This is a genomic window from Tenacibaculum haliotis (assembly GCF_025215075.1).
In the GTDB taxonomy this organism is placed as follows: domain Bacteria; phylum Bacteroidota; class Bacteroidia; order Flavobacteriales; family Flavobacteriaceae; genus Polaribacter; species Polaribacter haliotis_B.
The window spans coordinates 230,687-461,372 of sequence record NZ_JAOBTH010000028.1 but is presented as its reverse complement, the minus strand read 5'-3'; the positions used below and the strand labels follow the sequence as shown (position 1 = coordinate 461,372).

Here is a 230,686-nt window from a genome sequence, read left to right as displayed (position 1 = left end):
CAACAACCATGTTATGGATTGGTAAAAAAGTAAGCACGCAAATGTTAGTAGCGTATTTATTTATACCATCAGTATTATGTATGATTGTACCAACTTTTATCGCTTCTTTTTTACCTGCATTTAAAGGAGATATTGAATCGGATGAAAATGATGAAGAAGGTAGTAAAAGTCCGCATAGCGCTAGAATGTTATATTTAGGTTTAGGAGCTATTGTATTTGTACCATTCTTTAAAACCGTAACACATTTACCACCTTATGTAGGTATGATGTTATCATTAGCAGTGGTTGCTACCTTTGCTGAAATTTATAGTAGATCTAAATTCTCGATAACAGATATTAATAGCGAAGAGTCTGATTCACATGCACATCACAGTCCTGTTCACGCATCTTTATCAAAAATAGAAATGCCAAGTATTTTGTTTTTCTTAGGGATTTTAATGGCAGTAGCGGCTTTGGAATCATTAGGTATTCTATTTAATTTTGCAGATAGTTTAAAGCAGAGTATTCCGTTAATAGGGAGTGAATTAGAAGGAACTCATGTATCTGATTTAGTGGTTATTTTATTAGGTGTAGGATCAGCAGTAATTGATAATGTACCTTTAGTAGCAGCCTCATTAGGAATGTTTTCTGAACCAATTGATAATCCGTTATGGCATTTTATTGCTTTCTCGGCAGGAACAGGAGGTTCTATGTTAATTATAGGTTCTGCTGCAGGAGTTGTAGCAATGGGTATGGAAAAAATTGATTTCTTCTGGTATTTAAAAAAAATATCTTGGTTAGCTTTTGTAGGTTTTTTAGTAGGCTCAATTGCTTTCGTGATAATGAGAAGTATCATTTTATAATAGTATAGTAAAATAAAAAAAATCATTTTGAATACATAACGTACTCTTTTAAAGATGCTTTATGATATTCAGGATGATTTTTTTAAACAATTAAAGCATAAAAGAGTCGTTAGTATTAAAAGCACTTAAAAAATAAGTTGATGTTATTATTTATTCAAGAAAATATAGAAGGAACAGTATCCGAAGAAAAAACACTATCTATACTTCAGTTAATTAAAGATGGTGGTTTAGGAGGTCAAATTATTATAGGCCTACTTTTTGTGCTATTAGCGGTGGCATTATATATTTATTTTGAACGTTTTTTTGCAATTAAAGCAGCTTCAGAAGTAGATAAAAACTTCATGAATCAAATACGAGATCATATTATAAGCGGAAAGATAGAAAGTGCAAAAGCATTGTGTACAAATACTAATTCTCCTACAGCTCGTTTAATTGGAAAAGGAATTTCTAGAATAGGAAAACCATTAGATGATATTAATAAGGCAATAGAAAATGCCGGAAAATTAGAAGTCTATCAATTAGAAAGAAACGTTTCCGTAATAGCAACAATTGCAGGTGCTGCACCAATGATTGGATTTTTAGGTACCGTAATAGGTATGATTGTTGCTATACATGAAATAGCAAATTCTGGCGGACAAATAGATATAAAATTACTTTCTGATGGATTATACACTGCAATGACAACAACTGTAGCAGGTTTAATAGTTGGTATTATAGCTTATATATCGTATAATCATTTAGTTGTTCGTACTGATAAAGTGGTGTACCAAATGGAAGCAAAATCTGTCGAGTTTTTAGATTTATTAAACGAACCAGCCTAATGAATTTAAAGGGAAGAAATAAAGTTGATCCAAGTTTTAATATGTCGTCTATGACGGATATTGTTTTCTTGTTATTAATATTTTTCATGCTAACATCAACATTAGTTACAGTAAGTGCCATTGATGTTTTGTTACCAAAAGCAGGCGGTAAAACAGAAAGTAGTAAAGTGGTAGCTGTTACCATTACCGATAAAGCTGCTTTTTATATTGATAAGACTAAGGTGAATTCAGCAGATTTAGAACGAACAATTCTAACAAAAGTTGGGGCAGACAAAAAGAAAACCATTGTTATTAGAGGCGATCAAAATGCGCCTTATAAAAACGTAATGAAAGTTATCGATATTGCGAACAAGAATAAATTAAAAATGATTTTAGCTGTAAAAGGCAAGTAATTTAATGTTACTTCGAGTTGTTTTTCGAGGGATATTAAAATCAGCATGGATAAATTAGTAAAATGAAAATATTTGAAACCGAACATAAACGTAAATCAGCAATTATTACTGCTGTTATTCTGATGCTTTTAATCGTTGGAGTATTTAATTTCGGAATGAAATATTTAGATCCACCAATAGAGTACGGATTGGCTATTAATTTCGGAAATTCGGAAGTTGGTAGTGGTGAACCTGTTGAAAAAACAAAATCACAATCGGCACCAGAGAAACCACAAGAAGAAGTAGCGGAAGAACCCGTAAAAGAAATACCACAAGAAACTGTAACAGAAGAAGTGCTTACAAGTGAAACAACAAAAGAGGTTCCGGTTATAGAAAAATCAAAAGAAAAAAAAGAAGTTGTAAAAGAAGTCCCTAAAAAAATAACACCTAAAAAGAAACCAAAACCTACACCATCAAAAGAAACAACGGATGCGTTAAATAGTTTATTAAACGGAACATCGAAAGATGGTGCAACAAAAGGAGAGGGAGATGATGATAAATCGGGTGTAAAAGGAAATGAAAAAGGTGATCCGAATGCTAGTAAATATTATGGAAATTCAGGAAGTGGTTCTGGAGGGAATTATAATTTAAAAGGAAGAACTGCACTTTCTAAACCGATACAAAAACCAGATTGCCAAGAAGAAGGTACAGTGGTCGTAAGTATTGAGGTTGATCAAAATGGAAAAGTAATCAAAGCTATTCCGGGAGTAAAAGGATCAACAAATACAGCAGCATGTTTATTAAAACCAGCAAAAGAAGCTGCTTTAAGAACAAAATGGAACGCAGCAGTAAATGCGCCTTCAAAACAAAGAGGAACCATTATCTACAAGTTTTCTTTGTCTAAATAACTAGCTTTTAATAAAATGTCATCTCAATGAACGTTGAGAGATTATAAAATAGATATATGACATATCAAGAAACGGTAGATTGGATGTTTGCACAACTGCCAATGTACCAAAATCAAGGTAAAACAGCTTTTAAAAAAGATTTAACCAATAGTATTGCTTTAAGTGATGAATTGGGTAATCCTGAAAAAAAATTCAAAACAATTCATGTAGGTGGCACCAACGGAAAAGGATCTACAAGTCATATGATAGCTGCAGTTTTACAAGAAGCAGGTTATAAAGTAGGGTTGTATACGTCACCACATCTTAAAAATTTTACCGAACGAATCCGGATAAACGGAGAAGAAATCGGTAAACAGAGTGTCGTTGAATTTATTTCAGAAAACAAACAGTTTTTAGAAGCACAACACTTGTCTTTTTTTGAAATGACGGTAGGAATGGCATTTGATTACTTCGGAAAACAACAAGTTGATATTGCTATTATAGAAGTTGGTTTGGGAGGACGATTAGATTCTACAAACATTATAACGCCCGAAGTTTCGGTGATTACCAATATCGGATTAGATCATACACAGTTTTTAGGAGAAACTTTACCCGAAATAGCTTTTGAAAAAGCAGGAATTATAAAAAACGGAGTTCCAGTTGTTATTGGTGAGCGTCAAAAAGAAGTGGAAAGTGTTTTTATCACTAAAGCGGATGCTTGTAATGCTGAAATTCTATTTGCTTCGAAAGAAGATTTTAATTACAAAACCGATTTATTAGGTGATTATCAAGCCAACAATATAAAAACAGCCGTAAAAACTATTCAGCAGTTAAAAGAGTTTAAAATATCAGCAAAAAACATAAAGAAAGGTTTGTTAAACGTTGTTAAAAACACCAATTTAAAAGGACGTTGGCAAATTTTACAGACAGCCCCAAAAATAATATGCGATACCGCTCATAACAAAGAAGGTTTGAGTTATACTTTAAATCAACTTAAAAAAGAAAAATTTAAAATAGCGCATATTGTTTTAGGAATGGTTTCTGATAAAAGTTTAAAGGATGTTTTACCACTATTTCCAACAGAAGCTGTTTATTATTTCTGTAAACCAGCGATTCCTAGAGGCATGTCAGAAAAAACACTAAAAGAAGCCGCAAAGGAGTATAACCTGATTGGAGAATCGTTTGATTCTGTAAATCAAGCTTTTGAAGCAGCGAAGCTAAGAGCGAGTAAAGAAGATGTTGTTTACGTAGGAGGAAGTACGTTTGTCGTTGCAGAAATTTTATAAAATTAAAGTAGAATAGTGTTGTTTTTTTCTAAAACAATACTATATTTGCACCCGCAATTGAGGGCAATTAGCTCAGTTGGTTCAGAGCACCTCGTTTACACCGAGGGGGTCGGGGGTTCGAATCCCTCATTGCCCACAGAATTCCATACCGAAAAGGAATTAAAAAAAATATCGGGGCAATTAGCTCAGTTGGTTCAGAGCACCTCGTTTACACCGAGGGGGTCGGGGGTTCGAATCCCTCATTGCCCACAACATTCCTACCGAACGGAATTAAAATAAAATCGGGCAATTAGCTCAGTTGGTTCAGAGCACCTCGTTTACACCGAGGGGGTCGGGGGTTCGAATCCCTCATTGCCCACAGAAAGTCTCATCAAATTTTGATGAGACTTTTTTTGTTTATAATATTTTGTTGTCTATGTTTTTTGTAATTTCGTAAGCTATTTTAGTTGTAATAATGATGAATGTACCAAAAATTGGAATTATAGGATTGGGTTATGTCGGTTTGCCTTTAGCGAGGTTATTTGCGACTAAATATTCAGTGGTTGGTTTCGATATAAAACTCAAAAGAGTTGAAGAGTTAAAATCAGGTTTAGATGTAACGTTAGAAGTTAATAATGATTTATTAAAAGAAGTTTTAGTAGTTAATGACTCTGATGAAAAAGGATTGTTTATAACAAGTAATGCTGATGATATAAGAAGTTGTGATTATTATATTGTAACAGTACCAACATCCGTAGATAAAAACAACCAACCTATTTTAACGCCGTTATTAAGTGCAAGTAAAACAATAGGAAACGTCTTGAAGAAAGGCAATATTGTAGTTTATGAGTCTACAGTATATCCAGGAGCAACAGAAGAAGACTGTGTGCCTGTTTTGGAAAAAGAATCAGGATTAAAATTGAATCAAGATTTTTATGTAGGCTATTCACCTGAAAGAATAAGTCCGGGAGATAAAATTCGTACCGTAGAAAATATTTTAAAAGTTACTTCAGGCTCTACAGAGGCAACAGCTAAAAAAGTTGATGATTTATATAAGTCGGTCATTGCTGCAGGAACTCATATGGCACCTTCTATTAAAGTTGCTGAAGCATCAAAAATTATAGAAAACTGCCAAAGAGATATCAATATTGCTTTTGTAAATGAGTTGGCTAAGATCTTTAGTTTAATGAATATTAATACTAATGATGTTTTAGAGGCTGCAGGAACTAAATGGAATTTTTTACCATTTAAACCGGGTTTAGTAGGTGGGCATTGTATTGGAGTAGATCCATTTTATTTGGCGCAAAAAGCACAACAGTTTGGGTATTATCCAGAAATAATTTTATCAGGAAGACGTTTGAATGACAGCATGGGAAATCATGTTGCTTCAGAAGTGGTAAAATTGATGATAGCAAAAGATGTAAAAGTTAAAAATGCTGAAATTTTAATTTTAGGAGTCACTTTTAAAGAAAACTGTCCGGATATAAGAAATACAAAAGTAATTGATGTGTATCATGCTTTAAAAAGTTACGGAGTTACTATTGATATTTATGATCCGTGGGCAAAAGAAAAAGAAGTTTTAGATATATACGGCATAACTTTAAATGATACGCTATACAAGAAAAAATATGATGCAGTTGTTTTAGCGGTATCACACAATGAATTTAAACAAGTAGATTTATTGAGGTTGAAAAAGGAAAACGGAGTCGTTTATGATGTGAAAAATTTCCTACCTCAAAAATTAATAGATAAAACATTATAATGAAAAATTTTGCTTTAATTGGTGCTGCAGGATATATAGCTCCACGTCATTTAAGAGCTATAAAAGACACGAACAATAATTTAATAGCTGCGCTAGATAAGTTTGATAGTGTAGGTGTAATGGATAGTTATTTTCCGAAAGCAGATTTTTTTGTGGAGTTCGAGCGATTTGACCGACACATAGAAAAAATAAAGCGCCAACAAAACATACAGTTAGATTATGTAAGTATTTGTACACCAAATTATTTACACGATTCACATATAAGAATGGCCTTGCGAAGAGGAGCAGATGCAATTTGTGAAAAACCATTAGTTTTAAATCCATGGAATGTAGATGCTTTACAAGCAATCGAAAAAGAGTCAGGAAATAGTATTAATACCATACTTCAATTAAGGTTACACCCAAGTATTATTGCTTTAAAAAAGAAAGTTGAAGCTGAAAATAAAAAAGGTAAATACGATATTGATTTAACGTATATCACTTCTCGTGGTAATTGGTATGATGTTTCATGGAAAGGAGATGAAAGTAAATCGGGAGGAATTGCAACAAATATAGGGGTTCATTTTTACGATATGCTTTCTTGGATTTTTGGTGAAGTGCAAGAAAATTTGGTACACTTAAGAGAAAAAGATAAGTCGGCAGGTTATTTAGAGTTTGAAAATGCAAGAGTACGTTGGTTTTTATCAATTGATGAAAATTCATTACCAAAGCAAGTCCTAGAAAATGGACAAAGAACGTATCGATCTATAACCGTAGACGGAGAAGAAATTGAGTTTAGTGGCGGATTTACAGAATTACATACCGAAAGTTATAAAGGTATTTTAAAAGGAAATGGTTTTGGATTAATAGATGCTAAATCATCTATAGAAATTGTGCATGATATCAGGAATACAGCATTGGTTAATTCAGGAGAGAAACATTTATTTTTAAGGGGATAAAAGTATATTTGCAAAAAAGAAAAAGAAATGAGAATAGGAATAACCTTTAGCGCATTCGATTTGTTGCATGCGGGTCATGTAAAAATGTTAGAAGACGCAAAAGAACAATGCGATTATTTGATTTGTGGTTTGCAAACAGACCCTACGGTTGATAGACCTGAAAAAAACAAACCCATACAATCTGTAGTAGAAAGATACATTCAGCTAAAAGGATGTAAATATGTTGATGAGATAGTGCCGTATACTACAGAGCAAGACTTAGAGGATGTATTGCAATCTTTTAAAATAGATGTGCGCATTTTAGGAGATGAATATACTGATAAAAATTTTACAGGGCGTACCTACTGTGAAGAAAAAGGCATCACCTTATTTTATAACAAACGAGAACATCGTTTTTCTAGCAGCGAATTGCGTAAGGAGGTAGCTGAAAAAGAAAATAATAAGCTTAAATAATAAGAAGAATGAATATAGCAGTTGTCGGATCAGGATATGTAGGTTTGGTTTCAGGGGCTTGTTTTTCTGAGATGGGAAACAGGGTTACTTGTGTAGATATTGATTCACATAAAATAGATAAGCTACATGAAGGGATTATTCCTATTTATGAGCCAGGTTTAGAAAATATGGTGTTGAAAAATATCGCAAATAAAAACCTGTTTTTCACCACCAAGTTAGAAGAAGCGATAAGAGATGCTGAGGTTGTTTTTATCGCTGTCGGAACTCCTATGGGCGATGATGGCTCTGCAGATTTACAATATGTATTGTCTGTAGCCAAAGAAATAGGTCGTAAAATGACTAAAAGACTTGTGGTAGTTGATAAATCTACCGTACCTGTTGGTACAGCAGATAAAGTAAAAGTTGCCATTCAACAAGAATTAGCTAGCAGAGGAGAAGAGATAGCTTTTGATATAGTTTCAAATCCTGAATTTTTAAAGGAAGGAGCTGCCATCGATGATTTTATGAAGCCCGATAGAGTTGTTATTGGCGCAGCATCGGAGTATGCTTTTGATACCATGAAAGAACTGTATAGCCCTTTTTTAAGGTCACACGACCGTCTTATTAGCATGGATATTCGCTCAGCAGAAATGACAAAATACGCTGCGAACGCAATGTTAGCAACTAAGATTTCTTTTATGAACGAGATTGCTAATATCTGTGAAAAAGTAGGCGCAGATGCGAACCAAGTTCGTATTGGTATCGGTTCAGATAGTAGAATAGGGTACAGTTTTATTTATCCAGGAGCAGGGTACGGAGGTTCTTGTTTTCCTAAAGATGTAAAGGCCTTAAATAAAATTGCCCAAGAACACGGGTACAATGCTGAGTTAATAAAGTCTGTTGAAGATGTTAATAATCGACAGAAGTTTGTGATTGCAGAGAAAATCGTAAAAAGATTTGGTGAAGATTTATCAGGAAAGGTTTTTGCTCTTTGGGGACTGGCTTTTAAACCAGGTACCGATGATATGCGAGAAGCACCCGCTATTTATGTAGTAAAAGAATTGGTAAAACGTGGAGCAACCATAAAAGCATACGATCCGAAAGCGATGGAGGAAGCACAACACTTTTATTTAAAAGGGGTTGATGGTATTTCATACTTCGAATCAAAATATGAGGTTTTAAAAGAAGCAGATGCTTTAATTATGTTAACAGAATGGAAAGAGTTCCGCTCTCCTGATTTTTCAGAAATAAAACAACAACTTAATACTCCTATTATTTTTGATGGTAGAAATCAGTATAATGTTTTCAATTTACAAGATAAAGGTTTTGAATATTATCAAATAGGAAAACAAAACTAGCATACATGAAAATACTTGTTACAGGAGCTGCGGGTTTTATTGGTTTTCATTTGTCAAAAAAACTATTAGATAAAGGTTATACTGTTATAGGAATCGATAATATTAATGACTATTATAATGTTGATTTAAAGTACGATCGTTTAAAAGAATTGGGCGTACAAAAAGAAACAGCTGCTGCTTTTCATAAAGAAAATATAAGTAGCACGTATAGTGACTTTAAATTTAGGAGAATAAATTTAGAGGACAAAGAAGCTTTAGTTGCATTATTTGAACAAGAAAAGTTCGACGTAGTCTGTAATTTAGCAGCACAAGCAGGGGTTCGTTATAGTATTGAAAATCCGGATGCCTATATACAAAGTAACATCGTAGGTTTTTTAAATATTTTAGAATGCGCTCGCTATAACAACATAAAACACCTAGTATATGCGAGTAGTTCTAGTGTATATGGGGCAAATGCAAAAATACCTTTTTCAGAAGAAGATAAGGTAGATACACCTGTGAGTTTATATGCAGCGACCAAAAAAAGCAACGAATTAATGGCATATACCTATAGCCATTTATATAAAATACCTACAACAGGATTGCGTTTTTTTACGGTGTATGGACCTTGGGGAAGACCCGATATGGCTCCTATGTTATTTGCTGATGCCATATCAAACGATCGCCCTATAAAAGTTTTTAATTATGGTAAAATGCAGCGTGATTTTACCTATATAGATGATATTGTAGCAGGAATAGAACGCGTTTTAGTATCTGATATAAAGGACAGGACGCTATATAAAGTATACAATATAGGAAATAATAATTCGGTGAAATTATTAGATTTTATATCAGAAATAGAAAAAAATATAGGTAAAGAAGCTCAGAAAGAGCTACTACCAATTCAGCCAGGAGACGTTGAAAAAACATGGGCAAACGTTAATGATCTAATGAAAGATTATAACTATAAACCCAATACCTTACTAAGTAAGGGAATTAAAGAATTCATTAATTGGTTTAAAAATTATGCAGTTGACAAATAAAATAGGAAGAAAAGAAGTCTTAAAAAGTGTTTTCATAGTTCTTTTCGTATTCGTTAGTTTTACAAATTATGCTCAGAGTATTCAGCAACAAATGAATACTATTGAGGTAGATAACTTGTCAGATGAACAAGTAGCGAATTATCGTGATAAAATTAAAAAAGAAGGGTATACTTTAGAACAGGCATTGTCAATAGCCAAAACAAGAGGGATGTCTGAGCTACAAGCCCAGAAATTACAAGCTAGAATTCGAAATTTAGGTACTTCAACCAATAATCAAAATACGAATATAGATGAATCGCAAGGAAATAACAGTACTTCGAGTAATCAATTGCTTTTTGGATTGACAGGCAAAGAAGAGGTGGAACCTAAAGAATCTTTACTTTTCGGGTATGACTTTTTTAACAATCCAAATATTACATTCACACCAAACTTAAATATAGCAACGCCTGAAAATTATGTAATCGGTAGCGGAGATATACTCTCAATTGATTTATGGGGTGCTGCTGAAGCTAATTACGAGAAGAAAGTAAATAGGCAAGGTGCAATTAATATTCAAGGTGTTGGTTATATTCAATTAGTAGGTTTACCTATAAAAGCAGCAAAATCTAAAATAAAGAATTATTTAAAAAGAATTTATGCTGGTATTGGCGCTTCGTCTAATAGTTATAACAAAGTACACATGGCTGTTTCTATTAAAGAAGTTCGCAATGTGCAAGTAAGTATTGTAGGCGAAGTTAAAGTACCAGGGTCTTACTCGTTAAGTGGTTTTTCTACCGTATTAAATGCTTTATACGCAGCAGGTGGACCCACTGAAAACGGAACGTTTAGAAATATTCGATTGTTCAGAGGGGGAGAAAAAGTAGCCGACTTTGATTTTTATGATTTTTTAATCAATGGTTCTGAGACAGGTAATATCACAGTGCAAGATCAAGATGTTATCATTGTTAAACCTTACGATAAAATAATAACTATTGAAGGAGCTGTAAAAAGACCTGGTTTATATGAAATGAAAGCAGCAGAAACAGTAGTTGATTTAATAAAATATTGTAGTGGTTTTGTTTTTGATGCATACAAACAAAATATCATTATTGAAAGAATTAATGGAAAGCAAAAAGAATTAGTAGAGATTCCGTTAGTAGCTTTCGCTAAAGAAAAATTGAAAGATGGAGACTTTATAAAAATAAATAAAGTGTCTAATCAATTTTTAAATAAAGTTAGTGTTGCGGGAGCAGTTTTTCAACCTGGTAAATATGAGTATAAAGAAAATTTGTCATTAGCATCTTTATTAACAAAAGCTGAAGGTGTAACCAAAGAAGCCTTTTTAGATAGAGGTATTATTGTAAGAACTTACGATAAGGTAAATAAAGAGACCATTTCATTTTCGTTAAGAAGTAAAAATGAAAGCTTATTATTAAAAGAAAATGATAGTGTGTATGTTTTTTCTAAAGAAGAGTTAAAAGAAAAAGAATTTATTACGATTAATGGTGCTGTTAATAAGGCAGCTGAATTCGATTTTATGCAAGGCATGCAAGTAGAAGATTTAATTGCCCTTGCTGGAGGCTTAAAAGATGGAGCTGATGCTAATACGATTGATGTTTCAAGAAGGTTAAAAGATGGTAGTTTCGAAACAATAAGTAAAAATTTTGATTTAAAAGCCAGTGGTAGTTTAGCAGGTACAGTTAGTGATAATTTTGTGCTAGCACCTTTCGATATTGTTTCTGTTCGCTACTTGAAAGGGTATACAAAACAAAAAACGGTATTTATAAAGGGAGAAGCTAATTTTGAAGGCGAATATTCTTTAGGCGGTAAAAATGAAAGAATTTCAGATTTAATAGTACAAGCAGGTGGGTTAACAAAATACGCATATATAGAAGGCGCTTTTTTAACAAGAAAAAACAATAAGGTAGAAGATGTTAAACAATTAGAAATGATAGCAGACTTTGCTAAAAAAGACAGTTTAACAGCCGACACATCAAATGAAATAAAACAAAAAAATACTTTTAAGATTGGTATTAAATTAAATGAAATTTTAGCCCAAGATGGTAAAGATTCAAAGTTCGATTTGATTTTAGAAGAAGGAGATGAGTTGTTTATTCCTTCAGAAAGACAAACCGTAAAAGTAGAAGGAGAGGTACTATCACCATCGTTAGTTCGCTACGAAAAAGGGAAGAGTTTTAAACATTATATAGAAAATTCTGGAGGATTTTCAGCTAATGCAAAAAAGAGCAGGGCCTATGTTATTCATGCAAATGGAGATATAAAAACAACCAAACGCTTTTTGTTTTTTAAATCGTACCCTACTGTAAAACCAGGTTCAGTAATTTTAATACCTAATAAACCTGAAAATACTAGAAAAATTTCTACTCAAGAAGTTATTGCAATTACTACAGGTTTGGCAACGTTGGGTGTTTTGGTAAAGAGTTTAACAGATAAATAAAATGCTAGAAATGGAAAATGATAAATTAGACTTGTCTTTTTTAATACAAAAAATATATAAAAAAAAGAAGACTCTTAAAATAATTTTCTTGGTTGTTTTCTTGGTGTCTTTAGTTTATACTTTCTTTTTGTATGAAAAGAAATATGAATCTAAGATCGTTTTTATTCCACAAAGTTCGCAACAAAATTCATTGTTGTCTGGATTAGGCGGGGTTGCTTCCTTGGCAGGAATTAATTTAAAAAGCAAAAGCACAGAGGTTATTTCTCCTTTAATTTACTCAAAAATTATTGAGAGTAAACCGTTTTTAGATAAGATGGCAAATAGTTTAATAACTATTACTAGAGATGATACTACTTCAAAAATTACGTATAAACAGTATTATAAGGAGTTACCAAAATCTATTTTTTCAAGGATAAAATCTATTTTTGACTTCAAAAATAAAAAAGAGCCTGTTCTTAGTTTATCCGAAGTTAATGTTTATGGGGATTTTGAAATGAATGTCTTTAAAAATATTGAAAATGTGTTGAGGTTTAAATATGATGCAAAAGAAAATATTGTAACCATCGAATCATCTTTTCCTCAGGCATTAGCTTCTTCTGAATTAGTTTTAAATGCAGTGAATATATTAAAAGAGGAGCTAAGGCTTTTAAGAAATGAAAAAAATGAGAATGATTTAAAATTTATTGAAGAAAGATATAAAGAAAAGTATAAAGAGTTTAAAGATATTCAAATTTCGTTAGCCTCTTTCGAGGATAAAAATCAATATTTATCTAGCGCTCGATCTAAAATTAAACAACTCGATTTAAGATCTAGATATGATTTACTTTTTAATGTTTGTTCAGAGCTTGAAAAGCAAATAGCAACAAAACAGTTGGAAATTAATGAGAATACTCCATTTATATCTATAATAGAGCCTGTTTTTATCCCAATTGAAAAATCAGGTTTAAGTAAAAAATTATTAATTATAATAAGTTTGTTATTGAGTTTATTTTTTTCGATATTTTATGTTTTTCTACATGATTTTTATTTAAAGTTAAAGAAATCTTTATTCATAAATAGTAATTAAATCCATTTTAATTTAATGAATAAACTAAGAAATCTAATAAAATCTAATTCTCTAGTTTTAAAGAATTTTTCTTTTTTAGCAATACTTCAAATATTTAACTTGGCGCTACCTTTAGTGACAATTCCTTATGTGATAAGTATTGTTGGAGCTGAGAATTACGGATTGTTAGCCTTTTCATTAGCTACAATAATGTATTTTAATATTATTGTAGATTATGGCTTTAATTTAACGGCAACAAGAGAAGTAGCTGTTCATAGAGAAGATTTAAATAAGTTAAAAGAAATATTTGGTAGTGTAATTACTATAAAAACAATATTAATGTTATTGTGTTTTATTGTGTTATTAATGTTAGTTTTTTTTGTAGACGTATTTAGCCTACATAGTAAACTTTATCTGTTCACATTTGGTATTGTGGTTGGTCAAGCATTTTTCCCTATTTGGTTTTTTCAAGGTATGGAGGATATGAAATATATAACTTACTTAAATGTTATATCTAAAAGTTTTTTTACTGCAGCAATATTCATTTTTTTAAAAGAAGAGAATGATGTTTTTTTGGTACCTCTTTTTAATTCATTGGGGGGCTGTTTTTCAGGAATAGTATCTTTATTTATACTTAAAAAACAGTTTAAAGTTGTTTTTGAATTTCAAAAAATTGAAATAATTAAAAAGTATTTAAAAGATAGTTGGGATGTTTTTGTAATTGACTTCTTGCCAAACATGTATAATAATTTTTCAACTTTTTTATTAGGGTTCTTTGCACCTTTAGAGTTTGTTGGTTTTTATGCTTTAGCATCTAAATTAATAGGAGTTTTAAATAGCTTTTTATATGTTATAAGAAATGCAACTTTTCCTTATTTAAATAAAGATTCCTCTAAAATGCAGATGATTACGAAAATAACAATTGGAGTAGGGCTATTGTTTTCAGTATGTGTTTTTGCTTTTTCAGGATTCCTAGTACCTCTTGTTTTTGGTACTACCGGTGAAAATAGTTTACTATATATATATATACTAGCTTTAAGCCCCTTATTCTTGTCCATTGGTATTGCTTATGGAAATAATAAACTTTTAATATTAAAAAAAGACAGGTTGATGAGAAATATTACAATAGTTTACTCTGTAATTGGTTTTTTTATAGCATTAATACTTATTCCTATTTTTGGAGCTATGGGGGCAGCAATAACGGTCGTTTTTACAAGATTAGTTATGGCTTTTCTCACCTATAGTAAAAGTGTAAAATTATAAAATATACCGTAATAAAAAAGATTTAAAAAGAAAATATATGAAAGTCTTAACAGTTAAAATTAAAAAGTGGATATCTGGTTGTTTATCAGATAAAATGTTTTTAAAAATACAATATTATAGAAAGTTTAATAAATTTCTTAATTTAAAATCACCTCAAACTCTAAATGAAAAATTGCAATGGCTAAAGTTGTACGACCGTACCCCTTTACATACAGTTTGTGCAGATAAGTTAAAAGTAAGAAACCATATTAAAGAAGTTTTAGGAGAAGAGTATTTAATACCACTAGTACTATCAACGAAAAACGTTAATGATATTACTCCTGATAATTTACCAAATTACCCGGTAATTATAAAAACAAACCATGATAGTGGAACGTATTTTATAATAAAGAATAAAGAAAGTCAAAATTGGAAAGAAATTAGAGCTAAGTTATCAAAATCCTTAAAAGTCAATTATTATAAGGCAGGAAGAGAGTGGCAATATAAAAATATAGAGCCTTTTATAATTGTAGAAAAGTTATTAATAAATAACAATGGAACTAGAATTGAAGATTATAAATTTGAATGTTTCAATGGTAATGCTGAGATGATTAATGTTGACTTTAATAAAGAAGATGTCCATAAGAGAAATAACTATGATATAAATTGGAATTTATTACCAATTCTATGGCCTAAAGAAATTCTAAATGGACATGATATTCCTAAGCCAAAAGAATTGGAATCAATGATAAAATTAGCGGAGAAATTGGCGTCTGATTTTTGTTTTTGTCGAGTAGATTTTTATTTTTTCGAAGATAAAATTTTTTTTGGTGAAATTACGTTTCACCCCACTTCTGGTTATGGGCAATTTTATCCTGAAGAAAAAGATTTATATTATGGAAACCTAATTAAACTACCTAAAAAACAATGATAGCTTATTTCGTATATAAATTAGATAGTTATAGTGGTGCGGCTCAGCAAGCGTTACTTTTGGCAAAAACTGTAAAAAAAAAAATATTAATATTTAACACGAACCACAGCAACTACAAAAGCTATAGTGTAAACGATTTAATAGAAGTAGTTGATTTACCTTCTAGTAGTTTTAAAAGATTTTTTATCATTTTATATAAAACGATAACTAAAAACATAACAACGTATCACTATCACGGTTTTTTTACCATTGCATTTGTTTTAGGGTTTGTTTTAAAACGAAAAATGATTTTAAAAACAACTCTTTTAGGAAATGATGATTTCGATAGTCTAAATAAAAAAAGCTTTTGGAGTATAAAGCATTATATTTTAAAAAAAATAAATGTTAATGTTGTTTTATCAAAAAAAAATAAGGAAATAAATTCTAAATATATTGACGCCTCAAAAATAAAATTAATACCAAATGGAGTTGAACTTCAAGATAATTTAAAATCTTTAAAACAAAAAAAACAAAACTTTAGTTATGTAGGTTTGGTTTGTGAACGAAAAAGAACTTACGAAAGTATTTTGTATTTTATAGATAATTATTCGCATATTAATGATGCTATTTTAAATATAGTAGGACCCTATAAGGATGTAAAAGACAACTCGGAATTTGATGACAATTATGTTAAAAAATGTTTTAATCTAGTTAAAGAATCAGGTATGGGAAAAAGAATTCACTTTATTGGCCTTGTGTCTAAAAAAGAAACTCAAAATATTTTAAATAACTCAAAAGCCCTTCTGTTTTTTTCCTCTAAAGAAGGTTTACCAAATGTTGTTTTAGAGGCTATGTCTAATAATTGTGTTCCCATTACCAGTGAATTAGATGGTGTAATTTCGGAGATATTTAATAATAGAGAAGGTGGGTTTATTTTATCTGATTCATTTGAAAAAATAAATATTGATCTTATTGACTCAATTGTTGAAAAAAAACTCCCTTATTTAATCATGAAAAATAAATATGATATTAATATAATAGCTGATAAATATAGATTATTATATGAGAATAGCTAAAATTAATTCTTATATATTGATTCTAATATTCGTGTTGTTTCCTTTTTGGTCAATAATTGTTGCGCAAATCAATTATTTCTTAAAAGTACCGTTGAATATATTAACATCCATAAAATACCTTTTTGTAGTCTTCTCTATTTTTTTGTTTTTGATTAATATTTTTGTAAAAAAAAATATTCAAATTAGAGAGGAATCAATTTTATTAGGAGTTTATGTAATTTATGTTTTCTTTCATTTGGTAGGTTCCAGTTCTTTATTTTTAAAATTAGATGGATTTAAGTTTGAATTTATATTTCCGTTTTTGGCTTTGCTTATTTTTAACGCTAATAATTACAACATTAACTATTTGGATATTTTTATAAAAATTATTTTTTATCAAGGTATTGTTACACTTTTAGTTGCGTTCTTAGAATTTATGGATCAAGAACTATTAGAGTTATTATATAGAAAAAGCTTAAAGGATATTCCTCATATTAGATGGTTTTCCGTTCAACGTTTAATGTCAACAACTGGTAATCCTATTAATCTAGGAGCTACTTTATCAATATGGATGGCTTCTTTTTTATATATGATTTATCGAAACAAAGTAATTTTATTAAAACTTTTGTATCCAGTAGCACTGCTGTTTACCTTTTTTATCGTTTCACTTACACTTAGTAGAACCTCTTTAATAGTTTTTATTTTTACAGTTTTCTTATCGATATTTTTGGCTATTGATGGCTATGTGAATAAAGTATTCTTTATCTCGTTAGTAGTTTTTATATTAGGATCCCTGGTAAGTGTTTTTTTAAAGGATATTAATATTGATTTAGTTTTAGCAAGGTTTGAAAATCTTTTTGACACAAATGAGTATACATCTAATGCAAGAGTTGTTAATTGGAATTACGCAATTTCTAATATGAATATTATAGAGTATTTTTGGGGTAAAGGTATTGGTACTTCAAATCCCAAAGCTGAATATGTTCAAAATTACAATGCTTTTATGATAGAGAATGGTTTTGTGTCTACCTTTATTAATTATGGTATTTTAGGAATATTATTATACATATTTTTAATTATAAAGTTTTATGTTTTATCATTTAAAATAAAAGAGAAAAATAAAGCATTAGGTTTGTTTTTAATTATATTTTTAACAGTTTTCTGTTTGTTTAATACTTCAAACGATTATAATAGAAACTTGCCATATATGTTGTATTTCTGGATTTTTTATGTGTTATCCGAGCTAGAGTTTTTAAAGATCAAAAAAGAATTATTCTAATATGACCGTAGACATACTTATTTCAACTATAAATACTAATATAACTAATGTGCCTTCTGTATTATTAAAAGCAAGAGGAGATGTTTCTTATATTATTTCTATTCAGGAAATAAATAACGTAGCGTATGAAATACCAGATGTTTTAAAACAAAGAAAAGATGTAAGTATCTTTTTATGTAAAGAGAAAGGTTTGTCAATGAATCGTAATAATTGTATCAAACATGCAACTTCAGATATTTGTATAATAGCAGATGATGATGTTAGGTATAAAGATTCCTATATAGATAAAATAAAAAATGAATTTATCAAAGATCCTAGCCTCGACGTATTTGCGGGTAAAATTAAAACTAATATAGGTGAACCTGAATTTAGAAATTATAAAAATTATAAAAATAGAATCAATTTTTTTAACTTTAAAAATGTTTGTAGTATTGAAATAGCTTTTAGAAAAAAACAAATCATAGAAAATAAATTATATTTTGACTCTAATTTTGGTTTAGGATCTACTCGATTTAATATTGGGGGTGAAGAATCTATTTTTATTAAAGATTGTTTAAGTAAAAAGTTAAATATTTTTTTTTTCCCAGTATACATGGTAAATCATAAATTTGAAAGTTCGGGCAGCTTTAATTTGTTTGATGCTAGGTTTCAAAATTTTCTTGGAGCATATTCTAAAAGGGTTTTTGGGAAAAAAGGTTTTTTTTTATTTTTTTATTTTTGTTTTAGATATAGAAATGATTTGAAGTCTACAGTTAACTTTTATAAATCCTTTTTAAAAGGGTTTACATATTAAAAGTAGTATAAAATTTATATAAATTAGAAATATAATGAGTTTAAAAGTTAACTTTTCAGTGTTAATTACAATATATTATAAAGAAAATCCGGTTTTTTTTAAAAGGGCTATAGATAGTATATTAATTCACCAAACATTAAAACCATCACAAATAGTAATTGTAAAAGATGGACCTTTAACTATAGAATTAGATAATATAATTGACGAATATGTTGTAAATAACAAAGGTGTATTTGATATAGTTTCGTTGAAGAAAAATATGAGGCAAGGATTTGCTGCTAATGAAGGTGGTAAATACTGTAAGTGTGATTTTATAGCAAGAATGGATGCAGATGATATCGCATTACCGGACAGGTTTGAGAAGCAGTTTAAGTATTTGTTAGATAAAAATTTAGATATTGTTGGTGGTCAATTGTTAGAGTTTGTTGGAGATAAGAATAATATTGTTTCAGATAGGAAAGTACCAATAAAACATGAGAATATTATATCGATGATGAAGTATAGAAACCCAATATCTAACCCAACAGTAGTTTATAGGAAAGTAGTTTTTGATGAAATTAATGGTTATGATGGAGAATCTTTCCCTGAAGACTATGATTTTTTTGTTAGAGCATGTTTAAAAGGTTTTAAATTTGGAAATGTAAAAGATACTGTATTGTTATTTCGTTTAGGAGATAACATGGATGAAGTGTTAAGAAGGCGTCACGGTTATGAATACGCAAAAAATGAATTCAAATTGTTAAAAAAATTCTATAAAATAGGGTTCTATAATTTTTATGATTTTTTTAAAATGATATCGTTAAGAATGCCAGTTAGGTTAATGCCGTTTAAAATGTTTAAATTTTTATATTATAGGTTACTAAGAAGGTTGTAATTTTAAGATATATTATTCTTTAGTTAAAAACATTAAATTTTCCTTAATTTATCAAAAAAGCTAGAAAAGAAATAAAATGAATATGATTACCTTGAAGCAAAATGAAATTGTAAGAAGCGTGGTGATGATTAAAAAAGAAAAATGTTTATTTGTAAACTTAAATAAATCATTAGATAAGCTATTGACGAGTGGTAAAATATCTGATAAGTATGAAGTTGTTTTTCATAAAGATTTAAATTTACAAGACAAAGCAATTACTTGTTATATAAAAGAAAGTAACATAAAAGTTGTTGTTTTTGAGAAAACACAATTAAACCAATTATCTAATAAAGAAGTTAATGAATTAGTTAATTTGCGTTTGTTGGGTATTGAAATATATGATTCAGAAAATTTTTATGAATGTGTGAATAAAAGAATTCCAATTATAAAAATTCAAGATAATCAATATTTTTCAGATGAAATATTTAGTCTTAACAGGAAAAGAAGATTTACATTTTTTAAAAGAGGTTTTGATACTTTGTTTTCCTTAACAGTGTTACCACTTGTTTTACCATTAACTATTTTAGGGTGTTTTTTAACAAAAATAAGCTCAAAAGGAAATATGTTTTACTCACAAATACGCATCGGTAGAGAAGGTAAAGAGTTTAAAATATACAAAATACGTACTATGGAAAATAATGAAGGTGGATTTACTGTTAAAAATGATAACCGAATTACCCCGGTTGGTAAATTCTTAAGATTGTCTAAAATAGATGAATTACCTCAGTTTTATAATATTCTTATGGGGCATATGAGTTTAATAGGCCCAAGGCCAGAACAGCCTAAATATGTAGAAGAGTATAGTAAAGAGAATCCTTTTTTCAATTTAAGACATATGATAAGACCAGGGGTGTCTGGCTGGGCGCAAATACATATGCCGAAAGCTACACCCGAAGAAAATTTAAAGAAGTTAGAGTATGACTTATATTATATAAAAAAGTACTCATGGAAATTGGATGTTAAAATACTATTTAAGACTGTTCAGATTGTTTTCACGATGAATAGTAATTAAAATAGTACTTTTGTTTTTAAAAAAGAGCAGAAGACTATGAAAAACATTTTAGTAACTGGTGGTTTGGGTTTTATAGGTTCGCATGTTGTAGTAGACTTGCAAAAATCAGGATACGAAGTTTTAATTATAGATAATTTATCTAATAGTAAAATAGAAGTAGTGGACCAAATCACTGAAATTACAGGTGTTAAACCAGTATTTTTTCAAATAGATTTACGAAATAAAAAAGACGTAGCAAACTTCTTTTTACAAAATACAGTTGATGGTGTAATACATTTTGCCGCATCTAAAGCTGTTGGCGAGAGTGTAACTGATCCTTTAAAGTATTATGAAAATAATATAAATAGCTTAGTGTATTTATTGCAAGAAATGAAGGCATCAAAAGTAAATAACTTTATATTCAGTTCGTCATGCACGGTATATGGTCAGGCAGATGAGTTGCCAATTACAGAAAATGCACCGGTAAAAAAAGCAGAATCGCCATATGGTAACACCAAAAAAGTTGGTGAAGAAATAATAGAAGAATGCTCTAAGGCATATGATATTAGAGCTATTGCATTACGTTATTTTAATCCAATAGGCGCACACGAATCTATAAAAATAGGAGAATTACCAATCGGTATCCCTCAAAACCTTATTCCTTTTGTAACACAAACAGCAGCCGGTATTCGAAAAGAATTGGCAGTTTTCGGTGATGACTATCCTACAAAGGACGGAACAGCTGTTAGAGATTATATACATGTGGTAGATTTGGCTAAAGCCCATGTTACTGCATTACAACGTTTGCTTAAAAACAAAAGTAACTTAAAGTACGAAGTATTTAATATTGGTATGGGTAAAGGAACTTCTGTGATGGAGGTTATTAATTCTTTTGAACAAGTAACTAATAAACAAGTAAACTACAAAATTGTTTCACGAAGAGAAGGGGATATCACTACAGCCTATGCAGATACTACAAAAGCAAACGAAATTTTAGGGTGGACAGCCGAAAAAACGCTTGAAGAAGGATTGCTTTCTGCGTGGAAATGGCAAGAAAAAAAATAATTAGGAAATGTTATAATAGCCCTATGAAAGGAATTATACTAGCAGGCGGTTCAGGAACTCGCTTATATCCGATAACAAAAGGAGTCTCAAAACAACTACTCCCTGTTTATGATAAACCGATGATTTATTATCCGTTGTCGGTATTGATGTTGGCAGGTATTAAAGAAATTCTAATTATTTCTACCCCTGAAGATTTACCGAATTTCGAGAAGTTGTTAGGGGATGGGAAAGACTTAGGTATACAATTAAATTATGCTGAACAACCTTCGCCAGATGGATTAGCGCAAGCGTTTATTATAGGTGAAGAATTTATAGGGAATGATGCTGTTTGTTTAATTTTAGGCGATAATATTTTTTATGGTCACGGATTGCCAGAAATGTTACAGTCAGCAAAAGAGGCTGTTGCCAATGCGAAAAAAGCAACTGTTTTTGGTTATTATGTAAAAGATGCACAACGTTACGGCGTGGTAGATTTTGATGAAAACGGAAATGCGTTGTCGATCATAGAAAAACCGAAGCATCCGAAGTCGAACTATGCGGTGGTAGGCTTGTATTTTTACCCGAACAATGTTATTGATATCGCTAAAAAAGTACAGCCATCAGAAAGAGGAGAGTTGGAAATTACTTCGGTGAATCAACATTATTTAGAAAATGACGCGCTAAAAGTTCAGCTTATGGGACGTGGTTTTGCTTGGCTAGATACCGGTACACACGATTCCTTATTAGAAGCCAGTCAGTTTATTGAAACTATAGAAAAACGCCAAGGATTAAAGGTCGCTTGTTTAGAAGAAATTGCTTTATATATGGGCTATATTGCTAAGGCACAGGTAAGGAAGCTAGCTGAGCCATTGCGTAAGAATGGTTACGGACAATATTTATTGAACCTAGTAAAAGAGTAATAACATATTCGTTTAAATTCATAACTCAATAGTGTAGTAGCGTCATGCTGAATTTATTTCAGCATTGCATCCAAGATCTAATTGTAGTAATGCGAACCTGAAATAAGCTCAGGTTGACGTGAAGTACGGTATTGTTAAAACAATGACAGGTTGCATTTATTTGAGCAATGCATCATCAAAAAATCTCATTCTTACAAAGGCAGGAATCTGATCAATTTCAATACTAAGTTTACTTTAGCGTTGAGCTCTTTTTCATTTTTAAAAGAAACCTGTACTCCATTTATTATTAGTAAATTTGATTCGTTATTAAAATAATTCTAATGATTTTTACCAAAACTGAAATTCAAGACATTGTAACTATTGAGCCTCGAGTTTTTAAAGATGAAAGAGGTTATTTTCTAGAATCATTCAATCAGCAACAATTTAATGAGAATATTAAAATCACCACTTTTGTACAAGACAATGAATCCATGTCTACAAGAGGTGTTTTAAGAGGCCTGCATTTTCAAAAACCACCATTTGCTCAGGCAAAATTAGTGCGTTGTATTAAGGGTAGGATTATGGATGTTGCTGTTGATATAAGAATTGGCTCACCGAATTATGGAAAGCACGTAGCTATTGAGTTATCAGAAGAAAATAAGAAACAGTTATTTATACCTAGAGGTTTTGCGCACGGTTTCGTAGTGTTGTCAGCAACTGCAATTTTTGCTTATAAAGTAGATAATAAGTATGCTCCAGAACATGATTGTGGAATAAAATGGGACGATCAAGAATTAAATATTGATTGGAAAATTGAATCAGCAGAAATACATTTATCAGATAAAGATACCAAGTTGGAGTATTTAAAAGATTTTAAAAGTCCATTTAAATATTAATCATGAACATATTAGTTACAGGAGCAAATGGTCAATTAGGTTCAGAAATTAGAGAATTGTCCTCTAATTATCCTCAACTTTACTTTTTTTTCGAAGGCTCAAAAAGTTTAGATGTAAGTAATTTTGATGATGTAAATGAATATATTCAATCAAATAAAATAACAGCGATTATTAATTGTGCTGCATACACAGCTGTAGATACTGCCGAAAAAGAAATAAAAAAAGCAACACAAATTAATGTTACTGGAGTTTTTAATTTAGGTAAAGCAATTGAACAAAACGGAGGAAAACTGATTCATATTTCTACTGATTACGTTTTTAGTGGAGAAAGTTTTATTCCTTACACCGAAAATAATGAGGTTAATCCAGAAGGGGTTTATGGAAAAACGAAATTGGCAGGAGAAGAAGCCTTATTAAATTTATCTATTGAAGCGATAATAATAAGAACATCTTGGTTGTATTCTAGTTATGGTAATAATTTTGTTAAAACAATGCTTCGTTTAGGAAAGGAAAAAGAGAATTTAAATGTTGTTTTTGATCAAATAGGAACACCTACATATGCAAAAAATTTGGCTAAGACCTGTATAGATGTACTTGTAAAAGAAGAAAAAATTGATAAAAAAAATAAGATTTATCATTATTCTAATGAAGGAGTAGCATCGTGGTATGATTTTGCAAAAGCAATTATGACAATGTCTAAAACAGATTGTAATGTTCACCCAATAACAACAAACGAGTATCCAACAACGGTAAAAAGACCCCAATATTCAGTGATGAATAAATCAAGAATTAAGAAGGACTTTAATGTTGAAATTCCATATTGGAGAGATTCTTTAAAAGAATGTATTAACGAATTACAAAAAGGATAAAATGAAAAGCATACTAATAACAGGAGGTGCTGGTTTTATAGGTTCTCATGTAGTGCGGTTATTTGTTAATAATTATCCGAATTATAATATTATTAATTTAGATAAATTAACATATGCTGGTAACTTAGAGAATTTAAAAGATCTTGATGGGAAACCTAATTATACGTTTGTAAGGGCTGATATTTGTGACCATAACTTAATGGAAGAAATATTTATAAAATACAACATAGATAGTGTTATTCATTTAGCAGCAGAATCTCATGTAGATAGATCTATAAAAGATCCTTTTTCTTTTGCGCAAACAAATGTAATGGGAACTTTAAGTTTGTTACAAGCAGCCAAAAATACCTGGAAGGGAAATTATAAGGATAAAATGTTTTATCACGTTTCTACAGATGAGGTATATGGAAGTTTAGGTGATGAAGGTTTTTTTACAGAAACCACAGCTTACGACCCTCATTCTCCATACGCAGCTTCAAAAGCGTCTTCAGATCATTTTGTAAGAACTTTTTATGATACTTATGGTTTGCCAATTGTAATTTCTAATTGTTCTAATAACTATGGATCGTTTCAATTTCCAGAAAAATTAATTCCGTTATTTATAAATAATATCTGTAATAATAAGCCTTTACCTGTATACGGAAAAGGGGAAAACGTGAGAGATTGGTTGTTTGTAAATGATCATGCGCGCGCTATAGATGTAATTTTTCACAAAGGAAAACTAGGGGATACATATAATATAGGAGGATTTAATGAATGGAAAAATATAGATTTAATAAAAGTATTAATTAAAACTGTTGACGCTTATTTAGGTAGAGATGCTGGAGCTTCTGAAAAGCTGTTAACTTTCGTAGCTGATAGAGCAGGTCATGATTTTAGGTACGCAATTGATTCTTCTAAATTAAAGAATGAATTAGGTTGGCAACCATCATTGCAGTTTGAAGAAGGGATAGAAAAAACAGTAAAATGGTATTTAGAAAACCAAGAATGGGTAGATAATGTTACAAGTGGAGACTATCAAAAGTATTATGAAGAAATGTATAAATAATTAAAAAAGGTACGTCACTAAAATTAGGTTAATGACATACCATTTTTGTTTTTATTTAAGTCTAGTTAAACTTAAATCTTTATTATATTTAATGATAAAGAGTCCTTTGTTACTTGTTGTACCAAAAGCTCTTTTACGATAATCAAATTTATTTTCTAATCGAAGTGATACTCCTTCTTTAAAAGTATTCATTAAATTTTTACCAGAAGCCAATCGCATTAAAACATCATAAGTAATATCAAAACCTTTAATAGCATAGCTAGAAGGAGTGGTATTGTTTTTTGCGTAATACTTTTGGTTAAATACTTTTGCTTCATTAGAAGTGTTGTCTTCAAAAGAACTAGAAACGTAAGTAAAATTTACGCTTGCTAACTTATTGTTGTCTATTTTATCGTAAGAATCTCTCTTTTCAATAGCAAAAACCTGAACAGTTACTTCATCAGGAACACCAATCATACTATTTAAAACATCTGCAATTGTTACATTGTCGTTAGAAGTAATGATAACCCAATTATGTCTTTTAGCGGTCATTTTATCTGTAAATAACTTTCGTTTTATGTATCCTTTTTCAGGTTTTAAAACATGAATATTTTTAATAGAATCGTGTCTTTTTAATTGATTAACAATTTTAACGATTTTATTATTAGATGGTATTTTACCATCACCTACAACAAATATTTGTTCACCTTTATAATTGTCTTTTAAATGAGAAATTAAATAATCGGTATAATTATTTTTATCAGGAGCTGATTTAATAAGTTTTTTTGCTGAAAATTCATGTTGGTTATTCGAGAAATGAGGAAACACAACAGGTGCATTAATTTTTTTAGCAACTATTTCAGCTTTATCAGAATAAAATGGGCCAATAACAACATCTGTATTATTCAGTTTATCTTCTGCTAAAATTGTAGTAATGTTATTGCCTCTGTTTCCGGTATCAAAAATAGTTGGATTCACGTGTATGCCTTGTTTTCTTATTGAATCGATAGCTATTTCAGCACCAGTGTAAAAATCGAGAACCATGTTTGCTAATGGAGCAGAACTGTTTTTGTCTTTACTAAAAATATGTTTAGAAGAAATTGTTTTATATTCTTCAGCTTTAAAGGGAAGTAGAATAGCTAAATTAATAGCTACATCTTCTTGAATACTGTCTTTGTAAAAAAGAAAGTTTTCATTCGGATTCACCTCTTCAATTGGTTTTATTTTTAACAACTGGTTAATTGATAATTCGTTATTTATAATTCCAGGATATTCTGGATTCAAACGAACTAAATTTTCTTTTGAAATGTTATAAAAACGAGTTAAACTATACACTGTTTCTTTACTTTTAACGATGTGTGTTAAAAAGCTTTTTAAAACCTCTTTTCTATCAATTGTTATTGTTTTTTCAATTGACTTAACTTTTAATACTTGACCGATACTTAAAATATTGCGTTCGATTCCTGGGAATTCAGGATTCCATTTAATTAAATCATCTTTAGTAATCTCATATTTCTTAGTAATTCGATAAACAGTTTCTCCTGCTTTTACAGTATGATTTTCGTATTCATATATTGTTTGTTGAAAAACATCTGAAGCATTTTCTTCTCCAGATGTTTCGTTGCTATCTTCTAAATTTTCATTTTCAGTATCATCAATAACAGTATCTATTACTTTTGTTGATTTTTCTTTGTTTAATTCAGGGTTTGGAATAACAATTACGGTATTAGCATCTGGCCGTCTATCAACATCAGGATTTAAACGTAATAAATCCTTTGTTTTCATATTAAGACGACTAGCAATATCACGCATTGTTTCACCTTCTTGAGTTTTGTAGGACACATACCTTTTCTGTTGACCACAAGAAACGGCAAATGTTAAAATACAAACTAAGAGTAAAAACTGTAACTTTTTCATTTATTTTTTTCTTTAGAATTTTATTCCCACTCAATTGTAGCAGGTGGTTTAGAGCTAATGTCGTACACAACTCTGTTAACACCTTTTACATTGTTTATAATTTTATTCGATGTTTTTTGTAAAAATTCGTACGGTAAATTTACCCAATCGGCAGTCATACCATCGGTACTTTCTACAGCACGTAAGGCAACTACTTTTTCGTACGTTCTTTCATCTCCCATTACTCCAACTGAGTTTACTGGTAATAAAATTGCGCCTGCTTGCCATACTTTATTATACAAACCATCTTCTTTTAATCCGTTGATAAAAACAGCATCTACTTCTTGTAAAATACGTACTTTTTCTTCGGTAATATCACCTAAAATACGAATAGCTAATCCAGGGCCAGGAAAAGGATGACGACCTAATAAGTCTTTATCAATTCCCATAGAAGCTCCTACACGACGAACTTCATCTTTAAAAATCATTCGTAAAGGCTCTACAATTTTAAGTTTCATAAAATCAGGTAAACCACCTACGTTATGATGACTTTTAATGGTTGCTGATGGGCCACCGTTTACAGAAACAGACTCAATCACATCAGGATAAATTGTTCCTTGTGCCAACCATTTTGCATCATCAATCTGATTTGCTTCATCATCAAAAACATCAATAAAAACTTTACCAATAGCTTTACGTTTTTCTTCTGGGTCACTTAAGCCAGCAAGCTCATTCAAGAAACGTGCCGAAGCATCTACTCCTTTTACGTTTAAGCCCATACCTTCGTATTGTTTTAAAACATCAGTATATTCATTTTTACGTAATAATCCGTTGTTAACAAATATACAGTGTAAATTACTTCCGATAGCTTTGTGTAATAATACGGCTGCTACGGTAGAATCTACACCTCCAGATAAACCTAAAACAACTTTGTCTGTTCCAACTTTTGCTTGTATATCAGCAACTGTTTCATCTACAAATGAATCTGGTGTCCAAGTTTGTGCTACTTCAGCTATATTAACTAAAAAATTTTGTAATAATTGTTTACCATCAGTAGAATGATATACTTCTGGGTGAAATTGAATTGCATAGGTGGTTTCTCCTTCAATTTTATAAGCAGCATTTTCTACATCGTGAGTGCTTGCTAATAATATTCCGTTTGTTGGTAAGTTTTTGATAGTATCTGAATGACTCATCCAAACCTGACTTCCTTCAGAGATATTTGAAAAGAATTCTTCTCCTTCTTTTACAAACGATAAGTTTGCTCTACCATATTCTCTTGTGTTTGATGGTGCTACTAATCCGCCAGAAAAGTGGGCTAAATATTGCGCTCCATAACAAACAGCTAATACTGGTTTTTTCCCTCTAATTTCTGATAAATCAGGATGTAAAGCCGTTTCTGAACGAACAGAGTTTGGACTACCAGAAAGGATTACAGCTTTAAAGTCGTTTAAGTTTTGTGGAATTTTGTTATACGGGTGAATTTCACAGTAAATGTTTAATTCTCTAACACGGCGAGCAATAAGTTGTGTGTATTGCGATCCGAAATCTAAAATAAGTACGTTGTGTTGTTGCATATGCAAAAATAGTACTTAGATTTTAGACTTTTAGTATTTGAATTTAGATTTTTTGAAGTTTTTTAATAACGATAAACGACAGCGTTTATATTCATTCCCGCACCCACAGACGCAAGTATTATTACATCGCCTTTTTGTACTTCTTGATTTTCGACATTCCCTTTTAGCACTAAATCTAATAAAGTAGGTACGGTTGCCACCGAGCTGTTACCTAGTTTATGAATACTCATCGGCATAATGCCTACAGGAATTGGCTTTTTATACAATCTATAAAAACGTTTGATAATTGCATCATCCATTTTTTCATTTGCTTGATGAATGAATATTTTTTTAACTGCGTCAATTTCAATTCCACTTTTATCTAGCGCAGTTTTCATTGCTTTAGGCACGTTATTTAATGCAAATTCGTAAATTTTACGTCCGTGCATTTTTATATAACGAACATCTTTATCTAAATTTTTATTAAAAGAGTTTCCGTAGAATAAAAAATACGCTTCTTCTTTGGTAAAAGTTTGTGAGGCATGACTTAAGATTCCGCTTTCACTACCTTCTTTTAATTCAACAACACAAGCGCCTGCGCCATCACTATAAATCATAGAATCACGATCGTACTTATCAACAACTCGCGATAAAGTTTCTCCACCAATAACTAAACACTTCTTAGCAACCCCTGCTTTTATAAAAGCTTGTGCTTGAATGACACCTTCAACCCAACCCGGACATCCGAATAAAATATCATATGCAACACAATTTGGATTTTTTATTTGGAGTAAATGTTTTACACGACTAGCTAAACTAGGAAGTATATCACTTTGGATAGCGTCTTTTTTTACATCCCCAAAATTATGAGCGAATATTATGTAATCTAATTCTTCAGCATTTAAATTGGCATCTTCTATTGCTTTTTCCGCAGCAAAATATCCTAGGTCAGAAGCCGTATAATTATCCGTAGTATATCGACGTTCTTCAATACCAGTAATCGATTTAAATTTTTCAATAATTACACTGTTCGTGTTTTTAAAAGAAGTTCCATCAGCATTTAAAAATGAACTTTCTAAAAACTGATTATTTTCTTTTTTTATTGAGGGGATGTATGAACCTGTACCTGTAATTACTGCTGATGTCATTCTAAATTATTAGGGATTGTAGATACAAATAAAGCATTTTAAATTACACTAAAGCATTAATTTAAAGCCATTTTAAAAGAATTGTAGAATCCTTAAAAAATGGCTTTATAATTAAATATTTTAAAAAAAAGAGTTATCTTTTTTGAGCTTGTGATTTCTAGAGTGTGTTTATAAATATGAGCTATCGAAAGAAAAAGGAAGTAATGAAAGTAACGATGTTGTTTTTACAACCTTGCCAATTTCTCCCATAAAAAGTATTTCTATTGGTTCTTTTTGATTGATTTCGTATTCAGATAAAGTTTGTCTGCATGCACCACAAGGCCCAACAGGTTTGTCTACTGTTAAATTTTCTGAAGCAGCAGTAATGGCTAATTTTTTAATTTTTACTCCAGGAAATTCAGAGCCAACTTTCCATATTCCAACCCTCTCAGCGCACATTCCTGATGGATATGCCGCATTTTCTTGGTTGTTACCTAAAATAATTACACCGTTTTCTAATAAGAAAGCAGCACCTACGCTAAATTTAGAGTAAGGAGCGTAAGCTTTAGCTCTCGCTTCAATAGCTTTATCCATAAGCAATTTATCTTCTTGAGCTAATTCCGATACATTGTTAAAAAGAGTCGCAGAAGTCTTTAATTCTATTTTTTCCATAAAGAAATAGTGTTGGTCAAAAAAAGCAGCCTGTTAGACTGCTTTTGTATTATGATACGAATTTATTAAAAAAAATCTACAATTTAATAAACCTAGTAAATTTCTCCTAAATCAAATGATAAAGAAAATCGTAAAGTGTTTTCTAGCGGGTTATTAACTGATGATGTGTTTATTAAATAAGATAAATCTAAATTAAATGCTTTGGCTGTAAAACCAGTACCCAAAGTTAAAAATTGTCTCAGGCCTTTTTGTTCACTTTCATGAAAGTATCCAGCTCTAAGAGCAAATGCGTTATTATATGAATATTCGGCACCTAACGCCCAAGTTGTTTCTTTAAGCTCTTCACTAAAATCTCTATCACCTAAAGAAGTAAACATTCCTTCGAACCAACCCCTAGAGGAATCAGCTCCGCTAGAAGGAACTAATAATTTTGTGAATTCGAGACTAAGACCCAACGTGTTTTTGCTATCTAAAATAAAATCGAAACCACCCCCTAATTTTGCATTAGTTGGAATAAAGCTTTCAGAACCTCCGTTCGTATACTGTACTTTTGGACCAATATTTGCGATATTAAATCCTAAGCGATAACGACCATTAAAATTTCCGTAGTTCTTCTCGTCTGATTGATAATATCCAGAAAGATCAAAAGCTATTGAGTTTACCGCATTAATACTACTACTGTTAATGTCTAGGTTAGAGTTGATGTATTTAAATCCAACACCCATTGAGAATTTTTCACTCAATTTCATAGAATAGATACCTGTAATAGCAAATTCATTCGGGTTTATTGTTCCTTGACTATTACCATCTAAATCTGTTAATTGAACTTGACCAAGAGAGAAATATTTAATGTCCACTCCCCAAGCAGCATTTTCTTTAAATCTATTTACATAAGATGCGTTTCCAACAAAAATATCATCAGTTAAATTACGTAACCAAGGTGTGTAATTTAAACCAATACTTATTTTGTTTTCATTGAAAACTGTTTTAGCAGGATTATGAAAAATAGAAAATGCATCAGCAGATGTTGCGACACCAACGTCTCCCATACCACCAGCACGTGCGTCAGACGATATTAATAAAAAAGGTGTTGCTGTTGTAATTTGTTGTGCTTTGGTTTGAAGGGCAAAACAGACAAAAAATAATAAAAAAGATAATTTTTTCATGTAATAATTTGATTGTTAGTTGGGCAAATATAAAGTTTTCTTAAAAAAAAGCTAAAGTTTTATGTTTTTTTAAAGTATAAGTTCTAAACGATATAAAAATTTGAATATTGTGTTGTATAAAATAATGATTTTTAATGGTGCATATTTAATCTTTTTCTTAAATTCGTAATACTAAACTTAAATAATGGTCGTTAGTAATCTTGCAATAGCAACACTATATACTTCAATTTATAAATAAATTAGTTGTAAGGAGTTATAAATATTGTAAATTGCGCCACCCCTAAAATAGTTGAAAATACATGAAAAGCACATTAAAAATATTTAGTTTATTGATTGCCACTGTGTTATTGGTTTCTTCTTGTAAGAGCAATAGAAGTGGTAGTTCAAGTAGATCTTCATTGACTGGTTGGAATTTTAATGACCCTAATTATGGAGGTTATTTAAAAGGTGAAGATAAAAATGGTAAAGAAGTACCTCCAGGAATGGTGCATATTGAAGGAGGTAGTTTTACGATGGGATTAGTACAAGATGACGTTATGTTTGATTGGAATACAACACCAAAGAAAATGCACGTTCGTTCTTTTTATATGGATGAAACTGAGGTTACAAATGCAGAATATGGTTTGTTTATGCAATATACAAAAGACATATTTCCTCCAGAAGAGCCACAGTTTAAGAATATTTATCACTCTGTCTTACCAGATACTTTGGTGTGGAGAAAAGGATTAGGAAATACAAATTTACTGTCAGAAAGTTATTTGAGACATCCGTCTTACGCAGAGTACCCTGTTGTAGGTGTTAGTTGGTTACAGGCTAATAAATACTGTAAATGGCGTACAAACGCAGTAAATTTAAAAATATTAATGGATAAAGGTGTTATTAAAAATATCTTTAAAGAAGATTCATTAAGTTTTAGAGGTAAAAATAACTTTGATACGGATACTTATTTAACAAATCCATACGCGTTGTTTGAAGGAGACTCAACAATTTATAAAAAAGGAATTCCATTACCAAGAAAAAAAGGAGAGCCAAAACCCGAGAAAGATAAGTTTTCAGGTAGACAAGTTACATCTTCGGATGGAATTTTAGCTCAGAAATTTAGACTTCCAACAGAGGTAGAATGGGAATATGCTGCAAAAGCAGTTTTCGAAAATCGTGAGTATAATAATATTCGTGGAAGAAAAAAATATTCTTGGGACGGTAAATATACACGTGATAGAGATAAGAGAAGGCGAGGAGATCAGTTAGCTAACTTTAAACAAGGTAAAGGGGATTATAGTGGTATTGCAGGTTGGAGTAGTGATGGGTCAGATATCCCTAACGCAGCTAGGAGTTATCCACCAAATGCTTATGGTTTGTATGACATGTCAGGTAACGTTGCTGAATGGGTAGAGGATGTGTATCGCCCTATAATTGATTCTGAAGCAAATGATTTTAATTATTTCAGAGGAAATGTTTTTACAAAAAAGTTAATAGATCAAAACGGTAAGGTTGTTATTGTTGGCGATGAAATGGGGGAGATAGAATATGATACTTTAGAAAACGGAAGAATTGTACCTAAAGATTTACCAGGAAGTGTTAAGTATATTCCAATTACAAAGGAAGATACTTATATGAGAAGAAATTATAACTTAGCAAATAACTCAAGCTTAGGAGATGGAGATCAATCTTCTTCGAAAGATTATGGTTTAGATAAAGATCAGTTAGATAGTGCTTCAAGAATGTATAATTCACCTCAAAAACCAGAATCTGAAAGAGATTCTTTAGGGAATGCAATCGATAATTATAAGTACGACTCTAAAAGAAGAACTACGTTGGTTAGTGATAAATCTAGAGTTTATAAAGGAGGTTCATGGGCAGATAGAGAATATTGGTTAGATCCTGCTCAAAGAAGGTACTTTCCAGAATATATGGCAACTAACTTCATAGGGTTTAGATGTGCTACCGACAAAATGGGGCCAATGATGTTAAATAAAAGAAAAAGAGCTGTTCCGGATAAAGCTAAATAAACAAAATAATACAATAAAAAACCTCATTGAAATTCAATGAGGTTTTTTTATTTTTACAACATGGAGATAGCAGATTTATATAAGTTATATATTCAACATGGTTTAGTTGATACGGATACTAGAAATATTAGAGAGAATACCATTTTTTTTGCATTAAAAGGAGAAAATTTTAATGGAAACAAATTTGCTGAAGAAGCCGTAGCGAAAGGCGCTGATTTTTCAGTTATTGATGAGGTAGCATATAAAACTTCAGAAAATATAATTTTAGTTGAAGATGTGTTAAAAACACTCCAAGAATTAGCAAGATATCACAGAGATATGTTAGGGATTCCAATTATTTCTTTAACAGGAAGTAATGGTAAAACGACAACGAAAGAGTTAATTAATGCTGTATTATCATCAAAATATAAGACAACAGCAACAATAGGTAATTTGAATAATCATATTGGTGTGCCGCTAACATTATTATCTATGACGGCAGCAACCGAAATTGGTATTGTTGAAATGGGGGCAAATCATCCTAATGAAATTGCTTGTTTATCAGAGATATCAAATCCGGATTTTGGATATATAACCAATTTTGGAAGTGCACATTTAGAAGGTTTTGGTTCTCTAGAAGGGGTTGTTAAGGCAAAATCGGAGTTGTATGATTTCTTAATTAGTAATGAAAAAAAAGTTTTTGTTAATCCAGAAGATTCTATTCAATTAGTTAAAACTACAAAAGCAACTGTTGTTTTATTTAATGAGTCTATTGTTTATATAAATGCAAATCCGTTTGTTAAATTATCATTTGATTCACTAGAAATACAAAGTAATTTAATTGGTGCTTATAATTTTTCAAATATTGCTGCAGCGATCACTATCGGTCATTATTTTAAGGTATCAAAAGAGAAAATAAAAGAAGCAATTGAAAACTTTATTCCATCAGATAATCGATCTCAGGTAATTGATACGGATAATAACAAGATTATTCTTGATGCGTATAATGCAAATCCAACGAGTATGAAAGCCGCTTTAGAAAGTTTTAACGATCTTGAAAGTAGACATAAAACTATTATCATTGGTGATATGTTTGAATTGGGTGATTACAGCGTTAAAGAGCATCAAAATATAGTAGATTTAGCTACAGAATTTAAATTTGATTCAGTCTTTTTTATTGGAGAGCACTTCCATAAAACAGAAACAAACTATCTTAAGTTTTTAGATTTTGAGGAGTTGAAAGAACATCTATTAAATAATCCAGTAAAAAAAAGCATTATTTTGATAAAAGGATCAAGGGGAATGGCTTTAGAGAGAATTGTTTCACTTTGTTAAAAAGTGTTCTTTTGGTGAAATTTGACTAAATCATCAATAGGACGTTGTATTATATCGGTAATGATTAGATTATTTTTTAATGCTACCTCTTCTAAAAAATGGCTAAAATAATAAGCAATAGAGCCTATGAAGTAAAGAGGTGTTGAGGATTCTTTGTTATAAGGCAATATTTGATATTTGAAATATTTACGAAATCCTTTCTTTATTAGTTTTTTTATGTATTTATCATTTTTGTATTCAAACATAAATTCAGCAAACGAAGCTAAATACATATTTGGATTTGGTGTTTTATATAAGTTGATTTTAACGAAATCAATCTCAAGATTAAATTGATTAGCAAATATTTTAGCTAAGTTTTTAGGCATTTTTTGATAGTAGAAATCTCTTAATAATCGTTTACCAAAATAATTACCACTAGCTTCATCCATAATTGTATATCCCAGTGATGGATGAATTTTGTTTATAGAGGTTCCGTTATAATAACAACTGTTGGACCCTGTTCCTAAAATACAAACAATGGCAGGCTTATTAGCAGTAGCTGCGTAAACAGCACCTAAAAGATCTTCTGAAATAGTGATTTTTGCATTAGGGAAAACTATTTGTAATACGGCTTCTAAAATCTGAATAGATTGTGGCGATCCACAACCTGCTCCGTAAAAATAAATCTCTTGTACTTTCGATTTTATAGCAATTAATTCAGGCGTTTTCTCGATTCGATGTAATAATTGATTCTTTAAAAGAACTGCAGGATTTAAGCCTAATGATTTAGCTCTAAAAAGCTCTTTTTTATCATTTTTATTAAGAGCAATCCAATCTGTTTTTGTTGAACCTCCATCTGCAATTAAAATCATTAAATGGTTATTTTTTTTGTTGTATTATCTAACTTTTCATAAATAGAATTGTTGGACTTGTATTCAGGAACAATGTCTTTTACAAGTTGTACTGTCTTTTGATTATTAAGCTCTTGATTAGATATACATAAATTAGTGATTTTATCGATAATAAAGTGAGCGTCTATTTTTTGGTTTTTAGCAATCATTATTTTTTCATGATACGTCGGAGTAGTATTTTCTCCATCAGCTAAAAGTTCTTCATATAGTTTTTCCCCAGCTCTTAAACCTGTTATTTTTATACCGATATCTTCAGGGAAATTTAATCCAGATAAATGAATCATTCTTTTTGCGATTTCATATATTTTAACAGATTTTCCCATTTCAAAGATATATATATCACCACCATTTCCCATAGTACCAGCTTCAAGGACTAAACAGCATGCTTCAGGGATAGTCATGAAATAACGTGTTATATCTTTGTGAGTAACCGTTAAAGGACCTCCGTTTTCAATTTGCTTTTTAAAAAGAGGAATAACGGATCCGTTTGAACCTAAAACATTTCCAAAGCGAGTTATTGTAAATTTAGTTTCATGATCGGTAGCATTGCTTAAGCAACTAATGTACATCTCAGCAACTCTTTTTGTTGCTCCCATAACATTTGTCGGATTTACAGCATTGTCTGTAGATACCATAACAAAACGCTCTACATTATGCTTTATAGCCAAGTCTGCTATGTTTTTGGTGCCTCCAATGTTTATCTTAACAGCTTCGTAAGGACTCATTTCCATTAGAGGAACATGCTTGTAGGCGGCGGCATGAAATACTTTTTCAGGTTTGTATTGCTCAAAGATTAGACTCATCCTTTTTTTATCTCTTACATCAGCAACTATAGAAGTGATATTTTGTCTGTTTTTTTGAACCAGTTCTTGCTGAAGGTCATATAAAGCAGATTCAGCTTGGTCAATTAATACAAGGTGTTTATGATTATATGAACTTAGTTGCCTTGAGATTTCAGATCCAATAGATCCAGCAGCACCAGTAATTAAAATTACCTTATTATTAACATCTCTTTTAATTATTGGATTGTCTATAGAAATTGGTTTTCTGTCTAGTAGATCTTCTATTTTTATAGTTTTAATTTGATTGGCTTCTAAATCGCCATCAATCCATTTAGCAAGCGGTGGTACAATCTTAACTTTAACACCTAAATCTAATAAATTATCAGTAAGGTAAAGTAGTTTTTCAGATTTTATATTTTGTATAGAAATAATAATTTCATCAATGTTTTTACTCTTAATAAACTCTTTATTTAACGTTTTACTGTTGTATATTTTAATACGGTTAATTTTTTTACCTGCTTTCTTTTCATCATCATCGATAAAGCCTAATATTTCATATTTATTCTTGCTATCCCTGTTTAAAGCACCATAAGTTATTAATCCAGAGTCTCCAGAACCATAAATTAAGACATTTGTAATCGTATTTAGTTCTGTTGAGATAATCTCAAAAAAAGCTTTAAAAATATATCGACTAATAACTAAAACCAGAATAGAAATTAGATAATGAATAATCACAATCGATTTAGGAATGGTAAAGTTAGGGAATACAGAAAATCTATTGTTAATCAAAACAATACTTATCGTAATCGTAGAGAGTAAAGTTACTCCAGTAAAGACATTAAAAGCATCTCGAGTTCCTGTATGTCTTACAATACCTTTATAAGATCCAACCGTAAGAAAACTAATTAAAGCAATGATACCTATAAAAGGAATTTGATAATATAAACTTTTTTTGTCAAAATCTAATGAAGCATTAAACCGAACAGCATATGCTAAAATAAAAGAGATACATATTAAAATGAGATCTACAATTAAAACAATCCATCGAGAAGCATATTTTTCAAAAGCTTTTAAAAAAAAAATCTTTAGCATTAATTGTTTATTTATAGTACGAAATAAAAATTATATTTTTTTCATTTGTTGTTTCATCATTTGCATTTGTTCTTTTAACATGCCGTGCTTATCTAATTTTTTAGCCTCTGTCATTAAATTAGTAGCTTCACGCTTTCTGCGTTTCGTCATTGCTATTCCTGCTAATTGTAATTTTGCCATTGCTAAATCATGATCCATACCTAAACCTAACTTAACAGCCTTTTTTAAAAATTTTTCTGCTTGTGTTATGTTGGTTTGACTTAACATAATCCCATGTAAATAATTATAGTAACCTTCTTGTTTTTGAATTAACGCGGTAGATGGGTTTTTAATGTAATCTAACCATTTTTTAGCGCCGTCAAAATTCTGTTTACGTAGTTGCATGAAGGCAAGTAGTATAAATTCGTTTTTAAAATAAAAGAAAACGAAAATACCTGCTAGTAAAAGTATCGAAATTCCATTCATTATATGAACTTGAGCAAACTCGTAAATAGCCCATAAAGTTATCAATCCTGCAAATCCTAATTTTATATTTTTATTGAACATGTTTTTCTTTTTATAAACGTGTAAAAGTACATTTTTTATGTTAAAATAATAAGGTGTTTATTTTTTATAAAACTTTTTATATTTAAGCCAAGCGAATAAACCAAGGATAAAAACAAAAGTAATAGAGTAATAAACTGAGGTAGGTGTAATTACCTTGTCACCACTGGCATATGAATGTAAACCTGATAAATAGAAATTCACACCAAAGTAAGTCATCATTATTGATGCAAAAGCGATAACCGTCCATAAATTAAAAGTATATCTACCTCTTAATCCAGGAATTAAACGCATGTGTAAAACAAACGCATATACCATGATTGAGATCAACGCCCAAGTTTCTTTTGGATCCCATCCCCAATAACGTCCCCAGCTTTCGTTCGCCCACATTCCACCTAAAAAAGTACCAATGGTTAACATCACCAATCCAACAGTTATAGACATTTCGTTGATGATTGTTAATTCTTTTATATGAAGATCTATTTTCTTCTTATTTTTTGCATTGGTAAAAATCATTAAGAATAAACTAAATATTCCTAAAATCATACCTAAAGAAAAAGGTCCGTAACTAGCTACAATAATTGATACATGTACTTTTAACCACCAAGAGTTTAATACAGGTTGAAGATTTGCAATCTCTGGATCTAACCAATTCTGACTTGCAAAAAACAAAGTAATAGCAGTTATAAAAGTAGCCGCAGCAATTGTTAAGGTTGATTTTCTTCCAAGTATCAATCCAAATAACATGGTTGCCCAAGCAACAAATACGATAGACTCGTATGCATTACTCCAAGGAGCATTTCCGCTAATGTACCATCTAGAAAGCAATCCTAAAGTATGTAAAATAAAGAAAGCAATAATAACAGCGATTAATACTTTAACTACAGAATTTATCCATTTTTTAGTTGAAAAAATTTGAGTAATCAAAAAGATAATTAAAAGCACACTAGATAATCCGAAGTACTTAATCAAACGATTAAAAACATCGAATTGATTATAGGCAATCTCTAATTCAATTTTATCTTCTGATGGATATACTTCTTTTCCGAATTTTTGCTGAAATTTTTTAATTCCACCTAAAACTTTATTTGTTTCGGTATAGTCTCCCGATTTTCTTGAAACTTGTAAAAGTTGCATGTAAACAGGTAGTGATTGACGAACAAAAACCGAGTCGGTTCCTTTAAAACCAGCATTTAAAGTTTCTGGTTGCGACACCCATTTATTATTGTCATCATTCGGTATTGGGTAAATACGTAACATACCGCCACCTAAAGTTTGTGATAATAACCAAACTCTTTGTTCTACTTTAACAAGGTCAGTTTCAAACTTGTTTTTTACATTTTTCTTTTGCGCCTCAGTAACTAATTTTCCTATTTTAGAAGTTCCTTTAGTGTCGTAAAAGTCAATAAATCTAGCATATTTAGCATCTTTAGCTACACCCAAAAGTTCTCTTATTTGTGTATTTCCTTTTTCTAAATAAACAAAAGGAACATTCAGCCAAAGCATCGGCATTTCAGTAATAGAAAGCAACACTTGTGTCGGGTTCATTCCTTTAAAGTTATTGGTATGTGCTACTTTTCTAACCAGTTCAGAAGCTAAAGTGTGGGCTGGCTTCATTCTACCACCAACATCTTGTATTACTAATGAGCTGAATTTGGTGGTATGTTCAAGGCTCGCTTTGTTACTCGTTAAAATAGAGTCTATTTGTACTTCTGAAAGTTGTTTTGGTTTGTGTGGCGCATTATGTTGACTAAAAGCACCAAGTGAAAACAATAATAGAATTACAGATAAGCCTGCTTTTTTAACTTTTACTTTTTCTAATGATTTTTTTAAGTCGTCAAAGCGTGTGTTTTTAATAAATAGTATACAGATTAACCCGAAAAATAATAAGAAATATCCAATGTAGGTAATCCAAGTACCAACGAAATCATGATTTACAGATAAATGTGTTTGTTCATGTTCACCATCAATTTTATAACTAGATTGAAATAATTTATACCCTTTGTAATCTAAAATATTATTCATAAAAATTCTAAAATCAAAAGTTTCTTCTTCAGCTATAACCGTAATTTCACTTGCGTAGGCAGCAGCACTTTCTGAACCAGGATATTTTTCTAATTGAAAGTCATTTAACTTCACTTTAAAAGGCGTGTATCGTTTTTTAGCACCATACCAAGCCCTAAAGTTTAAATCGCCAAGGCTAAATTCTTCAACATTGTCAACATTAAATTGACCTCCATAAAATTCTACTCTTTCGGTTTCATCGTTTGCAGTGATGTCAAAAATAACAGTATCATATTTTTTATTGTCTTTTTCTCCAGCAAGCGTTTTCATAATCCCTTTTTCAGGAGATTTCGGAATTACAAACTGCAATCCTTTTATGGTATGTAGTGTTAAGAACTGAAAGTGTTGTGCGCTATCTTTAACAATCTGACCTTTTTTTTGATCAGCCATTCTAAGCCAATCACCATTATTTTTAGAGACCATTTTTAAATTATCTCCTTCGTAATAAAAATTAACAGAAGCATTGTTTTCAGGCACATCGAAACTAACAAGTATGTTATGAATATTTTGAGTGGTTCCTCTTTTTATATAATGTTCGTGTCTGCTTCCGCTAGAACTTTCTACTAAAAATAAATGTTCAACACCGTTTTCATCTAAAACAAGTTTCTTTTCAGACCACGGAATATAATCAACCAAGTTAAATGTTATTTCGTGTTGCTTTCCATCTTTTTTAGGTTGAAAAATTTCTGTAAATTTAGCAGAATTACTTCCCCAAGCAGAAAGAAGTAGTTTGTTGTTGGTTTCTTTTTGAAACTCGTTATTATCAACAACAACATTTAAGTAATTGATGTCAGAAAAAAAAGTGTTTGTCGTTTCTCCTTCATCAATAATCATAATTCCTTCATGGCTTATGTAACGAGTAACCCCCGCACCAATTAAAATCAATAAAAAAGAAGCGTGGAAAAGTAAAACCCCCCACTTTTCTTTTCTGTATAAACGGTATCTGAAAATGTTTCCAAAAAAATTGATTACAAAAAATCCCATAATCAATTCAAACCACCAAGTGTTATAAACTAGCGCTTTAGAGGTTTGTGTTCCAAAATCATTTTCTATAAAAGTGGCTACTCCCATAGCGATGGCAAATACGAAAAATAGTACTGCAGTTAAACGGGTAGAGTAAAGAATATCTAATATTTTTTTCATCTGTAAATCAGCTAAGTGTAAAACTTCGCAAATTTACGGATTAATGCGCTAATAATTCTGTGATTTAAGCGATTTTTAAAGAAAGTAAACGTTAAAATTGAATGATTTATAATCCTATTTTTTCACCCATTTTAACAAAGGTTTCAATACGGTTTTTAGTGTTTTTTATAATGTCAGCATCAATTGTTAATTTATCTTTATCAACAAGTAGTACAATTGTAGATCCTCCAAAAGAAAAATAACCCATTTCATCTCCTTTTTTTACGGATTGATTAGCGTTGTAGGTTTCAATAATGGTACCTACCATTGTTGCACCAACAGGAGCTACGATGATTTCTCCTTTTTCTTCGGATGATAAAATGCAGTACTCACGTTTGTTTTCGCAAAAAACTTTGGTAAAATTTGATGCTAAGGCGTACGGTGAAACTGAAAAATAATCTCCTTTTATTTTTATCATTTCTGAAGGAGTTCCGCTATATGGAAAATGATAACGATGATAATCGTTTGGTGCTAACCGTAAAATAATTAGTGATGAGTTTTTGTGCTTTTCCGCTAATTTATCATTTCCTAAAAATTCTTTTAAGGTGAATTTTCGTCCTTTTATAAAAAAATCATGAATGTCTGCAATGTTTTCGAAGGCTAACATTTTTCCGTCACCAGGTGAAACAAATCCGTTTTCAATAGGGCGAGCGCTTGGTTTTAGTGTTCTATAAAAGAAATCGTTAAACGAAGTGAATTCTGAAACTGTTTTTTCAGCTTCATCAATATTGATGTCTAGTTGTTTAACAAAACCTTTAATTTTTTTTACAGAAGAAGGTTTGTTCATCTTTTTACCGTACCAAGCAGATAAAAACTTGCGCTTGGCAACGGGTAAAACAGCCATTTTCCCGAACGGATTATTGTAAAGTAGTTTTAAGAAAACTTCACCAGGCGGAGTTTCGGTGATTAAATTGCCAGATTTTCTATCGATGAATTTTATTTTCATAGTTTTATTCTTCTATACTATCAATTAAAATAGTTAACATGTCAATAGCAGCTTGTGCAATTTTGGTTCCAGGACCAAAAACACCTACAGCGCCTGCGTCAAATAAGTATTGATAATCTTGTGCAGGGATTACTCCGCCAACAATTACCATAATATCTTCACGTCCATATTTTTTTAACTCAGCAATTACTTGAGGAACTAATGTTTTATGACCTGCCGCTAATGATGAAATTCCTAAAATATGAACATCGTTTTCAATAGCTTGCTTGGTTGCTTCTTGCGGAGTTTGAAATAAAGGGCCAATATCTACATCAAAACCTAAATCGGCATAACCGGTGGCAACTACTTTTGCGCCACGATCATGACCATCTTGGCCTAGTTTGGCAATCATTATTCTTGGTCTTCGTCCTTCTAGTTCCGAAAATTTATCAGCAAATTCAATTGCTTTTTTAAATAACTGATCGTCTTTTATTTCTTTACTATACACGCCCGAAATTGTTTTATGAACTGCTTTATGACGCCCAAAAACACTTTCTAAAGCGTCAGAAATCTCACCTAAAGTAGCTCTGTTTTTAGCAGCTTTTACCGCTAAGTCTAATAAGTTTCCTTTATTGGATTTGGCACATTCAGTTAAATGGTTTAAAGATTGCTGAACGGCAACGTTATTTCTTTTTGATTTGATGTCATTAAGTCTTTCAATTTGCGACAAACGTACTGCTTCATTATCAACTTCTAAAATATGTAAAGGATCTTCTTGTTTCAGTTGGTATTTATTTACACCTACAATTACATCCTGTCCGCTATCTATCTTTGCTTGTTTTTTAGCAGCAGCTTCTTCAATTCGCATTTTCGGAATTCCTTTTTCAATGGCTTTTGTCATTCCGCCTAATTCCTCAACTTCTATAATTAATTCCCAAGCTTTGTTGGTAATATCTTCAGTTAGTTGTTCTACGTGATAGCTTCCTGCCCAAGGGTCAACAGTTTTTGTAATATGGGTTTCTTCTTGTAAATATATTTGTGTGTTACGTGCAATTCGTGCAGAAAAATCTGTAGGTAAAGCAATTGCTTCATCTAAGGCGTTTGTGTGTAAGCTTTGTGTGCCTCCAAAAGCAGCAGCCATGGCTTCAATAGTTGTTCGAGCTACATTGTTAAAAGGATCTTGCTCTGTTAAAGACCATCCGCTTGTTTGACAGTGTGTTCGTAAAGCTAAAGATTTTGGATTTTTAGGATTGAATTGTTTTACGATTTTAGCCCACAACATTCTGGCTGCTCGCATTTTGGCAATTTCTACAAAATGATTCATTCCTATTGCCCAGAAAAAAGATAATCTCGGCGCAAATGTATCAATGTCCATTCCTGATTCTAATCCTTTTTTAATGTAATCTAATCCATCAGCCAAAGTGTATGCTAGTTCAATTTCGGCAGTTGCACCTGCTTCTTGCATGTGGTAACCAGAAATAGAAATTGAGTTATATTTCGGCATAAAATCCGAAGTATATTTAAAAATATCAGCAATGATTTTCATTGATGGAGTAGGTGGGTAAATGTACGTATTACGCACCATAAATTCTTTTAAAATATCGTTTTGAATGGTTCCTGATAACAACTCCGGCGCAACACCTTGTTCTTCGGCAGCAACAATATAAAAGGCAAGAATTGGTAAAACGGCTCCGTTCATAGTCATTGAAACCGACATTTTATCTAACGGTATTTGGTCGAATAAGATTTTCATGTCTTCAACCGAATCGATTGCTACACCTGCTTTACCTACATCACCCTGTACGCGTTCATGATCTGAATCGTAACCACGGTGTGTTGCTAAATCAAAAGCAACAGAAAGTCCTTTTTGCCCGGCTGCTAAGTTTCTTCTGTAAAAAGCATTACTTTCTTCAGCAGTTGAAAATCCGGCGTATTGACGAATAGTCCAAGGTCTTCGAACATACATTGTGGAGTAAGGGCCGCGTAAATTCGGAGCAATACCAGCAACGAAATCTTCATGTTGTTTGCTTTCAACTTGTGATTTTTGACTTTGGTCTAATTGTATGTTTGATACGTTTTTTCTACTCATCTTGTAAACGTTCTTGTTCTAGCTTTTCAGCTAATCGTTTTTGAATAATCGGCTGGATGAGTGTCTTTTCGTTTCTGATTTTCATAAACGGAAAAAGCTCCAAATCATTCTTCATTTTATCGTTGTCGTTCTGAATTTTATTAGTTCCCAATAAAACTAATTTACCAGTATCGAACTTTGTTTGTTCTTTCTCAGCAGCATCTTTAATTTTTCGCTGTATGATTCCTTCTTTAAGTTGCTTTAGAAAACCACCACCTTTTTCGATAGTTTTAAATACTTCTAAAGAATTATGCGCCAATTGTTGTGTGATAGCTTCAATATAATAAGCACCGTCTGCAAAATTCTGAGCATCTGAAAGTTCGCTTTCTTGTTGTAAAATCAATAACTGATTTCTAGAAATGCGCTCACCAAATTCATTCGAATGATGAAAAATATCATCGTAAGAAATATTACAAACCGTGTCAGCTCCACCTAAAATAGCACTCATACATTCTGATGTAGTACGAAGCATGTTTACATTATAATCATACAATGTTTTGTTGCGTAAGCTAGGTTGTGTAAATAAATGCGTTGTATTGTTTTTAATAGCGTACTCTTTTAAAAGTGATGCCCATAAAATTCTAAAAGCTCTTAGTTTTGCTATTTCAAAGAAATAGTTACTGCCTACAGAAAAATTAAAATGTATGTTATTTGCTATTTTACTTCCGAAGTGATTTAAATATTCATTTGCGTGCGCAAGTGCGTAGGCAAGTTGTTGTGTATTATTTGCTCCAGCATTTTGATAGGTAGTAGCATTAATACAAATAGCATTCGGAACATTATTTATGATTTTTTCGAATTCTTTGTGATCATTATTTAAGTTCGTAAACCAGTTACCGGTACTTGCTAAATTGCCAATAATATCAATATTAAAATAACAATTATCTGAAGCTATATAATTTGATAATTCAATAATGAATTTAGCGTCTAAAAACTTTACTTTAAAATAAAGAACGGTGTTTTTAAGATCTAAATCTTGAAGTAATGTTTTGTAATCAAATTTAGTTTTTGCTTTAAACTCTATAGATTTTGCGCCTCTTTTTAAAGAATCGATTGCAAAATAATTTGCTTTTTTCTCGTCTTCAACATAAATAGACTGACAAATATTGAATCCCTTTTTAGGAGTTGCTATTGTTGTTTTTGTTTGATCTTCTTTTGTGTAAAAAGGTTTCACTGTAATGCCTTCGTCAGTTTTCCAAAGAAGCGTGTCGTTATAATCAGCACCTTTAAGGTCTACCTGTATTTTTTGTTTCCATTCGGCAGCACTGATTTCCTTGAAGTCATTAAATAAATAAGTACTCATTATTTTTGTATGGTGTCAAATTCGATAATATAAATATCTTCATTTTCTTTCTTCATCAAGTATTTTTCACGTGCATAGCGTTCTAGTTGAAGAGAATCTTGAAGTTTTTTTATAGTTTCTTTGTCTTTATTAATTTTATTCTTGTGATAATTTATCCAAATTTCTAGTTCTTCAATTTCTTTGTTGAACTCTCTATGGGTAAGATAAGAATTTTCATCAAAAAAAAGCATCCAAACAACGAATATGGTTAAAATAATAACATAAATGTTTGTTATTATTTTAAAAGAAGGCTTGTTTTTTATTGATTTTAAATTCATGTTACAGGCGGTCGCTAATTACGGTTCTAACAATATCTATGGCAACAGTATTGTGCCTGTCGTTAGGAATTATAATATCAGCATAGTTTTTTGTTGGTTCGATAAATTGTTGATGCATTGGTTTTAAGGTGCTTTGATATCTGCTTAAAACTTCATCGATATCTCTACCTCTTTCTTTTATATCTCTACGAACACGCCTTATTAAGCGTTCATCAGCATCAGCATGTACAAAAACTTTTATGTCACAAAGATTTCTTAGTTCTTTACTATTAAAGATTAAAATTCCTTCAACAATAATAACTTTTCTGGGGTGTGTTTTTATAGTGTCTTTCGTTCTATTATGTGCTACAAAAGAGTAAATAGGTTGTTCGATAATCTTACCGTTCTTTAAGTCGCTTAAATGATGAACGAGTAATTCGAAGTCGATGGCTCTGGGATGATCAAAATTTATTTTTGTGCGTTCTTCGTAGCTAAGGTTATCGGTTTGACTGTAATACGAGTCTTGCGATATAATACATACTTCATCTTGTGGTAGCTCATTGATTATTTGATTTACTACGGTTGTCTTTCCACTTCCTGTTCCGCCAGCAATACCGATTACAAATATATTTTTCATTGAGTTTTATTAAAGTGAATTGTTAAAGCAAATTTAGTGAAATATGTGCATAAAAAAAGCGCTAACTTAAGTTAGCGCTTTTTGTTTTTAATTGAGCCGATGAGAGGACTCGAACCTCCGACCTGCTGATTACAAATCAGCTGCTCTAGCCAGCTGAGCTACATCGGCCTGTTGCCTTTAAAAGCGATGCAAATATATCATGTTTTTTGAATCTGCCAAAAGTTTTTTTAATTTTTTTTAAGAGGATATTTGTTGGGGTTTTAAAGGAGTTTGTTAAAGGTTTGATTTATAAAAAAGTAAGTGATTTTTTATGTCGAAAAAATATTTTTTTTATTGTGGAAATAAATTAGAAATGACACGTAAAGAGGGGTAGGATCTTTTTTTTTGGAATAGAATGACCATTTTTAGAAGAAAGAAATGGTCGTTTTTGAAAAAAGTAAACAAATAATAAAAAAAAAGTTCTAGCATTATACTAGAACTTTTATCAAGAATAAATAATATCAAGAATAATAAATTATGAAAATACCATTCTATATTGTTATAGTAAACGAATGAAAACATCGTTTATTGTTGTAATAAATTTAAGCAGTTAAAGGTTTCCCTTTTAATCGTTTTTCAATTCGTTGTTTTACAACTGTTAATCGCTTCATAGCATCCATTAGAGCACTATCTTTTGTCTCTTTATATACTTCGTTTATTTCAAGTATTAAAGACTTTACCTCTCTTGAAGCTAATATTCTATCACTAGTAGTAATAAATTTGAATTTTCTGTGTTCAAATTCGTCTGCTTTACTAATTAATTCTGAATTCATAAAATACTTACTTATATTAATTAAATTATCTTTTAGATTTTAGTCTGGTAATTGATCTTGTTTTACACAAAATAGTAAAATCATAAAGTAAAATCGGCGACAAATATATATTAATCTTTTTGTTAACCTATAATAAAACAATCAAATTGTTTTATTAATTTATAAATTTTCTTTATATAGTTGATTAAGGCATAATTCCCTCTTTTTTATCAATTATAGATATAATCTATTGAGTTAAATGTAATATTTTTTTATTAATATGTCAAGTTTATTAGTAGAATTTTAACAAAAAATATTTATTTAGAGCATAATATTCTGTTTGATTATCAAAAAAAGCGAATAATAAAGTGTTTTTAAAGGAAGAAAGTTACTTTTGTTTTAAAGTGATTTTATGATCACTATTGGTTTAAATGTATAAATTAAATGAAAAAATTTTTAGTCGTAGTTTTTATTATTGCGCTTCAGTCTTGTGTTACTGAAGGAAAAAGAAAAAACTTTGGAAATTCAGATTTTCAAAAAGAAATGAATGCTAAATTCAAAGATGCTTCTAAATCGCCTTTAACAAAAAAAGGATTGAAAAAATTTAAAGGATTAGATTTTTTTGCTTTGGATACTAAATATAAAGTAACTGCAAAATTAGTTAAAACACCTGATGCCCCTAAGTTTAATTTCCCTACAACAACTGATAGGGTTGTGACGTATGAAAAATACGGAATAGTTTCTTTTTCTATTGCTGATGAAGATTTTGAATTAGCTATTTATAAAGATGAGTATCCGAAGGCAGAATATAAAGATCACTTGTTTTTACCTTTTTTTGATAAAACGAACGGAAAATCCTCTTACGAAGGAGGGCGATTTATAGATGTTTTAATTACTGATGAAAATAGCAACGGAACAATTGTTATTGATTTTAACGAAGCATATAATCCTTATTGTGCATATAGTGATCGATATTCTTGCCCTATTACTCCAAGAGATAATTATTTAGATACAGAGATAAAAGCCGGAGTTATGGCATATAAAAAGCAATAAAAAAGCCTGCTAATAGCAGGCTTTTTTATTATTTAGTAGGTGGATGTAATCCATCTACAAGATCTTGTTTAATAGCTTCTTCTAACGAAGCTAAATAATTTTGTCTGACTTTTAATTTAGTAGCCGCATGTGCTTTTGGGTTTAGTGAAGCAAACATTTCGGCAATTTTAATAGCCGTTGGTAGTAAATGGCTTTCAGGAACAATTTTATCTAAAAATCCAGCTGTAACGGCATCTTTAGGATTGTAAATTTCTGAATTGTTTACACTGCGTTCAAAATAAACAGGTGTTAAACGACCTTTTGCTATTTCAATACCGGCATTATGCATGGTCATTCCTATCATTACTTCGTTTAATCCTATTTTAAAAGCACCTTCGGTACCTAATCTATAGTCAGTAGAAAGTAGTAAAAAGGCTCCTTTCGCAATAGCATGACCTGTACAGGCTGCAATAATTGGAAAAGGAAAAGATAACATTCTGTGTGACAGTTTAGATCCTTTGGTAACTAACTCTAATGCAGCTTCAGGTGAAGTTGTCATGCTTTTTAAATCATATCCGGCTGAAAACATACCTGGTTGACCAGTTAAAATAACAATCTTCTTTTCTTGTTCGGCTTTATCTAATAAAGAGTTTAAAGAGTCTATTACTTCGTGTGATATTGCATTTACTTTTCCGTTTGAAAGGGTAATAATTGCATATTTATCTGCTGATGTATATTGTACTGATTCGTTCATGGGTTAAATAAATTTAATGAGATATATTCCTGCGAAAACAGCTAAAAATCCTAGAACAAAACTAGCGATTGTGTATAAGGCAAAAGAAGTGAAGTCTCCAGATTTTAAAAATAGATGGTTCTCGTAAGCAAAGGTAGAAAAGGTTGTGAATCCGCCACAAAAACCTGTAGCTAGTAATAATGTATTACTTTGAGACATGGCTTCGTTTTTAGCTGCGAATCCTAAAATAAATCCGATAAGCAAGCTACCGATAATATTTGTGGTAAAGGTTCCGTAAGGAATTCCCGTTTGCGAGTTGTTTAAGAGTTTGCCAATAAGATATCTTAAAACACTACCCGTTCCTCCGCCTATAAAAACTAATAAAAGTTGTTTCATAACACTGCTAAAATAATAAAACCTCGCAAATTTTACGAGGTTTTAAAATGCTAAAGTTTTATTTTTATTTTAAGATTATGTCTTCGGCATCTGTCCAATTCCATTTTCCTACAATAATTCCTTTTTCAACCGTAACAATTCCTGGATTTGCTCTAATTACTGTTTTTAAGGCTGTTTCATCACAAAATCCGAAGGTGTATGGTAGGTTAAACTCTTTTTGAGAGGTAGCTAAATCTTCAATGTAAGAAGCTGTTAATACATAAATTTCATATCCTTTTGCTTTCGCTTTTGCTGCTGCTTTAGAGATTGCAGTTATTCCTTCTTTTTCTGTTTTATCAAAATTATACATTATAACAAGCATCGCTTTGTCTTTTGCTAACATTGTTTCTAATAGGTCACCTTCTTCATCAGTTTCAATCATAAAATCATGAATTGGTGGTACTTCATCACTGTCTTCTTGGTACTTCATTCCTTCAGCAATATCAGTTCCTATTGAATATGCTCTAAAATCGATAATTGGCAAATGATTTAATACATAATAGGTAATGAATAATGAGACAATTATTGTTCCGTATGTTTTTATAGCGCCTAATTTATCTGAAAGTAAAGGTTTGATATGTTTTAATCCGAAGATTAAAATAACAATAAAAACCATGAATATTACATTCTTGTAAAAAGTTTCTTTAGGAGTAAGTTTTAAGGCATCACCAAAACATCCGCAGTCTGTAACCTTGTTATAGGTGTAAGAGTACCATGTTAAGAATAGAAAAATTAAGTTAAGACCAAATATGCTCCATACCGTAAGTTTAGGTTTGTAGCCAACGATTAGCATTACCCCTAAAACTAATTCAGAGATAATTAATAGAATAGCAAAAGGTAAAGTATAAGGAATTAAGAATTCCATATTTAAAACATCTTCGCTAAAATATTCTTGAAATTTATATTGAGAACCAATTGGGTCTACTAATTTTACAAATCCTGAATAGATAAATAAAAGACCTACTAATATTCTTGAAATATGGGTTGAAATTTTTAAAATCATTTTTTGGGGTTTAAGTTTAACTATCTAACTCTGAGTGATGAATCAATGCAAAAATAGCATAATTAATCATATCTTGGTAATTTGCATCAATTCCTTCCGAAACTAAGGTTTTTCCTTGGTTGTCTTCAATTTGTTTTACGCGTAGTAATTTTTGAAGAATTAAATCTGTTAAAGATGAAATTCTCATATCTCGCCAGGCTTCTCCATAATCATGGTTTTTGTTTTCCATTAATTCTTTGGTGATTTTAAGATGTTTATCATACAAAGAAGTCGCTTTATCAGTATTTAAATCTGGCTGTTCTACAACACCTAGTTCTAATTGAATTAAAGCCATTATTGAGTAATTAATAATACCAATAAACTCTGGTTTTTCACCTTCGTCAACTTTACGTTCAGTATTTTCTTGTAACTGACGAATGCGTTGTGCTTTGATAAAAATTTGATCTGTTAATGAGGGAAGCCTTAAAATTCTCCAAGCACTACCATAGTCACTCATTTTTTTTATAAACAAGTTTCTGCATTCTTCAACTACGGCATCGTATTGTTTGGATGTATTCTGCATCTTTTTTATTTAAAAGTATTCGTTCAAAAATAGTAAATATTACAAGCTTTTCGTTTATTTTTACTTGGAAATTTATGAAGATGACGATTAATTGTAATGAAAAATTAATAGACCTCACTGCACCTAAAGTTATGGGGATTTTAAATGTTACTCCAGATTCTTTTTTTGATGGAGGAAGATACAAGGATGAAAGTGATATTTTGAAGCAAACAGAAAAGATGCTAAAGGAAGGTGCTACTTTTATTGATGTTGGTGCGTACTCATCAAGACCAGGGGCAAAACATATTTCAGAAACTGAAGAATTGCAAAGAATTGTACCTGTTGTTATGTTGTTGGTAAAGAATTTTCCGGATATTATTATTTCTGTAGATTCTTTTAGAAGTCGAGTAGTGGAAGATTCAATCAATGCTGGAGCAGCTTTGATTAATGATATTTCTGGAGGGAAAATGGATGAACAAATGTTTCGTACAATTGCAAAATTACAAGTGCCTTATATTATGATGCATATGCAAGGAACTCCGCAAAACATGCAATCAAGCCCAATTTATAAAGATATAATAACTGAAGTGATTTCGTTTTTTACAGCTCAATTGTTTAAGCTTCGTGAACTAAAAGTTAACGATGTTATTATTGATGTAGGTTTTGGGTTTGGAAAAACAACAGCACATAACTACGAATTATTAAACAAGTTGTCGTTATTTAAAAATCTAGAACTTCCTATTTTAACAGGAGTTTCAAGAAAATCAATGCTTTATAAATTGCTAGATATTTCACCTCAAAATGCATTAAATGCAACGACGGTAGCGAATACAGTTGCTTTATTGAACGGAACAAATATTTTAAGAGTTCACGATGTAAAAGAAGCTGTTGAAGCTGTTAAGATTGTATCGCAATTACGATAAAATGATTACTTTTACTAAAACTTCAAAATAATTAATGAATTTAGATTTTATCGATTTTTCGTTTCTTGATGTGCTAGACATTATTTTGGTAGCAGTATTATTGTATTATATATATAAATTGTTAAAGGGTACCGTTGCTATTAATATTGTGATAGGTATCGCTTTAATCTTTTTAATTTGGAAGATAACGCAGGCGCTCCATATGGAGATGGTGAGTGGTATTTTAGGATACTTATTATCTGGTGGAGTTATCGCTTTGATTATTGTTTTTCAACAAGAAATCAGAAAGTTTTTATTGATGATAGGAACTACTAACTTATCCACAAAAAAAGGTTTATTAAGTCAGTTGAAGTTTATGAAGACAGAAGTTAATTCAGAAATAGATATTGAAAAAATTTTAAAAGCATGCTCAAGTATGTCTAAAACCAGAACAGGAGCATTATTGGTTATAGAAAAGACCAATAACCTCGATTTTTTGATCAATACTGGTGATAAAATGAATGCGTTGTTAAATGAAGCTATTTTAGAAAGTATTTTTTATAAAAATAGTCCATTACATGATGGGGCTACTGTTATTCGAGATAATTATATTGTAGCAACTCGCGTTGTTTTACCAATTTCGGATAGTACTAAAATACCAGCTCGTTTTGGATTAAGGCACAGAGCAGCAATAGGAGTTACCGAAAGAACAGATGCTATTTGCTTATTGGTTTCAGAAGAAACAGGAGAAATATCTTATATAAATAATGGTGAATTCGTATTTTATAAAACACCAGAAGATTTATTTGTGAAATTACAAAAAGATTTAACTGCATAAAAAAAGCTCGCAATTGCGAGCTTTTTAATATTTATAAAAATCTAAAATTATTTAGCAGGAGCCATTTTAGATTGGATAGCAGTCATTACTTTACTAAATTTTACAGCGCTTTCAGCGTCTAAAGAAGCAGTAATTTTACTAGCTTTAGTTGCTAATTCAGCAGCTTTAGTTGCTAATTCAGTATTTTTTAAAACATCTCCTTTTGCATCGATATAAGATTTAGCATACTCAGAATAAGATTTTAAGTATTCTCCAACTTTAGGATCTTTAAATTCAGGAATTGTCACACCTTCTAGTGCAGATTTTACAGCTTCGGTAGCTTCTTCAACAGCAGCTTCAGTAGTTTCTACAGCTTTAGTTGTAGCTTCGGTAGCTTCTTCAGTTGCAGTTTCTACAGCCTCAACAGTTGCTTCTTTTGCTTCTTCTTTAGTGTTTTTACAAGAAGTTGCTAATAATGCACCAGCAACACACATAGTTAAAATTACTTTTTTCATTTTTTTATGATTTTAATTTTTGATTGATAAAGGCAAATGTATTATTTTGAGTGCTCTAAACAAACTATTTATGATAATATTTACGAAACTATTTTAGCGTTAAATTATTTTTCGTATAAATTGTTATAATAACCTTTCTCCTTTTAAAGAGAGATGCTAAGACTCTCTTGTTTGATAATTTTTATTTTGTAATTATATTGTGACAATTAGTATGGTTTTATAGCTGCTAGATAAAAAAAATAGCCACCTTGTTTCAGGCGGCTATTGACTTTATGAAAATAAAGAAGTTTTTTTAATAAGAAAACTAAAATTATGTAGTTGGGAATGATGCCAATTTAGCATATATAACCTTCATTATAGCATGAAATTTTTTAGAATCAGGAGTACCTAACTTACCTAATATTTCATTTCTATCAGAGCTTAATTTGCGAAGTCCTTGCATGAATTCATTATTTCTTAAAACTTTACCTTTGTTTTTAATATAAAATTCGGCGTAAGCATTGTATTTTGTTAGGTATTCGGTAGCTAATGGGTTACTGAAATCTGAAATACCTTTTATAGCGCCTGAAGATTTTACATTAGTCTTAGCTGTGGTTATTGTTTTATTGGTGTTTTGAGAAGAAGCTGCTAATGAAGCTACTACAAAGCACAAGGTTAAAATTAATTTCTTCATGTTTTTTTAAGTTTATATTTATACTACAAGTATATAAGGATGCGTATAAAATTCACTAATTTAGTTTCCAGATGAAGTATTAATCTTTCCGAAATTGCTTATCGTAGAGGTTTTTATAGTGCCCATTTTCCTTTTGAAGCAACTGGTTATGATTTCCTTGTTCAACGATTATTCCTTTATCCATAACAATGATAGTATCCGCTTTTTTTATAGTCGCTAATCGATGCGCAATTATTATAGAGGTTCTTTTTTTTGTAATTTCATCCGTAGCGTGTTGAATCATTTGTTCTGAATGAGAATCAACAGAAGAGGTAGCTTCATCTAAAATTAAAATACTAGGTTTACTTACATATGCACGTAAAAAAGCGATTAATTGTCGTTGGCCAGAAGAAAGCATTGCTCCACGTTCTTTAACGTTATAAGCATAATTATTAGGCAGGGTCATTATAAAATCATGAATTCCAATTTGTTTAGCGGCTTGTTTAACTTCTTCTAATGAAATATTTTGATGTTTTAATGAAATGTTATTAAAAATAGTATCAGAAAATAAAAATACATCTTGTAATACGACAGCAACTTTTTCACGCAAAGAGTTGATTTCATAATCTTCAACAAGAACATCATCAAGATAAATAGCACCGCTATCTATTTCATAAAAACGATTTATTAAATTTATAATAGTCGATTTTCCAGCACCTGTAGCTCCAACAATAGCAATTGTTTCACCTTTTTTAACATTAAAACTAATGCCTTTTAAAACCTCTTCTCCTTTAATATAACTAAAACGAACCTCTTTAAAATTGATGTTTCCTTGCAAAGAATCTGTAGTTATTGTACCGCTTTTAGTAATAGAGCTTTCTGTGTCAATTACGTTAAATACACGTTCACCAGCTACAATTCCCATTTGTAATTGGTTAAATTTATCTGCTATTTGACGAAGTGGTCTAAATAACATTTGAGACATTTTTATAAAACCAATAATAGCACCAACAGTTACTGCATTGTCCTCAACAACTTGAAGACCTCCAAACCATACAATTAATCCGATGGCAATAGATGATAATATTTCAGCAATTGGAAAAAATATCGAATAATACCAAACTGTTTTTACATGTGCTTTTTTATGTTTTTCGTTGATACCAACAAAATTTTGATATTCAATTTTTTCACGATTAAAAAGTTGCACAATTTTCATTCCCGTAACTCTTTCTTGAACAAATCCGTTAAGGTTTGCTACTTGGTTACGAACATCTTGAAAAGTAGATTTTATAGCTATTTGAAAAATTTTTGTAGCATAAATTAAAACTGGTAAGGTTGCCAATGCGATAATGGCTAACTTCCAATTGGTGTAAAGCATTACAATTATAACGATGATCATTTTTAAAACATCACTTATAATCATAAAAACACCTTGCGTAAAAAAGTTAGCAATTGTTTCGATGTCTGAAACAACTCTGGTAACTAATTTACCTACAGATGAATTATTAAAATAACTCATTTTAAAAGCTAAAATCTTTCGAAATGTTTTAGTTCTGATGTCTCTAATAATATGCTGCCCAACCCAATTAGCGTTGTATATAAAACTAAATTGAAAGATTACTTGCACTAGTAAAACAGCTAACATTGCTATCGTATAATATAATAGTCTTGTTAAGTCTTTATGCGCTACAAAATCATCGATAGCTGTCATTAAAATAACAGGACTAATTACGGCAAAGACAGCCAATAGTATTGTTGATGTTGCTGCTATAATAAATCGTACACGGTACAGTTTTGCAAAACTCATAAGTCTTACAAAAATTTTAATATCGAATGCTTTTCCTGTCGTTTTGCTCACTATATATAGTCGTATGCTACTTTTGTTAAAAATAATCCTTTTGCGGGTACCGATGTTCCTGCGTTACTTCTGTTTTTACTTTCTATAATTTTTTTAAAATCATCAATAGTAGTTTTTCCAGTTCCAATATCAATTAGAGTACCAACAATTGCTCGCACCATGTTTCTTAAAAAACGATTTGCACTAATATGAAAAGTTAATTCATTATCATTTAAAATCCATAAAGCATTCGTTACTTTACAGTTAAAAGTATGAACACCTGTTTTTACTTTCGAAAAACATTCAAAATCTTCATATTCATATAAAATAACGGCTGCTTGGTTCATTAAATCGATATTTAATTGTTGATTGTATAGTTGCCAAGAAGTGTCTAGCGAAAATGGATTTCTACCAAGCCAAATCTTATATTCATAACTTCTACTGCTTGCATCGAAACGAACATGTGCATCGTCATGAACCAGTTTAGTATTATATATTACAATATCGTCGGGCAAGATAGCATTTAATCTAAACGCAAAGTTTTCAGCTAAAACAATATCCGTATCAAAATGTGCAAACATTTGTGATGCATGTACACCAGCATCTGTTCTGCCAGCACCTGTAATAACTATTTTTTGTCTTAAAACAGTACTAATAGCGTCGTTTATTTTTTCTTGTATAGAAATTGCATCAGGTTGTATTTGCCAACCATGATAATTTTTTCCTTTGTACGCTAGTTCAATAAAATACCTCAAAAATGATGAAATTTAAATGGCTAAATTATGAAATAATAGATTGAGTTGCTGTGGCTATTCAAAGAAATATGTTTTTGTTAGATAATAAAATACAAAAGTTACTTTTAAAATCTAGAATATAAATATTAGCGCCTATTTTGTATAGACTATTTATTAGCTTTGTGTTGATGAAAAAAATACTGCTCCTTTCCGATACACACAGTTATATTGACGATCAAATATTAAAGTTTGTAAAACAAGCTGATGAGGTTTGGCATGCTGGTGATATTGGTGATTTAAAGGTTACGGATACTTTAAAAAAACACAAACCTTTGCGTGCAGTTTATGGTAATATTGATGATAATGATGCTAGGGCAGAATTTCCGTTAGATAATAAATTTATAGTTGAAGGGGTTTCTGTTTGGATTACGCATATAGGCGGATATCCGAATGCATATAAACCAAGAGTAAGGGAAGGGTTGAAAGCCTGTTCTCCAAAAATATTTATTAGTGGGCATTCACATATTTTAAAAGTACAATATGATGAGAAATTTAAACTACTACACTTAAATCCTGGCGCAGCAGGAAAACATGGTTTTCACAAAGTAAGAACAATGCTTCGTTTTGAATTAAATAAAGGCGAAATTACCAATATGGAAGTTATAGAATTAGCTCACCGATGATAGTTTAAAAGGTTTTTGTTGTTGAATAGGAATTGTTATCGAGATTTTCGTTCCTTTATTTGTTGCTGAATTGATAGATAGCTTCCCGTTCATCATTTCTAATCGAGCTTCTATTTGATTTAAGCCAATACCTGTATTTTTAATAGCGGTAGCTGAGGTATTAAAGCCGATGCCGTTGTCATTAACAAGAATAGTTAATTTATTTTTTTCTTGTTTTATAATTATTTGAGCAAGGCTAGCTTTACTATGTTTTAAGATGTTATTAGCAAGCTCTTGAATAATATTAAATATTTTTATTTCAAATTCCTGATTGTACCTATTTATATTCTGAGCAGAAATTTCAAATTTCAATTGACTGTTTGAATATTTTTTCACGACATCTTTTAATGCGTATTCTAAACCAAATTTTAATAAAATAGATGAAATAAGGTTGTGAGATAAATCACGAACTTTTTGTGAAGCTTCTAATATTATAGCTTGTGTCTTTTCTATTTCTTGAGGAGCATTGTTGCTAAACTGTTTTTTTGTGGCACTTAAATGCATGTTTGCAGATGATAGTAGTGCGCTAACATTGTCATGCAAAATTTCTGCGATCTGTTTTCGTTCAGATTCTTTAGCATCTATAGTGGCATTCAGTATTTTTGTATGCGTATCTGATTTTAGCTTTTCAAGACTTTGTTGTTGTTTTAAATTGTTTTCAGATAGTTTTAACTGTAGGTTTTTTTGACGTAATTTATAATTATAAACCACAACCCCAGAGATTATAATTACTAATAAACTTAAAGCACCAAACAATAAACTAGTTTTACTGTCTTGCGTTTCTGCTAGTTTTCTCTGTTCTGTTACTAAGTTTATTTTTTGTTGTTCTAAATTTTCTTTGTGTTTTACGGTTACTTCTTCAATTATTCTTCGAACTTCTTTTTCTCTTTGGTTGTCTTCTATCTCATATGATAACTCTTGATAATCATAGGCTTTATAATCTTTTAAGTTCCTCATCGCCCAAGCCAAATTATAATAGAGGTTAGCTTTAAATCTAACTGAATTTGGGCTATTGTCATTTTTTATTAAATCAATACCTTGTAAATAAATGTTTTTAGCTTGTTTAAATTTTTTTTGAGATAGATATATGTTTCCCAGATTATTTAATGAGTTAGCTTGGTTTACTTTATCTTTTCTTAAAGAATGAATATTCATAGCTTGTAAGGCGTACTCTTTAGCTTTTTCGAAAAGAGAATCACGCTCAAAAATTCCAGATAGGTTTGTGTAAGTTGAAGCTTTATGTTTTAAAATAACTGGATTAAAGGAGTTTAATTTTTCTACTTTGGTATAATAAAAAACAGCACTATCATTTAGTGTTAACTTCTGATAAGCACTACCGATTCTTAAGTTAATTTTACTAACTTCAATAATGTTTTTAATATTATTTTTTTGTTTTTTTTCGAGTCCTTTTAATTTTAATATTTGCAAAGAGTTTTTGTAATAAAACAAGGCGTTTTGATAATTTTTTGTTTTATTGTAAATATCAGCAATCAATAAAGAAAACAAATACTTATTTTCTTTTGATATTGAAAGTTCATATTCTTTAAGAGCTTCTTTTAATGTTTCGAAATATTCCTTTTTTTTATATTTTTTATATAAAATAGAATATTTTCTTTGTGACAAAGAATCTTTATTTGTAGCTCTTGAAGTTTTATTTTGGGTAAATACAATCTGTTCCTCTTTTTTGTTGAATTGAGAAGATTGTATACTGTGTACGGTAAAAAAACTATATATACATAACAAAAAACAATAACTCTTAACTTTTCTTAAATCCATTAAAGAAGTTCTTCTCCATTTACAATAATAATTCTTGGTTTTCTTGGCAGTACAATTTCATCTAATCTCCCTGAGTATTTATAATTTATGAAATCTAATTTAAGTAATCCTATAGTAGAAGCATTTATAGTTCTCGAAAAGTCTTTCTGTTTAGCTGTACCATTAGATAAATGTACTTCATAAGTTTCGATGTCTTCATTATAAATAAAATCAGTAGCTACATTGTCGTTTACTTTAAAGTTAAGTAAGAACGTACCGTCTTCATTTTTTGTAATGCTATATGAGTTTAAAAACTCGGTAATACCACCTTTAGCAAAGGTAATGTTTTCATCTTCAACAGATATTTGTGTGCGTTTCCCTTTGTTGGCTTCTAAAAAACCAATTTTTAACTCTTCATTTTCAATGCTAAAATCATTACTGTGCTTCGTTGTTGTTTTGTGCTTAGCTTCAGATAAAATGATTTCGTTTGATTTGTCAATATTTTTAACGGCCGTTACAGCTGTGTTATCTGTTGTATTAAAATCGATAGAATAGGCTCCGCTAGCATCTCTTTTAAGAGTATACGATTGTAATAAATTTTCTTTAGGGATGTTGTCTAATTCTTCATTTTCATTAGAAGAACATGATGCAAAAACTAAACTGATAGCTAATAAAATAGGAGTAAATTTATTCATGGTTTATTATTTAAGTTATTTTAAGATTTAAAATAGCGATATACATAAAATAGAAATGTCGGGGGACATTTTAAAGTTATGGGAAATGAAAATAAGGGGTTTCTATTTTGCACATCGCTATAATTTCATTGTTTTTTTATATGGTAGTTATTAGCGATGTACTTTTTTATAATGTATAGATTGTGGGGGAACATTTTCTTTGTTAGGGGGGGTAGCTAAAGAAAACAATTTGAAGGGTTCTATACTATATTATTTTTCACAGCGTACATCGCTAAACCTACTACGTTTTTTACTTTTAATTTTTTATATAAACTTTTACGATATGTTTCAACCGTTTTAATACTTACCAATAATAGCTCTGCTATTTCTATAGAACTTTTTTCTAAAGCAATTAACTTTAATACTTCAATTTCTCTTTCATTTAAATCAGAATTGCTCAAATCAGGTTCTTCAACTGTAGCTTCTGTTACGTATAATTCTAATAATCTACTTTTAACATCATCACTAAAATATTGTACTCCGTTGTGAACGCTTCTAATGGCATCAATAATGTGGTCACTTGCACAACTTTTGTCGACAAAACCATTTGCTCCTAACTGTACCATTTCTTGTACTAGTTTTGGTTCACTTAAACTAGAAAGGATTATCGTTTTTATTTTTCTATTACGTTTTTTAAACGTTTTTAAAACATCAATCCCATCTATTTCAGGCATATTAATATCTAAAACTAAAACGTCAGCTTTGTTTTTAGCAGACCAATCTATTACTTGTTTACCAGTTAAAGAGAAGCCTTCTATTTCAAAGTCATCTTCAGTATTTAATAGGGCGATAACTCCATCTATTAAGATTTTGTGATCATCGGCTATGTGAACTTTTATCTTGTGTTCCATCGTTGTTACGTTTACAAATCTATAGTATAAAAATAATGTGTACAATACCCAATAACCCTAATCGTGACTTAGGGTTAACCCTATTTGACTTAGGGTTAACCCTATTTTTGTTAACATTTCTTTAACATTTTGGTTCTGGAGGGCGCATAAATAGGTACTTTACAAAAATAGAAAACCGAGATAAGAATCTCGGTTTTTTCGCACTAAATATACTAAGATGTTAGGTTTATCGTAATCTATCTACAGATTTTACAAGATCTTCATCCTTTTTAATTGCTTTATTCGCTAAAACTAACAGCAAAATAACAATAATAGGAAAAAGCATCCCAATACCTTTCTCAGAAACCGAAGCTTCTCCAGATAATGTTTGTGACAGATATATCAACACGCCTAATAAAAAAAGGTTTATCAATATGTTTAAACGCCCTAAGACAAATTGTAACTGACGATTTTTAAATAAAAATAAGGTTACAATAGATAATAAAGCTGAAGTGAAAAATGATACTGGAATTATTTTTTCTAAAAGAGAACCCCCCGAAAATAAATCTACTATATATATAGGTAAGTTGTTTTGTGAATTTGTCCAAAGACTAAAAACAGTAGTTAACCCTGCAGAAATAATTCCTGCAATTAATAAATATATAGATTGTTTTCTTTGTATCATGTTTTTTATTGGATAGCAAATGTAATATTTCTTTTTTAAAGAAGAAATATTACAAGTTAAAATATTTGTATATATTTGTCGTATAAGTAACTGCACAAGTAATAATTATATAGCCCCTATATAATTGCAATCAAATAAAACTTAATACAATCAAATTCTTTTTTCATAAAGAATTATATATAACTTAATTATTTTACGAATGTTCGAGATTTCGGAATTAAAAACTAAAAAATTAATAGACTTACAGGTAATTGCCAAAACGATTGGTTTAAAAAAAATAAGTCAGTTAAAAAAATTAGATTTAGTTTATAAAATTTTAGATGCACAAGCAGAAACTAGTGCGAATGTAGCTAAGCCTGTGGAGGAAAAACCTAAAAGAAGAAGAATAGAAAAATCAGAAGAAACCCCGAAACAATCAAAAGAAAAGATTGTTGAAAAAGTTGAGGTTAACGCTAAAGATAAAAAAAAGGAAACTGTTAAAAAGCCTTTAGAAAAAAAGGCTATTATTAGTAAAGAAGTTGTAGAGAAGACTGAGGTTAAAGACCAAGGTGTATCAGAAAAACAACAACCTGTTGAAGTGGTAAAGCCAGTTCCGAGACCGAGACCAAGGCCAAGAGCAGAGGTAGAGGCTAGTAAAAAGGCATCTAGATCAGGGCAACAAACGGAAGTGAAAAAACAAGCGACACCGACACCAAGACCAAGAGCACAGGTAGAAGCAAGCAAGAAACCACAACATAAAAATCAGAATGCTAAAAAATCACATAATAAAAGTGGAAATAAGTATAGAGATCCTGATTTTGAGTTTGATGGAATTATAGAAAGTGAGGGGGTGTTAGAAATGATGCCAGATGGTTATGGGTTCTTACGTTCATCTGATTATAATTATTTATCATCACCTGATGATATTTATGTTTCGCAATCACAAATAAAATTATTCGGATTAAAAACCGGAGATACTGTTTTAGGTAATGTACGTCCGCCAAAAGAAGGTGAAAAGTATTTTCCTTTAATTAGAGTATCAAAAATAAATGGATTAAATCCTAATATTGTTCGTGATCGTGTGTCTTTTGAGCACTTAACGCCCTTATTTTCTGAAGAGAAATTTAACTTAGCAGAAAGAGGAAGTTCATTATCTACAAGAATTATCGATATATTTTCTCCAATAGGTAAAGGGCAACGTGGTATGATTGTATCACAGCCAAAAACTGGTAAAACAATGTTATTAAAGGATGTTGCCAATGCAATTGCAGCAAATCACCCTGAAGTATATCAAATTGTTTTATTGATTGATGAAAGACCAGAAGAGGTTACCGATATGAAGCGTAATGTACGTGGAGAGGTAGTTGCTTCTACTTTTGATGAGCCTGCGGATAAGCATGTTCGTGTTGCAAATATCGTTTTAGAAAAAGCAAAACGTTTGGTAGAATGTGGGCACGATGTGGTAATTTTATTAGATTCAATTACACGTTTAGCAAGAGCTTATAACACTGTTGCACCTGCTTCAGGTAAAATATTATCTGGTGGTATCGATGCAAATGCATTACATAAACCAAAACGTTTCTTTGGTGCGGCTCGTAATATTGAAAACGGTGGTTCCTTAACAATTATAGCTACAGCACTTACGGAAACTGGTTCGAAAATGGATGAGGTTATCTTTGAAGAATTTAAAGGAACTGGTAATATGGAATTACAGTTAGATCGTAATATTTCTAATCGTAGAATTTATCCAGCAATTGATTTAATTAAATCAAGTACGCGTCGTGATGATTTATTATTAGACGAGAAAACAGTACAACGCATGTGGGTATTACGTAAATATTTAGCAGATATGAATCCTGTTGAAGCAATGACGTTTATTAATGATAGAATTAGAGTTTCTAAAAATAATGAAGAGTTTTTAATTTCTATGAACGGATAGTTCACTGAAATATAATTTATAAAAAATCCCGCTGCAAAGCGGGATTTTTCTATTTAGGAACAATAATTTGATGTAAAGGAACGTCAAATGTATGCGTATCTTCTATTTTTTGTATTGGAGGAAAAAAATTAAGACCAATCGTTTTGGTGTCTTTTCTGCAGTCGGCTAAAAACCGATCATAAAATCCTTTTCCGTAGCCAACTCGGTAGTTTTTTTTATCAGAAATTAGCATAGGCACAAATACTAAGTCGATTTTTGTTACCGCAACTTCTTCTGCATTTATTGGTTCGGGAACCCCAAATTTATTTAGAGCAATTTTAGAGTCTTCTTTTAAATAAAAATGAGAAAGTGAATCGTCTTTAAAATTACATTGACTAACAATAATTTTTTTATCCTTTTTTCTGAAGAAATCAATAATTGGTCGTGTATCTATTTCATTGAATTTTTGCATTGATAAAAACAAATGAACATTATTGATGTCGTTAAAATCTAAATCGAAAATTTGCTGATATATGCTTTCTTGAAACTTTGTTTTTTCAAGCTCAGTTAATTCTTTTCTCTTTTGTTTATATATTTTTCTAAGATCAGCTTTTAGCATTTTACATTGATTTTAATTCTTTGCGTAATTTTTTTGTTAATCCACTTACAATTAAATCATAAGAATGATCGATCAATTGAAAGGCAAGTTCATCAGAAACATCATTATTTAAAGTAATTGTATTCCAGTGTTTTTTATTCATATGCCACCCAGGATTGATGCTCTCATATTCAGCTCTTAATTCTAAAGCACGCTCAGGATTACATTTTAAGTTGATTTTTGCTTCGCCTTTTTCCCAAGCATCTAATCGGCTTAAAGCAAACATTTTATTCATTACTTTAAAAACTAAAGTAACATCATCAAAAGGAAAATGTTCTGTGACTCCTTTTTTAGTAATACAATAATCTCTAAGCTGTTCTATATGCATTTATTTTGATAGGTTTTGAGATGGTTGAGGTAACTCTAATGTAGAATAATCTAATTTCCACCCGATTGTTTCTACTAAGTTTTCCATTAAAGAAATAGCTTCTAATGCTTCTTTGTTGGCGGTTTGCATTAGGTTACTTTCGGGTATTTTTTGAAGAATATGTTCTTTAGCTTCTTTATTTACTTCAGTTAAATCATCTGAGTTAAACTTATTTAATAATCCGTTTTGAATATCATAAAAACGTAAGTTTGGTTCTACAGAAAAAATTTCGGGTTGCGGAAATTCAGATAAAACTAATGCTTTGTTTTTGTTATCGGTATGCATTTTTATCTTTCTAAAATCGAAGCCAATATGTACTTTAGCGTTAATTAAAATAATTGCCTTTTTTTTACTAGAAAATAATCCTAAAAACTTCTCTTTAGTATTTTCATGGTGATAAATCTCGGCGAATTCACCTTCAATAGTAATTAATTTAGATACTTTTTTAATTTTATCTAGCAAAATAACAGACTGTTTCTCTGTTAAGCTTCTTTTGCTTGCAAACGAGAATTTAAGAAAAATAAAATAAGAGATAATCGCACCACCTACTAAGCCTAAAAAAAGTAATTCCATAAACACGAATTTACATAAAATATAGTAGAGAGAGAAGTGGTTTTTGTGGATAAAGTAAAAAGGCTTAAGAATTATCTTAAGCCTTTTTATAGGGGGAAGGAGTTTAATTATTAATTAATACACACCTAAATAAAACGAGTCTGCACCATTATCAAGCTCAGCACCTTTTGTAAAGCCATTGGCAGATGTATTACTTGGGTCGAAACTATAAATATTTCCTTTTTCACCAAGTGGTGCAATAGCCATATGAAATTTACCATCTTTTCCTAAAACGCCAGATTGGTAATACCACATCCATAGGTTGGTAGGAACATTTAATTTAACAGCAGTTTTGTTGTATAAATCAATTCTGGTTACTCCCCATGGAGTTGTTTTAGCATTTCCTTTACCAACAGAAGCGTCATAATAAGGAGCGTAAGCAATTCCATTACCAACATAATACCATCCGTTTGCACCAACTTGAGTCATTCCTAAAGCGGTAGATAAATCTATTTGATATGAATTATCATAAGCGCCATTTTTAATGCGCACTAACTTTGCAGGATTAGAAGTTAAATGATAAATATCGCCATTTTCATCTACGTGATACACAGGTGCTCTATATCCATAAGTAGAGCCTTTAGCTACTTCAGATTCTAATAAAACAGGATTTTTTAAAGAAGGGTAGTCTACAACTAATGTTGTAGCTTTGTAATCATCAGTTCTAACATTTTCATCTGTATTTGGGTCGTAACCTCTTTTAGCAACACCATAGTAAGCTTTACCTCCTTGAATTGTTGGGTTGTCTATTCTCCATATATGTAAATTGTCATCCGTTCTTGGTATTGCAACTTCTGCGTTTTCTGCTAAAGATAAATCAGTTAAGTCAATTCTTTGTAATACCGCTTTAGCTTCAGTATAGGTATATACATCATCTGCGTAAATTTTTTCTGTATTTATGGTATGTACTAAAGCATCATTTTCATTAAGAACTTTCCATCTAGGATATGCAGTTCCCATAGCAATTTGAACATTTGTTTCATCTAATAACGTATAGTTTGATGCTCCGTTTATTTTATATTTATAAAGCATACCACCACCGTAACTTAAGTTGTAGAGGAATTTTCCAGAAGGAGAACCGTAAATTCGGGCAGTTCGTACAGAGGGAACTTCAAAACCTTCTCCTTTAAAAGAAATAGCACCGTCTTTTAAATTTGGAAAAGCTTGTACGAAAGTAGCTGAATTTCCTGTAGATCCTACTCCAAAGGCAACGTTATAAAATTCTTGATTTCCTGTAGGTAATTTATCTTCTACATGGTCATTAGAGTCGCAACTTATAAATATTGTGCTTGCTATTGTAGCTGTTAATAACAGCGATTTACTTATTGATAATAAATTTGTTTTCATGATAGTATTTATAATTAGATTTAAAATTTTTAAAAAATAGGAGTGTATGTTAGTTTTAAATAAAATGCTCTTCCAGGTTTTTGCATCGCCCAGTTATCAAAAACTTGTTGATTTGTAATGTTTTTTGCGTTAAAGCTTACGGTAGCTTTATTGTTAGGAGTTGTATACGAAATCCCTATGTCGTGGAGGCTTTGTGTAGGTATATAAGCTTTTCCTTTGCTAGCTAAACTTTCCCAGTTTCTATAAAATTGATGTGTATAACCGAAATTGTAATTAATAGATAGTTTTGAGTTTTCTTTTATAAAATCGTTAAATTTATATTCGATATAAGTGTTAGCGGTTAAATAGGGTGCATTTCTTAACCTGTCTTTATAATAAATGTATTCTGAGCCAAATTGATCGTATCTTAAATTGTAGCGAGCATTAAAATTAGAAAAGTTAGAGGTGATAAATAAACGCTTATTGTAATTGTATTTTAGTTCAACATCATAACCTGTACTTTTAATTCTTCCTAAATTTTCAAAGCCATAAGTATCAGATATACTACCACTAATACTTCTAGCAATCATATCTTTTATATCTCTTATAAAAAAGTTAGTTTCAAGGTTAAAACTGTGTTTTTTTACGGTATAAGTTCCTAGTAAAAAACCAAGATTAAAATTAGTACTAGTTTCAGGTAAAAGAGTATAAGTTGGTTGAATATTTTCGCTTGTATTACCTAATAATTCAGAAATACCTGGCATTCGTAAAGCTTTTTCTGCAGATGATAATAATATTATTTTTGGTGTTATAGCGTAAGATATAGCGGCACCGTAACCACTATGATTCACTTTTTTTTCATAATCGAAAGCTATAATATTTCCGCCTACTTTTTTAGGGTCAGATAACTTTACATGCTGTTTGTATTGTTTATAAAATAGGTTTGTTTTTAGTTTTTTAGCAAAAAAATTACTTTCATAAGAGTAACTAATAATTTGTTTAGTAAGGTGTCTTGTATCTGTTAAATCTCTTTCTGCTTGCGGACGCATTGGGTCGTCAATATCTCTTGTAAATTGATTATAAAAATAATGTAAACCTACTTTGTGTTGCGGGTGTAATTGATAATAAAGACCAGTTCTATTAGCAATACTTATTTCTTTATTTTTAGCTAAAGTGGCATCTCCAGCTTCACCTCCGTTAGTTCTCCAATTAATAGGATCTCCATTATTATCTCTTATAATTTTACCTAGCCAATTATACATATAAGGCACTGTATCAATCACTGTACGATCTGTATGAGAAAAAGAACTAAAGGTGTTAAGTGATAATCCGTCTACTAGAATATTCTTTTTTCGATATTTAAAAGAAAGCATTTTACTATTTCGCTCACTTCTTCTGTTACCATATACAATATCCATAACAGGACCTGTTTGTATATCGTTTTTCATATCCGATAACATTACACCAAGTGTAATTTCATCTGCCCATTTTTTAGAAGTATACCCAATATTTGCTTTTATACCTTTAGATTTATATTTGTCATGAAAACGTTCAGCTTTTACATATTTTACTTTTCCTGTGCTTGGGTTAACTATATAAACATTGTCTCCCCAAACCTTATAATTATTGTTGGTACTATTAAGAAAAGTTGAAACATCAACATTAAAATTTGTAATAGGGTTTCTATAACCACCATCTATATTAACTTGATGTGTGTTAAAAGAACCATAAGAATACGAGGCACTAAGGTGTGTGCCTATACTTTTTTTAAGAACAATATTTATACCCCCGCCTAAAGCATCTTCAGTTAATTCGGCAGGTAAAACACCTTTGTAAGTTTCAATACGTTCTATCATTGCAGGTGGAATGCTTGATAATGAAAAAGATTCTCCATAATTTCTAAGCGGAATGCCATCAATAAATATCCGGATAGAGTTACCACTAAGTCCGTTGAGGTTAAAATGAGTATGTGAGCCGAGTCCACCACTTTGTCTTATTTTTACACCAGCTGTTCTGCCTAAAATTTCTGTAGCTTGTAAACTCTGAACGGCCTTTTTTTGAGTGTTTGTTATGCCAACAGTAAAGCCTTTTTCTTTTATTAAATGACCTCTAGATTTACTAACTATAGTAACATCATCTAATGTAATTGCCTCGTTACTATTTAAAACAACAGTTAAGTGATCTGGTTTATGGCTTAAATCTACATTTATGTTAATTCCATCGGTTTCAAAAGCTTTTATAAAAACCGAATACTTTCCTGCGGGTATATCAGAAAACATAAAATTTCCATTTTTATCAGTATATGTACTTCTGTTTATTTTTTTGATATAGATTAAAGCAAGTTCTACGGGATTTCCATTTTTGTAACTTACTTTACCAGATAAGGACACTAAATTGTCATTATCGGATGTTTTTCCAAGACAGTTAAAGCTGATGAAAAAGGAGATTGAAATTATATATAAAGTCTTCAATTTTATTTAGATTAAATTTAAATAGAGCTGCAAATATAATTATTATTACTATTTAGATTAGTTAAAAATAAAAAAATTTTAATTTATTTTGAAACAGCTAGTTCGTAGGTCTCAAAAAAAAATAATATGTTTTAAAACAGAAGGATAACAACGTAAAGCAGGTTGAGGTATTTGGTTTTTAACCATAAAAAGAAGGAGAGTTTTAAAAAAAACAGCAAAAAAACAATATTGTTACTTTTTTTGAGGCAGAAAACAATCTTAATTTAATCTAGGAACCTATTAATATAGGTTACGCTTATCAGAAATATTTAAAAGAATATTAAGTATCGTAAGTTATTTGTTAGCAAGAGTAAATTTAAAGCAAGTAAAACAGGAGGGGTTTAAAGGAAATGCAAGTATTCCGTCTTATTAATTATGATAATAAATATTCTCAGGTTGTTGGATATAGGGGGTATCCTGATGTTTATCCTTAAAACAGCTTATTAAGTTTAGAGGAAACTTTTAAAATAGGTGTAAAATATTGAGAGATCGATGTTAATGTAATATAAGAGGATGTATATGTTTTGTTTAATGATCAATCAATAATGTATAGAGAAAGTAGAGGGCAAGGATATGTAGTTGCTTCTACATATAAAGAATTGCTAGATTTAGATGTCGGAAGTTGAAAAGGCTCGCAATTTAAAACACTAAAATTGCAACTTTAGAAGAAGCTTTGTTATTTGCCGAAAAATACGATGCGTATTTGTATTTAGGTACCAAAAAAATTAGACCAGATTTAATGACAAAGGCTCTTAAAAAGAGCAAAAGAATATAGCAAGTATCATCCTAATTCTCCTTTTATCTTTTGTTTAGAATTCCTTACGGAGCATCCAGTTCTGTATATTCAGGAGAAGAAGTAGATTTAAATAATCCTTTAGGTATGATTATTATGGTAGTAGCTCAAGATGGTATAACTAAAACAGATTGGAAAATAATACCAAGCATTGATTAATAAATTGCGCGAACTATTTCTGTATACTGTTTCATGTTGTTTTTGTGTGTTTATTACCTACAGGTAAATCCCCTTTTATTTATAAGTGCATTGACTTTGTTTGTAGAAATATAACTTTTAATTATTAAATAATCAAAGCGTAAATCTTAATTTTATTGATGTTTAGAGGTCTTAATCAAAGAGTATACAGATAAATAATCTAATTGCTTGAACGTTAGAAATATAATAGTTTGATGTTGTGTAGAAAAAATATATCTTGCAATAAGAATAAAATTTTTTACCCTCAAAAAGATATATTTCCCATAGGTTTCTGATGGTCCTCTGGAACATGTGCACGAAGAAATTTTTCGAAATCTACAACAAAACGAAATGTGAGTTTCGATAAATAGATGTCATCTTTTTTTCTTTTTTTTTGAAGAAAAAGTCTAATATACTTTTGAGTAGTGAAGTAGTTTTTTAATGTACCATAACTCAACGTTTCAGACATTTGAGTGTTATGGTAATCGACTAAAGTTAATAATGAATACTCTTGGTCATCTTCTCCTAAAAAATCTTGCCTTAATTGTTTGTGCTGAGATTAATTTCTTTTCTGCACGCAGTTGCTCATAGGACTCATATATCCTACTTTGAACCTGGTCTAAATACCGATTAAGTAATCTAGATTCTTGTTTTGTTCCTCGAGCCCTTCCTTTTGAAGAGTTCCACTCAGAAAGTGCAACTTTTCTTTTTAGACTTATGTTTACTTGTAATACGAGCATAAACAGAAACTTGTCCATTTTTGACTCTTGTGCTAGACACCCAAAAGAGTGTAGCAGATGTGTTTTGTGACTTCATAGTTGTTGTCTTTAAATGAAACTTTGTTAAAGACGAAAGTCAAATCAACTATCTCAAAAACAGTTATTTAGGTATGTATTCGGTTCACACTTTTTTTCAATTTCAAAGTGTGAACCGAATTGTGAACCGAATTAGTTCATATAACATCAATTTATATGGTTGTCTAAAAACCACAAAACCTTGTTAATCATAAGATTAACAAGGTTTTAGTTGTAATTGATATTACATTTAGTCGGGGTGGCAGGATTATAACTGCTTCCCGTTTATGTTTAATAATCAATAAGTTATGTAATTTTCAAATTACGTGGTAACCGAATGGGTAACTTTATTGATAAGAACTTTCGCTTTGTATTAGTTTACACTTGAGCGATGCAAATATAGCAACCTCAACTTAACAATACAACATAAATTTACACAAATTTTATGAAAAATAAAAGTAGATTGTAACTAATTAATATACTGGTTGATAACTTCTATTTCTATACCTGAATACTCCGAAAATTCACGTATAGTAACAAATTGATGAGGTTCTTTATCTTGTAATTCTCGGATAGTTTGAAGTAATTTACGCCCATATCGCTCACTCCTACCTGTTATAAGTTGGATATCTTTTGCATATATACATATTCGTTTGCGATTCATAAGGCTTTATCTAGGGCTTATCTATGCTTTTTCATACAAATATAAAGCCATCTGTGGTTTATTTGGTAAAATCGGTTTATATAGCATTTAACGGAACTTGATTTTTTAATACCTGAATACAAGTTAGTTGTTTTGTTTTATTAATCAAAAAATGAAATATTATGGCAAGACAAACAGGAATTATTAAATTAAAAGGAACTATCGGTGGTATTTCTTTTTACAAAACAAGTGATGGACATCTAGCACGCGAAAAGGGTGGTGTTGATGCCAGTCGTATTGCAAATGATCCTGCGTTTCAGAGAACGCGTGAAAATGGGTCGGAATTTGGACGTGCAGGAAAAGGTGGAAAAGTATTGCGAAATGCTATTCGTATTCTTTTGCAAAATGCAAAAGATAAACGTGTAGTTTCTCGATTAACAAAAGACCTTTTAGCTATCATTAAGACAGACACGACCAATGATAGAGGTTTAAGAACCTTAACAGAAGGGGATTTAAACCTATTATTAGGTTTTGAATTCAATCTGAATGGTAAACTGGGTACTACTTTGTTTACACCTTTTGTAAATGCGTTTGACCGTGTTTCTGGGGACGCTACTTTAGATATTGCTCCTTTTTCTCCAACTTTAAGAATTGCAGCTCCAACTGGAACAACACATTTTAAAGTGGTTATGGGTGCTGCTGAATTGGATTTTGAAAATGAAGCTTCAGTTTTTGAAAATGACGAAACAGCAATTCTGCCTTACACGCCTGCTGATACAGCTGCAATTGCTTTAACAGCGTCATTAACTGCAAACTCTACTGTAGATGTTGTTCAGGTGCTTGGTATTGAATTTTATCAAGAAGTAAATGGGCAAATGTATGAGTTAAAAAACGGTGCTTACAATGCCTTATCTGTTGTTACTATAGATACTCCATAATTATGGATTTAATACTCTATAGAGCGTATTACAAAGAGGGTACTAATGGTACTCTCTTTTGTTCTGATACCTTTTTATGTCACACAATAGAGCTTCCCTGGAAAAACAACAAGCGTAATTTATCGTGTATTCCGGAAGGCTCTTATGAAATCGTTACAAGGTATTCTAAACGTTTTCAAAATCATCTTTTAGTTAAAGGTGTAAAAAACAGACGATTGATTTTATTTCATCCAGCTAATAATGCTTTAAAAGAATTAGAAGGATGTATTGCACCAGTAACCTATTTAAGTAATATAGGTATGGGAACTCAATCAAGACCAATGATGCAAAAACTATTGTCTTTGGTACATCAAGCAAAAGACCGTAAAGAATCTATTTTATTAACTATTAAATCACAAAATTATGAACATTGTAGAACGTTATAAAAAACCAACTCCGAAGTTTTTCAAAATTTTAAGAAATATTGGTATTGCTTTGGCAACAGCTGGTGGTGCCATTATTGCAGCTCCAATCACAATGCCAGCTATTGTTGTAACAATTGCAACTTATATGACAGTTGCCGGAACAGTTGCCACAGCTGTAAGTCAAGCAGTTGTTAAAGATGAAGGTAAATCTGAAATTAAAGCTAATGCAACTAACGATGGACCATAATACAAAAGCTAGTTTTTTGGGTGGTATTTTCTTTTCTTCAGTTGTAAATATTGGTGTTGAAGATTTTATCACTACCAGTATTTTAGCTATTGTTGGCGCAACAGTTAGTTTTTTTGTTTCAATTTTTTTGAAATTTTTATACGAAAAGCTTAAAATTAAACTCAAAAAATAGTTTTGGAACTACAAACCCAATAACATTAATTTTAAAAGAGAAACGAAAAAAGCCTAAAAAAAAGGAAAGAGAAAGCAGAGAACACCAAGCACGCTAGTGCTTATCTTTGTTTTCTCTTTCCTTTTTTCAATAATAAATGTTATCTCTTTTCGGGGTAAAGTGACGTAGGTGGAAGTAATTATTGATGTTAGGGTTGGAAAAAATAAATAAAGTGCATTATGATAATAATGTGCTTTTTTTATGCGCTGTGTTGAGGTGGGTAAATGTAAAGAGTGATTCCCTGATAAGGGATTGAACGAATGAAATGCATCCTACCACAGACACTTGGCAAACATTAATAATTGCTGTAACCTACACCGTTGAATGGGTGGTGGGGAAAAGAGGCATCTAATGTTTGTTAACGAAATGAAACAAGCAAATACTTGAGATAAGGAAAACTTGGACTTAACGATGGTTTTGTGCAGTTGAATGAGGTAAGGAATTATAATAAAGTTAAAATACCTAGTGCGCCGGCAGCAGCGAGAATAAGTGTATTGCTTTTTATTTGATTGTACTGTTTTTTTGATTGGTTTTGTTAAAAGTGAATGTTTTGAAAATATTACTTATGAGTTAGATTATTGAAATATATAAGTTTATTTGATTGTTAATAGCATTTACTTTTAGTGAAACCAACTATCCTGATTTTTTCAAATAAAAAGTTATACTCTTATTGGCTTTTTTTTGATTTTATAGGTGCTTTACAATTTCTTTTATAAACTGAAATTTTAATGATTTTAAAAATATTCACTTAAATTTACCAGTAGGCACTTATAAAAACAATGTAAAAAAGACGGAATGTTATTAAATTATCTACTTGTTATTATTAATTACTGGATGCGCGTCGGATGTGTGGCTATTTTACATAATGGCGTTATAGTGCCTGGAGTTTTTCACGGAAGAGCAGTATAACTGCACGTTATGTAAATATAGCTTGGGATAGCGTTTAAATTATTAGCTTTTGGCATTGTGCAGCTCTTTGCAGTTGTGTAATGAGGCACGAATGAAACAAGCTGTAATGTGCTGCATAAGTGAGGCAATTTAAACGCTATAAAGGAATGGCGAGGGGAACAAACTAAAAGACAGAGGATTTTGAGGAACGAAAAAACTAGGTTTTAGTTTGTGGGGAAATTATATAGCTGCTTTATGATGCAAATCAATACCTTCAATTTCATAAACTTGTGTTGTTTTACAATTTAATTTTTCAGGATTAAAAATTGCCAAATTATATCCTTCAGAATATAAGGAACTTTGATATTCTACACCATCAAAACCTAATGATTTAATGAACTCTGAAATATATTGAGTAGGAATATAATCTAATTGTTTATCTAACTTACGAATTGGTAATGAAATTTCTTTTTGTAATGTTTGAATAAAAGGAACATAAATTAAAAAATCTTCAATTGCTTCATTTTCTGACCAAGGAATTGGATCATCTTTTGGATTCCTTAAATTTAAAATTTTTAAATCTTCTTTTAACTGAAATTCGCCAACAGTTACATAATCAAAGAGTGAAGCTCTTGTTTCATATAAAGATGTTTTAAGTGTATCTGCAACATATAAATAAGAAATACCTTTAGGGTTTGCTCTACCTCCAGTAGTAACTTCTTTTGGTGGATTACCCATTTTATCTGGCGCAAAACCTTTCTTGTCTGAAATACGACAACGGTAAAATATTCTTCCTTTTTTAATTTCTTTATAAAAACTTTCGTGCTCAAAAAAATTGGCTAGTTTTTTTAAATCTATTGTATTTTGAATGTGGTAACGATTTGTATATTTTATTTCTTCTTTAAAATCTTCCCAAATACCGTGAATTTGATTTGTTTCAGAGAGTAATTCTATCTTAATTTCAGAAGATACGTTACTATTAAATAATTCGGTAATATCTTCCATTTCATCTATAAAAATTGCTTTAAATAGTTCTTTGGAATCTTCAACTATATCTGTTGTAAGGTTAAAATCTTTTTTTAAAGATTGAGCTATATCTTGGTTAGAGCTAGCATCAACAGCGTATAAGGACAAGAAATTTCTAAAAAAAGGAATTAACTCTCTAGGTGTATAAATAGATACATTTGTTGATTTACAAAAATTACAGTTACCAACTCTATCATCAGCATTTATTATACTAATGATATAATCACTAGTAAAACAGTTTACACAACAATTCATAACTAAATGTTTTTAATTACTAATTCGATGTGATTCATAATTGACAACTTTTTTAAAGTGCCAAGACCAGGGAAATGACCTCTTTGGTGCAAATCTCGAAAAGTATTTACTGCATTTGTTTGTATGTCTTGTTGGTTGCACCAAGTAACTAACTTATGTATGGCTTCAGAAAATTTACCACCAATATCTGATACATCACCATTAGAGTCAGACACAAAATGTTTTACTCTTATTCTATCATTACCATCTATATAAGATAAATGTATTGCTACAGCTCTAGGTAAAAATCCTGAATCGGAATAATTATCACCTATAGTAAGAAAATCGCCAAAACCAACAAAACCATCTTCTTGATAATATTTGTATTCTTCAGAAAAGCTGCTTTCTAAATCAAGATAATCAGCATTTTTAGGCATTTCCTTAAAATAATCATCTAGTGATACTCGCGTGTTTTGAGCAAACTCTCTATAATATCTTCTACTTGTTTTAGAGAAGTAAATTAAGTTATAAACGATATTAAGATTTGTAGTAAGTAATTCTATATTATTACCGGAAACTTCAGAATTGTGAATTAAGGTAACACCATTAAAATTAAAATTCAGAGCACCTATAAAATCAATAAATGTTTGGATATTTCTTTCGGACTTATCATCCAAAATAACAGCTAATTGGAAGTTCTCATAGCCTTGTAAACTTTCTGAAACTACATCAATAATTTCTTGATGTTTTCCTTTTAAATCGCCAACTCTAGGGTTTATAATAATATTAAAATTAACATTTTTAGAAGCTAATTCTTTTAATGTTGATTTAAAAGTTGATGTACTTTTAACTGGTTCTATTACTGGTGAAGTTTTTAATATATCATCTGAAAATATAGAGCATAAATCTCTTAATGCGATTAATTCAAATTGTTTACCTCTAACATATGGGAAATACATACTTTGCTTTTTTGGGATAAAAAATTATCTAACTGTTGGTATTCATTATCAGAAAAGTTTAAAGAATAACATATATGTTTTAATGATTCTGGAATTTGTCTTTCTTTAAAACTTTCTGGGTTAGAAATATTTCTAAATTTTAATTTTTGAATTACTAATTTTTGAAATTCTAAAATATCAATATTTTTTGACAACTTAAGACATTCTCTGAATATTTGTGTATTAGGCACATTTGGCACAGCATTAAAATATGATTTAATTATACTTAAATATTCGTCTTTTCTTAATGTTTTAAATAATGTTTCGTGGTTAAAAACTGATTGATTTACTTTTGCTTCTTTTAAAGTTTTAAGTGCATTTCTATTAGTTAATTCAATAATACCAATATTAGAATTGTAATATTTTGTCAATAAATTAGGAATGTGTTTAGAGCTTGTTACAATGTAAATTTTATCAGCAAATTTTTCATAATCTGATATTTGTTTATCTAATTTCTCTAAACCATCAAGCTCTGTTTTTATTTCATAAATACGAGCTTCACCATTTAAAAGCACAAAATCTGCAATAGAATTACCTACTTTAAATTCATTTAAAGCAATGGTATTTTTAAGACTATATTTTTTAATTAAAAGCTTGTTAATTAGTACGTTTTTATAGACATATTCATTTTTATAAACCTTTAATAATGATTTGTAAATTTGATTTAGCACCTCAAGATTAGTAGTATTCTCATTAATTTTAGCATATCTGTTTATACGGTAAAATGTATCAAAATAATTATCTTCTCTTACTATTTTTTTAAAATTAGAGGCAGAAAATATTTGAGCTAAACTTCTTATTTGGGTTATGTCGCTAGTTTTGTCCATTATTCAACAAATTTACAAATTTCATTAAGAAGTCGTATAATTAACGACTTTTTCTGTTATAGATTTAAAACACGTCTATTTACTTATTATTGTTTTCAATATTTAAAAGCTATTAAAATTTTAACCTCGTTTGTCTTTACTGCTTGAATCGAAACTTATTAAGTTAAACATTTGTCGCATTCGAGAACGTACACGATTACCATATCTTTCTTCTAATTCTTGTGCATTTAGGTTGGTTGTAGCGTGTGTTCTTATTTTTCTTTTTAGGAATAAATCGTAACGAGATAAAAGAATTTCTCCCATTACATTACAATCTTTACCAAAATGACGACCAGTTGATTCAACACCTAAATCATCAAAACAATAAAAACTACTATTACCATATTCTTCAATAGTTTTGTAACCAATATTATTAAATGCGAATGTGATATTTCTAGCAGGAATTAGTTCATACGGTTTTTGATGTGGTACCATAAACCTTAATAATTTCATTAAACTTGTTTTACCACAGCCTACAGGTCCCGATAATAATATCCCTTTGTTTGGATCTATTTCTAATTTTTTGCAAGCCTCAAAATCACTTATAAAATAGACACATAGTTTATATAAAATAACCTCATCTTCTTCATAGATTTTAAAGTTTTTACCAAAGAGCAGCTTTCCTTTTGCATCAAGATAAATTAATATTTTTTTGAAATCGTATGAAATATTATTGTTATTAAATTCTCCTAATTGGTATTGAACACCTCCTTCTTTTATAATATGTGGTTGTATCTTATTCATAGTTTTAGATAGTGAGTTACTGAAATAAGCGCCGTATGACGCAAAGCGTTATAAAGGCTCATTGTAGTTTTTGTTTTTACTTGTCTTTAGGTTGTCTTGATTTTGGCTAACTGCTTTTTGATTTATTTTTGTTTTTATTTCTTCAGCTTTTAGCATCCAATTTTTAGCAGTAGCTTGCCAATTGACAATTTTTGTTTTTCCACCTACTTTCCAACCAATACCTTGATAATGATTAAAAAATTTTTGAGCTTCAATTATTGGCCATTTTTCATTTTTAAAAAAAGTAATAACATCATTTTCATTTTTTGGCTGGTCAAGTTTATTAATGTTTTTATTAGTTTGTATATGTTTATTATTAGATACCAGTGCTTGTCCGTTTATAGGATTGTATGAGTCCATAACTTGTTTATAACTTGTCTCAAAATTGAACATCTTAATTTTACTTCCCTTAAATGGATTGTGTGATGGATAGTAAATAATATATTTCCAATGATTTAGCTCTTTAATACATTTATGATATGTTGATTTAGAGCCTATCTTTGAAAAGCTCATTACTTCTTCTCGATTGATATAAAATTCGTCTAAAAACCGATTGTTATTCCAGATTTGGAATAATGCTATATATAAACTTATATGTGTTGGATTTAAACGGTTGTCTTTAGAGAATTGAATAAATACACCTTTTAGGTGTTTTATATAATTAACTTTTTGCATAGAATAGGTGTTTTAGCTGCACTTAAAGTGGCATTAAAACTTGTTGTGTATTCTATTGTCTTGCATTACTTTTTGAATATCATCATAATCGTAATAAATAACACCACCAACTTTAGTGTATGGTAACGTTCCGTTAATTCGTAAGTTTTGTAATGTACCTGGTGAAATACTTAACAGGTCGCGAACTTCTGGTGATTTTAACCATTTTTTAGTGGCTAAACCTGTTTTGTTATTGATGATTGTTTTAATACCTTCTAATAATTCTAATTTGAATTCGTGAAGATCTTCGGTTGTAATAATTGTTGCTGCCATAGTAAACGATTTAAGTTAAAAACAGCTACCACAACAAACTTTCGTTATCAATGGCAGCTATTAAATTGATTTAATTCACGAGTTAGAATGTTTTTTTCAAATAGGTATTCGTGAATCTGTGATTTGACTTTCGTTTAGCAAATATGAAGTGAATTATTGAGTGTTTTTCACAAGTTACACCCAACTTGGGTGTTTTTATACGCTCATATTTAATGAGTTACATTGATTTGTTTTAATGTTTTACTTGTAAAACATAGGCAATAAAAAAGAGCAAATACTATGATAATTATTTGCTCTTTAAAACACCCAAGTTGGGTGTTTATTCATCAGATTCTAGCATTTTATCTACTAAAGACTCTTTTAGTTTATCAATGAATTTTGTTTGATTTATTTTGCGTGAACGGATTTCTAAAAAAGTTCTGTAATAATCGCCCAAACTAACGTTAAACATTTGTTCGCAAATTAAGGCTACCTCTTTAATATCTGCTGTTCCACTATTTATTACTCCAGAACTATGAAGTGCATAAATGAGTTCTATTAAATCTGTTTTATTACCTGTCCAAAATAATTTTGATTGCTTTTGAAAAGCGTTATAATTTGCTTCCATACCATTGTTATTTTCAAGTTTATCAATTTCAGTTTTTAAATAAATTATTAGCATATCATAAGCAAGAATTGTGGCTACAGTAGAATCGTGGCTTGTAGAAAATTTATCATCTGCGAAAAAAGAAAGAGAATCTGGAAATAAACGAATATTAGCTTTTCCTCTTATAAAATATTCGTTATCCAAAAAAGTAGCACCTCGTCTATAATAATGATAAAACTCTAAATTATCATTAAAATAATTTTGCAACCTATCTATATGTTTGTTAAAATACTTTACTTGAGATTTGTTACTACTTCTTGGTCTTTTACTTTCAATACTAAATAATTTCACATAATAAATTAATTTACTAAAAACTTGAGGCTTAATATTTTTGAAAAAATAGATTTCATCAGAAGTTGATGCTGATTTTCGTTTTAACAAAAGTTCTCTTATTTGTTCAAGAGCTCTTTGAGTTACCTTAATACCCTCTTCAGACTTCTCTAAAACGCCTTCAATTTCTTTTTCTAAAAAATCTAAATTAGAATCTAATTTTTTTACTATTCTTTCAATTTTTTTCAACTTACAGTAGTTATGAGGACAATAAATCTGGTTTGTTTAAAAATACTTTACTTTAAAAAAATTAAAATAAATACAATGACTTTAATTATTTAACGCCATTGCATTCGTTGTAATCTTACAGCATTCAAAATTGCTAATAACGCAACACCTACATCAGCAAATACAGCTTCCCACATTGTTGCTAAACCACCTGCACCTAATATTAAAACAACTATTTTAACACCAAAAGCTAAAATGATATTCTGCCAAACAATTTTTCGAGTAGAACGACTAATTTTTATTGCTTTAACTACTTTTGAAGGTTGGTCTGTTTGGATAATGACATCAGCAGTTTCAATGGCAACATCACTTCCTAAACCTCCCATTGCAATACCTACATCACTTGCTGCTAAAACTGGTGCGTCATTAATACCATCGCCAATAAAGGCTATTTTATTTTTGGAATTTTGTTTTAAAGTTTCAACTTCATTCAATTTATCTTCGGGTAATAAACCACCTTTTGCTTTTTCAATGTTTAATTGAGAAGCTACTTTTTGAGTAATGGAATCTTTATCCCCGGAAAGCATCATTATTTTAGAAATACCGACTTTGTGCAAATTGGTTATGGTTTCTTTGGCATCTTCTTTCAATTCGTCTGCAATGACAACATAACCAGCAAACTTATTACCAATTGAAACTAAAACAATAGATTCTACAATAGTGTCGATTTCTTTTGCAACTTCAATATTATTGGCAGTCATTAATGCTTTGTTTCCAACTAAAACAGTTTTTCCGTTTACAATTCCTTTTAAACCTTTTCCTGCTATTTCTGAAACTTTGGTAGCATTAAAATCTGCTCCATTTGCTTTGTATTCTAAAATGGCTTTAGCAATTGGATGCGTAGATTGCTCTTCCATCGCCATTAAGTATTTCATAAATTCAGTTTCTTCCCAACTGATTGCTTTTACTTTTTTGATTTTAAAAACACCTTTGGTAACTGTACCCGTTTTATCCATAACCAACGTATTAATTTTGGTCATAGCATCAAGAAAAGAAGCACCTTTAAATAGAATACCGTTTTTTGAAGCTGCTCCTAAACCACCGAAATAACCCAATGGAATTGAAATAACTAAAGCACAAGGACAAGATATTACCAAGAAAATTAAAGCTCTATACAACCAATCTCTAAAGACATAACCATCGACAATAAAATAAGGTAATAATGTAACGCCTATGGCTAAAAACACAACAATTGGTGTGTAAATACGTGCAAACTTCCTTATGAATAATTCGGTTTTAGATTTACGAGCTGTTGCATTTTGAACCATATCGAGAATACGAGCAATGGAACTGTCTTTAAATTCTTTGGTGGTTTCAATTTCTATAACACCATTGAGATTGATACTTCCTGCAAATACTTTTTCACCTTTGGCAATGGTATCTGGTTTACTTTCACCAGTTAAAGCTGCTGTGTTAAATGATCCTTTTTCAGACAAAAAAACACCATCTAAAGGTACTTTTTCGCCAACACGTACTTGTATCTTTTCGCCAATATTTACGGCTTCAGGATTTACAGAAACATAATCTTTATTTCGATAAACTAACGCTTCCTTTGGTCTAACATCAAGCAATGCTTTAATGTTTGATTTTGCTCTATTAACTGCTGTGCTTTGAAATAATTCGCCTACTGCATAAAATAGCATTACTGCAACACCTTCAGGATATTCACCAATAATAAACGCACCAATGGTTGCGATTGACATTAAAAAAAATTCTGTAAAGACATCACCTTTTTTAATACTTTTCCATCCTTCTTTTACAACAGGAAATCCAACAGGTATATATGCTATGATATACCAAACAATGCGAATCCAATCTCTAAAAAAATTAATATCAAAATAATCTAAAGTAATACCAATGATTAGCATTACAAAACTTACTATCGCTGCACTATATGCTTTAAAATTATTGGAACCTTTACTGTGATTATGACCATCATCGTGACTGTGTTCTTTTTCAGAATTAGGTTTTATATCTCTTAAATTGAGTTTCTTTTTTTTCATTGATACTTAAATTTAATTCAAAGATGCTTTAAAATTGACTGCAATGGAAGTGCATTGTTAGCTACTACATTTATCACAAATACCTTTTACAACCAAGTTGACGTTTTCAGAAACAAAACCATCAGGCACTTTTATTTGAGGTATTTTATGTTCTGTTAAACATATAGTTTCGTTACAATTATTACAATGAAAGTGTAAATGTAAATCGGTTTCAATTTCACAACTGCATCCTTGCTCACAAAGGGCATATTTAGTAATACCTGTACCGTCGTCTATTTGATGAACAATTGCTTTTTCTTCAAATGTTTTAACTGTTCTGTATAAGGTGGTTCTATCTGCTTTTTCAAAAGCATTTTCAATATCGCTTAATGTAACTGCTATTTGTTTTTGTGCAAGAAACTTATATATAAGTAATCGCATTGCTGTAACACGTATCTCTTTTGACTCTAATAATTGTTCTATAGTTTGCATAATTTAATGTTCGTGTTCTGCTTCACCTTTTTTCATTTCTGCAATAAGGTAGTAGGCATTATTATAAGCGAATTTTGTACTCGTTTCGATTTCTTTAGTAAACTCTACAGCTATCCAATTACCATCTTTAGCTCCTAAAATGACTTCGACTGGTTTGAAACTCCAATCTTCATTTTCCTTTTCTACAGAAAACACAAAATAGGTATCGCCTTCTTTTATAATGGCACTTTCTGGTAATGCTCTTGTTTTTGTATTTTCAACTTGAATTTTACCTTGGATATACATTCCTGGAATTAAATTACCTTTTTTATTTTCAATTTCTGCGTGAACGTGTACTGCTTTAGGGTTATCTTCGAATGTTTTGCTTACCGAATAGATTTCTGCAATTAATTCTTCATTTTGAGTAGATTGAACATTAAAGGTTACTTTTTGACCTTTTTTTACTTTATAAACATCTTTTTCGAAGACCATTAAATCTGCGTGGACGTGATGTGTATTTACTATTTCAAAGAGTTCTGATTGAGGTTCAACATACTGACCAGTTTTTACTTCTACCTTTTGAACAAACCCTTCAATTGGGCTACGCAATGCTACTTGTTGAGCTATTGTGCCATTACGAACCGATGTTGTACTGATATTTAGTAATTGTAGTTGAGCTGCCATTCCATTAACCATAGCCTTTGACGCTTCGTATTCTGCTTCTGCTTTTTGAAAATTTGCACCAGAGCCTACGCCAGCATTATATAATTTTTGTTGACGTTCATAATTTTTCTTTAAAAAATTGCTATTGCTATACGCATTGAGATAATTGGTTTGCATTTGAATGATATTAGGATGTGATAAATAAGCAACAACCTGACCTTTGTTTACTTTATCTCCTTCAATTACTTTAATGGAAACTACATTAGCTCCAATTACGGAAGTTATTGCTGCTTCATTTTGTGGTGGTACTTCTAACGTTCCATTGGCTTCAACATAACCACTCATATTTCGCAACGCAATGGTGTCAATTTTCATTTTTAAGGCTTCAAATTGTTGTGCTGATAGCATCACTTCTTCGTTTTCGCTATGCCCTTCATTAGTTTCAATTTTGGTTTCTTTATTATGAGAATGCCCATCTTCTTCGTTGTGTTTTTCTTTATTGCCACAGGCAGTTATTAAAAAGGTCAACATTACTATTATTAGGATATTATATGATCTGTTTTTCATAGTGTTATTATTTAAAATATTGTAATTCAAAAATGCTTTGTAAATAGTTTACCAATGCTGTTTGAGCTTCTAACTCTGATTGAATGGCTTGATTTATAAGTTGCGTAAAGGCAGAATAATCAATTTCGCCTTCTTTATAAGCAAATAAAGCGCCAGTTTTCTGTTCTTTAATAAGTGGTAATACTTCATCTTTATAAAATAGCCAAGACGTTTTCCATTTTTGGTAATTTTCTTTTGCTTGATTAAATTTAGATTGCACTTCCTTTTGTTTAAATAACATATTTACTTCTGCAATTTCTTTATTGAATTTTGCAGTTCTAATTTGTTTTCTTGTTGTACCAGAAAGAAATGGTATAGAAATACCGGCTTGATAAGTATAATAGCCTGAACTACCGTTTACTTTTTGTAAACCACCTTGAAGGTTAAACTTTGGTAAATTCTCGGCTTTAGCAGCTTTGTAATTTGCTTCTGCTTCTGCTATTTTAAGTTGAGAAACACCATACAAAGGATGAGCTTCTGCACTAAAGGCTGTTAAATCTATGTTGTTAAGGGTTTTAAACTCGTTTGGAACTGTATAGATTTTTTCAGAAACTAACCATAAATTTAATTGCTGTAAAGCAATGAGGTATTCGCTATAAGCTTGCTTTGTTTTATTTTTAATTTGTAAAGCTTGATTTTTAGCTGCTGAATATTCTAATTTTGATATAGCTTCTACTTCATAATTTAACTCAACAGCTTTTTTAAAATTGGTGTAAATAGCATTCAATTCTTTATACAGATTATAATTCCGTTTACTTTTAAAGGCATTAGACCAGGCTTTTTTCACCTCTAATTCTAACTCCAATTCTGAAAGTTGATACGCCTTTTGCGCTAATTGAATACGTTGTTCTAATAATTTTTGCTTTGGTGCAATACCAAACACATCTATATTTGATTGGCCAACACCAATAGTTGTGTAAATACCTGAACCATCTTTAATTTCCTCACCACCTGTAAAAATTTGAGTTGAGCCAAAATCGAAAGCAGTCCCTTTTAATTGTTGCTGTTTATCAATTTCTAACTGTCTTTGTTTTAAACTAGGATAGTTCTCTTTTGACATTTTTATAGCTTCTTGTAATGAAACAATAGGCAAAGAGTCGCTAACTTGTTGTGCATTTCCTGTTATTGGAAACAAAAACATAAAAACTATAATAGCTGTTGCAGTTGCAAATTTTTTGTTTGCTTTAAATTTAAAAGACTTGTTCTCTACCCAATGGTATAAAATAGGAAGCACAAACAAGGTTAATAATGTAGAAGTTAACAGACCACCAATAACTACCGTTGCTAAAGGACGTTGTACTTCTGCACCTGCCGATGCAGAGATAGCCATTGGCAAAAAGCCTAATACATCAGTAAAAGCTGTAAGCATAATAGGTCTTATTCTTCGTTTTGTACCTTCAATAATTCTATCTTTTAAATTGGTAACGCCTTCTTCTTTAAGTTCATTTAATCCGCTAATCATTACTAAACCATTTAAAACTGCAACACCAAAAAGGACAATAAAACCTACACCTGCTGAAATACTAAAAGGCATATCACGAAGCCACAAGGCTACAACGCCACCAATGGTTGCCATTGGGATAGCTATGTAAATCATTAAAGTTTGTGGTAGTGATTTTAGCGCAAAAAATATTAATACAAAAATAAGTAGCAATGCTATTGGTACTACAGTTTGCAAACGATTACTGGCACGTTCTAAATTTTCGAAAGCACCACCATATCGAATAAAATAACCTGAAGGCAATTGAAGATTTGCATCTAATTTTGATTTGATTTCTGCTACTAACGATTTTACATCACGACCTCTTACATTGATACCTACATAAGTTCTTCTGTTTGTATTATCTCTACTTATTTGCATTGGTCCCGCTTTGTAACTTACATCTGCTACTTCGCGCAATGGGATTTGTGCGCCAGAAGGTAAGTTGATAAACAAATTTTGAACATCCGTTATATCCTTACGATTATGAGAACTTAATCTTACCACTAAATCAAATCGTTTTTCACCTTCAAAAATAACACCTGCTGTACCTCCTGCAAATGCAGATTGTACAATTTGGTTTAAGGTATTTATTTGAAGTCCGTATTGTGCCAATTTACCTCTGTTATAGGTAATTGTCATTTGGGGTAAACCTGTAGTAGCTTCCGCTTTCATATCACCAATACCTTCTGTACCTGCAATTATTTTAGATATTTCTTCTGCTTTTTGAGACAATACATTTATATCTTCTCCATAAAGTTTAATAGCTATGTCTTCTCTAACACCTTCGAGTAGTTCGTTAAAACGCATTTCAATGGGTTGAGTAAATTCATAATTTACACCAGGAATCATTTCTACTGCTTCCTTCATTTCTTCAATGAGTTGATCTTTGGTTGCAACCGTTGTCCATTCGCTTTTTGGTTTCAGAATTACAAATACATCAGCAATATCCATTGGCATTGGGTCTGTTGGAATTTCAGCAACACCAATTCGACTTACAATTTTTTCAACTTCTGGGAATTTTGCTTTTACAATTTGCTCGATTTTAGTAGTTGTTTCGATGGTTTCGGTAAGTGAACTACCTGGTTTTAAAATAGCGTGAAACGCTATATCACCTTCATCGAGCTGTGGAATAAATTCGCCACCCATTCTGGTAAACATAAAAATTGTTATTCCGAATAAAACAACTGCAATACCTACTATTAGTTTTCCTTTTTGCAAGGCTTTTTCTAATAAAGGTTGGTATTTACGTTCTACCCAATGCACAAACTTATCGCCATAGGATTTTTTGTCTGTTTTTGGCGCTCTTAACATAAGTGCAGACATCATTGGTACATAAGTTAAACAAAGCACCATTGCACCAATCATAGCAAAAATAAAAGTCAATGCCATTGGCTTGAACATTTTCCCTTCAATACCTTCCAAAGCTAAAATTGGCAGGAAGACAATTAAAATAATAAGTTGCCCAAAAAAGGCAGCATTCATCATTTTTTTAGAAGCATTTGCTGCAACATTATCACGTTCTTTAGACGTTAGTTTTTTCTTTTTTAAGACTTGTGAAGCAATAAGGAAAACGGTACTTTCTACAATAATTACAGCACCATCAACGATAATTCCGAAATCGATTGCTCCTAAACTCATTAAATTAGCCCAAACGTCAAAAATATTCATTAAAATAAATGCAAATAATAAGGATAATGGAATTGTTGAAGCTACTATTAAACCGCCTCTCCAATTACCTAATAAGAAAATAAGAACAAAAATGACTATTAAAGCGCCTTCAATTAAATTGGTTGCAACCGTTGAGGTTGTTTCTGCTATTAACTTACTTCGGTCTAACAAAGGTTCGATGATTACACCTTCTGGTAATGACTTTTCAATTTGAGCCATTCTTTGCTTGACATTTTCGATAACATCATTTGAATTAGCACCTTTTAGCATCATTACCAAACCACCAACAACTTCGCCTTCACCATCTTGTGTTAATGCACCATAGCGAATAGCAGCACCAAATTGCACCGTAGCAATATCGCCTACAGTAATAGGAATGTTATTTATGTTTTTAACCGTAATCTTTTTAATATCTTCTATACTACGCACCAAGCCTTCACCACGAATAAAATTAGCTTGATGATTTTTTTCTATATATGCGCCACCTGTATTTTGATTGTTTGCCTCAAGAGCTTCAAAAACATCTGTAATTGTAATTCCTATAGCTTTTAGTTCGCTAGGATCAACAGCAACTTCATACTGTTTAATTTTACCACCAATGGCGTTAACCTCAACAACACCTTCTACCATAGCCATTTGACGTTGAACAATCCAATCTTGCATTGTTCGTAAATCTGTTACAGAATATTTGTCTTTATACTCTGGCTTTACTTTTAGTGTGTATTGATAAATTTCACCTAATCCTGAAGATATAGGTCCCATTGTAGGCTCTCCAAAGCCACTTGGTATTTGTTCTTTGATCTCGTTTAGTTTTTCTGATACTAATTGACGTGGTAGATATGTTCCCATATCATCATTAAAAACTATGGTCACTACAGATAAACCGAAACGAGAAATAGAACGAATTTCTGTTACATCTGGAAGATTACTCATTGCCACTTCCACAGGATAAGTAACAAATTGTTCAATGTCTTCTGTTCCTAAATTTGGTGCTTGTGTAATTACTTGCACTTGGTTGTTGGTAATGTCTGGAACAGCATCTATTGGTACTTTGGTCATACTCCAAATACCTGCTCCAATAATGGTAAGCGTTAGCAACCCAATAATGAATTTATTATTGATTGAAAAATCAATGATTTTATTAATCATATTAAAATGTATTAATTCAGTTAAAAAATATAAAAGTGTGTTCGTAATTCGATTTCGTTCAATATGAACTTCTCGTAGCTATGCTACTCGAAAACGAAAACATCAAAAAAGGATATAGCTATCCTATGAAAACTGAATTATACTCGAGGTGGTTGTAAAATGGAAGTCGTAAAATCTTTTTCTATTCCATTCTGGTAGAAAAAATCTTGGGTAGAAATAAATCTTATTTCATATTTAGTGTAAGAAAATTGAAAATATGTAGCATTAATATGACAACATTGGCATATACAAAAAGGCGAGCATAAATCTGAATCTTGGTGCTGATGGTCATTATCCATAGCTTGTGAAATTTCAGTTTTAACATCATTATCAGACACATCAAAATCAGCACAAGGTGCTAGATTGAGTGCGAAAATATAAATTGATAATATGAATGCTAAAAATTTCATTGTAGCAAATATATAAATTATTTAATGCAATGGTTGTGCAAATAATAGGCTTTACAATAATTAAAAGGTGTTTGGTTAGTTATATTTTATAGCAAAAGAAAAAACCTTAATTTTCCTTTTGCTATAAATTACATTAAAAAATCATACTTATTTATTGATTCATTTTCATTTCGTGGTCGTATTGACAACAACCAGGTAAATTTTTATAAGCTTCTTCGCTTCCTGCTACTTTTTCAGTATCATAACCAGAAGCTGCTATTGCTTTATGAATTGCCATTACATTGGTTTTGGTATCATCAAAAGAGACATCGATTTTCTTTTTATCTACATTCCAATTAGCACTTGCAACACCTTCAACAGCATTTACTGCTTTTTCAATGGTTTTTTTACACATACCACAATTACCTCTTACACCAAAAGACAAGTCTGTCATAGCCATATCTTTTGACATTTGTGTAGTGGTTGTTTTTGTTTCTTTTTTTGTTTGACTATTACAACTTGTTACACCTAAAGCTGCTATAACAGCTATACTTAAAATTACTTTTTTACTCACGTCGATTACATTGTTGTTTTTGTGTTCGTGATTTTTCTTTGAAAAGTTCATTGTTTTAAAATTTAATTGTTATTATTTGTATTTAATTATTCTATAACTTGTTTTACCTCTCCACAGGTTAGCATTGCTTCGCCAAAATATGGATTGATTACTTTTTCTTCTTTGCTTAACCAATAGGCACCTTTATTACTATCTGCCATTGGACAAAACTCTACATATACCTTTTCATTGATACCAAATAGTTGCACAGCTTTAATAAAATGCGAAGACAAATGTTTAAAATGATTTCTTTGCTCTTTTATATTTGCTGCTTTAGAAATAGCAATTGTTGAAGATTTAATTTCTTTTACTAATGACATCCAATGATTATGAGCTTCATCTTTAACTAATTTCATATCCACATTATTCAAATTATCAAGTAAACTATTTGCATTTTCTGATGTTTTACTTGAGTTATCTTTAACAAACGCATCCTTTAAATTAATATAGCTTTCAAATACTTTTTTTAATTGTTTCTGAAATGCTTTTGATACTTCCAACCGTTCATTCATATTGGTATGGTCTGTATTATTTTTTGATGAATTACTATCCATACCTAAATGTCCTTCGTGACCAGTCATTACTTTTCCTCCATCTTTATTCATCATAGATTTTTTTCCTTGTAATTGTGCTGCTGCATCAACTGTAAAAGTTCCGTTGGTTACAATTTCATCACCATTTTTTAACCCTTTTAATACTTTGTAATTACTACCTATTTGATTACCTAAAGTTATTTGACGCATTTCAAAAACTGGTTGGTCTGGATTGGTTTTTATATATACTACAGAGCGTTCACCTGTCCATAAAATGGCAGATGAAGGCACGAATAATGATTTTTCTTTATTAGAGGTTACCTCTTTAATTTTCCCTTCAATAAACATTCCTGGTTTAAATACTTCGTCTTTATTATTAAGCACTACTCTTAATTTAACAGTACGAGTTCTGTTATCTAAAATAGGATCAATAAAATCTACTTTACCTTTAAATTTTTTATTAGGATAAGTATTTGTTGTTACGTTTATTTCTTGCCCTTTTTTAAATAAGTCTATTTGGTTTTCGTACACATCAAAGTTTCCCCAAACTGAATTTAAGTTTGCAATTTTTAATAGAGGTTGCCCTTGTTTTATATAATCGCCTTGCTCTACTAATTTTTCTGTTACAGTACCAGAGATAGTTGCGTAGACAGGAAAATTTTCTTTTATTTTTCCTGTTTGTTCTATTTTATTGATTTGCTTTTCAGAAAGTTTCCATAATTTTAATTTATTACGAACTGCTTTATATAATGCCGGTTGTGATTCCTTTAATGAAGCTGCTGTAATTAATTCTTGTTGTGCTGCATATAATTCTGGTGAATAAATGGTTGCTAATAATTGCCCTTTGTTTACTTTTTCTCCAGTAAAACTGACATTTAAGCGTTCAATTCTTCCAGAGAAATAACTGACTTGCACAGCATTTGCTTTTTCATTGGCAACAATTTTACCTGATAGTTTAATACCGTTATCGTCTGCTTTACTACTACCTACAATTGATGTTTGAATGTTGGCCAACGCCATTGCATTTTTTGTTAATTTGAATTGGTCTGCTGCTAAACCATCTGCTCCAGCTTCGGCAGGAATTAAATCCATACCACAAATAGGGCAATCACCAGGTTCTGGTTGCATAATTTGTGGGTGCATTGAGCAAGTCCATTTTTGATTGGTTTCTGCTATTTCATCGTGATTATGTTCAGTTTCTTTGTTTGATGAACTACCGAATAACAACCAACCTAATAATAAGCCAACTGCTAATATTACTATGTAAACTATATATTTTTTCATTTTTCTATATTTTAATATTTCTTAATCTTAATGCGTTTGCAATTACTGATACTGAACTAAAACTCATTGCTAAAGCTGCAATCATTGGTGAGAGTAATAACCCGAATATTGGGTATAAAACACCTGCTGCAATGGGCACACCCAATACATTGTATATAAAAGCAAAAAAGAGATTCTGCTTTATGTTTTTAACAACAGCGTGACTTAATTTTTTAGCTTTTACAATACCTTGTAAATCTCCTTTTACTAACGTAATTGAAGCGCTTTCAATAGCTACATCTGTACCTGTACCCATTGCAATACCAACATCTGATTGTGCTAAAGCTGGCGCATCGTTAATACCATCACCTGCCATTGCTACAACACTTCCTTTTTGTTGAAGTTTATCAATTTCATTCAATTTATCTTCTGGAAGACATTCTGCTTTATAGTGTTTAAGGTTTAATTGTTCTGCTACCGATTTTGCAGTGTTTTTATTATCACCAGTGAGCATTATTACCTCAACACCATTATCTTGTAGTTGTTTAATAGCATTTTGACTTGTGGTTTTAATGGCATCGAAAATAGTTACATATCCAACAGCTTCATTATCTACTGCTATATACGATACTGTTTTACCTTGTTCTTGTTCTGCAACCACATTAGTTTCTAAATTTTTAGAAATAGTTATGGCAAACTGCTCTAATAACTTTGCATTACCTAAAGCAACTTTTTTGTTTTCAATAGTACCTATAACACCTTTTCCTGCTACAGCTTGAAAATCGTTTACTTTTGTAATTGCAGTATTTTTAGATTTACCATAGTTTACAATAGCTTCTGCTAAAGGATGTTCGCTATATTGATTTAAGGAAGCAATGAAATGAAGTAGTTTTTCTTCTTTTAAATTATTAATTGAGATTACTTTTTCAACTGATGGTTTTCCTTCAGTAATCGTACCTGTTTTATCTACAATAAGCGTATCTACCTTATTCATTTTTTCTAATGCTTCAGCATTTTTAATTAACACACCAGATTGCGCACCTCTACCAACACCAACCATAACAGACATTGGTGTTGCCAAACCTAATGCACAAGGACAAGCAATAATTAATACAGCAATTGCATTTACAAAGGCAAAAACATAAGCAGGTTCTGGACCAAAAATAGCCCAAACTATAAATGTTATTACTGCAACAACTAATACAATTGGAACAAAGTATTTAGATATTCTATCTGCTAATTTTTGAATAGGTGCTTTTGAACGACTTGCATTATTTACCATATGAATAATTTGAGAAAGTAAGGTTTCGGAACCTACCTTTTCAGCTTTCATAATAAATGACTTTGTACCGTTAATTGTGCCAGAACTTACTTTATCGTCTATGCTCTTATCTACAGGAATTGGTTCTCCAGTAATCATAGATTCATCAATGCTACTATGACCTTCTACAATACTACCATCTACTGGAATTTTTTCTCCAGGCTTAACTCGTAATAAATTGTCTTTTTCAATTTTATCGATTGCAATAACTTTATCTTCTCCATTAGTAACCAATGTTGCTGTTGAAGGCACTAATTTTAGTAATTCTTTTATTGCGCCACTTGTTTGACTATGTGCTCTTGCTTCTAATAATTGACCTAATAATACTAATGTTAAAATTACCGTTGTAGCTTCAAAATAAACAAATACATTACCATCGGCTGTTTTAAAATCTTGTGGAAATACATCTGGAAATACCATTGCAAATACACTAAATAACCACGCGATACCCGAACCAATACCAATTAAAGTAAACATATTCAGGTTCATTGTTTTTATTGATGTGTAAGCACGTTTAAAGAACATCCAAGTTGCATAAAACACTACAGGGATTGATAATGCAAACTGAATCCAGTTCCATTGTTTTTGTTCTAAAACATTATATAAAGGATTATTATCTAATGCTTCTGACATTGCTATTAAAAATATTGGCACAGTAAAAATTACAGCTATCCAAAACTTTTTCAACAATTTTTTATAGGTTTTGTCTTCTTCTGAAATATCCGCTTCTAATGGCACTAAATCCATCCCACAAACAGGACAAGAACCTGCTTCGTCTTTAATTATTTCTGGGTGCATTGGACACGTAAATTGGCTACTTGTTGTAGTTAAACTTCTTTCTTCCACCAAGTCCATTCCACAAACAGGACAATCACCTGCTTTATTATATGTTTTGTCTTCTTCGCAGTGCATAGGACAATAAAATGTACCTGTTCCTTTGCCTTTAGGTTGTTCCTGCTTTTTTTCTTTATTAGGTTGGTGTTTACCTTGTTTATGAATACTATATCGACCACCATCCTCTTTTAATGCTTTTTGAAATATTTCAATTGAAATATGTGATTGCATTTCAATAATAGCTTCTGATTTTTCTAAATTGACTTTTACGTTTGAAACATCATCAACTTTTGAAAGTGTTTCTTCTACGTGACTGCGACAACCGTTGCAAGTCATTCCGTGTATATGATATGTGTGTTTCATTATTTTATTTTTGTGCCTGACAAGGGAAGGGCTATTAACCAATTAATTAGTATTTCCTTCCCACATCAGGGCTTTATTTTAAATTGCCTTTTAGTTTCTTTATATAATCAATAACCAATGTCTTTTCAGATGTTGATAATTTTGCGTTTTTATGAATTAAGGTGTAAGATGAAAGTGGCATTTCATTGTTCTTAATCTGATTAATAATTGACTTTAATTTGCTATTCTTTCTTCTGGTTGAATACGTGTCCCAGTTATTAAAATTCAGCTCTTCTTTTCCATCGGCAATATGGTTTTCGAGAAACCAAGCAATGGGTTGAATTTTATTATACCAAGGATAGCTTGTATTATTACTGTGACAATCATAACAGGACGTTTGCAATAATGTATTGATATTTTTAGGTGTATTATTTACCAATAAAAAATCTGTTTTTGGTACGATATTACTTTGGTTTAGTTCTGTAGGCATAAACTGTATGCCTACAAAACACACCACTAAAACCAATGCTATGATTTTTACAATTTTCATTTAGTTAATCTCTTTTTGCACTTTACCACATTTCAGCATTTTACTACCGTAATAAGGATTTTTAATTTCCTTGTTCAAACTTAACCAAGCGCTGCCACCATCATACATTGGACAAAATTGTTGATATAAAGTATTTTTAGTACCGGTAATTGCAACCATATCCATAATATCCTTACTCAATGTTTTAAAATGTTCTCTTTGGTGATCTATTTCACTTCTACCAATATGTTCTGCGTGTTCTTTGGCATCTGTAATAATATCTTTAAGTTCTTTTTGCTGTTCAACAGTAAAACCATTTATTTCAAATTTGCTCAAACTATTGTTCAATTTATCGCCAGCTTTAGCAGCTTTGTTTTTGTCGGTTTCTACTAAAGCATCTTTAAGTATCATATAGTCTGCTAACACTTTTTGAACACCTGAATTTTGTGAATTATCATCCATCATATTATTGGATTTATCCATTTTGTTATGGTTCATTTCTGAATGAACTATGCTGTCTTGAGTATTCTCCTTTTTTGCATCTTTACAAGAAATTATTGTAAGATTTATTAAAGAGATTACTAAAATTGCTACTATTGTTTTTAAATATTTCATTTTTATTGTTTTAAATTATACTTGTTTTTAGTTGCTTAAATAATTGATGATTGTGGTTTGTAAATAATAAGTTTTAATCGATTCTATTTGATTCATTTGAAACTTTAATTGCAGTTCTTGAATGTCTAAAACATCATTAAAATCAATTGTTCCTGTTTCGTAACTTTTGATTAATATTTGCTCTGCATCATTAGCTTGCTTCAAATTTTTGGTTTGAGTTTTATAACTTATTCTTGCAGACACTCTTTCTTTTATTGCTTTATCTAAAAGCGTTTCCAAAGTATTTAAGCGTTCTTGTTTTTGTGCAGTAATTTCCTGCTGTTGTAACTCGTTTTGCTTTGTTTTCGATTTATATTTTTTATTAAATATTGGTATTGATAAAGACACCATTGGCATTACAATATCTTTTCCATTATCGCTAAAGTCCATATTTGGACGTTTCGCCACATTGATATAATCTAATCCAAAACCAATCATAGGACTGCTTTCTTTTTGGTTTAATAATTCTGATTGTTCAATGGATTTAAAGAGTTTATCATATTTTAATAATTCAGGATGCAATGCTAAATTTTCAAAAGTGATTTCAAAATCTTCAGAAGGCATATTTAATTTATCAACAACAACTATAGAAACCTCTTTTTCTCTATTTAAAAGTTTATTTAAGGTTGTTTGTTCTGCTAAAAATTGTTGTTGCAACACTTCTTTTAATTGTTGTAATTCATTTTGACGCATCTGTAATCGTAACACATCTACTGCTGAAGCTTTGCCAACTTCGACAGAAGTTAAAGCCATTGTTTCGTAAGTTTTTAAGAGTTCGATATTGTTAGTTAATACTTTTTGTTTTGCTTTATTAGTATATAACTTGTAATACGATTGTGATACCGAAACCATTAATTTACGTTTGGCAATTACAATATCTTCATATTTAGTTTCAGCTAAAGAACTTACATAATTTTCTCTTGCTGTTATTGAGCCAAACCAAGGCAACATTTGTTTTGCAGAAACTTTAAAGCGTTGGGCTCCAGTTCTTGTTTCTGGCTCACTTACAAAATAACCTACTCCAAATTCGGTATTTGGAATGGTATTAACTTCATTTACTTTTTCTGAAACTCTCTTGTGCTGTAACTCGAATTTTTGAATCTCTGGATTGTTTACCAAAGCTTCATCGATTAAAGTTTGTAATTCTTGTGCATTTCCTTTGAGAACAAAGAGAAAAGAAAAAAGAAAAAAGATTGTTTTTATATGTTTCATTTTGATGTTCTTTTTAGTTGAGCTTCTGCTTTCCAGCTGTATAAAACTGGTACTACAAATAAGGTGATTAAGGCAATTAGCATACCTCCAAAACTTGGTATTGCCATAGGAATCATAATATCACTACCACGACCTGTTGAGGTTAATACTGGTAATAATGCCAATATGGTTGTTGCAGTAGTCATTAAACACGGTCTAATACGTTTTTCTCCTGCTTCAACAACAGCTGCTCTGATTTGCTTTTTGTTTTTTGGTGTATTCCTTTCAAATATTTGAGTTAAGTACGTTGCCATAACTACACCATCATCGGTTGCAATTCCGAAAAGTGCAATAAAGCCTACCCAAACAGCAACACTCAAATTAATTGGATGCATCTGAAATAAATCACGCAGATTTTCGCCAAAAAAGTTGAAGTTTAAAAACCAATCTTGACCATATAACCAGATCATTAAAAAACCACCTGCAAAAGCAACTGCAATACCAGTAAATACCATTAATGATGTACCTACTGAACGGAATTGAAAATAGAGTATTAAGAAAATAATAGCCAATGCCAAAGGCACTACAACCGATAAAGTTTTTTCTGCTCTTATTTGATTTTCATAGCTTCCTGTAAATTGATAATTAACCCCTTTTGGTACTACCAATTCGCCTGAATCTATTTTTTGCTGAATTAAAGCTTGTGCATTTTCAACAACATTTACTTCTGCAAAGCCATCCATTTTATCGAATAATACATAGCCTACTAAAAAAGTATCCTCACTCTTAATAACTTGTGGCCCTTGTTCATATCTAATGGTTGCCAATTCGCTTAATGGTACTGGACTGCCTTTTTCAACTGGCACATAGATTTGCTTTAAATCGGTTGGATTAGCTCTTAATTCTCTTGGGTATCTAACACGTACTCCATAACGCTCCCTACCTTCAACAGTTTGGGTTAAAACCATACCACCAACAGCTACTTTTAGCACCTCTTGTACATCTTGTATAGATATACCATAACGTGCAATTTTTTCCCTATCAATATCAATAAGTAAATAAGGTTTTCCTACAATACGGTCTGCAAAAACAGCTTCGTCTTTTACACCATCAGCTTGTTTTAAAATTCCTTCTAACTGTACACCAAAGGCTTCAATTTGTTTTAAATCTTGACCTTTAACTTTTATTCCCATTGGTGCACGCATACCTGTTTGCAGCATTACCAATCGTGTTTCAATAGGTTGTAGTTTAGGTGCAGAAGTAACGCCTGGTAACTTGGTAACTTTTACAATGTCATTCCAAATATCGTTTGGTGATTTTATTTCTGGTCGCCAGTTTCGATAAAATTCGCCATTATTATCTTCTATTAATTGCGACCTTTCTACAGCGCTCAAAGTGACATTTTCTGTATTATTAGGATTAGCGATGAAACGTCCATCTTTTAATTCAAATAAACCATCATTATTTACTTTGTAACGTTGACGTTCTCCGTTTTTATTCAGCATATATTCTGATTTATACTGAATAATATTTTCATACATAGACAAAGGCGCTGGATCTAAAGCTGATTCTGTACGACCTGCTTTACCAACTACGGTTTTTATCTCTGGAATACTTGCTACAGCCATATCTAACTGTTGTAAAACACGTTTGTTTTCTTCGACTCCAGAATGTGGCATTGAAGTTGGCATTAATAAAAAAGAACCTTCATTTAAAGATGGCATAAATTCTTTGCCTGTATTTTTCATTATGAAAAAACCTGCTATTACAATAGCTGTTGGTATGGATAAGAATATTAGTTTATTGTTCAAACACCATTTTAAAATACGTGTATAATACCTTATGAATAATGAGAAAACACCTAATAAACCAAAGCAAATAATACTTACAAAAATGAGATTCCAAAAGATGCTTTTATCTACACCTAAAGGTCTCCAATATTCAGCTAATAAAAACACAATAGCAGATACAGATATGATAATATTAATAAGATTTGCTTGTTTTTCGCTTATCATTTTTTGAACACTTAATAGTGTTGTAACTCCAAAAGCTACCAAGATTAAACCTAACCAATAACCATAGACTGTGGCAATAATTCCTAATGCTATTAAAACCCCATTTAAAACATATTTGAAATTGGTTTTAATGTTTTTCTTTTTAAATAAAAATGCAGCAAAGGGTGGAATTAAAAACAACGCTACAATAATTGAAGCTGTTAAAGCAAATGTTTTAGTAAAGGCTAATGGTCTGAATAATTTTCCTTCAGCTCCAATCATTGTAAATACAGGAATAAAACTTATAATGGTTGTCATAACTGCTGTTACAATTGCTCCAGATACTTCTGCTGTTGCGTTGTAAACCACATTATTTATAGGCAGTTTATCTTTGTTTTCATCTAAATGCCTAATGATGTTTTCTGAAAGTATTACACCTACATCTACCATTGTACCAATAGCAATAGCGATACCTGATAAAGCCACAATATTAGCATCTACACCAAAGAGTTTCATTGCTATAAAAACCATTAATACAGCAACTGGTAGTAAGCCAGAAATCAATACAGAAGCTCGAAGATTAAATACCATAATGATTATAACTAAAATAGTAATTAGTATTTCTAATGTTAGGGCTTCATTAAGTGTCCCTAAAGTTTCCTGAATGAGTTCTGTTCTGTCATAAAAAGGAACAATAGTTACTTGTGAAGTTCTGCCATCGGCTAATACTTTTGAAGGTAGTCCTGCGCTTAATTCGTTAATTTTTTCTTTAACATTATTGATAACTTCCATTGGATTCGCACCATATCGCGCTACTACGACAGCACCAACAACTTCTGCACCTTCCTTGTCCAGTAATCCTCTTCGAGTTGCAGGACCTAAAGACACTTTTCCTATGTCTTTAATTTTAATCGCTGTGTAATCTTCGGAAGTAACTACTGCATTTTCTATGTCGGAAATAGATTTTACATAACCTAAACCTCTAACTAAATATTCGGCTTGATTAATTTCTAAAGTTTGTGCACCAATATCTTTATTACTTTCTTTTACTGCTTTTACAATATGATGTAAACCAATATTGTATTGACGCATTAATTCCGGATTAACATCTACTTGGTATTCTTGTACATAACCACCAATTGATGCCACTTCTGATACGCCACTTGCAGACGATAGTGCATATTTAACATAGTAGTCTTGAATACTTCGTAATTCTTGTAAATCCCAACCACCTGTTACATTTCCGTTTTCATCACGACCTTCTAATGTGTACCAAAAAATTTGCCCTAATCCTGTGGCATCTGGACCCAAAGCAGGATTAACACCTTCGGGTAATAATCCGCTTGGTAACGAGTTGAGTTTTTCTAATATTCTACTACGACTCCAGTAAAACTCAATATCTTCTTCAAAAATGATATAGATACTTGAAAAGCCAAACATAGACGAACTACGAATGGTTTTTACTCCTGGAATACCGAGTAAAGATGTTGTTAATGGATAGGTTATTTGGTCTTCTATATCTTGTGGTGAACGACCATCCCATTTAGTAAATACTATTTGTTGGTTCTCTCCAATATCGGGAATAGCGTCTACAGCTACAGGGTTACTTGGTAAAAATCCTGTTTCCCAATTAAATGGTGCATTTACCGTTCCCCAGCCTATAAAGAGAACAAGTAATAATACTGCTACGAGTTTATTTTCTATTAAAAATTTGATGCTTTTATTTAGCATTGTCTTTGATTATTAAACAGTTAGACATAGGTGTTAAGAAAACACCGAATACAAAAAATCATCCTTATGACATACAGCCATAGGATAAAACAGTCTAATGTTTAAAAATCAAATTAAATAAGTCTCGTCAATCTTGAAGATTTGCTTGACGACAAGTGGTGGTTCGTATTCTTCGAAAGAAGATACGTTATTATCTAACCCTTCAAAAAGGTTAATGTAAGTATATACGAAAGAAGCAATAAATACCTGCTGCTCAAAAGTAATTTTATCAACTTGAAGTTGTAATTCATTTTGACCATCAACAGCTAATTGTTCATCACTACAACAATTCTTTTTTGTTATAGAACACCCATCAGTTAATGGGTTTTCCATTTCCATTCCACAGGTTTCTGCTTTATGGAATATAGCTGTATCCATTAAAGTATCTCCACAATAGTGCATATCTACAGTAAATGACATTGTAGAAAATAACACTACAAAAGCCATTAAAAGTGACATTATTTTATGGAATACTTGTTTCATATTGAAAACAAAGGTATAAAATTTAATTCAATTTGAATAGATTTTAACTTTGCTTTAAATAAAACTTGATTGGTTTTTGGTTGTTTTTACACCTTTCTCAAATTTTGCTCTTAATGTTTTCATATCATCACTTACCTTACGTTCAATCACTTTAGCATAAATTTGTGTTGTTGAAATGCGAGAATGACCTAAAAGTTTAGATACTGTTTCAATAGGTACGCCATTACTTAAAGTTACTGTTGTAGCAAATGTATGTCGTGCCAGATGAAATGTTAGATTCTTTTCTATTCTGCATAAATCTGCTATTTCTTTTAAATAAGCATTTAATTTTTGGTTTGACATTTTTGGAAATACAGTAGCATTTGCTAATGATTTTGGATTTTCTTTATACTTATTAATTAAAGTAAGTGCTTTAGGTAGTATAGGAATTCGTAAGGCATTGTTTGTTTTCTCTCTTTTCATAATTAACCACAACTCGCCATCTATACCATAATTAATATCACTTGCTGTTAAGTTTATTACATCAATATAACTCAAGCCGGTGTAACAGGCGAAAACAAATAGATCCTTTACTAATTGTAGTCTTTCAATTGAATAATCTTTTTCTTCAATTTCGTTCAATTCCATTTCAGTTAAATAGCCTCTTTCTACTTTTACAAATTTAGATTTGAAGTTTATAAACGGATCTCTTTCAATCCATTCCAGTTTATAAGATAGTGTAATCATTTTTCTAAAGCGTTCAATATGCTTCATTACAGTATTGTTACCCATTGGTTTTTGGTGATCTGTGGGTGTGAAATTTCTTAAGTATTTTTCAAACTTTAAAATGAAATTATAATCCAATTGCTTTAAATACATATCTGTAACTTTATATTTTACAAAAATGAAATCTGCAATGTACCCTTGTGTTGTGAAGTAATTTTTTTGAGTACCCCATTTGAGTTTCCCTACCATATCTTCATTATGATATTTTATGATATCATTTAAAGAATAATTTTGTTCATCTTCTTTTAGGTAACGAGCCTTAACGGTTTGAGCTGAAGTAATCTTACCTTCGGATTTTAATTCGTTTTTGGATTGGTGAAGCTCTGAAGATACCTGGTCCAAATATGCGTTAATAATTCGAGCCTCTTGGTTGGTTCCTTTTACTTTGTTTTTGGCAGAGCTCCAAAATTCAATTTTAATTTTTCGTTTGAGGCTAATTTCTGCTCTTTTCCCATTTACCGTTATACGTGCATAAAGAGGTGCTTTTCCATTTTTAGCTTTTGATAGTTTGAGCCAAAACAGAATACTAAACGTTGTCGAAGTTTTCATATCTTTCGTCTTTAGTTAAACATTTGTTTACTGACGAAAGTCAAATCAATAATTCGGTTACCTATATACCTATTATAAAATGGTAACCGAATAGGTCACTTTTTTAATCAAATAATATCAAATCTTATGATTGCTTAAAAATCATAAAACCTCGATAATCTTACGATTACCAAGGTTTTGATGTTAATTGATTATTAATTTTGTCGGGGTGGCAGGATTCGAACCTGCGACCTCCTCGTCCCAAACGAGGCGCGATGACCGGGCTACGCTACACCCCGAATAATTATCGGTGTGCAAATGTATAAAAAATAAATACATCTGAAACAAAAAATAATAGAAATTTTTAAAACGTAAGATAATTTTAGTTTATCGTCTAATAATCAAAATATATATCAAAAAAATACATTAGCAATAAAAAAAAATTACATTTGTAATACTATAAAAACTTAAACGATGGCAGAGAAAATTAAATGTTTGATTATTGGTTCAGGACCAGCAGGATATACAGCAGCAATATATGCCGCGAGAGCAGATATGAAACCAGTTATGTATACTGGAATGCAAATGGGAGGACAGTTAACTACAACTACTGAAGTAGATAATTACCCAGGTTACCCAGATGGAACCGATGGAACGGCAATGATGAATGATTTACAAAAACAAGCGGAACGTTTTGGAACAGATGTTCGTTTTGGAATGGTTACTAAAGTTGATTTAAGTACAGAGGTTGGAGGGGTTCATAAAGTTATTGTTGATGAAACTATTGAGATAGAGGCTGAAACAATAATTATTTCAACAGGCGCAACAGCTAAATATTTAGGATTAGAAAGTGAACAACGTTTAATTGGTGGTGGAGTTTCGGCTTGTGCTACTTGTGACGGTTTCTTTTATAAAGGACAAGATGTTATTGTTGTGGGAGCTGGAGATACAGCTGCAGAAGAAGCAACGTATTTAGCAAACATTTGTAATAAAGTTACAATGCTAGTGCGTAAAGATCATATGAGAGCCTCAAAGGCTATGCAACACCGTGTTGAAAAAACTTCAAATATCGAAGTGTTATACAATACTGAGTTAGATGAGGTTTTAGGGAAAGATGTTGTAGAAGGTGTTCGTGTTGTAAACAATCAAACAAAAGATAAAAAAGAAATCGCTGTTACAGGAGCTTTTATAGCGATTGGACATAAACCAAATTCTGATTTATTTAAAGGTGTTTTAGATATGGATGAAGTAGGGTATTTAATAACCAAAGGAAAATCAACCAAAACAAATTTACCTGGAGTTTTTGCAGCGGGTGATATTCAAGATAAAGAATACCGTCAGGCAGTTACAGCGGCAGGTTCAGGTTGTATGGCAGCTTTGGATGCTGAACGTTATTTAGGTGCTTTAGAATAAGGAATTAAGTTATATTAAAGGATAAAAAAGAGCTTACCAAATTGGTAAGCTCTTTTTTTATGAATATTATGATTATCAGTAACAAATAGGAATTGTCAATCTGAATTCATTTCAGGTTCTCATCCTAAATTAGGATCTAGCATTGTAATAAGATTCCGTGATAAATTCAGAATCATGTTGTTATTATAGCTTTAAACGGATGTTTATGTTTAATAATTTTGATCTTCTAATGATTTTGTAATAGCAGATTTTATATCACCTGTATGCTTCGTTGTTTTACTTTCAATAAGGATAATATGACATTCATTTTTTGCAGAAACACGATGATTTATTCCTTTTTTAACAACAAATAAATCTCCTTTGTTCATTGTAAAACTCGGTTCGTTTTTAATTTCCATCAATAAAGAACCTTCTGAAATAAAAAATAATTCATCTTCGTTTTCATGATTATGCCAAGGAATATCTTCTCCTTTAATCTTCGCTAACTTTACATATTGATCATTAACTTCGGATATTATTTTAGGAGAAAAATAATTTTCTATAGTTTTAAATTCTTCATTTATATTCATAATTAAATACTTTTAACAAAATCTAAGAAAACTTTTTGATGTAATTCTAAATCCATGTTTGGTGATAAGGCTACTCTTGCAATATAATCTTTATCGCCTTCTTTAGTGGTTCCTTGCGTTGAGGTAGCAGGAATCGTCCAATAACAACCTTTTAATTGTCCGTAACTTACACAATATTTACTTTCAGTAGGGATTTCAGTAATCATTAAATTGATTAACTTTAAGTTTAATTCCCTTTTATAAATTTCTCTTTCTTCATCGTTATTTCCTTTTGTTGGAAGATCTAAAGAAAAAACAGAAGGTGTAAATCCTTCACTAGCTAATTCATCTGAAACAAAATTTATTTTAGCAGCCGGTAAAACATCCTGAATAAAATTCACAAATTCTCGTGTGTTTTTATAAGCATCAATAATTCGTTGATTCATTGATGGTAATTGCTTTGCTAATATCTCATATTGAAGCGCTGTAGCTTCGTTATCGCAAAGTGTAAGATGAATTGCTATTTTATCAATTAAAGTAGTAGTTTTTTCATTTCCTACACAGTAACCCGCCGTACATTTTCCGCCACTTGGAAATTTAGATCCACTAGCAAAAGAAATTGTTCTTACTGTTGATAGAATTTCATTTTCACCTAAAAAATGAACATTCGGACAAAATGTTTGATCTAATATAAAAACAGGGTCTATAGCGATAGCCCCAGTAGATGTTGTACGTTGCTTACTTAAAACTTCTTTTAATTTGATAAGGTCAGGAACTTCAACTCTTGGGTTGGTAGGTATTTCGGCAATAATATATGGTATTGCATCTTGAGATGCAGCTTCAGCTAAAACAATTTCAATACTTTGTACCATATCGTTATCCCCATCAACAGGTAAATCAACAACTGTTACATTTTTTATACAGGCAGCAACACGCCTTGCTTGGTCATTGGTACCACCATAACAATTTGGAGGAACAATAATTTGAATCCTCTTTCCTTCGTGTTTTTCAAGAGCATCGTGAACCAATCCCATTAAAATAGCATATTGAATGGATAATCCGCTTGAAGCAACAAGTGCTTTTGTGGTTGTGCCAGTAATGGTGTTAATTGAGTTTAAAACCGCTGTTTTGTTGGTGTCAACTGTGTTTTTATTATTAATAACAGCTTGTTCAACGAACGATTGTAAAACAACCAAAGAATTAGCTGGAGTCATGGCAATAGTTTCCCTTCTTCTTACATGCTGAATATCCGAAATGTAAGCGTTATTTTGTTCACCATTAATAAGTAAAGTACTTCCAAGGTTTTCATAAATATTGATGAAAAAATCAACATTTGTATTAAGACCATTTGCTGTTATTTTTTCTTGTTGAGAAACAAAAACAGTACTTCCGTTAAATTCAGAAACCTCATTTGCGTTATTAACTTTTTTTAACTCAAATTTATAACCGTAAATATTTCTGATTATTTCAGTATCGAAACAAGTTGGTAATTTACCCGAATAACAAATTTGTGTATTTTTATTGGCAATTAAATTTTTTCTTAGAATAGCTAAAAGAGGCATCGTTTTAGAGTCAAAACTGATTACATTTTCTGATTTTAAATTGTTTAAGATTGCAATTCCCCATTCTAAAACACAAGATAATGGATGTCCTAATCGAATATAATCATACGCCGTAGGTAATTCATTTAATGAGATCGATTCAGAATTGTTGTTAGTAAATAAAATTTCAAACTGTTCTAAAAACTGTGTTTTAGCCAATTTTTCATCATAAATATCTAGTCGATGTGTTGTTGTACTCAACCAACCAGTTGGCATGTTTTTTAACACCTCTTTAATATAATTTAGCATTTTATTGTCTCGCATAATATTCGCCTTTTAATAGATGGCAAGATAGGTTAATTAGATTTTTTTAAAAAAGTTACTAGATATTTTGTTACACTTTTTCTCCATTGCTTAAGTAGTCTAATAAAAGAAAGTTACTTACAATTCTTTAACATTTATAACAGTGTATTTTAATAGTGGTTTCTGATTTTTTAGTAGGACGAAGACTTATAAAAAATAAAAAGCTTACAAATTAATGTAAGCTTTAAGTGATGTGTATAATAAATTATTATTTTCAATACAGCTGTTACTTGGTGTTTCAACAAATTTTGAGTTTTATTTTCGTTTAACAGAAAAAAAACCTCAAAATAAGAGAAAGTTTAAGCATCGTTAAGATTTAATTATTAGAATTTTCAACTTCTAGTAACATTTCATTTAGTTTTTTTCTGTTGAGCCATTTTCCTTTAATAACGACACCTAAAATTGTTTTTGTATTTTTAATATCTTCTAAAGGGTTTTTATCCAAAAGAACTATATCTGCTAGTTTTCCTTCAGTAATTGTACCGCTTAGAGCAATAGTATTTAAATAACGAGCTGGGTTTACAGTTGCTGTTTTTAAGGTTTCGTATGTTGACAGACCTGAGCTATGTATCAGCTCTAATTCATGATGAAGTGAAAAACCAGGAAGAAATAATCCATAAGTATCACTTCCAGCCATTAATGGCACTCCTTGATTGTGTAGTCTTAATGTGAAATCTTTTTGCCATTTTAATTCTTTTTCAAGTCTCGCTAATGATTCTTTTGTGGTAAACCATGAATTTGTTCTATAGTTTATTTTGTCAGATTTCCAATAACTTGAATAATGATTCGGAAGGTATTTTAAATTGTCATCTTCAATAAGTTTAGAGAACTTTTTTTTATCTGAATAACGACTTATCATTTGGAAAATTCCTAAAGTAGGAGATACATAAATGCCACTTGTTTTAATCTCTTTTACAGCTTTTTCAAGGAAATCTATTGAGGTTTTTTGTTCACTATTAAAAATGTTCATAAATTCCTCTACGTGAGCTATAGATTTCATTCTTAAAGAAAATTCTAAAGGCAATCTTCGTTGACCATGACCTACAACTTCAATGTTTTCTTTTTGAGCAAGTTCTAATAATTTTAAATAAATATTTTTGGGTAAATTATCTGCAATTTTTAAATAATCATAACCTTTTTCTTTATGTTGATTAATTACTTTTTCAACGGCATCTATTGTGCTTAAATCTTTTTTTTTCAGATATGGTCCTGTGGTATAATAATGAGGTGATAAGATTCTCTTTTTTTTAGAATTTTCTCTTATTTTAATGTGATCTTGACCAGGGTACTCGGCCATATTTCTGGCGGATGTAATACCGTTTGCAATTAAGAGTTTAAATTCATTTTCAATATTATTTTGTAAATGATAGTGAGTTTCTACTAATCCAGGAATTAAATATTTACCAGAGGCTTCTATTTTAATGTCTATCTTATTTGTAGTTTTCTGAGAAGCAGGTTCTATTTTTAAGATTTTACCATTACTTATAATCACTCTATGGTTTATAAGAATAGTTTCGGTATTCATTGGTATCACATTCACGTTCTCAAAAGAAATTACTTTTGTCTGAGCATTGCAAATGAATATTGAAATAAAAAATAAGAGGAATAAGTTGTTCTTAAGTGTGTGCATAATTTTTAATATTTATGGACAAAATTAAGTGCTTATTTATTTTTTGAAGTTCGGTTTTAGTAACTTTTAAGAATATAGAACCTATTTATTTCTGAACTCATTGGGAGTTAACCCTGTTTCTTTTTTGAAGTTTGTATAAAAAGATGTTTTTGAATTGAATCCACATTCTAAACCAATAGAAAGTAAACTGTATTGATTAAAAGTTGAACTCTTAATCATTTCTTTTACACTCTTTACTCGGTAAGAGTTAACAAGCTCTGTAAAACTATATGATGTATTGCTTTTTATAATTTGAGAGAGGTATCCACTACTTATCTCAAGTTCTTCAGCTACTTTATCTCTACTTAAATTAGGGTTATGATGTATTTTATTTTCTTCAAGTAAAATTACTAATTTTTGAAAATGTGGATTTTCATTAACTTTAAAATCGGAAGATTTACTTGGTCTTTTTTTTAAGATAGTACGTATTTCGTATTGATCATTTGATAATTTAAACTGATATAGGCCTTTGTAAATTAACCAATAAATAAATACCGAGCTAAAGGACCATAAATAAGTTAATGGTAGTTTCTCTGAATATATAAATCGATATGTTTCTAATAATACTCCATAAAATATTATCAGTGAAAATATTATCCAAAGATATTTTAACCATTTTTCGTTTCGATTGCTTTTTTTTATGAAAGTGTATTTATATGAAAGTATAATCATATAAAGTGGAAAAATTATAGATATAAGACTAATACACTTGTAAAATAAATAAATATTATTTTCAATTAATATAGGGAGATTATATAAATGAAGTACTGTACTAAAAGATATAATAGTATTTGATAAACTAAGAATTAAAAAAGGAATAAATAGAATCGTTAATTTGACAGGTTTTATTATAAACAAACTTGATGTTTTATAAAAAAAAATGAAATATGTTAAAGGGTACAGAAACTGCCAAAGAAGAAAATCTGTAATATTTATAATTGCAGGATTGGTTCCTATATCCCAAAACCAATTATTCAATCCTACAATTGCTATTATTAACAAAGTAATTCCTAAAAATTTATTATTTGGACTTTTAAAAAATTTTGATAATAAAATAATTAAACTTAGCGTAAAACAATGAAGTATAGCAATAAGTGCAAAAATTTCTAAAAATGAGATTTTCATCGATTGTATAATAGTGGTGTTTAGAGTTGAAATTAAATGATAATACGTTATATGACTAGTTTTATTTCACTTAATTTACTTTTAGCTTGTTCAGCTTTAAGTTTAAATAGGAAGTTTTTTTTATGAATTTAAAAGTAATATAAGTTTTTGATATGTCAAAACAAAAAGACCGCCAAAAATTAATTTGACGGTCTTTTAAACAAACAACTAAATTCTAAAACCTATAAAGTTATAGAAGTTTTTTAACAGCTTACAATATGTAAACTGTAATTTATTATTAGAAACAGTATTTATTTTCTGCTTTTAATTTTTCTGCAATTGTATTACGTAACTCAACTACGTTAGGGTAGTTTGCATACTTTGTAAAACGCTTAAGCCCCATTAACATCATACGTTGCTCATCACCTTCAGCAAAAGAAACGATTCCTTCTTTAGCATTTTTGATGATAACATCTACTGCATTATATAAATATAACTGTGTCATAGCAATTTGCTCTTTTTGAGAAGCTTCACCAGAACGCTTTGCATTCTTTTCAGTTCTTAAAATTGCAGATTCTGCCATGTACACTTTAATTAATATGTTAGAAGCAGCATTTAATAATTGTTGGTGCTCTTCTAATTCAGGACCATATTTTTGAATGGCACCACCGGCAACCATTAAGAATACTTTTTTAAGCTTCGCGATGATTTCTTTTTCTTCAGCAAATAACTCAGAATAATCAGGGGTATCAAAAGAAGGAATACCTAATAATTCGTTACCAACAGCTGTTGCTGGTCCTAATAAATCAACATGACCTTTCATTGCTTTCTTTACTAACATACCAACAGAAAGTAATCTGTTAATTTCGTTAGTTCCTTCGTAAATACGAGCAATACGAGCATCTCTCCAAGCAGATTCCATTGGAGTTTCTTCAGAGAATCCCATTCCTCCGAAAATCTGAATTCCTTCGTCAGCACAAGATTGTACATCTTCAGAAACAGCAACTTTTAAGATAGAACATTCAATAGCGTATTCTTCAACACCTTTTAATTCAGCATCTTGATGAGAGTTTCCTTCAGATTCACGAATAGCAATTCTGTCTTCAATGTTTTTAGCAGCTCTGTATGATGCAGATTCACCTACATAAGCATTAGCAGCCATTTCTGCTAATTTTAATTTAATAGCTCCAAATTCTGCAATAGGAGTTTTAAATTGCTTACGTTCGGTAGCGTATTGTGTTGCGTAATTGATGACTCTTCTTTGAGAATCTAAACAAGCAGCAGCTAATTTAATACGACCTACGTTTAATGCATTCATAGCGATTTTAAATCCACCACCACGAACAGATAACATGTTTTCAACAGGAACTAAAGTATCACTAAAAAATACCTGACGTGTAGAAGATGCACGAATACCTAATTTGTGTTCTTCTTCACCTAAAGTTACTCCGTTAGGATTTGCTTTGTCATATTCTAAAATGAAACCAGTAATGTTTTTATCATCACCAATACGCGCAAAAACGATAAAAATCTCAGCAAAACCTGCATTCGAAATCCACATTTTTTGACCGTTAATTTTATAGTTTTTTCCGTCTTCAGTTAACTCAGCAGTAGTTTTACCAGAGTTAGCATCTGATCCAGCACCTGGCTCTGTTAAACAGTAAGCCCCAAAACGCTCACCCATTGCTAAAGCAGGAACAAATTTTTGTTTTTGTTCTTCGGTACCGTATAAAGTAATTGGCATAGTACCAATACCCGTATGTGCACCAAAAGCAGTACTAAAAGATCCTGTTCCACTTGAAATATAATCACACGTTAACATGGTAGAAACAAACCCCATTCCTAATCCGCCATAAGCTTCAGGAACTGAAACACCTAAGAAACCTAAAGCACCAGCTTTACGCATAGTCTCTTCGGTTAAAGCATAATCTTTCTTTTCAAAACGTTCTTTGTGAGGAATGATTTCGCGATCGTTAAACTCCATAACCGCTTCTTTCATCATTTTTTGCTCTTCAGAAAAATCTTCTGGAGTAAAAATATCTTCACACTTTGTTTCTTTAACTAGGAATTGACCTCCTCTTAATAAATCTGCCATTTTTGTTTTGTTTTTTTTGTTAGTTTAAGAATTCGAAAATACCAGCAGCACCTTGCCCAGTACCTACACACATCGTTACCATTCCGTATTTCCCTTGCATATTACGCTTGCGCATTTCATCAAATAATTGAACTGATAATTTTGCACCAGTACAACCTAGTGGATGTCCTAATGCAATTGCTCCACCATTTACGTTAATGATATCTGCATCTAATCCTAATTCACGAATTACAGCTAATGATTGAGAAGCAAATGCTTCATTCAATTCAATTAAGCTAATATCTTCTTGTTTTAATCCTGCTTGTTTTAATGCTTTTGGAATTGCAGCTACAGGTCCGATTCCCATAATTCTAGGAGGAACACCAGCGGCAGCATAACTTACCATACGAGCAATTGGCTTCAAGTTTAATTCCTTCACCATATCTTCACTCATAACCATTAAAAATGCAGCACCATCACTTGTTTGAGATGAGTTACCAGCAGTAACACTTCCGCCTGTAGCAAATACAGGACGTAAACGTTCTAAGCCAGCAATGTTTGATCCCTTACGAGGTCCTTCATCTTTAGTTACTGTATATTCTCTTGTTGCACGTTTTCCTTTTGCATCAACATAAGTTTCTTCAACTTTAATTGGTACTATCTGATCTTGAAAACGGTTTTCTTCTTGTGCTTTTAATGCTTTTAAATGAGATTGTAAAGCAAACTCATCTTGGTCTTTACGAGAAATATTGTACTTATTGGCAACTTCTTCTGCAGTATTTCCCATTCCCCAGTAATAATCTGCATGACCTGCAGCAACTGTATCGTAGTTTAATTCTGGTTTAAAACCTGTCATTGGTACAGAACTCATACTTTCAGCTCCACCTGCAATAATACATTCAGCCATTCCTGATTGAATTTTTGCAACTGCCATACTAATAGTTTCTATTCCTGATGAACAAAAACGGTTTACGGTTACTCCAGGAACATCTTCAGTTTTTAATCCCATTAAAGAAATTAAACGAGCCATGTTTAAACCTTGAGAACCTTCTGGCATTGCATTACCAACGATTACATCATCAATACGACTTTTGTCAAAATCAGGTAACTGCTCCATCATATATTCGATAGTTTCAGCAGCTAACTCATCAGCTCTTTTAAATCTGAACGCACCTCTTTTAGACTTTGCTATGGCGGTTCTATATCCTTTTACTATATATGCTGTTTTCATCTTTTAGTTTCTTAATGGTTTACCAGTTTTTAACATGTGTTGAATACGCTCTAATGTTTTGCGCTCTGTACATAAACTTAAAAATGCTTCGCGTTCTAAGTTTAATAAATACTGTTCAGAAACTTTTGTTGGTTCTGATAAATCTCCACCAGCCATTACGTAGGCTAATTTATTTGCAATTTTTTGATCGTGTTCTGAGATAAACTTACTTGCTTGCATAGAATCGGTAGCTACCATAAATGCACCTAATGCTTGTTTACCAAGTACTAATACATCTTTACGAGCAGCAGGTTGCGTGTAACCAGCTTCAGCCATTAATACTGCATGCTTTTTAGCTTCAGCAATCTGACGTTCTCTGTTTACAACAACAACATCTTTTCCTTTTTGTAATAAACCTAAGTCGTAAGCTTCGTAAGCAGAAGTACTTACTTTAGCCATACCAATGGTTAAGAAATATTCTTGCAATACATTTAATTGAACATCTCCTGTACGGAAAGTGTCTGATGCACGTAATGCCATTTCTTTAGAACCACCACCACCAGGAATAACTCCAACTCCGAACTCTACTAATCCCATATAGGTTTCAGCAGCGGCTACAACTTTATCGGCATGTAAAGATAATTCACATCCACCACCTAAAGCCATTCCATGTGGAGCTGATATTGTAGGAATTGAAGAATAACGCATGCGCATCATTGTATCTTGAAAATACTTGATAGCCATATTTAATTCGTCATATTCTTGCTCTACAGCCATCATGAAAATCATTCCGATATTAGCACCAACTGAGAAGTTTGCTCCTTGGTTACCAACTACTAATCCTTGAAAGTCTTTTTCAGCTAAATCAACTGCTTTATTTAATCCAGCTAAAACATCGCCACCAATAGTGTTCATTTTAGATTGGAATTCACAGTTTAAGATACCGTTTCCTAAATCTTCAATAACAACACCTGAGTTTTTAAATACCTCGGTAGTTTTACGAATATTATCTAAGATGATAAATGAATCTTGACCCGGTTTTTTAGTTTGCGCTTTTGCAGGAACATCATAATAATAAGTAGCTCCTTCTTTTACTGTATAGAAAGAAGTCTCTCCTTTTGCTACCATTTCGGTAACCCAAGCAGCAGGTTCTTTTCCTTCAGCTTTCATTAATTCGATACCTTTTTCTACACCTACAGCATCCCAAATTTCGAAAGGGCCATTTTCCCAACCGAAACCAGCTTTCATAGCATCGTCAATCTTATATAATTCGTCAGAAATTTCTGGAATTCTATTTTGAACATACGCAAACATTGCTGCGAAGTTTTTACGGTAAAATTCTCCCGCTTTATCTTTTCCACTAACTAATACTTTAAAGCGATCAATTGGTTTATCAATAGTTTTTGTTAATTCTAAAGTAGCAAATTTTGCACGCTTTTTAGAACGATATTCCATCGTATCTAAATCTAACGTTAAGATTTCTTTCTTTCCTTCAGCATTTACTGATTTCTTATAGAATCCTTGTTTAGTTTTGCTTCCTAACCATTTGTTTTCCATCATGGTATTGATGAAACCTGGTAGTTTGAATAAATCGTGTGCTTCGTCGTTAGGACAGTTTTCATAAATACCATTAGCAACATGTACTAAAGTATCTAAACCAACAACATCAACAGTTCTAAAAGTAGCTGACTTTGGACGTCCAATTACTGGCCCTGTTAATTTATCAACTTCTTCAACAGTTAATCCTAATTCTTTTACTTGGTGAAATAAAGATTGAATTCCGAAGATTCCAATTCTGTTTCCAATAAAAGCTGGAGTATCTTTAGCTAATACGGAAGTTTTTCCTAAAAATTTAGAACCATAATCCATTAAGAAGTCAGTAACTTCTTGTTTACAGTTTGGACCTGGAACAACTTCAAATAATTTTAAATAACGAGGAGGGTTAAAAAAGTGCGTTACTGCAAAGTGTTTTTGAAAATCTTCACTTCTTCCTTCGTTCATAAATTTGATAGGAATTCCTGAAGTGTTAGAAGTAATTAAAGTACCAGGAGTACGATATTTTTCTAATTTTTCGAAAACGATTTTCTTAATATCTAATCGTTCAACAACAACTTCCATAATCCAATCTACATCCGCAACTTTAGCAATGTCATCTTCTAAATTTCCAGTAGTAATTCTACTTGCAAATTCTTTTTTATAAATAGGAGATGGTTTCGATTTTAAAGAAGCAGTTAACGCATGATTTACCAAACGATTACGAACAGCTTTGTCTTCTAACGTAAGTCCTTTTGCCTTTTCTTTGTCGTTAAGTTCTCTAGGAACGATGTCTAATAATAAGACTTCAACGCCAATGTTAGCAAAATGACAAGCAATACCGCTTCCCATAATTCCAGAACCGACGATTGCTACTTTTTTAATTCTTCTTGTCATTTGTTTATAGGTTTGTTTTTATACAGCTTTTTTATTAGTATCGTTATATACCGTTTTTTCTGTAATAAGTTTGTTTATGGTGGTTGTTACTTTAAAAAATAAATCCAATTCTTCTTCAGTAATGTGTTTTCGTACTTCGTTGTTAAATTGATATACATGTCCTTTAGAAATTTCACGCATTTCTTTACCATAATCTGTTAGTTTTATGATAACACTTCTTCCGTCAGTAGGGCTTTTTTCTCTACAAATAACCCCTTTATCTTCCATTGTTTTTAATAATCTAGAAAGACTCGTTGGTTCCATTCCCATTAAAGGACCTAAAGCAGTTGATGGAGTTCCGTTTTCAAAATCTATATTCAATAAAACAAAAGCAGTTGCCATCGTACTGTCATGCTTTGCAGCTTGTTCGTTGTACATTTTTGCAACAGCTTGCCAAGTGGCTCTAAGTTGATGATCTATCGATTTATCTTTATCCATGTGAAGCCAAAGATATAAAAATTTATTATGCATGCATAGTAAATTTGAAAAAAGTTATGCATGCATAGTAAATTTAACATTCAATTAATATGTAACGTTTGTGGTAAAGTAGTTACTAATCAGTATAAAAATATGTAAGTTTGTCATTACTGGTTCTAGAGAAACAGCAGTAAATAAATCATGAAATCGATGAGTAATTTATTAGAAATTAATAATGTAGTAAAGCGTTATGGCGATTATACAGCATTAAATAATGTGTCATTACAAATACCTAAAGGAAGTGTTTTTGGACTTTTAGGGCCTAACGGAGCAGGAAAAACATCTTTAATTAGGATTGTAAATCAAATTACAATGCCAGATAGTGGGGAGATTATTTTAGACGGAGAAAAATTAGCGCCCAATCATATAGAATATATTGGTTATTTACCAGAAGAGAGAGGTTTGTATAAATCGATGAAAGTTGGAGAGCAAGCTTTGTATTTAGCACAATTAAAAGGATTGAGTAAATCGGAAGCCAAAAAACGATTGAAATATTGGTTTGATAAATTTGATATTGGTGCTTGGTGGAATAAAAAGATTGAAGAACTTTCTAAAGGAATGGCGCAGAAAATACAGTTTATAGTAACAGTATTACATCAGCCTAAATTATTAATTTTTGATGAACCTTTCTCTGGTTTCGATCCTATAAATGCACAATTAATTGCTAAAGAAATTTTACAATTACGTGATGAAGGAGCTACTATCATATTTTCTACCCATAGAATGGAGTCTGTTGAAGAAATGTGTGATTATATTGCTTTAATTGATAAATCTAATAAAATTTTAGATGGTAAATTAGATGATGTAAAAAAGGATTTTAGAACAAATACCTTTCAAGTTGGTGTAAACACCGCAAATCCAAAAGAGGTTGAAACGAAGTTAAAAGAAAGTTTTAATGTCTTACCAGCTGATTTTAAATTATTAAATGATGGTTTAAAATTAAATGTACAGTTAACAAAAGGAAACTCAGCAAATGATTTATTATCTTTTTTAACAACCCAAGGACAAGTGCAGCATTTTGTTGAATTAATACCAAGTGCCAATGATATTTTTATCCAGGCAGTAAATAAAAATAGTTAAAGGATGAGTAAATTACGATTAATTATAGCACGCGAATTTATAGCTAAGGTTAGAAATAAATCGTTTATAATGATGACTTTTTTAAGTCCATTATTAATGATTGGTATGGGGGCATTGGTTTTTTTCTTGATGAAAAAGAACGATGAAAAGGTAAAGAAAATAGTATACGTTGATGAATCTGGATTGTTCTCTAAAGACGTTTTTAAAGATTCAAAAACGATTAAATACGAAGATTTTACGGCGCTCGGAATCGAAGATTCTAAAAAGAAAGTAGAAGAAGGCGATTATTATGGAGCGCTATACATTCCTAAAAAAGATAGTTTAGAGGTGTTGGCAAATTCAATTGAGTTTTTCTCAAAAGATTCGCCAAGTATGTCTGTTATGGGAAATTTAGAAAGCAAAGTTGATAAAAAGTTACGTAATGAAAAATTAACAAAATTCGGAATTGATTTAGCGCAAATAAAAGCATCTAAAATAGCTTCGGATATTAAAATGTTTAATTTCTCTGGAGAAAAATCATCTAAATTAATTAATGGATTAAAAATTGCCATGGGTGGTTTGGCTGGTTATTTATTAATGATGTTTGTTATGATTTACGGTACTTCTGTAATGCGAAGTGTTATTGAAGAGAAAACAAGTAGAATTATTGAAGTTATAGTTTCGTCTGTAAAACCTTTTCAATTAATGTTAGGGAAAATTATAGGAAATGCATCCGCAGGTTTATTACAGTTTTTTATCTGGGGGATTTTGTTCTTTGTACTTAGTTTAATTATTTCTTCGGTTTTCGGAATTGATATGATGGAGATGCAAACAGCTAAAGTACCTGCAGAACAATTAGACGCAATGAAGCAAGCATCCGAAGGAAAAGGAGAAATGATTATTCAAGAAATATTTAGATTGCCTTTGGTAAAAATGTTCTTTTTATTTATTTTCTATTTCTTAGGGGGGTATATGTTGTATAGTTCATTATTTGCAGCAGTAGGAGCAGCGGTAGATAACGAAACGGATACGCAACAATTTATGATGCCAATAATGTTGCCTTTAATTTTAGGAGTATATGTTGGTTTTGCAACAGTAATGAATGACCCTCACGGACCAGTTTCAATAATTTTCTCATACATTCCTTTTACGTCACCAATTGTAATGTTAATGCGTATTCCGTTTGGCGTAGCTTGGTGGGAAATTGCAATTTCAATGTTACTATTAATTCTTACTTTTATGGTAATTGTATGGGTTGCAGCAAAAATTTATCGTGTAGGGATATTAATGTATGGTAAAAAACCAACCTACAAAGACTTATGGAAGTGGATGCGTTATAATGGATAAATAATTTTTTATAATGAAAGATATATTAAAAGAGATTACAAGTTTTTTAAATATTAAAGTCCCTTTAGGAGGGAAGGAAATAGATATAACAATAAAAACAATTTTATTGTTAATTATAGCTTTTCTAATAGTAAAATTCATACTTAAGTATTTTAAAAAATTTGTAAAGAACAGATTAGAAGAAGAAGACAAAAATAAATTCAATACCATTTTTTCTTTTGCAAGTTGGTTGCTTTATTTGATCGTTTTTTCAATAAGTTTATCTTCTGCAGGAGTTAACTTAAGCGCAATATTAGTAGCGTCTTCAGCATTATTAATTGGTATTGGTTTAGCATTACAAACTTTTTTTCAAGATATTATTTCTGGTGTTTTTATTATCCTAGATAAAAGTGTTCATGTTGGTGATATTATTGAATTAGATGGTAAAGTAGGTAGAGTAGAAGAAATAAAATTACGTACAACTCGGGCAGTAACAATTGATAACAAAGTGCTGGTAATTCCTAATCATAAATATTTAACTAACAGTTTGTATAACTGGACACAAAACGGAACTACAACCCGTGAGAACGTTAAAATAGGAGTGGCGTACGGTAGTGACATCCAGTTGGTTAAAGAGTTGTTGTTAAAAGCAGCAAAAGAACATCCAAAAGTTTTTCAACATCCAGCTCCTTTAGTTGTTTTTGAGAATTTTGGAGATAGTGCTTTAGAGTTTAAGTTAATCTTTACATTAAACGATAGTTTTCAGGCACAGATACCACAGAGTGAAATCCGTTTTAAAATAGACGAATTGTTTAGAGAAAACAACATTTCAATTCCATTTCCTCAAAGAGATATTCATATTATTAAAGCGTAATTTCGGTTGGCGCGGTTATTGTAATCTATAAAAAAATAAATTAAAGAAGAATGTCAAAAATATTAATCATAGAAGACGAAGCGGCAATCCGTAGAGTGTTAAAAAAAATAATATCAGAAGAAAATGATGCTTACGAGGTTGAAGAAGCTGAAGATGGATTGGTAGGTATCGAAATGATTAAAAATAAAGACTACGATTTGGTTTTATGCGATATTAAAATGCCAAAAATGGACGGTGTTGAAGTATTGGAAAAAGCAAAAAAAATAAAGCCTGAAATTCCGATGGTAATGATTTCTGGTCACGGAGATTTAGATACTGCGGTAAATACCATGCGTTTAGGAGCATTTGATTATATTTCTAAACCACCAGATTTAAATCGATTATTAAATACAGTGCGCAATGCATTGGATAAAAAAGAATTGGTTGTAGAAAACAAGCGATTAAAGAAAAAGGTAAGTAAAAGTTACCAAATGATTGGTGAAAGTGATGCAATTACGCACATTAAAGAAATCATTGAAAAAGTAGCTGCTACCGACGCTAGAGTTTTAATTACTGGGCCAAACGGAACAGGAAAAGAATTAGTAGCACATTGGTTGCATGAAAAATCAGACAGAGCAAAAGGTTCAATGATTGAAGTGAATTGTGCTGCGATTCCGTCTGAATTGATAGAAAGTGAGTTGTTTGGTCACGTAAAAGGATCTTTTACAGGTGCTAATAAAGACCGTGCAGGAAAGTTTGAAGCTGCTAATGGCGGAACTATTTTTTTAGATGAAATTGGCGATATGAGTTTGTCTGCGCAAGCGAAAGTATTGCGTGCTTTACAAGAAAATAAAATTCAACGTGTAGGTTCTGATAAAGACATAAAAGTAAATGTACGTATCGTAGCAGCGACAAATAAAGATTTAAAAAAGGAAATTGCAGAAGGTAGATTTAGAGAAGATTTATACCATCGTTTAGCAGTAATTCTAATTAAAGTACCTGCTTTAAATGACCGAAGAAACGATATCCCTTTATTGGTAGATTTCTTTTCTGAGAAAATATCAACAGAGCAAGGAATGCCAAAGAAAGGGTTTTCGAGTAGTGCTATAAAATTACTGCAAGCCTATGATTGGACAGGTAATATTCGTGAATTGCGAAATGTAGTTGAACGTTTAATTATTCTTGGAGAAAAAGAAGTTTCTGAAAACGATATCAAGTTATTTGCAAGTAAATAGTTTAAATCGATTTCACTCAAATAGAACTATAAGTAAAATTGATATTGAAATCAAAAATTAGCATCAATTTTTTTCTTTTCTACTTGTTTAGCTTGGTATATTTGTGGTATCAAAAATGAGTAAAAATCAATAAAAAATAAAAAAATGGCAACAGCAGTAGGTAAAAAATTTCCAGATTTAAATGTAGACGCAATGAACGAGATGGGAGATACGTTCAAATTAAATGTGTTGGAAGAAGCAGTAAATAACAAGAAAAAAGTATTGTTATTCTGGTATCCAAAAGATTTTACATTTGTATGTCCTACAGAATTACACGCTTTTCAGGCAGCTTTAGGTGAATTTGAAAAAAGAAATACAATTGTAATCGGAGCTTCTTGTGATACTCCTGAAGTGCATTTCGCATGGTTAAATCAACCAAAAGATAACGGAGGAATTGAAGGAGTTACTTACCCTTTATTAGCTGATAGCAACCGTAATTTATCATCAATCTTAGGTATTTTAGATATTACTGATGAGGTTTTTGACGAAGCTACACAAACAGTACAAGTTGTTGGAGATAATGTAACTTACAGAGCTACGTATTTAATAGACGAAGAAGGAACTGTTTTTCATGAAGGAATTAACCACATGCCAGTTGGTAGAAATGTAAATGAATTTTTACGTTTAATTGACGCTTATGCTCATGTACAAACAAACGGAGAGGTTTGTCCTGCAAACTGGGAAGAAGGTAAAGATGCTATGAAACCAAATGCAAAAGGAACTGCTGAATATTTAGCATCACACTAATATAATACTATGAAAGGAATCTAGTTCGTGTACTAATTGGGGGATGAAATACACGGACTCCTTTCTCATAAAATAAAATTATGGTACAAGAATTAAGTCAAGATAATTTACAAGAATTAATTGCAGGAAATAAAACTGTTGTAGTACAGTATTCTGCAACTTGGTGTGGTAATTGCCGTATAATGAAACCTAAGTTTAAGAAGTTAGCTTCTGAAAACGAATCAGTTATTTTCGTAATTGCAGATGCAGAAAAATTTCCTGAAAGTAGAAAATTAGCAGACGTTAGTAATTTGCCAACCTTTGCAACTTTTGTAAACGGTGTATTTGTAAATCAAACACAAACCAATAAGTTTGATGTGTTAAAAGATTTAGTAAACGAAGTAGTATAATTTCTATAGAACTTAGTAAAGTAGAGAAATTGTATTAATAAGGTCTCGACTTAACTAGACCTAAAAAATAGAAAGTAGTTATGAAATTACCTGTTATAAAACATTTGACTTCATTTATTGAGGAAAATGATCAAGACTATATACTTGAAACAATTGAAACATTAGAAGCTTTAACGGAAGTTTCGTCTTTAAAAGATGAAGAGTTAGATGTTATTGGTGAGTTGATTTCAAACATGTATGGTGCTCTTGAGGTTGATAAAATGGTTAAAGATGGTACTCCTAAAAAGGAAGCGTTAAATAATTTTATGAAACGTGTTTTAGGAGCTATTGATAAATAATTTTAAGATTGATATACAAAAATCCCGAGTATTAAATACTCGGGATTTTTTTGTTAAATAATTTGAGACATTGTACTAAAACCTGTGTAAGTTCAAAAACTCATAATTAGATTATTTATAGTTTAATCCTGATTTTGAAATACAACTAAAAATTGATTTAGTATAATACCTCAATTTCTAATAGGCATTGTCTATTTTTTAGTAATTCTTCTTAGTGCTAAAAAGACCAGTTTCATTATCGCTTCATCCGTAGGGAACGACAATTTTTTTTTGGTATGCTGTCTAATTTTTCCGTTTAGGTTTTCAATAAGATTAGTGGTGTAAATTATGGCTCTTATTTCAATAAGAAAATCAAAAAACACGGTGAGTTCATTCCAGTCGTTTTAACAACTTTTTATGGCATAAGAATATTTGTCGTATACTTTATTTTAAAGTCTTTTTTTTTTTTGTTTGTTTGTAAGTGGTTTAAAAACAGTATTTTATGCGTGGTCAATATTTGAGTAACCGAGTTCGGTAAAATGGTTTTTATAGTGCCTGTAAAGCTATTTGAATATCAGTTGCAGTGATTAATGTATCTTGTATTTCTCGGGCTTTTATATCTGTTAAAACACTCATCCAAAAGGCATATAATTCTTTTTTACCATCAGTTCTAAGTCCAAACAGTAGTGTAAATGGTTTATTGATGACTTTGGATTTTTTTCAAGCTCTAGAAAGTCCCTTGTTATTTTCAACGAAGAAAACCTTTTAGAATTCAACAGTGGTTTATTACAAAAAATGCGGAGAATTAGGTGTAATAGTTAGGTGGTAAATATATAGGGTATTCTTAAAGAGGATAAAACTCTAAAAGAATACGCTATTAAAAATAATTTTAAAAATTTTGAGGAAAGTGTTCTTTCAAAATATCGTTTAACATATTATTTGTTAAAGGTTTTGGATTAAAACGGCTTACATATTCTATGTCTTTAGCCTTTTCCACGTCTACAGGATCTGTAGATGTTGATAGCATAACAACAACTATTTTGGCTTGTTGTTCTTTATTTAGCTTATTATAATGCTTTAAAAAACCCCACCCATTCATTCCATGCATATTAATGTCTAAAAAGATAATGTCTGGTTGTACGTTTCCTTTATCATCAATAGATAATAAATAGTCTAAAGCAAGTTGTCCGTTTTGTTTGCAAACGATAGTGTTCGTACAATCATTTTTTTTTATAATTAATTGATGCATATAGTTCGTAGCCTCGTCATCATCAATTAATAAAATGCAATTTAATTTTTTTTTCATAATTTATTCATTTAGAATGGTAAAGAAGAACTTACTTCCTTTACCGGGTGATGATTCTATCCAAATTTCTCCGCCGTGTGAGTTAACGATTTTTTGGCAATGCGCAAGGCCAATTCCTGTTCCTTCATATTCATTCTTTAAATGTAGTCTTTGAAAGATAGCAAAAACCTTTTTTTGAAACTCTTCAGCAATACCTATTCCGTTATCTTCAACACAAAACTCCCAAAAAGCACCTTTTTTTCAGCATTAATTTTTATAATAGGAGCACGCTCTTTTTTTCTAAATTTTATGGCATTTGTAATTAAGTTTTGAAACAATAATCTAATTCCAGTTTTAGACCCTTTTAAAACAGGTAGTTCTTCTGATTTAATTGAAGTATTTGTTTGTGTTATTGTTGTATTTAAATCTGTTATAATATTTTTAAGTATTGTATTGCAGTTAATGGTAGTTAGTTTTTGTTGATGTCCTAATCTCGAATATTCTAATAGAGACTTGATAAGAGAACTCATTCTACCAGTTGCTTCAGTGATAAATTTAAAACTCATCTTTGCTTGTTCATCAAGTTTGTCGCTATATTCTTCTCTAAGAATATCAGAAAAACTAGTAATAGTTCTTAAAGGCTCTTGTAAATCATGAGAGGCGATGTAAGCAAATTGCTCTAATTCTTTATTTTTTTGCTCTAAAGATTTTACATATTTAGAGTTTAATAACTCTTCAGCTTCTTTTTTCTTAGTAATGTCTAGCTTAATAGCCATGTATTCATCAATATGTCCTGCTCTCTTTTTTAACGGAACAATAACAGTATCTGTCCAATAAAAAGTACCGTCTTTTGCTCTATTTTTTACTTCAGCAAACCAAGGTTCACCTTTAGATACTTTTTCCCAAGCACCTAAGTAAAAAGATTCTGAATGATAACCAGAACTAACAATTGTACTTGTATTACCTATAACTTCAGCTATTGGGTATTTTGAGATTTTACAAAAATTATTGTTTGCGTATTTAATAACTCCGTTTTCATCAGTAATAGCTACAATTGCAATCTGATCTAAAGCGTATTTAAATTGTGTTAACTCTTCGTTTTTATCAACGATATTTTCTTTAAGTTTTCGTCTAAATCGATTTGTTTTATTTAAACCTAAAGAAATATTATAAATATAAATAAGGCTTAAAAAAATTAGGACAGCAGTATGTGTAATAAGACCAAAATGAGGGTCTATAACTTTATCGTCTATAAATTTAAGTAATAAAATACTCGACAGAATAGGTATTAGTACAATGAAAGGCGTTAAACTACGTAAAGATTTACTACCGATATTATTTCCAAATAACATTTGATAAAAATGCAGATTAAAAGAATTAAAAACTACGAGTAAAGAAATAAGTAGAAAACTTACAGAGGTTTGTGTGGACATTGTTTTAAAGAAAGATATTCTTTCTTCGATAGGAATTTGAAATATAGAGAGAATAATAGAAAAAATAGATAAAAATAATGGTATGAAAATAGCATATCGCACAAATTTTTTAGTAGTATTATTGAGGAGTTTTAAACCAATAAAACTTATGCTTAAAAAAACAAAACAGAATGAAGTTGCTTCAGACATTCTTCCAGGAAGTTCTTCTGTAAAAGTGTCTGTTACTAAAAAATTACCCGTATTAAAATTGTAAGTAGTGTAATACTCTAGTAATGTGGCTGTACTTAATCCAAATATAAATAAGGTAATAACGAAGCATAAAATAGTAAACAACTTGTCTTTGTTATCATATATAAGTAAAATAAATAACGATAATAAGAATAAAAAAGCAGTGTTAAATTTGATTGAAGCTATACTATCCGTAAAATAAAATAGCGGGATTTTAAATGTCCAGGCTACTGTTATTAGAATATTATGTAAAAGGAGTAAGGCTACTAAGGTTAATTTAAAATTATTTTTTGTTGCAAAGTCAATAAATTTAGGGATGTATTTACTAGGCATATATAATAGTTTATTTAGTATTGATGAAAGAAAGTATTTTTTTATATTCAAGAATACTTTCTTGATAGTTTTTAAATATAACTGTACAGAAGGCTTTTATTTTTTCGAGTTCACTATTTGTAGCGCTTAATTTTTCAACTTTAGATAAAAGGTCTTTAGAAGAAATACCCATGATAGCAAAAGACGATTTTAAAAAGTGAGCAGCAGCTTTAATTTCTATAAAATCATTTTTTTGAACGCCTTCCTTTAGTTCAGCTATTTTTTTGGGACTTTGCTTTAAAAAAAGAGAGATCATCATTGCGATTTGCTCTGGGTCACCATCTAATTGTTCATTCAAAAAAGAAGTATCTACAATGCTACTTGGGTTCCTTTTTTTATCAAACATTAGTTAAATTTTAGTAAGTTCGTAATTCCCTTTAAATACCATATATGTATTATCTATATAAAAGTAAATATACTAAAAGATAGAACATTAATGAGTTATAACAAAAAAATTGTAATAGCAGAAGATAATTCGATATTTTTAATGCTGATAAAGTTAAAATTAGAGAAAGAAAAATGTTATGATTTATTTATTGCCGAAGATGGTAAAAAAGCAATTGAACTAATTGAAACGCATAAGCCAGATTTAATTTTAACAGATATAATGATGGATTATGTAAATGGTTTAGAAGTTATAAGCCATGTTAGAAATGTACTAAAAAAACAAACCCCTATAATTGTTTTTTCTGCAACAGGACAAGAAGAGATGGTCATAAAAGCCTTTAAATTAGGAGCTAATGATTTTATGAATAAGCCATTAAGTCCAAATGAATTGATTATTCGGGTAAAAAGAGCGCTTTTGTAAATAATTATCATAATTTATGATTTTCATCTCTTTAGATTTTTACTTTTTTAAAGATTATCCCATTTTTGTAAAAATAGTTTGGATACTCGCTGTTGTGTTTTTTATTTTCTTATCAATAGCTATCATATATTTAAAACGTTTAAGAACACGCATAAGAGAGCGTCAGATTTACTTAAAAAAGCAGCAAAAAAAATACGAAGAACTTATAATTTCTTATTTATATGCAAATAAAGAAAGCTTAGAGGTAAACAATGCCCAAAGGTTAATTATTAAGGAAATTAAATTTTCGTTACAAAAAGTATATAACAGACGAATTCTTACAGAAGCTTTATTAAAATTTAAAGGAGAAGTTTCTGGTCTTATGGAAGAATCTGCGAAAAAAATGTACCGAGAAGTAGGTTTGTTAAAGCAAACAAAATTAAGGCTACATTTTAAAGAATGGCACATTATAGTTATTGCTATAAGAGACTGTAGAAAGTTTGGAATAGAAGAAGAGAGAGAAAGGATAAAAAATTTTTTAAACCATGAAAATGCTGAAGTTCGCAGACAGGCCTATTTATATTTTTTAGAATTATTTGGGTTTGAAGGCCTAGACTTTTTAAATGAGCTAAAAGTGTCAATATCTCTTTGGGATGAAATTGGTATTTTTGAAGCACTCTCAAAATTTAAAAATCAAAAAACGCCAAGTTTAGATAAAATAACAAAGTGGTTAAGATCTAAAAACGTATATGTAGTTGGTTTTGCTCTAAATTTTGTTAAAATATATGGTTTATTAGATACAAAAAACGAAATAATATTATTACTTCACCATGAAAGCGATGATATTAAGTACAAAGTAATTAATCTTTTAAAAGATTTTTATGCCATAGAAGCTAAGCCCTTACTTAAAATAAGTTTTGAGAGTTTTAATACAAAAGAACAAATAGCAGTTTTTAAATATATTGAAGAAATTCATTCAATAGAAGATGAATCATTTATATTACAGCATGTAAATAATACTGTATTTGAAATTAAAGTTATAGCCATTAGGATTTTAAAAGAAATAAATTTTAAAAGTTTCTTAAAATTAAAAGAAGAGCTAAAAGATGAAAATAGTATTAGAATTATAAATTACACTGAAAATAATTTATAGAATGAGTCAAGCAGAAATAATATCACTTATAGTAAATATATTTCAATATTTATTTCTGATTTACTCAGTATTAATATTCACATCCTATATTCTTTTATCAGCATATTCAAGAGTAGAAACTATTAATTATTTTAAAAAAAATAGTTATGTAAATTATAAAGATATTCTATCTTCAGAGTTAGCTCCGTCAATTTCAATAATAGCACCCGCTTACAACGAAAGTTTAAATATTGTAGAAAATATACGATCACTACTATCTACCCATTATGTAAATTATGAGGTAATTATAATAAATGACGGAAGTACAGATGATAGTTTAGATAAATTAATAAAAACCTATCAATTAGAAAAAGTTGATTATTTAATTAATGATTCAATTGAAACGAAGCCTTTAAGAGCAGGTGTTTTTAAATCTAAAAACCCTGCCTTTAAAAACTTAATTATTGTAGATAAGGAAAATGGAGGTAAAGCAGATGCTTTAAATACTGGTTTAAATATCAGTAAAAATGATTATGTAGCTTGTATTGATGTTGACTGCTTGTTGGTTGAAGATTGTTTACAAAAAATGATTAAACCTTTTTTAGAGCATACCGATTTAAAAGTAATTGCTTCTGGAGGTGTAATAAGAATTGCTAATTCTTGTAAAATAGAAAACGGTAAATTGATAGATGTAAATTTTCCAGATAACTTACTGGTTAGGATGCAAGTGCTAGAATATTTACGTTCTTTTTTATTAGGAAGAATGGCATGGAGTAGGCTAAACGGATTGCTAGTTATTTCAGGTGCATTTGGTATGTTTGATAAAGATATAATGCTAAAAGTTGGTGGATACGATACAAAAACGGTAGGTGAAGATATGGAGGTTGTAGTGCGGATGAGGAAGTATATGGAGGAGAAAAATGAAAAATATAAAGTAGCTTATATTCCAGATCCTTTATGTTGGACAGAGGCTCCGGATAATCATAAAATATTAATTTCACAACGTAATCGTTGGGCTAGAGGAACTATAGAAACCTTAAAAACTCACCGAAATATTGGTTTAAATTATAAATATAAAGTGCTAGGGTTGTTAAGTTTTCCGTATTGGTTTTTGTTTGAAAGAATGGCGCCCATTGTAGAATTAATAGGGGTGTTTTTTTTTATATTCTTGGTGATTGTAAGAGACTTACAAGAAATGTATATTCTTGGCTTTTTTCTTGCGGCATACTTAAGTGCAGTTGCATATAGTTTGTTAGCTATTTTTACAGAAGAACACACGTATCATCAATATCCTAAAAAAGGAACAGGGCTTAAGTTGATGTTAACTATTTTTTTAGAGCCTTTTTTGTTACACCCAATTACACTATATGCGGCAATAAAAGGTAATTATGATTATTATTTTAATAAAAAGAAAAAGTGGGGAATGATGACAAGAAAAGGGTTAAATAATTAATAAAATAAATTATGAGTTTTTTTAATAAAGAAGAATTATTAATATATTTAAAGTCAATATTTGCATTATTAATAACGTTTTTATTATTAAGTTTTGTTGAAATTGTAACTAATTATGATAGTGACAAAACTATAACGATAGTATTGCAATTAATAAGTTTTAAAATTTTAAATAATTTTATAGCAACCTTACTTATAGGTTTGTTTTTTTACCCGATTTATTTAGTAATAAATTTAAAGAGTAAAAAACTGGCAAATATTTTTGTGCTAATAATAGGCGTGTTACTTATATTATTAGAATTAGCGTTAATACAATATAGTATAAAAACGTTATTGAATCTTGGTGCAGATTTATTAGGTTACTCAATTGATGATATGTTTATGACGGTTTCATCATCAGCTCCTTTTTCGATTTTAAATCTTATAGCATTATTCATATTTCCAGTATTTTTTTTGATGTTAAGACGGTTTCTAATCAACAAGATATTAGATAGTCTAATAGTGAAAATTGTAATATTTTTATTGATAACTTCATTTTTAGCTAAGTTTTTAATTGAAGAGTTTAGCGATGCTAAATATCAGAATAAAATAAAATTTTTGGTTTCAGATATTATACAGTTTAAATTTAGTAAGTATGAATCTGATTCTTATGAAGTTTCAGATGTAAATGAATTTCCGTTATTAAAACCATCCGAAGCAACAAAAGATGTTTTAAAACCATTTTTTAATATAGAATCAAATAAAAGACCAAACATTGTTATCGTATCTTTAGAAGGATTGGGAGCAGAGTTCGTAGATGGAAGAAATTACAGTGGCTTTTCTCCTTTTATGGATAAGCTAATTGATAAATCATTGTATTGGGAAAACTTTGTAAGTACAACAGGAAGAACTTTTGGAGTTTTACCGTCATTATTAGGGTCACTTCCTTTTGGTAATACAGGCTTTTTAGAAATACCAGAAACACCAACGCATGTTTCGTTATTTAGTATCTTAAAAGAAAATAACTATACAACTTCTTTCTATTCAGGTTCGCAATCTAGCTTCGATAATGTTATCAATTTTTTAGAATACCAAGGTGTTGATTTTGTAGTAGATGAAAATAAGTACGGTGAAGGATATCAAAAAATAAAAGGTAATTCAGACGGTTTTTCTTGGGGATATCCAGATGCTGAATTGTTTAGAAAAATGATAAGTACTTTAGATGAAAAGAAAGGGCCAAGGTTAGATGTTATTATGACACTTAGTAATCACAGTCCGTTTGAAATTCCAGAAATAAATAGATACAGAACAAAAGTCGATAGTATTGTCGAATTCAATAAAAAAATACAAGTTTCAAAAAGTGAGGTAAATAAATATAAAGATATTTATGCAGCACATATTTACGTAGATGAATCTGTTGAGAAATTCATGAAAGATTTTGAAAAAAGACCAGATTATGCAAATACTATTTTTGTGTTTACAGGAGATCATCGAATTGTACCCATAGAACAAAAAGATAAACTATGTAGATATCATGTTCCTTTAGCTATTTACAGCCCGATGTTAAAAAAACCAGTACGATTTAAATCTATTTCATCTCATTGGGACGTTGCGCCAAGTTTAATGTCTTTCTTATCTAATAATTATGAGATAGAAAATCTTAGTAAAACTGCTTGGATGGGTACAGGTTTAGATACAACACGTCATTTTAGAAATACACACGAAATAGGGTTGATGCGTTATAAAGGTGGCTTAAAAGATTTTATTTATAAAGAGTATTTATACAATGCAGGTGATTTATATAAAATAGATGCTTCTTTTAATACAAAGAGAGTCTCTGATGATGAAATGTTGAAAACGGTAACAGATGCCTTTTTAGAATTTAAGAAAATAAATAATTATATCACAACAAAAAATAAAATATATCCAACATCTGTAGGAGGTAATGTAAAATCGATAAAGGTTGAGTTTTCAGAAGTAGAAAGAACATATATAAAAAAGGTATCTAAAGACAAAACAATGGATGAACTCTTTCTTATAGCAAGAGATAAAGCCTTTAAAAGCGAGCGAGAAAATGCAAGATTGTTATGTGATTATATTTTGAATCAATACCCTAATCATACTGATGCTAGAACCTTAAAAGGAAGGACTTTATCATGGGATGGAAAGTATAAGGAAGCAGAAAAAGAATTTTTAAGTGCAATAAAAAGAAAGCCCTTTTATTACGACCCTTATTCGGCAATTTTAGATTTATATTGGTGGTCTAATGAAGATGAAAAGGGAATCGATATTGGAAAAAAAGCATTAAAAAATAATATTAAGAATCCAGAAGTAGCTTTTAAAGTCGCAAAAGCATATGCACGTTTAAATAAAAAGGCAATGTCAATTAAAATGATGGATAGCATTTTAAAAGTTCACCCTAAAAATAAAGAGTTTATAAAATATTATAAAAGTTTAAAATAATGAAAATGACACAGGTAAAACAACTTCTTTTTTTACTCTTTTTTATAAGTACTCAGGTAACTTTTTCACAAAAAAAAGTGTTTGTAGGAAACCCAGATACTGCTTTTGAAAAAGCTCGAAAATTAGCATTTAATAGTAAGCGAAAACAAGCACAAGATTCCTTAAAATTTATATTAACATCATATCCAAATTATTTAGATATTCGTGCTTTTTTAGCCAATACCTATTCTTGGGATGGTAGTTATAAATTAGCGAGAACAGAGTTTGACTACGTCTTAAAAAAGAATCCGAAAAGGAAAACTGATTGGATTGCTGCTATAAAAAATGAATTTTATGCCGATTTACTTTTCAATGCAAAAGAACTTATTGAAAAAGCGTTGGAAAACTTTCCTAACGACCCAGATATTCTTTATCAAAAAGCTAGGTATGAGGAAAGATTGTTAAAGCCAAGGCAAGCACTTACTACTGTAGAGGGTATTTTAAAGCTCGATGAAAATAATAAAAAAGCGATTTCGTATAAAGAAAGTTTGATTAACACCTTAAGATTAAACACTGTGGGTATTAGTTACTCAACGTTAATATATAATAAAAACGAACGAAGTACATCACATTTCAGTACCATAAAATATGGTAGACAAACCAAATATGGTAGTATAACAGGAAAGTTAAATTACTCAAGAAGGTTTGAAACCAATAGTTATCAATATGAAGTTGATGTGTATCCAAGAATTATGCCTGGTATGTATGCGTATGTAAGTGCAGGTTTTTCGAATAGCGGACTTTTTCCAAAAGTAAGATACGGGGCAGAGTTGTATAAATCTTTACCTAAAAGTTTTGAAGCTTCTCTAGGGTTTAGAGGATTAAAATTCTCTGAAACTACTATTATTTATACAGGATCTGTAGGTTGGTATACAGGTAATAGTTACTGGTCTTTAAGAACCTATGTTACACCAGGTGATCCGGGAGCAAGTAAGTCGTTAACATTAGCATACAGAAAATACTTTAGCGATGCCGATAATTATTTTAGTTTATCTGGTGGTTTTGGGTTTTCTCCTGAACAAGAACGTTTTCCTGTAGATGAAAATAATGCAGCAGTATTTGATTTAAAATCTCAGAAAATTGGAGGAGGATACTATTTTTCTTCAAAAAATAAGAAAAATTATTGGGGTACTTCTTTAAATGTTTCAAGAGAGGAAATAAGTTATGATCGTGGCGAATATTTTTTAATGTATTCGATAGGTGTTTCTTATAGTTTAAGGTTTAAGTAAATAACTTAAAAATGTAAAAAGAAACGGAATAAATAGATATCTATTTATTCCGTTTCTTTTTGTTCGTTCATCTTTTTTACAAGCGCTTTTAAACGCTCTTTATTTCGTTGTTTTTCGAGTTTTACCTTGTTCTCTTTCTGTTTCATTAAGCGCGTATGTTTCGCTTTATTTACAGTGTTTTTTGCTTTTCCTTTTTTAGGCATTTTTAGATTTTTTTATAGCTAATAATCCGAAGAAAGTAATAAATCCGTTTAACACTAAAACAAAGAATCCGAAGTCGAAATTTAACTGCGACTTGCTAAAAATACTTATCAAATAAGTAAGTATTGGCGATGCAATGCAAATAGCAGGAACTAACTTGTCTTTTACATTTAGTTTGGTAAATAATCCGAAGGCATATAAACCTAATAATGGACCATAAGTATAACCCGCAAACTGAAATATTTTAGCAATCACACTGGCATCAGCAATAAAATATTTAAAAACTAAAATCGTTGCAATTAATAGGAACGAAAATAAGATGTGTATTTTTTTTCGTGTTTTTATATTTTCTTGTTCATCTCCTTTTTTATCAATTTCTAAAATATCAATACTAAAAGAAGTTGTTAAAGAGGTTAATGCGCTATCTGCACTTGAGTATGCGGCAGCAATTAATCCTAATAAAAAGAATAATGAAGTTGCTAAGCCTAACTCGCCACTCATGGCAATGGTTGGAAATAATTGATCTTTGTGTGCGTTAATTTCGTTTGTAGTGGCAAAATCGGTTAATAAAACACCCAATGCTAAAAAGAAAAAATTTACAATTACTAGCACAAGCGTAAACCAAAACATATTTTTCTGTGCATCTTTTAAGTTACGACACGTTAAGTTTTTTTGCATCATATCTTGATCTAAACCTGTCATTACAATAGCTATAAACGCACCTGAGAAGAAGCGATTCCAAAAGTAATTTCCAGATTTCCAATCATCAAAAAAGAACATTTTAGATAATTTATTATCGGATATGTAAGAGCTTAAGCTTTCTATTTGCATTTCATCTTTAATGGTAACAATGCAAACTCCTACGGCGATTAGCATAAATAAAGTTTGCAAGGTATCCGTCCAAACAATCGTTTTTATTCCGCCTTTAAAAGTGTACAGCCAAATTAATAAAATAGTAATGGTTACGGTTACCCAAAACGGAATTCCGTATGCATCAAACAAAATTAATTGTAATACATTGGCAACTAAAAATAATCGAAAAGCAGCACCTACAGTTCTTGATAGTAAGAAAAAAGAAGCTCCGGTTTTATAGGAATATCTACCAAAACGATCTCCTAAATAGGTGTAAATAGAAGTAAGATTAAGTCGATAATATAACGGAAGTAATATCAAGCCAATAACTGCATACCCAACAACATAGCCCAATACCATTTGCATATAGCTCATTTGCTGCCCTTCAATCCAACCAGGTACAGAAATAAAAGTTACACCTGATAAAGAAGCGCCAATCATACCAAAGGCAACTAAATACCAAGGAGAAGAGTTATCTGCTTTGAAAAAAGTGTTATTGTTTGCCGATTTACCTGTGATATAAGAGATAAGAATTAGTACCCCAAAATAGGCAAGAATAAGGAGTATTATGTGTAGTGGTTGCATACAGTTTAATTATGAATTACGAATGTACTAAATTGTAATTGTAAATTAAATGTAAAGCGTTTAATAAATGTTAAGTGAGCGAAATTGAAAGATTTCGATTTCGCTCATTTATTTTAAGATTACATTTCTATAATTACGTCTTCTATATTTTTACGAACCTTTTTTAGGTCTTTCATATAATCGTCTTCAGCTCTAAAACCAACAGGTAATACTAAAACAGATGTTAAATTATGTTTGTCTAAACCTAAAATTTCATCGTATTTTTCAGGAATAAAACCTTCCATAGGGCAAGAATCTATTTTTTCATTTGCCGCAACAGTCATCAAATTACCTAAAGCTATATATGCTTGATTTTTGTTCCAAATAGTTAATTCTTCTTGCTTTTTACTCGCTATTGAAGCACTCAGCATTTCTTTAAACGGATTTAAAATAGTATCAGGAGTATTTCTGATGTTTTTTACCAATGAAAAATAAGAGTTAATATCTTTAGTAGTGTATTCTTTAGGAATACATAAAACCAACACATGTGATGCTTGTACTACTTGTGGCTGATTCCAAGAATGAACAACTAGTTGCTCTTGAATTTCTTTATTTTTAATTACAACCATTTTAATTGGTTGCAATCCGTACGAAGTAGCTGTTAAGTTAAAAGCTTCTTTTAAAATGTTTATTTGTGCTTCTGAAAGCGATTTATTTTCGTCGAATTTTTTAACAGCATAACGCCATTTTAAATTTTCTATACTGTTCATTCTAATTTATTTAGATTACAAAATTACAATAGCTTTTTATATAAACTACGATTTGATTATTATAAAAATTGATGCACTAATAAGTTTAACCTTTTATGCTGTTTTACTCGAAGACTGTTAAATTATAATAAGTTGCTTTTTTATGATTGATGTTTTTGTTATAGTGTTTAGAATGTTGATAAAAAGAGATTTAGTAATATTTTTATATCTTAAAGGTCAAAAAATAATTGCTAACTCCGGATTATGAAAGAAGATTTTCTACACTTTTTATGGCAAAACAAGTTGTTTCCTTCGGGTAATTTAAAATCCACAGCTAACGAAACGATTCAAATTATTAAATCTGGGACTCATAATTTAAACGCTGGGCCAGATTTTTTAAACGCCCATCTTAAAATAAATAATCAATTATGGATTGGGAATGTTGAAATTCACATCAACTCATCTGATTGGTATTTACATAAACACGAAGAAGATAAAAACTATGACGCCGTGATTTTACATGTTGTTTGGCTGTATGATTCAGCTATTTTTATGAAAAATAATAAGCCATTGCCAACTCTTGAGTTAAATGATTTAATTGATAAAAACTTATTGAATAATTATCAATCGTTATTTTCTAAACAACTCCGTTGGATTCCGTGTGAGGAACAAATTAGTGAAGTAGATTCTTTCTTGATGAGTAATTGGTTAGAGCGATTGTATTTTGAGCGCTTAGAAAGTAAGTCGGTTTTGGTAAAAGAGTTATTAGCGAAATCAAATAATGATTTTGAGAGCGTTTTATTTCAGTTATTAGCTAAAAATTTTGGATTGAAAATTAATGGAGAAGCTTTTTTACAGTTAGCGCAATCGTTTGATTTTTCAATTTTAAAAAAAGTTCGTTTTAATGAATTGCAATTGTCAGCTTTATTATTTGGGCAAGCAGGGTTTTTAGAAGGTGAAGCAGAAGACCCTTATTTTATTCAATTAAAAAACGAGTATGAATATTTAAAACATAAATATAAGTTACAGCCAATTTCTAATGGTTTATTTCAATTTTTTAGAATGCGACCAACAAATTTTCCGACTATTCGAATAGCACAGTTGGTAGCGTTGTTTTTTAAACATCAAAATTTGTTTTCTAAACTGATGGAATTAAATAAACTAGAAGATTTTTATAATTTGTTTTCAGTAGCAATAGCTGATTTTTGGAAGACACATTATACGTTTGAAACCGAATCAAAAAAATCAGCAAAAAAACTCACAAAATCATTTATAGATTTACTATTGATTAATACCGTTTTACCGTTAAAGTTTGTGTATGAAAAAAGTAGAGGAGGAGTAAATAGTGAAGCTTTTTTTAAATTGATGCAACAAATTAAGCCAGAGAAAAACTCAATAATAACTAAATTTTCAGATTTAAAAATCCCTGCTAAAAATGCGTTTGAAAGTCAGGCTTTATTAGAACTTAAAAACAATTATTGCGCAAAGAAACGTTGTTTACAATGCGCAATAGGTACTAGTTTGTTAAGAAAGTAATAATGTTATATCGAGCGGAATCGATAGTTAAAGATTACTCGAGATACTATTATTTTTTAGGATTTAAAATTGCATTAATTTTAGCGATACAATCTTTGTAATGGTATTTTGTAATACTGTTTACAGCTCTTTTACTAGCATTGTTTGTTAAATATTTTAAAGAAACTAACTCACCGCGAGAAATTGAAGAAATGTCAGAGTTTTTAGCGCTCTTACTATTTAGTAAAATACCTAGTCTGTCAATAAAATTCTTTTGTAAATTTCTTCTGTAAACAGTTACGTTTTTAGTTGAATTAGCTTCAGAGAAAACACCTTTTCTAAGGTCTTTAACCATATCTGCTGCTGCATAAAAATCATCACTAGTAACTTCTGAATTTGTCATTCTTTGCAAGCGTGATTCACTCAGTAAACTACTTAAATGACGATTTTGTAAACGTCCCATTCTTTCAACATAGCCCGTGTGATTAATGTTTGCCAAAATATTTTTATCTAACAACCAATTTGGTGTTGTGAAGGTGTTTTTTAATAACCAATTTAACGATTCTTTTTGTTTGCTTTTTGATAATACAGAATACACATTACCTTGTTGATTAGGTTTTTTATTATCTTCAAAAACACCACCAATATTACCAACTACATGGTTTATATAGCGATTCCAAACACTTAATAATTCACCGTATAATTCATTTAAATCGGCATAATCATTGGTTTGGTCAGAGGTCCATTGAGGTAAATTTGTAGCAACGATTTTTAGGTTTTTAATTCCGTAAGTACTTGCTTTTATTAAGTCGTTTCCAATACCTTCTGTTTGAGAAGCAGGATCAAATCCACCTCTACGTTGATACCCAAATTTATAAATAGGATCACCTGCTTTTTCATCAATCCATTTATCTAAGGTTTTTACTTCATCTTTAGGAGTAGTAGCATTGGGAATTACACGATATCCCCAATTGATAGAGTAATGGTCGTAAGGGCCTAATTGACGAATAAAACGAATGTTTTTATCTTCAGGTTGTGCTACGTAATTATAACGAGCATAATCCATAATAGTTGCTGCGATTCCATTTTTTTGAGTAAAATCACCATCTCGTAAAGACTCTGTTGGATAGGCATAACTTGCAGCCATATTATGAGGTAAACCTAATGCATGTCCAATTTCATGTGCAATAACCATGCGCATCATTTCTCCAATTTCTTCGTCAGGAGTATCTAAGGTTCTGGCAGAAGGATTTGCAGCACCAGTTTCTAATAAATACCTGTTTCTGTATGAACGTAAATGATTGTGATACCAAATAATATCACTTTCAATAATTTCACCAGAACGAGGATCAGAAACACTTGGCCCAACGGCATTTCTTGTAGTACTTGCCACATATCTTATTGAAGAATATCTAATATCTTCCATGCTAAATTCTGGATCTTCTTCCTTGCTCGGTGGCATCTTCGCCATAATAGCATTTTTAAATCCAGCAGTTTCAAAAACTCCAGCCCAATCATCTACACCTTGTTTTATGTACTTGCGCAATTTTTTTGGCGTTGCCGGATCTAAATAGTAAACAATCGGTTTAATAGGTTCAACCAATTCACCTCTAGCGTAAGCTTCTTTATCTTTTGGTTCTAACCTCCAGCGGCTAATATACCGTTTGCTATCTGCTTTTAATTTTTCTGAATTATAATCTACAGTTCCAACAGTAAAATACCCAACACGTTTGTCAAATAAACGCGGTGTCATAGGTTTTTCTGGTAGTAAAATCATTGATTGATTCATTCTGATACTAATGGTACCTGCGTTTCTACTTGAAGGTGGTTTACTAGCATCGAAAGTAAAATCTTGTATCACTTCAATATTTTTAGGATAACTTTTTATGGTATTGATAAAGCTTCTTTTACTATCCAATTTTTTTACTTTGTATTGGGTTCTTGATCTACTTCCGATTCCGCTAATTGCTTTAACATCTGACGAGAAAAATTTAGTAACGTCAATTAAAACAGCAGAAGAATCTTTGCTTTCTGTTTTGATGTCAAACGCATATAAAATAGGTTCTAAATTATTTGATTTCACCGATTTGTAAATTGGTAAAGAATCGTTTGCAATGGCATTATAAGATTTTATTTTTAGGAGGATTTTCTTTTTAAATTGTTCCCAAACGACAACTTGTTCGTTTGTTTTTGAACCAGCATTTATGTATCCTCCTCCAAAATTTGAAGGCAATTCTTTAATTCGGCTTACTAAAAGCATTTCTTTTCCGAATAAATTTTTCGGAATTTCATAAAAATACGTTCCGTCATTTTCATGAACTTTAAATAAACCTTCGTCAGATTTCGTGTCTTTTTTTACAAAATCCGAGTATTTTTTTGTTTTATTTTTAGGTTTGGATTTCTCGGTTGAAGTTTCTTTTTTATTCTTTGATTTTCGCCTTTGTGCATTTGTTTGTGAAGGAAAAATAAATGCTAATAATAAAGATAGTATTAGTAGTTTTTTCATTGTTTGTATTGAGTTTTTAATATAAAATTCACTAAAATACCAAAAAGGTAGAACTTTTAAACTTGTTGTTTTGTTAAAAAAAATCCCAAACATTTACGTTTGGGATTTTTAAAGATTATTGTAATATTATGCTTAGTACAAGCTTTTAAATTTAGCAGGATTTGCTTCATTCATAATCTCGTATACTTTCTCAAAAATATCTTCAGCAGATGGTTTAGAGAAATAATCTCCGTCTGTACCATAAGCAGGTCTATGTGCTTTTGCTGTTAAGGTTTGTGGTTTACTATCTAAGTGTTTGTATCCGTTTTGATTTTCTACAATTTCTTGTAATAAATAAGCAGAAGCTCCACCTGGTACATCTTCATCAACTACTAGTAAACGATTTGTTTTAGCAACCGATTTTACCGTATCGTGATTTAAATCAAAAGGTAATAAACTTTGTGCATCTACAATTTCGATATCGATACCTACTTGTGCTAATTCTTTAGCAGCCTCTTCTACAATTCTAAGTGTAGAACCGTAAGACATTACAGTAATATCGGTTCCTTCTTTTACTGTTTCAACAACACCAATTGGCGTTTTAAATTCTCCTAAATTGGTAGGTAATTCTTCTTTTAAACGGTAACCGTTTAAACATTCTACCACTAAAGCAGGATCATCACCTTCTAATAAAGTGTTATAAAATCCGGCAGCTTTGGTCATGTTTCTTGGAACCAATACATGAATTCCGCGAATATTATTAATAATTCCTCCCATTGGTGAACCAGAATGCCAAATACCTTCTAAACGGTGCCCACGAGTACGAATAATTAATGGTGCTTTTTGCTTACCAAAAGTACGGTAACGAAGTGTTGCCAAATCGTCACTCATTATTTGTAAAGCGTATAATAAATAGTCTAGATACTGAATTTCAGCAATTGGACGCAAACCACGCATTGCCATTCCAATACCTTGACCTAGAATTGTAGCTTCACGAATACCTGTATCAGAAACTCTTAGTTCACCATATTTTTCTTGTAAACCTTCTAAACCTTGATTTACATCACCAATATATCCAGCATCTTCTCCGAAAATTAAAGCTTCTGGGTATTTGTTAAAAATAGCATCAAAATTATCACGCATAATAACACGTGCATCTACTAAGTTTTTCTCCGCAGCATATGTTGGTGCTTCAGCAGTAATTTTTTCTGTAGCTAATGCTGTTTCACTTAATAGGTGAGCAGAAAATTTTACAGCAGCATTATCTATAGATGCTTTAATAAAGTTTTGAAGTGTTGTTTTTTCTGCAAAATCTTCATCCTTTAAATAACGTAATGTTTTACGGGCAGCAACCAAAATATCTTTTCTGATAGGTTCAGTAATCGCCGATAAATCATTTTTATATTTATTGATAAATGAAGCATTGTTACTTTTTTGAGCTACTTTTTCTAGCAAATCAACAGCAGCAGTAACTTCTTCTTTTATTTCATTTGTGTAAGCACTCCAAGCATCACGTTTTGCTTTGCTAACTTCTTTTTTAGTTTCTTTATCTATTTTTATTAAATCCTCTTCAGAATCAATAAATTTTAAAACAGTTCCGTCTTCATTTTGTAATTCGAATTCTAAAATCCATTTACGCATTTGAGCAAGACAATCAAATTCTTGTTCCCACTGTAAACGCTCTGCAGATTTATATCTCTCGTGAGATCCAGAAGTAGAGTGTCCTTGTGGTTGTGTTAATTCTTTTACATGAATTAAAACAGGTATATGTTGCTCTCTTGCAATTTTTGAAGCTTTGTTATAAGTATCAATTAATTGTACATAATCCCATCCGTTTACGACAAAAATTTCGTAACCGTTTGTATCGTTTTCTTTTTGAAATCCTTTTAAAATTTCAGAAATACTTTCTTTTGTTGTTTGATGTTTTGCGTGTACTGAGATTCCGTATTCATCATCCCAAACATTCATTACCATTGGTACTTGCAACACACCAGCTGCATTAATGGTTTCGAAAAATAAACCTTCAGAAGTACTTGCGTTACCAATGGTACCCCAAGCAACTTCGTTACCTTTATTAGAAAAATCAGTAAAATTATCTAAACCCTCTACATTACGATAAATTTTAGAAGCTTGTGCTAAACCTAATAAACGTGGCATTTGACCTGCGGTTGGAGAAATATCTGCAGAAGAATTTTTCTGAGCAGTTAAGTTTTTCCAATCTCCGTTTTCATCTAAAGAATGTGTAGCAAAATGTCCTCCCATTTGACGGCCAGCAGACATTGGCTCGGCAGTAATATTTGTATGACCATATAAGCCTGCAAAAAATTGTTGAGGAGTTAATTGGTTAATTGCCATCATAAAGGTTTGATCACGGTAATAACCAGATCTAAAATCTCCATTCTGAAAAGCTTTAGCCATTGCCAATTGTGGTACTTCTTTACCATCACCAAAAATTCCGAATTTAGCTTTACCAGTTAAAACTTCTCTACGCCCTAATAAACTACACTCTCTACTTAAGCGAGCAATTCGATAGTCGTTTAAAACTTCATTTTTAAAATCTTGAAAAGAAAGTTGTTGAGTGCTAGCTATTTCGGTATTTTGCGTCATTATTTTCTGATTTTGGTGTGTTTACAAAGATAGTTTTTTTAGTTGAAATTTAAAAATTTCAATTTTCACTGAAGATTCTTCAAAAAAATAGCAAAAAAAAGGAATCTGTTGAAGTATCTATAATAATCCTCTTCTAAGGAAATTGTATATACGATCGATGCTTGTGGTGATTACAAATCGAATTTTTGTTGGGTACCCTTTTTTTGTAACGTCAAAGCCTTCATTGGTGTATACAGGTAAATAAAATTCAAAAATATCAGGAATAAAGTTTAATCGTATTCCGTTTTCATAAAAATAATTTGGTGAATTATTTTTGTTTTTCAGCATGGCAAAGTCATTATAGATTTCTGCCCACTTATAAACACTAACACTCGTGTTTATTGACGTTATTAATTGATTAGAGAATTGAGGAGTACTGTATTTTGATTTAAAACCAGCTTGATCAATTATAAATTGTTGACTGAAAATACCTTCATTTTCAGAACGACCAAATAAATTTTGTTCGAATAAATAATCAGAGCCACGATTTAATCCAAAGCTAAAATAATCACCTTCTGATTTATTATGTAAAAATAACCCTCCAAAAAATCGGATGTCAATACTATTATTCGAAGAAAAGAAACCTCGATAACGAAAATCAGTAGTTATTTTACTAAAAGAAGAATTAAATTCAGTGTTAATAGCATATGTAGTGCTGTTAATAGCATTAAAATTTGATTGAATATATCTTAGGTTAAAAATGTTGTATTTATCACTAGCTTCTTTAGGTTTGGTAATTTCCACCTCTTTATTCACACTAATTAATCGAGCCATTAAAAGTTTTAAACCATTTTTACGAAGTGTATTTCGTCTAAATTGAAAACTTACAAAAGGAACTAGCGTATTGTATTCAAGTTCTGGTGCATAGTGATAACTACTTCCACTAAAACCATAACGCATTTTGTAAAGTTTAGATTTTTTAAAAAAATGATTGTAAGAAAAGGCATAAGAACCCGTAAAATTATTGCTTTTTGTACTGTAATTAGGTGTTAAACTAAACTCGAAGTTATGGTTTACAACAGATTTATTATTGATGTTTACACCTAGTATTAATCCGTCATACAAATTGTATTTAAAATCGGGATAGTAAAATAATTGATTGTAGTATGGATTCTCTACATCCTTAAAAAAGCGAAATTGCAACGGTTTGTTAATTAATGTATTATTAATTTTCCTGAAATTATCTAAAGAATTATATTCAGGATAGGAGTTTTCATAGTTTAATGAGAGTCTATCAAAATCTCCTTTTTTTATTTTAATTGTTTTTATTGAATCAATTCCAGTTACCCAAGTTTTAAATTTTATTTCTTTTTTTTGTATTCCGTATAAGGCTACAGGAGAAGAAAAGTTTCTTTTATTTTTAATAGTAACAGCTAAAGAATCTTTGTTTTTAATGGTTTTTATTTTAGATATTTTATAATCAATTTTTTTAGTGGTTTTTATATAATCATTAAAAAACCAATGTAAGTTTTTTGAAGTATTTTTTTGAAGTATGTTTTTAAATTGATTACTATCGCTTAATTTTAATTGGTTTTTTGAATAGAATTCTTTTAATGAATTTACCAATGTGTCTCCTCCAATAAAATCCTGAAGGTATAGTAAACCTAATCCGGCCTTGTATTTACTAACAATTTTTCGGTTGAAATTTGATAGAGAATCAGCAGAGGTTGTTAACGCCTGATCATAAAATTTTCGCGCACTAAATTGATAGATAAAAGCATATTTGTCGTTCTGTTTTAATTTAGAAATATTATATGTTTTTAAAGGCCAGTACTTAGAGTATTTACCCAAAACAGTGGTTTCAGGATAATATTCTTTAATGTATTTCATCATTAAAAAGGTTTCCAACCCATCGGTAAACCAATAGTCAGATCGTTTGTTTAATATTAAAACATCTTCGAGGTATTTTTTTGTAAGTGCTTTAAAAAAACTGATTTCCCATCTGAAATTTTTAGGGAAAGGTTTCAACCATTTCGGAAGACCATATACTTCTTGCAAAGAGTTTTTATTGATGGTAGTTGCGTCTACAAAAATTTCTTTATGTGGGTGTTTGCCTAAAAAACGTTGGATAAAGTTTATTTGTTTGTTTATAATTTTGATAACTGTGTCAGTAGGAGTGCTTTTTAAATAGGCATCTGTTTTTATATCCTTAATTTTTGTTTTAAAAGATGTAAACTGATTAAGTGAATCAATATGTAGAATGATGTCTTTTTTTCTTCGACCAACTAAGCGATACTTTGTGTCTTCTTTTTGTTGTTTTTCAGTTTGTTGTAAATTACTTACTAGAGTGTACTTTTTAGGAATCTTAATGTTTATAGTATAATTAGCTAAATTTTGATATAAATCATCAAGATTTAAATTACTCATTGATTGCCATTTTTCTTTATAAACAGCGGGTACTATATGCCAAAAACGTAGATGATATCCAGTTTTAGTTTTTCCGTATCCAGTGAATTTAGCATTCGGAATTTTTACAGTGTAAGTGGTTGTTAAAATAAGGCTATCTTTTGGTTTAAGACTCTTATTCAAAACTACTTCAACGATATCAGGCTGATTTTCTTTTTCTTTAAATGAAACTTGCTGATAGTTTACTGCTAAATTATAAATTTTTGTATGTCCTCGATCTTTTTCTTTAGAAAAATAAAAGTCTTTTTTGTAATCTTCAATAAAACGTTTTCCTAAAGGAGTTTCGTTATTATTAAAACTATTTGCCCAGTTATGAAGCAAGATAGTATTTAGTTCTGTAGAAGAATTATTGTAAAAAACGATTTTCTGCTGAATATAAAGTTGGTCGTTTTTAGTATCTAACTTTGCTTTTATATCAATAGTATTTGTTTGCGCTGTTATAGTGTAACAGTACAAAAAAAGAAAGGAATAAAAGAAGGATAATTTACAGTTCAAAGTATAAAATAAAAAAAGCTCGTTGAATATTCAACGAGCCTTAAAGGTAATTGTTTTTTTAGAAATTTGGTTTTAATTCGTTTTTCTTATAAAATTTATTAAAATGTTCTACAGCTTCATCAGCAGTATCAACAACTCTAAATAAATCTAAGTCTTTTTCACTAATATTACCTTCTTCTAATAAGGTGTTTTTTATCCAATCTAATAAGCCAGCCCAAAATTTTGTACCTACTAAAACAATAGGAAAACGACCAATTTTATTAGTTTGAATTAATGTGATAGCTTCAAAAAGCTCATCCATAGTACCAAAACCACCAGGCATCACAACAAAACCTTGAGAGTATTTTACGAACATTACTTTACGAACGAAAAAATAATCGAAGTTTAAGTTTTTATCACGATCAACCCAAGGGTTATCGTGTTGCTCGAAAGGTAATTCGATATTTAATCCAACCGAAGTTCCTTTTCCTCTATTCGCTCCTTTATTACCAGCTTCCATTATTCCTGGTCCACCACCGGTGATAACACCAAAACCGTTTTCAGTTAATTTAAAACCAACTTCTTCAGCTAATTTATAATAAGGATCATCTGTTTTTGTTCTTGCAGAGCCAAAAATAGATACACAAGGGCCAATTTTACTTAATTTTTCATATCCTTCAACAAACTCAGCCATAATTTTAAAAATAGCCCAAGAATCGTTTGTTTTTATTTCATTCCAAGTTTTTGGTTGTAATTTTTCTTTTATTTTTCTGTCATCGTTCGGAGTCATATTTATAATATTTATAATTAATACTATTAATTTGCATTTTAATAAGCCTGCTAATTTAGTGCTTTTATGTAATTGAGTAGTGAGAAATGTAAACTATTTAATTAAAAAAAGAAGCAGCCTTTATAAGGTTGCTTCAGTTTTGAAATGTAATTTGAAATATGTAAAATAAAATTTAATGATAAATTAATCCCCAATACATATTAAACCGAATGTAAAAGATGATCGGCACGTACCTGTACCGTAACCAGAACCACTAACAAAATCGCAAAAATCTCCTAAGTTTGTGCATTTGGTAATAATTCCTCCTCCATTAATAGTTTTTTGTTCTACTTTGTTTAAAGCTTTACCTAAGTTTAAAATTGATTTTTTCATAATTAAAAAATTTAATATTTATTAATCCTTGATCATTTAAAGACACTCAAGGTTTATGTCTACTCCTCGCGAAAGAATGTTTTATTTAATAATATTTCTTAGCTGATAGAAAAAGCGTTCTATCAAACGTAAATCTTCAGTTACTATATTGGCAGTACCTTTCATTTCTTGCTTAAAATCTATTTTTTTATCGTAAGTTGTTTTTAAATCCTGTGGTAACTCAACATCAATTAGGTAATTACCATTTAAATCAGGTACTTGTGAAATAGAAAGTACTTTTCCATTTAACTCTCCAAACTCATCAGAAGGATAATTTAATAATTTTATTTGCACTTTTTGCCCTTTTTTTATTTTTCCAGAGTTTACAGCAGGAGCTTTAATTTTTCCTATAAACGAATTATCTTTAGTAGGGATGATTATAAAAATCAATTCACCTGTTTTTACTGTTTGGTTTTTGTTCCAGAAAGATAAAAAAGACACTTTTCCGTTTATAGAAGAGTTTAAAGCATATTGTTTTTCCCAATCTTTAATAGATTTTTTTAAATATAAGAATGATTGAATAGTCTTCTTTTTTAAGCGACTATCGTTCTGAGTTTTTTTTATAGAAGTTCCTTCTAAGTTTCTGGCTGAGTTATTTATTAACTCTCTAATTTGAGATATTGAGCTTTCTAGGCTTTTATATGATCTTTTAGATTGTAAAAACTCTATTTCTTTTTGTTCTTTCTCTTTAGCAGAAATAACTCCTTGAATAAACATTTTTTTACTTCTATTAAGATCCTTTTCTTTAAACTCTAATTCTTTTTGATTAAGGTTTTTTTGTGATAATAAAATTTGTAATCGTCCTTTAGCTTCAATTACTGACATTCTGTTTGCAAAAGTTTCTGATTTATATGGAGTAAGCTTGTTGTTTAAAACGTATTCAGAATAGTCATTTTCAAATTGTGAAAAACTAGATGTAATATCTCCTAAAATAAGAAATGGAAGTTTTTCAATAGGAAAAAAAAATTCTTTACTGCCAAAGGTTATAGTATCTGTAATGCTTTTTAAAAGTAAAACATCTTTATATGAAGCACTATTGTCTATAACGGCTAATACTTCATTTTCTGACACATTTTTATCTTCACTTGTTAAAAAAACTTCAAATTGACCTGTTGATTTGGCATATATTTTTTCAGGAGGAAAAGAGGTTGTTACCATTACTTCAGAAGAAATAACATCAGGATATTTTATAAACCATGCAATAAACAGGAGCATTAAAATTAATCCTAAAAATAAGGTGTTTCCCCAACGAATCATCCAATTAGGTACATAGCTCAATATTTCTTGAACTTCTTCACTACGTATTTCTATATCTTGATTATTTTCTGGCATTTTTTTTAATAATTATAAAAGAGGAGAATGCTATTCTCCTCTAAATTAATGAAGAAAGTAGGTGTTTGTAGAGTGTAATGTTTCCTTTCTTCATATTAGTATTTTAGTTAAATTCACCAGAGTCACAACTAGTATGCATCAAAGCACACCTACTTGCTCCAGGGTAGTTTTGCATTTGATTACAAGGTAAGCATCCTGGTACAGGGCCAAAACAGATTCCAAAAGGGAATTGACTGCAATCGAAACCACCATTAATTTGTTTTTGTTGTGTTTTGTTTAAAGCTTTTCCTAAGTTTAAAATTGATTTTTTCATTTTAAAATAATTTAAATTTGATTAAATCCCTGATCATTTAAAGACACTCAAGGTTTATGTCTATTCTTCGCGAGAGAACATTTTTTTTACAACTGTTTTTATTTTTAAAATTTTACCGTTTCTCTTAACAGTGTAATTTATTGTATCGTTGTTTTTTTTACCTAAATAGTATTTTTCTAGTTGAATTTTTTGGTAATCAATATTGTTTATTTTTAACACATTATCACCAATTTTTAACCCATTCTTATTTTTTAATACACTACCAATAATTAACTTTCTTTTAGGGTGCCTATATTCTTTTATTTTAACACCATCTGAAATTATGTTTTTTGTAAAGCCTATTTTAGAAAAATTGTCTTTTATATAAATTTCAGAATTTTTATAATTTATTAATATTTTAAAGTGTTTTAAAAAACCTCCGCCTAATATTCCTTTTAAACTTGTTATATTATGATTAACATCATTATTGTCATCAATAATTAAATTATCATAGCTTTTATTATTAAATATTAATTTAGGGACTCTATAATAAATAGGATTATTAAATCCATGCGGGCTTGCATTTAATATCTCTTTTTCATTTTTTGATGAAACTAATAGTGGTTTATATTTATTAAGTAATTTTATAGTTGTTATATTACGACTACTACCAGTATCAATTAAAAAGTTGCCAGTTATTTTTGTAATACTATCTATTTTTAATGTAATTGGAGTTGTGAATCGTTTAAATATCTGGATGTTTTTTACGTTGTGAGTTGTATTTATTTTTTGATAAGATCTGTCAATTTTACTATTTAAATTATACAAATTTATTTTTTGCTTCAAATAATCTATTTCTACTAAATAATTACTAAAAAAATCAACACCAGCTATGCCTTGATATTTGTCTCCTAGTTGTTTACGTATGTCACTAGAACTTATAAGTTTTATTTTTTTATAAAAAGAATGTAATTTGAAATTTAAAGGATTTTTATATGTTTTTAGAGAATTAATTTTATTATTTAGAATAAAGTTCTTGTCTAAAATCACACCCATACAGCCTGTGTCAAATAATAAGTTAACAGTTTCGTTATTTATTTTAGATTTTATTAGTATTTGATTATCATATAAATGAAAAGGAATCTGGTATATTGGATCTTTACTTTGTCCAAAACAGACTAAGTGAAAAAAAAATAATAAGAAAGGATAGGTTGTTTTCATTTTTATTAAATTAAAAGGAGTTATAGTATTATAACTCCTCATTTTTTTTATTTTACCAAAGAGGATATCCGTGATTTCCACAATGAGTAGCATAACTATGAAAACCATAACTCAAATCACCTTGATAATCTCCTAAAAGAATCATTTTTTTTGTAGCACAAAATTCTTTTCTCGTTATTCCTCCGTTAATTTCTTCTTGTTCAGCTTTATTTAGAACTTTACCTAAGTTTAAAATTGATTTTTCCATTTTAAAATAATTTAATTTTGATTAAATCCTTGATCATTTAAAGACATTCAAGGTTTGTGTCTATTTTTCGCGAGATAATTTTTTTATAAGGAGGTGTTAAAATTTTTTACAGTTTTTTTAAATTGTAAAATACGTTTGCCCCTTTTTACTGTGTAATAATTAACTGATCCTATTTTATTTTTATTTAAACGATATTTATTTATGTCAATTTTATTTATTTTAACATTGTTTATTTTTAGTATTCTGTCGTTTAATTGTAGATTTTCACCAGTTTCTTCAATTATACTTGCAATGGTTATTTTTTCACCTTTTTTTCTATAGTCTTTTAGTTTAATACCATCTGTAATGAAATTTTGATTTTTTTTAAAATCAAGTTCTTTGATAAATACCTGAGATTTTTTAAAATCAATTATTATGTTAAAATTTTTCAAAAATTTCCCGCCAATAATTCCTTTAAAAATAGGTGTATTTTTGTTTTCTATTCTTACATCCTCATTGTTGTCAATAATTAAAAAAGGATATTTTTTTTTATTAAAAGTTAATGATTTTATCTTAAAGTATTGAGGTGAGTTAAATCCATGAGGACTAGCATTTGCTGTTTTAATACTGAAAATTGGTTCAGTGTTTTTTAGTTTTTGAAAAGAGTTAATTGTAGTAATACCTCTGCTGCTACCAGTATCAATAATAAAATCACCAAATATTTGTTTACCATTAACTGTTGATATCTCTAATTTTGTTGTAAATCTTTTGTAAAGCTCTATGTTTTTATCGTTTTGTTTAGTTTCTAATTTTAAATAATTTTTTTTAATGTTTTCGTCTTGACTATCGTACAGTTTAATCACTTGTTTGTGATAATTAATTTCTAGTATATAATCTTTAAAAAAATCGATACCTAATATACCATCACAATATTTATCTAAATATTTATTTAGGTTATTAAACCTTATAAGGTTTACTTTTTTTATTAAGTTATTAATGTTAAGTTGTAAAGGGTTTTTATAAATAGCTCTTTGATTTATTTTTTTTAAAACGGGATTTTTTATATTAAACACAGTTCCGTATTCACCTGTGTCAAGTATCATTTTTAAGGCCCTGTTCTTAACTACAACATTTAAATATATTTTATTATTAACGAGGTTAAAAGGAATTTCGTGAAGCGCTTTTTGTGAAAAACAACTAGTGATATAAAAAAAGAGAAGAATAATTTTTTTCATTTTAAAAAATTAAATAAAGAGAGAGGGGTAACTCTCTCTTATTTAGTATTAATTAAGTGTGTATCCATGTTTGCCACAATGATGATAAAAGTTATTGACTTAGTTAAAATAATCCTGATAACTTCCTAAAAGAATCATTTTTGTAGCATAAATTTTTATTTTCTTAATTCGAACTTTCACTTAATTCATGATGGTATAATTTTTTCCTTTTTTATACTATCCTAATCACAGGTTCACAATTAAGATGACGGGCACCTTCCCAATCACACGGTAAAGAGTCAGGTATTCCTGGGGTAATAAAACATTGACATGCTTGAAGAGTTGGAGTTGGACCATTTCCTAAGATGTTTTTTTGTTCAGCTTTATTTAAAGCTTTACCTAAGTTTAAAATTGATTTTTTCATAATTAATTAGTTTACCAAGGGGTGTTATTTGAACATACATCTCTGTCACAAGTATAGTAGGGATCATTACCTAAAAAAGGATAAGAATCTATCCAGAACCCTTGTGTTCTTGTACAGCAAAACTGATAAAGATTTGGAATGTATCCACCATTAACTTGTTTTTGTTCAGCTTTATTTAAAGCTTTACCTAAGTTTAAAATTTGTTTTTTCATAATAATCTATAAGTTTTTAATTAGCAAAAAGTAGGAAATGCATCACAAATATCAGGAACTTCAATGTCTATAATACCACACCCAGTTCCAATACCGTCACATGGTTGATTTATAATTGTTCCTACAGTATTGCATTTACAAATAGGTAATACAGGGTTGTTACCTCCTAAGATGTTTTTTTGTTCAGCTTTATTTAAAGCTTTACCTAAGTTTAAAATTGATTTTTTCATTTTAAAATAATTTATAAATTGATTAAATCCTTGAAAATTTAAAGACACTCAAGGTTTGTGTCTATTCCTCGCGAGAGATTTTTTTTGCCATTGTGAGTAAAACGAAACAATTTTGCTCTAATTAATAAGGTTACTTCGTTGTTTCTCTTCTAGTAATGACAGTTTTTATATTTTATTTACCCAAGTCTAGCTGATTTTTAACTAAGTGATGGTAATTTCCTTTTAAAGCTATTAATTCTTGATGAGTTCCTTTTTCGATAATTTTACCTTTGTCTAACACTACTATTTGATGAGCATTTTTTACGGTACTTAATCTGTGAGCAATTACAACTGCTGTTTTATTAGAGAAAAATTCATTTAATTTTCCCATAATTACTTTCTCGTTATTAGCATCTAATGCACTAGTGGCTTCATCAAAAAATAAAAACTTTGGATTTTTATATACAGATCTAGCAATTAATAATCGTTGTTTTTGTCCTGTACTTAATCCGTTTCCTTCGCTACCTATTTTTGTGTTATACCCTAATGGCAATCCTTCTATATAGTCATTTATGTTAGCAACGTTTATTGCATGCGCTAGCTTATCTTTATCAACATAATCTTCCCCAACAGCAATATTTTTTGCAATGGAGTCATTAAAGATATAGCCCTCTTGCATGACTACGCCACAGTTTCTTCTCCATTCTTTTTGAGAAATATTTTTTAAATTAAAATTTCCAATAGTTATATCTCCAGTATCTACTTGGTAAAAACCAAGCAATAATTTCATTAAGGTTGTTTTTCCGCTTCCGCTAACCCCAACTATAGCGGTGGTTTTATTGGCAGGAATCTCTAAGGATAAATCTTTTAATACAGGCTCCAAACCTCCTGTATATCTAAAAGAGATATTATTAAGTTTTATAGATTTTTTTTCAGGAATATGAGTTACTTTTTCATCTTCAGGTTTTTCTTCATCTTCCATATTGTGAATTTCCCCTAATCTATCAATAGATATTTGAGCGTCTTGTACATCACGCATAAAATTTATTAATTGCGTTATTGGTCCGTTTAATTGACCAACGATATAGCTTATAGCCATCATCATTCCTAAGGTAATGTCTCCATTAATAACAAGTTTAGCTGATAAAATGGTTATAAACATATTTTTTAGCTCATTAATAAAATTAGAGCCTACACTTTGTGTTTGTTCTAAAGCCAAACTTTTAGTAGCAACTTTAAATAAACGAGCTTGAACATACTCCCAATTCCAACGCATTCTTCTTTCTGCATTGTGGAGCTTAATTTCTTGCATTCCGTTAATAAGTTCAATAACTTTACTTTGTTCTTGACTTACCTGAGAGAATCGTTTGTAATCTAATTCTTTTCTTTTTTTGAAGAAAAACAAGACCCAACCAAAGTATAAAACACTTCCTAATACAAATACTCCGAATATTTGTAAACTATAATATCCTAAAACTAAACTGAAAATAATCAGGTTAAAAAAGGAAAATAAAACAGTTAAAGAAGAGGTTGTTAAAATTCGTTCAATACGTTTGTGATCATTAATTCTTTGTAATAAATCTCCAGTCATACGAACATCAAAATAGGAGATGGGTAGTTTCATTAATTTGATAAAAAAATCAGAGATTAACGAAATGTTTATTCGGGTACTTAAATGTAATAGAATCCAACTTCTAATGATTTCTAAGGATGCTTTACCTATAAAGAGAAATAGTTGCGCGAATAATATTAAGTAAACAAAGTTTAAATCTTGGTTTTTTATACCAACATCAACAATACTTTGTGTTAAAAAAGGTAGGATTAATTGTAATAAACTACCAGCTAATAACCCAATGATAAGTTGGGTGATAAATTTTTTATATTTAAAAAGGTATTTGAATATAAATGAGAATCCAAATTTTTCATCTTCTTCAAATTCTTCTTGATAAAACTTAGGAGTAGGCTCAACCAATAGCGCAATGCCTTCTTCTGTATTTTCATCGGCATTGTTACCAATCCAAGATTGAATAAATTCTTTTTTAGTAAAAGTAATTAACTCATGGGCAGGGTCAGAAATATAAATAGTGTCTTTTTTTACCTTGTAAAGAACTACATAGTGATTTTTATTCCAATGAAGTATGCAGGGTAGAGGTGCTTCTTTAAGTTTGTTGAATGATAGTTTTATACCTAAAGATTTAAAACCCATAGATTCAACAGCATCACTTAAGCCAAGTAAGCTACTTCCTTCACGAGTAGTTTCGCTTAAGTTACGTAATTGTTGTGTGTTAATAGTTTTTCCATAATGTTTTGCTATGATTTTAATACAAGTAGGCCCACAATCTTTGGCTTCAGTTTGTTGGTAATTTGGGAATTTTGACATCAATTAATATACTTTTCTATTAGCTGTTTTATTTCATCTCCAACAGGACTTGGTGCTTTTTTATGAATTAATTTTCCATTCTTATCATAAAGTAAGTATCTAGGAATAGATTTTAAAGATAATTCTTTATAAAAATTAGCATTTGGATAGTTAAGTGCAAAAAAACTATTATAATTTAAATATAATTGTTCCTCTTTAGATGCATTTTCCCATTTTTTAAAATCTTTATCAATAGATACATAAATGAAAACAATATCCTTATCTTTATAATACTTAAAAAGTTTTTTTGAATCTGGCATAACTTTTCTACAAGGAATACACCAACTTGCCCAAAAATCTATATAGATTAATTTTCCTTTATTTTTATTTATAAGATAGCTTAACGTTATTTTTTCTTTATTCGAATTAATAAAGTAAACCTTTTTAGTTGCCTTTTTAAGAGGAAGTAAATCGATTACATATGTTTTTTTTAATTCGTTTATTAATGTAGGATTGTTTACTTTATTTTCAAACTTCTTATAATAAGAATTAAAATCATTTACTGAAGAATTATCAGCAATTTTCTTTAAATAAAAGTATAATAAGTAGTTTTTAATATTTTTTGAAAAAATAGAGCTACTAGATATAGAATCGAACATTGTTTTATAATCTAATATAGAACCATTATTAGTTTTAATTTTATTAGGTTTAAATTTTTTTCCAGAAAAAAATTTTAAATAATGTGTAAAATCGGCATAAATTAAAAGTGAATCGTTTTTTAAATCAATTGTATCTAAAGATAAAATATCGTCTAAAGGTAATTTTTTGAACTTTATTTTATTTTTTTGAAAAATAAAATTTTCATTGGAAATTTTTTTATCACTAAAAAATGATTTTAATAGTAATTCTTTTTGCTCTAAATTTTTCTTTATCGTATTTGAGTATTTTTCTTTTTCTTTTTTTGTTCTAAACCTTTTCTTATTATTGTAATAGAAGGCTATTCTTGATTGATAAATTTTATTAGTTAAATTATAATTAACCTCAAAGTTTAAATCATGATTACTAACATTCGGTCTATTTATTATGTTACAATAAGGAGCGTCATCTTTATAGTTAAAAATAATAGTATCTCCTGGTTTAAAAAGATAAGAAGAGTTATAATAATAATGATATCTATGATTTAGTATAATTTCATCATTCGAATTAATTATTATTGTATCGCTATCTTTTATGTTCTTCGGATTTATTTTTTTTTTCTGATAAGGAAATCCATCAGTATATGTTATTGGGAATAATGAAGGAGAGTAGGCTCCACCTTTAAAATATAATGTATCTTTTTTATAATTTCTTTGTTTAAATATTAAAGTAATTTGCTTCTTAAGAAGAGGGGAGTCAATAATTTTTTTAGATGATTTTTCACAACATAATATTATAAACAATATTAAGAAACCAAAAATGTGCTTTTTCATATAGAAAGAATTTAATAGCTATAGTTTTGTGAGAAATTAAGTTACTCAAAACTATAGCTATTTATTAAGAATAGATATTATTGCCACATATATTCAGGTTGTAGCCATGAAGCTGTAGAGCAACTTTCACAACACCATCTCCCACCAAAAGCTATTGCTTCAGCTTGTGATACATTGAAGAGATAGTTGTTTTCTCCACCTCCACAACTTTCATGACCACAAGGAATGTGAGCACTGCATGTTCCACCCCCATTAATTTCTTTCTGTTCCGCTTTGTTTAAAGCTTTTCCTAAATTTAAAATTTGTTTTTTCATAATTAAAACATTAAAGTTACTTTTGCGGCGAACATCTAAAGATACTTACCGTATGTGTCTATTCTTCGCGAGAGAATTATTTTTTTAATAGGTTTAATAATACCTTTTTTATTTTTTTAGAGCTAGGTCTAGGGGCATCATTATTTATTAGTTTTCCTTTGTTGTATAATAAATACCTAGGAATTGTTTTTAAATTAGACTCTAAATAAAAATTTGAATTAGGGTAATTTGTCGCTAAAAAATTATATTTAAGATTAATTTTTTCTTCAGTATATGCATTACGCCATTTGTCCTTATCTAAGTCTATAGAAATATAGATAAAAACTATATCTTCATTATTAAACTCATTTTGTAGTTTTTTTGATATGGGCATTTCATTTCTACATGGTACACACCAACTAGCCCAAAAATCGATATAAATAATTTTATTTTTATACATTAAAAGTAATTCTTTTAATGTTGTTTTTTTATTATTATAATTTATTAGAAGTGTTTCAAGTTTTCTGAGATTATTTTTCTCGTTTATTACATATTTATCATTAAAATACTTTATAAATAAAGAGTCATTATATTGATTTTTATAATTATTAAAATAGATACTAGTATTATTGTTTTTTGAAATTGCAATTTTGTTCAAACAAAACTCTCTAAAGACTTTTAGTTTTTTGTCTTTAAAAAAAAGAGGGAGAAGTTTATAAGCTTTTTCATAATCTATATTTAGTTTTGATTCGTTTTCAATTAGAATAACTTCTTGTACAAAAGAATTTAAATAACCATATGATATAAAAGAATCATTAAAAGCTATGTTATTTTCAAAATACAATTTTGAAATTTTTTCAAGATAATATTTGTCAAGGCTTAATTTATAATGTCTAATTAGGGATGAGAAATATTTATATCTTAAAAGAGAGGTTTCATTATGAAAATCAGCATCACTTATTAATTTATTATTAAATATTTTTGTAAGTATTTTTTTTTTAGTTTCAAATATTTTTTCAATAGAAGCATCTAGCTGTTTAAATTCAGATAAATCAGATTTAATTACATCTATTTTAGGAACAATTTTATTTGTGCTTTTATTGATAGAAATAAATTTTTTGAAAAGCTTATTATGTTTAGGTAGTTGTTTTTGTAAATTATTGGTAAAAATTTTATTTAAAGAGATAGTATCATACTTTCGTTTATCCCTATTTAAAAAACTTAGTTTTGTTGATTTTTTATGAATGTCAATTAATAGAGTATCTGTTTTTTTACATAAAACTACGTTGAAGAAGTTATCATTTCTTATATAGAGTTTAAGATATTTTTCTGTTTTAAAAACAAGAGTATCTACCTCTTTTTTTGAATTTATATTTATTTTATTAAAGTTTTTAACATTAATACCTGATCCAATATTTGTATCAATATTGTCTTTGTTGTTTATGATAATAACAATACTATCTATTATTTTTTTGGAAAAGGTTTCTTTTCTGGAAGAGCAAGAAATAATTAGGAATATTAATAAATAAATGTAATTTTTCATAAATATATTTTTTAATTAGACGATTACATTTTATAATCGCCTAATTAATTAAAATTTAACAACTAGCACAACACCAATGAGTAACAGTTGCTCCACCACCTCCACCAAGGTTGTCAAAACTATCACCTAAAAACTCTTTGGCTTGAGCTTTTGTTTTTCCACAAGATCTATATTGGTATCCATCGTCATAGGTTATTGTATTACAGCAACTACCTGAGCTCTGTAGGCCTCCGTTAATTAATTTCTGTTCCGCTTTGTTTAAAGCTTTTCCTAAAATTTAAAATTTGTTTTTTCATAATTAAATTATTAAAGTTACTTTTGCGGCGAACATTTAAAGACACTCACCTTATGTGTCTATTCTTCGCGAGAGAATTTTGTTCAAATACAAAGCTCTGTTTTCAGAGCTTTGTTGTTTTATTTACATTTATACCATTACTAATGGTTTAGCGTTTTCTTCTAGTTCTTCAATAAAAAAGATTAGATCAGTTCGGTTATATTCTTTTGGAAACGATCTTCCGTTTATTAAAATTTCAGGAGTAAAATTAATAGCGTTTTCTTTACACCAATTACTACCCTTATCTAATTCAGATGTATAATAATTTATATCATTGCAACGTCCCCACTTTTTTAACCAAGCTTCGGTATTTCCGTGTTCGTATATTTCAGACATTGCTTTTAAGCAATTCGATTCTCCTTTTTTATCGTATACTTCTAGTAATTTACTTGTTACCTTAACTAAATTGTCTTCTTTATTTTTAGAGTTTATCGTAAAACGAGTAATTATTTTTACATTTTGATGATATCTATGTAATATTTCATCAATATGTTTATGAACAGGTTTACAATGTCCACAAAAAGGATTAGTTACAAGTACGATTTCTAAATTGGAATTAGGATTACCAAAAATAATCTCCTTACTGTTTTCTACTTGAGTATTTAATTTTGGTGACTTTTGCAGTAAAGTTTCAAACAAGGTGAAGTTTCTTTTAAACTTAACGTTTTCAATTTTTTCTTTTTTTAATTGATTAACACTTGAATATAATGGCTTTATATAAGCCCAGAGTAGCCAGGTAGCCAATATTATCATACCAAAAGTTACAAAGTCGGTAACTATAAAACCATTTATATAGGTGGCTGTAATTAATGTAATTAAAGCTTGTAACCATAAAACACCAACAATACTTAGGCAAAGTAGACACCATTTTTTTAAAACGGCATATTGGTAATATAAAGAGTATAGCGTAACAGGTATAGCTATTAAACTTATAGTAAATGAAATTCTAGGATTTGAAGATTGAATAAAAGTTAATAACGTTAATCCAATAAAGTAGATAATGCTAAAGTCACTTAATTTATAGCCTTTAAATACTTTAGCACCTTTTGAGGTTAAAACGGCATCACAATCTTTTTTGTTGTCAGCTCCTGAGCAAAAAGCATTTCCTATGGTTGTTTTTAAACCTAATTCTTGTTTAATGATAGCAATACTAATTATGATACCAACTATAGATAGAATTAAATATATAGGTACATATAAAGAAGTAGTATTTTGATATGCTACAAATGAGGCTAGTAAAATTAAAGCGCTTAGTACAATAATTTCAGTAATACTAGCGCTTGTTTTTAGTTGCGTACTATTTTCAGATTGTTCTACGGCAACAATAATTCCTGTAAATTTTTGTAGAAAATCATTTTCAGAAATTTTTTCCTTTTTGTTTTTTGTGTTATATATAGTATAGTTAACTCCTTCTTTATCTACAGTAACCAAATCTTTACCTTGTTCAGTATTAATTTGAGCTAAAAAACAAACAGGTAATTGTAAAAGTGTTTCTGTGTTTATTGGTACATCAGCAGCTACATTTTCGATATTAAAATGATCTAAAACTCCAGTTATAGCATGTAAACTAGGGTATGATGGATGGCTTTGTATTTGAAAAGAAAGTTCTTCTTTATCAAATGAAATTTGATTTTTATTTAAAAGTATTTGAACTAAATATATTAATGAGTTTTTCAAAAGCTATTTTTTGAGGTTATTCTATTTTTTCAAAGCTATTTTTTTAAAATTTAAAAAGCGCGTTAAAAACCGTAAAAAAAGTAAGGGAAAACCTTACTTTTAAACAATACCTTTTTCTTTAGCTATTAAAATTAGTTCTCTATCTCCTTTTTCTTTAACATTAAAAGCTTTTTTTAAGTGACGTTTTCTTTTTTCAATACTGGCTACAGAGAGAGGAATATAATTTGGCATATCTTTCATTTTTGCGCCAATTGATAGTTCATATAGTATTTTTCTATCTATCGCATCAATTATAAAATTGGATGAAATCTCTTTTCGTAATAATTTTAAGATAGATTTACTATAAAAAACTTCATTATTGATTGTTTGATAAATTGCTCTTTTAAATTCACTAGAGGTAAGGTCACGTTTTAATATAAACCCTTCAGGATTTATGGTTTTAAATGTTGTGTGTATTCTAAAATTATCATCAGAAGCAGTTGAAATAATAATTTTTGTTTTGGGAAGTGTTTTCCTGATTATAAGAGCTATATCTTCTCCAGAAATTTCATTTTCATCATTTTTTTTGGAAAAATTTAGTTCTAATATAACAATATCAAGCGGAGTCTTATTTTTAATAACCTCATTAATAAAGTTGTTTGCTATTTTGGGAGCATGAATTAGGTTTATATTTAGATGATACGTGTTTGCCTTGTTTGTGTTATTTATAATGCTTTTATATGCTTCGCACATTAACGGACAGCCATCTAAGACTAAAAAAGTAATTTTTTCTTTTTTCATAAGAAGGGGTGAAAAGTAATTTTTTATTTGTAAATCTAAATGAAAAAAAATGTATTGTCAATACCCAACACCCCTAATTGAGTTATAGGGTTAACCCTAACAGAAATAGGGTTAACCCTATTTCTGTTAACATTTATTTAACATATCGTATGTTTTGATGTTGGTATTGTTAGCTTTTTAATTCTTTCTTCAAAAACTTAGCGGTATAACTTGTTTTATGTTTGGCTACTTTTTCAGGAGATCCTGTGGTTAGAACGTTTCCACCATTTTTACCACCTTCCATACCGATGTCAATAATATAATCGGCAAGTTTAATTACATCCATGTTATGTTCAATAATTAACACAGTATTTCCTTTGTTGGCTAATTCATTTAAAACATCCATTAAAACACGAATATCTTCAAAATGTAAACCTGTAGTAGGTTCGTCTAAAATATAAAAAGTGTTTCCGGTGTCTCTTTTCGATAATTCTGATGCTAATTTTATACGTTGTGCTTCTCCACCAGATAGTGTGGTAGATTGTTGTCCTAAAGTAATATACCCAAGGCCAACATCTTTAATGGTTTTAAGTTTGCGATATATTTTAGGAATATGCTCAAAGAAGTTGGTAGCTTCATTAATTGTCATTTCTAAAATATCAGAAATCGATTTTCCTTTGTAACGAATCTCTAATGTTTCTCTGTTAAAACGTTTCCCTTGACAGGTTTCACATTCTACTTGAACATCTGGTAAAAAATTCATTTCAATAACCCGAACTCCGCCTCCTTGGCAAGTTTCACAGCGACCACCTTTTACATTAAAACTAAAACGACCAGGTTTATAACCGCGAATAGCAGCTTCTGGAGTTTTAGCAAATAAACTGCGGATTTCGCCAAAAGTACCTGTATATGTTGCCGGATTTGAACGTGGAGTTCTACCAATAGGAGATTGGTCTATGTCAATAACTTTATCGATATGTTCTAAGCCCTCAATCTTTTTATAAGGCATTGGTTTTTTAACGCCACGATAAATGTGGGCATTTAAAATAGGATATAAAGTTTCGTTTATTAAGGTAGATTTTCCGCTTCCGGAAACTCCGGTAACACAAATCATTTGTCCTAAAGGAAATTTTACGGATACATTTTTTAAGTTGTTCCCTGATGCTCCGGATAGTTTAATAAAATTTCCGTTTCCTGCTCTTCTTTCCTTGGGAACAGCAATTTCTTTTCTTCCTGTTAAGTAATCGGCAGTTAAGGAGCTGTGTTTTTTTAAATCATCAAAAGTTCCTTCACTTACAATTTCGCCTCCATGTACGCCTGCACCCGGACCAATATCGAAAACAAAATCGGCTTGTTCAATCATGTCTTTGTCATGCTCTACAACTAAAACCGAATTACCAACATCTCGTAGTTTAATAAGTGATTTTATTAGTTTTTCGTTGTCGCGCTGATGTAAACCAATACTTGGCTCATCTAAAATATATAAAACACCAACTAATTGCGAACCAATTTGTGTTGCTAATCTAATTCGTTGTGCTTCTCCACCAGAAAGAGATTTCGAGGTTCTATCTAAAGTTAAATAATCTAACCCAACATCTAATAAAAACTGAATTCTAGTTCTAATTTCTTTTAATATTTCAGCAGCAATTATTAATTGTTTTTCAGAAAGGCTACTTTCAATATCTTTAAACCAAGCAGCTAGCTCGGTAACATCCATTTGTGCTAAATCACTAATGTTTTTATCAACAACTTTAAAATGAAGCGCTTCTTTTTTAAGTCTTTTACCTTCACAAACAGAACAGCTAACTTCATCCATAAAGTCTTTTGCCCAACGTTTTATAGAAGTGCTTTCTGCATTTTTATATTGATTATCGATAAAAGCTATAATTCCTTCAAAATCTATTTCGTAGTTTCTAGTTACACCAAGATCTTTAGAGTTTATTTCAAATTTATCATTACCACCGTGTAAAATAATATGCATCGCATCTTGCGGAATTTTATTTATCGGGTCGGTAAGTTTAAAGTTATGCCTGTCGGCAATGGTTTGTAATTGCTTAAAAATCCAACTATTTTTTTGTTCTCCTAAAGGAATAATTCCGCCTTTTTTAATAGAAATAGTATGATCTGGAATTACCTTTTTCTCGTTAATTTCATTGGTAATACCTAATCCGTTACAATGAATACAAGCGCCTCTTGGCGAGTTGAATGAAAATGTATTTGGCTCAGGATTCGGATACGCAATTCCGGTTGTAGGGCACATTAATTCGCGACTAAAATAACGAGGTTTTTCATCGTCAACATCAACCACCATTAAAATATTATTCCCGGTATATAAAGCTGTTTTTATAGTTTCTTCTAACCTTTTTTCTGATTTACTATTAACAGCTAAACGATCGATTACCACCTCAATATCATGAGTTTTATATCGATCAAGTTTCATTCCTTTTACGATTTCTTTTATTTCTCCGTCTACACGAACACGAACAAAACCTTGTTTAGAAATTTGCTCAAAAAGTTCGCGGTAATGCCCTTTTCTAGATTTAATTAAAGGCGCAAGAACTGCAATACGTTTTTCGTTAAAATCTTTTAAAATTAATTGCCTGATTTGTTCATCAGAATAACTTACCATTTTCTCGTTTGTATTGTACGAATAAGCATCCGAGGCACGAGAAAAGAGTAAACGAAGAAAGTCGTAAATTTCGGTTATGGTACCTACGGTAGAACGCGGACTTTTGTTTGTAGTCTTTTGTTCGATAGAAATTACGGGTGATAATCCATCAATTTTATCAACATCGGGTCTTTCTAATCCGCCTAAAAACTGACGCGCATAAGCAGAGAAAGTTTCAATATATCTACGTTGTCCTTCGGCATAAATAGTATCAAAAGCTAAGGATGATTTTCCACTTCCGCTTAAACCAGTAATAACAACTAGTTTTTCGCGAGGAATTTTTACATCAATATTTTTTAAATTGTGAGCTCTGGCTCCGTATACTTCTATGTACTCTTGTTCTTTCAAAGTGTGTTTTTTACCAAAAAAGCAAAGTTACAGAAACCAAATTTATTTTAAAGCCGATGTTATAAACAAATGATTGTAAAATGGTATCTTGCAATTAAAACGAGTTAATTATGAGTTTTATTCATTCTGTGCGTCATTTTTTTGAACGTCATGGTTTTGCAGTGTCTTCAAGGTTTGCAGATCGTTTAGGGATGCGAGCCACCAATGTGCGATTATTTTTTATTTACATATCGTTTGTAACCGTTGGCTTGTCGTTTGGTGTTTATTTAACATTGGCTTTTTTGTTGCGATTAAAAGATATGATTTATACAAAAAGAACTTCTGTTTTTGATTTATGATAAAAACAGTATTTAAATCGAGGTTATATAAAGCAATTTTATATTCAGTATTAATTTTGTCAATAGGGGTAGGAGGGTATTTAATATTATTCAATTATTCTTTTATTGATGCATTATATATGACCATTATTACCATTACTACAATCGGTTTTGGAGAAGTACATCCGTTTGGTACAGGAGAAAAAATATTTACGATCGGTTTAATATTATCGAGTTTATTTATTTTCGGTTATGCAGTATCCTCATTTTCAGAATATTTAATAAGCGGACAGTTCTTTCGTCAACTAAAAATAAAAAAAGTGCAAAAAAAAATAGAAAAATTAAAAGGGCACACTATTGTTTGTGGGTTTGGTAGAAACGGTAAACAGGCCATATCAAAACTAAATAGCTATAATAAAGATTTTGTTGTTGTAGAAAAGCACGAAGAGGTTATTAAACAATTAGATGAAAAAGGAATCTTAAATATTGAAGGAGATGCAACAACGGATGAAGCATTACTGAAAGCAGGTATTTTAAATGCAGCGAATTTAATAACAGTTTTACCTTCGGATGCTGACAATCTATTTGTGGTATTAACCGCAAGTCAACTAAATAAAAAGTGTAGAATAATAAGCAGAGCATCTAAAGAAACTTCTTACAGTAAACTTAAAATAGCAGGTGCAGATAATGTAATTATGCCAGATAAATTAGGTGGTGCGCATATGGCATCTTTAGTGGTTACACCAGATGTAATTGAATTTGTAGATAGATTAACAATAGAAGGAGATACGACTGCTAATTTAGAAGAAATTGCTATAGATAATTTACCTAAAGAATATTTAAATAGTACAATTTTCGATTTAGATCTTCGTAAAAAAACAGGATGCACTGTTATCGGTTATCGAACTACGGATAAAGAATATATTATAAATCCGGATGCTACGGTAAAACTAACAGCAGGAGCAAACTTAATTGTTTTAGGTCGTCCAGAACAAATAATTAAATTAAGAGAATTATTTTAGAAAACATTATAGTTATTATAATGAATATTGATTTTTTTAAATTAAAAATAATTGCAAGAAGATTTACATAAATTTAAAGAAAAACTAACTTAAAAGTACATTTAACGCTTAAAACTTGTTGAAAGTACAATTTTTTAAGATATTGCGCATTACAAATTTAAAAAAAACTAACATACTTAATTATGAAGAAAAGACTTCTTACGTTGTTATTATTAATAACACCGATGTTGACATTTGCACAAGAAAAAGGTTTAGACCAAAAAATAGATGAAGTCTTTGGCGATGCTACAGGGTGGTTTGTTAATTTTATTTTCTATCAAATTGATTTTGGAGGAGGAGTTAAAATTTTCTGGGTTCTTTTCCCTTTAATCTTAGGAGCCTTATATTTTACAGTGTATTTTAAATTTATAAATTTTAAAGGTTTTTTTACCTCAATAAATATTGTTAGAGGTAAATACGATGAGCTAGATCATCATGAATCAATGGTTGCAGCGGGTGATTCTACTCCAGGAGGAGATAATATAGAAACGATTGCAATAGAAAATCATGAAGGAGAAGTTTCTCACTTTCAGGCACTAACAGCAGCTTTATCAGCAACTGTAGGTTTAGGAAATATAGCAGGTGTAGCAATTGCTGTTTCAATTGGTGGAGCAGGAGCAACATTTTGGATGATAGTAGCGGGTTTTTTAGGGATGGCATCTAAATTTGTGGAATGTACATTAGGAGTAAAATATAGAGATATTGGTGAAGACGGAACAGTGTACGGAGGGCCAATGTATTATTTAACAAAAGGATTAAAATCAAAAGGTCTTGAAGGTTTAGGGAAAATTTTAGCTATTGTTTTTGCTGTATTCGTAATTGGTGGTTCATTTGGAGGTGGTAACATGTTTCAAGTAAATCAAGCAGCTCAGTTATTTGAACATATGACAGGAGGTCAAGAGTCATTTATACATGGTTATAGATGGGCTTTTGGTTTAGTAATGGCAACACTAGTAGGTATTGTAATTATTGGAGGGATTAAAAAAATAGCAAAGGTTACAGATAAAATTGTGCCATTTATGGTTGTAATTTATGTGTTAGCATCATTGTTTGTTATCATTGTAAATTACGATATGATAGGTGGAGCTTTTGGACAAATATTTAATGGGGCATTTAGTCCTGAAGGAGTTGCAGGTGGAGCAGTAGGAGTTTTAGTACAAGGATTTAGACGAGCAGCTTTTTCTAATGAAGCAGGAGTAGGTTCGGCATCAATAGCGCATTCAGCAGTGAAAACTAAATACGCAGCATCAGAAGGTTTAGTAGCTTTATTAGAGCCTTTTATTGATACTGTTGTGGTTTGTACAATGACAGCATTAGTATTAATAATTACAGGAAACGTTACTTCTGCTAACGCAGGATTAGATGATGCACAAGCAATCTTATTAACATCAGGAGCTTTCCAATCAGCTATCTCATGGTTTCCATATGTATTAACTGTAGCAGTAGTTTTATTTGCTTTTAGTACAATGATTTCTTGGTCTTATTACGGATATCAAGGTTGGGCGTATTTATTTGGAAGGTCTAAAAAAATGGAATATGCGTATAAAACAATATTTTGTCTTTTTGTAATTGTAGGAGCTTCTATTAGTTTAGGATCTGTAATAGGTTTCTCAGATGCAATGATTTTTGCGATGATGGTTCCTAACATGATCGGACTAGTACTTCTAGCACCGAAAGTTAAAAAAGAACTTTCAAAATATATGAAAGCAATAAAGTCTAGCGAGGCATAAGAAAACTTAATATGAAAATATTTAAATCCCATTTCTGGTATCACAAACGCCAAAGAAATGGGATTTTCTTTTTGGTGGTAATTATAGTTATTCTTCAGTTTGTTTATTTCTTTGTTGATTTTTCTTCGGATGCAATAATTGATACAAACTCTGAAGAATTACTTGTTTGTCAGAATAAAATTGATAGCTTAAAGAAAGTTGAATTAGAAAAAAGAAAACCTAAAATATATCCTTTCAATCCTAATTATATTACAGATTTTAAAGGAGAGCAGTTAGGTTTATCTCTTCAAGAAATAGATAGATTACATGCTTATCGCGCACAGCGTAAATTTGTAAACTCAGCACAAGAATTCCAGCAAATAACAAAAGTATCAGATAGCTTATTGAATAAGATTTCGCCTTATTTTAAATTTCCAGATTGGGTTGTAAAAAGAAATAAATTACAAGAAACGGTAAAGTCAAAAGTGAATTCTGATGATGAGGTGCTGTTATTGAAAAAAGCTGTAATCTCAACAAACGACATCAATAAAGCTACACAGGAGGATTTTGAAACTGTTAGTGGTGTTGGATCAGTAATTTCAGCACGAATTATAAAATACCGAAAAAAACTACAAGGCTTTTCATTTACCATGCAGATATATGAAGTTTGGGCAATTGATAAACCAACTGCAATTAGAATCTTACAAAGGTTTAAAATCCATCAAAAACCATCAATCCAAAAAATAAATATAAACACGGCTACTTTTAAAGAAATACTTGCTAACCCATATATAGATTATAAGTTGTGTAAAAGTATTTTTGAATACAGGGATGAGGTGGCAGAAATTCAGCAAATATCAGAAATAAAAAACATAGGTAGTTTTCCGATTGATAAATACGACAGAATAGTTCTATATTTGAAGGCAGAATAAACAAACAACAACAAAATATATAATTATGAACAGTATGTACTTTACTGAAGAGCACGACTTTTTTCGTCAGAGCTTTAAAGATTTCTTGCAAAAAGAAGTTGTTCCTCATATAAATAAATGGGAAAAAGACGGAACCGTAGAGCGTTTCATCTGGAAAAAATTTGGTGAGATGGGCTATTTCGGATTAAATCAACCAGAAGAATATGGTGGTTTAGGCTTAGATCTTTTTTATACTGTGATTTTTTTAGAAGAATTACAAAAAATAAACTCAGGTGGTTTTGCTGCAAATATGTGGGCACATGCCTACTTAGCAATGACACATTTAAATAAAGAAGGAGACGATAGAATCAAAAAAGAATATTTAACTCCAAGTATTAACGGAGATAAGATAGGATGTTTGTGTATTTCTGAACCTTTCGGAGGAAGTGATGTTGCAGGTATGCGTACTACTGCAATTAAAAAAGGAGATACCTATGTAATTAACGGATCTAAAACTTTTATTACAAACGGTATCTATTCTGATTACTTAGTAGTTGCAGCAAAAACAAATCCAGACGATAAACATAAAGGAATGAGTATTCTTTTGGTAGATAGAAATACACCAGGAATTTCATCAACCAAATTAGATAAACTAGGTTGGAGAGCTTCAGATACAGCAGAAATTGCATTTGATAATGTAGTTATTCCTGCAGAAAATTTAATGGGCGAAGAAGGAAAAGGCTTTCCGTATATAATGCAACATTTTGCTTTAGAGCGTTTAATAATGGCTATCAATGCACATGCAAGAGCAGAATATGCTGTAGATTATGTGATAACATATATGAGCGAAAGAGAGGCTTTTGGTAAAACATTAGATAAATTCCAAGCCTTACGTCATAAAGTAGCCGAAATGGCTTCTAAAGTAGATATGTGTAGAGAATATAATTATTCGATTACAAAAAGACTAAACGAAGGTGTTTATGTGGTAAAAGAGGCAAGTATGAGTAAAATGTTATCTACCAAAATGGCAGATGAAGTTATATACGATGCATTGCAATTACTAGGAGGATATGGTTATATGGAAGAATATCCGTTAGCGCGTTTGTTAAGAGATAGCCGTTTAGGGCCAATTGGTGGAGGTACTTCCGAAATTTTGAAAGAAATTATCGCAAAAATGATAATCGATAAAAAAGAATACAAACCAGCAACCTAATTTTTTAAATACAATATAAAAGATATTTTGGGCATTCCCTTTCAGGTCGCGCTTTACACTATATCTTTTTTATAAAAAAATAAAAAAGGATGCCGTTTCAATCGCTAATGCGATAATGAAATTCAAAATAAGTAAAAAATTAATTGTTAATTAAAAAAGACTCAGTACATTTGCAGTCCTAAAAATAAAAATTTAGAGACTACAATGAAGGGAGGTGCTAACACATGTTAATTATTCCAATTAAAGAAGGAGAGAATATCGATAGAGCGTTAAAACGTTACAAGCGAAAGTTCAGAGATGTTAAAATCTTAAGACAATTACGCGACAAAAAACAGTTTAACAAACCATCTGTCGTTAAACGTGCTCAAATGAAAAAAGCCTCTTATGTTCAAGGATTAAGAACGAAAGAAGAAGTAAGCTAGAAATAGTTTATAAAGAGTAATATAAAACCTGTATTGATTTATCAATACAGGTTTTTTTGTATATTTATTTCAGTAAAAACAAAACCAATGCTTGTAGCAGCTTTCTTAAGATATCTCGAACACGAAAAAAACTATTCAAAAAACACCATTAATGCATATAATGCAGATATAACTGCATTTCAAAATTTTTGTGTGACTGAATTTGAGCAAAATGAGTTAACGACAATTCATTATAATCAAATAAGAACTTGGATAGTTGCACTTGTAAATAAAGAGGTGTCAAATAGAAGTGTGAATAGAAAGATGAGTTCTTTAAAAACCTTTTACGGCTTCTTGCAAAAAATAGGTGAAATACAAATTAATCCATTAGCAAAACATAAAGCGTTAAAAGTTCAAAAGAAAATACAAACACCATTTGAGCTAGACGAGGTAGATAAAGTATTAGATATATTAAATGAAGATACTGATTTTGAATCAGTAAGAAACAAGTTGATTGTTGAGTTGTTGTATTCAACAGGAATGCGAAGAATAGAGTTGATTAATATTAAAGAAAAAGATATCGATTTTGCTAAGCAAGTAGTGAAGGTTTTAGGAAAAAGAAATAAAGAGCGATACGTTATGTTGCTTCCGTCAGTTTTAAATACTTTAAATCAGTATTTAAGCTTAAAAAAAGAATATGAGTTAGTTAGTGTAGAAGCGCTTTTGATAACTAAAAAAGGGGTTAAAATTTATGAAACTCTTGTGTACCGAATAATAAATTTGTACTTTAGTAGAGTGTCAACGAAAGCTAAAAAAAGTCCGCATATATTAAGACATGCTTTTGCTACGCATTTACTTAATAACGGTGCGTCGTTAAATTCGGTTAAAGAATTACTAGGGCATTCAAGTTTAGCCGCTACTCAAGTGTATACGCATAATAGCTTAGAGCAGATAAAAAAAGTGTATAACAAGGCTCATCCTAGAGAGTCAAAATAAAGATTGAAAAAATTATGAAAGTATTCACGCAGTCAGTAAACTTTACAGCAGATAAAAGTTTGATAGATTACATTGAAAAGAAGATAGAAGGTTTAGAGAAGTTTCATGATAAGATTGTTGATGTAGAGGTTTTTTTAAAAGTACAGAAAACAAGTGAAAAAGAAAATAAAATTACAGAGATTAAAATTAATATACCTGGAAGTGAATTAATGGTGAAAAAACAAGCTAAAACCTTTGAAGAGGGTGTAAACACTGCGGTAGATTCATTAAAAAGAAGTTTAAAAAAATCAAAAGAAAAACAACGAGATTCTTTAGTATCATAAAAAGATAAAAATTAATCTAAAAAAGTTTTAAAATATAGAAATTACTTTATACATTTGCAATCCGTTAGAAATAGCGGATTGTTTTTTTATGACAATAAAAGCCGATGTAGCTCAGCTGGCTAGAGCAGCTGATTTGTAATCAGCAGGTCGGAGGTTCGAGTCCTCTCATCGGCTCAAAGTAAAGAAAGTTCTTTAACATAGTTTTAAATTACCAAGGGGAGATACCAAAGCGGCCAACTGGGACGGACTGTAACTCCGTTGTCTTACGACTTCGCAGGTTCGAATCCTGCTCTCCCCACTTTTTTAAAACCAATTAATTGATATATCAAGCTTCAACTTTTGATTATTAATGAAAGGTTTTAAAAATACGCGAAAGTAGCTCAGTTGGTAGAGCGTCAGCCTTCCAAGCTGAATGTCGCCAGTTCGAACCTGGTCTTTCGCTCTATAATAATTATCCAGGCCGGTGTAGCTCAGTTGGTAGAGCGCATCCTTGGTAGGGATGAGGTCACCGGTTCAAATCCGGTCATTGGCTCTTTTTTAGAGTTTTTTTAAAAAAGAATTTAAAGTAACACTAAATATATTTAACTAAGAATTAAAATTAATAATCATGGCAAAAGAAACTTACGATCGTTCGAAGCCCCACTTAAACGTTGGTACAATTGGTCACGTAGATCACGGTAAAACTACATTAACTGCTGCTATCACTAAAGTATTAAGTGATGCAGGATTCTCTGAAGCTAGAGATTTTGATCAAATCGATAACGCACCAGAAGAAAAAGAAAGAGGTATAACAATTAACTCTTCTCACGTTGAATATGCAACAGAAAACCGTCACTACGCGCACGTAGACTGTCCAGGTCACGCCGATTACGTAAAGAACATGGTAACTGGTGCTGCTCAAATGGATGGAGCTATATTAGTAGTAGCTGCAACAGATGGTCCAATGCCACAAACTCGTGAGCATATCTTATTAGGTCGTCAGGTAGGTATTCCACGTATGGTTGTTTTCTTAAACAAGGTGGATATGGTTGATGATGAAGAGTTACTTGAGTTAGTAGAAATGGAAGTAAGAGAATTATTATCTTTCTATGAGTATGATGGAGATAATGGTCCTGTTGTTGCTGGTTCTGCTTTAGGAGCTTTAAATGGTGAAGAAAAATGGGTTAACACTGTATTAGAATTAATGGCAGCTGTTGATGCATGGATCGAAGAGCCTTTAAGAGAAACTGAAAAGGATTTCTTAATGCCAATTGAAGATGTATTCTCAATTACAGGTCGTGGTACTGTTGCTACTGGTCGTATTGAAACTGGTATCATCAACTCTGGTGAGTCTGTAGATATTATCGGTATGGGTACTGAGAAGTTAACTTCTACAGTAACTGGTATTGAAATGTTCCGTCAAATCTTAGATAGAGGTGAGGCAGGAGATAACGCTGGTATCTTATTAAGAGGTATTGCAAAAGAAGATATTAAAAGAGGAATGGTAATCTGTAAGCCAGGTTCTGTAACTCCACACGCTAAGTTTAAAGCTGAGGTGTATGTGTTGAAAAAAGAAGAAGGTGGACGTCACACTCCATTCCATAACAACTATCGTCCACAGTTTTACGTACGTACAACTGATGTAACTGGAAACATTATGCTTCCTGATGGAGTTGAAATGGTTATGCCTGGAGATAACTTAACTATTACAGTTGATTTAATCCAACCAATTGCATTAAACTTAGGTTTACAGTTTGCTATCCGTGAAGGAGGTAGAACAGTAGGTGCAGGTCAGGTAACTGAAATTTTAGACTAATCAATTAGTCAATATTATAAAAAAGGAGTCTCTTTAATGAGAGACTCCTTTTAAAATAAAATACGGGCGTAGTTCAGCGGTAGAGCACTGGTCTCCAAAACCAGGTGTCGGGAGTTCGAATCTCTCCGTCCGTGCATAATTAAAGCGAGTTGCAATATTAATTGCAACTCGTTAAAAGGATAAGAAAATGAATAACTTTATACAATACATCAAGGGTTCTTTTGAAGAGCTTAATACAAATATGACATGGGCTTCTCGTGAAGAAGCGCAAAAGTCTACTGTAGTTGTTGCGGCATTTACAATTGTTTTTGCTTTAGTGGTAGCAGGGGTAGATAAAGTTTTTCAAACAGGGTTAGATAACTTCTTTAAAATGTTTTAATAATGGCTGATTCAGTAATGAAATGGTACGTAGTTAGAGCAGTAGGAGGACAGGAAAATAAGGTTAAAGCCTATATTGAAACTGAAATCGCTCGTTTCGGATTGACAGATTATGTAAACCAAGTAATTGTACCAACCGAAAAAGTTATTCAAGTAAGAAACGGAAAGAAAGTTAACAGAGAAAGAGTTTATTTTCCTGGTTATATAATGGTAGAAGCTAATTTAGCAGGTGAAGTTCCTCACGTAATAAAGTCGGTAACAAATGTTATTGGTTTTTTAGGTGAAACTAAAGGAGGAGAACCAGTGCCAATGCGTAAATCAGAAGTAAACAGATTGTTAGGAAAAGTTGATGAACTTTCTGTAAGAGATGAAAATATTGCAATTCCTTTTAATGTAGGAGAAACAGTAAAAGTAATCGATGGTCCTTTTAATGGTTTTGACGGAGCAGTTGAAAACATTAATGAGGAGAAGCGTAAATTAGAAGTGATGGTTAAGATTTTTGGAAGAAAAACACCGTTAGAATTAAATTATACGCAAGTAGAAAAAATATAATCGTTACACCTATATTTAGATGTGTTTGAAGCTTCCATTTTAAACATGTCGTTAAATCTTAAACAATGGCAAAAGAAGTAAGTAAATTAGTTAAACTACAAGTAAGGGGAGGTGCTGCGAATCCGTCGCCACCAGTTGGACCCGCTTTAGGTGCTGCCGGTGTTAATATCATGGAGTTTTGTAAGCAGTTTAATGCTCGTACACAAGACAAACAAGGTAAAGTTTTACCTGTCGTGATTACTGTTTATAAAGACAAATCTTTCGAGTTTGTTGTAAAAACACCACCAGCTGCAGTACAATTATTAGAAGCGGCCAAAATTAAGAAGGGTTCAGGAGAACCAAATAGGAAAAAAGTAGCAAGTGTTTCTTGGGATCAAATTCGAGGAATTGCAGAAGACAAAATGGTTGATATGAATGCCTTTGAAGTTGAATCTGCAATGAGAATGATTGCCGGAACTGCTCGTTCTATGGGATTAACAGTAACAGGTGATGCACCTGCTTAAACTTTAAAAGAAATTTAGAAATGGCAATTACTAGAAAGCAAAAAGAAGCTCGTTCTAAGGTAGATAGCTCTAAAGTTTACAGCTTAAAAGATGCATCAGCTTTAGTTAAAGAAATTACAACTGTAAAATTTGACGCTTCAGTTGATTTAGCTGTACGTTTAGGAGTAGATCCTCGTAAAGCAAATCAAATGGTACGTGGAGTTGTAACTTTACCTCACGGAACAGGAAAGGATGTTAAAGTATTAGCATTAGTTACTCCAGATAAAGAAGCAGAAGCTACAGCAGCAGGTGCAGATTATGTTGGATTAGATGAATACCTTCAAAAGATTAAAGGAGGTTGGACAGATGTTGATGTTATAATTACTATGCCAAGTGTTATGGGAAAATTAGGTCCTTTAGGTCGTGTTTTAGGACCAAGAGGTTTAATGCCTAACCCAAAAACTGGTACAGTAACTATGAATGTTGCAAAAGCAGTACAAGAAGTAAAAGCTGGTAAAATTGACTTTAAAGTTGATAAAACTGGTATTGTACACGCTGCAATCGGAAAAGTATCTTTTGATGCTCAGAAGATTCAAGAAAATGCAAATGAGTTATTACAAACGTTAATTAAACTAAAGCCAACAGCGGCTAAAGGAGATTATATAAAGAGTATTTTTATGTCTTCTACTATGAGTCCTAGTGTTGCTGTAGATGAAAAATCTGTGTCTTTATAAGACAGTTAAACTTTTAATTATGACAAGAGAAGACAAATTACAAGTAATAGAAGATTTAACAGCAAGATTAGCAGATACAAGTACCATCTATTTAGCAGATATTTCTGGTTTAGATGCAGTTACTACATCTAACTTACGTAGAGCTTGTTTTAAAGCAAACGTAGAATTGGCTGTTGTTAAAAACACATTGCTTTCAAAAGCAATGGAAGCTTCTGATAAAGATTTTGGTGATTTACCAAACGCTTTAAAAGGAAATACTTCAATGATGATTTCTGAGGTGTCAAATGCACCAGCAAAAGTTATCAAAGAGTTCAGAAAAAAATCAGACAAACCTTTATTAAAAGGAGCTTTTGTTGAAGAGTCAGTTTATGTTGGAGATGACCAATTAGACGCACTTGTTAACATTAAGTCTAAAGAAGAACTTATTGGAGATATTATCTCATTATTACAATCGCCTGCTAAGAATGTTGTTTCAGCATTACAATCAGGAGGTAATAAATTATCTGGTATCTTAAAGACATTATCAGATAAATAATTTCGCGCACTAATAAACTAATAATAAAATTTCAAAAAACAATTAAAATGGCAGATTTAAAAGATTTCGCAGAGCAATTAGTTAACTTAACAGTAAAAGAAGTTAATGAATTAGCTGATATTTTAAAAGATGAGTACGGTATTGAGCCAGCAGCAGCAGCAGTAGCAGTAGCAGGTCCAGCAGCAGGAGGAGATGCAGCTGAAGAAAAAACTGAATTTGATGTGATCTTAAAAGCAGCAGGTGGTTCTAAATTAGCTGTAGTAAAGTTAGTTAAAGAATTAACTGGATTAGGTTTAAAAGACGCTAAAGCAATCGTTGATAGTGCACCAGCACCAATCAAAGAAGGAGTAACTAAAGATGAAGCAGAAGGTCTTCAAAAATCTTTAGAAGAAGCAGGAGCTGAAGTAGAGCTTAAGTAAGCTATACTCCCGATTTAAAACGGGATAAAACAATTAAGGTTTAGGTACTAGGAACATGCGTTTCTAGTCCTAAACCATTTTGTGTATATATTCGTTATTTATTTTATTACAGTTTTAAAACGGTAATAATACGACTATAAAGCGCTGATTTTAAGTCGGCAAAGCAATTAAAATTGCATTATTGAAACGAGAAAGTTTCAAAAAATAATATTTTTAATTTAAAAATAGCATCTCTTTTGGCAACGATAAACACTACTGAAAGAATTAACTTCGCATCATCGCAATTAGGTACCGATTATCCAGATTTTCTGGATATCCAGGTAAAGTCATTCCAAGACTTTTTCCAATTGCAAACTAAAGCTGATGAGCGTGGTGAAGAAGGTTTGTATAAAACCTTCATGGATAACTTTCCGATTACAGATACACGTAATCAATTTGTATTAGAATTTTTAGACTACTTTGTAGATCCACCAAGATATAGCATTCAAGAATGTATAGAAAGAGGATTAACACATAGTGTACCTTTAAAAGCTAGATTAAAGCTTTACTGTACAGATCCTGAACACGAAGATTTCGAAACAATTGTTCAAGATGTGTATTTAGGTACAATTCCTTACATGACTAATTCTGGTACCTTTATTATTAATGGTGCAGAAAGAGTTGTGGTTTCTCAGTTACACCGTTCACCTGGTGTTTTCTTTGGACAATCTTTCCACGCAAACGGAACCAAGTTATACTCTGCAAGAGTTATTCCTTTTAAAGGATCTTGGATAGAATTTGCAACTGATATCAATCAAGTAATGTACGCTTATATTGATAGAAAGAAAAAATTACCAGTAACTACGTTATTCAGAGCCATCGGTTTTGAAAGAGATAAAGATATATTGGAAATCTTTGATTTAGCCGAAGAAGTAAAAGTTTCTAAAGCAGGATTAAAGAAAGTATTAGGGCGTAAACTAGCAGCTAGAGTTTTAAAAACTTGGCATGAAGATTTCGTAGATGAGGATACAGGAGAAGTTGTATCTATTGAACGTAACGAAATAGTTTTTGACCGTGATACCATCATAGAAAAAGAACATATTGATGAAATAATCGATGCAGGAGCAAAAACTATCTTATTACATAAGGTAGATAATGACATGGCAGATTATGCAATCATTCACAATACATTACAAAAAGATCCTACCAATTCTGAAAAAGAAGCAGTAGAGCATGTTTATAGACAATTACGTAATGCTGAGCCGCCAGATGAGGAGACAGCAAGAGGAATTATTGAAAAATTATTCTTCTCTGAGCAACGTTATAGTTTAGGTGAAGTTGGTCGTTTTAGAATGAACACCAAATTACAGTTAAACGAACCGATTGATCAGAAGGTATTAACAAAGAATGATATTATTACGATTATCAAATACTTAATTGAGTTAATTAACTCAAAAGCAGAAGTAGATGATATCGATCACTTATCTAACCGTCGTGTAAGAACTGTTGGTGAACAATTAGCAGGTCAGTTTGGTGTAGGTTTAGCTCGTATGGCTCGTACTATTCGTGAAAGAATGAATGTACGTGATAACGAAGTATTTACTCCGATTGATTTAATTAATGCGAAGACCTTATCTTCAGTAATTAATTCGTTTTTTGGTACTAACCAGTTATCTCAATTTATGGATCAAACCAATCCATTAGCAGAGATTACGCACAAACGTCGTTTATCTGCACTAGGACCTGGAGGTTTATCTAGAGAAAGAGCAGGTTTTGAGGTTCGTGATGTTCACTATACACATTACGGTCGTTTATGTCCGATTGAAACGCCAGAAGGGCCGAATATTGGATTAATTTCATCTTTAGCTGTATTTGCAAAAGTTAATAATTTAGGTTTCATTGAAACTCCTTATAAAAAGGTAATTGAAGGAAACATCGAATTAGATCAAGAGCATATATATTTAAGTGCTGAAGAAGAAGAAGGAATGAAATTTGCACAATCTAATTTAGAGATTAATGCAGATGGAGATTTCGTTGGAGATAAATTAATTTCACGTGAAGGGGGAGATTTCCCTGTAGTAACACCAACTGAAATTGATTATATGGATGTTGCTCCTAACCAGATAGCATCTATTTCTGCATCGTTAATTCCTTTCTTAGAGCATGATGATGCCAACCGTGCATTAATGGGATCGAACATGATGCGTCAAGCAGTTCCATTATTACGTCCAGAATCACCAATTGTAGGTACAGGTTTAGAACGTAGAGTCGCAAAAGATTCTCGTATCTTAATCAATGCTGAAGGTGCTGGAGTTGTTGAGTATGTTGATGCAAACAAGATAAAAATTAAGTATGACAGAACAGATGAAGAGCGTTTAGTAAGCTTCGAATCTGATGATATTTCATATAACTTAATTAAGTTTAGAAAAACGAATCAAGGTACAAACATCAACCTTAAACCAATTGTAAAAGTTGGTGATAGAGTTGAAGAAGGTCAAGTACTTTGTGAAGGTTATGCAACACAAAAAGGAGAACTAGCTTTAGGTAGAAACATGAAAGTAGCCTTTATGCCTTGGAAAGGGTATAACTTTGAGGATGCGATTGTAATTTCTGAAAAAGTTGTTCGTGAAGATATCTTTACTTCTATACATATTGATGAATATTCTTTAGATGTTCGTGATACAAAATTAGGAGCCGAAGAATTAACAAACGATATTCCTAACGTTTCTGAAGAGGCTACAAAAGACTTAGATGAAAACGGAATGATTCGTATTGGAGCAGAAGTAAATCCTGGTGATATCTTAATAGGTAAAATTACACCAAAAGGAGAATCTGACCCAACTCCTGAAGAAAAATTATTAAGAGCTATCTTTGGTGATAAAGCAGGTGATGTAAAAGATGCATCATTAAAAGCTTCACCATCATTAAGAGGGGTAGTAATTAATAAGAAATTATTCAAACGTGCTGTAAAAGATAAAACAAAACGTGCTCGTGATAAAGAAGCAATTGCAACTTTAGAAGCATCTTATGTACATAAGTTTGAAGATTTAAAAGATGTATTAATTGAAAAATTATTCAATTTAATTACAGGAAAAACTTCTCAAGGTGTATTTAACGATTTAGGTGAAGAAGTATTACCAAAAGGTAAAAAATTCACTCAAAAAATGTTAAATTCTGTAGGTGATTTTACACACTTACATGGAACTTGGACTACAGATAAAGACTTAAATAGATTAGTTGTTGAATTAGTTCACAATTATAAAATTAAAGTTAACGATTTACAAGGTGCTTTACGTCGTGAGAAATTTACAATTTCTGTAGGAGATGAATTACCAGCAGGAATCTTAAAACTTGCAAAAATTTATGTTGCTAAAAAACGTAAATTAAAAGTAGGAGATAAGATGGCGGGACGTCACGGAAACAAAGGTATTGTTGCTCGTATTGTAAGAGCAGAAGACATGCCTTTCTTAGAAGACGGAACACCAGTAGATATTGTATTAAACCCATTAGGAGTACCATCTCGTATGAATATTGGTCAGATTTATGAAACTGTTCTTGGATGGGCAGGTCAAAAATTAGATCAGAAGTATGCAACACCAATTTTTGATGGAGCAAACATCGACCAAATTAACGCCTTAACAGACGAAGCTAAAATTCCACGTTACGGACATACATATTTATATGATGGAGGTACAGGAAAACGTTTCGATCAACCAGCAACGGTAGGTATAATTTATATGATTAAGTTAGGTCACATGATTGAAGATAAGATGCATGCGCGTTCTATCGGACCTTATTCATTAATTACACAACAACCATTAGGAGGTAAAGCTCAGTTTGGTGGACAGCGTTTTGGAGAGATGGAAGTTTGGGCACTTGAAGCATATGGTGCATCAAGTATCTTACGAGAAATCTTAACAGTGAAATCTGATGATGTATTAGGTAGAGCCAAAACTTACGAGGCTATCGTAAAAGGTGAAACTATGCCAGAACCAGGTTTACCAGAATCTTTTAATGTATTAATGCACGAACTGAAAGGTTTAGGGTTAGACGTTAAATTAGAGGAATAACAAACAGTGAAATATTAGTAGGTAATTTTTGTAATTGCCTACTAATAAATCATTTTAAATATACGTCTCATTAAGAGGCAAATTTTTAATTCGAATCCATTACTTATTATGGCAAGAAAGAACGAAAAATACACTGTTAAAAAGTTTAACAAAATTTCAATTGGTTTAGCATCACCAGAGTCTATTTTAGAGGCATCAAGAGGTGAGGTTTTAAAACCAGAAACTATTAACTACCGTACACATAAACCAGAAAGAGATGGTTTGTTTTGTGAGCGAATCTTTGGTCCTGTAAAGGATTATGAGTGTGCATGTGGTAAATACAAAAGAATCCGTTATAAAGGAATCATTTGTGACCGATGTGGAGTTGAAGTTACTGAGAAAAAAGTACGTAGAGATAGAGTAGGACACATTAATTTAGTGGTACCTGTAGCACACATTTGGTATTTTAGATCATTACCTAACAAAATGGGATACCTTTTGGGGTTACCATCTAAAAAGTTAGACATGATTATTTACTACGAACGTTATGTAGTAATTCAGCCAGGTGACGCTAAAACTGTTGACGGAGAGCCATTGCAAAAAATGGACTTCTTAACAGAAGAAGAGTATTTAGATATTTTAGATACACTTCCACAAGAGAATATGTATTTAGATGATACTGATCCTACGAAGTTTATCGCTAAAATGGGAGCAGAGTGTTTAATCGATTTATTAGAAAGAATCGATTTAGAATCGTTATCATTTGAATTACGTCACAAAGCAAATACTGAAACGTCTAAGCAACGTAAAAACGAAGCTTTAAAGCGTTTAAATGTTGTTGAAGCTTTTAGAGATTCTCAAAAAAATAGAGAAAACAATCCAGAGTGGATGATCATGAAGGCAGTACCAGTTATACCGCCAGAATTACGTCCATTAGTGCCATTAGATGGTGGTCGTTTTGCTACTTCAGATTTAAATGATTTATACCGTCGTGTAATTATCCGTAACAATCGTTTAAAGCGATTAATGGAAATTAAAGCACCAGAAGTTATTTTACGTAATGAAAAACGTATGTTACAAGAATCAGTAGATTCATTGTTTGATAACACTCGTAAATCATCTGCAGTAAAAACTGAATCTAACAGACCATTAAAATCGTTATCTGATAGTTTAAAAGGTAAACAAGGTCGTTTCCGTCAAAACTTATTAGGTAAGCGTGTTGATTATTCTGCACGTTCGGTAATTGTTGTTGGACCAGAATTAAAATTATTCGAATGTGGATTGCCAAAAGACATGGCAGCAGAATTATACAAGCCTTTCGTTATTCGTAAGTTAATCGAAAGAGGTATTGTAAAAACTGTAAAATCTGCAAAGAAAATTATAGATAGAAAAGAACCTGTTGTTTGGGATATTTTAGAAAATGTAATTAAAGGGCATCCAGTTTTATTAAACCGTGCACCTACGTTACACAGACTTGGTATACAAGCATTCCAACCAAAATTAATTGAAGGTAAAGCAATTCGTTTACACCCATTAGTGTGTACAGCCTTTAATGCCGATTTTGATGGGGACCAGATGGCTGTTCACTTGCCATTAGGACCAGAAGCTATTTTAGAAGCACAACTTTTAATGTTAGCATCTCACAGTATTTTAAACCCTGCAAACGGAGCACCTATTACGGTACCGTCTCAGGATATGGTATTGGGTCTTTATTATATGACTAAAGAAAGAAAATCTACTCCTGAAGTGCCTATTAAAGGTGAAGGATTAACTTTTTATTCTCCAGAAGAGGTAATTATTGCTTTAAATGAAGAAAAAGTAGATTTAAATGCAGGTATTAAAGTTCGTACGCACGATGTAGAAGACGGGCAAGATGTTATTAAAGTTATAGCAACTACGGTTGGTAGAGTTTTATTTAACGAAAAAGTACCGAAAGCTGCAGGATATATTAATGAGGTTTTAACTAAAAAATCATTAAGAGGAATTATTGGTGATATTTTAAAAGTTACAAACATTCCAGCAGTAGGAGATTTCTTAGATGAAATTAAAAACATGGGATATAAATATGCCTTTGAAGGTGGTTTATCATTCTCATTAGGGGATATTATTATTCCACCAGAAAAGCATACAATGATTGCTGAAGCTAATAAAGAAGTAGATGCAATTGTAGGAAACTATAACATGGGTATGTTAACGCAAAAAGAGCGTTATAATCAGGTAATTGATATTTGGGGAAGAACCAATAATCAATTAACAGAATTATCTATGAAGCGTTTACGTGAAGACCAACAAGGATTTAACTCGGTATTTATGATGTTAGACTCTGGAGCACGTGGATCTAAAGAGCAAATTCGTCAGTTAACTGGTATGCGTGGATTAATGGCAAAGCCTAAAAAATCGACAGCTGGTGGTGGAGAAATTATTGAGAATCCAATTCTTTCTAACTTTAAGGAAGGATTATCAATTCTTGAATACTTTATATCAACACACGGTGCACGTAAAGGATTAGCCGATACTGCATTAAAAACTGCCGATGCAGGTTACTTAACTCGTCGTTTAGTAGATGTATCTCAAGATGTAATTGTAAATGAAGTTGATTGTGGTACTTTAAGAGGACTAGAAGTAGCTCCATTAAAGAAAAATGATGAAATTGTAGAATCTTTAAGTGATAGAATTACAGGTCGTACAGCATTACATAATGTATACGCTCCTAATTCAGATGATCTTTTAGTAGCATCAGGAGAATTAATTACATTTACATTAGCTGATAAAATTCAAGCTAGTGGAATTGATAAAGTAGAAGTTCGTTCAGCATTAACATGTGAATCTCAAAGAGGTATTTGTGAAAAATGTTATGGACAATCTTTATCAACAGGTAAAAAAGTTCAAAGAGGTGAAGCAGTTGGTGTAATTGCAGCACAATCTATTGGAGAACCTGGTACACAGTTAACATTACGTACATTCCACGTTGGTGGGGTTGCAGGTAATATTTCTGAAGAGAATAAGTTAATTGCAAAATTCGATGGTAAAGTTAAAATTGAAGATTTACGTACTGTAAATGGTAAAGATAACGACGGTAAAGAAATTGAAATCGTTATTTCACGTACAGCGGAAATCAAAATTATTGATAAAAAGACTGATATCGTATTAAGTACAAATATTATCCCTTATGGATCGATTATCTTTAATAAAGATATGAAAACCATCAAAAAAGGAGATGCTGTTTGTCAATGGGATCCATTTAACGGAGTTATCGTATCAGAATTTGGAGGTAAAGTTAAGTTTGACAATTTAGAACAAGGTATTAATTACTCTGTTGAAATTGATGAACAAACAGGTTTCCAAGAAAAGGTAATGATCGATTCTAAAAACAAGAAAATCATTGCTTCATTAATTATTGAAGATGCTGATGGTAATGCTTTACGTTCGTATAGTTTACCAGTAGGTGCTCACTTAATGGTTAGTGATGGTGATAAAGTAGCAACAGGTCATACTTTAGTTAAGATTCCACGTAAGTCTGGTAAAGCAGGGGATATTACAGGAGGTTTACCACGTGTAACAGAATTATTTGAAGCACGTAACCCATCTAACCCAGCAGTAATTGCTCAGATTGATGGTGTAGTATCTTTCGGTAAAATTAAGCGTGGTAATCGTGAAATTATTATTGAATCTAAAACAGGTGATATTACTAAGTACTTAGTAAAATTATCTAATCAGATTTTAGTTCAAGAAAACGATTTCATTAAAGCAGGTATGCCGTTATCTGACGGAGCAACAACTCCGATAGATATCTTAAACATTAAAGGACCTTCTGCAGTACAAGAATACTTAGTAAACGAAATTCAAGAAGTATATCGTTTACAGGGTGTAAAAATTAATGACAAGCATTTCGAAGTAGTAGTACGTCAAATGATGCGTAAAGTTAGAATTATTGACTCTGGAGATACTTTATTCTTAGAGAACCAATTAATTCATAAAAATGACTTTATCACAGATAACGATGCTATCTATGGAATGAAAGTTGTTGAAGATGCTGGGGATTCTGAGAATTTACAACCAGGTCAAATGGTTTCAGCTCGTCAATTAAGAGATGAAAATTCAATTTTACGTAGAGCAGATAAAAACTTAGTAGCAGCTCGTGATGCGAAACCAGCAACAGCTGAACAAGTATTACAAGGTATTACTAGAGCTTCGTTACAAACGAAATCATTTATATCAGCAGCGTCATTCCAGGAAACAACTAAAGTATTAAATGAAGCCGCTGTAAACGGTAAAATTGATACCTTAGAAGGATTAAAAGAAAATGTAATTGTTGGTAAACGTATACCAGCAGGAACAGGAATGAGATCTTACGATAACCAAATCGTAGGACCTAGAGATGAAATGGAAAAAAGTTTATAATTTCTAATGTAAAAGGCCTCTAAATTTTTAGAGGCTTTTTTTTTAATTTTTATTATGGAAGAAAATAAAGATCCACAATTAAATATTGAGTTAGATCAGGATGTTGCTGAAGGAACGTATAGTAACCTAGCAATTATTAATCATTCAGTATCTGAATTTATAGTAGATTTTATAAATATAATGCCAGGGGTGCCTAAGGCAAAAGTAAAATCTAGAATTATTTTAACACCACAACACGCTAAAAGATTAACAAAGGCTTTGGCTGAAAATGTTAGAAAATTTGAACAAGCACACGGTGAAATAAAAGATTACGAGCAAGTACCAATTCCGATGAATTTTGGAGGAACAACAGGTGAAGCTTAAAGTTTAAAACGTCTATTATTAGACGTTTTTTTTTGCTCTAAATCGAAATTTAAAAACCTGTAGAAATATCTTTTAAAGCTTGAGAGTCAAGAATAAAAACCTCTTTACCTTTTAAGTCAATTAATTTTTTCTTTTTAAATTCAGAAAGTAAGCGAATAGCCGATTCGGTAGCTGTACCTATAATATTAGCGATATCTTCACGAGATAAAAGTATATCTAAAGCGCCATTTTCATTTTTAGCAAACTTGTTTTCAAGGCTTAATAAAGTTGCTGCTAAACGTTGTTTAACAGTTTTCTGAGCCATATCAACAATAAAATTATCAGCAGTTTTAAGAGATGAAGCCATGTTTTTAAGAATATCCATGGTAAACTTCGGATTATCTTCTAAATCCCTCACAATTTCTTCTTTTGGAATAAAACAAATTTCCATATCATTTACAGCAATGGCTTTTAAGTTAGAACTTTCGTCGTTTATTAAGCTACGTTCTCCTAATAAATCTCCTTTTCTTACCAAATTTACAATCTGATCTCTACCATTGTCACTCATTTTCGAAACCTTACAAACACCATCTTTAATACAAAAAACACCATTTATATGTTCGCCTTCTTCAAATAAAACGGTTCCTTTTTTTATTGTTTTAGACGTTTTACAACCAGCAATCCTAACCAATTCATCTTTTGTAAGTGATTTTAAAGAATTAAATTGACGAATGATACATTGTTCACATTTACTCATGGTGGTAGTCTGTTAAGGAGATTCAAAGATAGCGAAAAGCTGATAAATATCATATTTTTATTAGGGTTGATATATGATCTTTGTAACAGGCAAAAGAGTAAATATGGAAAACACAATATGTTTTCATTGTGGTAACGAATGCGATACTAAAACCATTTCTGTAAAGGAGAAGTTTTTTTGTTGCAATGGATGTAAAACGGTTTTTGAAATTTTTTCAGAAAACGATTTAACATGTTATTATGATTTTCAAAACAATCCAGGAGCTATTCCTGAAGAGATTAAGGGGAAATACGATTTTCTTGACAACGTAGCTATTGTTGATAAACTGTTAGAGTTTAATGACGGTAACATACATGTTGTAAATTTATATATTCCACATATACATTGTAGTTCGTGTATTTGGGTATTAGAAAATTTACATAAATTACAAAGAAATGTTAGTGCTTCGCAAGTTGATTTTCCTAAAAAGACAGTACGGATTACGTACGATTCGGATGTTATTTCATTAAAAGAAATTGTAGTACTATTAAGTACAATCGGTTACGAACCTTATATTAGTCTAGAGGATTACGAAGTCGGAAAAAAGAAAGTAGACAGAAGCTTGATTTATAAATTAGGCATCGCTGGATTTTCTTTCGGAAATGTAATGTTTTTATCATTTCCAGAATATTTTGAAGTATCCGGTTTTTGGTTAGAGCATTATAAAGGAATCTTCCGTTGGTTAATGTTTATATTCTCATTACCTGTAGTTTTTTATGCTGCGCAGGATTATTTTATATCGGCTTATAAAGGATTGCGTTCTAAAATTTTAAATATTGATGTTCCGATTGCTTTAGGTATTGCTGTTTTATTTATCCGAAGTTCGGCAGAAATTATTTTTGATTTAGGAACAGGTTTCTTTGATTCTTTAACAGGATTGGTTTTCTTTTTACTGTTAGGTAAGTTTTTTCAGCAAAAAACTTACAATTTCCTGTCTTTCGAACGTGATTATAAATCGTATTTTCCGATTGCGGTAACAAGAATTTCATCCGAAGGAAAAGAAGAAAATGTACAAATATATGATGTTGAAAAAGGAAATCGACTGCTAATTAGAAATCAAGAATTAATTCCAGTAGACGGAATTTTAATAAAAGGTGCTGCTAAAATTGATTATAGTTTTGTTACAGGAGAAGCAATTCCAGTATCAAAAAAATCAGGTGATAAATTATTTGCGGGAGGAAAGCAATTATCCGGAATCATAGAAATAGAAGTTTTAACATCGGTTTCACAAAGTTATTTAACTCAATTATGGAGTAACGATGTGTTTAAAAAAGATAAAAATTCGTCTTTTAAAACATTAACAGATCGTATTAGTCAGCATTTTACAATTACAATATTATTAATCGCTTTTATTGCTACTGCATTTTGGTTGTATGTTGATGCAAGTAAAGCCTTAAATGTATTTACAGCGGTATTAATTATTGCGTGTCCGTGTGCTATTGCGTTAGCTGCGCCGTTTACTTTAGGAAACATGTTACGCATTTTAGGAAAGAAAAAATTCTATTTAAAAAATGCCACGGTTGTTGAACAATTAGCGGCAATTGATACGGTAATTTTTGATAAAACAGGAACGTTAACAACGAGTAAAGAAAATCAAATTAATTATAAAGGTTGTGAGTTGTCATCCGAAGAAAAAGCAATATTAAAAAGCACGTTGCGAGCGTCAAACCATCCGTTAAGCAGAATGTTATATGGCTCTTTAAATGAAGAAATGGTTTTAGTTGACGATTTTAAAGAACACACAGGAAAAGGTATTGAAGCTATACATGAGCAAACAAAAATAAAAGTAGGGTCATCATCTTTTGTTAAAAATGCAAGCGAACAAGTTAATTTAGATACTTCGGTACATGTAAGTATTAACGATAAATATAAAGGAAAGTATGTATTTAAAAATGCTTACCGAAACGGAGTAGAAAACTTGTTTTCTGAATTAAATTCCAACTATAATTTAGCGGTTGTTTCTGGTGATAATGAAGGAGAAAAGAAATATTTAGAAACGTTGTTACCAAAAAACACTTCGTTTTTATTCAATCAAAAACCAGAAGATAAGTTAGAATACGTTGAAGAATTACAAAATAAAGGAGCACATGTAATTATGATTGGTGATGGTTTAAATGATGCAGGAGCTTTAGCACAAAGTAATGTTGGTATTTCGTTATCAGAAAACATCAATGTGTTTTCACCAGCTTGCGATGCTATTTTAGATGCTTCTAAATTCAATCAAATAGCAAGTTATATTAAAGCTTCAAAAAAAGCAATCAAAATAATTAAATATAGTTTTATACTGTCTTTATGTTATAATTTAATTGGGCTATGTTTTGCAACAACAGGTCAGTTAAAACCAGTAATAGCGGCAATTTTAATGCCATTAAGTTCTATTAGTATTGTTGTGTTTACCACAGTTGCAACAAATTTATTAGGAAGGAAAATAAAATAAAAATTACGAAGTCCATATTGGGCATTTAAATAAAAGAACATATGAAGATAGCCTCATTTTTAGAAGATATTAAGTTTAATGAGAATAAACCAGCAGTATCATTATTGTTAGATACCGATTTTTCGAAAGAAATACGAGTGGTATTTAATAAAGGCCAGGTGATGGAAGACCATCAAGCTCCGTTTGCAATTATTGTTCAGGTACTAAAAGGATGTATCGATTTTGGAGTAGATAACGAAGTAAAACAATTAAATGTGGGTGATTTAATTTCATTAAAACCACAAATAGTTCACAATCTTACGGCTGTAGAAGAAAGTATTGTGCGATTAACATTATCGAAATCAGACACTTTAAAGAGAGTGAAAAACGTATAAGTATGAAGCTTAATAAATATATAGACCATACGTTATTAAAAGCTACTGCAACTAAAAACGAAATTGTAAAGCTGTGTGCCGAAGCCAAAGAGCATAATTTTTATGCGGTTTGTGTAAACGGATGTTATGTTGAACTGGCAAAAAAAGAATTGCATAATTCGGAAGTAAAAATTGCGGCTGTAATCGGCTTTCCGCTAGGGGCAATGACGACTGAAACCAAAGTTTTTGAAGCTAAGCAATGTGTTAATAACGGAGCATCAGAAATAGATATGGTTATTAATATAGGTAAATTACTAGATGGCGAAATTGTGTATGTTGAAAATGAGATTAGATTGATAAAAGAAGCGATTGGTGAAAATATTTTAAAAGTGATTTTTGAGAATTGTTATTTATCAAAAGAACAAATTAAAGAGGTTTCACAATTAGCGGTTAATGCTGGTGCCGATTTTATAAAAACAGCTACTGGGTTTGGTACAAGCGGAGCAACTTTCGAAGATGTTCAATTAATGAAAGCTGTTGTTAATGATAAAGTGCAAATAAAGGCTGCTGGCGGAGTAAAAGATAAAGAAACCGCTGAGAAGTATATTAATATAGGCATAACTCGTTTAGGAACATCATCGGGAGTGTCTTTAGTTATAAAAGGAATTTCAGATAAAGACACATATTAATGAATTCACTAATACAAAAATATAATATTCCAGGACCAAGATACACCAGTTATCCAACGGTTCCGTATTGGGATAACGATACTTTTTCTAAAGAGAAATGGATTGAAACATTCAAAAAATCTTTTATAGAAAGTAATTCATCAGAAGGAATTAGCGTATACATACATTTACCGTTTTGCGAAAGTTTATGCACATTTTGTGCCTGTCATAAACACATTACAAAACGTCATGAAGTGGAAGAAGATTATATAGACACTGTTTTAAAAGAATGGAATTTATATACTGATTTAGTAGATGAAACACCTATTATAAAAGAAATTCATTTAGGAGGTGGAACACCTACTTTTTTTTCAAAAGAACAGTTAAAAAAACTTATCGACGGGTTATTTGTAAACGCAAAAAAACACGAAAATCATGAGTTTAGTTTCGAAGGGCATCCAAATAATACCACAAAAGAACAATTGCAAACTTTGTTTGATGTTGGCTTTACTCGTGTAAGTTATGGTGTACAAGATTATAATGAAAAAGTACAAGTAGCAATTCATAGAGTGCAGCCTTTTAAAAATGTTGAAAAAGCAACCCGTTGGGCAAGAGAAATAGGGTATACATCTATTAGTCACGATTTAATTTTCGGCTTACCATTTCAAACCAAAGAGAATGTAATTCACACGATTAATAAAACGAAAGAATTACAACCCGATAGAATTTCTTTTTATAGTTATGCGCATGTACCTTGGGTAAAAGGTGTTGGACAAAGAGGGTTTAACGAACAAGATTTACCAAAAAATGAAGAGAAGCGTGAATTGTACGAAATAGGAAAAGAGCTATTTGCTGAAATGGGCTACGTAGAAATAGGAATGGATCATTTTGCTTTAAAAACAGATTCTTTATATAAAGCAACTCAAGAAAAAACATTGCACCGTAATTTTATGGGTTACACAGCCAATAAAACACAATTAATGATTGGCTTAGGAATGTCGGCAATATCAGATTCTTGGTACGGATTTGCACAGAATGTAAAAACAGTAAAAGAATATCAAAAAATAGTTAATGAAGGAGAAATTCCTGTTTTTAGAGGACATATTTTATCCGAAGAAGATTTAGTTATCCGTAAACATATTTTAAATATTATGTGTCATTTTTCCACTTCATGGGATGCTAAGCATTTACAGATGGATGCAATTGAAAATCATTTAGAAAAATTAAAAGAAATGGAAGCTGATGGATTGGTTTTTATTCAGCAAAACGGATTAACAGTGCCAGAAAAAGCAAGGCCTTACGTACGTAATATTTGCATGGCGTTTGACAAACGTTTGCATAGTAATAAACCAGAAACTAAGTTGTTTTCTATGACTATTTAAATAAAAAACTCGAAGAATTCTTCGAGTTTTTTTATTTTAAAAATAACGAAACATGACAAATATCATATTTTAAGAAAAGCTCTACAATTATCTTTGAACTATAATTATCAGGCAAGATATGAGCGTTATTTACTTACTACTTACACTAAGCATCTTAGTGGCAATTATTTTTTTTATTGCATTTATTGTTTCTGTAAAAAATGGACAGTACGATGATTCGTATACGCCATCTGTTCGTATGCTTTTTGATGACGAATTAGTAAAAGAAGAACCAAAAATCAATAACTAACAATAGATATCAAATTCAATTAAATTATGGAAATGCAACAATTTTATTACGATAATAAGATCGTAAAAAAATTCATTTACGCCACACTACTATGGGGAATTGTAGGTTTCTCAGTAGGTTTATTATTGGCACTAATGTTTTTATTCCCAAATATTACAGACGGAATTTCGTGGTTAAGTTTTGGTCGTTTACGTCCGTTACACACCAATGCGGTAATTTTTGCATTTGTAGGAAATGCGATTTACGCAGGAGTTTATTATTCGTTACAACGATTACTAAAAGCACGTATGGCGAGTGATTTTTTAAGTAATTTTAATTTCTGGGGATGGCAATTAATTATTGTTGCAGCTGCCATAACGCTTCCTTTAGGTTATACAAGTTCTAAAGAATATGCAGAGTTAGAGTGGCCTATAGATATTGCAATCGCATTAGTTTGGGTTGCTTTTGGAGCAAACATGATTTGGACAATCTTACAAAGAAGACAACGCCATTTATATGTAGCCATTTGGTTTTATTTAGGAACCTTTGTAACCGTTGCAGTATTACATATATTTAATAGTTTAGCGTTACCTGTTAGTTTCTTAAAAAGTTATTCAGTGTACGCAGGTGTGCAAGATGCCTTGGTGCAATGGTGGTACGGGCATAACGCCGTAGCATTTTTCTTAACAACACCGTTTTTAGGGTTGATGTATTACTTCGTACCGAAAGCCGCAAACAGGCCGGTATATTCGTATCGATTATCAATCGTACACTTTTGGTCTTTAATCTTTATTTATATCTGGGCAGGGCCTCACCATTTATTATACACAGCCTTACCAACGTGGGCACAAAATTTAGGAGTTGCATTTTCAATTATGCTACTAGCACCTTCTTGGGGTGGAATGATAAATGGATTATTAACACTTCGTGGAGCTTGGGATAAAGTACGTACAGATCCGGTTTTAAAATTCTTCGTAGTGGCAATTACCGGTTATGGTATGGCAACTTTTGAAGGGCCAATGTTATCTTTAAAAAATGTAAATGCAATTGCACACTTTAGTGATTGGATTATTGCACACGTGCATGTAGGTGCTTTAGCATGGAACGGTTTCTTTACCTTCGGAATGATTTACTGGATGGTGCCGAAATTATTTAAAACAAAATTATACTCTACAGCCTTAGCAAACTTCCATTTTTGGATTGGTACTTTAGGAATCATTATGTATACATTACCAATGTATGTGGCAGGTTTTGTACAAGCTTCTATGTGGAAACAATTTAATCCAGATGGTACATTAGCCTATGGTAACTTTTTAGAAACAGTAGCTGAAATTATACCAATGTATTGGATGCGTGCTATTGGAGGTAGTTTATTTATTGTTGGAGCATTTGTAATGTTATACAATATGATAAGAACTGTAAAAGCAGGTAGCGATGTTACTGATGATTTAGCAGAAGCAGCACCTTTAACAAAAGTTTCTAAAAACAGAACAAAAGGTGAAGGATGGCATACTTGGTTAGAAAGAAAGCCAATTAAATTAACAATATACGCAACAGTTGCAATTTTAATAGGAGGTGTTGTTCAGATAGTACCAACATTATTAGTAAAATCAAACATACCAACAATATCTAGTGTAAAACCATATTCACCTTTAGAATTAGAAGGACGTGATATTTATATTCGTGAAGGATGTGTTGGGTGTCACTCTCAAATGGTACGTCCTTTTAGAAGTGAAGTAGAGCGATATGGAGAATACTCTAAAGCGGGTGAATTTGTATACGATCATCCATTTTTATGGGGAAGTAAACGTACAGGACCAGATTTACATAGAATCGGAAGTAAATATTCAGACAGTTGGCACTTAAACCATATGTATGATCCGCAAAGTACATCACCAGGTTCTATTATGCCAGCGTATCAATGGTTGGTAAGAAATAAATTGGATAAGAGTAACACAGAAGGAAAGATGAAAGCAATGGTTTCTCTTGGTGTTCCTTATTCAGATGAAGAAATAGCAAATGCGCAAGCCAATATGGATGCACAAGGAGCTAAAATTCAAGAAAACTTACACCAAGATCCTGATTTTGCTAAAAACTATGCTTCAGATAAAAAGTATGCAGCTGATAATGGGCAAGATTTCATAGAAATGAAAGACAGAGAGATTGTCGCTTTAATTTCTTACCTACAAAGATTAGGTACCGATATAAAAGTAAAAGACGTTCAAAAACAATTGAGTAGACAATAGTCTAATAAGTTAGTAATGTTCTTAACTAAAATTAAGAACATTACTATAATATTAAAAACTCACTCAGTGAGTAAAAATTAGAAATTATGTTAAAATTCGTAAAAAATCATATGGAGAGCATTACAGGTATAGAAATATACCCGATGATCTCATTAACAATATTCTTTACCTTTTTTATGGTGTTGTTTTGGTGGGTATTTACAGCCAAAAAGGAGTATATAAGCAAGGTAAGTGAGTTACCTTTAAATGATTAAAACAAATTATTATGAAAAAATATATTCAATCAATAGTATCTTTTCTTTTTGTTTTTTCAATGCCATTTGTTTTAGCAGAGGCATTTAAGGCATATAAAGAACCTTTTAATTTTTTAGAAAATTCGGTAGTTTGGTATATCACAATCGGTTTTGGTTTGGTGGTACTTTTAAAAGAAGTTTTATCAAATACCGTTGTAAATAAAGCGAATGAGTTAATGCCTAAAAACTACACAAGAGTTCAATCTGCTATTTCATTCTTGTTTACGTTTTTAACACCATTTGCATTAGCAAAAGCAATCAGTTTATATGCAAATCCTTATAATTTTTTAGAAAACCCAATAGTTTGGTTAGGTCTTATCGCTTTTGGCTTAGTTATTTTAGCGAAGGAAATACTTACAATTACAGGAGTAACAAAGATTGAGGAAGTTGCTATGGTTAAGGCAGGAATAAATCCTGACGAGATTGATCATTTGGCTTGGGCCAGAACATTAATAAAAAAATGGACAGATACCAAAGCAATAGAAGAAGAACAAGAAATAGTATTAGACCATAATTACGATGGTATTAAAGAATTAGATAATAATTTACCACCATGGTGGGTATATATGTTTTATGCAACGATAATTTTTGCTGTAGTATATTTAGTACGGTTTGAAGTCTTAGATGGTTATACGCAAGAGATGGAATATGCCGAATCTGTAGCAGTTGCTAAAAGAGAATTAGCAGCCTATAAATCAACTTCAAAAGTTGCAATTATCGATGCTGAAACAGTAACAGTTTTAACATCAGAAAGTGATTTAAAAAGAGGTAAAGCAGTATATAATTTAAATTGTGCTGCTTGTCATATTGGAGATGGTGGTGGAGGAATCGGACCTAATTTAACTGATAAATATTGGCTTTTAGGTGGCGGTATAAAAAACGTGTTTACAACCATTACAAATGGTGGTAGAGATGGAAAAGGAATGGTTGCTTGGGGTAAAACGTTAAAACCTAATGATATTCAAAAAGTAGCAAGTTATATTATGGCAATGCAAGGTACAACACCAGCAAACCCCAAAGCGCCCCAAGGAGAGTTACATAAAGACGATTCGGAACCAGTAAAAGAAGTTGCCGAATAAAGGATAGATAGTGTAGCGTAAAGAATTTAAAAAAACGATTTGGTTTTAATAGTTAAAAATGGAAACACCCAAGAACGAACAATTTAGAGATAGTATTGGTACCATCAATAATGAAGGTAAGCGTGCTTGGGTATATCCTAAAAAACCAAGCGGAAGATTTTATAAATATAGATCGTACGTTAGTTATTTTTTATTGCTGATTTTATTAGCAGCTCCATTTATTAAAATTAATGGAAATCAGTTTTTATTATTTAATGTAATAAAACGAAAGTTTAATATTTTCGGATTTCCTTTTTGGCCACAAGATTTTCATTTATTAGTAGTTTCAATGATTGTTGGTGTGGTATTTATTATTCTATTTACCGTTGTTTTCGGTCGGATTTTCTGCGGATGGATTTGCCCGCAAACCATATTTTTAGAAATGGTTTTCAGAAAAATTGAATACTGGATTGATGGTGATAGAGGAAAACAAATCCGTTTAGAAAAACAACCATGGAATGCCGAAAAAATAAAGAAGAGATTATTAAAATGGTTTCTCTTTTTTATCATATCATTTTTAATAGCTAATGTGTTTTTAGCGTATTTAATAGGCGGCGATACGGTTATTGAGTACATAACTGGCAACCCGTTAGATAACACAAGTACTTTAATTTCTTTGTTGATTTTTACAGGAGTTTTCTATTTTATTTTTGCTTGGTTTAGAGAACAAGTATGTATTATAGCTTGCCCTTATGGTAGGTTGCAAGGTGTATTGTTAGACAATAAAACGATTAACGTTGCCTATGATCACGTACGTGGAGAAGGAGAAAAAGGGAGAGCTAAATTCAATAAAAAAGAAGATAGAGCAACAAGTGGTAAAGGAGATTGTATTGATTGTTTTCAATGCGTAAATGTATGTCCTACTGGAATTGATATTCGTAATGGAACACAATTAGAGTGTGTAAATTGTACTGCCTGTATTGATGAATGTGATCATATGATGGAAAACGTTGGTTTACCAAAAGGATTAATTCGTTTTGCAAGTGAAGAAAATATTGAAAAGAAAACACCTTTTCAATTTACGGCCAGAATGAAAGGGTATACTGCTGTTTTAGGAATTTTAATAGCTGTTTTAATAGGAATGTTGTTTTTAAGAAATGATGTTGAAGCAACAATATTACGATTACCAGGACAATTATATCAACATAAAGAAAACGATGTTATCAGTAACATTTATACTTATAAAGTCATTAATAAAACAACAAAACAAATTAACGAAGTAAGTTATAAGTTATTATCTCATAGAGGAAAAATAGAAACAGTAACACATCAAAATTTTGAAGTTCCGAAACAAGGATTAGCAGAAGGAACTTTGTTTATAGAGATGCATCAATCAGAAATGAAAGGAGAAAAAGTAACTCTAAGAATAGGTGTTTATAGTGGAGATAAATTAATAGAAACTACTAAAACCAATTTTTTAGGACCAAGAAGTTATAGATAATAATTTTGTTTGGTCGAGGGCAATTGAGCGCTTAATAAAAGAGCTTTAAACTGCGTTCGACTAGGCATAAAAAACAAAAAAGATGAAACTAAACTGGGGCACAAGTATAGTAATCGTAATTATAGCATTTATGAGTTTTATTATGTACTTCGTTATATCGATGAGTACTGGTGAAAATTATAATCACGATTTGGTAACTGAAAAGTATTATCAAAAGGAATTAGAGTTCCAAGAAAATATAGACGCAACAAAAAACGCAAAAAATTTAAAAGAAAATATTATAGTAAAAAGAGTACCAGAAGGATTAAAAATATATTTTCCAACAGAATTTAATCCTACTGATATTAAAGGAAAAGTGTTCCTATACAGACCATCTAATAAGCAATTAGATTTTGAAACCCCCATTTCAATTTCTAATACATATTTGCTCGTGCCTGAGAAACGTTTGTTAGGTGGTCGTTGGAACATTACAGTTTCTTGGAACTACAAAAATACAGCATATTTATATCAAGAAGAATTAAATTATTAATGTTTCTTTCGGCACTCATATTTGGTTTAATAGGTAGTTTTCACTGCATAGGCATGTGCGGTCCAATTGCTTTTATGTTACCTGTTGATAGAACCAATAAGGTAAAACAGTTTTTCCAAATACTTAGTTATCATTTAGGGCGTTTATTTACCTATAGTTTAATAGGATTGCTGTTTGGGCTTTTAGGAAAAGGATTTTATTTCTTCGGATTTCAGCAACAGCTCTCAATTATAGTTGGTGTTTTGATGATTTTAGTTATCCTTTTACCAAAGACTTTTCAGAAATATAATTTTTCAAAGCAGCTGAATAAATTTGTAATGAAAGTTAAAACGGCTTTAGGAAAAGAATTAAAAAAGAGAGGAAACGATACTTTTTTTACAATCGGATTTTTAAACGGATTTCTTCCTTGCGGATTGGTGTATATGGCCGTTTTTGGAGCCTTAACAACAACCAATGCTTTGTCGGGAAGTTTATATATGTTTATTTTCGGATTGGGAACAATTCCGTTAATGACTATCATAGTTTATGTAGGTAATTTTGCCAACGGATTACTACGAAAAAGAATTCAACAAGCAATTCCGTATGTAGTCGTTTTTATAGGTGTTTTATTCATCTTACGAGGTTTAGGTTTAGGTATACCTTATGTTTCTCCGTTACCAGTTAAAGATATAGTTACTTCGGTAGAGGGTTGTCATTGAGTTATATACATGATATAAATCATCCTTTTTATGATATAAATTTAGTAACTTTATACAAGTAGTTAAACCCAAATAAATCATATTATGAAAAAAATAATTGTCCCTGTAGATTTTTCAATTCATTCAGAAAACGCATTACAAACAGCCGCTTTCTTAGCTAAGAAAAACAATGCAGAAGTTGTAGTAGTTCATATGCTAGAACTTTCGAACGCATTAGTTAATCAATCAGATGCATTTTCTAATCAAGAAACGTTTTTTTACTTAAAGTTAGCAGAAAAAAAATTCAAAGAGTTTTTGCAAAAAGAATATTTATCAAACATAAAAGTTACACCAATAATTAAACACTTTAAAATTTTTAGTGAATTAGATCAATTAGCGAGAGAAGAAAATGTAGATTTAATTGTAATGGGATCTAAAGGAGCTGATGGATTAAAAGAAATGTTTATAGGTTCTAATACCGAAAAAGTAATTCGCCATGCACATGTACCAGTATTAGTAGTTAAAGAAAAACCAATTGCTAAAAAAATAGAAAAAATTGTTTTTGCATGCGATTTTTCTGATGATGATGTTACTCCTTATTTAGAAGCAAAAACTTTTTTCAAAAAAACAGGCGGTACTCTACAATTGGTATATGTAAGTACACCATCTACAAAATTTAAAAGTAGTAGAGAGGTAGAAGAAAAAATGCAACAGTTTTTTGAAAAGACAAATGAAGATGCGAGTGCTATAGAAAATGTTAAAATTGTTTTTGATTACACAGTTGAGAACGGCGTATTATATTTTGCTAATAAAACTGATGCTGATATCATCGCAGTAGCTACCCATGGTAGAAAAGGGGTGTCTCATTTCTTTGAAGGAAGTATCTCAGAAGATATTGCAAATCACAGCAAGTTACCTATCATTTCATTTAAGATTTAATAAATGAAATTTTTAAAAAACAAAAACTCGATACTATTAGTATCGAGTTTTTTTAATTTATAAAAAGAAGCTTTTATTATTTAGCGCTCTCTTCAGTTTTTATACGACTAACAAATTTTTGTAAACGTTTTCCGTAATTTGAGTTTTTAACCTTATCAGATAAACTATTGTTAATGGTATCTAATAACATAATATTAGCATCGTATAATTCAGACAAAGCAATATAAGGAGCTGCTTCATTATCTGCATTTGCGATGGCAAAATTGGTAGAAAATAAAAAACGACGACGCATCATTCTCTTATAATCAACTTCTACTTGTTTAATTAATTCTTCGTCTTTAGCTTGACGAGCCTCCATGTCTTTTTTAATAAATTCTAAACGTTGGTTTTGAAATTTACGATCAATATCGCGAAATTTATCCATGACTTCTTGATTTTTAGATCCTGTTATTGCTGGTCTAAAACCAAATTCTTCTAATTTATCATTGATAGTAATTTCTCCTTTTTCACCAAAAAACATTAAGCTTTTTTCGTTGGTATTTCCATCAAAAGTTAAATAATACATTTCTGGAGATTCAACATCATCAGTTAAAATAAATTTATCGTCACCTAATAATGCCATAGAATCAACAGATACGAGTACTGTATCATTCATTTTCTGAAGGTATAAAGTACCTTTTTTTAATCCTTTAATCTGACCTTTAACAATCATATTTCCTTCTTTTTTAGAAGAACAAGCGAAAGCTAATATTGAAAACGCACAAATAGCGATAAGTTTTTTCATGTGATTATAAATTTTGAATTGCAAATATGCAGATTTCTCTTATAAAGTAGCGGATAATTCCATTAAAATTGTGCATAAAATTGCACCGACAGTTCCAATTGCATATCCGAAGACAGCTAATAAAACACCAACGGTTGCTAATGATGGATGAAATGCCTGTGCAACAATAGGTGCAGAAGCTGCGCCACCAACATTTGCTTGGCTACCAACAGCCAAAAAGAAATAAGGAGCTTTAATTAATTTAGCAACTAAAATTAACAAACCAGCATGAATACCCATCCAAACTAAACCGATAACGATTAATCCTAAATTATCAAAAATCATGGCTAAATCCATTTTCATACCAATGGTTGCTACTAAAATGTAAATAAATACACTACCAATTTTACTAGCGCCAGCACCTTCGTAATTTTTAGCTTTTGTAAACGATAAAGCAATTGCAATAATAGTTGAAATACTAATTAACCAAAAGAAACCAGCACCTAAAAAGGTAAAGATATTTTTCCATGTTTCAGATTTAATACCGGCAACTAAATCATTGAAAAAGGTACTTAAGTAAGAGGATGCAAAATGACCAAAACCAACAGTTCCGAAAGCAATGGCAAGCATAATCATTATATCAGTTAAAGAAGGATTTCTTTTTACACCTTGCGTAAATTTTGACACTTTTTCTTTTAATTCTTCAATAGCTGAGGTATCCGCACCTAACCATTTATTAATTTTATCTTTTCTACCAATTCCTATCAATAAAATAGCCATCCAAATATTAGCAACTACAATATCAACAAATACCATTCCTCCATATTTTTGAGGATTATATTGATAAATTTCTAACATTGCTGTTTGATTTGCACCACCACCAATCCAACTACCGGCTAATGTTGAAAGTCCACGCCAAACGGCATTAAAATCTGCACCACCAACTGTTTCTGGAGAGAATAACGATATTAATAAAATAGCAATGGGACCACCAATAATAATTCCGACTGTTCCTGTAAAAAACATAATTAATGCCTTAGAACCTAAGTTGAAAACAGCTTTTAAATCGATACTTAAAGTCATTAAAACTAAGGCAGCTGGCAATAAAAATCGACTAGCAACATAATATAATTGAGATTTTCCTTTTACAACTTCACCAGTTACGGTTGCAGTTTCCCATTCGGGAGAAATCACGCCAAAAGTTGTGAAAATTGCAGGTATAAAATAGGCCATAAATAGACCAGGAACAATTTTGTAAAATTTGTGCCAAAACCCATCGGTTTTTGATTCTGTATAAAATACAAATCCTAAGGAAATCATTAAAATTCCGAATACAATTGCATCGTTTGTAAAAGTTGGTGCGCTCATGTTTTAATTAGTTTTTTGCTAAAGTAGGTTTTTATTTCTTTTTACGGTGATCTGTATTAATTGCAACACCTAAAAGTATTCTATCAAAATTCCCACCATTATTTACACTCATTTTTTGATACCCAATTTTTAGTTTTGCTGCTTTTGAAATTTTGTAAGAGAAACCTGCACCCAACCAATTTTGATTGTAAGCTTCATCATCATAATCAAAAAATACTTCATTGTATAAATAAGTGCTCCACTTATCATTTAAAGGATGGTTTAATCCGATTTGATAACGTAAAAAATGAGAAGTTGTTGAATTAAAAAAACGTTGCTCTGCTCTTAATCGATGTGCAAAACCAAGTTTATTAATTTTATGCTTGATGTTGAAATCTTCATAAATTCGGTGTTCATTTACGTTTCCTCCGTCAACACCAAATGTACTATCAGTATTTAAATACGAATACCCTAAAGTTGCGCTTATGTTTTCATTGATTTTGTAGTTTCCTCCTAATCGACCAATAAATTGTTGCATATCATCACCAATTTCAAAAAAGCGAAAATGCGCCATTGTTTTTAAACTAAATTTATCAGAAATTTGATGAGAACCATTATACATATACCAAGCTCCTAATTCGTTTTGAGGATTGTTCTGAGCGGTGTTTTTTAAGGAAAATAAAATAATAAAGATAAAAATTGCTTTTTTCATAATGTATGTAATATTAAAATCTCCTACGCTAATGGTAGGAGATTTTTAAAATTTATTTAAGTTTCAAAAATAATTAATTTATAGAAAAAGTACTTGTTTTTTTGAAAGGAGAAATTTCAATTTTTTCAACAGTCTCTTTATACTTTTTCCAATCTTCAGAAAAGAAAATATTTGTTTTTTCTATTCCCTTGGTATAAGATGTTTTAAACTGATTTATTAATTGTTTTTCCGTTGCCGTTTGTTTACCAAATCGGCTACCAACATACCAACGAGCAGTACCAAAACGATTGTTTATTGTTACTTCTGGATTGCGAGTAATTCCTTGTCTTTTATCAATTGTACCCAAATACATAGCGATTAAAGTATCAATTTTTTTAATAATTTCTTTTGATGATTTTATAGCATCCTTGTATTTCTTTTTATCTTCTTTTGTAAATTTAGATTTTAAAGAAGTAGCGGTGTTTTTACTTTCTACCAATTGCTTTACAACGTTTGCCATTTTTTCTTGATAAGTTTCAAGCTCTTTACTAGCATTGTATTTTTGATTGATAGCTTCATCTGATATTTGTAATCTAGGATCAAATTCAACGTTAATATCTTGTTCAGAAACAGCATCACCAAAAGTCATTTTTAACTTATAAATTCCTGGTTTCACAGTTACACCACCTGGTTCTCTAGTTTGTTTTCTGATACGTCTTGAAGCTCTTGCAACACCTTTTTCTCTTAAATACCACGTAGTTTTGTGTAATCCGTTTTCTTTAGGAGTTTTAAATTTTAGAGTTCTTATTTTTCGAGTTCCGTCAAAAATTTCTAATTTAATAGAATCGTGTTTGATTTTGTTTTCTATTTTTTTAGAATTCTTAACTGCGTTCGAACTGACATCTTTTTTATCTTGTTTCTTGCTTTTTGATTCTTGTTTCTTCTGAATCGGTTTATTGATGTAGTACGAAATTAAAGCACCACGTCTTCTGTTCTCTCCTTGATACATTGCGTCTGCACCAAACCTACTTCCTGTTGGTTGTTGACTTGCAGCTTGATAAGCAGTTGGTGGTGCAAACAACGTTAATTTTTGATTGGTAACATTACTTTTTGCCATAGCGCGTAATGGACGAATATCATCTAAAACCCAAGCAGCTCTACCAAAAGTACCAATTACCAAATCGTTTTCACGAGGATGAATTACTAAATCTTTTACAGGAACAGTTGGGAAGCCGTTTGTCCATTTTGTCCATTTTTCTCCTGCGTTTAATGAAATATACAATCCATCATCAGTACCTAAAAATAATAAGTTTGCATTTTCTGGGTCTTCAATAATTGATAAAGTATAGCTTTCAACATCGTTTTCATCAACAATACGTTGCCAAGTTTTTCCGTAATCTTTAGTTCTGTATGCGTAAGGTGTGTAGTTAAAACGTCTGTAATCGTTGGCTACTAATAAAGCTTCACCTTTATTTTTGTTAGAAGCTTTAATTTGTGTAATCCAAGAGTTTTTAGGTAAGTCTTTAATGTTGTTAGCAACGTTTGTCCAAGTTGCACCACCGTTTTTAGTAATATGAACTTGTCCATCATCAGTTGCAGCCCATAAAACATCTTTTTCAAGTGGAGTTGGTTCGATCACCAAAACAGTACAGTGATTTTCAGCACCAGTTGCATCCATAGTTAAACCACCACTTTCAGCTTGTTTTAATTTTTCAGGATTGTTGGTTGATAAATCAGGTGAAATTACTTCCCAAGTTAATCCTTTGTCAGTTGATTTATGCACAAACTGACTTCCGAAGTAAATTGTTGAATTATCAAAAGGATCAATATTAATAGCAGAGTTCCAGTTGAAACGTAATTTTACATTCGCATCCTTATGTGTTGGTTTTACGTTGTAGTTATTTCCAGTTTTATAATCATAACGAGAAACCGAACCTTGCTGACTCATTGTCCATCCATAACGAGAGTCATCTCTATCGGGAACAACATCAAATCCGTCTCCAAAGCTAATTTCTTGCCAGTAGCTATTTCTAATTCCTTGCGCTTTCCAAACATACGCTGGTCCGCGCCAAGAACCGTTATCTTGCATTCCTCCGTAAACGTTATACGGAAATTCATTATCAACATTAATATGATAAAATTGTGCTACAGGAAGATTCCCAATAAAACGCCAAGATTTACCGCCATCTTTGGTAATATTTAATCCACCATCATTACCATCAATCATAAATTTTCCGTTCTTCGGATGAATCCACCACGCATGATGATCCGGATGTACTCCGTTATCAACACCATAAGCTGGCATTAATTGTTTGAATGATTTTCCGCCATCTTGCGAAACATTGATGTAGGTGAAAACGGTATATAATCTGTTTTCATTCTGCGGATCTACATAAATTTCAGAATAATAAAAAGGACGATTTCCAATACCAGGTTTATCGTTTATTTTTTTCCATTTAAATCCGCCATCTTCACTTTTATAAAGCGCGTTCTTTTTAGCTTCAACTAAAGCGTAAATCACATCTGGATTGTTAGGAGCAATGGCAACACCAATTCTACCTAATTCCCCTTTTGGAAAACCTTCTTTTTCTGTAATTTGTTTCCAGTTTTCACCACCATCATGTGTAATGTACATGCCACTTCCTTTTCCACCAGATTTAAAAAACCAAGGATCGCGTTTGTGTTCCCACATAGAAGCAATTAATTTATTAGGATTTGACGGATCCATAATTAAATCGGCCGCACCTGTTTTTATATTGTTGAATAAAATTTGTTTCCAAGTTTTACCACCATCAGTAGTTTTATAAACACCACGCTCTTTATGCTCACCCCAAGGCGAACCTATCGCGCCAACATATACAATATCAGGATTTGTAGGGTGAATAATTACACGATGAATATGACGTGTTTTTTCTAATCCCATGGCTTTCCAAGTTTTACCAGCATCTAACGATTTGTAAATTCCGAAACCACCATTTAAACTATTTCTAGGATTTCCTTCACCGGTTCCTGCCCAAATAACACTTGGATTTGATTGCTGAATGGCAATAGCGCCAATAGAAGCAGTTAATTCTTTTTCGAAAATAGGTTGCCATTTAATTCCGCCCGAAGTAGATTTCCAAATTCCTCCTGATGCTGTACCAACGTACATTATTTCGGGATTAGACTCTACAACATCGATAGAAGTTACACGTCCGCTCATTCCACCCGGACCAATGTTTCTTGGTTTCATATTTTTAACCATATCCATCGAAAATTCTTGAGAGAATAAAAGCGATGAAATAAGTAAAAATACTACAGAAAATATTCTTTTCATTATAGTTAGTTTGATTTGCAGAACAAGTTACAAAATAGAAAACTACTCAATAATTATTGAGTAGTTTTTAACGTTTTATTAAGAAATCAATTTTTTTTTATTGATGTTATATGAATTAGAATAATTCACTTTACGTCAACCTGAACTTGTTTTAGATTCTTATCACAATTTACGATTTATTATTAAGGTGTGGTTCTGAAAAAATTTCAGAATAACGTTCCGATATTTAGATATAAATAATATCTAATATTATTTTACTCTTCCTTATTTTTTGGTTCGCGTTTTGCTTCTTTAAGTGTTTGCATCAACATCCATTCGATTTGTCCGTTTGTAGAACGAAACTCGTCAGCAGCCCATTTTTCAATGGCTTTAATCATGTCTTCATTTATGCGAAGTGCAAATGCTTTCTTTTTTGCCATGGCTATTTTTTTACAAAAGAAACAACGGTTTTAATTAGTTTATCTGATAAAGGGAAATCTGCAGAAAAATAAGATTTCATATTGTCATCATCTTTATCAATATGTTTTAAAACATGATTCATGTTTTCTATAATTACCAATTCAGATTTTAAACTAAATTTATGTAATGTTTTTGCATCTTCTATAGTTACTTGTAAATCTTTTGTTCCGTTAATAATTAATACAGGAATCTTTAGCTTTTTAATTTCTTCGGATGGGTTGTGTTTCATCCAGCTTTTAAAAAAAGGAGTGTTTTGTGGGGTGAACATGGTAACTAAAGTAGGATCAACATTTTTTATTTCACCAGTTTCTTTTAGTTCCTTAAAATGTTCTTGTAGCGTGTTAACAATAAGCGGGTTTTTGGCTCTCATTTGTTCAACTATTTTTTGATCAATAGAACTAGAAGGACCTGATAAAGAAATATACTTATTACTATTTTTACTAGCTAACATTGCTACTAATGAGCCTTGACTGTGACCGATTAAAATAATTTCAGAAAACCTTTTGTTGTTTTTAAAATGAGAAATAACTTTTTGAGCATCAGAAATAAAAGAATCAAATAGTATCCCTTTTTTTAAAATTGGCATATTTTTTTGATTAGCAGTTCTTTTATCGTAGCTAAAAAAAGCAATGTTATGTTGGTTAACGCTATCGCGGAATTGTTTTATGTAATTAGCTTTCACATAAGGGCGTTGGTTTCCGTTTCTATCAACATTACCAGAACCATGAATCCAAATTAATAAAGGAGTTTTCTCTGAAGTAAAAGTTAAAGTCCCTGGTAATTCAATTTCATTGTTTTTTATTAATATTTCTTCTGATTTTACTTGAGCAAAAGCAACTACAATACTAAAAGAATATATAATTATAAATGTGAGTATTCTAATCATGATAATTTGTTTTTATAAGTTTCTAAAACGCGTTTTATTTCATCTTGTTTTTGAGTACCAATTAAGAATTTTTTTCCATTTTTAAATTCGAATAAGATACCTGTGTTTCCTTTTACAGTATAGGAATTGTTTTTAATTCCCCATCCGCCGTAATCAACAATTGGTTTAAATTTTAGTACTCTAACAGACTTTATACTATCCCACTTAATTTTTTTAAATTTAGATTGAATAGGAGAAAAACGATAGTAAATTCCGGTTTCATCTATTCTTGTTTTTAATTTTAAATAGAAGAAGAAAACTGTAGCTATTAAAAAAATAAAACTAGTAATTATTAAAAAACTATTTGATGTAGGCTTGCTTCCAAAAGAAATATTTAAAATTAATTGTTGGTAAATACCATAGAAGAAAAATAAGTTTAGGCCTAAAAATAAAAGCCAAATCCACCATTGTGTAAAGCGTTGTTCTTCTTTAAATATTTTCATTATTACCTGTTTTTATCACGTTCGAATACTACAGATACCCAGCCTTGGTGAATTTCAATAACACGCCAACCTTCTCTTGCATGTTTATTTAATAAATCTTCAAAATTTTGAAAACGATTTCTAAATCCTAATTTCGGTTGTACTACTTTATATTCTTTCATTTTTTTAATGACTTAAAGTTCCTGTGTTTACTACTGGCGACGCTTCTTTATCGCCACATAAAATAACTAATAAATTACTTACCATGGCAGCTTTGCGTTCTTCATCCAATTCAACAATTTGTTTCTTATTTAATTCTTCTAAAGCCATTTCAACCATTTCAACAGCTCCTTGTACAATTTTATGACGCGCTGCTACAATAGCCGTTGCTTGCTGGCGCTTTAACATGGCACTTGCAATTTCCTGAGCATAAGCTAAATAACCAATGCGAGCTTCTAAAACTTCAATTCCTGCAATAGCTAAACGTTCTTCCAATTCTTTTTCTAAAGCTTCAGAAACCTCATTAACACTTGAACGAAGTGTAATATCTTCTTCATGACCTTCGTCAGCAAAATTATCATACGGATACATACTTGCCAATTTTCGCACCGCAGCATCTGTTTGTACACGAACAAAATTCTCGTAATTATCAACATCAAAGGCAGCTTTATATGTTTCGGTAACTCGCCAAACTAAAATGGTAGAAATCATTACTGGATTTCCTAATTTATCGTTTACTTTTAAACGTTCGCTATCAAAATTACTTGCTCTTAACGAAATTGTTTTCTTTTTGTATAAAGGATTAGCCCAATATAAACCGTTATCTTTTATGGTTCCAACATATTTACCAAAAAGTAAAATTACTTTAGATGTGTTTGGGTTTACTAAAATGAAACCAAACAGTCCAATAAATCCGATAAGTGTAACAGGAAGATAAATAGGGGTTTCATCTATTATGCTCATTACAATTCCTCCAAAGAAAAACGTTAGTGTTACTAATAGCATTAAATAACCATTTGCTGGTTTTATTATTTTTTCTGTCTTCATTTTTATTTTAAATTAAAGTGATATCAAAATGATATCGTAAAGATATGTTTAATTTATTGTTAAATCCAAATTTGTGACTAAATATTTTATATTTTAGCAAAAAATTAATAGAAATTTATTTATGAAAACCAAGTTATTATTACTGTGCTGTATTTTTTTTATTAGTGTTTCATCTATTGCCAATAATGAAGATTTTTGGGGACAAACAGGTCATAGAGCAACAGGTAAAATTGCTGAAAACAATTTAACTAAATCTGCTAAAAAGAAAATAGCCAAATTATTACAAGGCGAAAGTTTGGCATTTGTATCTACGTATGCAGATGAAATTAAATCTGATAGAAAAAAATATGGTAGATTTTATACGTGGCATTATGTAAATATGCCTTTTGATACTAAATACGAAGCATCAGAGAAAAATCCGAAAGGAGATTTAGTTACAGGTATAAAAGAATGTGTTAAGGTTTTAAAAGATAAAAAAAGTACTGTTGAAGACAAGCGTTTCTATTTAAAAATGTTAGTGCATTTAGTAGGCGATTTACACCAACCAATGCATGTTGGAAGAAAAGAAGATAAAGGAGGTAATGCAATTCAGGTACAATGGCATGGAAAAGGAACAAACTTGCATAGAGTTTGGGATGAAGATATGATTGGTGGCTGGAAAATGAGTTATCTTGAGTTGGCAAATAACGCTAAAAAATTATCAAAAGAACAGGTTAAAGTACTACAAAGAGGAACTGTAATAGATTGGGTACATGATACACATGAATTAACAAAAAAAGTATACAGCTCAGTAAAAACAGGCGATAAATTACGTTACCGTTATTCGTATGATTATTTTCCTGTTGTTAGAGAGCAGTTACAAAAAGGAGGGGTACGTTTAGCGAAATTATTGAATGATATTTTCTGCTAGGAACTAAATTTATTAAAATAAAAAAAGCTCGAAAGTTAATCTTTCGAGCTTTTTTTATGCTGATTTTTATCGTGTAGAATTATCAGTAAAAATATTCAATAGCTATTATATTGTTTATACCTTTGATGAGTAAATATAAAATAAGATTGATGTTAGATTATGTAATTATTGGAGGTGCTCAAGCAGGACTATCAATGGCTTATCATTTAAAAAAAATGAATAAGAAATTTTTAGTAATTGACGGCGAAAAAGAAATTGGTGCTTCTTGGTTAAATAGATGGGATTCTTTAAAATTGTTTACGCCAACAGAATACAATCATTTGCCAGGGATGAAATTTGATGCTCCAAAAGGACATTATCCTACAAAATTTGAGGTTAGTAATTATTTTAAGTTATATGTAGAAAAATTTGATATTCCTTTACAATTAGATACATTAATTACATCTGTAAGAAAAAATGAAAACGGATTTTATGTAACTTATAAAAATGGCGAGATAGTAACAAAAAATGTAATTGTTGCCACAGGGCCGTTTCATATTCCGTACACACCACCGTGTCATACGAAAATATCAGAAACTGTTTCTCAGATGCATAGTAACTACTATAAAAGAGTAGATCAATTACAAAAAGGAGACGCGTTGGTTGTTGGCGCAGGAGATTCTGGTTATCAGATTTTAGATGAAATTTCTAAAGATAAAAACAGAACCGTATATTTTTCAGGAAACACAAACGTAAAATCATTACCGCAACAATTTTTAGGTAAAACACTTTGGTGGTGGTTTACCTTAATCGGTTTTTTAAGTTACAGTAAATATAGTTGGATAGGGAAAAAAATAAACACATCAATACAACCAGTTATTGGTACGGATGTTAAAGAAATTTTATCTAGAAAAAATGTAATCGCTGTTGGAAGAACAAAAGATGCTTTAAATACTGAAATAGAGTTCGAAAAAGATAAAATATCAACGATCAAAAATATTATTTGGGCAACAGGATATCGCCCGAACTTTAAATGGATAGAAGGATTGGAGTTAGATGAAGATAATTATCCAAAAAATTATAGAGGTGTAAGTAATATAGATGGGTTATATTTTATTGGTTTACCTTGGATGTTTACTCGTGGATCAGCAACCTTGGGTGGAGTATCAAAAGACGCAAATTACCTAGCAGATATTATTCGTAATAAAAACTAATTTTATATTTTAACAGTATGCAACAAACTACCAATACTATTTTAATGGTTCGTCCGGCGAGTTTTAGAATGAACGAGCAAACGGCTGTAAATAATTTTTATCAACAAGAATTGGCAGGTATGTTACCTGCTTCAATTAACTTAAAAGCCCAGCAAGAATTTGATGCTTTTGTACTTAAGTTAAGAACGGTAAGTGTTAATGTTATTGTTGTTGAAGATACTAAAGAGCCTGATACTCCAGATGCATTGTTTCCAAATAACTGGGTTTCTTTTCACGAAAATGGTGATGTTGCAATTTATCCGATGTTTGCTGAGAACAGACGTTTAGAAAAACGAGAAGATGTATTACAAATTTTAGAAACAAAAGGTTTTGAGATTAAAAATGTAATCGATTATTCTGAAGCTGAAGAAGAAACTATTTTTTTAGAAGGAACCGGAAGCATGATTTTAGATCGTGCAAATCGCAAAGCATATTGTGCTTTATCGCCAAGGGCGGATGAAGAATTATTTATCGAATTTTGTGAGGATTTTGAATATACACCTGTAATTTTTACAGCAAATCAAACGGTTAACGAAAAACGAGAAGCTATTTACCACACAAATGTAATGATGTGTGTGGCAGAAAATTTTGCGATCATTTGTTTAGAAGCTATTGATGATAAAAAAGAGAAGAAAAATGTGTTAAAACATTTAAAATCTGATAAAAAAGAAGTGATAGCTATTACCGAAAAGCAAGTACAACAATTTGCAGGAAACATGTTACAGGTAAGAGGGGGTAATGATGAACGTTTTTTAATTATGAGTACGTCAGCCTATAAGTCCTTGACAAAAGAACAGTTACGAAAAATAGCAAAGCACAATGCAATTATTCATTCACCATTAGATACAATAGAATTTTGTGGTGGTGGTAGTGCTCGCTGTATGATGGCAGAGATATTTTTAAAATAACAAGGGCTGTTTATACTAAAAGAGATAATAATACGTTTAACATTACTTAAACTATTAAAAATAATCAATCATGAAAAAAATATCCCTTCTATTAACTGTCGCAATTATTGCAACATCTTGTGTTTCTAAAAAAAAGTATGTTGAGTTAGAACAACGATATACCAATACTAAAGGTACTCTTCAGAAAACAGCATTAGAAAAAGAAGAACTAGAAGCTAAGTTTGCTAAAATTGAAAAAAGAGTAGACAACTACAATACCAAAATAAACTCTTTAAAAGGAATCAATTCAAACCTTAAAGAAGAAAATGATGTGAAATTAGATATGGTTGAAGGAGCTGTAATATCTAATTCGATGAAAGCTAAAATGCGAAAAACTTTAGCAAATGTTGATGCTGCTGAATTAGCAGAAGCTAAAACATTAAAAGATTCTATGAATTTAGCAGTTTCTTATAAACTGAAAAAATCGATGAATGTTCCTGAATTACAAAATTCTGATGATATTAATGTAAATATCGATAAAACAGTAGTTATGATATCTATTTCAGATAAAATGCTGTTTAGAACGGCTAGTTATAAGGTGAATAGTAGAGCTTATAAAACATTAAAGAAATTAGCAGAGATTATTAAGTCAGAGCCAAGTATGGATGTAATGATTGAAGGACATACTGATTCAAGAAAAATTCATAATGATGTAATACAGGATAATTGGGATTTAAGTGTAAAAAGAGCTACATCAATAGTTCGTATTTTAGAAAAAAAATATGGCGTAAATCCTAATAGATTAATTGCTTCGGGTAGAGGTTCATCTTTACCGTTAGTAGATAACAAAACAAGCGCAAATAGAGCTAGAAATAGAAGAACAAAAATTGTTATTTTGCCTAATTTAGATAAATTTTTTGGTTTGTTAGCAGAAGAAGAGGTGATTAATCCATAACATAAAATTTTAATATTAATAACCTCCGATTTTAATCGGAGGTTTTTTTGTGCTTTAAATTGATTAAATAATTACTGGCTTATAGTTTTTATAATACTGCATTAAAATAAAAGAACAAATAACTGAAGAAGCAATTCCTTCAATAGCTAAAGCGAAAACAATTAAACCGAGACTTAAGTTTTGTCCCCAGAAAGCAGAATCTTCTAAGACATTTATAAGAGAAGGGTTTATGAAATCTACATAAAATATTAAGCCTATAATTGTAAACCCAACAGCAACAATAGAGGTTCCTATACCAACAGAAAAATTATTAAAATATAAGGATTCTTTATTTGCATTTATGTTTGTTTTAATAGCGTTGTTTATTCCCCAAAGCACAAAAGCGAAGTTTAATAAACGTAATTCTGAAACATGATCTAAACCCAAAATTTTCATCAATAGAAAAAAACCTACAATCCCTGCAAAAATGAATAAAGCATTGTTAATTATTATTTTAGTACTACTCATAACATGGTGTTTTAAATTAACATATGTATAAAAACACGAAATAAACTATTGAAAATCAATCAATTAACATAGTGCTTCTTTTAAAATAGTAATAGGATGTTTAGCAGTGCGCTTGGTTCCATCATAAATTTGATGACGACAACTTGTTCCTGCTGCAGCAATTTCTGTTTCTATAGAGCAGTTTCTAATTTTAGGAAATAAGGTATCTTCTCCAACTTGCATACTTACTTTATAATGCTCTTTTTCGTATCCAAAACTACCAGCCATACCACAACAACCGGTATTCATGATGGTAACTTTATAGTTCTTAGGAATGTTTAACATCGTAAAACTAGCGTGTGTTGATGATAATGCCTTTTGATGACAATGTCCGTGAATTTTAAGCTCTTTGCTTTTAGATGTAAATAAAGAAGTGTTAATGTTATTTTTTTCAATTTCAGTAGCTAGAAATTCTTCAATGGTAAAAACATTTTCAGCAATTTTTTCTGCGGATAATTTATCGTCTGCCAAACGAATATATTCATCTCTAAAAGTTAAAATAGCAGAAGGTTCTATTCCTATTAATGGAGTTTCTTTAGTAATGATGTCTTTAAAAATAGCGATATTTTTATTAGTCAATTCTTTCGCTTCTTTTAAAAATCCTTTAGAAATATGACTACGACCGCTTTCTTCGTGGTTATTATATTTTACTTCGTAGCCTAATTTTTTTAAAACGATTACAGCATCTTTACCAACTTCGGCATCGTAAAAATTGGTAAACTCATCGTTGAATAAATAAACAGTTTTTTTAGAAGGTTTCTTATCTGCACTAGAAGTGATAATTTGTTTTTTTAACCAGTTATCTAAAGGTTGTTTTTCTAATTTCGGAACCGAGCGCTGGGTTGCAACTCCCATTATTTTTTTAGCCAACAATGTGTTGGTTAAAAAGTTAGTTATTATAGGAACTTTACTTCCTAATTTATTATATTTTGCATTATTGGCAAATAATTTACTGCGAAAAGAATAACCATTGGTTTCTTGGTATTGATATAAAAACTCCGCTTTCATAGAGGCAATATCAACATTACTTGGGCATTCGGTAGCACAAGCTTTACAGCTTAAACATAAGTCTAAGACTTGTTTTAATTCTTTAGAATCGAATTTGTTTTTGGCGGTGTTATTTGTTAAAACTTCACGTAACATATTGGCTCTTGCTCGTGTAGTTTCTTTCTCGTTTTTAGTAGCTCTGTAACTCGGACATAATGTTCCACCTGCTTCAGGAGATTTACGGCAATCACCAGAACCGTTACATTTTTCAACCAATTTTAAAATACCTTCGCTTTCAGAAAAATCTTGTAATGTTTTTATAACAGGTTCTTTTCTGTCGATTTCATAACGTAAGTTTTTATCCATCGGAAAAGCATCTGTAATTTTTCCTTTGTTAAATACATTATTCGGGTCGAATGCTTTTTTTATTCGTTTTAATAATTCGTAATTTTTAGCACCAATCATTAACGGAATAAACTCAGCGCGTACAATTCCGTCACCATGTTCACCACTAAACGAACCTTTATATTTCTTTACAAGTTGAGCAGTTTCAGTTGTTATCTTCCTAAATAAAACAACATCTTCTTGTTTTTTTAAATTCAATATCGGTCGTAAGTGTAATTCTCCTGCACCAGCATGTGCGTAGTAAACAGCATCTTGCTGATATTTATCCATTATTTGGGTAAACTCTTCGATGTATTCAGGTAAGTCGTTTAAAGCAACTGCAGTGTCTTCAATACAGGCAACCGCTTTCATGTCTCCTACGATATTACCCAGTAAACCTAATCCGGCTTTTCGTAAATGATGCACTTTGGCAATGTCATTTCCATATACTTTCGGATAATGATATCCGAAGTTATTGTTTTTTAAATCTTCAATTAAATTATCAGCTAAAACCTCAGCTTCTTCTATAGTGTTTGCAGAAACTTCTAACATTAAAACAGCTTCAGGATCGTCTTGTAAAAAGAAGCGATTTTTAGCTTGCTCTCTATTGTTTTTGGTGCAATCTAAAATTACTTTATCCATCAATTCACAGGCATATAACTTGTGATTCATAGCAATTACTGTGGCTTTTAAACTTTCGTTTACGCTGGTAAAATGCGGACAAACCATAATGCTATAAGTAGGAGGTAAGTCGTTTAATTGAATGGTGATTTCGGTTGAAAAAACTAACGTTCCTTCACTACCAGATAAAAACTTAGCAGGATTAATAGTTGGTTCACTTCCACCGAATAAATCAGAGGTTAAAAACTCATCTACTGCATAACCTGTATTTCGTCTGTGAATTTCTGGTTTCGGAAATTCATTTATTATTTCTTGTTGAATTGCTTCTTGAGAAAGTTCTGTATAAATAGTTCTGTAAATAGTACCTTCTAAAGAGTTTACTATTTTTTTCTGATTGAACTTTTGCGAAGTAATTTCAGAAAAAAGAACATTACTTCCGTCAGATAATAATCCTTCGATAGCTATTACTTTATCACGTGTTACTCCGTAACGAATGGAGGTGCTTCCTGATGAATTATTTCCCACCATTCCGCCAATCATACAGCGGTTAGAAGTTGAGGTATTTGGGCCGAAAAATAATCCGAAAGGCTTTAAGAATCTGTTTAAATCATCTCGTATAATTCCGGGTTGAACTGTAATGGTTTTTTGCTGCTCATCAAAAGCTAAAATATTAGTAAAATGTTTAGAAACATCAACAACAATACCATCACCAACACATTGACCTGCCAAAGAAGTTCCTGCAGCTCTCGGAATTAAAGTGATGTTGTTTTTTGTAGCAAAATGAATTAAAAGTTTAAGATCTTCATTATCCTTCGGATAAGCTACTGCTAACGGAATTTTACGATAAACAGATGCATCGGTAGCATATAAAGTTTTGTGTAAATCATCAAAAAATAATTCACCTTTTAAACTCTTTTCTAAATCTAGTAAATGTGTTGTTTTTGCCATTATCTAAGCACCTAAAAGGTTTATAGTATTGTTTTTAAATAGTAGTATTTATCGTTCTGAATAACTTCAACTTTGTTTACTACTATTTGATGTTTAAAAAAAGGAGCATTTAAAACCATGGTATGATATTCTCCGTTTTCTCCACAAATATCAATATTTAATTTCTTTTTTAAATCATTAATAGCGGTTTTATCAAGAGTTCTACCAATCCAATCGCTAGTTAAATCTTCTTTTTTTACTAGTGAAAATACTACTGTAAAATCATTCGTAATTAATTCGTTTAGTAAATAGATTCTTTCTTTTTTCCATAAAGGATTAAAAACTTTCATGCCTGATTTTAGCGAACACTCTTCAATCCAATTAGTATGTCCATCGATTTCATCAATATCACCAGTAATTAAAGTATCAATCTTATAAAATTCTTTTAATTGTTGAATAGTGTTTTGGTAGCTTTCTTTTATCGGAGCGCTTACTGTTAATATTAAATGCGGAATACCAATAGCCTTTACTTGTTTTTTTATCAAGTGAATTGGATGTGCTTTAAAATCTGGGTTTTTAGGAGCAAATGTTACTAAATGAGTAATGTTATAGCCTGCTTGTTGTGCCTTAAAAAAAGCCAAAGCGCAATCTTTTCCGCCTGTCCATAAAACGGCTGCTGTTTTATTTATCATTATTCTATTGGTATATTCCTTTTAAAACAAGTATCAAAACAAATAAAAGTATCGGTTCCTGCCACTCCATTTATTAAATGCACATTATCATATAATATTTTTTGTAAATGTTGATTATCTCTTGCGTAAATTAGAATGAAAATAGCGTAGTTACCAGAAACAAAATTACATTCAGTAATTTCAGGTATTTTTTCTAATTCTTTCATAACATCTTTTGCAAAGCGTGCTTCACGTAAACGAATACCGGTGTATGATTTTGTTTTATAACCTAACTTGTTTTCTTCTAAAACAAACTCAGTATTTTTAATAACACCTTCGGCAGTAAGTTTTTTTATACGTTGATGTACTAAAGAATTGGAAACTTTCAATTCTTCAGCTATTTGTGAAAAGGCTTTGCGAGCATCTAAACGTAGTTTTGATAGTATTTGCTTGTCTATATAATCAAATTGATTTTTCAAAAGTATAGTTTTGTTAGAATGATCTTCATTTAATTTGTAAATATACAAGCTCTTTTTATTAAAAAAAATGTAGCCGCATGCTATATAGTAAGACTACATAATTTTAATATTAAGCATTTATTTGCGCTAAACATTTTTTTATGGTTTCATCTTGCATGTTTTCATACCATCTCATTAATTCGTAAACAGGTTCTCCTAAATCTTTTTCAAATAAAGATTGATTAGAGCTTCCTTCATATTCATGTTTTGCATCATCTGTACCTAGGTTTGAGGCGAAAATTCCCGCAGCACTTACTGGCAAGAAATCTTCGTAAACCATTGGTTCTATAGTTAAATAACCATCCTTTAATAATTGATTTACATCTAATTTTGTATGTGTTTTATTTTTAGATATATTTTTTGATTTATCTGTAGTAAAGTAATGGAAATAGGCAAGCTTTTTTGATTGAAGCTCTTTATAGTTATCAGGGAAAATTTTAAAATTTTCTTTTAATAATTGGTTGTACTCTGAGGCATTTTCAGCATTTGGTGATCCTCCAATTGTTTTACGTGTTTTACCTAATAACTCATTATATAAGTCTAATCCTTTTTGTGTTAATGCCGCACCTCGTTGTTCAATCTCTCCAAAACGAGCTTTGTGTTCTCCTGTTTTTTCATTTCCAACTTTACCTTTAAAAATTACTTTTTCTGTTAATGCTTTAAAACTTGTTTGACGTAACAAAATAGGGCATTTTCTAGCAGGAGGTCCTTCTATATTGTCTTTTGGAGTAATATTACGAGCGGCCATACTTATTTGGACTTTGTCTATATCTAAAGATCTTGGTGTTAGGTGGTTTATATGTGGACCTTTAAAAGCAACTACATCAGCAATTAATCTGTGCTGTCCTAGTAGTGCTTCGTACATTTCGTGATCTACCGTAGCAGTATCATGCCATCGAAAAGTTTGCAATGCTTCTTGAATAAATATTTCGGTATCTTCTTTATTTAAGCCTCCTTCTTTTTCAGATTTTTCAATTAATTCAAGGACTTTCTTTGTGAAAATATGACGGTCTTCTAAAATAGTTTCTACATTGTTACGAAGCTTATCATCATCAATTAAGTCTAAACGTAATAGGGAGGTAAAAACTCTAAAAGGAGCCTGGTTAAGCGCTGTGTTTTCGATAGCTCTAAACGCTGTAGCATGAACAGGAACACCTGCGGTTGCTAAATCATAATACCCAAGAGGAAACATTCCCATAACTTTAAAGAGACGCCTCATTGTAAATAGTTCATGTGGCTTGCCTAAACGAATTGCTCCGTGACGTTCCATATTTAGCCGGGTAATTTCGCCAGTATGTACTAATTGCTCTTTTATTTCTTTAGATTCAGAAAGCACATTGTCGTTAATTTCACGAACCAAATCAAGTAGTTCACCGTAAAGGGGTACTTCATTTTTATACATGTCAGACATAATCGTAGAGAAGCGATTACGAATGTATTCTGGAGAGGCAAATGCCTTTGCTGTATTTAAAACTTGTACTGTGTTTTTTGATGACATAATTTGTTTGATTTAAATACAAAATAAATGAAATTAATCTTTAATGTGTATTTTTAATATAAATATAACCTAAAAATAGGTTATTATGTGTTGTTTTAGTTTTTCTTGGAGGTGTTTTTTTAAGGGAAAAAACAATTTTAATTAAAAAAGAGGTTTTAAAAAATCAATTTGACTTTGTTGTTAGGTGATATCTGTTTTAGAATATGCGTAAACATTTTTTGATTTTTTATTCAGATAAATTATGCTTTTGATGATCAATTAAAAAGATCATCTTCTGTAACATTGTAAGTTACAAAGTAGATTACTTCTTGTTTGAGTTTGTTTTTCGTTATCCGATGAAATATAGTAAACTTTCATCTGAATTTATAGCAAGTTCTTTATGAAGAGTTTCGAAAGTACAGATATGTAGTTGTAGTAATTAATGCTTCTTGTAAAAAGAAAAACCATCCATTTTGTATAAAATGAATGGTTTTCTTTATGATGTAATTTTTAATTAATTATTGATAGCGTAACTAGCAGCTTTACCTAATTCAGATAATTGCATTGCTGTAGTTTTTAAAACACTTAATCCCCATTTGTGTAGTTGTTTAGCCATTGTTTTGTTTTTATAATTAATATTCCCCTGGCACAAATTTACAAGATTAATCTGTTGCTTTATACTGTAAAAATAAATTTTGTGTAATTGGTAAGAAATAGTGTGTAAATGGTATTTATTCGTTCTGGTTGTTAAGTGGGTAACTGTTTATTGTTTCATTTTCAGTTATCTAAGTAATAATAAATGTTTTTCGAGCATAAAAAAACCCATAACACACAAGTTAAGGGTTAATTTATAAGGGGATGTTATTATTTAAGGGGGTATAACGTTAGGGGGGTAAGTTATATATAATAACACTACAAATATATAACTATTTTGTAGTTAGTTTGTTAACCTATGTTTATAAAGTAATTTATTAAGTTCTCTGGAAGTTTTTATTTGTTGATAAGAGAATTATACCATGATAACATGGTAAATATGTGGCTATTTTATAATAGATAGCTATAGAAGCGTTTTTTTGGCATAAAAAAACCCATAACACACAAGTTAAGGGTTAATTTATAAGGGGATGTTATTATTTAAGGGGGTATAACGTTAGGGGGGTAAGTTATATATAATAACACTACAAATATATAACTATTTTGTAGTTAGTTTGTTAACCTATGTTTATAAAGTGATTTATTAAGTTTTATAGAAGTTTTTATTTGTTGATAAGAGAATTATATTTTGATAACATGGTAAATATATGGCTATTTTATAATAGATAGCTGTAGAAGTATTTTTTGAGCATAAAAAAACCCATAACACACAAGTTAAGGGTTAATTTATAAGGGGATGTTATTATTAAATGGTGGTTATAACATTAGGGGGTATGCTATGTATAATAACACTACAAATATATAATGATTTTATAGTTGGTTTGTTAACCTATGTTTATAAATTTTTTTTAAAGATGTTGCCTTTTAATTACCTATTCATTATTTATCTTAAATAAGTAAACTTTAATGTTAAAAAACAACTAATTGAACTTTTTGTTACTTTTATATAAATAGCGATTGGTTAATATTTAAGATACCACTTTTTGATTTAATATATTTGTTAACTTATCAAACAACATAACAAATGAAAAAAGCTTTTTTACTACTATTAATTTTGGTGTCAATTTCAGTAGCTGCACAACAAAAATTAGATTTATCATATTATTTACCTACTGATGTTTCGTATGCTAAAAATATACCCACACCAAAATCGGTTATTGGTCATGAAGTAGGCGAGTGGCATATTACACACGATAAGTTAGTAGAATATATGAAAGCTTTGGCAAAGGCTTCCGATAGAGTTTCGATAGAAAATAGAGGAACAACATATGAAGGAAGACCATTATTGTTGTTAACAATTACTTCAGCTAAAAATCAGCAGAATTTAGAACAGATTAGAAAACAACATATAAAAGCAACTGATGATGTTTCGATAGATGTATCTAAGCAACCGATTGTTGTTTACCAAGGGTTTTCTATTCATGGAAATGAGCCAAGCGGAACAAACTCTGCATTAGCATCTGCTTATTATTTAGCTGCAGCAGAAGGAACTAAAATTGATAAGTTATTAGATAATACAGTAATTTTATTTGATCCATCTTTGAATCCTGATGGTTTACAACGTTTTGCATATTGGGCAAATACGAACAAGGCAGACAATATAAATCCTGATCCTAATGATAGAGAATATCACGAAGTTTGGCCAGGTGGAAGAACAAATCATTATTGGTTTGATATGAATCGTGATTGGTTGCCAGTTCAGTTACCCGAAAGTAGTGCAAGAATAGCATCTTTTCATAAGTGGTTACCAAATATTTTAACTGATCATCATGAAATGGGAACCAATTCGAGTTTCTTTTTTCAACCGGGAATTCCGAGCAGAACTAACCCGTTAACTCCGCAGATGAATCAGGATTTAACAAAAGAAATTGCAACCTATCACGCAAAGGCTTTTGATAAAATAGGATCTACATATTATTCAGAAGAGAGTTTTGATGATTTTTACTATGGAAAAGGTTCAACATTTCCAGATATTAATGGGAGCATCGGTATTTTGTTCGAGCAAGGAAGTTCTCGCGGACATGCGCAAGAAAGTGAAAACGGAGTGTTAACTTTTCCGTTTACAATCCGAAATCAATTTACAGCTACTTTATCAACTTTAGAAGCAGCTAAAAATATGCGCGTAAAAATCTTAAAATATCAACAAAGTTTTTATGAGAAATCTCGAAATTCAGGAGAAAATAAAGCGATTGTTTTTGGTGATGAAAAAGATGCCGTAAAAACGTATCATTTAGCAGCAGTTTTAAAAAAGCATCAAATAAAAATACACGAATTAAAAATTGATTTTACATCAAAAGGAAAAAACTTTAAAAAAGGTTATAGTTATGTTGTGCCAATGAATCAGAAAAATAATCGATTGGTAAAAGCAATGTTTGATGTACGAACTGCTTTTAAGGATAGTTTATTTTACGATGTTTCTGCATGGACATTCAATCATGCCTTTGGAGTAGATTTTGCTGATAATATTTCTTTATCAAAAGCAGGAGAAGAAATTATTGAGTTAAAGAAAAAAGAAGGAACAATTAAAAACCAAAGTAGTGTTGGATATTTGTTTTCGTGGAATGAATATGAAACTCCGAAAGCGTTAAATGAAATTTTAGAAAACGGATTGCGTGCAAAAGTGGCAATGAAGCAGTTTAAAAATAACGGAAAATCGTTTGATTACGGAACCATTTTTATTCCAGCTCAAAATCAGAAATTAAACAACTCAGAGTTATATGAGTTTTTAAATAAAGTTGCGGTTGAAAATCATATTAAAATTTCAGGAGTATCTACGGGATTAAATGACGGAATTGATTTAGGTAGTAGAAACTTTAGCGCAATAAAACCACAAAAAGTAGCAATGTTAGTAGGTAGCGGAATGACGAGTTACGATGCTGGTGAAATTTGGCATTTATTAGATCAGCGTTTTGAAATGAAATTAACAAAATTAGATGTTTCGTATGCTTCAAGAGTAAATTTGGCAAAGTATACAACGATTATTGTGCCTAATAGTTATTCGGTTGATAAAAGACTAGAAGAGAAATTGAAAGTTTGGGTACGAAATGGTGGTGTTTTAATAGGATACAGAAATGCTGTTAATTGGTTGTCGAATAAGAAGTTTATCAATTTAAAATTTAATAAGACTGAAATTGATACAGTTGAAAATATATCGTTTGAAAACAAATCGTTACAGTCAGGTGCACAGGTAATCGGAGGTGCAATTTTTGAAGCAAAAATAGATCGTTCACATCCTGTAAACTTTGGGTATAAGAATAATAAAATTGCTTTATTTAGAAATACACGTCAGTTTATTCAGGCAGATAAGAAGAGTTATAATAATCCGATACAATATACCGATAGCCCTTTATTGAGTGGTTATGTCTCTATAGAAAACTTGAATGTGTTAAAAAATACGGTTCCGTTTAAAGTTAATAGATTAGGGTCAGGTAAGGTTATTGTTTTTACTGATAACACGAACTTTAGGGCTTTTTGGTTCGGTACAAACAAGTTATTAATGAATGCTATTTTCTTCGGAAAGTTAATGTAGAAATTAGTAGTTTTTTAATTATTAAATAATAAAAACCCGCTATTAGCGGGTTTTTATTGTAACAAATCAGAAAGATAAGCGTCTATATAGTAGATTAATAAATTATAAAATAAATGAGTTTACTAAGAGTTTTATTAGCAATTTTTTTCCCACCATTAGCGGTAATAGGTAAAGGTTGTGGATCAATCATAATTGTGTTTTTGTTAACGCTTTGTGGCTGGGTACCTGGTGTAATTGCTGCTCTTATTATATTAAATAATCCTAAATAAATAGCGTCCCCTTTTTTGTATATATTTTGAACAAAAAAAAGCACTCATTGTAGAGTGCTTTTTTTTAGTTTAAAACTTCTTCAATAATTTTACCTGTAGAACCGTTTGGAAACTCTATTTGTAATAAATTTGAGATTGTAGGAGCAATATCTATAATTTCATATTTCTTTTTAGAAGTTCCTTTTTTTATTCCATTACCATAAAAAATTATTGGTATATGTGTGTCATAAGAATACCCTGAACCGTGTGTTGTACCTTTTCGTGGATGACTAATTGTTGATGGATTTGGAACCAATAAAACATCTCCAGAAAATTTTTGATTATATCCATTTTGTAACGAATTTAAAATTCCAGAGGTAAAAGTTGTAGTTTGTAAAGTTCTTGCAGTTACAGACTTGTAAATGCCTTTAAAATTAATTACTTCATCAGTAATTTTTTGAGCAACATCATTTGTATTTAATTTTAATTCTTCTATTTTTTCTTTGTTTAAGAAAATCTGAAAGTTAGATATCTTTTCAACTAAATCATCAGATTTAAAATATTTTAAAGTTGTTTTACTAACAAATTCATTAAAATTTTTATAGCTAAAATAATCAGCAGGAATTTTAACAGATTGTAAGTATGATGGAACTTGAACGGCTGCATGATCTGCGGTTAAAAATAAGGTGTAATTACCTTCGCCAACTTGTGTATCTAAAAACTGAAATAAGTTAGCCAAATCTTTATCTAAACGTAAATAAGTATCTTCAATTTCTTTTGAAGCTACTCCAAATTGGTGTCCAACATAATCTGTTGAAGAATAACTAAGAGCTAGAAAATCTGTATGATCAGATTTTCCTAAGTTTTCTCCAATAATAGCTGCTTTTGCAAAATCAGTAGTTAAAGAATTTCCAGCAGGTGTTGCTTTTATGATACTAAAGTTGCTGTTTTTGCTTTTTAAACTAGGTATGTCATGTGGAAAAACTGGTTTCTTTTCACCTTTAAAAGGCATTTCAAAATTATTATCATCAGCAATACTTTCAGTATAAGTATTTATATCATAAAGTGTATTCCATGGTTTTTTTAGATAGTTACTTGCAATATTAGAACTATTAAATTTGATTACCCATTCAGGAAGTTTATCCATGTAGTAAGATGAGGTAATCCACTTACCTTCATTACCACCGTTAAACCAATAAGCGCCATTTGCTGCATGACCAGCAGGTAAAATTGCAGAACGATCTTTAATTGCTATACCAATAGTTTTTCCGTTCATATTCTGAGCTAATTTTAACTGATCAGTCATTGTAGTGGTTAACATTCTATGTGGAGATTTATTTCCACTTATTCCGTTAATACCAACGGTTTTATAATTACTGTCATCAACACAATAAATAGATTTTTTTAAATATTTATCGTACCAACTATTACTAATTATAGCATGATTTGCAGGTGTGGTTCCGGTGTATATTGACGCATGACCAACAGCTGTGTAAGTTGGGATGTAATTATAATGAGCATTTTCAAGAGAAAACCCACCATTTAATAAGCGATTAAAACCATCTTTACCATATTTACTAGCAAAACGAGTAAGGTAATCATAGCGCATTTGGTCGATAACAATACCAACAACCAGTTTTGGTTTTTTAGTTTTTTTCTTTTCAGTAGAGATAAAACTGCATAAGCAAAGTATAATGATAGCAGCTAAAGGAAGTGTTTTTTTCATTCTGATTTTTAAAATTGATAAAACCAAAGGTAAGTAAATGAACACTAAAATAGATATTAAAGCAAAGAGTTAATGCTTTTTTAATACTTTAGCAAAAAAGAAAAATAGATTAGTTTAATGAATTACATTGAGCATATAGGAAAGTACTTTGCCATGCTAAAGCAGGTCTTTACAAAACCACAGCGTGCGCGTGTTTTTAGAGAGGCTTTGTTTAGGGAAATAGATGAATTAGGGCTAAAATCGTTAGGTATTATTGCTTTTATTTCATTTTTTATTGGTGGAGTAATAGCATTGCAAACAGCCTTAAACTTAGAAAGTCCGTTTATACCAAGATCTTTAATCGGTTTTGCAGCAAAACGATCTATAATATTAGAATTTGCACCTACATTTTGTTCTATTATTTTAGCAGGAAAAGTAGGTTCTTATATAACTTCGAGTATTGGTGCGATGCGAGTTACCGAGCAAATTGATGCTTTAGAAGTAATGGGAATTAATTCTTTAAACTATCTGGTATTACCAAAAATAATTGCGACAGTGTTTTTTTACCCGTTTTTAATTGTTCTAGGGATGTTCTTAGGAATTTTCGGAGGATGGCTTGCAGGAGTACTTTCTGGCTTGTTTTCTGGAACAGATTATATAATAGGTGTGCAAATGGAATTTGACCCGTTTTTACTAACCTATGCAATTATAAAAACATTAATTTTTGCCTTTTTAATAGCTACAGTGCCATCGTATCATGGGTATTATGTAAAAGGAGGATCGTTAGAAGTTGGTAAAGCGAGTACGCAGTCTGTTGTTTGGACTACCGTTCTTATTGTTATCGCTAATTATTTATTAACTCAAATGTTATTAACATAATGATTGAAGTAAATAACTTACATAAAGGATTTAATGGTATTGAAATTTTAAAAGGAATTTCAACTTCATTCTTGCCAGGGGAAACAAGTTTAATTATAGGGCAAAGTGGTTCAGGTAAAACAGTTTTTTTAAAATCATTGATTGGGTTACATATTCCAGAAAATGGAAGTATCATTTATGATGGACGTGTAAACACTGAAATGACTATAGAAGATAAAAGGAGTTTTCGAAAAGAACTAGGAATGGTTTTTCAAGGAAGTGCTTTGTTTGATTCACAAACTGTTGAGGAAAATGTAATGTTTCCTTTAAAAATGTTTACCAAGCAACCAGAAGATGAAATGTTAGATAGAGTTAACTTTGTATTAAAACGTGTTAACTTAGAAAATTCAAATAAAAAGTTTCCAGCTGAATTATCTGGAGGAATGCAAAAAAGGGTAGCTATTGCTCGTGCAATTGTAATGAACCCTAAATATTTGTTTTGTGATGAGCCAAATTCAGGTTTAGATCCGCAAACATCAATTGTCATTGATAATTTAATTCAAGAAATTACTGATGAATATAAAATAACAACCGTTATTAATACACATGATATGAATTCGGTGATGGAAATAGGAGATAAGATTGTTTTCCTTAAAAACGGACTGAAAGCGTGGGAGGGATCTCATAAAGAAATATTTAAAACGGATAATCAGGCAGTGGTAGATTTTGTATATTCTTCAAATTTGTTCAAAAAAGTACGTCAAGCTTATTTATCAGAAAAATAATTTAAGTGTTAATTTATTGTAAAACAATAGACTAAGTTAGCGATTAATAATTCGGTTATTTTTTTTAATAAAAATACTTTGTAGAAGTGAAAAAGGAACGTATATTTGCACCCGCTAAGGAGAAAAATAAATGACCTGGTAGCTCAGTTGGTAGAGCATCTCCCTTTTAAGGAGAGGGTCCTGGGTTCGAGCCCCAGCCCGGTCACAAAAAGCTTTTCTTATTATTAAGAAAAGCTTTTATTTTTTTCTAAAGCTTTGGGGAGATACCAAAGCGGCCAACTGGGACGGACTGTAACTCCGTTGTCTTACGACTTCGCAGGTTCGAATCCTGCTCTCCCCACAAAAACTCAATCTTTATAGATTGAGTTTTTTTATGGAATATATACTGTGTTAATTTACTTTTGATCCATAAATAGCAACTTGTTTTCTTGTTAAAGAAGAGTTAAGTTTAAAATAATACCATTTACACGTAAAATAATACCATTTATACATTAGCTGTTTTACAGAGTGTTTTTTCGTTGCATATTTGTAGTATAATACACAAGGAAATTTATTATTGGTAAATTGGGGGATTAATCAATAATAGCATTAAAACAAAAAAGCATTACTTAATTTAAGTAATGCTTTTTTGTTTTAAGAAATATTGTTATTTCTAATAATATGAAAAAGGAAGTTGTAATAAAAATTGTTCTTCTTTAATACAGTGTCTGAGATAAAAATAACAAGGTTTAATGTCTTTTTGGTCTATAATAAAGTTTTTTTGATAAGATTTTTTTTTTAGTAACATTCAGGTTATCAGTATTGTTGGTTTTTTAATGATAATTGAATGGTTTTTTAATGTAAATAAGTTGGTGTATTTAAAAATAGACACTATATTTGCACCCGCTAAGGAGAAAAATAAATGACCTGGTAGCTCAGTTGGTAGAGCATCTCCCTTTTAAGGAGAGGGTCCTGGGTTCGAGCCCCAGCCCGGTCACAAAAAGCTTTTCTTATTTATTAAGAAAAGCTTTTATTTTTTTTTTAAAGCTTTGGGGAGATACCAAAGCGGCCAACTGGGACGGACTGTAACTCCGTTGTCTTACGACTTCGCAGGTTCGAATCCTGCTCTCCCCACAAAACCTTAATCATTTGATTAAGGTTTTTTTGTTTAGTAAATAAATTGCATTTTAGCAAAACCTTAATGATGATACCTATGAAAAAGATAATTTTATTAATCGTGTTATTACAGTCATTTATAGTTGTAAGTCAAGATCAGGGAACTATATCAGGAAAAGTAATTGATGCTAAAACCAGAAAAGCTGTTCCATTTGTAAATGTTTTAGTTTATGGAACATCTATTGGAATTGCTTCGGATGAAAATGGCGCCTTTAAAATAACGAATATCCCGTTAGGATATAATAAACTACAAATTTCGTTTATAGGATATGAAACCGTAATTTCTGATGAATACTTGGTTACAAAAGATAAAATTCCTTTTATAACTATCGAATTAAAAGAGAATAGCACCAATCTAAAAGAAGTAGAAATAAAAGCTAGTTTGTATAAGAAGTCATTAGAAAGTCCGCTATCATTACAATCTTTAGGGGTTGCAGAAATAGAAAAAAATCCCGGAGGAAATAGAGATGTTTTAAAAGTGATTCAATCGTTTCCGGGGGTAGCTTCAAACCCTGGCTTTAGAAATGATATTATTATTAGAGGAGGTGCAACTGCTGAAAATAAATTCTATTTAGATGGTATAGAAGTTCCGGTGATTAATCATTTTCAAACACAAGGAGCTACTGGAGGACCTGTGGGGATAATGAATGCTGATTTAATTCGTAAAGTTGATTTTTATTCGAGTGCTTTTCCTGCAAATAGAGGGAATACTTTAAGTTCGGTAATAGAGTTTACCCAAAAAAGAGGGAATCCAACAGCGCTTAAAACAAGAGCGACTATAGGTACATCTGATGCAGGTATAACTTTAGATGGCCCTTTGGGAGATAAGACTACGTTTATGTTTTCTGTACGTCAATCATATCTTCAATTTTTATTCAAATTAATTAAATTACCTTTTTTACCAACTTATAACGATTTTCAATTAAATGTAAAATCGCAATTATCAGAAAACAGTGAACTATCTATTATTGCATTAGGAGCTATCGATAATTTTAAATTAAATAAAACGGTTAATGATGGTGAAACAGATATTAATAAATTAAAAAGTAACACAATTTTTTTAAATAGGGTCCCTATAAATACGCAGTGGAATTATACAGTAGGGGCGAGTTATAAATATTTTGCTGATGACGCTACCCATTTGTTTGTTTTAAGTAGAAACGAACTTAAAAATGAAGCTATAAAGTACTTCATGAATGAAGAAGTTCCTGCTAATTTATTATTAGATTATAACTCTAAAGAAATAGAAACAAAGTTTAGGTATGAAAGTGACTTAACTGTAAAAAATGATTACAAAATAAATATTGGTACAAACCTCGAAAAAGCAACGTATATAAATAATACTTATCGAAAAGTAGCGAACTCTAATGGTGTTTTTGAAGACGCTTTTAATTCAGAAATCGATTTTATAAAGTATGGTGTGTTTGGTCAAGTTTCAAAAGAATATTTGAATAATAAATTAGGTGTTTCTTTCGGATTTAGAATCGATGGAGTTGATTATAATAGTGAAATGAAAAATCCTTTAAATCAATTTTCTCCAAGATTTTCTTTAAGTTATAGCTTAAACGATCAGTTTTCATTAAATTCATCAGTAGGACGTTATTATCAATTACCATCATATACCGTTTTAGGATTTAAAAATAATGTTGGTGAGTTTGTAAATAAAAAAGGGTTAAAGTATATACAATCTGATCATTTTGTAAGCGGATTGGCATACAAACCAAATGCAAGTACCAAAATTACTTTAGAAGGTTTTTATAAGGCGTATAGTAAGTATCCGCTATCGGTAAGAAATCAAATAAGTTTAGCAAATTTGGGTGCTGACTTTGGAGTTGTAGGAAATGAAGAGGTTGTTTCTAATTCAAAAGGAAGAGCATACGGATTTGAGGTTTTGGCACAAAAAAAATCAAATAAAGGTTTGTATGGTATCGCATCGTTTACTTTTGTAAGAAGTGAATTTAAAAATCAAATGGGTAATTATATTCCTTCTACTTGGGATAATAAACACTTATTAACTATTACCGCAGGAAAAAAGCTAAAGAGAAACTGGGAAGTTGGGGCTAAATTTAGATTGGTAGGTGGTAGGCCTTATACTCCTTACGATAAAGATGCTTCGTCATTAAAATCTAATTATGATGTTGTAAATGGCGGAATTTTAGATTACACTAAATTAAATAGTAAACGATTTACTACCTATACACAGTTAGATTTGAGAGTAGATAAAACATGGTTTTTAAAGAAGGCGGCGATTAATTTATATATTGATATTCAAAATGTATACGCAAGCAGCTCAAAGCAACAACCGTTCTTATTACCAATAGAAGATGGAAGTGGTAGGGTTTCTGACCCTAGCGATAATTCAAGATATCTATTAGAAGAAATAGAAAGTACTTCGGGGAGAGCTTTGCCAGGAATAGGAGTAATTGTAGATTTTTAAGGGATTAAAATTTTTAGGTTGTTGTAAAAACTGTAAATTGCTCTATAAATAAAAATCATCTTATGAAAAATTTGTTAATAGGTACCGCATTTAGTTTTTTAAGTATCGGTTTAATAACAGCGCAAGAATATCAATTTAAAACAATAAAAGATATAGAAAATACACAAGTAAAAAGCCAAGGAAGAACTGGTACTTGTTGGAGTTTTTCTACAACATCATTTTTAGAATCTGAAATTATAAGATTAACAGGTAAGAACATCGATTTATCAGAAATGTATACAGTTCGTAATACGTATTCAGATAAAGCAAGTAATTATTTATATCGCCAAGGAAAAGCACAATTTAGTGAAGGTGGTTTAGGACATGATGTTATAAATTCGGTAGCAAAATACGGATTGGTTCCTGAACAAATTTTTTCTGGATTAGATTTAGGGCAAGAATCACATAATCATGCTGAGGTTGTTGCTGTTTTAAAATCAATGTTGGATACTTATATCAAAAATCCGGCAAAACAATTAAGTCCGAAATGGAAAAAAGCAACAGAAAGTGTTTTAGATGTTTATTTAGGAGAAAATAAAACTAATTTCGAGTTTGAAGGTAAAGCATATACGCCAAAAAGCTTTGCTGAATATGTAAAAATAAATCCATCAAACTACGTTACAATCACTTCTTTTAAGCACGCCAAAATATATGAAGAGTTTGTTTTAAATATTCCTGATAATTTTTCAAACGGATCATTTTACAATGTTTCTTTAGATGAATTAGTTACAGTAGCAGAAGATGCTATCGAAAAAGGGTATACAATAGAATTAGATTGTGATGTGTCTGAAAAAACATTTTCATCAAAAAACGGAGTCGCATTTATCCCTGCGAGTAGTTTAGAAAGTGAAAAAGGATTAAAGGAAATTGTAAAAGAAAAGAAGATAACACCAAGTTTACGACAATCAGAATTTGAAAACTTTAATACTACTGATGATCATTTAATGCATATTGTTGGTTTGGTAAAAGACCAAAAAGGAAATAAATATTTTAAAGTTAAAAACTCTTGGGGAAAAAATCAAGGAAATAACGGATATGTATACATGTCTATCCCTTATTTTAAATTGAAAACTATTTCAGTATTGTTGCATAAAGAAGCCGTTTCAAGCAATTTAAAAAAGAAATTAAACATTAATTAAACAATGTAATTATAAAAAATAGCAAGCTCGAAGAGAAATCTTCGAGCTTGCTATTTTTTATAAAATAAAGCGCAAATTTTGTATCTTTCCACAGTTGAAAAAAAAGAATTTAGATGGAAGAAAAAATAAATCAAGATGAAAATGTAGAGCAGTCTAAACAAGCCATTCAAGAAGATGCAAAAGGTTTGTGGCAAAGTTCAAAGAAGTTTATTATTGAATTATTAGATTTTCGAGAAGATACAGATCAAGAAGCAACGATTGAAGCAATTAAAAGTGATATTCCGTTTAAAGGAGCAACCACTTGGATTTTAATTTGTTCAATATTTGTGGCCTCGATTGGTTTAAATGCAAACTCGACGGCGGTAGTAATTGGAGCCATGTTAATATCTCCATTAATGGGGCCAATTTTAGGAATAGGAATGTCGATAGCTATTAATGATATTGATACCTTAAAAAAATCGATGCTAAACTTAGCAACGATGATTGTGTTAAGTTTATTAACAGCATTTTTATTCTTTTTCTTGTTTCCGTTAAAAGAAGAAACATCAGAATTATTAGGAAGAGTAAAACCAGATATTCGTGATGTATTAATCGCTTTTTTTGGTGGGTTAGCTTTAATCATTGCACGTACAAAAAAAGGTACAATAGCGTCTGTAATATTTGGTGTGGCAATTGCAACAGCTTTAATGCCGCCTTTATGTACAGCAGGTTATGGTTTAGCAATTGGTAATTTTGATTATTTTTTTGGAGCAATGTATCTTTTTATTATTAATACCATATTTATTGCCTTAGCAACTTTTTTGGTATTAAAATTATTAGGATTTACCATGATTCGTTATGTAAATTCAGAGAAAAGAAAAAGAATAGCTCGTTTAGCTTCTTTTGTAGCTTTCTTAGTGATAATACCAGCAATATTTACCTTTATTAATGTATATCAAGAGAGTGTAGTAAATTCAAGTTACGAGAAATTTTTAAAAGAGAAAATAGAGTCTAACAAAGATTTATGGCTACAACGAGAAAAAATTCATAAAGATGTTAAAAAAGTGAACTTGTTTTTTAATGGAGATGTAACGGATGCTACAGAAACTTTTTTAAGAAACGAATTAAAAACATATGCAAGGTTAGACGATTATGAGTTGATTATAAACGAAAACAAAGCACGAAGTGTAGATAGAGTAGTAGATGCTTATGATAGAGCAATTACTGATTTAGATGAAAAAGATAATGTAATAAAAGGATTACATCGAGAGATTGAAGATTTAAAGAGTACCATATCAACTTTAAATAATAGCATAGAGCAAACAGATAAAAACAGCGTGCCGTTTAGTAAAATTGCAAAAGAAGCAAAAATTAGATTTAATGATATTAAAGCAATCAGTTTTTCTAAAAAATTATCTTCTAAAGATTTTATAAAAATTGATACGATTCCTGAATTGTCTGTTGTGTGGAATAAGAAATTGGCTGATTCTATTGTTCTTAAAAATGAAAAAGAACTTAAAACATGGTTACAGAAAGAGCTTAAGTTAAAGATAACTTTAATTAAATAATATTTAATTTAACATATCTTTAACTGTAAAGAGGGTTTGAGTGAAAACAAATAAAATAATTTTGCATTGTAAGAATATAGTTTTTTAGCTCTATATAATATAAAAACATTCTCCCTTAAAAGATGTTTTTAGGTAATTGTTTTATAGACCACATACAGCCCTTTGTGTTATTAAATATATTGTATAAACATACAAAAGTATGTAAATAGTTATAATTTAATAAAGGATGAAAAATAATATTTTAATAATACATAATGATCAGAGTATTTCACATCTGATTAAAATGATGTTGTCAAACGTAAATACTACTTTTAAAATTAGTAACACGTATGAGGGCATAAAAAATATTCTACGCGTAAATAAATATGACCTTATAATTACTGATGCAGCAATTAAAGGAAGTTTTGTTTTTCAATACTTAGAAGACTTAAAATCGATGGCTAACAATTCACCTATAATTGTAATGTCAGAGATTGATCAGGAAGTTATTGTTAGTATAGCGAAAAAAATTGGAGTTAGTGAATTTATCTCTTTCCCTTTTACTCAGTTAGATATAAATAGTTGTATTAATCGCTATTTATGAATTTAGAATACTTACTTTATATATTCATATTTTTTTTAATTATAATACTTATTTTATTATGGGGTTTAATTATTTATAATATAAAAAAGAATAAAATATTAGAAAGAGAAAATATCATTTTTGAAAAGAGAATCATTCAAGGGATTATTACAACTTATTCTAAATTAGAAGTAGAAGCAACAAGAAATAAATTAAAAAGATTAAAAAAATACATAAAAAAAGATCCAGAAACTCTTTGGAAATCGGCACGTATTTTTGTTAAGGTAAATAGAGTTGTAAAATTTTCTAAAGAAGAGCAGTTTCAAGAAATTTTTAAATACCTTGGAATAAAGGGAGTTTTAAAGAAAAAAATAAAAGACAAAGATTGGTACATTAAGGCAAAAGCAATATGGTTATCATACGAGTTTGAATTAGAAGGTAATTTGCAAATGGTCATTCCTTACAGAGATGTAGAAAATACTTTAGTACGTCGTGAAGCACAAATAGCTTTAGTGTCTTTTATTGGATGGAAAAGTTTAGTTTTTTTTCCTTATGTAACAAGACCAATGTCGTTATGGCAACAAATTAGAATAATAGAAAAATTAGAAGAAACAACAAATAAGTTAGATTTGCAATACTTAGACAAAGCACTACTATCAAAAAATGAAAAAGTAAAAGAGTTGTTGATTAGAGTTATCAAGAATTTTAAACTTGAACAATACAAATATTATATTATAGAACAACTTTTTTCTGATAATAAGAGGCTTGTAGATGTCGCATTTGAAACTTTAAAAAATTTAGAGATAACCAAAAAAGAAATAAAAGGAATAGAATCACGGTTTTTAGAGAAAAGGATAGAGAATCAACGTATGGATATTTTTAATTATCTGAATACGAGAATATTAGTTTAATTAAATGAAAGTTTTTTATGAATCATTTAGTTAAAAATAGTATTGATTATTTTTTTTTAATATATGGGTTTATCATCTTTTGTATTTATTTTTCATTTATTTTTTTAGCGTCTAGAGCTATCAGAAAAGCAAAACGAAAAGCGAATTTTTTAAATGTAGATTATATCAAGGGTTCTCATGATTTACCCTCTATAAGTTTAATTGCACCTGCATATAATGAAGGTAAAACGATTATTACCAATGTTAAATCGTTGCTTTCTATACAGTATCCGTTTTATGAGTTAATTATAGTGAACGATGGGAGTAATGATGATTCCATAAAACAATTAATAACCGTTTTTAATTTAGAGGAAATTCCTTTAAAAGAAAATACTACAGGAATCTCATGTGCAGAAGTTACAACAGCTTATAAAAGTACCAATCCTAAATATGCTAGTTTAACAGTTGTAGATAAGTATAACGGAGGCCGTTCAGATGCTATTAATTGCGGGATAATTTTTGCTAAATCTAACTTAGTATTATGTACCGATGCCGATTGTATTATAGAACAGGACGCGTTATTAAAAATGGTTAGACCTTATATAGAAGCAACAGATAAAGAAGTTATTGCTAGCGGGGGCATTATAGGTTTAGCAAACGATTCAGTGATTAAAAATGGGATACTTAAAGAAGTGCGAGTACCAAAAAAAATGTTACCACGAATACAGGTTGTCGAATATATTAGAGCTTTTTTATTAGGACGCATGGCGTGGGGGCAAGTAGATGGCTTAATGCTTGTTTCTGGTGCTTTTGGATTGTATTCAAGATACAGATTGTTGGAGGTTGGTGGGTTAGATAAAGATAGTGTAGGTGAAGACCTTGAGCTATGCATTCGATTACGTACACATATGGAAGACTTAAAAAAACCGTATGAAGTAGTTTATATACCTGAGGTTTTATGCTGGACAGAAGCTCCACCAGATTTTAAAACTTATATATCACAAAGAGACCGCTGGGCAAGAGGTTTATGGGAAACGATGTATAAACATCGTTCTTTATTTTTTAATAAAAAATACGGTAATATGGGAAAAATATTTTTTCCATACTGGATTTTCTTCGAATTAGGGGCGCCTATAGTAGAATTTTTAGGAATATTATATATTATTTATAACTCAGTTTTTAATTTTGTTAATTGGCCAATATCAATACTTTTATTACTTATTGTATATTTATTAGGATGTGTGTTTTCAACAGTTTCAGTGTTTATGTACTCATTAAATTATAAACATTATTCGAAACCTAAAATGATATTTCAGTTATTAATAGCAGCTTATGTTGAATCTTTTTATAGTCACCCAGTAATGTTATATGCCCAGTTAAAAGGTTTTTTAAAAAAAATATTTAAAATTGATACAGGTTGGGGTACAATGGATAGAGCTGGATTTAATGAAGAAGAAAATGAAGAATAAAATTAAAGCATTCAAATAATGATAATTAAAAATAGCACTATAAATTTAAATAAAGCAAACAAATGGTGTGCAGTATTTAAACAGTTAATAATTGTTTTTTTCTTTTTTGGTATAACACTTACGCAAGCTCAAGAGCGTACAGTAAATGTAGATTCATTATATTATAATGCAAATAATTTATATAAAAAGAAAGATTATAAAAAAGCAATAAAAATTGTAAATAAAGCACTTGTTATAGCTCCAGAATATATTGATATTCGTGTTTTACGTATCCGATTATCACAAAGGTTGTACGATGTAAAAACGGCTAAAAACGATTTAATACAGCTTATCTCACTTGAGAAAGCACAAGAATATAAAAGGTTGGTATTAACGCAATTATCTCTTATTCAAACTCAAGAAATACTACATGATTTTGTTAATGAAATAGCTGTTTTTTATGTAGATGATATAGATTTTGATTTATCAAAAGCAGAAGCATACTTTCGATTAAAGGATATAAAAAATACAAGAAAGCTAACAAATAAAATTGAGAAGAATCATTTAAATAACGGTCAGAAATATAGATACCGCCTGTTGCTAAAACAAACTAATAGCAACCAAATAGGCGTGTATTACAATATTGCTTCTTTTATGAAAGAGTATCCAACACAAAAATCATGGCATACTACACAATTAGAATATATGAATTTTATAGGTAAACA

General features: G+C 30.6%; 201 protein-coding genes, 14 tRNA genes and 1 pseudogene (2 of these 216 cut by a window edge). 107 read left to right on the top strand and 109 right to left on the bottom strand.

Going from position 1 to position 230,686, the window contains the following annotated elements:
• From nhaD to rfbB, 27 genes are all read left to right on the top strand, one after another.
• Window positions 1–842 carry the 3' portion of a sodium:proton antiporter NhaD gene (gene nhaD, locus N2251_RS11715; protein ID WP_260586878.1) on the top strand. The gene continues 556 nt to the left of window position 1, outside the view, so the window shows 842 of its 1,398 coding nt (coding positions 557–1,398); its start codon lies beyond the left edge, outside the window; it ends in the stop codon at window positions 840–842.
• 140 nt (window positions 843–982) lie between these two features.
• The gene (locus N2251_RS11710; RefSeq protein ID WP_260586877.1) at window positions 983–1,663 is read left to right on the top strand and encodes a MotA/TolQ/ExbB proton channel family protein; all 681 of its coding nucleotides are present in this window, start codon (window positions 983–985) and stop codon (window positions 1,661–1,663) included.
• Entirely contained in the window at window positions 1,663–2,055 is a 393-nt protein-coding gene (locus N2251_RS11705; protein ID WP_260586876.1) for an ExbD/TolR family protein, read from the top strand. Before N2251_RS11710 ends, N2251_RS11705 begins: the two co-directional genes overlap by 1 nt.
• A 62-nt stretch (window positions 2,056–2,117) precedes the next feature.
• Window positions 2,118–2,942: an energy transducer TonB family protein gene (locus tag N2251_RS11700; protein ID WP_260586875.1), complete on the top strand. Its 825-nt coding sequence runs from the start codon at window positions 2,118–2,120 to the stop codon at window positions 2,940–2,942.
• A 56-nt stretch (window positions 2,943–2,998) separates the two neighbouring features.
• Window positions 2,999–4,207, top strand: coding sequence for a bifunctional folylpolyglutamate synthase/dihydrofolate synthase (locus tag N2251_RS11695; RefSeq protein WP_260586874.1), 1,209 nt, complete (start codon window positions 2,999–3,001; stop codon window positions 4,205–4,207).
• A gap of 61 nt (window positions 4,208–4,268) precedes the next feature.
• Window positions 4,269–4,343, top strand: a tRNA-Val gene (locus N2251_RS11690).
• 38 nt (window positions 4,344–4,381) lie between these two features.
• Window positions 4,382–4,456: transfer RNA gene (locus N2251_RS11685), tRNA-Val, on the top strand.
• Between the two features lie 34 nt (window positions 4,457–4,490).
• Window positions 4,491–4,565, top strand: a tRNA-Val gene (locus tag N2251_RS11680).
• A gap of 99 nt (window positions 4,566–4,664) precedes the next feature.
• Window positions 4,665–5,948 carry a nucleotide sugar dehydrogenase gene (locus tag N2251_RS11675; protein ID WP_260586873.1) on the top strand — a complete coding sequence of 428 codons (1,284 nt, stop codon included), beginning with the start codon at window positions 4,665–4,667 and terminating at the stop codon, window positions 5,946–5,948.
• Entirely contained in the window at window positions 5,948–6,886 is a 939-nt protein-coding gene (locus N2251_RS11670; protein ID WP_260586872.1) for a Gfo/Idh/MocA family protein, read from the top strand. The genes N2251_RS11675 and N2251_RS11670 overlap by 1 nt, the downstream gene beginning before the upstream one ends.
• A 27-nt stretch (window positions 6,887–6,913) precedes the next feature.
• A complete protein-coding gene (locus N2251_RS11665) occupies window positions 6,914–7,339 on the top strand; it encodes an adenylyltransferase/cytidyltransferase family protein (protein WP_260586871.1) in 426 nt (141 codons plus the stop codon).
• A gap of 8 nt (window positions 7,340–7,347) precedes the next feature.
• A complete protein-coding gene (locus N2251_RS11660) occupies window positions 7,348–8,676 on the top strand; it encodes a UDP-glucose dehydrogenase family protein (RefSeq protein ID WP_260586870.1) in 1,329 nt (442 codons plus the stop codon).
• Between the two features lie 5 nt (window positions 8,677–8,681).
• The gene (locus tag N2251_RS11655) at window positions 8,682–9,698 is read left to right on the top strand and encodes an NAD-dependent epimerase (protein WP_068704751.1); all 1,017 of its coding nucleotides are present in this window, start codon (window positions 8,682–8,684) and stop codon (window positions 9,696–9,698) included.
• The gene (locus tag N2251_RS11650; protein ID WP_260586868.1) at window positions 9,688–12,135 is read left to right on the top strand and encodes an SLBB domain-containing protein; all 2,448 of its coding nucleotides are present in this window, start codon (window positions 9,688–9,690) and stop codon (window positions 12,133–12,135) included. Before N2251_RS11655 ends, N2251_RS11650 begins: the two co-directional genes overlap by 11 nt.
• 1 nt (window position 12,136) lies before the next feature.
• Complete coding sequence (locus tag N2251_RS11645; RefSeq protein ID WP_312025120.1) at window positions 12,137–13,201, top strand: Wzz/FepE/Etk N-terminal domain-containing protein; 1,065 nt, start codon at window positions 12,137–12,139, stop codon at window positions 13,199–13,201.
• 15 nt (window positions 13,202–13,216) lie between these two features.
• Entirely contained in the window at window positions 13,217–14,443 is a 1,227-nt protein-coding gene (locus tag N2251_RS11640; RefSeq protein WP_260586866.1) for a flippase, read from the top strand.
• A gap of 37 nt (window positions 14,444–14,480) precedes the next feature.
• On the top strand, window positions 14,481–15,353 hold the full coding sequence (locus tag N2251_RS11635; RefSeq protein ID WP_218773232.1) for an ATP-grasp fold amidoligase family protein: 873 nt from the start codon (window positions 14,481–14,483) through the stop codon (window positions 15,351–15,353).
• A 284-nt stretch (window positions 15,354–15,637) separates the two neighbouring features.
• Window positions 15,638–16,408, top strand: a complete 771-nt coding sequence (locus N2251_RS11630) for a glycosyltransferase family 4 protein (protein WP_260586864.1) — start codon at window positions 15,638–15,640, stop codon at window positions 16,406–16,408.
• A 415-nt stretch (window positions 16,409–16,823) separates the two neighbouring features.
• Entirely contained in the window at window positions 16,824–17,666 is an 843-nt protein-coding gene (locus N2251_RS11625) for an O-antigen ligase family protein (RefSeq protein WP_260586863.1), read from the top strand.
• 1 nt (window position 17,667) lies between these two features.
• A complete protein-coding gene (locus N2251_RS11620) occupies window positions 17,668–18,459 on the top strand; it encodes a glycosyltransferase (RefSeq protein ID WP_260586862.1) in 792 nt (263 codons plus the stop codon).
• 34 nt (window positions 18,460–18,493) lie between these two features.
• A complete protein-coding gene (locus N2251_RS11615) occupies window positions 18,494–19,333 on the top strand; it encodes a glycosyltransferase (RefSeq protein WP_260586861.1) in 840 nt (279 codons plus the stop codon).
• Window positions 19,334–19,409: 76 nt separating this feature from the next.
• Window positions 19,410–20,384 (top strand): sugar transferase, encoded by a 975-nt coding sequence (locus N2251_RS11610; RefSeq protein ID WP_260586860.1) that lies wholly within the window; start codon window positions 19,410–19,412, stop codon window positions 20,382–20,384.
• Window positions 20,385–20,420: 36 nt separating this feature from the next.
• On the top strand, window positions 20,421–21,428 hold the full coding sequence (gene galE, locus N2251_RS11605; RefSeq protein ID WP_260586859.1) for a UDP-glucose 4-epimerase GalE: 1,008 nt from the start codon (window positions 20,421–20,423) through the stop codon (window positions 21,426–21,428).
• Window positions 21,429–21,451: 23 nt separating this feature from the next.
• Window positions 21,452–22,327, top strand: coding sequence for a glucose-1-phosphate thymidylyltransferase RfbA (gene rfbA, locus N2251_RS11600; protein ID WP_260586858.1), 876 nt, complete (start codon window positions 21,452–21,454; stop codon window positions 22,325–22,327).
• Between the two features lie 320 nt (window positions 22,328–22,647).
• A complete protein-coding gene (rfbC, locus tag N2251_RS11595; RefSeq protein WP_260586857.1) occupies window positions 22,648–23,202 on the top strand; it encodes a dTDP-4-dehydrorhamnose 3,5-epimerase in 555 nt (184 codons plus the stop codon).
• 2 nt (window positions 23,203–23,204) lie between these two features.
• Window positions 23,205–24,071 (top strand): dTDP-4-dehydrorhamnose reductase, encoded by an 867-nt coding sequence (gene rfbD, locus N2251_RS11590; protein WP_260586856.1) that lies wholly within the window; start codon window positions 23,205–23,207, stop codon window positions 24,069–24,071.
• A gap of 1 nt (window position 24,072) precedes the next feature.
• Entirely contained in the window at window positions 24,073–25,119 is a 1,047-nt protein-coding gene (gene rfbB, locus N2251_RS11585; RefSeq protein ID WP_260586854.1) for a dTDP-glucose 4,6-dehydratase, read from the top strand.
• A 51-nt stretch (window positions 25,120–25,170) separates the two neighbouring features.
• Here rfbB and N2251_RS11580 read toward each other — a convergent pair whose 3' ends face one another.
• From N2251_RS11580 to porV, 5 genes are all read right to left on the bottom strand, one after another.
• On the bottom strand, window positions 25,171–27,015 hold the full coding sequence (locus tag N2251_RS11580) for a LysM peptidoglycan-binding domain-containing protein (RefSeq protein WP_260586853.1): 1,845 nt from the start codon (window positions 27,013–27,015) through the stop codon (window positions 25,171–25,173).
• A gap of 20 nt (window positions 27,016–27,035) precedes the next feature.
• Window positions 27,036–28,571: a glutamine-hydrolyzing GMP synthase gene (guaA, locus tag N2251_RS11575; protein WP_260586852.1), complete on the bottom strand. Its 1,536-nt coding sequence runs from the start codon at window positions 28,569–28,571 to the stop codon at window positions 27,036–27,038.
• A gap of 62 nt (window positions 28,572–28,633) precedes the next feature.
• Window positions 28,634–29,698 carry a 3-oxoacyl-ACP synthase III family protein gene (locus tag N2251_RS11570; protein WP_260586851.1) on the bottom strand — a complete coding sequence of 355 codons (1,065 nt, stop codon included), beginning with the start codon at window positions 29,696–29,698 and terminating at the stop codon, window positions 28,634–28,636.
• Window positions 29,699–29,866: 168 nt separating this feature from the next.
• Window positions 29,867–30,349: a cytidine deaminase gene (gene cdd, locus N2251_RS11565; RefSeq protein WP_260586850.1), complete on the bottom strand. Its 483-nt coding sequence runs from the start codon at window positions 30,347–30,349 to the stop codon at window positions 29,867–29,869.
• Window positions 30,350–30,441: 92 nt separating this feature from the next.
• Entirely contained in the window at window positions 30,442–31,515 is a 1,074-nt protein-coding gene (gene porV / locus N2251_RS11560; RefSeq protein WP_260586849.1) for a type IX secretion system outer membrane channel protein PorV, read from the bottom strand.
• 299 nt (window positions 31,516–31,814) lie between these two features.
• Here porV and gldJ point away from each other — a divergent pair, with 299 nt between their 5' ends.
• A complete protein-coding gene (gene gldJ / locus N2251_RS11555) occupies window positions 31,815–33,524 on the top strand; it encodes a gliding motility lipoprotein GldJ (protein ID WP_260586848.1) in 1,710 nt (569 codons plus the stop codon).
• A 60-nt stretch (window positions 33,525–33,584) separates the two neighbouring features.
• On the top strand, window positions 33,585–34,838 hold the full coding sequence (locus N2251_RS11550) for a UDP-N-acetylmuramoyl-tripeptide--D-alanyl-D-alanine ligase (RefSeq protein ID WP_260586847.1): 1,254 nt from the start codon (window positions 33,585–33,587) through the stop codon (window positions 34,836–34,838).
• Here the strand turns inward: N2251_RS11550 and N2251_RS11545 are convergent.
• The 11 genes from N2251_RS11545 to N2251_RS11495 all read right to left on the bottom strand — a co-directional run bounded on the left by N2251_RS11545 (window position 34,835) and on the right by N2251_RS11495 (window position 47,492).
• Window positions 34,835–35,689 carry an N-acetylglucosamine kinase gene (locus N2251_RS11545; RefSeq protein WP_260586846.1) on the bottom strand — a complete coding sequence of 285 codons (855 nt, stop codon included), beginning with the start codon at window positions 35,687–35,689 and terminating at the stop codon, window positions 34,835–34,837. The two genes, N2251_RS11550 and N2251_RS11545, sit on opposite strands and share 4 nt — an antisense overlap.
• Window positions 35,689–37,602: a polysaccharide biosynthesis protein gene (locus N2251_RS11540; protein ID WP_260586845.1), complete on the bottom strand. Its 1,914-nt coding sequence runs from the start codon at window positions 37,600–37,602 to the stop codon at window positions 35,689–35,691. Before N2251_RS11540 ends, N2251_RS11545 begins: the two co-directional genes overlap by 1 nt.
• A 30-nt stretch (window positions 37,603–37,632) precedes the next feature.
• Window positions 37,633–38,148 carry a DUF2892 domain-containing protein gene (locus tag N2251_RS11535; RefSeq protein WP_260586844.1) on the bottom strand — a complete coding sequence of 172 codons (516 nt, stop codon included), beginning with the start codon at window positions 38,146–38,148 and terminating at the stop codon, window positions 37,633–37,635.
• Window positions 38,149–38,205: 57 nt separating this feature from the next.
• Window positions 38,206–41,352, bottom strand: coding sequence for a cytochrome c biogenesis protein CcsA (locus N2251_RS11530; RefSeq protein WP_260586843.1), 3,147 nt, complete (start codon window positions 41,350–41,352; stop codon window positions 38,206–38,208).
• A 106-nt stretch (window positions 41,353–41,458) separates the two neighbouring features.
• Window positions 41,459–42,337, bottom strand: a complete 879-nt coding sequence (asd, locus tag N2251_RS11525) for an archaetidylserine decarboxylase (protein WP_260586842.1) — start codon at window positions 42,335–42,337, stop codon at window positions 41,459–41,461.
• A gap of 4 nt (window positions 42,338–42,341) precedes the next feature.
• Complete coding sequence (scpA, locus tag N2251_RS11520; protein ID WP_260586841.1) at window positions 42,342–44,405, bottom strand: methylmalonyl-CoA mutase; 2,064 nt, start codon at window positions 44,403–44,405, stop codon at window positions 42,342–42,344.
• Window positions 44,398–45,747, bottom strand: coding sequence for a methylmalonyl-CoA mutase subunit beta (locus tag N2251_RS11515; protein ID WP_260586840.1), 1,350 nt, complete (start codon window positions 45,745–45,747; stop codon window positions 44,398–44,400). Before N2251_RS11515 ends, scpA begins: the two co-directional genes overlap by 8 nt.
• Window positions 45,747–46,064 (bottom strand): FtsB family cell division protein, encoded by a 318-nt coding sequence (locus N2251_RS11510; protein ID WP_260586839.1) that lies wholly within the window; start codon window positions 46,062–46,064, stop codon window positions 45,747–45,749. The genes N2251_RS11515 and N2251_RS11510 overlap by 1 nt, the downstream gene beginning before the upstream one ends.
• A 1-nt stretch (window position 46,065) precedes the next feature.
• Complete coding sequence (gene udk, locus N2251_RS11505; RefSeq protein WP_260586899.1) at window positions 46,066–46,671, bottom strand: uridine kinase; 606 nt, start codon at window positions 46,669–46,671, stop codon at window positions 46,066–46,068.
• 103 nt (window positions 46,672–46,774) lie between these two features.
• Window positions 46,775–46,848, bottom strand: a tRNA-Thr gene (locus tag N2251_RS11500).
• Window positions 46,849–47,261: 413 nt separating this feature from the next.
• A complete protein-coding gene (locus N2251_RS11495) occupies window positions 47,262–47,492 on the bottom strand; it encodes a hypothetical protein (protein ID WP_058884388.1) in 231 nt (76 codons plus the stop codon).
• A gap of 423 nt (window positions 47,493–47,915) precedes the next feature.
• Here N2251_RS11495 and N2251_RS11490 point away from each other — a divergent pair, with 423 nt between their 5' ends.
• Window positions 47,916–48,524 carry a DUF1684 domain-containing protein gene (locus tag N2251_RS11490; protein ID WP_260586838.1) on the top strand — a complete coding sequence of 203 codons (609 nt, stop codon included), beginning with the start codon at window positions 47,916–47,918 and terminating at the stop codon, window positions 48,522–48,524.
• 28 nt (window positions 48,525–48,552) lie between these two features.
• Here the strand turns inward: N2251_RS11490 and N2251_RS11485 are convergent, their stop codons facing one another.
• From N2251_RS11485 to N2251_RS11470, 4 genes are all read right to left on the bottom strand, one after another.
• Window positions 48,553–49,257 (bottom strand): crotonase/enoyl-CoA hydratase family protein, encoded by a 705-nt coding sequence (locus N2251_RS11485; protein WP_260586837.1) that lies wholly within the window; start codon window positions 49,255–49,257, stop codon window positions 48,553–48,555.
• Window positions 49,258–49,260: 3 nt separating this feature from the next.
• The gene (gene crcB / locus N2251_RS11480; protein WP_260586836.1) at window positions 49,261–49,632 is read right to left on the bottom strand and encodes a fluoride efflux transporter CrcB; all 372 of its coding nucleotides are present in this window, start codon (window positions 49,630–49,632) and stop codon (window positions 49,261–49,263) included.
• A gap of 64 nt (window positions 49,633–49,696) precedes the next feature.
• Window positions 49,697–50,674, bottom strand: coding sequence for a DoxX family protein (locus tag N2251_RS11475; protein WP_260586835.1), 978 nt, complete (start codon window positions 50,672–50,674; stop codon window positions 49,697–49,699).
• 16 nt (window positions 50,675–50,690) lie between these two features.
• Window positions 50,691–51,236 (bottom strand): DUF1599 domain-containing protein, encoded by a 546-nt coding sequence (locus N2251_RS11470; RefSeq protein ID WP_260586834.1) that lies wholly within the window; start codon window positions 51,234–51,236, stop codon window positions 50,691–50,693.
• Between the two features lie 80 nt (window positions 51,237–51,316).
• On the opposite strand from N2251_RS11470, the gene folP reads away from it, so the two are divergent.
• Entirely contained in the window at window positions 51,317–52,138 is an 822-nt protein-coding gene (gene folP / locus N2251_RS11465; RefSeq protein ID WP_260586898.1) for a dihydropteroate synthase, read from the top strand.
• 34 nt (window positions 52,139–52,172) lie between these two features.
• Window positions 52,173–52,955 (top strand): diadenylate cyclase CdaA, encoded by a 783-nt coding sequence (gene cdaA / locus N2251_RS11460; protein ID WP_260586833.1) that lies wholly within the window; start codon window positions 52,173–52,175, stop codon window positions 52,953–52,955.
• Between the two features lie 47 nt (window positions 52,956–53,002).
• Here the strand turns inward: cdaA and N2251_RS11455 are convergent, their stop codons facing one another.
• From N2251_RS11455 to truA, 4 genes are all read right to left on the bottom strand, one after another.
• Window positions 53,003–53,449 (bottom strand): hypothetical protein, encoded by a 447-nt coding sequence (locus N2251_RS11455; RefSeq protein WP_260586832.1) that lies wholly within the window; start codon window positions 53,447–53,449, stop codon window positions 53,003–53,005.
• A gap of 310 nt (window positions 53,450–53,759) precedes the next feature.
• Complete coding sequence (locus tag N2251_RS11450) at window positions 53,760–54,122, bottom strand: hypothetical protein (RefSeq protein WP_260586831.1); 363 nt, start codon at window positions 54,120–54,122, stop codon at window positions 53,760–53,762.
• A 79-nt stretch (window positions 54,123–54,201) separates the two neighbouring features.
• Window positions 54,202–55,908 carry an ABC transporter ATP-binding protein gene (locus N2251_RS11445; RefSeq protein ID WP_260586830.1) on the bottom strand — a complete coding sequence of 569 codons (1,707 nt, stop codon included), beginning with the start codon at window positions 55,906–55,908 and terminating at the stop codon, window positions 54,202–54,204.
• Window positions 55,909–55,958: 50 nt separating this feature from the next.
• Complete coding sequence (truA, locus tag N2251_RS11440; RefSeq protein WP_260586829.1) at window positions 55,959–56,693, bottom strand: tRNA pseudouridine(38-40) synthase TruA; 735 nt, start codon at window positions 56,691–56,693, stop codon at window positions 55,959–55,961.
• A gap of 167 nt (window positions 56,694–56,860) precedes the next feature.
• On the opposite strand from truA, the gene N2251_RS11435 reads away from it, so the two are divergent.
• Window positions 56,861–57,355: a metallophosphoesterase family protein gene (locus tag N2251_RS11435; RefSeq protein WP_260586828.1), complete on the top strand. Its 495-nt coding sequence runs from the start codon at window positions 56,861–56,863 to the stop codon at window positions 57,353–57,355.
• Here N2251_RS11435 and N2251_RS11430 read toward each other — a convergent pair.
• The 4 genes from N2251_RS11430 to N2251_RS11415 form a co-directional block, all read right to left on the bottom strand.
• Window positions 57,341–59,017, bottom strand: a complete 1,677-nt coding sequence (locus N2251_RS11430; RefSeq protein WP_260586827.1) for a tetratricopeptide repeat-containing sensor histidine kinase — start codon at window positions 59,015–59,017, stop codon at window positions 57,341–57,343. The genes N2251_RS11435 and N2251_RS11430 overlap by 15 nt on opposite strands.
• 152 nt (window positions 59,018–59,169) lie before the next feature.
• The gene (locus tag N2251_RS11425) at window positions 59,170–59,844 is read right to left on the bottom strand and encodes a hypothetical protein (RefSeq protein WP_260586826.1); all 675 of its coding nucleotides are present in this window, start codon (window positions 59,842–59,844) and stop codon (window positions 59,170–59,172) included.
• Window positions 59,845–60,083: 239 nt separating this feature from the next.
• A complete protein-coding gene (locus N2251_RS11420; protein ID WP_260586825.1) occupies window positions 60,084–60,734 on the bottom strand; it encodes a response regulator transcription factor in 651 nt (216 codons plus the stop codon).
• Window positions 60,735–60,960: 226 nt separating this feature from the next.
• Window positions 60,961–61,398, bottom strand: a complete 438-nt coding sequence (locus tag N2251_RS11415; RefSeq protein WP_260586824.1) for a DUF4293 domain-containing protein — start codon at window positions 61,396–61,398, stop codon at window positions 60,961–60,963.
• A 199-nt stretch (window positions 61,399–61,597) separates the two neighbouring features.
• On the opposite strand from N2251_RS11415, the gene rho reads away from it, so the two are divergent.
• Window positions 61,598–63,316, top strand: coding sequence for a transcription termination factor Rho (gene rho / locus N2251_RS11410; RefSeq protein ID WP_260586823.1), 1,719 nt, complete (start codon window positions 61,598–61,600; stop codon window positions 63,314–63,316).
• 49 nt (window positions 63,317–63,365) lie between these two features.
• Here rho and N2251_RS11405 read toward each other — a convergent pair whose 3' ends face one another.
• The 5 genes from N2251_RS11405 to N2251_RS11385 form a co-directional block, all read right to left on the bottom strand.
• Entirely contained in the window at window positions 63,366–63,914 is a 549-nt protein-coding gene (locus N2251_RS11405) for a 5-formyltetrahydrofolate cyclo-ligase (RefSeq protein WP_260586822.1), read from the bottom strand.
• 1 nt (window position 63,915) lies between these two features.
• Window positions 63,916–64,281 (bottom strand): MmcQ/YjbR family DNA-binding protein, encoded by a 366-nt coding sequence (locus N2251_RS11400; protein ID WP_260586821.1) that lies wholly within the window; start codon window positions 64,279–64,281, stop codon window positions 63,916–63,918.
• Complete coding sequence (locus N2251_RS11395; protein ID WP_260586820.1) at window positions 64,282–64,893, bottom strand: DUF4230 domain-containing protein; 612 nt, start codon at window positions 64,891–64,893, stop codon at window positions 64,282–64,284. It abuts the gene before it with no gap.
• 114 nt (window positions 64,894–65,007) lie between these two features.
• Window positions 65,008–66,279, bottom strand: coding sequence for a DUF4374 domain-containing protein (locus tag N2251_RS11390; RefSeq protein ID WP_260586819.1), 1,272 nt, complete (start codon window positions 66,277–66,279; stop codon window positions 65,008–65,010).
• A gap of 29 nt (window positions 66,280–66,308) precedes the next feature.
• Window positions 66,309–68,729, bottom strand: a complete 2,421-nt coding sequence (locus tag N2251_RS11385) for a TonB-dependent receptor (protein WP_260586818.1) — start codon at window positions 68,727–68,729, stop codon at window positions 66,309–66,311.
• A gap of 844 nt (window positions 68,730–69,573) precedes the next feature.
• Between N2251_RS11385 and N2251_RS11380 the strand changes: the two genes are divergently transcribed.
• A complete protein-coding gene (locus N2251_RS11380) occupies window positions 69,574–69,720 on the top strand; it encodes a hypothetical protein (RefSeq protein ID WP_260586817.1) in 147 nt (48 codons plus the stop codon).
• Window positions 69,721–70,003: 283 nt separating this feature from the next.
• Here the strand turns inward: N2251_RS11380 and N2251_RS14025 are convergent, their stop codons facing one another.
• A complete protein-coding gene (locus N2251_RS14025) occupies window positions 70,004–70,207 on the bottom strand; it encodes a phage integrase SAM-like domain-containing protein (protein WP_376741005.1) in 204 nt (67 codons plus the stop codon).
• 46 nt (window positions 70,208–70,253) lie between these two features.
• The gene (locus N2251_RS14020) at window positions 70,254–70,478 is read right to left on the bottom strand and encodes an Arm DNA-binding domain-containing protein (RefSeq protein ID WP_376741008.1); all 225 of its coding nucleotides are present in this window, start codon (window positions 70,476–70,478) and stop codon (window positions 70,254–70,256) included.
• A gap of 879 nt (window positions 70,479–71,357) precedes the next feature.
• On the opposite strand from N2251_RS14020, the gene N2251_RS11370 reads away from it, so the two are divergent.
• From N2251_RS11370 to N2251_RS11360, 3 genes are read left to right on the top strand one after another with little or no spacing between them, the layout of a single operon-like run.
• Entirely contained in the window at window positions 71,358–72,113 is a 756-nt protein-coding gene (locus N2251_RS11370; RefSeq protein ID WP_242176710.1) for a hypothetical protein, read from the top strand.
• Between the two features lie 2 nt (window positions 72,114–72,115).
• Window positions 72,116–72,538 (top strand): DUF5675 family protein, encoded by a 423-nt coding sequence (locus tag N2251_RS11365; protein WP_218773188.1) that lies wholly within the window; start codon window positions 72,116–72,118, stop codon window positions 72,536–72,538.
• Entirely contained in the window at window positions 72,516–72,764 is a 249-nt protein-coding gene (locus N2251_RS11360; RefSeq protein WP_218773187.1) for a hypothetical protein, read from the top strand. The genes N2251_RS11365 and N2251_RS11360 overlap by 23 nt, the downstream gene beginning before the upstream one ends.
• A 1,339-nt stretch (window positions 72,765–74,103) precedes the next feature.
• Here N2251_RS11360 and N2251_RS11355 read toward each other — a convergent pair.
• From N2251_RS11355 to N2251_RS11250, 22 genes are all read right to left on the bottom strand, one after another.
• Complete coding sequence (locus N2251_RS11355; protein ID WP_242176711.1) at window positions 74,104–75,144, bottom strand: RES family NAD+ phosphorylase; 1,041 nt, start codon at window positions 75,142–75,144, stop codon at window positions 74,104–74,106.
• Between the two features lie 2 nt (window positions 75,145–75,146).
• Window positions 75,147–76,082 carry a sce7725 family protein gene (locus N2251_RS11350; RefSeq protein WP_068704643.1) on the bottom strand — a complete coding sequence of 312 codons (936 nt, stop codon included), beginning with the start codon at window positions 76,080–76,082 and terminating at the stop codon, window positions 75,147–75,149.
• Window positions 76,043–76,948: a sce7726 family protein gene (locus N2251_RS11345; RefSeq protein WP_242176713.1), complete on the bottom strand. Its 906-nt coding sequence runs from the start codon at window positions 76,946–76,948 to the stop codon at window positions 76,043–76,045. Before N2251_RS11345 ends, N2251_RS11350 begins: the two co-directional genes overlap by 40 nt.
• Window positions 76,949–77,068: 120 nt before the next feature.
• On the bottom strand, window positions 77,069–77,731 hold the full coding sequence (locus N2251_RS11340) for a P-loop NTPase family protein (protein ID WP_068704639.1): 663 nt from the start codon (window positions 77,729–77,731) through the stop codon (window positions 77,069–77,071).
• Between the two features lie 48 nt (window positions 77,732–77,779).
• Entirely contained in the window at window positions 77,780–78,445 is a 666-nt protein-coding gene (locus tag N2251_RS11335) for a hypothetical protein (RefSeq protein ID WP_068704637.1), read from the bottom strand.
• 33 nt (window positions 78,446–78,478) lie between these two features.
• On the bottom strand, window positions 78,479–78,757 hold the full coding sequence (locus N2251_RS11330) for a helix-turn-helix domain-containing protein (protein ID WP_068704635.1): 279 nt from the start codon (window positions 78,755–78,757) through the stop codon (window positions 78,479–78,481).
• 319 nt (window positions 78,758–79,076) lie between these two features.
• Window positions 79,077–79,922: an RteC domain-containing protein gene (locus N2251_RS11325; RefSeq protein WP_215968337.1), complete on the bottom strand. Its 846-nt coding sequence runs from the start codon at window positions 79,920–79,922 to the stop codon at window positions 79,077–79,079.
• Between the two features lie 89 nt (window positions 79,923–80,011).
• Window positions 80,012–81,964 (bottom strand): heavy metal translocating P-type ATPase, encoded by a 1,953-nt coding sequence (locus N2251_RS11320; protein WP_215968336.1) that lies wholly within the window; start codon window positions 81,962–81,964, stop codon window positions 80,012–80,014.
• 57 nt (window positions 81,965–82,021) lie between these two features.
• On the bottom strand, window positions 82,022–82,435 hold the full coding sequence (locus tag N2251_RS11315) for a Fur family transcriptional regulator (protein WP_215968335.1): 414 nt from the start codon (window positions 82,433–82,435) through the stop codon (window positions 82,022–82,024).
• A gap of 3 nt (window positions 82,436–82,438) precedes the next feature.
• Complete coding sequence (locus N2251_RS11310) at window positions 82,439–83,644, bottom strand: efflux RND transporter periplasmic adaptor subunit (protein ID WP_215968334.1); 1,206 nt, start codon at window positions 83,642–83,644, stop codon at window positions 82,439–82,441.
• A 7-nt stretch (window positions 83,645–83,651) separates the two neighbouring features.
• Window positions 83,652–87,983 (bottom strand): CusA/CzcA family heavy metal efflux RND transporter, encoded by a 4,332-nt coding sequence (locus tag N2251_RS11305; protein WP_260586816.1) that lies wholly within the window; start codon window positions 87,981–87,983, stop codon window positions 83,652–83,654.
• A gap of 137 nt (window positions 87,984–88,120) precedes the next feature.
• Window positions 88,121–88,432, bottom strand: coding sequence for a DUF6660 family protein (locus N2251_RS11300; RefSeq protein ID WP_260586814.1), 312 nt, complete (start codon window positions 88,430–88,432; stop codon window positions 88,121–88,123).
• Between the two features lie 151 nt (window positions 88,433–88,583).
• Window positions 88,584–89,036, bottom strand: coding sequence for a heavy-metal-associated domain-containing protein (locus N2251_RS11295; protein ID WP_260586812.1), 453 nt, complete (start codon window positions 89,034–89,036; stop codon window positions 88,584–88,586).
• A gap of 35 nt (window positions 89,037–89,071) precedes the next feature.
• Window positions 89,072–90,841, bottom strand: a complete 1,770-nt coding sequence (locus N2251_RS11290; RefSeq protein WP_260586811.1) for an efflux RND transporter periplasmic adaptor subunit — start codon at window positions 90,839–90,841, stop codon at window positions 89,072–89,074.
• Window positions 90,842–90,845: 4 nt separating this feature from the next.
• A complete protein-coding gene (locus N2251_RS11285; RefSeq protein WP_242176717.1) occupies window positions 90,846–93,338 on the bottom strand; it encodes a heavy metal translocating P-type ATPase in 2,493 nt (830 codons plus the stop codon).
• Window positions 93,339–93,411: 73 nt separating this feature from the next.
• Complete coding sequence (locus N2251_RS11280; RefSeq protein ID WP_068704614.1) at window positions 93,412–93,867, bottom strand: heme-binding domain-containing protein; 456 nt, start codon at window positions 93,865–93,867, stop codon at window positions 93,412–93,414.
• Window positions 93,868–94,461 carry a DUF3347 domain-containing protein gene (locus tag N2251_RS11275; RefSeq protein WP_242176719.1) on the bottom strand — a complete coding sequence of 198 codons (594 nt, stop codon included), beginning with the start codon at window positions 94,459–94,461 and terminating at the stop codon, window positions 93,868–93,870. It lies immediately after the preceding gene.
• A gap of 27 nt (window positions 94,462–94,488) precedes the next feature.
• A complete protein-coding gene (locus N2251_RS11270) occupies window positions 94,489–95,712 on the bottom strand; it encodes a TolC family protein (RefSeq protein ID WP_068704610.1) in 1,224 nt (407 codons plus the stop codon).
• Window positions 95,709–99,416 (bottom strand): efflux RND transporter permease subunit, encoded by a 3,708-nt coding sequence (locus N2251_RS11265; RefSeq protein WP_068704609.1) that lies wholly within the window; start codon window positions 99,414–99,416, stop codon window positions 95,709–95,711. Before N2251_RS11265 ends, N2251_RS11270 begins: the two co-directional genes overlap by 4 nt.
• A gap of 108 nt (window positions 99,417–99,524) precedes the next feature.
• On the bottom strand, window positions 99,525–99,938 hold the full coding sequence (locus N2251_RS11260; protein ID WP_068704607.1) for an HYC_CC_PP family protein: 414 nt from the start codon (window positions 99,936–99,938) through the stop codon (window positions 99,525–99,527).
• A 54-nt stretch (window positions 99,939–99,992) separates the two neighbouring features.
• Window positions 99,993–101,252, bottom strand: coding sequence for a site-specific integrase (locus N2251_RS11255; protein ID WP_068704605.1), 1,260 nt, complete (start codon window positions 101,250–101,252; stop codon window positions 99,993–99,995).
• A gap of 203 nt (window positions 101,253–101,455) precedes the next feature.
• A tRNA-Pro gene (locus N2251_RS11250) sits at window positions 101,456–101,530 on the bottom strand.
• A gap of 175 nt (window positions 101,531–101,705) precedes the next feature.
• Between N2251_RS11250 and trxB the strand changes: the two genes are divergently transcribed.
• Window positions 101,706–102,644, top strand: a complete 939-nt coding sequence (trxB, locus tag N2251_RS11245; protein ID WP_260586810.1) for a thioredoxin-disulfide reductase — start codon at window positions 101,706–101,708, stop codon at window positions 102,642–102,644.
• Between the two features lie 209 nt (window positions 102,645–102,853).
• On the opposite strand, the gene N2251_RS11240 is transcribed toward trxB, so the two are convergent.
• The 4 genes from N2251_RS11240 to N2251_RS11225 all read right to left on the bottom strand — a co-directional run bounded on the left by N2251_RS11240 (window position 102,854) and on the right by N2251_RS11225 (window position 107,437).
• A complete protein-coding gene (locus N2251_RS11240; RefSeq protein ID WP_260586809.1) occupies window positions 102,854–103,213 on the bottom strand; it encodes a cupin domain-containing protein in 360 nt (119 codons plus the stop codon).
• A 2-nt stretch (window positions 103,214–103,215) separates the two neighbouring features.
• Window positions 103,216–105,057, bottom strand: coding sequence for a PLP-dependent aminotransferase family protein (locus N2251_RS11235; RefSeq protein WP_260586808.1), 1,842 nt, complete (start codon window positions 105,055–105,057; stop codon window positions 103,216–103,218).
• Between the two features lie 355 nt (window positions 105,058–105,412).
• A complete protein-coding gene (locus N2251_RS11230; protein WP_260586807.1) occupies window positions 105,413–106,621 on the bottom strand; it encodes an amidohydrolase family protein in 1,209 nt (402 codons plus the stop codon).
• Window positions 106,622–106,807: 186 nt separating this feature from the next.
• Window positions 106,808–107,437, bottom strand: coding sequence for a helix-turn-helix domain-containing protein (locus N2251_RS11225; RefSeq protein ID WP_260586806.1), 630 nt, complete (start codon window positions 107,435–107,437; stop codon window positions 106,808–106,810).
• A gap of 208 nt (window positions 107,438–107,645) precedes the next feature.
• On the opposite strand from N2251_RS11225, the gene N2251_RS11220 reads away from it, so the two are divergent.
• Window positions 107,646–107,846 (top strand): hypothetical protein, encoded by a 201-nt coding sequence (locus N2251_RS11220; RefSeq protein ID WP_260586805.1) that lies wholly within the window; start codon window positions 107,646–107,648, stop codon window positions 107,844–107,846.
• 321 nt (window positions 107,847–108,167) lie between these two features.
• Here the strand turns inward: N2251_RS11220 and N2251_RS11215 are convergent, their stop codons facing one another.
• From N2251_RS11215 to N2251_RS11200, 4 genes are read right to left on the bottom strand one after another with little or no spacing between them, the layout of a single operon-like run.
• Window positions 108,168–109,964 (bottom strand): acyl-CoA dehydrogenase FadE, encoded by a 1,797-nt coding sequence (locus tag N2251_RS11215; RefSeq protein ID WP_260586804.1) that lies wholly within the window; start codon window positions 109,962–109,964, stop codon window positions 108,168–108,170.
• A 19-nt stretch (window positions 109,965–109,983) separates the two neighbouring features.
• Window positions 109,984–111,174 carry an acetyl-CoA C-acyltransferase gene (locus N2251_RS11210; RefSeq protein ID WP_260586803.1) on the bottom strand — a complete coding sequence of 397 codons (1,191 nt, stop codon included), beginning with the start codon at window positions 111,172–111,174 and terminating at the stop codon, window positions 109,984–109,986.
• Between the two features lie 3 nt (window positions 111,175–111,177).
• The gene (locus N2251_RS11205; protein WP_260586802.1) at window positions 111,178–113,583 is read right to left on the bottom strand and encodes a 3-hydroxyacyl-CoA dehydrogenase/enoyl-CoA hydratase family protein; all 2,406 of its coding nucleotides are present in this window, start codon (window positions 113,581–113,583) and stop codon (window positions 111,178–111,180) included.
• An 18-nt stretch (window positions 113,584–113,601) separates the two neighbouring features.
• Window positions 113,602–114,060, bottom strand: a complete 459-nt coding sequence (locus tag N2251_RS11200) for a MarR family winged helix-turn-helix transcriptional regulator (RefSeq protein WP_260586897.1) — start codon at window positions 114,058–114,060, stop codon at window positions 113,602–113,604.
• 189 nt (window positions 114,061–114,249) lie between these two features.
• On the opposite strand from N2251_RS11200, the gene N2251_RS11195 reads away from it, so the two are divergent.
• The 7 genes from N2251_RS11195 to N2251_RS11165 all read left to right on the top strand — a co-directional run bounded on the left by N2251_RS11195 (window position 114,250) and on the right by N2251_RS11165 (window position 120,085).
• Window positions 114,250–115,179, top strand: a complete 930-nt coding sequence (locus N2251_RS11195) for an ABC transporter ATP-binding protein (RefSeq protein WP_260586801.1) — start codon at window positions 114,250–114,252, stop codon at window positions 115,177–115,179.
• A 3-nt stretch (window positions 115,180–115,182) separates the two neighbouring features.
• Entirely contained in the window at window positions 115,183–116,505 is a 1,323-nt protein-coding gene (locus N2251_RS11190) for an ABC transporter permease (RefSeq protein WP_260586800.1), read from the top strand.
• Between the two features lie 13 nt (window positions 116,506–116,518).
• Window positions 116,519–117,358 carry a mechanosensitive ion channel family protein gene (locus tag N2251_RS11185; protein WP_260586799.1) on the top strand — a complete coding sequence of 280 codons (840 nt, stop codon included), beginning with the start codon at window positions 116,519–116,521 and terminating at the stop codon, window positions 117,356–117,358.
• Window positions 117,359–117,408: 50 nt separating this feature from the next.
• Window positions 117,409–118,572, top strand: coding sequence for a sigma-54-dependent transcriptional regulator (locus tag N2251_RS11180; RefSeq protein ID WP_260586798.1), 1,164 nt, complete (start codon window positions 117,409–117,411; stop codon window positions 118,570–118,572).
• 144 nt (window positions 118,573–118,716) lie between these two features.
• The gene (locus N2251_RS11175) at window positions 118,717–119,358 is read left to right on the top strand and encodes a peroxiredoxin (RefSeq protein WP_260586797.1); all 642 of its coding nucleotides are present in this window, start codon (window positions 118,717–118,719) and stop codon (window positions 119,356–119,358) included.
• Window positions 119,359–119,438: 80 nt separating this feature from the next.
• Window positions 119,439–119,747 (top strand): thioredoxin family protein, encoded by a 309-nt coding sequence (locus N2251_RS11170; RefSeq protein ID WP_260586796.1) that lies wholly within the window; start codon window positions 119,439–119,441, stop codon window positions 119,745–119,747.
• A gap of 80 nt (window positions 119,748–119,827) precedes the next feature.
• Complete coding sequence (locus N2251_RS11165; protein ID WP_260586795.1) at window positions 119,828–120,085, top strand: DUF6952 family protein; 258 nt, start codon at window positions 119,828–119,830, stop codon at window positions 120,083–120,085.
• A gap of 170 nt (window positions 120,086–120,255) precedes the next feature.
• Here N2251_RS11165 and N2251_RS14065 read toward each other — a convergent pair.
• From N2251_RS14065 to N2251_RS11145, 5 genes and pseudogenes are all read right to left on the bottom strand, one after another.
• A pseudogene (locus tag N2251_RS14065) lies at window positions 120,256–120,784 on the bottom strand (transposase); the annotation flags it as partial.
• A 169-nt stretch (window positions 120,785–120,953) separates the two neighbouring features.
• The gene (locus tag N2251_RS11155; protein WP_260586793.1) at window positions 120,954–121,370 is read right to left on the bottom strand and encodes a response regulator; all 417 of its coding nucleotides are present in this window, start codon (window positions 121,368–121,370) and stop codon (window positions 120,954–120,956) included.
• 3 nt (window positions 121,371–121,373) lie between these two features.
• On the bottom strand, window positions 121,374–121,562 hold the full coding sequence (locus N2251_RS14015) for a sensor histidine kinase (protein ID WP_376741007.1): 189 nt from the start codon (window positions 121,560–121,562) through the stop codon (window positions 121,374–121,376).
• A 2-nt stretch (window positions 121,563–121,564) separates the two neighbouring features.
• Window positions 121,565–123,343: a sensor histidine kinase gene (locus tag N2251_RS11150; RefSeq protein ID WP_260586792.1), complete on the bottom strand. Its 1,779-nt coding sequence runs from the start codon at window positions 123,341–123,343 to the stop codon at window positions 121,565–121,567.
• 10 nt (window positions 123,344–123,353) lie between these two features.
• Window positions 123,354–123,728, bottom strand: coding sequence for an Hpt domain-containing protein (locus N2251_RS11145; RefSeq protein WP_260586791.1), 375 nt, complete (start codon window positions 123,726–123,728; stop codon window positions 123,354–123,356).
• A gap of 90 nt (window positions 123,729–123,818) precedes the next feature.
• Between N2251_RS11145 and N2251_RS11140 the strand changes: the two genes are divergently transcribed.
• Genes N2251_RS11140 through N2251_RS11120 form a run of 5 tightly spaced genes read left to right on the top strand, consistent with a single transcriptional unit; the run spans window position 123,819 to window position 130,463 of the window.
• Window positions 123,819–124,190 carry a response regulator gene (locus N2251_RS11140; protein ID WP_260586790.1) on the top strand — a complete coding sequence of 124 codons (372 nt, stop codon included), beginning with the start codon at window positions 123,819–123,821 and terminating at the stop codon, window positions 124,188–124,190.
• 16 nt (window positions 124,191–124,206) lie between these two features.
• Entirely contained in the window at window positions 124,207–125,322 is a 1,116-nt protein-coding gene (locus tag N2251_RS11135) for a hypothetical protein (RefSeq protein WP_260586789.1), read from the top strand.
• 1 nt (window position 125,323) lies between these two features.
• Entirely contained in the window at window positions 125,324–126,754 is a 1,431-nt protein-coding gene (locus N2251_RS11130; protein ID WP_260586788.1) for a glycosyltransferase family 2 protein, read from the top strand.
• An 11-nt stretch (window positions 126,755–126,765) separates the two neighbouring features.
• Window positions 126,766–129,195 (top strand): sulfatase-like hydrolase/transferase, encoded by a 2,430-nt coding sequence (locus tag N2251_RS11125; RefSeq protein ID WP_260586787.1) that lies wholly within the window; start codon window positions 126,766–126,768, stop codon window positions 129,193–129,195.
• 5 nt (window positions 129,196–129,200) lie between these two features.
• The gene (locus tag N2251_RS11120; protein ID WP_260586786.1) at window positions 129,201–130,463 is read left to right on the top strand and encodes a YaiO family outer membrane beta-barrel protein; all 1,263 of its coding nucleotides are present in this window, start codon (window positions 129,201–129,203) and stop codon (window positions 130,461–130,463) included.
• 44 nt (window positions 130,464–130,507) lie between these two features.
• Here N2251_RS11120 and N2251_RS11115 read toward each other — a convergent pair whose 3' ends face one another.
• The 3 genes from N2251_RS11115 to N2251_RS11105 all read right to left on the bottom strand — a co-directional run bounded on the left by N2251_RS11115 (window position 130,508) and on the right by N2251_RS11105 (window position 132,850).
• Complete coding sequence (locus tag N2251_RS11115; RefSeq protein WP_260586785.1) at window positions 130,508–130,666, bottom strand: hypothetical protein; 159 nt, start codon at window positions 130,664–130,666, stop codon at window positions 130,508–130,510.
• Window positions 130,659–132,101 (bottom strand): sodium:solute symporter, encoded by a 1,443-nt coding sequence (locus tag N2251_RS11110; RefSeq protein ID WP_260586784.1) that lies wholly within the window; start codon window positions 132,099–132,101, stop codon window positions 130,659–130,661. Before N2251_RS11110 ends, N2251_RS11115 begins: the two co-directional genes overlap by 8 nt.
• Before the next feature lie 119 nt (window positions 132,102–132,220).
• A complete protein-coding gene (locus N2251_RS11105) occupies window positions 132,221–132,850 on the bottom strand; it encodes an NAD(P)H-dependent oxidoreductase (RefSeq protein WP_260586783.1) in 630 nt (209 codons plus the stop codon).
• Between the two features lie 243 nt (window positions 132,851–133,093).
• Between N2251_RS11105 and N2251_RS11100 the strand changes: the two genes are divergently transcribed.
• Complete coding sequence (locus tag N2251_RS11100) at window positions 133,094–134,365, top strand: DUF2851 family protein (protein ID WP_260586782.1); 1,272 nt, start codon at window positions 133,094–133,096, stop codon at window positions 134,363–134,365.
• A gap of 49 nt (window positions 134,366–134,414) precedes the next feature.
• Here N2251_RS11100 and N2251_RS11095 read toward each other — a convergent pair whose 3' ends face one another.
• The 20 genes from N2251_RS11095 to uvrA all read right to left on the bottom strand — a co-directional run bounded on the left by N2251_RS11095 (window position 134,415) and on the right by uvrA (window position 160,136).
• Window positions 134,415–136,850 (bottom strand): zinc-dependent metalloprotease, encoded by a 2,436-nt coding sequence (locus N2251_RS11095; protein WP_260586781.1) that lies wholly within the window; start codon window positions 136,848–136,850, stop codon window positions 134,415–134,417.
• A 132-nt stretch (window positions 136,851–136,982) separates the two neighbouring features.
• A complete protein-coding gene (locus N2251_RS11090) occupies window positions 136,983–139,436 on the bottom strand; it encodes an alpha-ketoacid dehydrogenase subunit alpha/beta (RefSeq protein ID WP_260586780.1) in 2,454 nt (817 codons plus the stop codon).
• A 117-nt stretch (window positions 139,437–139,553) separates the two neighbouring features.
• The gene (locus N2251_RS11085; RefSeq protein WP_260586779.1) at window positions 139,554–142,337 is read right to left on the bottom strand and encodes a gluzincin family metallopeptidase; all 2,784 of its coding nucleotides are present in this window, start codon (window positions 142,335–142,337) and stop codon (window positions 139,554–139,556) included.
• A gap of 97 nt (window positions 142,338–142,434) precedes the next feature.
• Window positions 142,435–143,145, bottom strand: a complete 711-nt coding sequence (locus N2251_RS11080) for an LOG family protein (protein ID WP_260586778.1) — start codon at window positions 143,143–143,145, stop codon at window positions 142,435–142,437.
• A 183-nt stretch (window positions 143,146–143,328) separates the two neighbouring features.
• The gene (locus N2251_RS11075) at window positions 143,329–143,517 is read right to left on the bottom strand and encodes a hypothetical protein (protein ID WP_260586777.1); all 189 of its coding nucleotides are present in this window, start codon (window positions 143,515–143,517) and stop codon (window positions 143,329–143,331) included.
• 81 nt (window positions 143,518–143,598) lie between these two features.
• Entirely contained in the window at window positions 143,599–144,888 is a 1,290-nt protein-coding gene (locus N2251_RS11070) for an HlyD family secretion protein (protein WP_260586776.1), read from the bottom strand.
• Between the two features lie 103 nt (window positions 144,889–144,991).
• Complete coding sequence (locus N2251_RS11065) at window positions 144,992–145,201, bottom strand: hypothetical protein (RefSeq protein WP_260586775.1); 210 nt, start codon at window positions 145,199–145,201, stop codon at window positions 144,992–144,994.
• 60 nt (window positions 145,202–145,261) lie between these two features.
• Entirely contained in the window at window positions 145,262–146,401 is a 1,140-nt protein-coding gene (locus N2251_RS11060; protein WP_260586774.1) for a PDZ domain-containing protein, read from the bottom strand.
• Window positions 146,402–146,453: 52 nt separating this feature from the next.
• Window positions 146,454–146,648, bottom strand: coding sequence for a hypothetical protein (locus tag N2251_RS11055; protein WP_260586773.1), 195 nt, complete (start codon window positions 146,646–146,648; stop codon window positions 146,454–146,456).
• Window positions 146,649–146,731: 83 nt separating this feature from the next.
• Entirely contained in the window at window positions 146,732–147,730 is a 999-nt protein-coding gene (locus N2251_RS11050) for a PDZ domain-containing protein (RefSeq protein ID WP_260586772.1), read from the bottom strand.
• A gap of 343 nt (window positions 147,731–148,073) precedes the next feature.
• Entirely contained in the window at window positions 148,074–148,265 is a 192-nt protein-coding gene (locus N2251_RS11045) for a hypothetical protein (RefSeq protein ID WP_260586771.1), read from the bottom strand.
• Between the two features lie 11 nt (window positions 148,266–148,276).
• The gene (locus N2251_RS11040) at window positions 148,277–148,477 is read right to left on the bottom strand and encodes a hypothetical protein (protein WP_260586770.1); all 201 of its coding nucleotides are present in this window, start codon (window positions 148,475–148,477) and stop codon (window positions 148,277–148,279) included.
• A 20-nt stretch (window positions 148,478–148,497) separates the two neighbouring features.
• Window positions 148,498–148,707: a hypothetical protein gene (locus N2251_RS11035; RefSeq protein ID WP_260586769.1), complete on the bottom strand. Its 210-nt coding sequence runs from the start codon at window positions 148,705–148,707 to the stop codon at window positions 148,498–148,500.
• Window positions 148,708–148,879: 172 nt separating this feature from the next.
• Window positions 148,880–151,066, bottom strand: coding sequence for a peptidase domain-containing ABC transporter (locus tag N2251_RS11030; RefSeq protein WP_260586768.1), 2,187 nt, complete (start codon window positions 151,064–151,066; stop codon window positions 148,880–148,882).
• Complete coding sequence (locus N2251_RS11025) at window positions 151,066–152,514, bottom strand: TlpA family protein disulfide reductase (protein ID WP_260586767.1); 1,449 nt, start codon at window positions 152,512–152,514, stop codon at window positions 151,066–151,068. The genes N2251_RS11030 and N2251_RS11025 overlap by 1 nt, the downstream gene beginning before the upstream one ends.
• A gap of 77 nt (window positions 152,515–152,591) precedes the next feature.
• The gene (locus tag N2251_RS11020) at window positions 152,592–152,828 is read right to left on the bottom strand and encodes a hypothetical protein (RefSeq protein WP_260586766.1); all 237 of its coding nucleotides are present in this window, start codon (window positions 152,826–152,828) and stop codon (window positions 152,592–152,594) included.
• A 76-nt stretch (window positions 152,829–152,904) separates the two neighbouring features.
• Window positions 152,905–154,350 (bottom strand): TlpA family protein disulfide reductase, encoded by a 1,446-nt coding sequence (locus N2251_RS11015; protein WP_260586765.1) that lies wholly within the window; start codon window positions 154,348–154,350, stop codon window positions 152,905–152,907.
• A gap of 424 nt (window positions 154,351–154,774) precedes the next feature.
• Window positions 154,775–156,361: a vitamin K epoxide reductase family protein gene (locus tag N2251_RS11010; protein ID WP_260586764.1), complete on the bottom strand. Its 1,587-nt coding sequence runs from the start codon at window positions 156,359–156,361 to the stop codon at window positions 154,775–154,777.
• Between the two features lie 99 nt (window positions 156,362–156,460).
• Entirely contained in the window at window positions 156,461–157,141 is a 681-nt protein-coding gene (locus N2251_RS11005) for a DNA-binding response regulator (protein WP_260586763.1), read from the bottom strand.
• Between the two features lie 169 nt (window positions 157,142–157,310).
• The gene (gene uvrA / locus N2251_RS11000) at window positions 157,311–160,136 is read right to left on the bottom strand and encodes an excinuclease ABC subunit UvrA (RefSeq protein ID WP_260586762.1); all 2,826 of its coding nucleotides are present in this window, start codon (window positions 160,134–160,136) and stop codon (window positions 157,311–157,313) included.
• Window positions 160,137–160,246: 110 nt separating this feature from the next.
• On the opposite strand from uvrA, the gene N2251_RS10995 reads away from it, so the two are divergent.
• The 23 genes from N2251_RS10995 (at window position 160,247) to N2251_RS10885 (ending at window position 180,754) form a co-directional block, all read left to right on the top strand.
• The gene (locus tag N2251_RS10995) at window positions 160,247–160,474 is read left to right on the top strand and encodes a PspC domain-containing protein (protein ID WP_260586761.1); all 228 of its coding nucleotides are present in this window, start codon (window positions 160,247–160,249) and stop codon (window positions 160,472–160,474) included.
• Complete coding sequence (locus N2251_RS10990) at window positions 160,471–161,475, top strand: potassium channel family protein (RefSeq protein WP_260586760.1); 1,005 nt, start codon at window positions 160,471–160,473, stop codon at window positions 161,473–161,475. Before N2251_RS10995 ends, N2251_RS10990 begins: the two co-directional genes overlap by 4 nt.
• 182 nt (window positions 161,476–161,657) lie before the next feature.
• Window positions 161,658–163,244 carry an alanine/glycine:cation symporter family protein gene (locus tag N2251_RS10985; protein WP_260586759.1) on the top strand — a complete coding sequence of 529 codons (1,587 nt, stop codon included), beginning with the start codon at window positions 161,658–161,660 and terminating at the stop codon, window positions 163,242–163,244.
• Window positions 163,245–163,255: 11 nt separating this feature from the next.
• Complete coding sequence (locus tag N2251_RS10980) at window positions 163,256–164,155, top strand: ComEA family DNA-binding protein (protein WP_260586758.1); 900 nt, start codon at window positions 163,256–163,258, stop codon at window positions 164,153–164,155.
• Between the two features lie 25 nt (window positions 164,156–164,180).
• The gene (locus N2251_RS10975) at window positions 164,181–165,347 is read left to right on the top strand and encodes an acyl-CoA dehydrogenase family protein (protein WP_260586757.1); all 1,167 of its coding nucleotides are present in this window, start codon (window positions 164,181–164,183) and stop codon (window positions 165,345–165,347) included.
• Window positions 165,348–165,571: 224 nt separating this feature from the next.
• The gene (gene rpsU, locus N2251_RS10970) at window positions 165,572–165,769 is read left to right on the top strand and encodes a 30S ribosomal protein S21 (RefSeq protein ID WP_028888499.1); all 198 of its coding nucleotides are present in this window, start codon (window positions 165,572–165,574) and stop codon (window positions 165,767–165,769) included.
• 87 nt (window positions 165,770–165,856) lie between these two features.
• On the top strand, window positions 165,857–166,744 hold the full coding sequence (locus tag N2251_RS10965) for a tyrosine-type recombinase/integrase (RefSeq protein ID WP_260586756.1): 888 nt from the start codon (window positions 165,857–165,859) through the stop codon (window positions 166,742–166,744).
• Between the two features lie 14 nt (window positions 166,745–166,758).
• Entirely contained in the window at window positions 166,759–167,067 is a 309-nt protein-coding gene (gene hpf, locus N2251_RS10960; RefSeq protein WP_260586755.1) for a ribosome hibernation-promoting factor, HPF/YfiA family, read from the top strand.
• 100 nt (window positions 167,068–167,167) lie between these two features.
• Window positions 167,168–167,241, top strand: a tRNA-Thr gene (locus N2251_RS10955).
• Window positions 167,242–167,282: 41 nt separating this feature from the next.
• Window positions 167,283–167,365 (top strand) — tRNA-Tyr (locus N2251_RS10950).
• A gap of 71 nt (window positions 167,366–167,436) precedes the next feature.
• A tRNA-Gly gene (locus N2251_RS10945) sits at window positions 167,437–167,509 on the top strand.
• 17 nt (window positions 167,510–167,526) lie between these two features.
• Window positions 167,527–167,599 (top strand) — tRNA-Thr (locus tag N2251_RS10940).
• A gap of 75 nt (window positions 167,600–167,674) precedes the next feature.
• Window positions 167,675–168,862 carry an elongation factor Tu gene (tuf, locus tag N2251_RS10935; protein ID WP_260586754.1) on the top strand — a complete coding sequence of 396 codons (1,188 nt, stop codon included), beginning with the start codon at window positions 167,675–167,677 and terminating at the stop codon, window positions 168,860–168,862.
• A 62-nt stretch (window positions 168,863–168,924) separates the two neighbouring features.
• Window positions 168,925–168,996 (top strand) — tRNA-Trp (locus N2251_RS10930).
• A 53-nt stretch (window positions 168,997–169,049) separates the two neighbouring features.
• A complete protein-coding gene (gene secE / locus N2251_RS10925) occupies window positions 169,050–169,241 on the top strand; it encodes a preprotein translocase subunit SecE (RefSeq protein WP_218773120.1) in 192 nt (63 codons plus the stop codon).
• A 2-nt stretch (window positions 169,242–169,243) separates the two neighbouring features.
• Window positions 169,244–169,792 carry a transcription termination/antitermination protein NusG gene (gene nusG / locus N2251_RS10920; protein WP_260586753.1) on the top strand — a complete coding sequence of 183 codons (549 nt, stop codon included), beginning with the start codon at window positions 169,244–169,246 and terminating at the stop codon, window positions 169,790–169,792.
• Window positions 169,793–169,857: 65 nt separating this feature from the next.
• Window positions 169,858–170,295: a 50S ribosomal protein L11 gene (rplK, locus tag N2251_RS10915; RefSeq protein WP_260586752.1), complete on the top strand. Its 438-nt coding sequence runs from the start codon at window positions 169,858–169,860 to the stop codon at window positions 170,293–170,295.
• Window positions 170,296–170,315: 20 nt separating this feature from the next.
• Entirely contained in the window at window positions 170,316–171,008 is a 693-nt protein-coding gene (rplA, locus tag N2251_RS10910; protein WP_260586751.1) for a 50S ribosomal protein L1, read from the top strand.
• Window positions 171,009–171,027: 19 nt separating this feature from the next.
• Window positions 171,028–171,543, top strand: a complete 516-nt coding sequence (rplJ, locus tag N2251_RS10905) for a 50S ribosomal protein L10 (RefSeq protein ID WP_260586750.1) — start codon at window positions 171,028–171,030, stop codon at window positions 171,541–171,543.
• 47 nt (window positions 171,544–171,590) lie between these two features.
• Window positions 171,591–171,962: a 50S ribosomal protein L7/L12 gene (gene rplL, locus N2251_RS10900; RefSeq protein ID WP_260586749.1), complete on the top strand. Its 372-nt coding sequence runs from the start codon at window positions 171,591–171,593 to the stop codon at window positions 171,960–171,962.
• 236 nt (window positions 171,963–172,198) lie between these two features.
• Window positions 172,199–176,011, top strand: coding sequence for a DNA-directed RNA polymerase subunit beta (gene rpoB / locus N2251_RS10895; RefSeq protein WP_260586748.1), 3,813 nt, complete (start codon window positions 172,199–172,201; stop codon window positions 176,009–176,011).
• 108 nt (window positions 176,012–176,119) lie between these two features.
• Window positions 176,120–180,391: a DNA-directed RNA polymerase subunit beta' gene (rpoC, locus tag N2251_RS10890; RefSeq protein ID WP_260586747.1), complete on the top strand. Its 4,272-nt coding sequence runs from the start codon at window positions 176,120–176,122 to the stop codon at window positions 180,389–180,391.
• A gap of 54 nt (window positions 180,392–180,445) precedes the next feature.
• Window positions 180,446–180,754 (top strand): DUF3467 domain-containing protein, encoded by a 309-nt coding sequence (locus tag N2251_RS10885; RefSeq protein WP_218773112.1) that lies wholly within the window; start codon window positions 180,446–180,448, stop codon window positions 180,752–180,754.
• A gap of 49 nt (window positions 180,755–180,803) precedes the next feature.
• On the opposite strand, the gene N2251_RS10880 is transcribed toward N2251_RS10885, so the two are convergent.
• On the bottom strand, window positions 180,804–181,490 hold the full coding sequence (locus N2251_RS10880) for a Crp/Fnr family transcriptional regulator (RefSeq protein WP_260586746.1): 687 nt from the start codon (window positions 181,488–181,490) through the stop codon (window positions 180,804–180,806).
• 103 nt (window positions 181,491–181,593) lie between these two features.
• On the opposite strand from N2251_RS10880, the gene N2251_RS10875 reads away from it, so the two are divergent.
• From N2251_RS10875 to N2251_RS10820, 12 genes are all read left to right on the top strand, one after another.
• Window positions 181,594–183,966 carry a heavy metal translocating P-type ATPase gene (locus N2251_RS10875; RefSeq protein WP_260586745.1) on the top strand — a complete coding sequence of 791 codons (2,373 nt, stop codon included), beginning with the start codon at window positions 181,594–181,596 and terminating at the stop codon, window positions 183,964–183,966.
• A gap of 41 nt (window positions 183,967–184,007) precedes the next feature.
• Entirely contained in the window at window positions 184,008–184,340 is a 333-nt protein-coding gene (locus tag N2251_RS10870) for a cupin domain-containing protein (protein WP_260586744.1), read from the top strand.
• Window positions 184,341–184,342: 2 nt separating this feature from the next.
• The gene (deoC, locus tag N2251_RS10865; protein WP_260586743.1) at window positions 184,343–185,008 is read left to right on the top strand and encodes a deoxyribose-phosphate aldolase; all 666 of its coding nucleotides are present in this window, start codon (window positions 184,343–184,345) and stop codon (window positions 185,006–185,008) included.
• The gene (gene hemN / locus N2251_RS10860; RefSeq protein WP_260586742.1) at window positions 185,008–186,369 is read left to right on the top strand and encodes an oxygen-independent coproporphyrinogen III oxidase; all 1,362 of its coding nucleotides are present in this window, start codon (window positions 185,008–185,010) and stop codon (window positions 186,367–186,369) included. Before deoC ends, hemN begins: the two co-directional genes overlap by 1 nt.
• Before the next feature lie 118 nt (window positions 186,370–186,487).
• Entirely contained in the window at window positions 186,488–186,658 is a 171-nt protein-coding gene (gene ccoS, locus N2251_RS10855; RefSeq protein ID WP_260586741.1) for a cbb3-type cytochrome oxidase assembly protein CcoS, read from the top strand.
• A gap of 26 nt (window positions 186,659–186,684) precedes the next feature.
• On the top strand, window positions 186,685–188,883 hold the full coding sequence (gene ccoN, locus N2251_RS10850; protein WP_260586740.1) for a cytochrome-c oxidase, cbb3-type subunit I: 2,199 nt from the start codon (window positions 186,685–186,687) through the stop codon (window positions 188,881–188,883).
• Window positions 188,884–188,969: 86 nt separating this feature from the next.
• The gene (locus N2251_RS10845) at window positions 188,970–189,137 is read left to right on the top strand and encodes a CcoQ/FixQ family Cbb3-type cytochrome c oxidase assembly chaperone (RefSeq protein ID WP_260586739.1); all 168 of its coding nucleotides are present in this window, start codon (window positions 188,970–188,972) and stop codon (window positions 189,135–189,137) included.
• A gap of 11 nt (window positions 189,138–189,148) precedes the next feature.
• Window positions 189,149–190,255 (top strand): cbb3-type cytochrome c oxidase N-terminal domain-containing protein, encoded by a 1,107-nt coding sequence (locus N2251_RS10840; protein WP_260586738.1) that lies wholly within the window; start codon window positions 189,149–189,151, stop codon window positions 190,253–190,255.
• Window positions 190,256–190,313: 58 nt separating this feature from the next.
• Window positions 190,314–191,735, top strand: a complete 1,422-nt coding sequence (ccoG, locus tag N2251_RS10835; RefSeq protein ID WP_260586737.1) for a cytochrome c oxidase accessory protein CcoG — start codon at window positions 190,314–190,316, stop codon at window positions 191,733–191,735.
• 82 nt (window positions 191,736–191,817) lie between these two features.
• Window positions 191,818–192,264, top strand: a complete 447-nt coding sequence (locus tag N2251_RS10830; RefSeq protein ID WP_260586736.1) for a FixH family protein — start codon at window positions 191,818–191,820, stop codon at window positions 192,262–192,264.
• The gene (locus N2251_RS10825) at window positions 192,264–192,962 is read left to right on the top strand and encodes a sulfite exporter TauE/SafE family protein (RefSeq protein WP_260586735.1); all 699 of its coding nucleotides are present in this window, start codon (window positions 192,264–192,266) and stop codon (window positions 192,960–192,962) included. The genes N2251_RS10830 and N2251_RS10825 overlap by 1 nt, the downstream gene beginning before the upstream one ends.
• Window positions 192,963–193,046: 84 nt before the next feature.
• Window positions 193,047–193,880, top strand: coding sequence for a universal stress protein (locus N2251_RS10820; protein WP_260586734.1), 834 nt, complete (start codon window positions 193,047–193,049; stop codon window positions 193,878–193,880).
• Between the two features lie 76 nt (window positions 193,881–193,956).
• Here N2251_RS10820 and N2251_RS10815 read toward each other — a convergent pair whose 3' ends face one another.
• The 9 genes from N2251_RS10815 to N2251_RS10775 all read right to left on the bottom strand — a co-directional run bounded on the left by N2251_RS10815 (window position 193,957) and on the right by N2251_RS10775 (window position 202,850).
• Entirely contained in the window at window positions 193,957–194,664 is a 708-nt protein-coding gene (locus N2251_RS10815) for a DUF4369 domain-containing protein (RefSeq protein WP_260586733.1), read from the bottom strand.
• A gap of 39 nt (window positions 194,665–194,703) precedes the next feature.
• Window positions 194,704–196,011 carry a DUF819 family protein gene (locus N2251_RS10810; RefSeq protein ID WP_260586732.1) on the bottom strand — a complete coding sequence of 436 codons (1,308 nt, stop codon included), beginning with the start codon at window positions 196,009–196,011 and terminating at the stop codon, window positions 194,704–194,706.
• A gap of 31 nt (window positions 196,012–196,042) precedes the next feature.
• The gene (locus tag N2251_RS10805) at window positions 196,043–196,702 is read right to left on the bottom strand and encodes a DUF2490 domain-containing protein (protein ID WP_260586731.1); all 660 of its coding nucleotides are present in this window, start codon (window positions 196,700–196,702) and stop codon (window positions 196,043–196,045) included.
• Window positions 196,703–196,775: 73 nt separating this feature from the next.
• Window positions 196,776–199,997 (bottom strand): WD40/YVTN/BNR-like repeat-containing protein, encoded by a 3,222-nt coding sequence (locus tag N2251_RS10800; protein WP_260586730.1) that lies wholly within the window; start codon window positions 199,995–199,997, stop codon window positions 196,776–196,778.
• Window positions 199,998–200,251: 254 nt separating this feature from the next.
• Window positions 200,252–200,416: a type II toxin-antitoxin system antitoxin gene (locus N2251_RS10795; protein ID WP_260586729.1), complete on the bottom strand. Its 165-nt coding sequence runs from the start codon at window positions 200,414–200,416 to the stop codon at window positions 200,252–200,254.
• 2 nt (window positions 200,417–200,418) lie between these two features.
• Window positions 200,419–201,342, bottom strand: a complete 924-nt coding sequence (locus N2251_RS10790; protein WP_260586728.1) for an alpha/beta hydrolase family protein — start codon at window positions 201,340–201,342, stop codon at window positions 200,419–200,421.
• Entirely contained in the window at window positions 201,339–201,824 is a 486-nt protein-coding gene (locus N2251_RS10785) for a DUF6141 family protein (RefSeq protein ID WP_260586727.1), read from the bottom strand. Before N2251_RS10785 ends, N2251_RS10790 begins: the two co-directional genes overlap by 4 nt.
• Before the next feature lie 2 nt (window positions 201,825–201,826).
• Window positions 201,827–201,985 carry a DUF4177 domain-containing protein gene (locus tag N2251_RS10780; protein WP_260586726.1) on the bottom strand — a complete coding sequence of 53 codons (159 nt, stop codon included), beginning with the start codon at window positions 201,983–201,985 and terminating at the stop codon, window positions 201,827–201,829.
• A gap of 4 nt (window positions 201,986–201,989) precedes the next feature.
• Window positions 201,990–202,850, bottom strand: coding sequence for an SPFH domain-containing protein (locus N2251_RS10775; protein WP_260586725.1), 861 nt, complete (start codon window positions 202,848–202,850; stop codon window positions 201,990–201,992).
• Window positions 202,851–202,971: 121 nt separating this feature from the next.
• On the opposite strand from N2251_RS10775, the gene N2251_RS10770 reads away from it, so the two are divergent.
• The 4 genes from N2251_RS10770 (at window position 202,972) to N2251_RS10755 (ending at window position 206,834) form a co-directional block, all read left to right on the top strand.
• A complete protein-coding gene (locus tag N2251_RS10770; RefSeq protein WP_260586724.1) occupies window positions 202,972–203,760 on the top strand; it encodes a S1/P1 nuclease in 789 nt (262 codons plus the stop codon).
• Window positions 203,761–203,909: 149 nt separating this feature from the next.
• Window positions 203,910–204,953 (top strand): flavin-containing monooxygenase, encoded by a 1,044-nt coding sequence (locus tag N2251_RS10765; RefSeq protein ID WP_260586895.1) that lies wholly within the window; start codon window positions 203,910–203,912, stop codon window positions 204,951–204,953.
• A gap of 17 nt (window positions 204,954–204,970) precedes the next feature.
• Entirely contained in the window at window positions 204,971–205,900 is a 930-nt protein-coding gene (ctlX, locus tag N2251_RS10760; protein ID WP_260586723.1) for a citrulline utilization hydrolase CtlX, read from the top strand.
• A gap of 70 nt (window positions 205,901–205,970) precedes the next feature.
• On the top strand, window positions 205,971–206,834 hold the full coding sequence (locus N2251_RS10755; RefSeq protein WP_260586722.1) for an OmpA family protein: 864 nt from the start codon (window positions 205,971–205,973) through the stop codon (window positions 206,832–206,834).
• 63 nt (window positions 206,835–206,897) lie between these two features.
• Here N2251_RS10755 and N2251_RS10750 read toward each other — a convergent pair whose 3' ends face one another.
• The 5 genes from N2251_RS10750 to hglS form a co-directional block, all read right to left on the bottom strand.
• Window positions 206,898–207,341 (bottom strand): hypothetical protein, encoded by a 444-nt coding sequence (locus N2251_RS10750; protein ID WP_260586721.1) that lies wholly within the window; start codon window positions 207,339–207,341, stop codon window positions 206,898–206,900.
• A gap of 63 nt (window positions 207,342–207,404) precedes the next feature.
• Complete coding sequence (locus N2251_RS10745; protein WP_260586720.1) at window positions 207,405–210,320, bottom strand: FAD-binding and (Fe-S)-binding domain-containing protein; 2,916 nt, start codon at window positions 210,318–210,320, stop codon at window positions 207,405–207,407.
• A gap of 20 nt (window positions 210,321–210,340) precedes the next feature.
• Entirely contained in the window at window positions 210,341–210,991 is a 651-nt protein-coding gene (locus N2251_RS10740; protein WP_260586719.1) for a Dph6-related ATP pyrophosphatase, read from the bottom strand.
• Window positions 210,991–211,449, bottom strand: coding sequence for an Lrp/AsnC family transcriptional regulator (locus tag N2251_RS10735; RefSeq protein ID WP_260586718.1), 459 nt, complete (start codon window positions 211,447–211,449; stop codon window positions 210,991–210,993). The genes N2251_RS10740 and N2251_RS10735 overlap by 1 nt, the downstream gene beginning before the upstream one ends.
• A gap of 109 nt (window positions 211,450–211,558) precedes the next feature.
• Window positions 211,559–212,986 (bottom strand): 2-oxoadipate dioxygenase/decarboxylase HglS, encoded by a 1,428-nt coding sequence (gene hglS / locus N2251_RS10730; RefSeq protein ID WP_260586717.1) that lies wholly within the window; start codon window positions 212,984–212,986, stop codon window positions 211,559–211,561.
• A gap of 1,657 nt (window positions 212,987–214,643) precedes the next feature.
• Between hglS and N2251_RS10725 the strand changes: the two genes are divergently transcribed.
• On the top strand, window positions 214,644–217,148 hold the full coding sequence (locus N2251_RS10725) for a M14 family metallopeptidase (RefSeq protein ID WP_260586716.1): 2,505 nt from the start codon (window positions 214,644–214,646) through the stop codon (window positions 217,146–217,148).
• A 113-nt stretch (window positions 217,149–217,261) separates the two neighbouring features.
• The gene (locus tag N2251_RS10720) at window positions 217,262–217,417 is read left to right on the top strand and encodes a YqaE/Pmp3 family membrane protein (protein ID WP_260586715.1); all 156 of its coding nucleotides are present in this window, start codon (window positions 217,262–217,264) and stop codon (window positions 217,415–217,417) included.
• Between the two features lie 64 nt (window positions 217,418–217,481).
• On the opposite strand, the gene pafA is transcribed toward N2251_RS10720, so the two are convergent.
• Window positions 217,482–219,122 (bottom strand): alkaline phosphatase PafA, encoded by a 1,641-nt coding sequence (gene pafA, locus N2251_RS10715; RefSeq protein ID WP_260586714.1) that lies wholly within the window; start codon window positions 219,120–219,122, stop codon window positions 217,482–217,484.
• 117 nt (window positions 219,123–219,239) lie between these two features.
• On the opposite strand from pafA, the gene N2251_RS10710 reads away from it, so the two are divergent.
• From N2251_RS10710 to N2251_RS10650, 13 genes are all read left to right on the top strand, one after another.
• Window positions 219,240–219,980, top strand: coding sequence for an MlaE family ABC transporter permease (locus tag N2251_RS10710; RefSeq protein WP_260586713.1), 741 nt, complete (start codon window positions 219,240–219,242; stop codon window positions 219,978–219,980).
• Window positions 219,980–220,744 carry an ABC transporter ATP-binding protein gene (locus tag N2251_RS10705; protein ID WP_260586712.1) on the top strand — a complete coding sequence of 255 codons (765 nt, stop codon included), beginning with the start codon at window positions 219,980–219,982 and terminating at the stop codon, window positions 220,742–220,744. The genes N2251_RS10710 and N2251_RS10705 overlap by 1 nt, the downstream gene beginning before the upstream one ends.
• Before the next feature lie 132 nt (window positions 220,745–220,876).
• A tRNA-Lys gene (locus tag N2251_RS10700) sits at window positions 220,877–220,949 on the top strand.
• A 52-nt stretch (window positions 220,950–221,001) separates the two neighbouring features.
• Window positions 221,002–221,084: transfer RNA gene (locus tag N2251_RS10695), tRNA-Tyr, on the top strand.
• A gap of 563 nt (window positions 221,085–221,647) precedes the next feature.
• A tRNA-Lys gene (locus N2251_RS10690) sits at window positions 221,648–221,720 on the top strand.
• Window positions 221,721–221,774: 54 nt separating this feature from the next.
• Window positions 221,775–221,857: transfer RNA gene (locus tag N2251_RS10685), tRNA-Tyr, on the top strand.
• A 79-nt stretch (window positions 221,858–221,936) separates the two neighbouring features.
• Complete coding sequence (locus N2251_RS10680; protein ID WP_260586711.1) at window positions 221,937–224,336, top strand: TonB-dependent receptor; 2,400 nt, start codon at window positions 221,937–221,939, stop codon at window positions 224,334–224,336.
• Window positions 224,337–224,398: 62 nt separating this feature from the next.
• Complete coding sequence (locus tag N2251_RS10675) at window positions 224,399–225,514, top strand: C1 family peptidase (RefSeq protein ID WP_260586710.1); 1,116 nt, start codon at window positions 224,399–224,401, stop codon at window positions 225,512–225,514.
• A gap of 113 nt (window positions 225,515–225,627) precedes the next feature.
• A complete protein-coding gene (locus N2251_RS10670; protein WP_260586709.1) occupies window positions 225,628–227,061 on the top strand; it encodes a DUF389 domain-containing protein in 1,434 nt (477 codons plus the stop codon).
• Between the two features lie 226 nt (window positions 227,062–227,287).
• Entirely contained in the window at window positions 227,288–227,644 is a 357-nt protein-coding gene (locus N2251_RS10665) for a response regulator (RefSeq protein WP_260586708.1), read from the top strand.
• Entirely contained in the window at window positions 227,641–228,534 is an 894-nt protein-coding gene (locus N2251_RS10660; RefSeq protein WP_260586707.1) for a hypothetical protein, read from the top strand. The genes N2251_RS10665 and N2251_RS10660 overlap by 4 nt, the downstream gene beginning before the upstream one ends.
• 17 nt (window positions 228,535–228,551) lie before the next feature.
• Window positions 228,552–229,982, top strand: a complete 1,431-nt coding sequence (locus N2251_RS10655) for a glycosyltransferase family 2 protein (protein WP_260586706.1) — start codon at window positions 228,552–228,554, stop codon at window positions 229,980–229,982.
• An 18-nt stretch (window positions 229,983–230,000) separates the two neighbouring features.
• Window positions 230,001–230,686 carry the 5' portion of a YaiO family outer membrane beta-barrel protein gene (locus N2251_RS10650; RefSeq protein WP_260586705.1) on the top strand. 610 nt of this gene lie beyond the right edge of the window, so the window shows 686 of its 1,296 coding nt (coding positions 1–686); the start codon lies at window positions 230,001–230,003; its stop codon lies beyond the right edge, outside the window.

What these genes read in the sequence shown, in the direction of transcription:
- nusG (WP_260586753.1), top strand. Translation starts at nt 169,244, where the DNA reads ATGGCTGATTCAGTAATGAAATGGTACGTAGTTAGAGCAGTAGGAGGA.
- N2251_RS11020 (WP_260586766.1), bottom strand. Translation starts at nt 152,828, where the DNA reads ATGAAAAAACAAATTTTAAATTTAGGAAAAGCTTTAAACAAAGCGGAA.
- N2251_RS11420 (WP_260586825.1), bottom strand. Translation starts at nt 60,734, where the DNA reads ATGGAACACAAGATAAAAGTTCACATAGCCGATGATCACAAAATCTTA.
- N2251_RS11345 (WP_242176713.1), bottom strand. Translation starts at nt 76,948, where the DNA reads ATGGACAAAACTAGCGACATAACCCAAATAAGAAGTTTAGCTCAAATA.
- N2251_RS10775 (WP_260586725.1), bottom strand. Translation starts at nt 202,850, where the DNA reads ATGAAGACAGAAAAAATAATAAAACCAGCAAATGGTTATTTAATGCTA.
- N2251_RS10805 (WP_260586731.1), bottom strand. Translation starts at nt 196,702, where the DNA reads ATGAAAAAAGCAATTTTTATCTTTATTATTTTATTTTCCTTAAAAAAC.
- N2251_RS11370 (WP_242176710.1), top strand. Translation starts at nt 71,358, where the DNA reads ATGGCAAGACAAACAGGAATTATTAAATTAAAAGGAACTATCGGTGGT.
- N2251_RS11390 (WP_260586819.1), bottom strand. Translation starts at nt 66,279, where the DNA reads ATGAAAACAAATTTATTATCAATAAGTAAATCGCTGTTATTAACAGCT.
- N2251_RS11230 (WP_260586807.1), bottom strand. Translation starts at nt 106,621, where the DNA reads ATGAATACCGAAACTATTCTTATAAACCATAGAGTGATTATAAGTAAT.
- N2251_RS11675 (WP_260586873.1), top strand. Translation starts at nt 4,665, where the DNA reads ATGAATGTACCAAAAATTGGAATTATAGGATTGGGTTATGTCGGTTTG.
- rpoC (WP_260586747.1), top strand. Translation starts at nt 176,120, where the DNA reads ATGGCAAGAAAGAACGAAAAATACACTGTTAAAAAGTTTAACAAAATT.
- N2251_RS11310 (WP_215968334.1), bottom strand. Translation starts at nt 83,644, where the DNA reads ATGAAAAACAGATCATATAATATCCTAATAATAGTAATGTTGACCTTT.
- galE (WP_260586859.1), top strand. Translation starts at nt 20,421, where the DNA reads ATGAAAAACATTTTAGTAACTGGTGGTTTGGGTTTTATAGGTTCGCAT.
- N2251_RS10885 (WP_218773112.1), top strand. Translation starts at nt 180,446, where the DNA reads ATGGAAGAAAATAAAGATCCACAATTAAATATTGAGTTAGATCAGGAT.
- N2251_RS11645 (WP_312025120.1), top strand. Translation starts at nt 12,137, where the DNA reads ATGCTAGAAATGGAAAATGATAAATTAGACTTGTCTTTTTTAATACAA.
- N2251_RS10975 (WP_260586757.1), top strand. Translation starts at nt 164,181, where the DNA reads ATGAACAGTATGTACTTTACTGAAGAGCACGACTTTTTTCGTCAGAGC.
- N2251_RS10980 (WP_260586758.1), top strand. Translation starts at nt 163,256, where the DNA reads ATGAAAATATTTAAATCCCATTTCTGGTATCACAAACGCCAAAGAAAT.
- N2251_RS11180 (WP_260586798.1), top strand. Translation starts at nt 117,409, where the DNA reads ATGTCAAAAATATTAATCATAGAAGACGAAGCGGCAATCCGTAGAGTG.
- N2251_RS11050 (WP_260586772.1), bottom strand. Translation starts at nt 147,730, where the DNA reads ATGATACTTGACACAGGTGAATACGGAACTGTGTTTAATATAAAAAAT.
- N2251_RS10680 (WP_260586711.1), top strand. Translation starts at nt 221,937, where the DNA reads ATGAAAAAGATAATTTTATTAATCGTGTTATTACAGTCATTTATAGTT.
- N2251_RS11075 (WP_260586777.1), bottom strand. Translation starts at nt 143,517, where the DNA reads ATGAAAAAATCAATTTTAAACTTAGGTAAAGCTTTAAACAAAGTAGAA.
- N2251_RS11545 (WP_260586846.1), bottom strand. Translation starts at nt 35,689, where the DNA reads ATGATTTTAATTGCAGATGGAGGTTCAACAAAAACAGATTGGATTGCT.
- N2251_RS10800 (WP_260586730.1), bottom strand. Translation starts at nt 199,997, where the DNA reads ATGAAAAGAATATTTTCTGTAGTATTTTTACTTATTTCATCGCTTTTA.
- N2251_RS11015 (WP_260586765.1), bottom strand. Translation starts at nt 154,350, where the DNA reads ATGAAAAATTACATTTATTTATTAATATTCCTAATTATTTCTTGCTCT.
- N2251_RS11705 (WP_260586876.1), top strand. Translation starts at nt 1,663, where the DNA reads ATGAATTTAAAGGGAAGAAATAAAGTTGATCCAAGTTTTAATATGTCG.
- N2251_RS11535 (WP_260586844.1), bottom strand. Translation starts at nt 38,148, where the DNA reads ATGTTCAATAAAAATATAAAATTAGGATTTGCAGGATTGATAACTTTA.
- ccoS (WP_260586741.1), top strand. Translation starts at nt 186,488, where the DNA reads ATGAGCGTTATTTACTTACTACTTACACTAAGCATCTTAGTGGCAATT.
- N2251_RS11365 (WP_218773188.1), top strand. Translation starts at nt 72,116, where the DNA reads ATGGATTTAATACTCTATAGAGCGTATTACAAAGAGGGTACTAATGGT.
- N2251_RS11220 (WP_260586805.1), top strand. Translation starts at nt 107,646, where the DNA reads ATGAAATATGTTAAAGGGTACAGAAACTGCCAAAGAAGAAAATCTGTA.
- N2251_RS11320 (WP_215968336.1), bottom strand. Translation starts at nt 81,964, where the DNA reads ATGAAAAAAAAGAAACTCAATTTAAGAGATATAAAACCTAATTCTGAA.
- N2251_RS11025 (WP_260586767.1), bottom strand. Translation starts at nt 152,514, where the DNA reads ATGAAAAAGCACATTTTTGGTTTCTTAATATTGTTTATAATATTATGT.
- N2251_RS11105 (WP_260586783.1), bottom strand. Translation starts at nt 132,850, where the DNA reads ATGAACAGTATAGAAAATTTAAAATGGCGTTATGCTGTTAAAAAATTC.
- N2251_RS11405 (WP_260586822.1), bottom strand. Translation starts at nt 63,914, where the DNA reads ATGCTAAAAGCTGATCTTAGAAAAATATATAAACAAAAGAGAAAAGAA.
- N2251_RS11280 (WP_068704614.1), bottom strand. Translation starts at nt 93,867, where the DNA reads ATGAAAATTGTAAAAATCATAGCATTGGTTTTAGTGGTGTGTTTTGTA.
- N2251_RS11060 (WP_260586774.1), bottom strand. Translation starts at nt 146,401, where the DNA reads ATGAAAACAACCTATCCTTTCTTATTATTTTTTTTTCACTTAGTCTGT.
- N2251_RS11175 (WP_260586797.1), top strand. Translation starts at nt 118,717, where the DNA reads ATGGCAACAGCAGTAGGTAAAAAATTTCCAGATTTAAATGTAGACGCA.
- N2251_RS11235 (WP_260586808.1), bottom strand. Translation starts at nt 105,057, where the DNA reads ATGCGAGACAATAAAATGCTAAATTATATTAAAGAGGTGTTAAAAAAC.
- N2251_RS11130 (WP_260586788.1), top strand. Translation starts at nt 125,324, where the DNA reads ATGAGTCAAGCAGAAATAATATCACTTATAGTAAATATATTTCAATAT.
- N2251_RS10655 (WP_260586706.1), top strand. Translation starts at nt 228,552, where the DNA reads ATGAATCATTTAGTTAAAAATAGTATTGATTATTTTTTTTTAATATAT.
- cdaA (WP_260586833.1), top strand. Translation starts at nt 52,173, where the DNA reads ATGAATTTAGATTTTATCGATTTTTCGTTTCTTGATGTGCTAGACATT.
- N2251_RS11095 (WP_260586781.1), bottom strand. Translation starts at nt 136,850, where the DNA reads ATGAAAAAACTACTAATACTATCTTTATTATTAGCATTTATTTTTCCT.
- N2251_RS11455 (WP_260586832.1), bottom strand. Translation starts at nt 53,449, where the DNA reads ATGAAAAAAGTAATTTTAACTATGTGTGTTGCTGGTGCATTATTAGCA.
- N2251_RS14025 (WP_376741005.1), bottom strand. Translation starts at nt 70,207, where the DNA reads ATGTCTGAAACGTTGAGTTATGGTACATTAAAAAACTACTTCACTACT.
- N2251_RS11140 (WP_260586790.1), top strand. Translation starts at nt 123,819, where the DNA reads ATGAGTTATAACAAAAAAATTGTAATAGCAGAAGATAATTCGATATTT.
- gldJ (WP_260586848.1), top strand. Translation starts at nt 31,815, where the DNA reads ATGAAAAGCACATTAAAAATATTTAGTTTATTGATTGCCACTGTGTTA.
- deoC (WP_260586743.1), top strand. Translation starts at nt 184,343, where the DNA reads ATGAAGCTTAATAAATATATAGACCATACGTTATTAAAAGCTACTGCA.
- N2251_RS10770 (WP_260586724.1), top strand. Translation starts at nt 202,972, where the DNA reads ATGAAAACCAAGTTATTATTACTGTGCTGTATTTTTTTTATTAGTGTT.
- ccoG (WP_260586737.1), top strand. Translation starts at nt 190,314, where the DNA reads ATGGAAACACCCAAGAACGAACAATTTAGAGATAGTATTGGTACCATC.
- N2251_RS11340 (WP_068704639.1), bottom strand. Translation starts at nt 77,731, where the DNA reads ATGAATAAGATACAACCACATATTATAAAAGAAGGAGGTGTTCAATAC.
- N2251_RS11540 (WP_260586845.1), bottom strand. Translation starts at nt 37,602, where the DNA reads ATGCTAAAGATTTTTTTTTTAAAAGCTTTTGAAAAATATGCTTCTCGA.
- N2251_RS10995 (WP_260586761.1), top strand. Translation starts at nt 160,247, where the DNA reads ATGAGTTTTATTCATTCTGTGCGTCATTTTTTTGAACGTCATGGTTTT.
- N2251_RS11515 (WP_260586840.1), bottom strand. Translation starts at nt 45,747, where the DNA reads ATGAGTACTTATTTATTTAATGACTTCAAGGAAATCAGTGCTGCCGAA.
- rho (WP_260586823.1), top strand. Translation starts at nt 61,598, where the DNA reads ATGTTCGAGATTTCGGAATTAAAAACTAAAAAATTAATAGACTTACAG.
- N2251_RS11200 (WP_260586897.1), bottom strand. Translation starts at nt 114,060, where the DNA reads ATGGATAAAGATAAATCGATAGATCATCAACTTAGAGCCACTTGGCAA.
- N2251_RS11475 (WP_260586835.1), bottom strand. Translation starts at nt 50,674, where the DNA reads ATGATTTTAAAAATTTCAACCCATATTTCAAGAATATTAGTAGGTCTT.
- N2251_RS11550 (WP_260586847.1), top strand. Translation starts at nt 33,585, where the DNA reads ATGGAGATAGCAGATTTATATAAGTTATATATTCAACATGGTTTAGTT.
- folP (WP_260586898.1), top strand. Translation starts at nt 51,317, where the DNA reads ATGACGATTAATTGTAATGAAAAATTAATAGACCTCACTGCACCTAAA.
- N2251_RS11270 (WP_068704610.1), bottom strand. Translation starts at nt 95,712, where the DNA reads ATGAAACATATAAAAACAATCTTTTTTCTTTTTTCTTTTCTCTTTGTT.
- N2251_RS11615 (WP_260586861.1), top strand. Translation starts at nt 18,494, where the DNA reads ATGAGTTTAAAAGTTAACTTTTCAGTGTTAATTACAATATATTATAAA.
- N2251_RS11295 (WP_260586812.1), bottom strand. Translation starts at nt 89,036, where the DNA reads ATGAACTTTTCAAAGAAAAATCACGAACACAAAAACAACAATGTAATC.
- N2251_RS11330 (WP_068704635.1), bottom strand. Translation starts at nt 78,757, where the DNA reads ATGGCAGCAACAATTATTACAACCGAAGATCTTCACGAATTCAAATTA.
- N2251_RS11045 (WP_260586771.1), bottom strand. Translation starts at nt 148,265, where the DNA reads ATGAAAAAATCAATTTTAAACTTAGGTAAAGCTTTAAATAAAGCTGAA.
- N2251_RS11055 (WP_260586773.1), bottom strand. Translation starts at nt 146,648, where the DNA reads ATGGAAAAATCAATTTTAAACTTAGGTAAAGTTCTAAATAAAGCTGAA.
- N2251_RS11170 (WP_260586796.1), top strand. Translation starts at nt 119,439, where the DNA reads ATGGTACAAGAATTAAGTCAAGATAATTTACAAGAATTAATTGCAGGA.
- N2251_RS11510 (WP_260586839.1), bottom strand. Translation starts at nt 46,064, where the DNA reads ATGAATTTAAAATCAATAAAAAACAAGCCTTCTTTTAAAATAATAACA.
- N2251_RS11435 (WP_260586828.1), top strand. Translation starts at nt 56,861, where the DNA reads ATGAAAAAAATACTGCTCCTTTCCGATACACACAGTTATATTGACGAT.
- rplL (WP_260586749.1), top strand. Translation starts at nt 171,591, where the DNA reads ATGGCAGATTTAAAAGATTTCGCAGAGCAATTAGTTAACTTAACAGTA.
- N2251_RS11035 (WP_260586769.1), bottom strand. Translation starts at nt 148,707, where the DNA reads ATGAAAAAATCAATTTTAAACTTAGGTAAAGCTTTAAATAAAGCTGAA.
- N2251_RS11210 (WP_260586803.1), bottom strand. Translation starts at nt 111,174, where the DNA reads ATGAAAACAGCATATATAGTAAAAGGATATAGAACCGCCATAGCAAAG.
- N2251_RS11490 (WP_260586838.1), top strand. Translation starts at nt 47,916, where the DNA reads ATGAAAAAATTTTTAGTCGTAGTTTTTATTATTGCGCTTCAGTCTTGT.
- N2251_RS11570 (WP_260586851.1), bottom strand. Translation starts at nt 29,698, where the DNA reads ATGACATCAGCAGTAATTACAGGTACAGGTTCATACATCCCCTCAATA.
- N2251_RS10830 (WP_260586736.1), top strand. Translation starts at nt 191,818, where the DNA reads ATGAAACTAAACTGGGGCACAAGTATAGTAATCGTAATTATAGCATTT.
- N2251_RS11115 (WP_260586785.1), bottom strand. Translation starts at nt 130,666, where the DNA reads ATGCCTAAAAAAGGAAAAGCAAAAAACACTGTAAATAAAGCGAAACAT.
- N2251_RS10820 (WP_260586734.1), top strand. Translation starts at nt 193,047, where the DNA reads ATGAAAAAAATAATTGTCCCTGTAGATTTTTCAATTCATTCAGAAAAC.
- N2251_RS11155 (WP_260586793.1), bottom strand. Translation starts at nt 121,370, where the DNA reads ATGAAAAAAAAATTAAATTGCATTTTATTAATTGATGATGACGAGGCT.
- N2251_RS11620 (WP_260586862.1), top strand. Translation starts at nt 17,668, where the DNA reads ATGACCGTAGACATACTTATTTCAACTATAAATACTAATATAACTAAT.
- N2251_RS11145 (WP_260586791.1), bottom strand. Translation starts at nt 123,728, where the DNA reads ATGTTTGATAAAAAAAGGAACCCAAGTAGCATTGTAGATACTTCTTTT.
- N2251_RS11225 (WP_260586806.1), bottom strand. Translation starts at nt 107,437, where the DNA reads ATGATTATACTTTCATATAAATACACTTTCATAAAAAAAAGCAATCGA.
- N2251_RS11360 (WP_218773187.1), top strand. Translation starts at nt 72,516, where the DNA reads ATGAACATTGTAGAACGTTATAAAAAACCAACTCCGAAGTTTTTCAAA.
- hemN (WP_260586742.1), top strand. Translation starts at nt 185,008, where the DNA reads ATGAATTCACTAATACAAAAATATAATATTCCAGGACCAAGATACACC.
- N2251_RS10825 (WP_260586735.1), top strand. Translation starts at nt 192,264, where the DNA reads ATGTTTCTTTCGGCACTCATATTTGGTTTAATAGGTAGTTTTCACTGC.
- N2251_RS11065 (WP_260586775.1), bottom strand. Translation starts at nt 145,201, where the DNA reads ATGAAAAAATCAATTTTAAACTTAGGAAAAGCTTTAAACAAAACACAA.
- N2251_RS11445 (WP_260586830.1), bottom strand. Translation starts at nt 55,908, where the DNA reads ATGAGTTTTGCAAAACTGTACCGTGTACGATTTATTATAGCAGCAACA.
- N2251_RS11485 (WP_260586837.1), bottom strand. Translation starts at nt 49,257, where the DNA reads ATGAACGAATCAGTACAATATACATCAGCAGATAAATATGCAATTATT.
- N2251_RS11450 (WP_260586831.1), bottom strand. Translation starts at nt 54,122, where the DNA reads ATGAAGAAATTAATTTTAACCTTGTGCTTTGTAGTAGCTTCATTAGCA.
- N2251_RS11190 (WP_260586800.1), top strand. Translation starts at nt 115,183, where the DNA reads ATGAGTAAATTACGATTAATTATAGCACGCGAATTTATAGCTAAGGTT.
- N2251_RS11125 (WP_260586787.1), top strand. Translation starts at nt 126,766, where the DNA reads ATGAGTTTTTTTAATAAAGAAGAATTATTAATATATTTAAAGTCAATA.
- N2251_RS11205 (WP_260586802.1), bottom strand. Translation starts at nt 113,583, where the DNA reads ATGACAAGAAGAATTAAAAAAGTAGCAATCGTCGGTTCTGGAATTATG.
- N2251_RS11305 (WP_260586816.1), bottom strand. Translation starts at nt 87,983, where the DNA reads ATGATTAATAAAATCATTGATTTTTCAATCAATAATAAATTCATTATT.
- ctlX (WP_260586723.1), top strand. Translation starts at nt 204,971, where the DNA reads ATGCAACAAACTACCAATACTATTTTAATGGTTCGTCCGGCGAGTTTT.
- N2251_RS10765 (WP_260586895.1), top strand. Translation starts at nt 203,910, where the DNA reads ATGTTAGATTATGTAATTATTGGAGGTGCTCAAGCAGGACTATCAATG.
- N2251_RS10815 (WP_260586733.1), bottom strand. Translation starts at nt 194,664, where the DNA reads ATGAAAAAACTTATCGCTATTTGTGCGTTTTCAATATTAGCTTTCGCT.
- N2251_RS11710 (WP_260586877.1), top strand. Translation starts at nt 983, where the DNA reads ATGTTATTATTTATTCAAGAAAATATAGAAGGAACAGTATCCGAAGAA.
- N2251_RS11285 (WP_242176717.1), bottom strand. Translation starts at nt 93,338, where the DNA reads ATGAAACACACATATCATATACACGGAATGACTTGCAACGGTTGTCGC.
- asd (WP_260586842.1), bottom strand. Translation starts at nt 42,337, where the DNA reads ATGAAAATAAAATTCATCGATAGAAAATCTGGCAATTTAATCACCGAA.
- N2251_RS11185 (WP_260586799.1), top strand. Translation starts at nt 116,519, where the DNA reads ATGAAAGATATATTAAAAGAGATTACAAGTTTTTTAAATATTAAAGTC.
- N2251_RS11265 (WP_068704609.1), bottom strand. Translation starts at nt 99,416, where the DNA reads ATGCTAAATAAAAGCATCAAATTTTTAATAGAAAATAAACTCGTAGCA.
- secE (WP_218773120.1), top strand. Translation starts at nt 169,050, where the DNA reads ATGAATAACTTTATACAATACATCAAGGGTTCTTTTGAAGAGCTTAAT.
- N2251_RS11255 (WP_068704605.1), bottom strand. Translation starts at nt 101,252, where the DNA reads ATGAAAACTTCGACAACGTTTAGTATTCTGTTTTGGCTCAAACTATCA.
- N2251_RS11625 (WP_260586863.1), top strand. Translation starts at nt 16,824, where the DNA reads ATGGATCAAGAACTATTAGAGTTATTATATAGAAAAAGCTTAAAGGAT.
- tuf (WP_260586754.1), top strand. Translation starts at nt 167,675, where the DNA reads ATGGCAAAAGAAACTTACGATCGTTCGAAGCCCCACTTAAACGTTGGT.
- N2251_RS11425 (WP_260586826.1), bottom strand. Translation starts at nt 59,844, where the DNA reads ATGAATAAATTTACTCCTATTTTATTAGCTATCAGTTTAGTTTTTGCA.
- N2251_RS11635 (WP_218773232.1), top strand. Translation starts at nt 14,481, where the DNA reads ATGAAAGTCTTAACAGTTAAAATTAAAAAGTGGATATCTGGTTGTTTA.
- rfbA (WP_260586858.1), top strand. Translation starts at nt 21,452, where the DNA reads ATGAAAGGAATTATACTAGCAGGCGGTTCAGGAACTCGCTTATATCCG.
- N2251_RS11335 (WP_068704637.1), bottom strand. Translation starts at nt 78,445, where the DNA reads ATGCAAAAAGTTAATTATATAAAACACCTAAAAGGTGTATTTATTCAA.
- N2251_RS10660 (WP_260586707.1), top strand. Translation starts at nt 227,641, where the DNA reads ATGAATTTAGAATACTTACTTTATATATTCATATTTTTTTTAATTATA.
- N2251_RS10875 (WP_260586745.1), top strand. Translation starts at nt 181,594, where the DNA reads ATGGAAAACACAATATGTTTTCATTGTGGTAACGAATGCGATACTAAA.
- N2251_RS11640 (WP_260586866.1), top strand. Translation starts at nt 13,217, where the DNA reads ATGAATAAACTAAGAAATCTAATAAAATCTAATTCTCTAGTTTTAAAG.
- cdd (WP_260586850.1), bottom strand. Translation starts at nt 30,349, where the DNA reads ATGGAAAAAATAGAATTAAAGACTTCTGCGACTCTTTTTAACAATGTA.
- N2251_RS11100 (WP_260586782.1), top strand. Translation starts at nt 133,094, where the DNA reads ATGAAAGAAGATTTTCTACACTTTTTATGGCAAAACAAGTTGTTTCCT.
- N2251_RS10720 (WP_260586715.1), top strand. Translation starts at nt 217,262, where the DNA reads ATGAGTTTACTAAGAGTTTTATTAGCAATTTTTTTCCCACCATTAGCG.
- N2251_RS11040 (WP_260586770.1), bottom strand. Translation starts at nt 148,477, where the DNA reads ATGAAAAAACAAATTTTAAACTTAGGTAAAGCTTTAAATAAAGCTGAA.
- N2251_RS10880 (WP_260586746.1), bottom strand. Translation starts at nt 181,490, where the DNA reads ATGAGTAAATGTGAACAATGTATCATTCGTCAATTTAATTCTTTAAAA.
- N2251_RS10745 (WP_260586720.1), bottom strand. Translation starts at nt 210,320, where the DNA reads ATGGCAAAAACAACACATTTACTAGATTTAGAAAAGAGTTTAAAAGGT.
- N2251_RS11395 (WP_260586820.1), bottom strand. Translation starts at nt 64,893, where the DNA reads ATGGAATTACTTTTTTTAGGCTTAGTAGGTGGTGCGATTATCTCTTAT.
- N2251_RS11350 (WP_068704643.1), bottom strand. Translation starts at nt 76,082, where the DNA reads ATGTATTTCCCATATGTTAGAGGTAAACAATTTGAATTAATCGCATTA.
- N2251_RS10675 (WP_260586710.1), top strand. Translation starts at nt 224,399, where the DNA reads ATGAAAAATTTGTTAATAGGTACCGCATTTAGTTTTTTAAGTATCGGT.
- N2251_RS11495 (WP_058884388.1), bottom strand. Translation starts at nt 47,492, where the DNA reads ATGAATTCAGAATTAATTAGTAAAGCAGACGAATTTGAACACAGAAAA.
- rpsU (WP_028888499.1), top strand. Translation starts at nt 165,572, where the DNA reads ATGTTAATTATTCCAATTAAAGAAGGAGAGAATATCGATAGAGCGTTA.
- rplK (WP_260586752.1), top strand. Translation starts at nt 169,858, where the DNA reads ATGGCAAAAGAAGTAAGTAAATTAGTTAAACTACAAGTAAGGGGAGGT.
- N2251_RS11610 (WP_260586860.1), top strand. Translation starts at nt 19,410, where the DNA reads ATGAATATGATTACCTTGAAGCAAAATGAAATTGTAAGAAGCGTGGTG.
- N2251_RS11005 (WP_260586763.1), bottom strand. Translation starts at nt 157,141, where the DNA reads ATGAAAAAAGAAAAAATTACTTTTTTAGTCTTAGATGGCTGTCCGTTA.
- N2251_RS11695 (WP_260586874.1), top strand. Translation starts at nt 2,999, where the DNA reads ATGACATATCAAGAAACGGTAGATTGGATGTTTGCACAACTGCCAATG.
- N2251_RS10725 (WP_260586716.1), top strand. Translation starts at nt 214,644, where the DNA reads ATGAAAAAAGCTTTTTTACTACTATTAATTTTGGTGTCAATTTCAGTA.
- N2251_RS10665 (WP_260586708.1), top strand. Translation starts at nt 227,288, where the DNA reads ATGAAAAATAATATTTTAATAATACATAATGATCAGAGTATTTCACAT.
- N2251_RS11290 (WP_260586811.1), bottom strand. Translation starts at nt 90,841, where the DNA reads ATGAAAAAATATATAGTTTACATAGTAATATTAGCAGTTGGCTTATTA.
- N2251_RS11215 (WP_260586804.1), bottom strand. Translation starts at nt 109,964, where the DNA reads ATGGCAGATTTATTAAGAGGAGGTCAATTCCTAGTTAAAGAAACAAAG.
- N2251_RS11700 (WP_260586875.1), top strand. Translation starts at nt 2,118, where the DNA reads ATGAAAATATTTGAAACCGAACATAAACGTAAATCAGCAATTATTACT.
- N2251_RS11580 (WP_260586853.1), bottom strand. Translation starts at nt 27,015, where the DNA reads ATGAAAAAGTTACAGTTTTTACTCTTAGTTTGTATTTTAACATTTGCC.
- N2251_RS11135 (WP_260586789.1), top strand. Translation starts at nt 124,207, where the DNA reads ATGATTTTCATCTCTTTAGATTTTTACTTTTTTAAAGATTATCCCATT.
- N2251_RS11470 (WP_260586834.1), bottom strand. Translation starts at nt 51,236, where the DNA reads ATGCAGAATACATCCAAACAATACGATGCCGTAGTTGAAGAATGCAGA.
- guaA (WP_260586852.1), bottom strand. Translation starts at nt 28,571, where the DNA reads ATGCAACAACACAACGTACTTATTTTAGATTTCGGATCGCAATACACA.
- N2251_RS10790 (WP_260586728.1), bottom strand. Translation starts at nt 201,342, where the DNA reads ATGATTAGAATACTCACATTTATAATTATATATTCTTTTAGTATTGTA.
- N2251_RS10870 (WP_260586744.1), top strand. Translation starts at nt 184,008, where the DNA reads ATGAAGATAGCCTCATTTTTAGAAGATATTAAGTTTAATGAGAATAAA.
- ccoN (WP_260586740.1), top strand. Translation starts at nt 186,685, where the DNA reads ATGGAAATGCAACAATTTTATTACGATAATAAGATCGTAAAAAAATTC.
- N2251_RS10750 (WP_260586721.1), bottom strand. Translation starts at nt 207,341, where the DNA reads ATGAGTAGTACTAAAATAATAATTAACAATGCTTTATTCATTTTTGCA.
- N2251_RS11400 (WP_260586821.1), bottom strand. Translation starts at nt 64,281, where the DNA reads ATGCATATAGAACAGCTTAGAGATTATTGTATTACTAAAAAAGGAGTC.
- N2251_RS11300 (WP_260586814.1), bottom strand. Translation starts at nt 88,432, where the DNA reads ATGAAATTTTTAGCATTCATATTATCAATTTATATTTTCGCACTCAAT.
- rplJ (WP_260586750.1), top strand. Translation starts at nt 171,028, where the DNA reads ATGACAAGAGAAGACAAATTACAAGTAATAGAAGATTTAACAGCAAGA.
- trxB (WP_260586810.1), top strand. Translation starts at nt 101,706, where the DNA reads ATGGCAGAGAAAATTAAATGTTTGATTATTGGTTCAGGACCAGCAGGA.
- hpf (WP_260586755.1), top strand. Translation starts at nt 166,759, where the DNA reads ATGAAAGTATTCACGCAGTCAGTAAACTTTACAGCAGATAAAAGTTTG.
- rfbB (WP_260586854.1), top strand. Translation starts at nt 24,073, where the DNA reads ATGAAAAGCATACTAATAACAGGAGGTGCTGGTTTTATAGGTTCTCAT.
- N2251_RS11195 (WP_260586801.1), top strand. Translation starts at nt 114,250, where the DNA reads ATGAGTAATTTATTAGAAATTAATAATGTAGTAAAGCGTTATGGCGAT.
- N2251_RS10755 (WP_260586722.1), top strand. Translation starts at nt 205,971, where the DNA reads ATGAAAAAAATATCCCTTCTATTAACTGTCGCAATTATTGCAACATCT.
- N2251_RS10840 (WP_260586738.1), top strand. Translation starts at nt 189,149, where the DNA reads ATGAAAAAATATATTCAATCAATAGTATCTTTTCTTTTTGTTTTTTCA.
- N2251_RS11355 (WP_242176711.1), bottom strand. Translation starts at nt 75,144, where the DNA reads ATGAATTGTTGTGTAAACTGTTTTACTAGTGATTATATCATTAGTATA.
- N2251_RS11030 (WP_260586768.1), bottom strand. Translation starts at nt 151,066, where the DNA reads ATGTCAAAATTCCCAAATTACCAACAAACTGAAGCCAAAGATTGTGGG.
- rplA (WP_260586751.1), top strand. Translation starts at nt 170,316, where the DNA reads ATGGCAATTACTAGAAAGCAAAAAGAAGCTCGTTCTAAGGTAGATAGC.
- pafA (WP_260586714.1), bottom strand. Translation starts at nt 219,122, where the DNA reads ATGAAAAAAACACTTCCTTTAGCTGCTATCATTATACTTTGCTTATGC.
- N2251_RS10795 (WP_260586729.1), bottom strand. Translation starts at nt 200,416, where the DNA reads ATGGCAAAAAAGAAAGCATTTGCACTTCGCATAAATGAAGACATGATT.
- N2251_RS11660 (WP_260586870.1), top strand. Translation starts at nt 7,348, where the DNA reads ATGAATATAGCAGTTGTCGGATCAGGATATGTAGGTTTGGTTTCAGGG.
- N2251_RS11665 (WP_260586871.1), top strand. Translation starts at nt 6,914, where the DNA reads ATGAGAATAGGAATAACCTTTAGCGCATTCGATTTGTTGCATGCGGGT.
- crcB (WP_260586836.1), bottom strand. Translation starts at nt 49,632, where the DNA reads ATGAAACAACTTTTATTAGTTTTTATAGGCGGAGGAACGGGTAGTGTT.
- N2251_RS10845 (WP_260586739.1), top strand. Translation starts at nt 188,970, where the DNA reads ATGTTAAAATTCGTAAAAAATCATATGGAGAGCATTACAGGTATAGAA.
- N2251_RS11670 (WP_260586872.1), top strand. Translation starts at nt 5,948, where the DNA reads ATGAAAAATTTTGCTTTAATTGGTGCTGCAGGATATATAGCTCCACGT.
- N2251_RS14020 (WP_376741008.1), bottom strand. Translation starts at nt 70,478, where the DNA reads ATGCTCGTATTACAAGTAAACATAAGTCTAAAAAGAAAAGTTGCACTT.
- N2251_RS10670 (WP_260586709.1), top strand. Translation starts at nt 225,628, where the DNA reads ATGGAAGAAAAAATAAATCAAGATGAAAATGTAGAGCAGTCTAAACAA.
- N2251_RS10780 (WP_260586726.1), bottom strand. Translation starts at nt 201,985, where the DNA reads ATGAAAGAATATAAAGTAGTACAACCGAAATTAGGATTTAGAAATCGT.
- N2251_RS11275 (WP_242176719.1), bottom strand. Translation starts at nt 94,461, where the DNA reads ATGAAATATTTAAAAACAATAGTAGCAATTTTAGTAATCTCTTTAATA.
- N2251_RS11315 (WP_215968335.1), bottom strand. Translation starts at nt 82,435, where the DNA reads ATGCAAACTATAGAACAATTATTAGAGTCAAAAGAGATACGTGTTACA.
- rfbC (WP_260586857.1), top strand. Translation starts at nt 22,648, where the DNA reads ATGATTTTTACCAAAACTGAAATTCAAGACATTGTAACTATTGAGCCT.
- rfbD (WP_260586856.1), top strand. Translation starts at nt 23,205, where the DNA reads ATGAACATATTAGTTACAGGAGCAAATGGTCAATTAGGTTCAGAAATT.
- N2251_RS11240 (WP_260586809.1), bottom strand. Translation starts at nt 103,213, where the DNA reads ATGAATATAAATGAAGAATTTAAAACTATAGAAAATTATTTTTCTCCT.
- N2251_RS11415 (WP_260586824.1), bottom strand. Translation starts at nt 61,398, where the DNA reads ATGATACAAAGAAAACAATCTATATATTTATTAATTGCAGGAATTATT.
- hglS (WP_260586717.1), bottom strand. Translation starts at nt 212,986, where the DNA reads ATGTCATCAAAAAACACAGTACAAGTTTTAAATACAGCAAAGGCATTT.
- N2251_RS10785 (WP_260586727.1), bottom strand. Translation starts at nt 201,824, where the DNA reads ATGAAAATATTTAAAGAAGAACAACGCTTTACACAATGGTGGATTTGG.
- porV (WP_260586849.1), bottom strand. Translation starts at nt 31,515, where the DNA reads ATGAAAAAATTATCTTTTTTATTATTTTTTGTCTGTTTTGCCCTTCAA.
- N2251_RS11120 (WP_260586786.1), top strand. Translation starts at nt 129,201, where the DNA reads ATGACACAGGTAAAACAACTTCTTTTTTTACTCTTTTTTATAAGTACT.
- N2251_RS11630 (WP_260586864.1), top strand. Translation starts at nt 15,638, where the DNA reads ATGATTTTAAAAACAACTCTTTTAGGAAATGATGATTTCGATAGTCTA.
- N2251_RS10985 (WP_260586759.1), top strand. Translation starts at nt 161,658, where the DNA reads ATGAAGAAAAGACTTCTTACGTTGTTATTATTAATAACACCGATGTTG.
- N2251_RS10990 (WP_260586760.1), top strand. Translation starts at nt 160,471, where the DNA reads ATGATAAAAACAGTATTTAAATCGAGGTTATATAAAGCAATTTTATAT.
- N2251_RS11110 (WP_260586784.1), bottom strand. Translation starts at nt 132,101, where the DNA reads ATGCAACCACTACACATAATACTCCTTATTCTTGCCTATTTTGGGGTA.
- N2251_RS11090 (WP_260586780.1), bottom strand. Translation starts at nt 139,436, where the DNA reads ATGACGCAAAATACCGAAATAGCTAGCACTCAACAACTTTCTTTTCAA.
- N2251_RS11260 (WP_068704607.1), bottom strand. Translation starts at nt 99,938, where the DNA reads ATGAAACAAGTATTCCATAAAATAATGTCACTTTTAATGGCTTTTGTA.
- N2251_RS11530 (WP_260586843.1), bottom strand. Translation starts at nt 41,352, where the DNA reads ATGAAAAAAATATTAGATATTCTTTACTCTACCCGTTTAACTGCAGTA.
- N2251_RS10710 (WP_260586713.1), top strand. Translation starts at nt 219,240, where the DNA reads ATGAATTACATTGAGCATATAGGAAAGTACTTTGCCATGCTAAAGCAG.
- N2251_RS11080 (WP_260586778.1), bottom strand. Translation starts at nt 143,145, where the DNA reads ATGACTCCGAACGATGACAGAAAAATAAAAGAAAAATTACAACCAAAA.
- N2251_RS10740 (WP_260586719.1), bottom strand. Translation starts at nt 210,991, where the DNA reads ATGATAAATAAAACAGCAGCCGTTTTATGGACAGGCGGAAAAGATTGC.
- N2251_RS10810 (WP_260586732.1), bottom strand. Translation starts at nt 196,011, where the DNA reads ATGAGCGCACCAACTTTTACAAACGATGCAATTGTATTCGGAATTTTA.
- N2251_RS11070 (WP_260586776.1), bottom strand. Translation starts at nt 144,888, where the DNA reads ATGCCAGAAAATAATCAAGATATAGAAATACGTAGTGAAGAAGTTCAA.
- N2251_RS11655 (WP_068704751.1), top strand. Translation starts at nt 8,682, where the DNA reads ATGAAAATACTTGTTACAGGAGCTGCGGGTTTTATTGGTTTTCATTTG.
- scpA (WP_260586841.1), bottom strand. Translation starts at nt 44,405, where the DNA reads ATGAGTAGAAAAAACGTATCAAACATACAATTAGACCAAAGTCAAAAA.
- N2251_RS10965 (WP_260586756.1), top strand. Translation starts at nt 165,857, where the DNA reads ATGCTTGTAGCAGCTTTCTTAAGATATCTCGAACACGAAAAAAACTAT.
- N2251_RS11150 (WP_260586792.1), bottom strand. Translation starts at nt 123,343, where the DNA reads ATGCCTAGTAAATACATCCCTAAATTTATTGACTTTGCAACAAAAAAT.
- N2251_RS11165 (WP_260586795.1), top strand. Translation starts at nt 119,828, where the DNA reads ATGAAATTACCTGTTATAAAACATTTGACTTCATTTATTGAGGAAAAT.
- N2251_RS10705 (WP_260586712.1), top strand. Translation starts at nt 219,980, where the DNA reads ATGATTGAAGTAAATAACTTACATAAAGGATTTAATGGTATTGAAATT.